Source organism: Pseudoalteromonas piscicida (genome assembly GCF_002208135.1).
GTDB classification, from domain to species: Bacteria; Pseudomonadota; Gammaproteobacteria; order Enterobacterales; family Alteromonadaceae; genus Pseudoalteromonas; species Pseudoalteromonas piscicida_A.
In genome coordinates this window covers 112,501-343,186 of the sequence record NZ_CP021646.1, presented here as the reverse complement: position 1 = coordinate 343,186, position 230,686 = coordinate 112,501, and the positions used below count along the sequence as shown (strand labels likewise).

Here is a 230,686-nt window from a genome sequence, read left to right as displayed (position 1 = left end):
TCGATAAGTACAGGTTCGAATGCTTGGATACCTAGACGGTGAAGTGTTGGCGCACGGTTAAGTAAAACCGGGTGCTCACGGATAACTTCGTCTAGTACGTCCCAAACCTCTGGTACTTCACGCTCAACCATCTTCTTCGCAGCTTTGATGGTTGTCGCCATACCACGGCGCTCTAGTTTACCGTAGATAAATGGCTTGAATAGCTCAAGTGCCATCTTCTTAGGTAGACCACACTGATGTAGTTTCAGTGTAGGACCAACGGTGATAACAGAACGGCCTGAGTAGTCAACACGCTTACCTAGAAGGTTTTGACGGAAACGACCTTGCTTACCTTTGATCATGTCAGCAAGCGACTTCAGTGGACGCTTGTTAGAACCTGTAATTGCACGGCCACGACGACCATTATCAAGTAGCGCATCAACCGCTTCTTGAAGCATACGCTTTTCGTTACGTACGATGATGTCTGGTGCAGCTAGGTCTAAAAGACGCTTCAAACGGTTGTTACGGTTGATCACACGACGGTAAAGGTCGTTCAGATCTGAAGTCGCAAAACGACCGCCGTCTAGTGGTACTAGCGGACGTAGATCTGGTGGAAGAACCGGTAGCACGCTCATAACCATCCACTCAGGGTTGTTACCTGATTGGTGGAACGCTTCCATTAGTTTAAGACGCTTAGTGATTTTCTTACGCTTAGTTTCAGAGTTGATTGTTGGCAACTCTTCACGCATTTCAGCGATTAACTGACCAAGGTCTAGGTCACGAAGTAGATCAAGTACAGCTTCTGCACCCATCTTCGCTTCAAACTCATCACCGTGCTCTTCAAGTGCATCTAGGTATTCTTCTTCACCTAGTAGTTGACCGCGCTCAAGCGTAGTCATACCTGGCTCAGTTACCACGAATGATTCGAAATAAAGTACGCGCTCGATATCACGAAGCGTCATATCTAGCATTAGGCCGATACGTGACGGAAGTGATTTCAAGAACCAAATATGCGCAACTGGGCTAGCCAGCTCGATGTGACCCATACGGTCACGACGTACTTTTGTTAGCGTTACTTCAACGCCACACTTTTCACAGATAACACCACGGTGCTTCAAGCGCTTGTATTTACCACACAAACACTCGTAATCTTTTACTGGGCCGAAGATACGGGCACAGAATAAGCCATCACGCTCAGGCTTGAAAGTACGGTAGTTGATTGTCTCAGGTTTCTTTACTTCACCGTAAGACCATGAACGCACCATGTCTGGCGAAGCAAGACCAATGCGAATTGCATCGAATTCTTCGGTCTTATTTTGTTGCTTCAGAAACTTAAGTAAGTCTTTCACCTTAGCTCTCCTGTCGGAGGTTAATCTTGAGGGCAAGCCTTGCTTGCCCCTACATTCTTTTCAGTCCGGTTGCAGTTATGCAACGCCGCAGCGCACTGCGGCGGTCGGATTAAATTTCTTCCAACTCGATGTTGATACCTAGCGAGCGGATTTCTTTCAACAGTACGTTGAACGACTCAGGCATACCCGGTTCCATCTTGTGGTTACCGTCTACGATGTTCTTATACATCTTAGTACGACCGTTAACGTCATCCGACTTCACTGTCAACATTTCTTGTAGCGTGTAGGCAGCACCGTATGCTTCTAGTGCCCATACCTCCATCTCACCGAAACGCTGACCACCGAACTGTGCCTTACCACCCAGCGGCTGCTGAGTAACTAGGCTGTAAGAACCTGTTGAACGCGCGTGCATCTTGTCATCAACAAGGTGGTTCAGTTTCAGCATGTACATGTAGCCTACTGTTACTTGACGCTCAAATGCATCACCAGTACGACCATCATATAACGTTACCTGACCACTTCTTGGATAACCACCAAGCTCTAGCATGTCTTTGATTTCAGCTTCACGTGCACCATCAAATGCTGGTGTTGCGATTGGAAGACCACCTTTAAGGTTATCTGCCAAGCGACGGATTTCATCATCAGAGAAGTTAGCAATATCTACTTTCTGACGGCAGTCACCGATTTCGTAAGCTTTCTTGATGAATTCGCGTAGCTCGTGAATTTCACGTTGCTCTTTCATCATTTCTTCAAGACGTTCACCGATACCACGAGCAGCTAGACCCATGTGAGTTTCTAGGATCTGACCGATGTTCATACGTGATGGTACACCCAGCGGGTTAAGTACGATATCTACAGTACGACCTTTATCATCGTAAGGCATGTCTTCAACAGGAACGATAGTTGAGATTACACCCTTGTTACCGTGACGACCCGCCATCTTATCACCAGGTTGGATACGACGTTTAACAGCTAGGTATACTTTAACAATCTTAAGTACGCCAGGTGCTAGGTCATCACCTTGAGTGATCTTACGACGCTTGTTTTCGAAACGCTTATCGTAGTCAGCTTTAAGCTCGTCATACTGTGCAGCTAGTTGCTCAAGCTCTGCTTGATGCTCTTCATCAGCAAGACTTTGTGTTAGTAGCTTCTCAGTGTTAAAGCCAGCAAGCTGCTCTTCACTCATACCTGATTTAATCAGTAAGTTACGAGCGTGAGTCAGGATACCGCCTTCAAGGATTCTGAACTCTTCGTTGAAGTCTTTCTTCGCTTCGCGAAGCTGCATATCTTCAACTTCAAGTGCACGTTTGTCTTTTTCAACACCATCACGCGTAAACACTTGTACGTCGATAACCGTACCAGATACAGAGTTTGGTACACGTAGTGAGCTGTCTTTAACGTCAGACGCTTTTTCACCGAAGATAGCGCGTAGTAGCTTTTCTTCAGGTGTTAGCTGCGTTTCACCTTTAGGCGTTACTTTACCTACAAGGATGTCACCGCCTTTCACTTCAGCACCGATATATACAACGCCTGATTCGTCAAGCTTACCTAGTGCAGACTCACCTACGTTTGGAATATCCGCAGTGATTTCTTCTGGACCAAGCTTAGTATCACGAGCAATACACTGAAGCTCTTGAATGTGGATAGTCGTTAGACGATCTTCTTTTACAACATTCTCTGAAAGTAGGATTGAATCCTCGAAGTTGTAACCATTCCAAGGCATGAACGCTACGCGTAGGTTCTGACCAAGAGCTAAGTCACCTAGGTCTGTTGAAGGACCATCAGCAAGCACGTCACCACGTACCACCGGCTCACCAACCATACAAGTTGGTTTCTGGTTGATACACGTGTTTTGGTTTGAACGTGTGTACTTAGTTAAGTTATAGATGTCGATGCCCGCTTCACCTTGGATGCGCTCATCTTCATTAACGTTAACAACAATACGGCTTGCATCAGCATACTTAACGATACCGCCACGCTTAGCAACGATTGTTACACCAGAGTCTTTCGCTAGTGTACGCTCAATACCAGTACCAACTAACGGCTTATCAGCACGTAGTGTAGGTACAGCTTGACGTTGCATGTTCGATCCCATCAATGCGCGGTTCGCGTCATCGTGTTCTAGGAATGGGATAAGCGCCGCCGCCACAGAGATTACCTGCTGTGGAGATACGTCCATATACTGGATGCTGTCGCTTGGCATAAAGGTTGATTCACCTTTAAAACGACATGGAATCAATTCTTCAGCAAATTGGTTGTCATCAGTTAGCGTTGTATTCGCCTGTGCGATAACGAACTGACCTTCTTCAATTGCTGATAGGTAATCAACATCGTCAGTAACGATACCGTCTACTACTTTGCGGTATGGAGTCTCTAAGAAACCATAGTCGTTTGTACGCGCGTAAGTAGATAGCGAGTTGATTAGACCGATGTTTGGACCTTCAGGCGTTTCGATAGGACAAACACGACCGTAGTGCGTTACGTGTACGTCACGTACTTCGAAGCCAGCACGCTCACGAGTTAGACCACCCGGACCTAATGCAGAAATACGACGCTTGTGCGTTACTTCCGAAAGCGGGTTGTTCTGGTCCATAAACTGTGAAAGCTGTGAAGAACCAAAGAATTCTTTTACTGCTGCAGAGATTGGCTTAGCGTTGATCAAATCCTGTGGCATAACGTTATCTAGGTCACCAAGACTTAGACGCTCACGTACCGCACGCTCAACACGTACAAGACCTACACGGAATTGGTTTTCAGCCATTTCACCTACAGAACGGATACGACGGTTACCTAAGTGGTCGATGTCATCAACATCGCCTTTACCGTTACGGATGTCGATCAATACCTTCATCACGCTCACGATATCTTCTTTAGATAACGTACCGTTACCTTCGTCTGAATCATAACCAACACGGCTATTGAACTTCATACGACCAACCGTTGAAAGGTCGTAACGTTCTTCAGAGAAGAATAGGTTATCAAATAACGCTTCTGCAGCTTCTTTTGTTGGTGGCTCACCAGGGCGCATCATGCGATAGATTTCTACCAATGCTTCTAGGCGATTGTTAGTAGAATCAACACGTAATGTCTCTGACATGTACGCACCGCTGTCTACTTCGTTGATGTAAAGCGTATCGATCTTCGAGTGACCCGCTTTCACCAATTCAGCCATTAGTTCTAGTGACAGCTCTGCATTCGCTTCTGCGATCACTTCGCCTGTTGATTCGTCGATATAGTTTTTAGCAACAACACGGCCGATGATGTACTCATGCGGTACTTCAAGCGTGTCGATGCCTTGCTTTTCGATGCTCTTAATGTGGCGTGCAGTAATACGACGGCCTTTTTCAACCAATACGTCACCGTTTGCATCTTTAATATCAAATGCAGCGGTTTCACCACGTAGGCGTGAAGGCACAAGTTCCATCAACACTTTGCCATCTTTTACTTCGAAACTTGTCGTTTCAAAGAATAGTGCCAAGATTTCTTCTGAAGTGAACTCTAGTGCACGTAAGATGATAGATGCTGGTAGTTTACGGCGACGGTCAATACGAACGTAAAGGTTATCTTTAACGTCGAATTCAAAGTCAAGCCATGAACCACGGTAAGGGATCACACGTGCGTTATATAACACTTTACCAGATGAGTGTGATTTACCACGGTCGTTATCAAAGAATACACCAGGTGAACGGTGTAGCTGAGAAACGATAACACGCTCAGTACCATTGATTACAAAAGTACCGGTGTCTGTCATGAGCGGGATTTCGCCCATGTAAACTTCTTGCTCTTTTATGTCTTTGACTGTGCCAGGTGCATCTTTGTCCATTAGCACAAGACGTAGTTTAACGCGAAGTGGAGCAGAATATGTCACACCGCGAATTTGACATTCTTTAACGTCAAATACTGGCTCGCCAATACGATAACTGACGTATTGAAGTTCAGAGTTGCCCGAATAGCTCTTGATAGGGAATACAGAACGGAAAGCAGCTTCCAATCCAGTATCGCCATCGGCATCAGGCGCAATGAACTTATCGAACGATTCCAACTGCATTTGCAGTAGGAAAGGTATGTCCAAAACCTGTGGACGTTTACCAAAATCCTTACGGATACGTTTCTTTTCAGAATAAGAGTAAGCCATGGGGTTCCTCAGCTTGCTGATCTTTGACCCAACCTGTTCAAAATTGAACAGACTTCACTGGCATCTAAGCCATGATAACAACATCTAAATTGTCACACTAACTTGCTTAACTAACGGCTTAAATGAGCACTATTCAGTGCTATATTCAAATCGTTAATGTCATCAAATCAGTGTTACTTCAAATGCCATTGCGATTTTCAACAAAAACTACTAAGTTATTGAAAATTACAGTGAAATTCGAAGATTTATGCACGATAGAAATGCATATCTCTATAGCGCAAAAGGGCCGGTGATTAAATAATCACCAGCCCTTGCCTGATTTCTCAGGCAGCGAACCTAGCGGGAGCTAGATTACTTGATCTCAACTTCAGCACCAGCTTCTTCAAGATCTTTCTTAAGCGCTTCAGCTTCTTCCTTAGATACACCTTCTTTGATAGGTGCAGGAGCAGACTCAACTAGCGCTTTAGCTTCTTTAAGGCCTAGACCTGTTGCGCCACGTACCGCTTTGATTGCAGCAACTTTGTTACCGCCAGCAGCAGCTAGGATTACGTCGAACTCAGTCTTTTCTTCAGCAGCTTCAGCAGGACCAGCAGCAACAACAGCAGCAGCTGCAGTTACACCGAACTTCTCTTCCATAGCTTCAACTAGTTCAACAACTTCCATTACTGACATTTCAGCAATAGCGTCAAGGATTTGGTCTTTAGTTACAGACATTTCAAATTTCCTAATTATTTACGAACCCATGCGGTTCAAAAAATTTATTAAAGAAAGGAGCGTTGCTTAGATTAAGCAGCTTGCTCAGCTTTCTGTACACGTACCGCTTCAATTGTTTTACACAATTTGCCAGCAGACGCTTCTTTCATAGCGCTCATTAAGCGTGCAACAGCTTCGTCGTAAGTAGGTAGCTTAGCAAGCATATCTACGTCAACGATTTTGCCTTCGAATGCAGCAGTTTTAAGCTCAAATGCTTCGTTCTTTTTCGCGAAATCTGCAAAGATACGCGCAGCAGCACCAGGGTGCTCTGAAGAGAAAGCGATTAGGCTTGGACCAACTAGTGATTCATTAAGGCATTCGTAATCAGTGCCTTCAACCGCACGTCTAGCTAGGGTGTTACGAACAACTTTCATCCATACACCAGCTTCACGAGCTTCTTTACGAAGAGCAGTGATTGCACCTACTGTTACACCACGAGAATCAGCAACAACTGCTGAAAGAGCACCTTTGGCAGCTTCGTTGACTTCAGCAACAATTGCTTTTTTGTCTTGAAGATTTAAAGCCATGGGTGTTACTCCTGGTTTATAGAAAAACAAACATGTTTTTCAGTTCTACTCTACCCTGCTAAAAACTTTAGCAGAGATGCTTTTTACGGCGAGAGCCAGAAGATTAGGAAAATCTAGCTGGGATTCACACCGTCTACGTAGGACGATTAAGGCCGAAGCCACCTACGGTCTTGGACGGAAGCGCAATTTATCGATTCATTGTAGACCATGATGGAAACAATTTTCGAAATTATGCGCTTCAACCCGAATTCTTTGCTTTGTAAAGAAGTACACTTCTCTACAAAATGGCGCAAAATTATAGTCTAATTTTTACGCCATGTAAACGCTAAACTCTAAATTATACTACTTGAGTATTTAGAGTAGCTTGGTCTAAAGCAACACCAGCACCCATCGTAGTAGAGATGCTTACTTTCTTCACGAAAGTACCTTTTGCAGTAGAAGGCTTAGCCTTCTTAAGCGCGATGATTAGCGCTTCAAGGTTTTCTTGAAGTTGGTTAGCGTCAAAGTCTACTTTACCGATAGTAGTGTGGATGATACCGTTCTTATCGTTACGGTAACGAACCTGACCAGCTTTAGCGTTCTTAACAGCTTCTGCAACGTTAGGAGTTACAGTACCTGTCTTAGGGTTAGGCATAAGACCACGTGGACCTAGGATTTGACCTAGTTGACCAACAACGCGCATTGCATCAGGAGAAGCAACAACAACGTCAAAGTTCATTTCGCCTTTCTTAACTTGCTCTGCAAGGTCTTCCATACCTACTAAATCAGCACCAGCTTCTTTAGCAGCTTCAGCATTTGCACCTTGAGTGAATACCGCTACGCGTACATCACGACCAGTACCGTGAGGTAGTACAGTTGCACCACGTACGTTTTGGTCAGATTTACGAGCATCGATACCTAGGTTTACAGCAACGTCAACACTTTCAACGAACTTAGCAGTAGCAAGTTCTTTTAGAAGAGCAACAGCTTCGTTGATTTCGTACTCTTTAGTCGCATCCACTTTCTCGCGGATAGTACGCATACGCTTAGTTAATTTAGCCATTCTCAATTACTCCTCTACGTTCAAGCCCATTGCACGTGCAGAACCTGCAATCGTGCGTACAGCTGCGTCCATATCAGCAGCAGTAAGATCTGGACGTTTCGTCTCAACGATCTCTTCAAGTTGAGCACGAGTAACTGTACCAACTTTTTCAGTGTTAGGACGACCAGAACCAGACTTGATACCAGCAGCCTTCTTAAGAAGGTATGCCGCAGGTGGAGTCTTCATTTCAAAAGTGAAAGAACGGTCACTGTAAACAGAAATAACAACAGGAACAGGTGCGCCTTTTTCGATAGACTCTGTACGTGCGTTGAACGCTTTACAGAATTCCATGATGTTTACACCGTGTTGACCTAGTGCAGGACCTACTGGAGGACTAGGGTTAGCCATACCAGCAGCAACTTGTAGCTTGATTAGAGCTTCAACTTTCTTAGCCATGATAATACCTCAATTGTGGGTCTTTGCCTCGTGCGCGCGAGGACGCGTACTCAAACGGCTTCCCAGTTAAAAAATTCAGTCTTTTTGCCGCATACTTTTGCGTACAACAAAAAGGCCGCTGATTATAGATTAATCAGCGGCCTTTGACAACTTTTTCAAGTTAGAATTTATTTGTCTTTCTCAACCTGACCAAATTCTAGGTCTACAGGCGTTGAACGACCGAAAATAAGTACCGATACTTTCAGGCGACTCTTTTCGTAATCCACTTCTTCAACCACACCGTTGAAGTCAGCAAATGGACCATCTGTAACACGAACCACTTCACCCGGCTCAAATAAAGTAGCAGGTTTCGGTGCTTCAGCATTCTCTTGCAGACGGTTAAGAATACGATCCGCTTCTTTTTGACTGATTGGTGCAGGACGGTCTGACGTACCACCAACAAAGCCCATTACACGAGGTGTACTATTCACCAAGTGCCAAGACGCATCGTCCATCACCATTTGAACTAATACATAGCCAGGGAAGAATTTACGCTCAGATTTACGCTTCTGACCTGCACGCATTTCAACCACTTCTTCAGTCGGCACAAGGATCTCACCGAATAGATCTTCCAACCCTTCGATTTTAATATGCTCGATAATGGTTTGTGCTACGCGTTTTTCAAAACCAGAAAACGCTTGGATCACGTACCAACGTAATTTCTTTTCTTTGTTCTCATCCGACATGGGATCAGATCTCCAATCCAGTTAAAAAGCCTACTGCACGGAAAAGTATACCATCTAATCCCCATAGGATTAATGCCATAATCACCGTTGCAATGATCACGATAAAAGTAGTGTGAGTCGCTTCCTGACGCGTTGGCCAGATAACTTTACGTACTTCAATTCGTGATTCTTTAGCAAAAGCGATAAAGGTACGGCCTTTTTCAGTCGTTACCAAAATGCCCAAAGCTGCAGCGATAGCTGCAACTACGCCAACAGCGCGTACTAAAACAGATAAATCGGCATATAGATAATTACCAACTACGGCACCAGTTAGAAGTGCAATAGCAGCTAGCCACTTTACCGTGTCCATCGAGCTTGACGAGTTTTCAACATTAGTGCTCATAATCAATTTTACCTTAAATACAGACACAACAACCCTGCATAGAACAGGGTAAATCCATTCAATCCAAATTTACAAATAAGCGACTTAAGTGGTTTTGGGTCACGTTATTTTAAATGTGGACTTGTTGCTGAATTGGCAGGGGCGGCAGGACTCGAACCCGCAACCATCGGTTTTGGAGACCGCTGTTCTACCAATTGGAACTACGCCCCTGCAAAGTGGATGCCCATTATACTGACGAAGCAAACGAAAACAAGTGTAAAAGATATGCAAAGTAACATTTAATCCAAACTTGGTTTTGTGAAGCCATCAGAAAAGACGTAATAGATCTCCGTGATAAAAATCACAAAGCACCCAAACTTGCTCAAATGGGTGACAATCAGGGATCTCCCAAGTCGTTTTTAAGCGCTTAAAGTCGTCTAGATGATAAATGGGGCTGGCATTTCGAATTAACAACCAAACACGTTGTGAATCATAGTGTTTTTTGGCTTTTTGATTGAGTAACCGCTGCAAGCCTATACTCAGCTGATCGGAGTCAGCAGCTTGGCTCATTGTCGCCAACTCTCTTTGGATAGATAGAGACAGCGGACGTCCAAGCACAGCCATCGCTTCTTTCTCACTGGCATAAAAATGGGCTATTTCTATATCAAGCTGTGTTTTTCCCTGATAACAACTGACGTCCGGTTTATTGGGCTCATTGTGCCAAATATGGCGCATATGCACTGCAAACTGCTTTTCATAACTACGTAAAAACAGTTTGGCCGCATCATGCTCAAGTTTTATTTTTTCTGCTTCACTCGCTCTGTCCATTCACAACCACTGCTACATCACTCAATAGGCTTGAAGCACCGAATCTAAAATTCTTGGCATTGAGCCACTCGGCTCCCATAATTTCTTCAGCCAATCGTAAATATCGCTGCGCTTCAACGACTGACTTTACTCCACCGGCCGCTTTAAATCCAACCGATTTACCGCTGCTTTTGATTGTCTTCAGGATAACCTCTGCTGCTTCTGGCGTTGCGTTGACAGCAACCTTTCCTGTACTCGTTTTAACAAAGTCCGCCCCAGCCACAATGGCAAGCTGTGCGGCTTCCGCAATGAGCTTTGGCTTGGCCAATACACCACTTTCGATGATGACTTTGAGCTTTGCTTTATCTTGACAAGCAAGCCTACTCGAATGCACATATTGCCAAGGCGTATCTGGGTCACCCGCCATCAGCTGCTGATAAGGAAGCACAAGATCAATTTCGTCGGCACCATCCGCGATTGCAGAATGAGTTTGTGCAAGGACTTGCTGGAGCTTTTGCTCTCCAGATGGGAAGTTGGTCACCGTGGCTACTTTTATCTGCGACCACTCACGCTTTTCTAGTTCTTCTTTTACTAAGGTCACAAATTGCGGATACACACAAATAGCCGCAGGTAGTCCGATATCAGGGTTAATGCTATTCAATAACGCGAGAATACTTGCCGACGTATCGTCCTCTTTCAAAGAGGTCAAATCCATTAAACTCAGCGACAACCGAGCATCAGATTGTAAAGTCATTACCGTGTTCCTTTTCACTCTATGTAATAAGCCTAGGGCCTGTTTATCTTTCAAGTTTGTTTTTGCAGCAGCTTGATTGGTATTTATACAAGGCAGAGCCTGCGTAGCATAGTTGTTCTATGTGAGTCAGGCGATAACACAGTAGAAATGCTAATCAAGCGCTGCCCTTTGGGTTCACCTGAGTGCGCTTTGTTCATTGTTGCTCCACTTTTGCCTAGATTACTAGGCGGCAAATCGAGCGCCGCGACCAAAACCCACTCAGAAGAACAAAAATCAAACAGCAAAGGTCAACAGGCCCTAGTTAAATGCATACAGCAACACCAACAATAGGACAAATGTCCGCACGCAATTACCTGTCGGACACGGTTTTTACTATTGTTCACTAAATGAATATCTCATAACCAAACACTATAATCGTCAAATCACAGCAAAAACTTAAGTTAACCATATGAAATAAAAAGAAACTAAGATTTAACCACTTTCTTTATAACTTTTGGTTATATAGAGTCGGTTTAAATTATTTTTTCCCACATTTGCAACTCTATATGCTGCGCTCTATTACTGATATCAATCAATATTGATATCAACTGTCGTGATGTTTAGCAGAGGTTATCGTGCAATACTTGCCAATTTTTACCAAACTAGAAAATAAACCTGTATTAATTGTAGGTGGTGGTGAGGTTGCGCTGAGAAAGTGTCGCGCCTTTTTAAAAGCAAACGCAGCAGTCTCTTTAGTTTCACCTGAGTTTTGCCCTGAGCTTTTATCGCTAGCAGCAGATTCAAGCGTTGCACTTCGACATAAGCCATTTGACGTATCAGACCTAGACAATACCATGTTAGTCGTTGCGGCAACGGATATTGAAGCCGTAAATGCAGAGGTGGCAGAGCTTGCTGAAGCTCGCAACCTTTTCGTTAACGTAGTCGACGACCAACCAAAGTGTAATTTTATTTTTCCTTCAATCGTGGATAGAAACCCTATTACGATTGCCATATCCAGTGCTGGAACTGCCCCCGTCCTTGCAAGGCGATTACGAGAGAAGTTAGAAACCCTTATTCCACAGCATATCGGTCCGCTGGCAACGCTTGTCGGTCAATTTAGACATAAAGTGAAAGCGCGCTTTAAACACTTTGCTGACCGCCGTCAATTTTGGGAATCCGTCTTTGATTCAAATGTGGTAAGTGAAGTACAAGCTGGTAATAATGAAAATGCACAAATTCAACTTGAAGCCATGCTAGAAAGCACTCCTTCACCTGAAGGCGAGGTTTATGTCGTCGGTGCAGGCCCTGGCGACCCAGAGCTACTGACGCTTAAGGCATTACAACTTATGCAGCAAGCCGATGTGGTAGTGTATGATTATCTGGTATCTGACGAAATCATGGATCTTGTACGTCGTGACGCTGATTTAATCTGTGTGGGCAAAAAAGCCGGTAATCATAGTGTTAAGCAAGAACACACCAATCAGATTTTGGTTGATTTAGCCAAGCAAGGTAAAAAGGTTTGTAGAATAAAAGGCGGCGACCCATTTATTTACGGTCGCGGTGGCGAAGAAGTACAAGTATTGGTTGAAAATAACGTGAAATATCAAATTGTTCCTGGCATTACTGCTGCAGCAGGATGTAGCGCGTACGCTGGTATTCCACTAACCCATAGAGATCATGCCCAAGCTATTCAATTCGTTACTGGACATTGTAAGCAAGATGGACAGGAACTCGATTGGGAAGGCTTAGCTAAGGCAAATCAAACGCTTGCCGTGTACATGGGGGTTATTAAGTCACCCCATATTCAAGCACAATTACTCGCTCATGGGCGTGCACCGAACACACCGGTAGCGATTGTGGAAAATGGCACGCGCAAATCTCAGCGTGTAGTAAGAACACAATTAGATCAACTTGCACAGACCATTACTGCGCATGATATTCAATCGCCAGCACTATTGATTATTGGTGAAGTGGCAGCATTACACGAGCAACTAGCTTGGTTTAATAAGAACAATCAAATCAGTAGCTTTGCTCAACCCATTACGCAAGTCGCGTAATTAAAGTACAAGATAGTTAAATTTATAATTAGGACATTAATCATGGCTTTAACCCATCTCCAGCAACTCGAAGCTGAGAGCATAAAGATCATCCGAGAGGTTGCCGCAGAGTTTGAAAACCCGGTAATGCTGTATTCGATTGGTAAAGACTCGTCGGTACTGCTTCACCTTGCTCGTAAGGCTTTCTACCCTGCGAAGATCCCTTTTCCTCTACTCCACGTTGATACCAATTGGAAATTCAGAGAAATGATCGAGTTTCGCGATAGATTAGCAAAAGAGTATGGATTTGAATTGCTTGTGCACAAAAATCCTGAAGGGCTAGAGATGAACATCAGTCCATTTGTTCATGGTTCATCTAAGCATACCGATATCATGAAAACACAAGGCCTTAAGCAAGCGCTAGATCAATATGGCTTTGACGCTGCCTTTGGTGGTGCGCGCCGTGATGAAGAAAAATCTCGTGCAAAAGAGCGCGTTTATTCATTTAGAGACAAGCACCATCGTTGGGATCCTAAAAACCAGCGTCCGGAGTTATGGAATACGTATAACGGTCAAGTGAATCCTGGCGAAAGTATTCGAGTTTTCCCATTATCAAACTGGACAGAGCTCGATATTTGGCAATACATCTACCAAGAAGGTATTGAGATAGTGCCGCTTTACCTCTCGAAGCCAAGACCGGTTGTTGAGCGTAACGGAACGTTAATTATGGTCGATGACGACCGCATGCCACTTGCTGAAGGTGAAGTGCCTGAAATGAAATCTGTACGCTTCAGAACACTTGGCTGTTACCCACTAACGGGTGCAGTTGAATCGGAAGCCGATACGCTTACCGGAATTATCGAAGAAATGTTGTTATCTACGTCATCAGAACGTGAAGGAAGAGTGATTGATCATGATTCATCAGGATCAATGGAGAAGAAAAAGCGCGAGGGGTATTTCTAATGTCAACAGCCAATGAAGTGAAAGAATTAGGCATTGAAACCTATTTAGCGCGTCAGCAAGACAAGAGCTTGTTGCGCATGATGACCTGCGGCAGCGTAGATGACGGCAAATCAACACTGATCGGCCGTTTGCTACACGATAGCCATCAAATCTATGAAGACCAATTGGCGGCGCTACATAAAGACAATGAAAAAGTCGGTAATGCGGGTGAAGATCTAGATTTGGCGCTACTAGTTGACGGCTTACAAGCAGAGCGTGAGCAAGGTATTACCATTGATGTGGCTTACCGTTATTTCTCAACTGCGAAGCGTAAGTTTATTATTGCCGATACGCCGGGACACGAGCAATATACGCGTAACATGGTTACGGGTGCATCGACCAGTGATTTGGCTATTATCCTTGTCGATGCCCGTTATGGTGTTCAAGTTCAGACTAAACGCCATAGCTTTATCTGTGATTCTCTGGGTATCAAACAGTTCGTTGTCGCGATAAACAAGATGGATATTGTCGACTTTGATGAGGCCGTATTTGAGCGTATTAAGGCCGACTATTTGAAGTTTGCTGAGCAGCTAAATGTAAAAGATATTCGTTTTGTGCCAATGTCAGCACTTAAAGGCGACAATGTGGTAAATCGCTCAGAGCAAACGCCTTATTATCAAGACAAACCATTGCTGGAACTGCTGGAAGATTCTCCTGCAGCAGAGCCTAACCATGGTTTTGAAGCGCGTTTCCCTGTGCAATATGTGGTGCGTCCTAACTTAGACTTTCGAGGTTTCCAAGGCACATTAACCTCTGGTAGTTTAAGCGTTGGCCAAGCGGTTAAAGTATTGCCATCGGGTAAAACATCAACCATTAAAGAACTCGTCACTTTTGATGGCAACCTAACCCAAGTGGAAACCGGACAAGCATTTACTATCACCCTAGCAGATGAGGTCGATGTGAGTCGTGGTGATGTGATTGTGCCTGCTGAGTCTGCTGCTCAAGTGACGAATCAGATCACTGCTAAGCTAGTATGGATGCACGAAACGCCACTACAACTCGGTAAAAGTTATAACCTTAAATTGGGCAGCAAGAAAACCGCGGCAATCGTGAAAAATATCGAGCACACTATCGATGTGAATACACTTGAGCACGGCCAAGCCGATTCATTGTCATTAAATGAAATTGCTATTGTGACAATCGAGCTGACAGAAAATGTCGTTGCGGATGAGTATTTAAATAATCGTGAAACTGGCTCATTTATTTTAATTGATCGCCTATCTAACCTAACCATAGGTGCCGGTATGGTGGAAACGGTTCAAGCAGCAACAACAGCGTCCTCAAGTCAGTTTAGTGAATTTGAGATTGAGTTTAATGCGTTAGTTCGCAAGCACTTCCCTCATTGGCAAGCGCTTGATATTTCGAAGTTAAAATAATGCAATTTAGCCTGTTAGTCGAGGTATGACGTCATTATGGAACAAGTCATTTTAACAGGCATTATGCTAGCGTTAGTCGTGTGTCTTTTTGCCACACGCATTAACGCTGCATGGCTATTCACAGGCGCAATCGCCATCAGTTATTTGACTGGCCTCATCGGTCTTGAGTCGATGTTGGTGAATTATGCGAATCCATCTTTAATTACGCTTGTGCTACTTATCCTAGTTTCTATTGCGATTGAAAAAACAACCTTAGTCAAAAAACTCGCCCACTCAATGGCACAAGGTAGCCTTGCAAAAGCGGTAATTAAACTGGGTTTATCCACGGCCTTTTTGTCTTCTTTTACCAATAACACGGCGGTGGTTGCTTCGCTGATCACAACCGTTAAAGAGAGCAAAACACATGCGCCTTCTAAGCTGTTATTACCGCTTTCTTATACCGCTATTTTAGGTGGCACATTAACGCTGATCGGTACTTCAACCAATCTTATTGTAAATGGGTTTGCCGTAGAAGCAGGGATGGCGCCGCTAGGCTTTTTTGACTTTACCTTGGTTGGTCTCGCCGTCCTTAGCGTTGGTTTATTGACCATCACGATTATGCTCAAATATTTGCCCGATAACGGCAAAAATAATGATGAGATTGTGCCTTTCTATTTAGAAGGCAAAGTTGAACCGAGCTCTAAGCTAGTTGGCCGCACCGTTGAAGAAAACGGCCTGCGTGATCTCAAAGACTTATTCCTTGCAGAAATCATTCGTGGTGAACGACGGATCTGTGCCGTAACTCCACAACAAGAGATTCTTGCTGGTGATGTGCTCCTATTCGTGGGCGACATTAATTCAGTGCCACTGTTACAGCGTTTCGATGGATTAAAGATAGTCCATGATAAACACGAGAAAGACGTTGAGCACTTGGTGGAAGTGGTCGTCAGTCAGTCTTCCCGTTTTCTTGGAAAAACCATTAAAGAGATCCGCTTTAGGGAGCAGTTCCATGCCGCTATTATTGCCATCCGTCGTGGTCATGATCGCCTACAAGGTGGGATAGGTCAGGTCGAACTACAAGCGGGGATTCTTTGATATTAGCCCCAAGCAGCGATTTTTATGCACTCCCCAATTTAAAACGCGAATTTGTATATATCTCAGGCCTAGATTTACAAACACATCTATCTCGTAATAAGTCCAACACGGTGCTTGCGAGTTTTGCGACAGTTGTTGGCCTTAGCATCTTTGGCGTTGTACCGCTGGTAAAAGGGTTAATTGTGTTACTCGCCGCCCTTGTAGTGCTCGGTACAATCAAAGTCCCAGAGATGAAACGTCGTTTTCCTATTGAGCTTGTCGCTATTGTTGGCAGTGCGATAGGACTGGCTAAGTTAATGATTGAAACCGGACTGGCAGCAGAGATTTCTTCGAGCTTGTTGTGGTTGTTAGGCGACTTTGGTCCTTACGGCGCATTTATCGCTATTTTTGTGATGACTGTGATATTTACCGAACTCATCACTAACAATGCCGCGGCAGCACTTTCATTCCCAGTAGCTTATGCACTGGCAAGTGGCTTTGATGTAAGTCCATTACCATTTGTAATGGCGGTAGCCTTTGGCGCGTCCGCAAGCTTTATTTCACCTTTTGGCTATCAAACTAATCTCATGGTATATAGCGCAGGCAACTATCGAATTCGTGATTACGTCACCATGGGACTGCCCTTGTCGTTGATTTATTCAGCGACGGTACTGACTGTTATTCCATTTGTCTTTCCATTTTAATAGAGCAAAGTATGGACGAAAATATTGTTTGGCATAACTATGCCGTAGATAAAACAAAACGTAGCGAATTAAAAGGTCATAAGCCTTGCGTGCTGTGGTTTACAGGCTTTTCAGGCTCAGGAAAAAGCACCGTGGCAAATGCACTTGAGCATGCACTGCAAGCAAAAGGCATACACACCTACCTCCTTGATGGGGATAATGTCAGGCATGGACTGTGTAAAGACTTAGGATTCAGCGATGAAGACCGAGTTGAAAACATCCGTCGAGTAGGTGAACTCAGTAAATTAATGATTGATGCGGGACTAATGGTACTCACTGCTTTTATTTCACCTTTTCAAGCAGAACGAGACATGGTGCGTAATTTAGTCGCAAGCGGCGAATTTATTGAAGTATACCTTGATACGCCGCTCGAAGTTTGTGAGCAGCGGGACCCTAAAGGTTTGTATAAAAAAGCGCGTGCGGGAGAAATAAAACACTTTACTGGCATTGATTCGGCGTATGAGCCCCCAATTAATCCAGAAATATGTTTAAATACTTCTGAGCAGTCGCTGGAAGAGTCTGTCCAGCAGCTAATACACTATCTACTGTCAAAAAATTTAATAGGGTAAGTCATGAATCATACGGATCTGCTGGAAGAAGTATTAAATCTGAGTATTCGCGCTGGTGAAGCGATTATGGAGATTTATGCCAAGGACTTTAATGTTGAATATAAAGAAGATGAAAGTCCCGTCACTGAGGCAGATCTCGCTGCGCATAAAATTATTGTTGCAGGCCTTAAAACCCTCACTCCCGAAATGCCGATATTAAGTGAGGAAAGCGCGGGAATAGATTGGCAAGAACGCCAACAATGGCAAGAATATTGGCTGGTTGACCCCATTGATGGCACCAAGGAATTCATCAAGAAAAATGGCGAATTTACGGTAAATATTGCACTTATCAATAACGGTGAACCCATTCTTGGAGTTGTTCATGCTCCAGCACTTAATGAAAGCTACCTTGCAGAAAAAAGCATTGGTGCGTTCAAGCAAACGGGTGAAGCTCGCATAGAGCTAAAAGTCACCACAAAGCCCAACCAAGGTTTAATTAAGGTGGTTGGCTCGCGCTCACACCCGTCACCAGATTTAGCTGAATACCTTACCCGCTTCGAGCAAGTAGACATGGTACCCAAAGGCAGTTCACTTAAGTTATGCTTAGTGGCAGAAAGTAAAGCCGATGTTTACCCTCGCCTTGGCCCAACTTCAGAATGGGATACCGGGGCCGGACACGCAGTGGCGAGTATCGCCGGGGCAAAGGTTAGTCAAGTGAATGGCGAGCCTCTGCGCTACAATCAAAAAGCCGAGTATCTTAACCCCTATTTTGTGGTTTCTAGGTTAGAAGACTAAGCTAGAAGGCTGTAGTACCGTAAACTAATTCACGTAAAACCAGTCGAATTAACGTTCGACTGGTTTATTTGCGGCGCGAGTTAGGGCTTTATCGTATACGCTGTTTAAAACCGCTCTTGGCGTTTCAAGCAAAAATATCTCTTTTACTAACTGTTCCAGTTGAGCAAAGCTCTCCACTTTAGTTTCAGTAACACTGCCATCGCATTCATGCCATTCAAAATAACTCTGATTACGCAGTAAATAACGATGGCAATCTGTGATTCGAGAAACCACTAAGTTATTCACAAACGCCGCTTCAGGATGTTGATGGGAATAAAAGTGTGCCACTTCACAATCGGATTCGAACACCTCAGCAAGGTCGACATGATATAAAGTGAGCGGTGCTTCGCCCTCCTCTAACAAAGTCACTTTGACTGTGTCTGCAGTTTTTTGTACCCGATAAGTCTGTCGACCTTGGATAGTTAAGGCCTGATTGATATTAATCGGTACTCGAGGAGACTTCACTCCAAACCCCACATCAACCAAATACTGCTCACCATCCAAATGTAGCAATGTCATCCGATGAGAGCGAGGGTTGGAGAGGCTACCATTTAGCATCACTCTCGCAAGAACTGGCCTTACTGTAAAACCAAGCTGTTGCAGCGCTAAAAATGCCACCTTGTTATGCTCAAAGCAGTAGCCGCCTTGTTTGTTGGTCACTAAACGGCTAAATAGTGGTAATGGGTCAAGCAACAGACGCTCGCCATACATAGCATTAATACTTGAGAAGGCGTAGCGAGAAAGGTGTTTTTGTTGTAACTCGGTGACCAGCTCAACCCCAGCAAAGTGCTGTAAAGATAAGCTGCTAAGATATTGATTGATATTCGCTTCTAATTCCATGACTGACTCCTAAAGTTGATGGAGGCAGGTTAAAACCTCAACCCATGTTAAGGTCAATAGGTATTTTTACTTTTTCAGCCATTACTTTTTATAACGTAATGAGAGGTGACTTTGTTATCCAAACCTCGTTAATAGCACTCAATGTCTGGTGATATACCCAATGGTCAGCTCCGAAATCTACGCGCATTGTTCTGCGATAGGGATAAATTCTGCGGGCTTACCTCACCGAGCGCAGAACTATTACAACGTAATAGGGCTTCAGACCCATTTAGGATCTGCCCTTTTTGACAATAGACGGCTGCAGGTTCAGACTTAATTCACGAGACGTTAATATTGCCTGCTGCACTTGCTCAATCTGGATCTTTCGACCAGCTTCTCTAGCAATGACATTAGTGAATGAATGATAGGTGTTCTTGCCTCACTTCTGCATCTCATACATTACAATATTGACATCATGTAGTAATTTCTCAGCATCGCACACGATTTTTCCTACTTTTATCCCCACGACGCAACGAGTAAGTTCGGCCTGAAGTAAGCCTCACGAACCCAGCGAGTTCTTAACTCACTCAGCAAAGATCACTTGTAAGTCACAGTTAAAGACCGGCACGGGACCATCGAAAAGCTGCTGGCGGATAAATGTTTTTGCAGGCTTGGGCCCCTGTAATGTCTGCACTGTATGTTCGCGCTCGGCATACACTTGTTGGTAGGGGTGCTGTTCGGGTTTATCACGCCATGTGAGCGTGAGAGAATTACTTTCATAAGTCCAACGCCCCCGATACTCAGTGCCAACCTGCTGCCAATGACCATTGGGTTTCAGCTGCAATTGGATAGAATCGTCTTTGCATTGGTGGGCAAACAATAGATCTGGCAGTGCTTGAACTGCTCTGTTTTGCACCAGATACAACCCCGCGTTATTCGGTGTATAACGGTGCCCTTCCATATTAAATTCTGAAATTGTCAGCGTATCAAAACCAATCTTTTTCACCACATATTCGATATCCCTAAGCCACTTGTCGCCTGAAGTCATCGGTGGAATATTTAATTGTGCGCTTTCATATTGTTGCGGTACGGGAAGCTCGGTAAAACGATAATGAATATCTCGCTTTTCTAACGCTTGAACTAAGTTAGCTCTAGTACCTTCATCGAGACCGGATTCAAAGATATGTAAGGTTTGGGTGCTACAGCCACTCAATAATAAAGTAGCAATTGCGAAAATACGTTGCATTGTCATCCTTGGTGTTACGCCTCGGTTTGAAATGCACCTAATCTGGGAAGTACACTTCAACCTCAGTCTTATTAATACTTCAAATTAACACCTAGACAACCAATTTTCAACAGAAGCTTTTGGGTAGAGAATATCTTTAAACAATCGATGCTGTTGATGACGTAAGTGCTGCTCCTGACTTGGCAGCCCGGCTTGCACCTGACTATGATGCTCATTAAATCGAGAGATGACAGAAAGCTTATCCTTGGCTTGCGTGAGAGACTCATTGACATAGTGACGTACATCATCCGCGGTCATTAGATCAGTCTTATCAACGTTCATAAGCTCTTTTCTTAATGCTGTGCGAATACCCATCGTTGCCTCCATAAAATACTGATAAAAACAAATCGCGTGGTCGGCCTGCAAGATACACACCAAATGCTTCAATAATGTTAAGGACCCCGGATTTAACGAAAAAGTTTCGTCATTCACCGTAGTAATTTTATATACTGTCGTATAAGGCAATAAGACACTGGCTGTGTTAGGTAAATACGGCATGTTGAGGTTATAAAAATGCAAGATGGGTTTATTGAAATTGAGCTCGAAGAAGAGCCGATAGAATTGTGTAACCTTTTGAAAGTGCTCGACTTAGCAGAAACTGGCGGACATGCTAAGTTATTGATCACTGAAGGTTATGTAGCAGTCAACGATGAAATATGTACGCAAAAACGTAAAAAGATTTATTCAGGCGATATTCTGCATTTTGATGGTGATGAATTTCATTTAACCTTAGCACCTGATGCTACGCCGCAACCGCGAGCAGTTGCCACTCCACGCGCCGAAACGGCACCAATGCCGAGTAAGAAAAAACGACAAAAGTCAGGAAAATCTTACACACAAGTGGACAAAAATACAGGCCGAAAACCCATTTCCTTTGGCTAGCAATCCCAGACGCTGACGTATTTAATTACAAAAATGCTCACCTTTTTAGTGCACCGACGCCTCGCGAAAGTGCACTTCCCCCTTGAAAAAGTGTCCGATCAACACTAGGACTATAGCAGTACAAAAAAACGGCAAGTCTGCAACTGGTACATTCTATGCACCTTGTTTTGCATTTTTAGAACAAAACCAATTCATTTAATTGGATGCTCTACTTCCCTCTTATATAGAGCAAATCTTAAGTGCAGTTGGTATAAGGAAAGGGTCAAGCATGAATAATTCATATAACACCCTGACTCAGCTTACCGTCGGCGAGCGTCAGGTCCATATTCACTCACTTCCAGCTTTAAGCGATAGAGCAAGAAGATTACCGTTTTCGCTTAAAATTTTATTAGAAAATTTACTGCGCCATGAAGATGGCAAAAACGTCACCGCACAAGATATTGATGCCCTACTCAACTGGAAGCCGGAAGATAAACCAAGTAAAGAAGTTGCTTTTACGCCCGCGCGCGTCGTGATGCAAGATTTTACAGGCGTACCAGCTATCGTGGACCTTGCAGCAATGCGTGATGCCATGGCAAAACTGGGCGGCGATCCCAACAAAATCAACCCTTTATCACCCGCTGAAATGGTCATAGACCACTCAGTACAAGTAGACGAATATGGCCACGATGGCGCCTTTGATCTTAATGCTAAGTTAGAGTACCAACGCAACAAAGAGCGCTATGAATTTTTGCGCTGGGGGCAAGGCGCGTTTGACAATCTAAAAGTGGTGCCACCCGCAACTGGGATCGTACACCAAGTTAACCTAGAGTATTTAGCACGTGTCGTATTCGAAAAAGAAATCGACGGTATGCCATTCGCCTATCCAGATACGCTGGTTGGTACGGACTCTCATACAACAATGATCAACGGCCTTGGTATTTTAGGTTGGGGTGTAGGCGGCATCGAAGCCGAGGCCGCTATGCTTGGTCAGCCAATTTCACTACTCATTCCTCAGGTCGTTGGCTTTAAACTTGAAGGGCAGTTGCCTGAAGGCACAACCGCAACTGATCTGGTGCTAACCGTGACACAAATGCTACGTGAACACGGCGTAGTGGGTAAATTTGTCGAATTCTTTGGTGATGGTTTAGCAGACTTACCACTTGCCGATCGTGCAACCATTGCAAACATGGCACCTGAATATGGGGCAACCTGCGGTATTTTCCCCATTGATAACGAAACCTTAGAATATCTACGACTAACCAATCGCGATGAAGAAAAAATTGCATTAATTGAAGGTTATGCCAAGCATCAAGGTATGTGGCGAGAGCCTGGAGATGAACCACTTTACACCGATGTACTGACACTAGACTTGGCAACAGTGGTTCCAAGCCTTGCAGGTCCAAAACGCCCACAAGATAGAATCCCACTTGATGATGCAGGTAAAACAATTCAAGCCCATTTGGGTGAATTCCAACATGAGCGCAGTGAAAAAAATGCCGTGTCTGACCAAGATGAAGCGCGCACCGTTGGTGAAGGCGGAACTTCTCGAGTTGATCAAGATGAGCCCGCAACGCTTGGCGTTGGTAAGGTTAAATTTAAAGATCAAGAATTTGAATTGGTCGACGGCGCCTGTGTTATTGCCGCTATCACAAGTTGTACAAACACCTCGAATCCAAGTGTTATTCTTGCCGCTGGCCTTGTTGCACAAAAAGCAAAGGCACTCGGCTTAAAACCTAAGCCTTGGGTGAAAACCTCATTGGCTCCAGGCTCAAAAGTAGTTACTGATTACCTAAAACAAGCCGACCTATTGGAACCACTTGCTGAGCTGGGTTTTGATTTAGTGGGATATGGCTGTACGACGTGTATCGGCAACTCAGGTCCTTTACCAAAAGAAATTAACGAGGCCATCGTTAAACACCAGCTGGTTGTCAGTTCCATCTTATCAGGAAACCGCAACTTTGAGGGACGGATCCATCAAGATGTAAAAATGAACTTCCTCGCCTCGCCGCCACTTGTTGTTGCGTATGCACTGGCGGGTCGCACTGATATCGATGTGTACAATGAGCCATTGTGTCAAACCGATGATGGACAGGATGTGTTCTTAAAAGACATTTGGCCATCGGTCTCTGAAGTCAGTGAACTTGTGTCTCAGACAGTAACACAAGCCATGTTTGAGAAGAACTATGCAGACGTTTACCGAGGCGACCAACACTGGCAACAAATTGCGGTAAATCAGAGTGAGCGCTATGATTGGCAAGATAGCTCTACTTATATTCGCAAAGCACCTTTCTTCGATGATATGAGTAAAGAGCCTCCGGGGATCCCAAGTATCAAAGGCGCACGCTGCCTCGCTAAACTAGGCGATTCAGTGACGACTGACCATATTTCTCCAGCAGGTAATATTAAAGCTTCAGCACCAGCTGGAGAATACCTACAAGAGCAAGGAGTGAAGCAAGCTGACTTTAACTCTTATGGTTCGCGTCGTGGCAACCACGAAGTGATGATGAGAGGTACATTTGCAAATGTACGACTACGCAATCAGTTGGCTCCAGGTACTGAAGGTGGCATAACTCGTCTATTGCCTGAGGGCGAACTTATGAGTATTTTCGATGCTGCAGAGCATTACCAGCAGCGTAATACCCCACTCGTTGTACTCGCGGGTAGTGAATACGGCACAGGTTCATCACGAGATTGGGCAGCCAAAGGGTCTTTGTTGTTAGGCATTAAGGCTGTGCTTGCTAAAAGCTACGAGCGAATTCACCGCTCTAATCTCATCGGTATGGGCGTGTTACCACTGCAATTTAAGCCGGGTGACGGTCACGAAGAGCTGGAATTAACGGGTGAAGAAGAATTTGAAATTGAAGGAATATACGACACATCAACCGAGGTGATAGTCACGGCAACGAATGCGGATGGCAAAGAAATCAAGTTTTCGGCGGATATTCGGATTGATACCCCCAAAGAGTGGGAGTACTACCAACATGGCGGGATTTTACAGTACGTATTAAGGCAAATGTTATAGCCCACGTTTGGCAATACCATAATGGAAAAGACGGCAACTGCCGTCTTTTTTAAAATCTTCTGGTGTAAATCAGCGTAATGGTATTGATGCCATCATCATCAAGCGCACTGCCTATTCCAAACTTCACTGCCGATTGTGCACTAAACCAATAATCAGTTTGTAATTCCACAACTGATTGGTCAAAGTCATCCTCACGCAATCGTGCTGATACAGATACCTGCCAATCTTTTGCTAGATAGTAACCAGCATGGATCTGCCAAAAGTCGATATCGGCTGCCACCTTTTGCATTTTTACATCCCAGCCGACACCGTTATCAATCTCCGTATAGCGAAAAAATGGTGCGATAGCCGTTTCAGTTTCTTGCTCGTTCATTCCGTAGTTATCAAATTCTGAACGTTCACCGATGAGCGTAACACCAAGTTGCATATTCTCACTGACAAAACGCCCCACTTGTACCAGCGCTATTGTGTCTCGCGTTGCAGTAAAAAGTGCGGAGTCATCTTTAAATTGGGTTACATCAACGGCAACTCGCCAATCTCGCCCAATAAAGAACTCAGCATCAGCTTGGTAGAGATGCCAATCATTATTTTTAAAGCCGCCTACAGAGAAATTGTTACGCTTTTGCAGGTATCCTTGCAAACCATAGGGTGTACCATCATTCTTCAACTCAGCAAGATAGTGTCGATACTGAACGCCTAAGAACCCATCTTCAATTTCTAAGAACTCACCAAAGCCCGCACTTATTTCATGTGAACTTGCCATGCTGACACCTGAATAAATTAGCAGCCCAACCAGTGATAATATCTTCATACTTTCCCCTTAATATTGATGCAATGATTGTAACTATGAAAAAAAATCGCCATAGTAAAAAAATGTAAGCGTATGTAGTCAAAAGAGAGACAAACATGGCAATCTGGTTCAAACCCGTAAATTTAGAATCATGCAAAAAACTAGAAGATGGTATGACAGGTAAAGGCACACTCATGAAAACGTTAGGAATAGAGATCAGCGAGGTGGGTGACGACTACTTGGTTGCGACTATGCCTGCCATTCCAGAGCACCACAACCCTTTGGGTATGGTCCATGGCGGCGCAAACGTTGCTTTAGCGGAAACCGTTGCGAGCTATGCAGCAAACTTTGTTGTAGATACCGAACAATTCTACTGTGTAGGACAAGAGATCAATGCGAATCACTTAAAAGCATCAAGAACTGGCATGCTCACAGCCATTGCGAAGCCTGTGCACCTCGGAAAACGTTCATCTGTATGGGAGATCCGCATCACTAACAGTCGCAATGAACTGTGCTGCATTTCTAGAATGACCGCCGCCGTAGTATCACGCTAAAACTTGATCTATCACAACGACAAGATATCACATCCACCTCATTATTATTGCAATACAAAGAATAGTGAGATGAATATATGTCAACTCAACCGCTTTGGCCTCTACATACACTCATCGTGACTGGATTGATTTTAATTTTCACTGGCCACACCATATTAACGACCGAATGGCTGAATGATCTTGGCCCGAGCGGCTTTATTATTGGTGCAAGCTGTGTCGCGATCGGCCTCATTTGCTCTCTACCGACTAAAATATACCTGACTATTCTGCTGATGCGCCGGGAGCAATGAGGCTATACCACTAAAGCATACGAGCTTGATATTGGGTTGGTTTTACTGCACCCTGAGTTTCTATGTTTATTAAGGTACTCAATTTGTGGAAAAGGTCGACACCCTAATTATTGGCGCTGGCGTTGTAGGCTTAGCGATAGCAGCAAAACTCAGCCATCGCCGCAGTGTTATTGTTATCGATAAAGAATCTCGTGTTGGTGAGCATGCAAGTAGCCGTAATAGTGAAGTGATCCATGCAGGGGTTTACTACCCTCATGGTAGCTTAAAGCACCAGTTATGCGTTCGAGGGAAAGCACTACTTTACACGCACTGTGAGCAGCTAAACATTCCTTTTCAGCAACTTGGTAAATTCATTGTTGCGACAAACGAAGAGGAAGCGCAAAACCTAGAACAAATTAAGACGCGTGCCCATGCCAACTCTGTCACGGATATTGACTTTGCTTCACCCAAGACAATCAAGCAACAGCTCAGCTATTTGAAAATACATAGCGCACTATTCTCTCCCTCCACCGGTATTCTAGACAGCCACCAATTTATACTGTCACTCATCGCTGAGATTGAACGTAATGGAGGTATTGTCGCAACGCAAAGTGAGTTTATTCGAGCCGAACGGTTAGGTAATGATTTTATCGTTACAATGCGCTGCGATAACGAGCAGTTCGAGATGGGTTGTAGTCAGCTAATAAACTGCGCTGGGCTGAACGCTCCAGATGTACTCAATAAAATTGCAGATGATAGTGACAAAACTACAGCCTACTATTGTCGTGGCCGTTACTATCGCTACCAGGGTAAACATCCTTTTCAACAGCTCATCTACCCTCTACCCAACACGCACGGGTTGGGCGTGCACGCGACATTAGATTTAGCTGGGCAACTCAAGTTTGGCCCTGATACCGAGTATATCGAAAAGATTGATTATCAATTTGACGACTCTCAAAAGGCGCACTTTGTCGCAGCAATCAAGCGTTACTGGCCGACACTGGATGAGAGTAGGCTCACACCGGATTACACAGGGATAAGACCTAAATTAAGCAAAAATCAACAAAACGACTTTGAAATTCAATTCGAGACAACGCATGGAATATCAGGCTTTGTTAATCTAATGGCGATTGAATCACCGGGGCTTACGGCAAGTCTCGCCATTGCGGAATATATTGAACAGCGCCTTTAACGCTGGTTTTCCTCCAGCGCCTTTTCGAGCTTTTTCGTTCTATCATCCATCAACTGCTGGATGTTTTTCGCATCCTCCAGCACCTGCTTCACCGCTTTTGGATTTAATGCAGTGGGTAATGACGAGGCGGTTTCTTTACTTGCGACCTGCTCTGGCTGTTTATTCAGAATGCTCGTGTCTTCGGCCGCTATCACGGTAATGTTGCGCTCATCTAGCTGATAGTGCTGCGACTCACCGTTTGGATTGGGTTTATCTGAGTAATGCCACTGACCTTTCGCATCTTGCCAACGATATACTTGTACCTCAGGCACGGGTTGCTGAATATCATCACTCACAAGCTCTTTAGTTTGTGTTTTCACTTTCTCAAGCGCAGTCACGCCTTGATGGGTTAATTCTGTAACCTGCTGTTCAATCGTGTTGGTTAATGAGCTTATATTTAACCATGGCTTCCCATCGGGACGCTTCAAAACAAATAAACTGGCTAACGCCACCAGCATTATCATAATCATTAAGTAACTTGCGGCTTTCATCTTCATACTCTGACTTTCCTTAGAGCCCATACTTTAACAGTATCTGTTTAAATTGCTCCGTTTTTTTAAAGTCGGCATAAAAGTGGTTAAAGTCCTCACACAACTTTTTTGCTCTTTGAGTACGCCCAAATTGCAATTGCAACGGCGCGACATCCGACACACCGCGTACGCTGACCATACTTTTTAGTACTGGGTATTTCAGCTGATACCAACGTAGTGTTGGTTCGCCAACAATAGAAAAAGCGAGGCCCTTGTCGTTTCCACCCGCAAGCACAGACAAGATATCAAATTCTGAATAATAATCTTTGCGCTGCAGTAAGTTACTATCAAAATACGGCTCTAACTGGGGGTAGGTATAGCCAAATCGACCTAAAAATAAATGTTTATTTAGGCCTTCCACATCAAATTGCTTGGCTTGCTTGTGCGTGACAAAAACATCTTCAACTGTGTAAATTGGCTCACTCCAACACATTTGCATTGTGCCACGATACCAATGTTCAGACTCCATCCGTACATCGACATTCCCTCGTTCGATTTCTACAGACGATCGTTTTTCCGGATAAACAGGGTAATTTGTTTGGTAATGATATTGCGCCGCAAACAGCTCGAAAATATCAATGAGCACGCCTTGCTCTTGGGCATGTTCGATAATAAAGGGAGGATAATACTGCACTGCAAAGTTGATAAACGTTTTGCTTTCTTCCGTTGTTTTAGCGTGGCCGGCAAAAGGCAGAGTACAACTAAGTAGCAATAATAACATCGTCTTGGGAAAGTAGATCAAAGCCACCTCCAAGACCTTGAACAAATAATAGACTAAGTATGACCGATCGCTGAGAATTTCCAAGTCAATAAACCAGCCACACTCAATCTGCTATATATATGCTGAAAAGTTAAATGCCATCACCATCAATATGCAACCCACACTCGCGATTCAGTCCGAAGAATCGTGTTTCTTCCTCTGTCATGCCTGGTTCTAGCTTACGGGTGGTGTGAACATCTCCCATAGAGACATAGCCTTGCTCCCAGAGCGGATGATAAGGTAAATCAAACTTAGTAAGATATTGATACACATCACGATTATGCCAGTCAATAATAGGGTAAAACTTGACCGTTCCACGACTCAATTCAACGATTGGCTTATCAGAACGCGTTGAAGACTGTTGGCGACGTAAGCCACTGAACCAAGTACCAGCGTTAAGCTCGCGTAATGCTCGCGTCATAGGCTCGACTTTGTTTAGCGTATTGTACTTTTTAATCCCCTCTTCGCCTTGCTCCCATAACTTACCGTAAACCGCCTCTTGCCAAGCAGGGCTCTGTTTAGCACGGTATATCTTTAGATTCAGTGCTAAGCGTTCTGACAGCGATTCAATAAATTGATACGTTTCAGGAAACAAATAACCGGTATCGGTGAGCACCACTGGAATATCAGGCTGTTGCTGGGTCAAAAGATGCAACATAACCGCAGCTTGAATACCGAAACTAGAAGACAAAAAGTGAGTATCTGGTAAATTCTCCAGTGCCCAAGCCACTCTCTGCTCGGCTGTTTTATCACTCAGTAGGGCATTAGCATCAGCAAGTAGCATCTGCTGAGTTGCACTGTCCAGAGTCAATATTTGCTTAAAATCACTCATTTTCTCATCCAATGGGCAGTTTAACTGCCCGTTCTAAATCAAGCGTGGAAATCAGTTTTTGACACTTTTACTTCCGCAACAATTTCTTTGCGAATAACATAATCACCAAAACATTCACCATCATTGCGCTCGCTGACCCACTGGCCAATCAGCTCATCAAGGGCTGGAAGGAAAACGTCTTCGCCGACATTCTCCAAGTACAGCTTAGGAATACGAGTACCAGCACGGTTACCGCCTAAATACATATTGTATTTACCAGGACCTTTACCCACAAACCCCACTTCGGCTAGCATCGCTCGGCCACAGCCGTTAGGGCAGCCAACTACGCGAAGGATAATATTCTCTTCAGCAACCTCATGCTTGACGAGCAAGCTTTCTACCTTTGTCACAAGCTCAGGTAAATAGCGCTCCGCTTCTGCCATCGCAAGTGGACACGTCGGTAGCGATACACACGCCATCGAGTTCTTGCGCTGCTCTGAATGCTTGCTATCTATCAAACCATGCTCGCGGGCAATTTGTTCGATTTCGGCTTTATCTTCAGCAGCAACTCCAGCAATGATTAAGTTTTGGTTTGCAGTCATGCGGAAATCCCCTTTATGGATTTCAGCAATTTTGCGACAACCTGTTTTCAGTGGTTTATCTGGGAAGTCTAAAATACGGCCATTTTCGATAAACACCGTCAAATGATGTTTCCCATCAATTCCTTCAACCCAGCCAAAACGGTCGCCGCGGTGAGTGAATTCATAAGGACGGCTTGGCTCAAACTTCATACCGGCACGGTTTTCAACTTCCGCTTTAAACACCTCTGTGCCAAATGTATCTAGCGTATATTTGGTTTTTGCATTTTTACGGTTTACCCGGTTACCCCAGTCACGTTGCACAGAAACCACATGTTCAGCAACGGCAAGCGTGTGCTCAAGCGGAATAAAGCCAAGGTCATCTGCTTTACGTGGATAGGTATTAACGTCACCATGTGTCATCGCCAAACCACCACCCACAAGCACATTAAAGCCAACAAGCTTGCCTTCATCTGCGATAGCAACAAAGTTGAGGTCATTGGCATGCACATCGACTTCATTATTCGGAGGGATAGTCACCGTAGTTTTGAACTTACGAGGTAAATACGTATCACCCAAAATCGGCTCTGCCGTTGTCTCGGTTTTTTCACCGTTCAACCAGATCTCAGCGTAAGCTTTGGTTTTGGGTAGCAGGTGCTCTGAAATTTTAGCCGCCCATTCGTACGCTTCTTGATGTAACTCGGACTCGACTGGGTTAGTTGTACATAACACGTTGCGGTTTACGTCCCCCGCCGTCGCAATAGAATCGATACCGACACTATTCAGCAGCTGATGCATCCCTTTGATGTTTGGCTTCAGTACACCGTGGAACTGGAAAGTTTGACGTGTTGTCAGACGAATGCTGCCATACATGGTTTTATCCGCTGCAAACTCGTCAATCGCCAACCACTGATGTGGTTTAATGATACCACCAGGCATACGAGCACGAAGCATCACGTTATGCAGTGGCTCAAGGCGTTGCTTAGTGCGCTCGGGGCGGATATCGCGGTCGTCTTGCTGATACATACCGTGGAAACGGATCAATTGGAAGTTATCCGCAGTAAAGCCGCCGGTTAGTTGATCGGTCAGATCCGTTGAAATTGTGCCACGTAAGTGGGCACTTTGTGACTTCAAACGCTCATTATCAGAAAACTTTGCGCTTGCATCGAGCTTACTATTCGGTTTGATTTCAGAGTTGCTCATTGTCTTTCCTACATTAAAATTGGCTGACGGTATAACAAGACGCGTTAGTAAACGTCTTTCTGATAACGGTTTGCGCTACGCAATGCTTTAAGATATTGCTCCGCTTGTTCATCATCTTTCCCTCCATGGGTTTTAATAATGTCGATAAGTGCTTGGTGTACATCTTTGGCCATCCTACTGGCATCACCACAGACATAAAAATGGGCGCCCTTTTCAAGCCACGCAAATACAGCGTCGCCCTTCTCGCGTAGTCTATCTTGCACGTAAATCTTTTCTGCCTGATCACGGCTAAATGCCAAATCTACATGTGTTAACAGACCCGACTTTACGTACTGTTGAATTTCTACTTGATAGAGGAAATCTTCTGTAAAGTGTGGATTACCAAAGAACAGCCAGTTTTCCCCCTCGGCTTCACGCGCCTCCCGCTCTTGCAGAAAGGCTCTGAACGGTGCAATACCTGTACCTGGGCCAACCATGATCACAGGTGTGGTATTGTCGACTGGTAACCTAAAGTTGTCATTGTGCTCACTGAATACTTTCACTTTCGTGCCTTCTTCAGCACGATTCGCTAAATAACCTGAGCAGCCGCCAAAGTGCTTTTCACCAAAAGTATCAAATTCAACTAAGCCTACAGTTAAATGCACCTCTTCTTCCACCTCAGCTTGGCTTGAGGCGATAGAGTATAGGCGAGCTTGTAATTTGCGACAGCAATCAACGAGTGCTTGCGCCTCAATGTGTGCAGGGTTTTGCTTAATCACATCAAAGATTTGCCGTTCTTCAATATAAGCACGCAATGCCGCTTTATCGTTTGCAAGTGCACTTAGTTCCTCATTCCCAGTTGCAATCGCATACTTCTCGACAAAGCCGGGATACGACTGTGTTAGCTCAAGATGTTCAATTAACGCCATTTCTAATGAAACGGTGAGTTCACCTACTTTTACGGTTTGTGCTTTGTCGAGTTTTAAGACATCGATCACTGCCGCCACTTCTTGCGGATCATTTAAGAAGTACACACCAAGTGAATCACCCGGCTGATAAGTGATATCTGAACCCTCTAGCGAGATTTCAATGTGACGCACATCTTTGCTTGAGTTTCTGCCAGTGATCTTTTGTACCACGCTCAGCTCAGCCGCAAATGGGTTTTGCTTAGTATATTGACTCACCGCTGCCTGAGGAGCACCAAACGGCATGCTGATAACATTACCACCCCCGCCTGCTGCTGAGCTTTAAGCGCGGGCTCTAATGCATCTAGCGCCTGTGCTATCCACGCCTCGGCTTCAGCCTCATAATCCACATCTAAGTCAGCACGCGGCACAACAATTTCAGCGCCAAGGGCAGCTAAGCGCGCCTCAAAATCCTTTGCCGTTTGGCAAAAGAACTCATAGCTTGAATCACCAAGACCAATCACAGCTTGCTTTACACCCTCAAGTTTAGGTGCTTTCTTACCGGCTAAGAATTCATGCAATGCCTCTGCATCTTCTGGTGGTTCTCCCTCACCGTAAGTAGAGACAGCAATCACTAAAAACTTTTCTTTCTTCAGGTTTGCAGGTTTGTAGTCGGCCATATTAACCAACTTAGTCGTCAAGCCACGCGCTTCTGCCTGTGCTTTAATTTGGTTTGCTACCCCTTTTGCGTTACCGGTTTGTGAACCAAATAAAATCGTCAGAGGTGCAGACTCGTCAGCGCCCGCTGTTGCTTGTCCAGCAATGCCTGATAATGCAGTTGAATTTGCGGTTGCAGCTAAATAGCCACTCACCCATGCCTGTTGGATTGGATTTAACTCTCCAACTAAGCCTTGTAGTTTTTGCAGTTGTTCATGTGTCAGCGGACTTGCTGCAGCATTAAGTTGACTTAACAACATCATGGATCCCCGTACCCAAAAGGTTTTGCTTGCTCATTGCATAACTGGCTCGCACGCAGCGTAGCCTACTTTTATTAGCGTGAAGCATACGTGGCAAATTGAGAGATCAAAAAGAATAGAATCTGCTTTTATATTCCTTTTAGTTATTGAAGATTGAAAAGTCCAAAGAAAACAGATTAAAAGAAGTTCGATATTTAACCACCAAAAAGTTTAACATTACCGTAACAGTTTTGATTCAAAATCAAACTGTCATATACAGACAAATCAATAATACAGATATTCATAATAATGAGACTAAAAATGAAACACGGGAAATATATAAACCTAATACTCAGTTCTTGTTGCTCAATTCTCAGCTTAAGCGCTGCTGCAGAAGTTACAAATGGCAGTTTCGAAAGCTGGAGTGGTCAAGTACCAAGTGGATGGACGACGATAGACTCGGGCATTACACTTACCTCGGTTACTACGCCAGTAAAAGACGGTAATCTTGCCGCAGCGGTGCAGGTAGCCACAGCAACGCAAAGTAGCACAGACTTACAACAGCAAGTGAACGTTGAAGCGGGTAAAAGCTATCAATTTAGCACTTGGGTCTATCACACGGAAGGCGGCGTCAAAGCACGTTTAGTGGTGGACGGCTATCATGGCTATTCAGATCAGTTCAATGTTGGTCAGTGGCAACAGCTTAGCTATACCTATACCGCAACCTCAACGACCGCGATTAATGTTGGCTTGCGTTTTTACGATGGTAGTGGTTTTGATGGTAATGAAACCATCTACGTTGACGGCTTTGGTCCAACTTCTACTACACCAGAGCCACCTCAGAGCTGTCAAAATAATAGTGTCAACCTCGCTTTGGTGACCGACAATTATGGTAGCGAAACGAGCTGGCAAATTACTAATTCTACCAATACAACGGTTGCTAGTGGTAGTGGCTATAGTAATAATCAATCGGTAAACGAAAACCTATGCCTTGCAGACGGTAGTTATACCTTTACGATTTTAGATAGCTACGGTGATGGGATTTGTTGCACCAATGGTCATGGCCAATACACCTTAACGCATGCGAGTACAACGCTTGCTTCCGGCGGCCAGTTCAGTAACCGTCAAGATCATACCTTTACGCTTGGCACAACCACGCCTCCGCCCTCCGGCGATGGTTACTATGCCTCGACTGTAGGACTTAATGGTTACGCACTAAAAACAGAGCTACACCAGATTATTCGTAACCACCAATCACAAGGTTATTCTGCAATTTGGAGTTTTATCGATCAGAATGAGCGCGACCGCTATTTTGAAAAAGATAACACTATATTAGATCGCTATTCTGAAAAACCAACCGCAAACGACAGCATCACTTATGTCTCCACCGGATCACAATGCGGCAGTTACAGAAGTGAAGGCGATTGTTATAACCGTGAGCACTCTTTCCCTAAATCTTGGTTTGGCGGTCAAGTAGAGCCGATGAATTCAGATATCCATCATATTTTTGCTTCCGATGGCTATGTAAATTCGAAGCGCAGTAACTATCCATTTGGTGAAGTAGGAAGTGCCTCTTATACTTCAAGTAACGGTAGTCGCCTAGGTTCAGCATCTGGCATTAACTACAGCGGTACCGTGTTTGAGCCAATTGACAATTTCAAAGGTGACTTTGCTCGTGCCTACTTCTATATGGCAACGCGTTATCAAAATGTGATTGCAAATTGGCAGAATAATACCAGCTACAGCAATGCTGTCCTCAATGGCACACAAAACCAAGTATTCGAAACTTGGGTCGTCAACATGCTAAAAAGATGGCATAACGAAGATCCTGTCGATGCCCTAGAGCAAGCGCGCAACCAAGCAGCATACGAATTTCAGGGTAACCGAAATCCATTTGTAGACCATCCAGAGTTTGTCGAAGCAATTTGGTAACTATAATAATAAAAAGGCCAGTTACTGGCCTTTTTTCAATAACATCACTTTGGCTATTATTTAGCGAGGATTAATTGTAAGTGGCTCAATCGTCACTTTCGCATTACCACTTGCGCCCATATGCCCGTTGTAAGTTTGTCCTTCAAACAACGTATAAAACACATCAACATAGTCATCATCGTTAGTAAACCAATGGCCTGGCATCGCTTTTATCAATTGGTTCGTCAGTTGCGGAATAATCGCATAACCTTGAACATTGGGATCAGGAATAGCGCGCATCACTTGCGTCACGATATCCAACAGCGTTGTTGCTAAGTCTTGATAATTAGTATTATCGTCTTGTTCCATCAGCAATAGATCTGCAGCTTGCCAACGATATCGCTCCCAGTGAATGATAATTTGGTTAGGCGTATAGTCCGTACCATCGTGGTCTAAATACGGCATATCCACGATATCTAGAATGGGTTCATCTCGTGATGGATTGACGCCAGTCACAATGCCGTAGACTTCAGCAGCCCCTGATACCCAAGGCTCTTCATCATCATTTAGTCGAATTTTCTTTAATACACTAGTTGAAATAGGCTCACCATCATCGTTTGTCTGCACCTCCATTGATGGCATTGCTAAGCCTTGCTTGGCAAACACTTGCTTCATTACCTGAATCCCTTCCCGTTTTACCTTACTGCTATCAAGTTCAACGATTAATACAGGTCGCTCTGGCATTGTATGGGCGTCAAGTAAATGCAATTGACCGTGCTCATCAAAGGCCTCTACATATTGCCAGTGCTTGTCATCACCTTTAGGCGAAAAAGCAATTAATGGCGCTTCACCTTGTTGCCACTTTGCAAGCATTTCACTAGAAGCAATACGCAGCTGATATAGATTAGAACTATTGTCGGTCAAGCCTTTTAACGAGCGAGTGTACTGGCTCGCTTCTGTCATGAGCTGCTTAGTTGACCCCTGAACTTGTAGCTGTTCTAGTGAAACAGCATCTTGATACTGACTAAGTTGAGTTTGAACTTGGGGACCTAGGTGATTAAGTGATAGCGCTAATTTTTTCGCAAGTTGCTTCTTTATATCAGCAACTTGAACTGGTGCGGTATTAAATTTATCAAGCTGCTTCAGCGCGCTGTAGGTATTAAGATTAGCCTTGTCTGCTGCTGAGCTTGCGAAAGACATTCCGCCGAGCATGGCTATCATTAGTGAAGAGAGTGTTACATGTTGTTTCATCTTGCGTTCCTAGAAATAATCCGTGTTTTGGAATAAACAAGATAAAACAACAAAATTAAATTATCAATAAGTTAACATGATTAACATATAAAACAATTTTATCTAGCTTTTAGCGTTTTTATTCTTCTACTGGGTAGATAGTAATTTCTATTCCAGCACCAATTGCAGAGATCCTAAGTAACGTATCTGCCTGTAGTGCTTGCGAAAAGCACTTGGGTGACTTGCCTGAGTTAAAGCCAATATCAAATGTACGCTTGGTACAACCTAGCCATTGTTTAAGTGCCGCTTTAGAGCAAGACTCAATTAACTCACACAATTGGTTAATCGCTTTATCAGGAGTTAATTCATTGGTATTTGCTTCGATGCGAGCCAATTGACGATAGTCATCTTGATCGTAATGCAGCACGATAGCATTTTTCTTTAAATCCGAAACTAGCGCACTGATATCTTGCTTTGACTCCAGTTCCAAATCGACATTTAAAAATTGAATTTCAGACATGTATTAAAAGCTACCTTGTAAAGCTAAATCTAGTAATGACCTATTTATCAGTGTGATAAGAACATTACTCAACGGACAATGCGACAATTTGTCACATTCTAAGCACCGTGCGTTATAGTTATCATACTCACGAACAACTAGAATAACATATTGTGATGATTAAAAAACTGCTAAAACCCGCGCGTAAACTCCACAAGTACCTTGGCTATTTACTGTTTTTGCAGATCTTTGCTTGGCTATTAGGCGGGCTGGTCATGAGCGCCATCCCATTGGAAAAGATCCATGGTAAACACTTAGCGAATAGAAGTTTAGACAACCCCTTTCCCACTGCCGTGTACCAAGCTGATCTCAATCAGTTAGTACAAAGCACGGTGCAAGTGCGCCAAATCCAGTTCGGCCATTTTCTCGATACCCCATCATCAAACTCAACCAAGATGAGCAGCTTATTTTCAACGGGATTACAGGCGCACCTTTTACCACTCCAAATCAACAGCAAATCATAAAACAGGCCAGCAAATACCTCCTAATAAAAGCAGATGTGCGCCATATTGAACGACTTGCCACAGCCCCCAGAGAAGCAGGTTACAAGGAAGATGTTTGGCGAGTCGAATATAACGATATCCTATCCACCACACTGTACTTAAGCGCAACCAGCGGTGAAGTTGTGACGGTTCGTAGCACATTGTGGCGCATCTTTGATTTTTTTTGGATGTTACACATTATGGATTACGACGAACGTGAGGATTTTAATAACCCCTTGCTCATTTCCTTCGCCGCTACGAGTGTGCTCTTTTGTCTAACAGGGATATTGTTATTATTGCAATCTCCACCTTGGCGAAAACGTCGCCCTGCTCTGAATAAATAAAGGGCCTTACCGTATACTCTTGTTGGTATTGATGATTTTTTTGATATAGTGACATTCCCTGTATTCCACCATTTGGTGAGAGGTTATGTCACGATATTGCTATATCTTAGCGCTTAGCTTATTTGTATTAACGGCAAACGCCCAAGAGTTCACATCTTTCTATCAAGCAAAAAAACACTTATCACAACAAGTTACAGACAATACCCGCACTCTATATTGTAATTGTAATATCAAAAAGCAAGGTAAAAAGCTGGTGCCAGATGTTGCAAGTTGTGGTTATACCCCGAGGTTACCTTACACTCGCAATGGCAAAGAAAACGTCCGTGCTCACCGTATTGAGTGGGAGCATATCGTGCCCGCGTGGGAATTTGGACATCAGTTGCAGTGCTGGCAAGATGGGGGCAGAAAAAACTGCCGTAAAGTTAGTGAGCAATTTAGAAAGATGGAAGCAGATATTCACAATCTTGCGCCAGCAATTGGTGAAATAAACGGGGATCGATCTAACTTTCGTTTTGGCATGTTACCAAGTACTGAAGCGAGCTATGGCGCGTGTCCAGTCAAGATAGACTTTAAATTACGCCGAATTGAACCACCAGAATATGCAAGAAAACGCATCGCTGATGCGTATTTTTACATGGAAAAAACCTATGGGCTAAAAATCTCCCCACAGCAGCGAAAATTATTCACGGCTTGGCAGAAACAGTGATTGCGAGATAACCCAAGCGGTGCTAGTTTTTAGTCATACGACTAAAACAGGAACGTGAATACGATGCAACGTATTACTCTAGTTTTCGCATCAACAGCAATGAGTTTGTTATTAGCTGCTTGTGGTGGCGGTGGCAGCGATTCATTAGACACCGATATCCCAGGTGATAACAAGGGACAAACCGAGCCGCCAATTTGGACGTTTAATCAATTTCCTGCGTCAAGTCAGTTTATTAACTATTGCGCCTCCCCAAGAACGGGTACAGACAAATACAATAACAACCAACCTTACCCCGACAAGGTCGGTACGGCGATGCATGAAAAGATGTGGCTCCGCTCTTTTACCAATGAAACCTATCTTTGGTACGACGAAGTACTAGATAACGACCCAACACAATTCGATAGCGTTGTTGATTACTTTGAGCAATTAAAGACAAACCAAACGACGGCGTCGGGCAATGCCAAAGATCAATTTCATTTCTACGAATCTTATGAAAGCTTCCAAAAAGAAGCACAGTCGGGCGTTGCAACTGGTTATGGCATTCGCTGGGCAGCTATTTCCACATCACCACCACGCAATTTTACTGTCGCCGCAGTAGAGCCTAATTCACCAGCAGCGAATGCAGGGATCGTACGTGGAGATAAAATCCTCTCGATAGACGGCGTCGATTTTATTTCAAGCGATAATACCACAGCGCTGAACGCAGGCCTGTCGCCAGAGCAAAGCGAGCCACATAACTTTGTATTTGAAGATAAAGCTGGCAACGAAAAATCCGTTACCCTGACTTCAGTCGATATTGAAACCTCACCGGTGCAAAACGCTAAAGTCGTTAGTTATGGCAACAAGCAGATTGGATATGTGCAGTTCAATCAATTTATTCCAACAGCCCAAGAAGGATTGGTTGAAGCCTTTAATCTATTTAAAACACAACAAATAGACGACTTGGTACTCGACATGCGTTACAACGGTGGTGGTCGCGTCATTATGGCAGCCCAACTAGGGTATATGGTTGCGGGCAACAGCAGCCTAAATAAAACCTTCACTTATAGCACATTGAATGACAAGCGTACTGCTGAAGAAGAGCGAACAGAATTTGAGTCTAGAGCAATAAACTGGGCTGAAAACAAGTTTACATCCACCACGTTGCCCACGGTAACCTTACCTAGAGTTTATATCCTCTCAACACGAGGCACGGCTTCAGCCAGTGAAAACGTGATTAATGGCCTGCGCGGCATTGATGTTGAAGTCTTTTTGATCGGTGGTACCACTCGAGGCAAGCCATATGGCTTTGTGCCCGCGCAAAACTGCGGCACGGTTTACTACACCATCCAATTTGGTTCAGAAAATGCGAAGGGCTTTGATGCTTATGCCGATGGCTTTACCCCATCAGGAGCCTCAAGTGGCGGCGAAACCGGTCTAAGCGCACAAGTGCCTGGTTGTATTGTCGCTGATGACTTCTCAGAACCGCTAGGTAGTCAAGAAGAAGATCTCTTCGCCGCAGCGTTGACACATATAGATACCGGCCGTTGCCCAAATGTAGCACAATTTGCGCCTACCGCTCGACCACAGCATCAAAATAAGGAACATGCTGTTACGCTCCCAGTCTATCCACTGCGGGAAAATGCAATTTTAATGAAGCCCAAGGAGCCGCAATAATGGCGTTTCTAAAAGCGGCGAACCTCACCGTTTTGGCTTTATTGATGCAAGCGTGCAGTAGCGCGCCTGCGTCAACTTCGGTTAATGAGGCATTACTCTCAGCTGCTTCGCCCGAAGTGTTATCACAACTCAAGCAAGCTATAGTGAAACTCAAAGGAGGCGTACCACCGACTCTCGCAAGCACCGTATTTCAACGTAGCCCAACCCTACTGCTTGAGCATGGTCAAAGCCTAGATGGCAATGGCAGTCCAATTTTAGGCGCCCATAATCTCGCTTATGAGAGTTTCATCTTGCAGCTTCGCGACACCCAATGTGTGCTCTACTATCCGAAAAAGGATACCTATGTCGTGCTCAACAAGGTTAGCTGTATTAAGTTTGAAAAATAATGCTTGCCGTAGCGCTCTTACTCTCAGCTCAGGTTGGCAAAGTGGCGCTTTAACACGTCACATAATGCCTGTACTTTGGCAGTTCGATGAACCAGTACATGTGTAACTAGCCACACTTGGCTTAACCATTTTAACTCATCATGCAACACTGGCTGTAAATCTGGATAGCGTTTTGCCACATCATGCTGTAGCCCGCCAATACCTAAACCATTAACAATGGCACGCGACGCGTCTGACGTCTCAGATACCCTAAGCGTTACTTGCGTCTCAGGAATATGCTCATCTACCCAAGCGAAATATGGCACTCTTGCATTAAATCCGGCCACACCAGAGACAAAGTAATGTGCGTGTAGCGCTTCGAGTGTTTTGGGGCTTCCCATTCGCTTGATATAGCTTGAAGACGCATACAGACCAGCTTCTAAAGTATTTAAATGCTGCACTATATAGTCGGGCTCATCGGGCTTTGGTCCAGCCCTCACCGCGACATGCGCCTGTCCATGATCTAAGCGTAAACGCTTTTGGTCTAGAATGACTTCAAGTTGTACCTGTGGGTGTAATTGCTGAAAAGTCAAACAAGGCTCAGACAGCATATCCATAAAGCCACTGACCGTTGTCACCAATAGCTTACCTCTAAGTTGACTGTCCGAGGCAACAATAGAAGCACTCAACTCCATCAAGCGCTCGTCTATTTGACTCGCCGTCGCAAGCAGCTTTTCTCCTGCCTGTGTTACCTGATAACCTCGGGCATGACGGTGAAATAACCGCGTCCCAATGCTTCCTCTAAGCTATTTATTCGTCTCAGTACCGTACTGTGATGGATCTCTAAATGCTCAGCTGCCGCAGACAAGGTGCCAAGCTTGGCAACCGTGTAAGCGACCTTAAGATCCTGCCAATCTGTGAATTTATCCATTACCACCTCTGTGCATATATGCACACAAGCTTTGCGTTTATTTCGGTTTTGTGCAAGTAAAATTTTGCTACTATCACTTTAACGAAACAAAATAAGGTATCAGCAAGATGACTACAGCAAAAATTATCGCACTAGCAGGCAGTTTAAGAAAAGACAGCTACAACCAATTACTCATTCAAGCCGCGGCAAACTTCGCACTAGAAAGTGGCGCAGAAGTAGAAGTGATCAAGTTACAAGATTTAGACATTCCAATGTTCGATGAAGATCTTGAAGCACAAGGCACACCAAAAGGTGCTCAACTTTTAAAAGACAAGCTACGCGATGCCGATGGTATTCTATTGGCAAGCCCAGAGTACAACGGCTCTTTCACTGCGGTGCTCAAGAACGCAATAGACTGGGCGTCTAGAACAGAACAAGGTGCAGTGCCTGCATTTAGAAACAAAGTAGTGGCACTCTATGCAGCCTCACCTGGCGGCTTAGGTGGATTACGCGGCCTCAACCATGTCCGTGATGTGTTGTCTGGTATTGGCAGTTTAGTACTCGCAGACCAATTGGCTGTACCTAGCGCATTTAATGTGTTTGATGACCAAGGTAAAATTAAAGACCCAGAACTTGCAGAAAAAGTATCGAGCCTCGCTCTGCAACTGGTGTCAGTTGCAAGTAAGTTAAAATAACTTTCAATCTCTCGTTCACATCTTGCTATGGACGCTTAGCTCATGCACACTAAGCGTCCAAAGCGAATTAGAGGCGCGGTATCAGCCTTGTAATAATGGATATGAATAACGGGAGCCAGCTTTGCAAAGCATTCAGAGTCACCTATTTACCCCCTATCTTTCTCACCATTTTCATTGCATTCAGTTTGACCCTGACAGCTTTGATGCGCTTTCCTTTGAACAGCAAAATATACTCCTGCCTGCTTCACTGGATAAAGCGGTAGCGAAAAGGAGAGCCGAGTTTTTAGCGGGACGAATATGTGCCAAGACTTGCCTAGCGCAATTTGGACAAGGTGACTTTACGCTGCTTAACGGCACCGACCGAGCGCCTATTTGGCCTGCTAATATTGTTGCAAGTATCACGCATACTCGAGGGATCGCGGCTGCGATTGCTACAGATGATGTCGCTGTGAAAGGCTTAGGTATTGATATCGAAAGAGATATGAAACCAAAGCAAGAAATCGAGCTACAACGACAAATTTTACATCCCGAAGAAGCGGAAATTTTTACGCTTTTTGGCGAGCAAGTGCATTGCCCATTGACTGTTATTTTCTCAGCCAAAGAAAGCATATTTAAGGCACTTTATAGTACGGTGCAAAAGTTCTTTGGCTTTGATGCCGTTAAGCTGACTCAGTTTGATGACAAGAAACTTATTTTTACTTTGATGGAAACGCTACACAGCGATTTAGAAGAAGGACAACAAGTGGAAGTATTTTACCAATGTAAAAACGGATTAGTGCTGACCGAATGTGAATACATTGCACAGTAAAATCATATCTATTCGACTTAAGACTGACTCACTTAAAGGAGTAAATCTGACGCTAGCTGCGTTAAAAATTTCTCATTTAGAACCAAACGCCCGCTAGGGGCGTTTAGTTTAATCTGAAGGTTGGATAAATATCCACTTACCCATTTTCAACAGTCAACTTACTGAAACACGACATTTTCACTGCCAGCAGCCGCTTTAAAGCGCGCTATCAGCTTTTCACAGTCCTGTAAGATCTCCTCTTCTAGGCGCTCTTCAGCACGCCAACGCTGGCTATCCATTTTGAAAATCTCTTTTTTAGAATACTTCTTACGCGCATCATGAGTTGGCATTTCTTTGACTTCATCATACATCTGATAAACACCAGGGTAACTCTGCTGTAAGTCAACTTCCTCGTCAAAACTATATTGCGAGATGAGCACCCAAACTCGTAAACACCCTTCAGAATATTCACATTGTTTTTCCTTCATCGCACGCGCGATCAAGTTAACGCTATCCGCAATTTTTCCATTGCGCTGCTGCCGTGACTTTTCAAGCTCAGCAGCTTTTTGCTCACGATGTTTGGCAATCTGCTCTTTTTGCACCTTCAGCTGCCATAGTAATTTACCCGCGTAAAACGCCAGTCCAGCAATAATCAGGGCACCAATAATGATTGCGATGATCCATGCAGTATTCATTACTTATCATCTTCCTCAAAGTCGTCGTCTAACCATTCATTTGCTAGATCATTACTCATAAACTGATCCATTGGATCATCTTCTTGCATATCACCTTCTTCAAACTCATCATCAATTCCTAAGATCTCACATAGTTCCTGATGACGTGCAATGCCGCGATTGAAGTATTTCGCATCTTTACCTGTTAGCAGTTCACCGCGTTCATGGCGTTCAAGTAGCGCCATCAAGCGTTCGTCATTTTCTAACTGCTCAAGTTCTTGCTCTGGCGTTAACGTCTCTATCGCTGAAGTTAACTTAACTTGCGGCTGCAGGTGGCGTTTCATCTCAGGTTGTGTATTCGACTTAGCCGGTTGCGGCTCTGCAACCAAAGAAATTGGCTTTTTGCTACCAACACGCGGATCTTTATTGGTCGTCGTGTTTGATTGCTCTTTCGCTAGGGTCTCTGGTGCATTTCTAGAACCCGGCTTTTTACCTTTGGTTTTTTTGCTACGCTGCTCTTTTAGTGCACGTAACGCTTGTAGCTTTTCTTTACTCAGCCTTGGTGTTCCATTAGCTGCAACTTTACGTGTCTTTTTCTTTCTGGTCATAATTAGTTATCCAAAATTCTCGCGTTAACTACGCTTGGTGAGAATGATGACATCATTCCCAATAAATTCTAATTCACAATCCTGCTGCGCGGCAAAATACGCAAAGCTTTCCCGACTAAAAAATGAAATATGCGTTAGGTCATTTTTATAGTGCCAATTCGCAAAGCGTGCTTTATCAATGACAAGTTTGGTCATCAAGGCTAGCGGTTTTCCCATTTCTAAGAGTGCTAACAATTGCGTTAATACTTTTGCAGGTTCTGCCAAATGTTCCACCACTTCTGTACTCACGATAAAGTCATACTGACGAGTCAGCACACTAGCATCATTAGCATAGTACAGGTCAAACAAAGCTACCTGATGCCCAGCTTCTTCAAGCATTTTCGCAAGCAGCGGTCCAGGCCCACAGCCAAAGTCTAAGCCTTGGCTTGGTATCACCAAACGTGCCAACAGCGGATCCGCAACTCTGGCTAGAAAGCGACGATAGCCTTCATCGGCAAGATTGTTTTCATGGCTATCATAAATGGCCTTTTCTTGGGCTGGTGTTAATCTCGACTTGGGATCAACCATCACTAACTGGCAGGTTTGACATTGCCAGTACAGTCGATACTTGTCTTGATGGTAGGCTTCAAGCTGATTACCCTGGCACAGGCCGCAACTTAGTAGAGTTGAATCTTGCAATGGTCAACAGTGATTGCTTAATAAGGCGGCTATTGTATCAGGTATAATAGAGGCAACCAAATAAAAAGGCGGCAGAGATTGCTCTCTACCGCCTACTAATCTGAGCGTCACAACTGGACACTTCTCCCTTCGACTTTTAAGTCTTATTATTATTCTTTTTATTTTATTGTCGTCCGTATTGTTTTTATTTTAGACTTCCGTGACACTTTCCATATTGTTTTTATTATGAGACTTCCGTGATTTTCTTATTCTCGGTCTTCCTGACGCTTTCTTGATAATCCCTCGTATCCAACTAGATACACAACTTTGCCACCTACGCTTCCGTATCGAATTGTCCCTTTTTTTGTATTGCCTAGCGACAACGAATAATCTACGCTCCTGAGCTTGAGTTACAACTGTTTAATAACAAATTTCTTACCTTAATTTTTTTAATTAAACAAAAAAAAGATGAATTACATAAACTTACACTGAACAAGAGCTTAAAAATAAGCTAAAACTCACATATTGCCAGAGTAAATATCTCACATCAAAAGTGAGATATATCTCACAACCACAAAAACAAAAAAAGGCAGCCTATGCTGCCCTTTTTTCAATAGTAAGAGTTTACACTGAGAGAGGTAAACTCACTATACGACTTTAGTGTAGACCACCTAAGTACTTAGATAGTACTTCGATATCTTTATCCGTAAGTTTCTTCGCGATATCACGCATCATACCATTCATGTCATTGTTGCGAGTACCATCACGGAACTTCTCAAGCTGTGATTTGATGTACTCTGGGTGCTGGAATGACACCTTAGGGAACTTAGCTAAAGAAGTACCGTTACCACGCGGACCGTGACATGCTGCACAAGCTGGAATACCACGTTCAGCATCACCGGCTTTATATAGCTTCTGACCTACAGCAACAACATCTTCAGGCGTTGAACCAGCAGACATAGATAAAGAAGAGAAATATGCGGCTAAATCTTTCATATCTTGATCTGACAGCGGCATAGCCATACCACTCATCACAGGATCCATACGCCCTTCTTTACCACCAGACGTCATACCTAGCTTAAACTCTTGTAGCTGCTTATAGATATAATCTGCATGCTGACCTGCGATTTTAGGATACATAGTCACAGGGGCATTGCCATCTGGACCGTGACATGCTGCACACGTTGCAGACTTTGCTTTACCTGCTTCCGCGTCACCATCGAATGCCGATGCGTTGCTTGCTGACAACGTACCAAGCAACATTGTTAAAGTTAATGCTATTTTTTTCATGGTAAATTCTCTGTTTCCGACCCTGTAATTTGTACCCTCGCGAACAAAGTCGCTCTCTTTATTGCTCGGGCAAATAATACCAATCAGTACTAATTAGGTTGTTATGTTAATCAGATGAATCATACATGCAAACTTAGCAAATATAACGCCAAACAGCACCGATCCATCTAAATACGCCTTGCTCAGTAGTGACTACTGATAGGTATACACTTTAGATTGACATTGCAATTTCTACATTCTACACGATATTACTTTCTCTGGCACGTTTTCTGCCCATATTAAGCTTATAATTTATAGGGACTTGACCTAGATTAATTAATATTGGCACGACGCTTCGGCCAATTTGCGACAAAAGCGGTGTTTAGAACAACCTCACAATGCTTTTGGTTTCCGTCATACTGTTATAAAATACGCAATTCCATCCGCGAAAGTTTAATCAGTTAGGAGTCAGCGTGCTAAAATCTCGCGTTAAATACAATCAGGCACAATTTATCACAAGTGCCCCAGATATCAGTAAACTGCCACCAGACACTGGAATTGAAGTTGCTTTTGCGGGACGTTCTAACGCAGGTAAGTCGAGCGCACTCAATACGCTTACAGACCAAAAGCTAGCACGCACCAGTAAAACACCTGGTCGAACTCAACTTATTAATACTTTTTCTTTAGGTGAAGATCAGCGTTTGATTGATTTACCAGGTTATGGCTTTGCAAAAGTCCCATTAGAGATGAAGAAGAAATGGCAAAAGGCATTAGGTGAATATTTACAACGTCGTAAATGCCTAAAAGGGATTGTGGTATTAATGGATATTCGCCACCCTCTTAAAGATCTCGATATGGATCTCATCAACTGGGCGACTGGCAGCAATATACCGGTATTGGCGTTGTTGACTAAAGCCGATAAGCTAAAACAAGGTAAACGCAAAGCAGAAGTACTACAAGTACGTCGTGCGCTAGCTGAAATCGACGGTGATATCACCGTTCACGCGTTTTCTTCTTTGAAAGGCATTGGTTTAAACGAATTAGCGTGGAAACTGGATGATTGGTACTTAGGTCCGTTTGTGAAAGAAGTCCAAGAGGAAGATAGCGAGTAATTCTAAGCGCTAACGTAGGGCGCGCTTAGCCAAGATAAAAGCGCGTCTTTGCCGACATCAGATAAAACCCTTTCTCATCTTCTTCGAGCAGTTCAGTCCACTGATAATAGACATTTCGTGAAATTCTAGCGGTTAAGCCATAATTGAGTGTGAGAAATGGAATATCAACCCCATTCACTCGCTCAAGCGCTAACGGAAGTACATCACAAATGGGCCACTCACGGCCTAAATTATCTATCGCGATAATGCAAGGTGATAACTCCAAAGTTGATGCTTCATCACCATAACGCCACTGCTCGATAATAAAAGGATGACCCAGTACCTCAACCTCACAACTTTCTGCTGGGGTTTTTAGCCAATACTTTTGACCATCAAAGATTAAGACACTAGCGAACAAGGCAACAAGCGATTGCCGTTTAATTTCACGCCCCTGATGAAACCAACGGCCATCCGCTGCTATTTTGATGTCAGAAAAACCGCACGACGGCGCCGACCAGTTTTCGGTCGGCGCATGAGTCGTAACATACTGTTTGATTAACGTATTAATTTTGCTCATCAAAAACCAAGTTGAAGCTAACAGGCACGCTAGTCGCGATAGTTTTCAGACCCGCGATTTCTCTTAGTGCTTCAATCCCCTTATCTAAACCAAACTGCTTAGAATCGAGAATAAACGCATTTACAGGCGTAACCACCAAGCCATTAGCACTTTTCGTTATCAATAAGTCTAGGTTGATCTTTTGGATCTGACCATGCAGTGTCAATGTTGCTGTCACATCATTGATCTTTTGCGTACCTGCTTTAAGTTTAGCAAGCACTTCAGAAACATCAGCATTCACTTTAGCCTTCGGATGCTGCGCTACATTGAATAACATCTTTTGCATGCGTTCATTACGGATCGGGATCATGGTTTCAACGCTTGCCAAGTCAATATTAACCTCAAGCTCGCCTTTAGCGGATAATGTTCCATCTAGTGTTTTAAAATGATGTACTTCCGCGATACTCGCCTGTTTCACAGAGACAAAGCTAACATCACTTTGTTGTTGATTAAATTGCCAAGCAGCGAACGCCTGAGAAGAAATTAGTGCACTACCTAAAAGAAGGTACTTTAGCATGACGACTTCCTTATGAAATGAGAGTGAATTGCATTTGAGCGCTCAGTGTAAAACGCAGTGTAAATTAAATAAACCTTTAATCTAAAACTGATGGCTAAGACTAGATATTATTCTTGATCTAAGATTAGAAATTGATTTGTTCAAGAGAAGAAAAAGACGGCCCGTAAAAGTTACGAGCCGCTATAGCAATCTGGGGAGAAGCTATCAATACACTGTATCCTCTTTCGAGAGATACATCATCAACAGGATGTCCTACAGGATGAGGACGGCGCGAACTCTAACAAATAGACGTCCAGAAATAAACACCAAAAAGCAAAACTTAAGCCAATTTGATAAACTTTCAACGTTAATTTTTTTTTTGTTACTAGAGATTAACAGGAGCTACAAAATTAAGACGCTATGCTGCTAGTGTATACTTGCAAACAAGAATAGATTTGCAGTTGCACTAGTCTAATCGAATAGTGCAACTCGGGTAGGTTTTAATACTAATTATCTTAATTAAGTGATCTATTTTGAGGCGAGAAAATCTTGTCGATAACAAGGCAAAAATTTTGCTATTTAGTTGTTCTAAATAAGAAATTTTTAACGCAGTTAGCGTCAGATTTACTCCTTCAAATTGAGCAAGTATTAAGACTAATTGGTATAATATCGACTAGTGCGCTTGTTCCCAGTTGTCGCCACTGTCGGCTTCGACTAATAAAGGTACATCAAGTGATGCAGCTGCACTCATCAATTCACAGATTTTTTCACTGTATTCAGCAACTTTATCGCTGTGTACTTCAAACACCAATTCATCGTGTACTTGCATGAGTAACTGGATATCATTGCTATCACAGCTTTGTAGCCATTCATCAACTTTAATCATCGCTTTTTTAATGATATCCGCCGCAGTGCCCTGCATCGGTGCATTGATAGCTGCACGTTCCGCTGCTTTTCTGCGGGCGCCGTTACGCGCGTTGATATCCGGTAGATACAAGCGACGACCAAATAAGGTTTCTACATATCCTTTATCAGCAGCCTCTTCACGCGTGCGCTCCATATACTCTAATACGCCAGGGAAACGCTCAAAGTACATATCCATATAATGTTGCGCTTCATTTCTTGGAATATCTAACTGACGTGACAGACCAAACGCACTCATGCCATAGATCAAGCCAAAGTTAACCGCTTTGGCTTTGCGGCGCATATCAGAAGTTACCTCCTCTAGCGGCACGGAAAATACTTCAGATGCTGTTGCACTGTGTACATCTTTACCTTCAGCAAAGGCACTCAACAACCCTTTGTCTTGTGACAAATGTGCCATGATCCTAAGCTCGATTTGGCTGTAATCCGCCGCGACGATTTGTTTATTACTGTCGGCAACAAAGGCCTGACGAATACGACGTCCAGCTTCATTGCGGATCGGAATATTTTGCAAGTTAGGATCGCTTGAGCTTAGACGGCCCGTTGCGGTAACGGCTTGGTGATAAGAAGTGTGCACGCGACCAGTATCCGCATTAACCAATTTTGGTAATTTGTCGGTATAGGTGGATTTCAGCTTAGCCAAGCCTCGGTGCTCAATAATCAGTTTTGGCAGCGGATAATCATGCGCCAACTCTTGTAGCACTTCTTCAGCCGTTGAAGGCGCGCCTTTTGGCGTTTTCTTAATCACTGGCAGCTCAAGTTTGTCGAACAATATCGCTTGTAGTTGCTTTGTTGAACTCAGGTTGAACTCCTCACCTGCAATTTCAAAAGCTTGTTGTTCAAGCTCACCCAAGCGTTTTTCAATCTCGATACTTTGCTTCGCGAGCATATCACCATCAATGTGCACACCGGTGCGTTCAATGCGAGAAAGTACGCTCAGTAGCGGTAATTCAATCTCTGAAAAAACCTGCTTTAGGCTATTTTCTTTTTCAATTAACGGCCACAGGTGTTGATGCAATCTCAGCGTAATGTCCGCATCTTCCGCTGCATAAGGCGCCGCCTTCTCTAGCTCAATTTGGTTAAAGGTCAGTTGGTTTTTACCTTTGCCAGCAATGTCTTCAAAACTAATTGTTTTATGGCCTAAATATTTTAGTGCTAAGGAATCCATATCGTGGCGAGTACCTACGCTGTTAAATACGTAAGACTCCAACATAGTATCAAAAGCAATACCTTGCAGTTCCAGCCCTGCTCGGGCGAGCACACTTTGATCGTATTTTAAATTTTGACCCACTTTTTTGATCTGAGGATCCGCAAGCAGCGGTGCCATGATCTCAAACACAACGTCTTGAGAAAGCTGTTCAGGCGCCCCCACATAATCGTGATTAATTGGTAAGTAAGCCGCTTCGCCTGGTGCAACTGCAAAGCTCATCCCAACTAGTTCCGCCTGCATATAGTTAACACTGGTGGTTTCAGTATCAAAGGCGATGAGTTCCGCAGCTTTTAGCTTAGTTACCCAGTCATCAAGCTGCGTTTTTGTCAAAATCGTCTCGTATTGGGTGTCAACCTGCGCCGCTGCAGGTGCCGAGCCTTCAGCCTCCACATCAACGATATCAGCTTGTGACTGACCATCCAGTAACTCAGCTAACCAGCGCTTAAATTCACACTGACCATATAGCTCGATTAAGCGATCTTTATTCATCTCAGCTATCTTGAATTGCTCCAAGTCTTGCTCTACTTCACAATCCAGCTTAATAGTGGCTAATTCATACGACAGTTTTAACTGCGCTTGGTGTTCCTCTAGTTTCTTCGCCATGGTTTTTGAGCCACGAAAACCTAAATCAGCAATTTTATCTAAGTTTTCGTAGAGCGAATCGATAGAGCCCAACCCCTGTAGCATCGCTAATGCGGTTTTTTCACCAACGCCAGGTACGCCCGGAATATTATCGACTTTATCTCCCATTAACGCGAGATAGTCGATGATCAGGTCAGGACCAATGCCAAACTTATCCACCACCCCTTCTGGGTCTAAGATCGTATTTGTCATGGTATTGATCAACGTGACATGTTCATTGACCAATTGCGCCATATCCTTATCACCAGTGCTGATTAGCACATGGCGACTTTGCTCTGACGCTATTTTTGAGAATGTACCGATCACGTCATCAGCCTCGACACCACTTATACTTACCAGTGGCAAACCCATTGCTTTAATTATTTCGTGGATCGGCTCAATTTGCGTTCTCAGATCATCCGGCATAGGCGGGCGATGCGCTTTATACTCGCTATACATTTCGTTGCGAAAAGTCGGCCCTTTAGCGTCGAAGACTACTACCATATGACTTGGTTGATATTGTTTAAGCAAACTCTTAAGCATATTGATCACACCGTAGATCGCACCAGTTGCTTCACCTTTTGAGTTTGTTAAATGTGGTGGCGCATGATAAGCACGAAATAAATAGGAAGAACCATCAACCAAGATCAACGGATTTTGAGGGATCTGAGACATAAATATTGGATCCTAAATTAGTCTTTTGTGGAGTAGAATGTAAGGATGCCACAAGGCACAAGATAAAACGAGTTTCGCGTTATCTCATCATTTAGATAAATCGTGCCTCACCTGTGGATAACTTTGTAGACAAACACGAAAATTCGCTCCGGAACTTTGATTTAAAAGTCAGAGTGAAAAATAAAACCTTGATTTACTTGCGTTTTTTATGTCTTTTTTATTGTTATTATCTTTACCGCTTTGTGGATAAAGAATTTTTTTAGTCACGCTTAACAAACTGGGTGAGTAAAAAATAGCCTGATTTTCTCAAGCGGAGGAGTATACTAACACAATTGATCAAAGATCATAGAAGATCCTTTATAATTTTTTAATTCGTGCATAATTCTTTTTATGCATATAGCGCGTATGATGTGACATTGAAGGGAGAAATGAATGAAAAAAGTAGCGGTAATTTTAAGTGGCTGTGGTGTGTTCGACGGTGCCGAGATCCACGAGTCAGTATTAACACTACTCAATCTCGAAAAGGCAGGGGCAAGCTATCAGTGCTTTGCACCTAATATTGATCAATTCCATGTGATCAATCACATCACCGGTGAAGAACAAGATGAGCGTCGTAATGTCCTGATAGAAGCCGCCCGAATTGCACGCGGAGAAATTGCAGATCTGGAAACATTAAATGCTGATGAATTTGACGCTTTAGTATTACCGGGTGGTTTTGGCGTAGCAAAGAATCTTTCCGATTTCGCCTTTAAAGGCGCAGACTCTACGATTCTTGAGTGCGTAAAACGCGTATGTCGTGAGTTCAACCATCAGCAAAAGCCAATAGCTTATTTATGTATTGCGCCAGCACTCATCGCCCATATCCATACACCAGGTACACTCGCGACCATAGGTAATGATGTTGATACCGCAGCTGCAATTAACACGCTTGGCGCAAAACACGTGGACTGTGAAGTGACTGAAATCGTCGTTGATGATAATGAAAAAGTGATTAGTACACCGGCATATATGCTGGCATCATCAATCGTCGAAGCCGCGACTGGTATCGAAAAGGCAGTGACGAAACTCATCGAAATGGCCTAGAAGCGATCGCAATAAGTTTTTGCTCGTATTATCGTATTAGTAGAAGAAAGCGCCAAGGCCGAACGACTCGCATTTCGGCCTTGCGTTATTGCAAATTTAGGCGAAAAAGCTTGCCCTAACGCAATAAATTAATGGTTTTAACCATTTATACTCAAGTTTACGTTTTATAAATGAACAGGTGACGTTATAATCCCACTAATTCCGTCATCCATTATCGTGATTGAACACGTTCAAACGAAGTGAGCAAGGTAAATGAAAAAACTTTCAGCAGCACTTTTATTGCTATCAACAGCCGCAGTTGCGCAACCATACGACAATTCTTTAACTGAAGAAGCGATTAAAAAACGCCTTCAGCCTATCGGCTCAGTATATTTAGCTGGCGCTGAGAGTGCAGCAGAAGCCGAGCCATCAGGCCCTCGCTCGGGTGAGCAGGTTTATCAAGCAGCATGTTTTGCTTGTCACGGCACTGGTGCACTAGGCGCCCCAAAAACAGCTGACGATTGGGCTCCTCGCCTAGCAAAAGGCTCAGACGTACTATTGGACCACGCAATTAACGGCTTTAACGCAATGCCTCCTCGCGGTACTTGTATGAACTGCTCGGATGATGAGATTGCAGCAGCAATCGATTTCATGACAAGCAAATAAGTATTTCAACTTCTCTATTTAGGGTAGAAAGACTTATTAGACAGTGCAGCGTTTATCGCTGCATTTTCGTCTCAATATGGTTCCATAAAAGCCGTGATTAGCACTGGCTTGATATCGCTTTATAAAGCGAGCAGGAATGAGAAATTTACACTTGACCGCCTCGGCTAAAAGTGAAACTATTAAGCTCAATAATTAAACAACAATAAGAACTGGTTTCATCATTGGAAGAGCCACAACAGCAGGTTAAGAGACTATCTCGGCGAACCGCCAGATTAGAGTCTTTACTCAAAAAATATAAAAGAAAGTCTCAACTTCAATACACATTAATTCAGTTATCAGAACAGGCTAGCACTGTTGCTGAGCTTACCCTGTTGTATCCCGCAATCCACAATATTCTATCTCAATATTTACCTAGTAAAAGCTTTTATGTCGTCCTGCAAAATCGTTTTACTCAAGCACTTGAGTTGTCGTATTTTGTTGATGAGAAAGACGGTATTTCGGTCCCACTTCATGAAGCACATCACTTTAAAGATGGTGTGACTGGCTTTGTATTTAAAACCGGTGAAACCGTTTATCTCACCAAAGACGACATGCTATCGCGAGCCAATGCTGGCGAGTTTAAGATAATGGGCAGTCAAGCAGAGCACTGGGTGGGTGTACCTATCTATCGCGATGGCGCAATTATTGGCGTTATGGTGTCGCAAAGTTACGAAGCCGAGCAAGTCTACAGCGATCATCAGGTTGAATTGCTTGAAGTAATGTCACTGTATTTAGCTACGGCGATTGAACGCGTTAAAAAGCGTGAGTTACTAGAGTCTGAAGTGAAAATCCGCACGCGGGCACTAATGCAAAGTAATGAAGCACTGAATAAAGAGATAGAAAACCGCAAACGCGCGCTAGAAAGGCAGCAAATCCTATTCAAGATTTCTGAATTAGCAACCCAGTTCTCCGATATTGACGATGTTTACCAGCAAGTTCACGACATTATTCGTTCTATTACTTTTGCCGATAACCTCTATATAGCACTTTACGATAAAGAAACGAATTGGCTTACCTTCCCGTATAGTGTTGATGAAAAAACCAGTTATAACCCTCGCCCATTTGCAAAAGGGTATAGTGAGCTGGTCATTCGCACTGAACAAAGCCAGTTGATAGACAATACCCGTGCCAAAGCCTTAGCACTCGAGGGCACAGTAGAGCGTCCCGCAGGCTATAACCACAAGCTTGCTGCAACAAGTTGGCTTGGTGCACCATTAAAAACGGCTACTGGCGTCATCGGCCTGATTGCGTGCCAGGCTTATGAGCACAAACACGAATTTAATTATGATGATGTTGAACTGATCTCTTTTGTTTCTAATCAGATTGCCTCTGTACTACAAACGCATCTAGCAAACCAAGCACTAAAGATCAGTCACCAGCAGTTAGAACATCGAGTTGCGGAAAAAACCAAAGAGCTACAGCAAGCCAATTTACATCTGCAAATGCAGATGGAAGAGCGCAAAAAGATTGAGCAGCAGCTTTATCATGATGCCCACCATGATTCACTCACGGGTCTACCAAATCGTAGTTTGTTTTTAACTCAGCTCGAAAAAACGCTGAAGAAACATCATCGTTATCCCGAAGATAATTTTGCAGTTCTGTTTATCGATTTAGATAAGTTTAAAGACATTAATGATGAATTAGGTCACCAGGCAGGCGATCAATTTTTAGTGTGGGTAGCTCAGTCGTTCTCAGAGTGCATTCGTGAACACGATTTACTAGCACGACTTGCAGGTGATGAATTCGTGATCTTACTTGATCACCTAACCGATCGTCAGCAAGCGGAAGATGTCGCCAAACGTATTATCAAAGTTATGCAGCAACCTTTCTGTTTGAAAGGGGTATGCATGCAGAGCGGTGCCAGTATTGGTATCACCTATAGTAATAAGCTATACCGTAACACCGATGAAATTATCAGAGATGCCGATGCAGCAATGTATTATGCTAAAAACGCTGGGCGTGGTCGCTATGAGTTTTATCACCCATTGCTTACCGCAAACTCAAACGCTCAGAAGCATCAAGAGCAACATCACTTAGATAAGCTCCCTACCCATTTCCGCTGCACGGAAGTCGTGAACTGGTCTGATAGCGCTCAGCCCATTGGCTTTTTAGAAGCCTTTGGCGAACATCCGGTGTTAGGCAGTACAAATTTTGACATTCTAAAAAAATTTGCCGCAGAAAAATCTCAGCTCCTTGAAATTGAATTGCACCTACTCAATAAAACACAAGAGATAGCCCGCAGCCGCGATGAGGATATGCTATTTGGCTGCTCAGCAATGTTACTAGAAAGCACACATTTTGAAGCCTTAAAGCAGCAGCTAAAACGGCGAGACAAAACGCTTTGCCTGCTCTTCGAAGAGAGCGAAATTCGCTTTGCTTCTAGCCAGCAGATATTAAATCTTAGAGCCTTAGCTGATATGGGGATCCCAATCGGGCTGAATAACTTTGGTAAAGATCGCTGCGATCTAACCCTGATCAGCCAAGTTGACTTTACCTATCTCTTATTAAGCTCGACGTTTAGTAAACGCGTCCTGCAACAAACGAGTTATGAAGTTCAATTGCAAGGTATTTTAGCGGTTACGAAGGTTAAGAATATTAGGGTCATTGCCCGCGGTCCTGCGATTTTAAACTTTAGAAGCTTACTAGAAAAGCATGGCTTGCAGCTGTTTTTTGGCAAGCAGGAAATACTGGATAAGGGCAGCGAACGTGTGGCCTTTATCCAGAGTTTTGATAACGAATCAGTCCCGTCTTAGCATTGCCCGCAAATTCGCAACGTTAGACTTACCTTTTTCCATTCGCTCTGCCTGTGTCGCCACAGGCTTTTTCCCTTCAATTTGTAAATCATCTTGCGGCAACTCTTGAACAAAGCGACTCAGCTCTGGGGTGATCTGCTCGCCAAATTGACGACGACTCTTGGTATAGGTCAATGTTAAGGTTTGCTGAGCTCGAGTTATGCCAACGTAGGCCAGGCGCCTCTCCTCTTCGACATTATCTTCGTCGATACTCGTTTGGTGAGGTAGTAGCCCTTCTTCCATCCCCACCATAAATACGTGTGGATATTCGAGACCTTTAGACGCATGTAGCGTTAATAACTGCACCGCATCTGAATCATCCTCTTCTTCATTGCGTTCAAGCATATCTCTTAACGTGAGTTTACTCACCACTTCTGGCAATGTCATGGCCGGGTTATCTGCATCTCCCGTAAGCATATCACTTATCCAACGGTATAATTCTGATACGTTTTTCATCCGCATTTCCGCCGCTTTCGCACTTGGGGATGACTCGTAAAGATAAGCTTCGTAATTAATTTCACGGATCATATCTTTTACCGCTTCCAAAGTATCTCCGCGGGTTGCTCGGTCGGAAAGCTCAACCACCCAGCGCGCAAATCCCATCAATGCATTTAAGCCACGACCCGCCAAGCGATCCGCAAGCTCCGATTCAAAACACGCAGCAAATAGACTGATATGGTGCTCATTGGCAAAGCTACCTAGCTTTTCTAAAGTCACAGGACCAATTTCGCGTCTTGGGGTGTTTACGATACGTAAAAATGCGTTGTCATCATCTTGGTTCACTAAGAATCGTAAATAAGCCATGATGTCTTTGATTTCACTGCGTGCAAAGAACGACATGCCACCACTAATTTTGTATGGAATACGGTTGGTCATGAGTGCCTTTTCAAACACTCGAGCTTGGTGATTACCCCGATAGAGCAATGCATAGTCGCGATAGCTGGTACGTTTCATAAACTTGTGTGAAATGATCTCCGCGACTACACGTTCTGCTTCATGCTCTTCATCACGAGTCGCTATCACACGGATCGGGTCGCCATACCCCAGCTCACTAAACAGTTGTTTATCAAATTCATGGGGATTGTTAGCGATAAGGATATTCGCGGCCTTTAGGATCCGCCCAGCACTGCGGTAGTTTTGCTCCAACTTGATAAGTCTTAGGCCCGGAAAGTCTTTGCTCAACAACACTAAGTTTTGCGGTTTAGCGCCACGCCATGAATAAATAGACTGGTCATCGTCACCAACCACAGTAAAGCGTGCGCGCTCACCAACCAGTAGTTTCACTAACTGATATTGGCTGGTATTGGTATCTTGATACTCATCCACCAGCAAATAGCGGAAACGTTGCTGCCAGCGCTCTCTCACATCAACCGACTGATTCAACAGCAAAGTTGGGATCATGATTAGGTCATCAAAGTCTAACGCATTGTAAGCACGGAGCTGCGTCTGATAACGCGCATAAAGCTGAGCGAATAGCGCTTTTTGTGGCTCTCGCGCTTCTCGAATAGCGCGCTCTGGTAGAATAAGCTCATTCTTCCAGTTACCAATCTGCATTTTCAACAAGTTGAGTAAGTCTTTGTCACGCTCAAGCTCTTTTTCAGTGAGCTCACTTAACAATTGACTAGTATCTTGATCATCAAACAAGGAAAAACCTGGTTTATACCCTAAGGTCTTAACCTCTTTTTTAATGATTTCCAGCCCCAAAGTATGGAATGTCGACACCCACAAACCCTTAGCTTCTTGCTTACCCAAAGTTTGTGCCACCCGCTCACGCATTTCTTTCGCCGCTTTGTTGGTAAAGGTGACCGCTGCGATATTCCTTGCTTTGTATTCACACTGCTGCACTAGGTAGGCAATTTTATTGGTAATAACGCGCGTCTTACCAGAGCCCGCCCCTGCCAATACAAGGCATGGACCACTGATGTATTTTACCGCTTCGTCTTGTTTTGGGTTGAGCTTCATGCAACTAATCCGGTTATCTTCTCGCTTGACACAATGTTGGCAACAACTGTGAGTGCTGAGGGGTTGAGGAATTCTTATAAACTAAGCACGCTAGTTTACCGTATCCATATAAAACTATGAAGCGAACCTTTTCCGTCTGCAGTGCATAAGGTAAGATGGATTCCGTATACTGACTCGTAAGCTAAGGTAAGAAGATGATTAACCCAGCCAAAATTGAAGAAATTGCTAAGCAAATTTCCAGTAACATGCCACAGGGCGTAAAGAATCTTGCTGAAACATTTGAAGCAAGAACGAAACAGGCGATCCAGAGCAAATTATCAGAAATGGATTTTGTTAGCAGAGAAGAATTTGATATTCAAAGCAAAGTGCTGATCCGCACGCGTGAAAAATTGGTTGAACTTGAAGAAAAAGTGGCGCAGTTAGAAGCACAACTTGCCAGCCAAGCATCCGACTCGCAGGAATAAGCAACCGAAGCTTCGGATAGTAAAGCGTGCGCTTATGCCGCACGCAATCCCTAAGCTCTGTTGACCCTAGCAATAACGCTGATTCACGCCAAGCAGAGACTTTTCATAGCAATGTGACAGTTGCTCCATATCTGCTACAGCGTTCACCACCTCATTCAAGAGGCCATCAGCGAGACCATAGACCCATCCGTGTACCGTCAAAGCTTGGCCTCGCTGCCAGGCATCTTGAACGATATTGCTCTGACACACGTTGCGTACCTGTTCAATCACATTTAACTCACAAAGGGCTGCACACTGTTTTGCTTTGCTCACTTGTTCAATAATCGCTTGGTGTTTCTCTTTCACATCAGCGACATGACGCAGCCAGTTGTCGATAAGACCAAACTTTGCGTTATCCAGTACGGCTTGCACTCCACCGCAACCATAGTGACCTACCACCATAATGTGATCCACTTTGAGTACCTCAACCGCATACTGCATGACCGACAAACAGTTGTGATCAGTATGCACAACGACATTGGCCACGTTGCGGTGAACAAATAACTCCCCGGGCATTAAATCAACAATCTCGTTGGCAGGCACACGAGAGTCAGAGCAACCAATCCACAGATAATCTGGATTCTGTTGTTGCGACAGTTTTTTGAAAAACTCGGGATCACTGGCATTGGTGCGATCTGCCCACTGTTTATTATTATCGAGTAAGTGACTCAGCGGACTGGGACTCGTATTACACATTAAGGGTTCTCCGACTGACGTTCAGCCTGTATCAAAATATTCCTTGGGGTGAGTGACTTTTCACAAAAAGTACTAAGGGTGACATCATACCCAGCTGCTTGCAGATATAAAACCCTATCTAGGACCAACCAGATCTCAATCGCGCGACGAAACAAGTGCCGCACTAACTCAATTCTGTCCGTTACTTGTTTTCGTTCACGCCCCATACGTTCATATTGGTCAAAATCAATTCCGTCGGGCAGGACGAGTTGCTTCTGCTCAGCAGCCCAATAACAGAACTCACTAAACTCGCCCGAAAAAATGGCCTTATTGACTGAAGGCACACTCACATAATATTTATCTGTGGTGAGTTCTCTGCGCAATGCGTCAAACCCTAAGCGCCAGCTTACCTCTTTTTTACGTACTTGCGCCACTCTCCCAGGCGCTGTAACTGTCTCTTGCAGCGCTAACTTCATATCGTGATGAGATAAATTGAGCTGGCTCTGCTGTGCTTCAACGCTCATGGCTTGATAATTAGGTGGCGTAAATAAGTGATAGCAACACGGAGAGAGCGATAGCTTCTTCATGCCATTAGCCACAGCTTGACGCATAAATACACGATGCAATTCGCCACATGCATGCAGTGCAATGCCATGGCGATTTTCAATAAAGTGGTGATGTGTGTCATCTTTCAACACGTCGGCACAATGAAAATGAAGGTTTAGATTTTGTCGCTTCGCACTTTCCTCTCCTTGTCGGCATAGATCTGCTTGCAGCTCGATACTGTTCACTTCAGGTGCGCCATGATAAGAGAGCATACGGCCTAAATGACCTTTACCTGCGCACCATTCTAGTACCGATGCTTTGGTTTCGTTTACTGCGGCAACAAAATCTTGGAGTTGCTCCAGTTTGCGTCCTTTTATGCCATTGCTCAGCCAAAATGGTAACTCATCTCTGTGACCCACTTTTTGCGGTAGTGCAGTTAGGGCAGTCAGTTGTTCAAGTTCAGGAATATGGCGACTAAAAAAAGCAAAGAGCGCATCGGTGTCATTGTCTAATGCGGATACTGCGTCGTCGCTTAGCTGCAGTAGTTCGGATTGCAGTTGTGGCCAAGGAATAGTGAGATGCTCAAATGCAACGACCTGCCAATATTGTCGGGTATCGAATAATAATTTATCTAGAAGTTGAAAGCGTTTGCTCGGTTCCACAATGGCCACGGTTGTCAGGGAAACAATATCCTTATTCTAGCGTAATTGTTGATGATATTTACGAGAAAAAATTAAGTGGATATACATGGGAATACAAACCAATGTCAAAATCGCTGCAATAATCAACACCCAAGATAATTTGGGTGGTTCATTCTTCACTTCTGAATAAATAAAACGCGCTTTGTGCTCATGAAATAGACTCAAATCTAAGTGATATAGCTGTGCTATCCATTGCCATTTTGCCGTCGACATTGTTCCAATTGGAATATTAGCCACCTTTATGAACTCCCTTAACTTCTCTGCCTCAAATGCGAGCTGTTCTAGGGGTTTTTGGGTAGCGTATTGCTGTTTAGTTATCGCTAAGGTTTCTTCTAGATGTAACATAGCGTATCGCCAACCTTTAAGGCTCGCACGACGAAAGCTTTTAACAAGCTCAGGACGGTTTTCTAGTACGCTTTCCGTAGTAAAGAGCACGTCAGCATAAACGTTTAAACCAAACTGCTTAGGGCAAATTTCACGGGTTGATAGACCGCTTTGCTGCACAGTATAGGGCTCATTGGTGCTATAAACTTGCATCGCATCAAATTTACCCGCGATAAAGTCTTTCAGTGGCTCACTGCCTGAATACAAGCGCATATTTTGTGTATTGACGCCTGCACGTTGCAACATCATGAGCAATTCGCCGTTTTCAGTGTGGCCTAAATGGCTCAGGCGTTTCCCCTGAAAATCACGGGGAACATAAATATCACTGTCAGCCCTCACCATCCAACAGTAAGGAGAAGACTGTAACACGGCTGCAAGTGCCACAAAGGGTTTACCATTGAGCCTTTGTTTCAAGAGGCCTGAGTGAAACACACCGAACTGTGCTTGGCCGTATAGCACGAGAAAATCAACGTTAGGATTATTGGGGTCGGCAGGAAGAATATGAACATCTAACCCTTCTTCTTGATAGAACCCCTTTTCTTTTGCCATATAGTAACCAGCAAACTGAAATTGATGCGTCCACTTTAACTGTAGTGTGACTTTTTCAAGGGCTACAACCTGAGTGTTAAACAATAAGAGTAGTAACGCAGCATAATAATGAAACATCGTATCCTTGCGTTTTTTAGCTGATAATAGCTAACTATAGTTTAAGGCACTCAGGCTGCCATTAAGATTGGGTAAGTATTGAGTATAACAGTGAGTCGAACGTCACTTTAACGGACTACCGTTTAAAGCAGCTGTACATTGCATTTATCTAAATGTGTACCAAGCATGTTCTTAAGGTGGTGATAAATTTGCTGTTGGCTACCTTTGCACATAATGTCATAGCCATTACCATTATTCTTCTCTATGATCCCAAGATAATTATCATCAATAGCGACAGACTCAACTTGTGCTATTGGCATCATAATTTTATTAGCCCCGTAGATGAGTATTAACTTCTCCCCCTCGTTTAATACCAGTTGCTCAGGGCGTCTATTAGTATAAATATCGCGTTGGAATATGACCGATATCACTGTTATTACAAGCGCAATTGACAAGAAAAGTGCGTGGTCTATCAGATCTGGCCATAGCACATTCGCGCCAACATATAAGCCCCCTAACAATGCAAGTCTTGCGACTAGCGTTATGAAAATGTCTTTGTGTGTTCTTTTTTTAATCATTTCATTCACGAATAAAATTAGGTACTTTTACGACCAATGTACCTAATTCAGTACTTATTATCCAGCCTTTTGCTTTGCTAACTGCTCGCCATACAAAAAGCGTGTAAAACATGGGTTATCTGTTTCTTCTTGAAACTGGTACGCTAACTTTGCAAGATGTTCATCAAAACGATCATAATCACAGGGCTCGACTTCAAAAGCAGCTAACACATTACCTTGTGCCGCACCGTGATTGCGATAATGAAATAAAGTAATATTCCAATTACAGCCTAGCATGTCTAAAAAGCGTGCCAGTGCGCCTGGGTATTCTGGAAATTCAAACCGTAGCAAACGTTCATTCATGACACTCGGCGGTTTGCCGCCCACCATATATCTCACATGTAACTTTGCCAGTTCGTTGTCAGATAAGTCGTCAAACAGGTAGCCATTTTGATGCAATGAGGCGGTTAACTCATTTAACTCTTGTTGGCCATTTCTAAGCCCGACACCTACAAAAATTTGCGCTTCACCGGAACCTGCATAGCGATAGTTAAACTCGGTGATCGCTCGACCACCAAGAGAGTGACAAAAACGCTTAAAGCTGCCTTTTTCTTCAGGGATAGTAACCCCGAGCAATGCTTCATGCTTAGCACCTAGCGCCGTTCTTTCGGCGATATATCTCAACCTATCGAAGTTTAAATTAGCGCCTGACAGGATAGCTGCAACACTCAGCCCCTTTTCACCAGTTTGCACAAGCCATTTCTTCAAGCCCGCGGTTGATAACGCGCCAGAAGGTTCTGCAGTTGCTCTCGTTTCAACGAAAATGTCTTGAACCGCCGCACAAATTTCATCGGCGTTAACCGTGACCACCTCGTCGCAGAACTTTTGTGCTAACCGGAAGGTTTCTGTACCAATAAGCTTAACCGCCACACCGTCCGCAAAACCACCGACTTGTTCAAGCTCCACGGGTTCTCCCGCTTCAAGCGCGGCTTTTAGGCATGCACTGTCCTCAGCCTCTACTCCAATAATACGAATATCAGGGCGAAGTGACTTCAAATACACCGCCATTCCCGCAAGCAAACCTCCTCCCCCTACGGGAATAAATACGACGTCTAGTTCATCAAGTTGCTGAATTAACTCTCGCGCCACTGTACCTTGGCCGATGATCACATCTTTATCATCAAATGGCGGGACAAAAACACCGCTTTGTGCTTCACAAAGATCTAATGCGTACTGTTTTGCCGCATCGAAGTGATGGCCATGTAAGATCACTTCACCACCTAGCTTACGAACCGCGTTAACCTTGATCTCTGGCGTAGTCACGGGCATTACAATGGTGGCGTGCTGGCCTAGATGTGTAGCACTTAGTGCAACCCCTTGAGCATGATTACCCGCAGAAGCGGTATACACCCGCGATCCTTTCGGCAACTGACGTAGCTTGTTATACGCACCACGCAATTTGAAAGAATATACCGGTTGCTGGTCTTCTCTTTTCAGCCAAATTTGGTTACCAAGCTGGGCCGACATTTGCTCTAATTGATTAACTTGCGTTACCTCAACGAGCGGTGCCACATTCGCCTGAATAATGGCTCTAAAGTAATCAAGCTCTTGGGAAACCATCGCTAGCCCAGCTCCTCTAGTTTTTGTAAGTCACGCACCGCGCCCTTGTCTGCACTCGTTGCAAGCAGTGCGTAGGCTTTTAGCGCGGGACTCACATAGCGCTCTCTGTTAACTGGTTTGTACGCTTCTTTGCCACGAGCGACTTGCTTTTCATGGCGCAGCGCTAACTCGGTGTCGTCCAGTTTAACGTCAATACTGCGGTTATAGATGTCGATAGCGACAACATCGCCGTTTTCAACCAGCGCTAAATTGCCACCACTGGCAGCCTCTGGAGAAGCATGGCCAATAGAAAGTCCAGAAGTACCACCTGAGAAACGGCCATCGGTAAGTAAAGCGCAGTCTTTATCTAGCCCCATAGATTTAAGATAGCTGGTTGGGTAAAGCATTTCTTGCATACCCGGACCACCTTTAGGTCCTTCATAACGGATGATCACCACATCACCTTTCTTAACTTGGCCACCCAGTATTCCCTCGACGGCATCGTCTTGAGATTCAAATACTACAGCCGGCCCCGTAAAGCGCAGCATTTCATCGGCCACCCCTGCACTTTTCACGATACAACCATCAGGCGCTAAGTTACCTTTCAATACTGCAAGGCCGCCATCTTGCCTAAAGGCATGCTCGATGGAGCGAATACAGCCGCCTTCACGGTCTAAATCAAGCTCATCCCAGCGATACTCTTGGCTCATTGCTTGGGTGGTGCGGATCCCTGCAGGTCCCGCGCGATAGAAAGTTTTTGCCCGTTCGTTATCACGGTCTGCGGCATTCCAACGCGCAATAACTTCACCTAAATTTCCGCCAGCAACATGTCCCACCGACAAGTCCAATTTATCGCCTTTGGCCAGCTCGTTGAGAATGGCCATAATGCCGCCAGCACGGTGAACATCTTCAATGTGATACTGCTGTGTTGCCGGAGCCACTTTACATAAAAATGGTGTGCTACGAGATAAGCGGTCTATGTCATTCATATCAAAATCGACAAAGCCTTCTTGCGCTGCCGCCAATAAATGCAGCACGGTATTGGATGAACCGCCCATCGCAATATCCAAAGTCATGGCGTTCATAAATGCGGCTTGGTTAGCAATGTTGCGTGGCAGCACTTGCTCATTGTCTTTGCCATAGTATTCATCGCATAAAGCCATGATACGATTTGCAGCACCCAGATAAAGTTGATGGCGGTCTTTATGTGTCGCAAGTGTCGTACCATTGCCAGGCAACGCTAAGCCCAGCGCTTCTAGTAGACAGTTCATCGAGTTGGCAGTAAACATACCTGAACACGAGCCACAAGTAGGACAAGCCGAGCGCTCAATTTGCTCAGAATCTTCATCGCTCACAGTTGGATCAGCACCTTTAACCATAGCATCGACAAGATCTAACTTTAAATCGATATCCGCTAAGCGAGTTTTACCCGCCTCCATTGGGCCGCCGGAGACAAAGATCACCGGAATATTCAACCGCAGTGCCGCAAGTAACATACCTGGAGTGATTTTATCGCAGTTAGAAATACACACCATGGCATCGGCACAATGGGCATTAACCATGTACTCAACCGAATCTGCAATTAAGTCTCGAGACGGTAACGAGTAAAGCATACCGCCGTGGCCCATGGCGATACCATCATCGATGGCAATGGTATTAAATTCGCGCGGTACGCCGCCGGCTTCCGTTATCGCATCTGCCATCAGTGCGCTAAGTTGATTGAGGTGAACATGACCCGGAACAAATTGGGTATATGAATTCACGACCGCAACGATCGGTTTATGGAAATCACTGTCCGTCATTCCCGTTGCTCGCCACAATGCACGAGCACCCGCGCGTTGTCTGCCCTCAGTAGTTGTTTTGCTCCGTAATTTAGCCATGTTTCACCTTTTTCTCGGTTATACCGAGCTCCTCATTCCCATAATTTACAATACTTTTTGTTCAGGGCAATTGACCCCGATACCAATAAAATTATTCGTTTACGTATTCTAACCAGCCATTTTCGTCATCAGCTTGACCTTTAACCAAAGCAAAATAGGCCTGCTGTAACTCTTCTGTAATTGGACCACGACCACCATTACCCACCGTAATTTTGTCTACGCTGCGAACAGGTACTACTTCCGCTGCGGTACCAACCATAAAGAATTCATCAGCAAGATAAAGTGCTTCACGTGCTATTGGCTCTTCACGTACTTCATAACCGCGTTTTTTCGCCAAATGAATGATAGTGTCGCGCGTGAGACCAGGTAGAATACAAGCTGTGGTTGGCGGGGTATAAAGCACGCCTTTTTTCACTACAAACAGGTTCTCACCAGCACCTTCGCTCAGGTAGCCATTAACATCAAGCGCGATCCCTTCCACATAACCATTACGCTTCGCCTCACCTGAAATAAGCTGTGAAGACAAATAGTTACCACCTGCTTTAGCCGCAGTAGGCATGGTATTTGGTGCTAGGCGACTCCATGAAGACACACACACATCAACACCTTGCGCTAAGCCTTCTTCACCGAGGTATGCGCCCCACTCCATCGCTGCAACGGTCATGTCTGCACGGTGCGATTTCGGATTTAAACCAAGGCCTACATGACCTAAAAATGCAAATGGACGAAGGTAAGCATTGGTAAAGTCATTTGCGCGGATCGTCTCTTTACACGCTGCGATCACTTCCTCTTTGGTAAAAGGAATTTCCATACGGTAGATTTTCGCGGAATCAAAGAGGCGTTGAATATGATCGGTTAAGCGAAAAACAGCGGGACCATTTGGCGTATCGTAAGCACGGATCCCTTCAAAAACTGAGCTGCCATAATGTAAAGCATGACTAAGCACATGGGTGGTCGCTTGAAAATAAGGAACCATTTCACCGTTATGCCAAATTACTTCTGATGTTTGTGTCATTGTTAACTACCTTAATTCTTCTAAATTGCCTGTTTCTGTAGTGTATGCAAGTCAACCGCTTGCACTTCTACTAGCTTACTCAGTTGTGAGGTTAATAAATAGATAGGTTTGTCACTATCTACGGTCATTTTGACGTGGAATAAGTCATCTTGACCTTGTAATTCTAAATTCGTTAAGCGAAATCCGCGATGTCTGGCTACGCGCAAAAAGCGCTCCACTGCGATGCTCTGTTGTTTTACTGCAACGGTTAAATGGTGTTTCATGAAAGGCTCTCCGTCATCATTTCATCATTGGCAGCACCCGGTGGAACAAGCGGCCATACGTTTTCTTTATCGTCGATACAAGCATGTAAAATATAGGGCCCTTGCGCATTCACTAAGGCGTCAACGGCGTCATCTACTTGGTTTGCATGAGTAATTGTCTGCCCAGGAATACCGAACACAGCAGCCAGTGCGACAAAGTCTGGATTGTCTGACAGGTCGGTTTCACTGTAACGACCGTCAAAAAAGAGTTGCTGCCACTGCCTCACCATACCTAGCCTTTGGTTATCTAATATCAATATTTTAACTGGTAAGTTATTACGGCGGATGGTTGCTAACTCTTGGATATTCATCATGATAGAGCCATCGCCAGATACCGTGATCACCGTGTTATCTGGACGTGCTATCTGTGCACCGATTGCAGCTGGTAAGCCAAATCCCATCGTACCTGCTCCACCGCTACTTAAGTGGTTGCTTGGGTGGCTGAATTTCATGTGCTGGGCTACCCACATTTGATGCTGGCCCACATCGCAGCACACTACCGCTGTATTGGGTAGCTTTTGGCTAAGTTGATTTAACAAATACGGTGCAAATACCTTTTCGCCAGGATAGTCATAACGCCACGCGTGTTGACGTTGCAGTGCTTCGACGGTCTCTAGCCATTCGGTATTCGTAACCACACATTCAAGTTGCGGCAATGACTGTTTTAAGTCTGCGATAAGCGAAGCGGCTGCTGGTTTACGTTTGCCCACTTCTGCAGGGTCGATATCTAAATGGATCACCTTTGCCCCTGCAGCAAACTTTGCCAAATTCCCCGTTACACGGTCATCAAATCGCGCCCCGATACATACCAACAAGTCGCATTGCTGAACCGCCAGGTTCGCCGCTTGAGTACCGTGCATACCTAGCATTCCTAAGTCATAATCATAATCCGGCGTCACGCTACCCAAAGCTTTTAGCGTCGATACGGCCGGCATATGGGTCTTTTCTAAAAATTGCATCAGCTGTGACTGCGCATCGGCGCTTTGCACGCCGCCGCCAATGTAGGCAACAGGTCGTTTAGCATCACATAATAATTGATTGGCTTTTGCTACTTCAGTTTGCGAAACCCTCGGCTGTTCGTCTTGTGGCGCAGCAAAAGGATGAAAAGGTACTTTAGCTAACTGGATATCTTTGGGAATATCAACCAACACAGGACCCGGTCGCCCAGACTGGGCTAAGTACATGGCTTCTTGTAATACTTCAGCCAAATCTTCCGCTCGCTCAACCAGGTAGCTGTGCTTGGTACATGACAAAGACATGCCCAGTACATCCACCTCTTGAAAGGCATCCGAACCAATCGCAGCGGTCGGCACTTGCCCAGTGATAGCCAGTAAAGGGACTGAATCCATCATGGCATCAGCAAGTGCGGTGATAAGGTTTGTCGCGCCGGGTCCAGAAGTGGCGAAACAAACCCCAAGCTTGCCAGTGCTACGAGCATACCCAACAGCAGCAAAACCAGCACCTTGCTCATGGCGAGTCAAATAGTGCTTAACTGGCGCGCCATACAAAGCGTCATAAATGGGCATAATGGCACCACCTGGGTATCCAAATACGTGTTTAACGCCTTGCTCTTCTAGCACCTTGATAACAAGTTGTGCGCCGGTTGTTGAATTGCTCATGATCTGCTCTCAGTTGCCTTTTTTATGCCCTAAAACGAAAACGCCCCCCGAACCTTTTGGTGCGGGGGCGTTTATGCTGATACTTTTCTTACAGCACTAACTAGCCCCGCGGTAATAATAATCACCACGTTGATAATCACGACTAGTAGAGTTGCTGTTAGTAACATTGCTTGAATTCCGTAAATTTATACTTGGCAATCATTCAGTGTAAATACTGTGCTGCCTCTTTTTCTATTAATACCGCGGCTTGCACACTTAAGTCAACACAAAAAACTATGCTATTTAGAATTAAAAAAACCGAGTTACCACATAAAAAAGCCAAAATATTAAATTTTATTGAATTAAAAAAACCTAGTTTTTAAAAATGCGAATTTTCTATTGGTTCAGTTTCGATATAACGAAAAATTTACTTTATCAATTTGCCTATATGAAATTTTTTCTACCACCTCGACGCACTTCATTTTTTAGTGACATTCACATTTCGATATCGCAGACTGACCCTTTAAAATCAACAGAGATCATTAATATGGTTAAAGTCTTTTCGCCATTGTTCTTTATTTATCTTTGCTTAAGCCTTTTCAGCAATCTCGCCAACGCAGAAGTTGGCCTGTGGAAAATAGAAAAGGACAACAAAGCTTCGTACTTATTTGGTACCGTGCACGTCGGTGACAAACAAATGCAAGGTTTACCAGTAAAAGTAAAAAGGGCCATAGCGAGCAGTGATAAAGTCATGGTCGAAGTGAACTTAGAGGCACTTTCTCCATTTGCAATTCAACAGCGCTCCATGCCATTTATGTTGTTAAAGAACAACCAAACACTAAAAGGCCAACTCTCTTCAGAAGTCTATCAGGAGCTGCAAGATTACTTTTCAAAAAAACAAATAGATATCGCCCTATTTGAACGTTATGCGCCATGGGCCGTGATGATAACTATGCTACAACTGGAATATCAAAAGCTTGGATTTACCGATACCAATGGCATCGATAAGCAAGTGATAGCCTACGCAAACGAAAAGACAATCCCAATTGGTGAATTTGAAACTTTAGAATATCAGCTTGAAATGTTCAGTCAGCTGAGTATTCACAGTGATGCTATGCTCAAGGAAACATTTGCACAGATGTCAGATTTGAACACCTACTTTTTAGATTTAGTGTCCGCATGGCGAAGCGGCGACTTAGAGAAGTTATCGCATTACTACAAGGTAAGTTTTTCAGATGATAAATACGGCAAATTAGCTGAACAATTGATGATCATCGAACGCAATAATAACTGGGTGAAAGTGCTTAAAAAACAACTCCCTAATGAATCAATATTTATTGCCGTTGGTGCATTACATCTCGTTGAAAAGTATGGCCTTATTGAGCAGCTTAAAAATAATGGCTATTCAATAACCCGACTATAACACTCCGCGCTATTACTCTCAGAAAACCTACTTTAGGGCGTGTTTAACATGTGTCTCCATCAACACGCCCAAAAAATAAAAATCTTTTTGAACCTTTTCATGTTTACTTGCGACTTACTTTTCAAACACTCTCGTTGAAGGTAAAAATAATGAAGAAGTTAGCGTTAGTTTTAGCATTAGGTGCAGTGGCAATGACTGCACAAGCAAAAGATTCAAAAACCATTACAGCATCATTTCCAAGCAATAGCCTAGCCGAGTTAGAAGTGGATATTGCCGTAGGTAAAATCGATCTACAAACCTACAACGGCGACACTATAGAGGTCGAAATTTTGGTTGAACCGAAAGAATCAGACAGTTGGTTTGGTAAACCAGATGTGAGTGAGGCCACCCTAAATAACAACACATCAGGGGATAAATTATCACTTGAGATCGATTCTGATGATTATGAACTATCTTGGCAAGTTAAGGTGCCAGTTAATTTGGCCTTAGATGTTGAAGTTGGTGTTGGCAAAATTGATATTCAAGATCTTAATAACTCTGCTGATTTAGAGGTAGGCGTAGGGAAAATAAAAATTGAGACTACCGCCGCCGATTTCAAAAAAGTATCTTTAGATTCAGGTGTTGGTAAAACAGCAATGTCAGGTTTTAGCAGCGTAGAAACTTCCGAAAAAAGTATGGTTGGCTCAACAACAGACTATCGTGGTCAAGGCCAGTATTCAATCGATGCAGAAGTCGGGGTTGGAAATATCCGTTTAAGACGAGACTAAATTTCCACACTCAACCAATAATAGTGCCACTTTGCTATGCAACACATCCGGGTGTAATGGCTTATATAGATGAGCCGTTGCACCAAGTGCGTAGACCTTATCCAAATCCTCCGCATTCGTATTTGCGGTCACAACCAAAATCGGAACGGTCGGATCTAGCGCCCTCAAACGCTCAGTAGCTTCAAAGCCATCCATCACTGGCATATTTAAATCCATTAGCACGATGTCGAATTTACCCACTTCATATACTTCAAGGGCACGTTCCCCATGCTCTACATGCGTGACTAATTTGGCTATGGGCTGAAGCATCTTCTCAATCACGCGAGCATTCAGTAAATTATCTTCCACCAGTAAAATATTAGCCGACACCAGCTTAGGTGCCTGTGCCGGTTGATTGTCAATTTCAATGGGTACTCTCAAGGTAGCTCTTGTACCTGTTGGCTCCTTCGCAATAAAATCTAGCCGACCACCAAGCGCTGACGAGAGCAATTGGCAACGTTTAAGCCCTAACTGCGTGCCTTGAAAATGCTCGCTATGCACAGCTTCTCGTAACTGCTGATAGTCGAATCCGGGCCCAGTATCTTCAATAACACACTCTAAATGTGGCGAATTTTCATCCACAACTAGATCCGCGAACACCTGAATACTGCCGCGTTCGGTAAACTTAATTGCATTGTTGAGCAATTCACTGATCAACCAAACAATTCGCTTACAATCACAATAACAGCTCACATCTAACTCATTACTTAAAGCCAAATTAAAGGCTAGGGATTTTTTGTGTGCGGGTATTTGAAAGGCAATACAGGCTGATTTTATTACTTCTCGCAACGCAACTTGATGACGCTCAATCACCACTTCTTGATCGGCAAGGTTATTAAAGTCTTGAACGGAATAAAGTAATATATCCAATTGATGTGCCGCGCTTTTCACATGCTGTAATTGCTGGACATCTCGGTTATTCAAGTATTCATCCAAATACCCCTGAATGGCCTGCAATGGCGTTCTTAGTTCATGACTAACACGTGCTAAAAATCGTGATTTTGAGTGTAACGCATCATCAGCCAGTTTTTTCGCTGCCTCTAATTTATCGAATGTGTCAGCAATTTCTCGCGCCATTGGGCGAAATATAAATTTCGCTTCAATAAACAGTAACAGCAGTCCAAGTAGCCAGATTAATAGCTCTATTTTTCTCACGAATTCTGCTTTTTTCCGCGCTTGCTGTTCAAATAGTGAAACCGCATCGTTGAGCTTTGGGAGCAAACGCTGCGATGCAATAAATATTTGTTCCACCAATTGAGGGTAGGTTGTTGTAATCGAGTTTTCACCAAAGAGACAAATGTAACACTTTGCAAATCCAGCTGTACTGGCTGTTGGTAGTAAAGACGTTCCAGCTCCTCGTCCAGGTAAGCGGCCCTACCACTGCTTTCTGCTTTTGTTAAATACTCATGATTACTTTCAAATTTATCAATAGCTTGGCGGAGTTCATCACCACTTCCTTGATTACCTAGAGTACAAAAAAGCGCGATGCGCTGAGACAACATCCGCTGCATCCCCGCAACATTGATTACATGCGCGTCTTGGGTCTGCTGATACAGTAAATACTGCATAATCCCCATCGCCATTGACAACAATACAGCCATAGCAAGTAATGCCCCGATATAACGATTTTTAACTTTATTTATTAACGGCATATTTTTGTTTTTCATCTCATCGCATTGTCTCAGCTGCAATGTTAAGTGTAGTTAACAATCGTATTATTTACAGTCCGATGCTTGACACCTAGACGGCCAAAATGTTTCAATGCGCGTTCACCCTATTTAGATAGTTTGATGCCACGGCGTCAAACTGAGGGCTGGAAGAGGTGCGTTATTCAGGTAACTAAGTGAAGGAGAGCAAACTCCGTTGCAGCTTAGTGAGGGGAATATACGCCGAGAAATTGAGTTATTGTTTGCTAATACTCATTTCGGGCGACTGGGCTGAATCCCAGCGACTGTCACCAACATACTTGGTGGAGAGCTTCTGGTCTTAGAAAAATAAGGCCATTGGCTGCCTTATCCTTTTTAAGTCCATTGCTCTTCGAATTTTAACGGTTCGAAGTTTGGACACCCTCCTAACTCCGAACATGATTTAAGTTCGGTAGAGATGAAATCACAATTCAACTTATCTGACTATCCGTTGTGGACGGCTTTAGTAACGCCTTTTGATGCTGAAAATCAGGTTGATTTTAGCGCATTAACAACGCTTGTGCGCGATCAAGAGCAAGCTCGTAACGGTATTCTTTTACTAGGCAGTACCGGCGAAGGCCTTGCGCTTACCCAACAAGAGCAGCAACAAATCGTTGAGTTTGTTTGCCAGCTCGCCCCGAGCGTACCGCTAATGGTTGCCGTTGGCGGTAGTAATCTTGAGCAGCAAACACAGTGGGTACGCTTTTGTAATACGCAGCCCATTCATGCGCTTTTACTTGGCTCTCCAATCTACGCAAAGCCCGGTAAAGTTGGTCTGGCGCATTGGTTTAGCACATTACTCGATGAAAGTCATAACCCTTGCATGCTCTACAATGTACCAGGTCGCAGTGCCGTTGCTATTGCCCCTGAACTACTCGGCGAGCTGGCTAGCCACCCTAATCTGTGGGCGCTAAAAGAAGCCAGTGGTGATATTGCCACCTTTGAAGCATTTCGCCAGGCAGCGCCTGATGTCGCAATCTATAGCGGCGACGATGGCTTAATGCCTTACTTTGCACAAGCAGGTGCAATGGGTCTTGTGTCTGTTGCTGCAAACGCATGGCCACAGCAAACTGCGGAGTTTGTAAGGCGCTCTTTAAGCGGTACCTCTCCAAATTTATTTACCATCTGGTCAGAAGCTGCAAACAGCTTATTTGCAGTGGCAAACCCAATTCCAGTGAAAGTGTTAATGCACTTACAAGGCAAGCTGGCAAGTCCAAACTTACGTCCGCCACTGACACATTTGGAACTCACCCATACCGATGCGATCACTCGCGCGAACGAAACGATTTTATCTTGGAACTAAGGCAGTAAACATGAGCTGGTTAACCCTACTAAACGATTTAGAAAATGGCACTGTACGTGCTGCAACACAGGATGAGCAAGGCCATTGGCATGCTAATGTAGAAGTAAAACAAGGGATCCTTGAAGCATTTAGAAATGGCGTAAATACGGAATTCCCGGGTGGTTTTGTTGATAAAGACAACTTAGCACCACGCGGATTTGCTGCACAAGATGGCGTTCGTATGGTTCCTGGCGGAAGCAGTGTAAGACGTGGTGCTTACGTCGCAGCGGGCACAATCATTATGCCACCGGCTTATGTCAACATTGGTGCCTATATTGATTCAGGTACTATGGTAGATAGCCATGCTTTGGTGGGCTCATGCGCACAAATTGGTAAAAACGTACACCTGAGCGCAGCAGTACAAGTGGGCGGTGTATTAGAACCGGTAGGCGCAAGCCCTGTTGTTGTTGAAGACGATGCCTTTATTGGTGCAGGCTGTATACTGGTTGAAGGGGTTGTTGTTAAGCGCGGTGCCGTATTAGCACCGGGTGTACGCCTTTCGGCAAGTATTCCTGTCTATGACTGCGTTAACGAGCGCTTGCTCGACAAAGGTGAAGCCATCCCTGAAAACGCGATAGTGATCCCAGGCTCCCGTCCAGCCTCAAGTGAGTGGGCACGCGAGCAAGGTTTAAGCATGTCATGCGCGCTTATCGTTAAATACCGTGATGAACAAAGTGATGCATCACTGGCGCTGGAAGAGGTTCTACGCTAATGACTTGGTTGAGCACGTCACAGCGAACCGCAGCTGAGGCATTGATCCAGCAACAGGATACGCCATTCTTTTGCTACGATTTAGACAAGCTAAGTGCACATGTTAAGCCCTTAGTTGATCAGCAAATCGTTAAGCTTTGGTATGCCGTCAAAGCGAATCCGCTATCACATATCATTCAAACCCTAGATAACGCTGGGTTTAACTTTGATGTGGCATCTAGCGGCGAGCTTGATCAGGTGTTATCTCAAGGGATCGCACCTGAACGCGTGCTCAACACCGGCCCTGCCAAATCACTAAAGCAGATCCGTCACTTTGCGACACAAGGCGTACGTATTTTCGTGGCCGAAAGTCACAATCAAGTACGCTGGTTAAATCAAGTGGCCGAAGAGTTTGAGCTTCAATTTGAAGTTTTACTGCGGGTGCAATTACGCTTTGATAAAGCAGAGCACAATCCACTTGGTGGCAATACGCTGACTCCTTTTGGCCTTGGCGCTGAGCAGTGGCAAGCTCTAACCTTAAGTGACTACACTCATCTAGACTTTGTCGGCCTGCATATTTTCCAGTGGGGCAATATGCTCTGTAGCGATACACTCGCTGAACTTTGGCAGGCTATGGTTGCACCTTTAGTTCAGCTCTCTGCTGATTTAGGTATTACTCTAAAGGTGCTCGACTTAGGCGGTGGTCTTGGCATCCCCTATGATACGCAAAGCCCTTCTCTTGATTGGCAAAAATTGGTCGACACGCTTGCGCTGATTAAATCCGCCACGCAAGTAGATGAATTATGGATGGAGTTAGGCCGCTATGCGGTTGGCGAGTGTGGCTTTTATCTCAACCCTGTGGTTGAACAAAAACAGAACTACGGTGAGCAGCAACTTATTGTCGCTGGCGGTGTCAACCATCTGCTGCGCCCTGCTGTAACGGCGCAAGCTTTCCCAGCGGAGCTGTTACGCCAATCTCAAGCTGAATCTAGTGAATTTCATATTCATGGCCCTCTTTGCACTGCATTAGATAAGTTGGGCACTCTAGCCTTACCAAGCGACAGTGCCGATGGCGATTGGCTTGTTTTCAGTCAGTGTGGCGCATACGGCTACACCGAAAGTATGCCGTTCTTTCTATGTCATGAGCTCCCTGCAGAGTACATCATCTCAGCTGGAGAAATCAGCTGTGTCCGTGAAGCAGAGCCCGCTTCAAGTTATTTGAGGTAAACATGAATACCATTACACAACAACATATTCAGGTTGGTGAAATTGCCAACGGCTTGCCTTTGACTATTCCAGTCTATCGCATCAAAGGTGATGGCAGTGGGCCTAAGGTGTATATCCAAGCAAATATGCATGGCGCCGAAGTGCAAGGTAATGCGGTGATTTATCAACTGCTGGAACAGTTGAAGCAATTGTCATTAAAAGCGGACATCACCTTAGTGCCTTACGCAAACCCGATTGGTTGTAATCAGAAATCTGGTGAGTTTACTTTAGGACGTTTTGATCCAATTACAGGCACGAATTGGAATCGGATGTACATCAACCATTCCGGGTTGGTTGCCGAGTTTGTGAAGCAAAACCCGACGCTATCAATAACAGAAATCGCTCAGCAATTTCGCCAACGATTAGTTGAGCGCACCCAAGCACTACTTGATGGGCCCTTAGATAGGTTGACAACAGGTAAGCGCATCGCCTTGAGTTTGCAGCGTTTAGCCCATGAAGCTGAGATTGTTTTAGACCTTCATACAGGCCCTATTTCAGCAAAACACTTGTATTGCCCTGAATATGCAAAAGACAGCGCTCGATATTTTGATATTCCACATGTGTTGCTTATTCCAAGCGATTTTGATGGTGCAATGGATGAAGCAAGTTTTTGTCCTTGGTGGAACTTGCAACAGGCCTATCAGGCTAAAGGCCGAGATATCCCAGTACTAACCGAAGCGTTTACAGTTGAACTTGGCTCTCAAGAAAAAATTGATTTAGCGGAAGCATTGAATGACGCCAATAGCATTTTGAGCTACCTAAACCATAAACAGGCCTTTCAAGACGCGCACTTTATGCCACAAGACATTACCCGTTACGTCTGTCGACTCGAGAATTATCGCGCCTTTTATGCCCCAATGGGTGGCATGGTGGAATATACGGCAAAGCTTGGAGAGCATATCAAGGCAGGCCAAACCATCGCTAAAATCCTCAGAATGGAGCGTTATTTATCAGAAGCGCCCTTAAATGAGATCAAGTTAGAAGAAGATGCCATCGCCATTTTGCACTTTGCTTCTGCTAGCGTGAATCAAGGCACTGAGCTGTATAAGTTTTTTACTCAAGTTGAAACGCTTTAACACGAGTACTTTAATTGCGTGAGAGTAAGTCAAAGCAAATAAGCTCTGCTTGTTTAGCTTAACGCTTACTAAGGTATGGCGGCGATAGCCGCCACCTTTTTCTTATTCGTATGTATTTTCCTTTCTGACATTGTTGACCTTCGAGATTCATTTCCCTTTCATTATCATTGGTTAATAATGTAACCAATTGTACTTACTCTCGGCGCATACAGGATGAAACTTACACACTTATCAATACCGGCTTTGGCCTTACTTACCTTGCCACTTTACGCTCAAGAAGCCCAACAGGAAGATGAAATCGATTTAGTCAAACAGTGCGTACTCAACGCGGTATTAACTGGAGAAAAAAACAAAACCGTAGAGCAAGTCCGTACCGAATGTGCCGAGGCTGATGCAGATAAGAACTTGAGCCAATTGGATAAACGCATGGCGCGCGAGCGCGTAACAGAAAAAAACCGTAACGTATTGACACCGCATAAGCGCAATTATATTTTGCCGGTGTCCTACATGACCAACGTCAACAGCAGACCATTCGACGGTCTAAAAGCCATTGACGATGAAGACGGCGAGCCAATCGACAATTTTGAAGCCAAATACCAAATCTCGTTAAAAGCGCCTATTTATAAAAACTTTTCGGATAAAGATCAGGCAATATATTTTGCTTTTACGCTGCAATCGTATTGGCAGCTGTATAACAAAGATGTGTCTTCACCATTTCGTGAAACCAACTATGAACCTGAAATCTTTTGGATTAACTTTTTAGATGATGAAAATGTTTTGTGGGGCGATGAGATGGCTTTTGTACTTGGGGTTTCCCACCAATCTAATGGTCGCAGTCAGCCAAACTCCCGTTCTTGGAATCGTGTCTACGCGAATTTTATCTGGGAAACCCAAGGCTTTGTATTCAACTTTAAGCCTTGGTATCGCTTACCTGAGAATGACAAAGACGATGCATTAGATCCACGCGGTGACGACAATCCAAATATTGACGAGTACTTAGGTCACTTCGAGTTTAGTGGCGTATATCGTCACGAAGAGCATGAATTTGGCTTTATGTGGCGCAATAATTTAAGCAGCGATAATCGCGGTGCAATTCAGCTAGATTGGTCATTTCCGATTTGGGGAAGGCTACGCGGCTATGCTCAATACTTTAATGGTTACGGCGAAAGCTTAATAGACTACAACACGCATACCCAAAGACTCGGTATTGGTGTGCTGCTCACTGATATTCTTTAAGCTCAATCGCATACAAAAAAAGCTCTGAACACTCAGAGCTTTTTCGTTCGGGAAGCTGAGAATAATGCTCTGCTTATTGCGGTTTAAGCACCACAAACTGCCCTTCAAATTTAGCGACTAGCATGTCACCATCGTAGACATTCACTGGCACCAGATATTTTGCTTTGCCAGCCGTCTCGAGCGCTTGTAATTCACCTTCGCAGTCCGCAATGGTAACCGTTGCAGCAGGTGCTGTAGTCAGCGGCTTTAGATATTTGATATTGGCGTCAGCCAGCACAATATCTCCCTCTAACCCAAGCTCCTTAAGTGCTAAATACGTTGCACCCCACCCCGTTAGCGTCGCCATGCTATATATAGAGCCTGCAAACATCGAGTTGTGTAAATTGAGGTTTGCTTTTAAATCAGCCTTAGTGGAAAACTGCCAGTCGGTATAGCTTTCGACTTTAATCCCCATCGCATCACTGATTGGAATAGACTCGCGCCAAGTATTTTGTAATACATGAGTCCAATCTGGTTGCCTAAACCAGCCAGGCTCCGTAGGACGCTGTTTTACCATTTTCCAGTGCTGCACATCGCCATAGGCTAAGTGTGCCTTTTCAACCACTTCATAGCCATGACGCTCATAAAATGACAACGCGCGCTCACGAGCATACAAGACCAGCTCTTCCGCTTTTTGCGTCCAGGCAATAATTTCAAGCTCATGTAGCAAACGGCTACCTAAATGATGACCTCGATGCCCTTCAGCGACGGCCATGTAGCGCACTTGCGCTTGCTTATGATTGTTAAAATGGAGCCTAGCTACGCCTAGCACTTCACCATCATTATTTTTAATGTAGCGATGTTCAGCTTCTTGTTCTAAATCATCCTGTTCGCTGCCACGAGGTTGATCCCATGGCGCTCTTAACACCTGCCAGCGTAACTGGTAATAGGCTTGCCAATCTTCGCTGCTTTGTGGTGAAGTTACCTCAAACATCACTGACTCCTGTTTTGTTATTAGCCTGTTAAACGACTTTGAATCTAGTACGGATACACCCTACAAGATAAGCTCAGTGTAGGGAATAAAATGCGCCAAAACATTTATCCTTTAGTGTAAAAACTGATGGACAAGCTGGCATTCACAAAATCCTCGTCTATGCTGATGTTATCATGGGAGAATTTATTACGCATTCAGGCACTATCAGCAACGATTTTGTGGACCGGAGCCACCAGCTAGGACACTTGCTATATTGGCATAAACAAGGCAGAAATAGCATCCAAGTGCGCCAAGAGAAATCGTTAAGATGGCTTCTGATAAACAACACATTACAATCCGTTGTGGAGTTAAACCACCCGGAGCACTTGTTATTTCCTCATTTAAAAACATTCGCGAGTCGCTGGCAGCAAGTCGCACCACCAACAAGCGTATTGGAGCTGGGTCTTGGCGCCGGTGCTATCCGCGATTACCTCAATGCCACTTATCCAAATTGTCACATTACCACCATAGATAACAACCCAGATGTGATCCATTGTTACAAACGCTATTTTGGTGGCGACCCTTTATGCGATGTTAATTGTGTTGATGTATTTAAGGCGCTGCAACAAGGTAAACGCTACGATTGGATTGTGCTCGATTTATTTAGTGAACTCGAGCCTCCCATATTCTTGTTTCAACACCAATTTTATCGCCTGCTCAGAGCCGCTATTAATGATGGAGGCCGACTGTATATCAACTTTTTAACTGAGCATGAATCGCAACTCAAGCAACTTCAGCACTTATTAATTACCAACTTTGGCAAAAAGCCTTTTATCGAAAAAGTGCCGGATTACGCCAACATGATTATCGAGGTTAAACGCTAGGGCCTGTTGATCTTTCAAGTTTGTTTTTGCAGCAGTTTGATTGGTATTTATACAAGGCAGAGCCAGCGTAGCATAGTCATTCTATGTAAGTCTGGCGATAACACAGTAGAAATGCTAATCAAGCGCTGCCCTTTGGGTTCATCTGAGTGCGCTTTGTTCATTGTTGCTCAACTTTTGCCTAGATTACTAGGCGGCAAGTCGAGCGTCGCGACCAAAACACACTCAGAAGAACAAAAATCAAACAGCAAAGGTCAACTGGCCCTAGCATTTGTTGACCCTAGCCTTTTACATCAAATCACTATTCAACACTAAAGTTAAAAGTCACAGGGCCGTCGTTCAGTAACCTCACCTTCATATCCGCAGCAAATTGCCCCGTCGCGACTTTCAACCCTGCAGCCTTAGCTTGAGCCACAAAATATTCGTAGAGTGTATTCGCTTGCTCTGGTGTTCCTGCACCCGAGAAACTTGGCCTCATGCCTTTTTTAGTATCTGCCGCTAAGGTGAATTGCGATACAACCAATAATTCACCTTCTATGTCTTTTAAACTTAAATTCATTTTCCCGTTGTCGTCGGTAAAAATACGGTAGTTACTCACCTTGTGCAGTAACTTATCCGCAGTTTGTTCTGTATCCGGCTTTTCAACGCCCAATAGTAGTAATATCCCCTGTTTGATCTGGCCTACAATCTCACCTTCTACTTCTACCTTTGCCTCACTGACTCTTTGAATTAGTCCTTGCACTACCTACCTCTTGTGACTTCTAATGATGCTGAATTTTACACTGTAATAGATCAGCCGCTCGTCTTATTGCTTCTGCGTAAACGGGGTTAGCGCTGCAATGTCCAACCCCATTCAATATCAGTAACTGTGCCTTAATGACTTGCGCTAACTGATGAACTGGCGCGTATCGGCACATTAAATCATGCCGACTGTGAATAAACCAGATAGGTAAGTGCTCAAGCTGCTGTGCATCTATTATGATTTGCTCTGTTTTGATAAAACAGTGATGACTAAAAAAATGCACCATCTGCTGTGCTTTACTGAGCTGTTTGTCTGCTTTGCAGAGCCTAATACCTTGCGTATCGCAACCCGTTGTGATCAAGTTATCCCACTCACACCAGCGCTGCGCCGCTTTTCTTTTCAGTAATTCATCCTCGCCAAAGAGTGCAGTATGATATTGGTCTAGCAAGGATTCTATGGTTTGTGCACCTTGCGCGAAGGCAAGATACTGCTCTGGATAAATTTGCGCAGGCGCGCCTTGATTACCATAAAGCCAATGTAGATCAGTCTCAGTGCCCAAAAAACTCGACCACAACACCATCCCCAAGACATCTTCACGATGTTGCTCAGCATAAAGAAGAGCCAGCATGGCACCGAAAGATTCCCCGGCGAGTACAACCTTTTGCAGCCCTAAATGCGCACGAATGGTGTGAATGTCTTTCAGCAGGTTCGCGGTATTTATATTGCTAAAATCAGCAGGCGTTGAGTTACCACAGCCTCGCTGACTAAACAGGATAATGCGGTATTTTTGTGGATTGAAGTAACCTAATACATTGCGAGAGTGGCCCTGCCCTGGGCCTCCATGCAACATGATAAGTGGCGTACCATCACTGTTGCCATATTCCTCTATGCCCAATTGATGCCCTTCGCCGACCGCAAGATGGAAGCGACGCAGTGCGTCGCCATGGTGATACAATAAGCTCATAATTCCCCCTAGGGGCTTAAGCTAACCATTATCGGTAAAAGCTAAAGTCCCTGCGCGTCTGGTGGGTCAAATTCCGAGTTTGTATCTAGTCCTGCGGCTTCCATATCTTGGGTTAAGCACACAGTAAACTCCGCACCTAACAACACCACTATCCAAGATAAATATACCCAAACAAAAAGAATAGGTACTGTCGCGAGTGCCCCATAGATAACTTCGTATGAGGGAAAATGGCTGATGTATAATGCAAAGCCTTTTTTCGTTAGCTCAAATAACAAAGCTGCAAACAAAGCACCTGGAACCGCTGCTCGAAATGACACACTGGTATTTGGTACTAAAGTATAGAGCATGATGAAGCCAACCATAGAAATTAAATAGGGCAACATCTTAATTAGTGCACCACTAAACCCTGGGATCCCTTGATCGGCAAATGTCACTAAAGAAACAATATAGGATGTCATACCAATACTTGCTCCCAATAGCACTGGACCAAGTGTCAGCACCATCCAGTAAATCGCAAACGAAATCATCAACGGGCGTTTTTGCTTTACTCGCCATATACGGTTGAGTGTGGTGTCAACATTACGAATAAGCAGCAAAGCCACGACGGCCAAAAAGCTCACCCCCACCGCTGTCATCTTATTCGCATTGCCAGTAAACGCACTGATATGCTCTTTAATGGTGTCCGTCGATGTCGGCACAAAGTTATTGAACACAAAGTTTTCAATTGCAAAACGTGTATCTTCAAACCCAGGAAACGCCGAAAAAATTGCCACGCCCACGGCAACCAAGGGGACTAACGACAACAGCGTGACATACGCTAAATAGCCCGCATTGACTGTGATCTGGTCTTCAACACAACGCTTACTATAGCGGCGCCACCAGCTAGGCTGAGAATGTAAGAATCGCAGTGCGACGATCTTCATTTCGGTTATTCTTTGCATCATAATCAAGTTAATATTCATGGATCACTTTACACATCATAACAATCCCCGCCATAATTTATAGCGCTAAGTAGTAATATATAACGACGGTCACATGGCCACTTACTGATTATTGACCTTCTAGAGCCCGGGAGTGCAAATGAAGAAACTCACCTTAAGCGCAGTGTTACTTTTACTCGTTACAGGCTGCCAAAGTGCCTATTACGCCACCATGGAAAAGTTTGGTGTGCATAAACGCGAGATATTGGTTGATCGTGTCGAAGAAACAAAGGAGTCCCAAGAGGAATCACAAAAAGAGTTTCAATCGGCATTGGAAAGACTCACCACGTTAATTAATTTTAATGGTGGCGAATTACAAGAAGCCTATAACCTGCTTAACGATGACTACCAATCATCCCTTGCTGCTGCAGCTGAAGTAAGTAGCAATATAGACAAAGTGGAAGACGTGGCCAATGCGCTATTTGACGAGTGGCAAGATGAACTTGAGCAATATTCGAGTGCAAACCTAAAACGCGAGAGTGCTAAGCAATTAAGTCAAACACAGCGCCAATTTGAACGCTTACTTCGCTCAATGCGCAGCAGTGAAGCCAAAATGCAGCCCGTGCTCGACTCACTACAAGATAATGTGCTGTACCTTAAGCACAACCTAAATGCACAAGCGGTAAGCGCTATTAAAAGTGAGTTTACGGGGTTAAAGCGTGATATTAGCGCCCTAATCGCAGATATGAATCGCTCTATTGAAGATTCGAACAAGTTTATTGCTGAGATGAATGCACGTAGCGCTTGAGTATCTTAGTCATTAACAGTTGATAAATAAGACTACATAGTATCATTCAAAAAGCATACCTCACTGCTATAGTGATTTGCACTTATACGAATACGATTAAAGGCCATACTAATCAAAAGATTAGTATGGCCTTCGGATTTAACAGTCTATATTGACCCGTGTCGTAGTCTAATGAGGAGCAGGACTCCCCATTAGTAATTGCCATGCAGCAGCCATATAAGTTTGATATTCAAGGGTTGGTGCTGGCTTCTCAACACTTTTATCACCCAGTTTGGGGTTAACCTGATAGCTATAAAACTGCTCACCATCACCTTGTTTCCAAACCCGCTCCGTATCTCGAATTGTTTTATAACCAAAAACACTCTCTGGTGTTTCAGAACCAACAAGTGAATGGCCAAAACTAGCAAATGATGTGTTGGGCCTTGCTATCAAGTCCATAATTGTAGCTGTGATATCCATATGTGAAGCAATTGTTCGGTTACTCAATTTAGGTGAAACCCCTTGCCCCAGTAAAAGGATTGGGACATGGGTGAGTTCGTACAAGTTAGGCTTAGCATGAAAATAGCGGCGGCTGTAGTGATCTCCCGTAATGATAAATAGCGCATCAGGGTATTTGCGTTGCATATTATCCACAAACTGCCCCATCATTTGATCTGAATACCATAAGTGTCCAAGAGTGTTAGCAGATAACACTTCATCACCCATCCGCTGAAACTTAGCGGGGTAGTCACCATTTTTCCAAGGGTAATCGCTAGCTGACAAATCTAAATTAAATGGGCCATGATAGCTAGTCGTCATAATCAAATTAAAGCTATTTTCTGGCACTGACTGGCTAACGAGATCAAATAACTGCCCATCATCAACCCCCCATACACCGGCACTGCCCTTACCTCCTGCATTTGCCGCCGAATAAATATGATCGACGCCATGCCTATCCATAAAATCACCTACTGTTTGCCAAGACAATAAGCCGCCATAAAAAAATTGTGATGTATAGCCTTGCCCTCCATCAAATGGATTAGCGAGTAAGTATGAGCCTTACTCGTGAGACGGCTCATGTTAATACCACTAAATGGAATCCCCGTAACTAGACTGGATAATGAGTTCATTGTGCTTGATGCAGCAGGCAATGCTTGTTCAACGTAAATACCCTTTGCTTTTAATCGATGAAAATTTTCTGTTAGCGCTAAATCCCTATATTTATTCTGCAGAGGCCAAGAGTCAAAGCTTTCCATTACAATGTAAAAAATGCGTGAAGGCTTTTGAATTAAGGGACCCACACTTCGAGTCTCGTTATTATGCAGCGCATCATCAACCTCATGCTTATCGGCTAAATAAGGGTTAGTACTTGACGTAGTGAGCTGATTTAATTCACCGTAGTCTTGTATCGCGTAGAAGAAACTGCGAAATGGGTTAATAACTAAGTTGTTTACAAATGGATCAGTGGTGACAGCTGACCACTTTCTCGATGCGGGACGGGAGTCAAATGAACCTCTAGCGGCGCAAACGAACATAACGAACACCAATATCGAAATAACTGCTTGTTTGATTCTACTCTTCGGACAAATATTTATTAGTAAGCGATAACTTCTCTTATCCACAAAACGAGTCCATACGACCACGCAAGACAGCAGTATACCTATGCTCAACAAACTACCCCAAGGTTTATACTGCTGAATCGCGGTGCTCAGTATGGCCTGCTGATCATCATATAACCCTTCCAGCATAAAGTAATTATATTGAGTTCCATACTCACTGATATAAGTTATCCCGCAGATTCCTAATAATACAAAAACACTCAGATAGATTAGCCCTATCGTATTGCGTGCTCGTCTAACCCAATTATCTAATCGCAAAGGCTGTAGGAAACAATTCAGCAAAAAAGGAATAGCGAGACAAACTCCAGCAGCAGAGGAGTCAAATTTAAAACCGGTGGCTAAGGCATCAAGCAGTTGGCCAATCGTAAGATCATACGATACTTTTTCTTTAAAGTTAAAGAGATAGAAAACTCTAAATGACATAAGTAAGAATACACCACTGACCCATAACAAGAAAATAACCCAACTTTCCCTTATGAACTTTATCCAGCGGCTTGAAGATAAACTATTGTTGAGCAACAAAGCAGATAATCCTTCATTATAAAAAATAACAACCCATCAATAATGATAATATAAAATTGATAATTATTTAAATTAATGTTAACTTCCCTAATAGTAACACAAACAAAATAAGGAAATAACTATGAAATACACTTTAGTGCTAGCAGGAGCAGCTCTAGCAGTTTCAACGATGACTCAAGCAGCTTCAGGTATAATGTTTATCAATAAACAAAAATACGCTGAAGAAACCAATTTTATTTGTATGGATGGAAAAAGTGAAGTAGATAAAGCATGGAAAGGACAGACTGTGCAGACTTATTACTGCGACTTTGGCCGTGACCAGTATTTTTCATTTTACAAAGACAACCAAAAAATTTCTTTTGATAGTTCTGTTTTCAATTCACCATTTGCTACCCATGGAAAAATAAAGCTTCAATATATGGGCAAGTTGGCACGTTATATTGAAGACAAATATTACGGTGACCCTTGGTTTGAGATTCGCCCAGTGTATGACGAGCACCTGTGTTTAGATGCAAGCCGTTACGATGGTGCATCCAAAAGAAATGTTCAATTTTGGCACTGTGAAGGAATGGCCGACCAAATGTGGAGATTTGATGGCGCAGGTCGCATCATCAACAAAATGCAAAATAAATGTCTAGATCCAACAGGCCATAGTGGGTCTAAAGGAAGAAATATCCAACTTTACGATTGTGACGGCGGACTAGACCAAGAGTGGTACTATACTCCATGGAGTAGATAGGAGTCGGTTAGGCACCACTTTCAATGAAAGAGCATGAGTCACCTCAGCTCTTTCTTCAACTAAAAACGTAACCTTTGATTTTAAGCTAGCTAAATACCATCTCTGGTACGTCATCTGGGCAAATCAATATGCCTGCGGTTTTTGCTTGAATTTCCAAGACGCTAACACCCGGTGCTCGCTCAAGTAAATGAAACGCACCATTTTTGACTTCAAGCAGCGCAAGATCGGTTACTATCTTATTGATACAGTTTACGCCCGTAAGAGGTAAACAACACTGCTGCAGAAGCTTGGACTCGCCTTGTTTATTCGCATGCGTCATAGTGCAAATTATATTTTTAGCCCCAGCGACAAGGTCCATCGCGCCACCCATGCCCTTGATAAGCTTACCTGGGATCATCCAGCTGGCAAGATTGCCGTGCTGATCTACTTCAAAAGCGCCGAGCACCGTGAGGTCCACATGACCGCCGCGGATCATTGCAAAGCTTTCTGCCGAACTAAAAATGGCAGCTCCCGTACGGGCCGTAACGGTTTCCTTACCCGCATTGATCATATCCGCATCCACTTCCTGCTCGGTCGGATAAGCGCCCATGCCTAATAAGCCGTTTTCCGATTGCAGCATAACATCCATGCCCTGTGGTACATAGTTGGCCACCAGCGTGGGGATCCCAATGCCAAGGTTGACATAAAACCCGTCTCTTAATTCCTGTGCCACTCGCATGGCCATTTGCTCTCTGGTTAATGCCATTATGCTTGCTCCTTCACAGTACGTTTTTCGATGCGTTTTTCGAACTGTCCTAGAATCACTCTGTCGATATAAATTCCGGGAGTATGAATTTGGCTCGGTTCGATTTCGCCGGGCTCTACTATTTCTTCCACCTCAACGACGGTAATTTTTCCGGCCGTTGCGGCCATTGGATTAAAGTTCATGGCGGTATGGCGATAAACACAGTTGCCAAAACGGTCTGCTTTCCACGCTTTTATGATGGCAAAATCTCCCGTAATACTTGGTTCTAAAATGTATTCTCTGTCACCAAACGTTTTTACCTCTTTGCCCTCAGCGACTGGTGTACCAACGCCTGTTGCGGTATAAAAAGCGGGGATCCCGGCTCCACCTGCGCGCATTTTTTCTGCAAGCGTCCCTTGCGGGGTTAATTCAACTTCCAATGCCCCACTCAATAACTGCTGCTCAAACAATGCGTTTTCTCCCACATAGGAAGCCACCATTTTGCGGATCTGCTTGTCCTCAAGCAAAATCCCTAAACCAAACCCGTCTACTCCGCAGTTATTAGAAACCACAGTTAAATCCTTTGTGCCCATGCGGCGTACTTGGCTTATCAAACCTTCTGGGATCCCGCACAAACCAAAGCCCCCCGCAATCACGGTCATGCCATCACACAGTCCTGCCATTGCTTCTTCGTAGCTTACGACTACCTTATCAAATCCAGCCATCATTCCTCCTATTGCACTGTCCAGCCGCCGTCCAGCACAATGGCTTGGCCAGTAATGTTGCGTGACTCATTTGCGAGTAAAAAATTGACAGCATGGGCAATCTCATCCAACCCTATAAAGGCCTTTTTCGGCATTGGCGCCAACATAATATTGTTTATCACTTCATCCTCGCTGATCCCATGCTGTTTCGCTTGCGCGGTAATTTGCTGTTCTACCAATGGGGTTTTTACATAAGCTGGGCAAATGGTGTTCACGGTGATATCGCAGTCCGCGGTTTCCAGCGCCAATACTTTGCCAAATCCCATCAACCCATGTTTTGCAGCGACATAAGCAGACTTATATTTAGAAGCGACTAGAGCATGGATAGAACCAATATTAACGATACGGCCAAAGCCGCCTTTGCGCATATGCGGTAATACCGCCTTACACAACATGGCTGGACCTGTTAGCATCACGTCCTGCAGCAATTGCCACTTATCTTCTGGATAATGCTCTAGTGCTTCAACATGTTGCACGCCTGCGTTATTGATAAGCACATCAATGTTATCGTGCTGACGGATAAAGTCAGCGATGTCTTGCTTATTGGCAATATTGAGCGCAAACGCTTGTGCATTTCCTCCTTCACTGACGATAGACTCAGCCACCGTCTGTACTTGCGCTAAGTTCAAATCTACGAGCACTAAGCTATATCCTTGCTTGCTAAGGGCCGTCGCAATATAACGACCTATGCCGCTTGCAGCTCCTGTGATCAATGCCTTTCTCATCGTCGCTCCTTAGTTATTTTGCTAAGAACTGACGGATGGTGTCAGCCTTTGATTGAATTGAAAAAATACCGTCTAAGTGCCCCCAAACGCCTTCTATCTCTGTAATTTGCACGTCTTTTTTCTTGGCTTTAAGGGTTTCTGCTAACTTACGAATGGGTTCAGGCCTTAATAACAAGTCATTGCTTGCTGGCATCAATAAAACCTTTGCTGTGATTTTATCGATAGCGCTATCAAAATTACCTTGCATGCCTGCGGTATATAGTTGCGAGGCGCGAACTAAATACAAGATAGAATTCGCATCTTGCGTTTCGGCCCTCGCTCGTGCGCGCGCGGCTAGCGTTTGGCTGAGTTTAGGGAGCTGACGAATATCTTGTTTTGCTTTGGGATCAAGCACAATAAAGTCTGGAAAACTGGCGTTGTAAATAGCGGGGTGCATCGCATCTTGAGTAATATTAAGCATCGTGGCAGTCAGTCCAGCAAGCGGCCTTTCCCCGTCGTAGTAGTCCCCGCCCTGCCAATTTGGATCAAGTCGAATTGGTAAAGCCCATTTCTCTAACGCCGCAACGGTCCAAGCATCCATTTTTGCCGCGCCAATCACATGAATTAAACGTGACACTTTTTCGGGGTAGCGCACCGACCATTCTAACGCTTGGAAAGATCCCATAGATGCGCCCATCACCGCATGAAGCTTGTCAATACCTAGGCTATCCAATAGTTGCTTTTGTACTTCAACAAAATCACCGATGGTCACTACCGGAAAATCCAAGCCGTAAGGTTTGCCCGTCTTCGGATTAATGGAAGCAGGGCCCGTCGTGATCACATCTTTACTATGCCAGTTTGCATTGACCAAAGTATCCGCGCTTATCACAAAGTACTTGTTAGTATCTATCGCTTTACCCGGGCCGATAATGGCATCCCAGTAACCTGCCAATACGTCAGACTCTCGATACTTACCCGCGGCGTGAGATGTGCCTGAAAAGAAATGCGTGATCAAAATTGCATTGCTTTTGTCGGCATTTAATTTGCCATAGCTTTCCCAGCCGACCTTAACATCAGGAATGCTGGCTCCAGACTCTGTAGTAAAATGCGCGAGTGTAAATGCCCGCTTTTCAACCAGCATAGGTTTGCTCGTCTCACTGCCATAGACAATATGGCTGGCAACGAACAAGAGTAACAGGAAAATCCGCTTCATTGCTGTATCACTCCGTTAAAATAAGATGAATAGGGTTAATGCGAGGGCAACGCCCACCAGCGGTACGACTGCAGTCAACGCAGCCATGGACCAATATGCTCGTTGATGTGTTTCTTTACAGATGGCGCGAATGGTTGTGACCACATAACCATTATGCGGTAAGGTATCCAAAGCGCCTGAGCTAATAGCGACAACACGATGTAATTGTTCTGGATTAACACCTGCATCAATGTAGTGCGGCGCCACTAAAGGTAACGCAATGGCTTGTCCACCAGATGCCGAACCGGTTAAACCGGCTATCACACTTACCGCCACAGCGGCGCCAAGTAGCTCATTACCCGGCATCTGTGTCATCATCTCGACCGCTAATTGAAATGCCTCGGTGTTTTTTGCTACCGCACCAAAACCCACTACGGCACTGGTATTACCGATAGCAACTAACGCCCCAGTTGTGCCTAAGTTAATCGCGGCCCCCATGTTGTGAAAATGCTTAAAGTTAATCGCAACAATACTGAGTACACCGCCTAGCAACGCTACAATGAGTGCACTTTGCTGCAGCACATCATGAAGTGTAAAAGATAAAATCAACACCACGATTAAAGGCAGTACACCAGTGATTGGATGAGGATAGTTACGTTCATGCATTTCAGGGTCGTCTTTTTTCGCCTCAAAGTGCTCACCATTTGCCACCGCTTTGGCTATCATCTTTTTCAACCACCAATAACCTGTAATGGCCATAAATGTGGCGACCACTAGACTGACTTCCCAAGCCGCATAAGGTGAGGTACCCAAATATTTTATTGGGATCCAGTTTTGAATTTCAGGGGAGCCTGCCGAAGTCATGGTAAAGGTGACTGAGCCGAAAGCCAGAGTTGCGGGAATAAAGCGTCTTGGTAAATTGGCATCTTTAAACAAGCTGAGCGCCATAGGATAGACAGAGAAAGCCACAATAAAAACACTCACACCACCATACGTTAACACAGCACAGGCAATCACCACCGCTAATACCGCATGTTTCATACCTAACTTGTCGACAATATAGCGTGCCACGCTGTCGGCAGCACCGCTGTCTTCCATGAACTTACCGAACAAAGAGCCAAGCAAGAACATGAAAAACCAAGCACTCAAAAAGCCAGCAAAGCCATCCATATAGAGTGTCAGAAAGCTGCTTTCTACAGCTTCTGTGGGAAATAGCGCAACGCCACTCGTTAATGCGACCAATAAAGCGCACAGTGGAGCTGCGATAAACAAGTTTACGCCACGGAGAGTTAGCCAAATAAGCAGGCCAAGTCCTCCTGCCAGTCCAAGCATACTGAGCATAAGGGCTTCCTTTTATTGTTATTAATGCCCGTTGTAATTTGATGTGTTGGGCATACTGTTGATGAATATCAGTGTGGCGTGCAGGCGCAATAAAAACCATAGTACTAAGGTTATAGAAGCCCTACACCCCTTGTTAATCCTAGCGTATCAAGGCATTAGTACTAAGGTACTAATAGAAAAACTTTACAACTCCCCTATGCTTTGGTGTGACAACAAGCACCCAAAATGACAATAATAGGGATCACAGGATGAACATTTACCAACCTAGATATTCAGCTATCGCGTTGGCTATTACACTCGCAACTCAAGTCAGCCCAGCGGCAGCAGAAGCAGAACAAGCAACACAATCAGAAGGTAAGCTAGAACGCATTGAAGTCACGGCGCGTAAGACGGTAGAAAACCTTCAAACCGTTCCAGTTGCAGTGACTTCTATCGGTGAAACCGATCTACTTGAAAATGGCATTTCGGTACTCTCTGAAGTCCAGCAGTTTTCACCCAATACCACGCTTCAAGCTAGCCGTGGTACTAACTCAACCCTCACTGCCTTTATTCGCGGTGTCGGGCAGCAAGACCCACTGTGGGGTTATGAGCCTGGTGTCGGCATTTACGTCGATGACATTTATTTGGCAAGGCCGCAAGGTGCTGTACTAGACCTCCTTGATGTACAACAGATTGAAGTATTACGAGGACCGCAAGGCACTTTATATGGCAAAAACACCATTGGTGGTGCAATAAAATACGTTACTAAGGAAATGTCTGGCGATGCGACATTTAACGTGGAGGGGACGATTGGTAGTTATAATCAACGCGATCTTAAGATCACAGGTCAATTGCCGCTCGTGGAGGACACGCTCTACCTCGGTTATGGCTTTGCCACTTTGAATCGAGATGGCTTTGGCGAGTTCAAGGTTTCAACGCTACCTGGCCAAGACAAGGAAAACTACAATAAAGAAATTCAAGCTGTGCGGTTAACCTTGGAATATCGTCCAAGCGATGATTTGTTCTTCCGTTTAGCATGGGATAAAACCGACGATGACTCCAACTCTAAAGGAGGTTATCGCTTGCTGCCGAGCTTACTGACTGACGCCCCCGTGCCTGACAGCGTATTTGATTCTTACACCAGTATGCCAACCTGGAACAAAGTCGAACTTGAGGGATATAGTTTGACCGCTCGCTGGGATCTTTCTGACGCCACCACAATAAAATACATCGGCGCTAGCCGAGATAGTTATTCCCCGACCAATATCGACTTTGATAATACGCCACTGCGGATCTTTGATGTACCCGCCATTTATGATGACGAGCAAACCACGCATGAGATACAGCTAAGCCATGCAGGTAATGGCTATAAATTTGTCTCAGGTCTATATTATTACGATGGCGAGTCATGCGGCCAATTCCAAGCAATTTTGGAAGTGTTAGGACAAAGCTTAGGTGCCCCCGGTCTTACGCGAGAAGTTAGTGGCTGTAACAACTCAAATAGTAAAGCCGCCTATATTCAAGGTACCATTGATTTAGCAGAGCAGTGGTCGCTCACACTGGGCGCTCGTTACACGAAAGACAGCAAAGAGGCACAAGTCAGCAATGGTTTGGTCTTTGATGTCGTGTATCCCGAATCAAACTGGATCCCAGGCTACACGCGCCCTGCAGGTGAGCTCGTGCCGTCAGTGCTCGATGATGAAGAAGATTGGTCGCGCTTTACACCGAGAGTGGGAGTGGAATATCAATACAACCGCGATATCATGTTCTTCGCCAGCTACGCTCAAGGGTTTAAATCCGGCACCTTCAACCCCAGAGCCAGCACCGCAGAGCCTGCTGCAGATCCTGAAATCGTAGATTCTTTCGAAATTGGTATGAAAAGTGAGTGGAACGATAATCTAAGAGCTAATATCACACTATTCACTTTAGATCACAAAGACCGCCAGTATATTTCCGTACTACCCGGCGCAACCTCTGCCGATCTTAACCAGCGACTTGGCAACATTGGTAAATCTACAGCAAATGGTATCGAAGCCGAACTGAGCTATGTCGCTACCGAAGCGCTGAGCTTTGACGCCGCGATAGGATATATAGACAGCGACTTCGAAGAGGTACTCGATACTAACCCAGACACGGGGGCGACATTTGATAAATCAGACCGCTTTAGTATTTCTAACACCCCTGATTTAACTTTTAACCTTGGGGCGACATACAAACTCTACAGTGATATTGGCGACTGGGTGTTCAATGCTAGCTACTACCATCGTGGTGATTATGTTTTATTTGAGGAAGATAGCCTACTGACGCAGGATAGCTATGGTTTAGTCAACCTGAGTATTAATTGGTATAGCACGGATGGTAATTGGCGTGTTGGTCTTCATGGTAAAAACCTGACCGATGAAGAATATATGATAGGAGGCTATCAGTTCGTGACACCAGATCCAAGCGATCCGAGCAATGTGAGTAAATATACGCCGGGGCTTGGTGGTGATAATACCTTGATAGGCTACTTTGGCGACCCAAGAACCGTTTCACTTACCGTGGGTTATCGTTTTTAGCACCGAAAGCGAGGCTAAAAGGGAGCCTCGCTATCTCAATCACTTGATGTAGTTTTGGAAATACCCTATAACAACGGATACTAGGAGTTAGTTAAGGATGTCTCAGGTGCAAGCAATCATCGCTGATGACCACCCATTATTTCGCAGCGCACTCAAACAAGCCGCTGCACAAGCAATTGGTCATGACCCCATCAAAGAAGCCAGTACCTTAGACAGTTTATTCGAGATGCTGCTCGCGCACCCTGAGACTGAACTGGTCTTTTTGGACTTATCTATTCCTGGCGCGAAAGGTCTCGAAGGTCTTGCTAGATTAAGAAACCATTACCCAGACATATTAGTGATCATGGTTTCAGCCAACGAATCGGCAGCCATTATTAGTCAATGCATTGCCCTCGGGGCAAGCGCTTATATTCCCAAGTCTTCGTCGCTAGAGGTGATTAGTGATGCCATCAAGCTCGTTATAGAAGGAGAAACTTGGTTACCCGAAATCGTGGATATCGCGCCTGAAAATGACAGCGAACAAGCACAATTTGCACGTAATTTAGAAAAACTAACTCCCCAGCAATATCGAGTATTAACCATGATTGCCGACGGCCTACTGAATAAACAGATTGCGTATGCAATGTCGATTCAAGAGACCACCATCAAACAGCATGTTTCAGCTATTTTAAAAAAGCTCAATGTATATAACCGCACCCAAGCTGGGATCCTATTTAATCAGCTGGCTACGGATATACATCTCGACGATGAAGCGAATGCTTAAATAACCTGAGCTGCGGATAATTAATGCCTTTCTAGCAGCCAGTTTTAGCGCTAACTGCGTTGAATTCACTTCCAATAGCCAGCTATTGGTGCGTAAATTCGCCTTGCTTTCCCTAAAACTCTCTGGCTAGACAAGGAAAAAACCAAGTTGTGCTTTAGAAACAATGAGTTGGAACATTCCTTATCCAAACCTCAGGTTAACTAACTAGATCAATCGCTTAATCATGCGCTTTAGAGCTGGCGTCTTAAGCGGCTTATAGAGTAATGGGATCCCAGCATCACTCACTCGCTCACGGATGGTCTCGTCGTGGTTAGCCGTGTTGATAATGATTGGCATATCATCAAGCTTAAGCGCTGCTATCACCTCAAGCCCAGTGACACCATGATCAAGCTGATAATCCGCAATCAGCATATCTGCCCGACTCATTGCTTGCAGCGCGCTAAGTTCCGCTTTATCTCGCGCCACAGCCACTCGGCACCCCCAACTCAGTAATACTTGAGATAGTGCATTGAGTGCGTTGGCATCATTATCTAGCAACCAAATGGATAAACCCGATAATTGCGTATCACCGCTGGGTTTGTCAGCGGCTACTTCGGTCTTTTTATCCATCTGTGTGCCATAACTTGGCAATGTTAAGGTAAATTGCGTGCCTTTATTAAGTTGCGAGCCAAGGGTGATGGGAATTTCCAACACTTCGCATATCCGTTTACTGATCGCAAGCCCGAGTCCTAACCCCTGTGCCAGTTCTTTACTGTGGAGCTGTTTGAACTCTTGAAATATGGCGTCCTGATCTTGCTTTGCAATGCCCACTCCAGTGTCTTCAACAATGATGGAAACACTCTCACCCTGACTCTCAGCGATTAACCTTACCGTACCAGACTCGGTGTAACGGATAGCGTTACTCAGTAAGTTTCCCAATACCCTTTTCAGGAGTGCTTTATCGGTGTAGAGCATGACATCACAAACCCGTACAGCAAACGCTAATCCTTTGTCTTTTGCTATCGCCCCATATTCATTTTCCAATGGTTCCAACAGTGACGACAACGCAAAGCGCGAGCAGTTAACCTTAAACGCGCCAGCCTCTAACTTTGTTAGCTCAAGAATACTCGACAACAGCTCCTCAGCACTTGCCAATGAGCTTTTGATACTTTGCGAAAGCTCAGCTAAGTCGGTCCCTTGGGCCTTTTCACTCATCAATGAGCAAAACAGGCTCGCTGCGTTGAATGGCTGTAACAGATCATGACTCGCTGCGGCAAAAAAACGGGTCTTACTCTCCGTTGCATGCTCCGCTTGGCGTTTCGCAGAAGATAAAGCACGGTTGGCGTCTATCAACTCTTTGGTCCTTGCCGCGACCGTTTCTTCTAGGTTTACATTAACTTGCTCTAGTAAGGATTGTTGTTTTACAAACTCGGTGATATCCGTATAGGTCGTTACAAATCCACCACCTGGCAATGGGTTACCTTGCATTTCAAACACTCGGCCATCATGGTGCTCTCGGCGGTAGCGATACGCATTGCCTCGTCGTAAATGTGATAGACGCTTCTCTACTTGCTGCTCGACATCAGCATCACCAAATAGTCCGCGCTGCGCATTGTAACGAATAAGCTCAGCCACAGGACGCCCGATAAACAGCGCATTGTCTGGATAATTAAACATTTCTGCATAGCGCTGGTTCCAAGCGACCAATTGCAGTTGACTATCCACTACACTTATCCCCTGACTGACGTTTTCTATCGTCGACTGCAGCAAATCTCGATTAAAACGTAGCACCTGTGACGCTTCATCGACAAAGTCAGCAACTTGCTCTAAAGGTTGGCGTTTTTCATCTTTAGCAACATCCAAAATCAGTTTCGCAGATGCCCCACCAACGAGCGTCGACATTTCCCGCTCGATCATATTTTCCACTTGCAATGGCGCTGGCTGCTTCCAGTTTGCAGGCTCTTTAGGAAAGTGAAGCTCGACAAGCTGCTGCGCTCGCGCTTGTTCGCTAAAGCGCTGCAGTAATGTTGCTAAGTCTTGGTAACTCAATACCGTGTTAGTGGACTGTGCAGATTTGGATGGCATTACAAACTTGTTGCTTTGTAGCCGCTCAGCAAGACGTGCAGATGAAATAAACGGCACCAGCAAATAAACCAACAAATTTGCACTTAAAGAGATCAACACGGACTGGCTCGTACTGTCTAACCCCAGACCCAAAAAGTCTAAAGGCGCTAACCATGTGATATTCATAGGCCCCGCGCTCAACCATTGAATTTCGAAGTTAAAGCCACTAATGAGGCTCGGTAACAACAGCGTGTAAAACCAAATTGCAAAACCTGTCACAATCCCCAATTGCGCACCTAAGCATGAAGCCCCACGCCACCACAAACCAACCACCATAGCGGGCGCAAACTGCGCAACCAAGGCAAATGACATGAGCCCCATATTGGCTAGCGTGTTGCCCTCAGCCAGCACGCGATGACTGGCGTAACTCAATAATAAAATACCAACAATGACCACCCGTCGAGCATTGAGCAGATTAAACTTAGATAAGCCCCGATGGCTCGAATTTAACTGCGAGCGGCGCAGCAAAAATTGATTGATAAAGTCATTGGTGATCATAATAGATAGCACGATGGCTGAGACTATCACCATGCTCGTCGCTGCAGAGAATCCCCCTAGAAAGGCTATCAACGCAACTAAAGGCGCGTCGGACCCCAGCGGTAAGGCAAGCACAAACGTATCGTAGCCAACATCTTGGCCATTAAAATACACCAGCCCGGCGTAGGCGATTGGCAAAATAAATAAATTAATCAGCAACAAATAAACGGGAAACAACCAGCGTGCGGTCTTAAATTGGTTTTGTTCATCATATTCAATAAAAGAGGTATGAAACTGCCTCGGTAAACAAAGCGTTGCCAATACCCCTAAAAGAACATGGACTAAATAAACATAGGTTGGGCTAGCGGTTGCCTCTATTTGTTTGGTAATTCCCTGCTGCTCCGCCTGGTTAAATAAGTGAGTGGGCGATTCAAAGAGCACAAAACAGACATAAACACCAACGGCAATAAACGCCAGCAACTTAATTAATGACTCAAAGGCGATTGCAGTCATCAACCCTGGGTTATGCTCACTCGGCCTCAGCCTACGCGTGCCAAACAAAATGGCAAATAGGGCTAACAGCAAGGTGATATAAAAAGTACTATCCTGCCAAAACGCGACACTCACCTGCTGGGTGTCGCTTGTTAGCATACCGATACTGGCGCTGGTGGCGTTAAGCTGAAGGGCAATATAGGGCACAACCGCAATGACAGAGATCAGAGAAATGAGTCCAGACAGACTAGAAGAGTTACCGTAACGAGTGGCAATAAAGTCCGCCATGGAAGTAAGTTGCTGCTGGCGGCATATTTCAGCAATGCGTGTGTAGACTTGCCACCCAAATATGAACAGTAAAATCGTGCCAACATAAGTTGGTGCAAGCCACCAACCATTATTTGCAGCTTGCGCGGTAGTACCAAAAAACGCCCAAGAGGTGCAATACACCCCAAGTGACAAGGCATAGGTGACTTGCTTGGCACGATAAGACCTAAATTTAGTACTTGCCCTATCTGCGCCCCATGCAATGGTAAATAAAAGCGCTAAATACAGCAGCGCAATAAGACTGATCAGCCCGATAGAAAACATAACTGTGATGATTTTTTATTGTTTGCTCTAGCATAACGGCTGTACTGTAAAAAGACAGCACACTTTAGTGTTACACCCTAGCGCTTAGTATCACCACTTATAATCTAAAACTGCTCACCGATTTATCCAGTGCACGGGATAAAGACAGCAGCGACAATGCTTCATCTGACGCGCGCTCGGCTCCGGTTGCTGTCTCTTGCGCGGTTTCGCTGATTTCTGTAACACTTTGCGAAAGTTGCTGTGTAACCGTGTTTTGCTCCTCAGAAGCACTGGCTATTTGCAGATTCATATCTTTAATCGTACTCACAGATGAAGAAATCGCTTGTAACACTTCATCCGTTTTTGCCGACTTGTCCGCTGTATCTTTAGCATCTTTCACGTTCTCTCGCATCATGCCAACGGAGCGCTTCGCCTCATTTTGCAACTTAGAGATCATCTCTTGAATTTCGTCCGTGCTCTTTTGAGTGCGACTCGCAAGGCTTCTCACCTCGTCGGCCACTACGGCAAAGCCTCTTCCTTGTTCGCCAGCTCTTGCAGCTTCAATTGCTGCGTTGAGCGCTAACAGATTAGTTTGCTCCGCTATACCCCTGATGACATCCAAAATAGAACCTACCGACTCTGTTTCTTGTTCAAGATTCTCAATGGTTTGGCTAACATTTTCTATTTTACCCACTAGGCCCTCCATTGCTTGCTGTGTTTCAACAACAACTTGAACACCTGAATTAGATTGAGAATCCGCATCGGTTGCGGCATCCGCTGCGAGTTGAGCACTTTGGGTTATCTCAGCAATCGTGGCAGCCATTTCATTCATCGAAACTGCGCTATGACTGAGTTGCTCCATTTGGTTGTCCGCCCCTTGTTTGGACTGGGCGGTGATAGCACTAAGCGTTTCCGACGAGGAAGATAGTGCATTTGTAGAGCTTTGAATTTCTGCAATGATGGCTTTTAGTTTGTCAGCCATATTACGCATTGCCAAATAAATGCCGCTGACCGATTCCCCCCTGTCAAATTGAATAGTAAGGTCGCCACTGGCAATCCTTGATGCCACTTCTGCGATTTCTTTTGGCTCCCCACCAATTGGAATTTTAATTAAACGAGTGATATACCAACTCAGAAAGCAGCCTAAAAAGATCACCGCAAGTGCAACAACAATAATTGTATTCACGGTGTTTTCACTTTGCGCTTGAGCAACTGGCCCCAATTCGTCTTGCTTCTCTTTTATTGATTCTTTAATACGTGCTAAATAATCCGCAATACTTTGACCATTTTTGTTAAGTGATTCGGCTATTAATTGATTTCTTTCAGTGATAATTCGCTGGACCTCGGTTACCCCCTGAGAGTAACGATCCCCAAGTGACTCAGTATCTGCTAGTAGTTGCTTGGCTGTGTCGTCAGTAAACTCCGACTTAGATTGATTTAGTAAGTCCTTTTCCTGCTTAAGTTCTTTCATTGCTCTTTCATAGTCTTCTGGCAGGTTACTCACTAGGAACTTATTCACAAATAATCGCCCTAGTAACAACTTTTCCTGCATATGAGCAGCAAGATTTAATCCTTGAAAGTCACTGCGTTCGACACTTAACTCCATTAACTGAGTGACATTTTTTCGCATTTGAGGACCTATTTGATCCAGTGTACCATTGACTACTGTATCCCTGCGGCGGTAAAGCGTTAGGATCTGTTTAAAGGTTGCTTCATATTCGGTTAAAGCCTCCTCACTTTTCTCTACTTGCGCTATCAATTCTTGTGTGGTTAGAAGCTTCCTAGCTTCTAGGAAGTCTTTATGTAATTGCTCAGTCTTTTGTTCAAATTGACGTACATCTTCTTGAGACTGCTGTTTGAGAAAATGTAAGACATTCACTCTAGTAGACAATAAGTTTGCTTCCAAACGACTTGCAAGATTACTTGCCCGAGCTAAGCTCCGGTATTCTACAAAATTACTAAAACCACCGCTTAACCCAATGTAAGCCACACCTGACAGCATGATCATTAGAGCAATCATAATTCCAAATGAAACCGATAGTTGCTGACCTAACTTTAATTTTTTAAGCATATAACAACCCTAAACATTGTATAAACGGATAGCTTAGTAACAACTGCGGAAAGTTATTGAGCAAGTGCTACTTGTATTGAATACAATAATCATTGACGTGAATCGTCATTTAGTAAAGGTATGTACCGATTAAAAAGCAACTCAAGAGATGTAGGTATATCGCTCTCATCGTGTGCGTGCAACTTAGTTGTACGCTTGATGCTTTCGTAGACCGATTGGTTAACCTGAAGCTCGATGCTGCTTCTTTGCTCTAATCCAGAAACGCAAAAGTCCAAGATTTTTTCTTAGAAATTGGCGCACATTCGCGAATAGTCACGACGTCACCTGTGAGTAGCTGTGTTGTTTTCATCGTGTGCGTGCAACTTAGTTGTACGCTTGATGCTTTCTTTCTATAAAGAGTACCGTAGATCGGGTGTTTAACCTGACGCTCGATGCTGCTTCTTTGCTCTAATCCAGAAATGCAAAAGCCCCAGCAGATGCTGGGGCTTTATAAAAGTCTAATTTAGTTAAAAACTAAAATTAAGCTTTCTTAGGACGTTCAATCACGTCAACTAGCGTCCAAGATTTTTTCTTAGAAATTGGCGCACATTCGCGAATAGTCACGACGTCACCTGCTAGTGCTGTGTTGTTTTCATCGTGTGCGTGCAACTTAGTTGTACGCTTGATGCTTTCTTTCTATAAAGAGTACCGTAGATCGGGTGGTTAACCTGAAGCTCGATGCTGCTTCTTTGCTCTAATCCAGAAACGCAAAAGTCCAAGATTTTTTCTTAGAAATTGGCGCACATTCGCGAATAGTCACGACGTCACCTGTGAGTAGCTGTGTTGTTTTCATCGTGTGCGTGCAACTTAGTTGTACGCTTGATGCTTTCTTTCTATAAAGAGTACCGTAGATCGGGTGTTTAACCTGACGCTCGATGCTGCTTCTTTGCTCTAATCCAGAAATGCAAAAGCCCCAGCAGATGCTGGGGCTTTATAAAAGTCTAATTTAGTTAAAAACTAAAATTAAGCTTTCTTAGGACGTTCAATCACGTCAACTAGCGTCCAAGATTTTTTCTTAGAAATTGGCGCACATTCGCGAATAGTCACGACGTCACCTGCTAGTGCTGTGTTGTTTTCATCGTGTGCGTGCAACTTAGTTGTACGCTTGATGAACTTACCGTAGATCGGGTGTTTAACCTGACGCTCGATAGCAACAACGATTGACTTGTCCATTTTGTCGCTAACTACACGACCTTGTACAGTACGGATCTTATCGCTCATTATGCACCTGCCTTCTGGTTGATAACCGTTTTCACACGCGCAATATTGCGACGTACTTTCTTAAGCTCGTGAGTTTGAGCTAGCTGACCAGTGCTCGCTTGCATGCGCAGGTTGAACTGCTCACGAAGAAGCTCTAGAAGTTCAGCATTTAGCTCTTCTACGCTTTTGTCTTTAAGTTCGCTAGCTTTCATTACATTACCGTCCGAGTTACAAATGTTGTTTTGAAAGGTAATTTACGAGCAGCTAGGTCGAATGCTTCGCGAGCAAGCTCTTCTGAAACACCTTCCATCTCGTAAAGTACTTTACCAGGCTGAATTTCAGCAACCCAGTATTCAACAGAACCTTTACCTTTACCCATACGAACTTCAAGCGGTTTCTCTGTAATTGGCTTATCTGGGAATACACGGATCCAGATTTTACCTTGACGCTTGACGTGACGTGTCATAGCACGACGAGCTGCTTCGATTTGACGAGCAGTCATACGGCCACGGCCAGTCGCTTTCAAGCCGAAAGAACCGAAGCTAACTTTGTTACCGCTGGTAGCCAGACCACGGTTGCGGCCTTTGTGTACCTTACGGAATTTTGTACGTTTTGGCTGTAACATTAGTCGCTACCTCTTACTTAGCACTTTTTTTAGCTTTCTTCGGCGCACGTTTAGCTGGCTTCTCTTGCTCTTGAACTAGTGGAAGACCACCAATTACTTCGCCTTTGAAGATCCAAACCTTAACACCGATGATACCGTAAGTGGTCAAAGCTTCTGAAGTTGCGTAGTCGATATCAGCACGTAGAGTGTGTAGAGGTACACGACCTTCACGGTACCACTCAGAACGTGCGATTTCAGCACCGCCTAGACGGCCGCTTACTTCAACTTTGATACCCTTAGCACCTAGACGCATTGCGTTTTGTACTGCGCGCTTCATAGCACGACGGAACATAACACGACGCTCTAGCTGAGAAGAGATACCGTCAGCAACTAACTGTGCATCTAGCTCTGGCTTACGTACTTCTGCGATGTTGATTTGCGCAGGTACACCAGCAAGCTTAGTTACAGCTTGGCGAAGCTTTTCAACATCTTCACCTTTTTTACCGATAACAACACCAGGACGAGCTGTGTGAATTGTTACACGGATTGATTTAGCTGGACGCTCGATAACGATTTTAGACACAGAAGCCGCTTTTAATTCCTTAGTAAGGAATGTACGTACTTTGTGATCGCCAAAAAGCTGTTCAGAGAAATCTTTTGTATTCGCGTACCAAGTAGATACCCAAGGCTTTGAGATACCTAGGCGAATACCAGTAGGATGAACTTTTTGTCCCATTACTTATATCTCCTAGCTATCCGAAACCACAACAGTGATGTGGCTTGTACGCTTAAGGATGCGGTCTGCGCGTCCTTTAGCACGTGGCATAATACGTTTCATTGTAGGACCTTCGTCTACAAATACTTTAGCCACTTTAAGCTCATCAATGTCAGCACCTTCGTTGTGCTCCGCGTTCGCGATAGCAGACTCAAGTACTTTCTTTACTAATACAGCCGCTTTCTTTGGGCTGTACGCCAGGATTTCTAGCGCGCGATCAACCGGAAGTCCACGGATTTGATCTGCAACTAGACGTGCTTTCTGCGCCGAACCAGAGGCGAATTTGTGTTTAGCTAATGCTTCCATCATACCCTCCGATTAACGCTTCTTAGCTTTCTTATCCGCAGCATGACCGCGGTAAGTACGTGTAGGTGCAAATTCACCCAGTTTGTGACCGATCATTTCGTCTGTGATGAACACAGGAACGTGCTGACGACCATTATGGACAGCGATGGTCAATCCGATCATGTTAGGTATGATCATTGAACGACGGCTCCAAGTTTTAATTGGCTTCTTGTCACCGCTTTCCAACGCTTTCTCTACCTTCTTCAGCAAGTGTAGGTCAATAAATGGACCTTTCTTGAGAGAACGTGGCATGGCAATTCCTCAACTATTATTTAGTACGACGACGTACGATAAACTTATCAGTACGCTTGTTCTTACGAGTCTTGTAACCTTTAGTAGGTACGCCCCATGGAGATACAGGGTGACGACCACCAGAAGTACGACCTTCACCACCACCGTGTGGGTGGTCAATCGGGTTCATGGCAACACCACGAACTGTAGGACGGATACCACGCCAACGATTTGCACCAGCTTTACCTAGTGAACGTAGCATGTGTTCTGCGTTACCTACTTCGCCAAGAGTCGCACGACAATCAGACTCAACCTTACGAACTTCGCCAGAGCGAAGACGTAGTGTTACGTATTGACCTTCACGAGCAAGGATCTGTACGTAAGCACCAGCAGAACGTGCAATTTGTGCACCCTTGCCAGGTTTAAGTTCAACGTTGTGTACAGTAGAACCTACAGGGATATTACGCATAGGTAGTGTGTTACCAACCTTGATTGGTGCATCAACACCAGATTGGATTGCATCACCTGCTTTAAGACCCTTAGGTGCAATAATGTAACGACGCTCACCGTCTGCATATAATACAAGAGCGATGTTTGCGCTACGGTTTGGATCGTACTCTAGACGCTCAACTTTAGCTGGAATGCCATCTTTTGTGCGTGTAAAGTCGATTACACGGTAGTGTTGCTTATGACCACCACCGATGTGACGAACCGTGATACGACCGTTGTTGTTACGACCACCTGATTTAGAGTTTTTCTCTAATAGCGGAGCGTAAGGCTTACCCTTGTGTAGATCAGGGTTAACCACTTTAACGACGTGACGACGACCCGCAGAAGTTGGTTTACACTTTTGAAGTGCCATAATTCTAACTCCCCTTATTACTCGGCGCCGCCGACAAAGTCTAGCTCGCTACCTTCTTTAAGAGTAACGTATGCTTTTTTCCAATCGCTACGACGGCCAAAACGCATACCAGTACGCTTTGTCTTACCCTTAACATTTAGAGTGCGAACACCAGTTACTTCTACTTCGAAAAGCTTTTCTACAGCTGCTTTAACTTCAGCTTTAGTTGCATCTTTAGCTACTTTGAAAACGATAGTGTTGTTTTCTTCAGCAGATACAGTGCTCTTCTCAGAGATGTGTGGAGCAAGGATTACTTTTAAAAGACGTTCTTCACGGATCATGCTAGCGCCTCCTCAAGTTGCTTAACAGCAGCAGCAGTAATCAGAACCTTATCGAAAGCGATTAGGCTTACTGGGTCGATGCCAGCTACGTCACGCGTGTCAACCTTGTACAGGTTACGTGCAGAAAGGAATAGATTCTCATCTACTTCTTCAGTCACGATTAGTACGTCTTTAAGCTCAAGTTCTTTAAGCTTAGCTACTAGTTCTTTAGTCTTTGGTGCTTCTAGACCAAAGTTTTCAACAACTACTAGACGATCTTGACGAACAAGCTCAGAAAGAATGCTCTTGATCGCACCGCGATACATTTTACGGTTAACTTTTTGGCTGTGATCTTGCGGCTTAGCTGCAAAGCTCACACCACCGCTGCGCCAGATTGGGCTGCGGATTGTACCGGCACGTGCACGGCCAGTACCTTTTTGGCGGAATGGTTTCTTACCACCACCGCGTACTTCAGAACGTGTCAGTTGAGCTTTAGTACCTTGACGAGCACCTGCTGCATAAGCAACAACTACTTGGTGTACTAATGCTTCGTTAAACTCACGCCCAAAAGTAGCTTCGGAAACTTCAAGCGCGCCAGCGCCTTTAATTGCTAATTCCATCACTAAATCTCCAGGACTTATGCTTTAACAGCTGGTTTAACGATAACGTCACCGCCGATAGCGCCAGGTACTGCACCTTTAACTAAAAGCAAGTTACGCTCTGCGTCAACACGTACTAGTTCAAGGTTCTGTGTCGTTGAACGAACATTACCCATTTGACCGGCCATTTTCTTACCTTTGAAAACTTTACCAGGAGACTGGTTTTGACCGATTGAACCAGGAGCACGGTGAGATAGAGAGTTACCGTGAGTTGCGTCTTGCATGCTGAAGTTCCAGCGCTTAACACCACCTTGGAAACCTTTACCTTTTGAAGTACCAGTAACGTCTACTTTTTTCACTTCAGTGAAAAGTTCAACAGTTAGCTCTGAACCTACTTCAAATTCACCTTCACCGCCGTTAAGACGGAATTCCCACAGGCCGCGACCCGCTTCAACGCCAGCTTTAGCGAAGTGACCCGCTGCTGGTTTGTTTACACGGCTTGCTTTTTTCTCGCCTGCAGTAACTTGAAGCGCGTTATAACCGTCAGTTGCGTCAGATTTGATCTGCGTAACACGGTTAGGAGTCGCTTCGATAACTGTCACAGGGATAGATACACCATCTTCAGTGAAGATACGTGTCATACCCACTTTACGACCGACTAGACCTAATGCCATTTTCCTAAAACCTCTCTAATCTTCCGATTAACCCAGGCTGATTTGAACATCAACACCAGCAGCAAGGTCTAGGCGCATTAGTGCGTCTACAGTCTTGTCAGTTGGTTCTACGATGTCGATCAGACGTTTGTGGGTGCGGATTTCATACTGATCACGCGCGTCTTTGTTTACGTGCGGAGAGATCAATACTGTGAAACGTTCTTTGCGCGTAGGTAGTGGGATTGGACCACGAACCTGAGCACCAGTGCGCTTCGCTGTTTCCACGATTTCCGCCGTTGATTGGTCAATCAAACGGTGGTCAAAAGCTTTTAGGCGAATACGAATGCGTTGATTTGACATTCTTAAACCTCAAAATAAAAAGAGCATTTAAAAAGAGCATAAAAAAACGACCGAGACTAACTCAATAATTCCTGAGAAGTCGGTTGTTAATTTATTTCTACCGTTGAACTCACAATTGGAGTTCCTGTTCATAGGGCCTGAAATCCAGACCTTTCATTTACTTTCTAAGACGCTATGGTCAAGAAAGTCTGCATATTATAGTGATATTGGTGATAAATGCAACAACTAATAGAAAGTAATTTTATCGCTAGGCTCCATAGGCTCTGTCACGTAGATACAGTGCTTTGAACATACACAATATTTCACTCACAAAAAGCACATAGAACAAAATTCACTCTACTCAAGCATTCGCTTCTGTTAGTCTTCTATAAAGAAATATTGCGACAAGAAAACATGGATGACGCCTTTGTAAATGGTCAGTCCAGTTAAATCTTGGTATTCTATGGCTAATGATAATTGTTCGGTATTCCCATGCAGATTTTTTCTTATTTGCTTACAACCATCGCCCGCTGTAGCAACTGGCTTTTTGTTAAAAGTAAAGTATTGCCAGAGCATCCCATTGAGGATTACGAGCTAGATCCCAGCATTCCTACATTTTATGTAGCGAGACTCGACTCGGTATCAGACATGGTCGCGCTAGACGTTATGTGTAAAAAGCTTGGTTTACCAAGACCGTCTCAAAAACAGCAAATTGCTAATAAAGAGCTCAATCGTTTTGTTGGGATCCAGACTCCACCTAGTGTCTTTGGTAATATTCATAAACCGAGTGATGCGCTAGAACATAGTAAAGCGATTTTTGAAGCCTTAAAAGATGACGACAATACCGACGCGCAAGTTATTCCGGTCACCATATTATGGGGCCGTAATCCAGGTAAAGAAAAGCCTGGCGTGGGAACCTTATTATCCAACTCATTAACACCGAGCTGGCTACGCAAATGCTTTGTGGTCTTGTTTTCAGGCCGGGATAACTTCGTTCGATTTTCCCGCCCGATTGAACTTAATCAATTGCTAAACGATAAAGCAGACGTTGAGGAACTGCCACATAAGCTGCTGCGCGTTGCACGCGTGCATTTCCGCCGTCAAAAGTTAGCTGCCACCGGTCCAAAACTGCCATCGCGTGAACAGCTATTCAATTCTATCTTAGCGTCACAAAGTATTAAAAAGGCCATTGCTGACGAAGCAAAGGCAAAAGGTCTAAGTCAGGAAGAAGCAAGGTTGCAAGCACTTAGGTTATTAGACGAAATAGCCGCGAACTATTCAGACGCGATGGTGCGCGTAGCTGACAGGGCACTCACTTGGCTGTGGAACAAGCTTTATAATGGTATCGAAGTTAATAACTCAGACAAAGTACAAGCACTCGCGGACAAAGGGCATGAGATCATTTACGTACCCTGTCACCGTAGCCATATGGATTACTTGCTACTTACTTATGTGATTTACCATCAGGGTTTAGTACCACCGCATATCGCAGCTGGCGTTAATCTCAACTTTTTCCCTGCGGGCCCGATTTTCCGTCGTAGTGGCGCCTTCTTTATTCGCCGCTCTTTTTCGGGTAACAAACTCTATTCCGCGGTATTCAAGGAATATTTAAGTCAGTTATTTATCAAAGGGTATGCCGTTAAGTTTTATACCGAAGGCGGCCGCAGTCGTACCGGTCGACTACTACCACCAAAAACGGGTATGTTGGCAATGACACTGCAATCTATGTTGCGTGGTATTGATAGACCTATATCATTAGTGCCCGTTTATCTCGGCTACGAACATGTTATGGAGATCAACACTTACCTCAAAGAGCTGGCTGGCAACAGTAAGAAAAATGAGTCTATCTTTGGTATTTTTAAGGCGATTAAGAATCTTAAAAACTATGGTAGAGGGTATTTAAATTTCGGCGATCCGATATCAGTCAACCAATTTTTAAATGAGCATCAGCCAGATTGGCGTGGTTCTATCCACCCCACCGAAACTCAGAAGCCTGCTTGGCTGAACAAGCAAGTTGCCGACCTCGCTGACGTCATCATGACTGAGATAAATAACTCAGCAGCACTGAACTCAGTTAATTTGCTTGCGACAATTTTGCTTAGCAACGAGCAGTATGCATTGCCTAAATCACAACTGCTACAGCAGCTTGATTTGTATCTTGGACTACACAGAAATGCACCTTACCACGACAATGCGACGGTGCCAGATTCGAGCTCTGAGGGCTTACTCGATCATGCGCTTAAGCTCGATAAGTTCGATATTATTGAAGACAGTTTCGGCAGCATCATTAGTGTTAAGGAAAAAGAACGCGCTCTGCTTAATTATTACCGTAACAATATTCTGCACCTGTTTGCCGTACCAAGCTTAATCGCTCAGCAGCTCTTCAACCGCTACAGCTTGACCGTTGATGAGTGCCGCAAAGAGGTAGCGCTTTTGTATCCCTTGTTTGCAAAAGAGTGGTTCTTAACAGACCTTAAGACAGGATATATAGAGTCTATTTTTGAATACTTTGCGGCTAAGGATCTGATCACCTTTGATGGTCACCTAGCCTCGGTTAACAAAGATGGTAGCGCGTTGGCACAATTAGAAATGCTAGGTAAAGTGATCCACTTAACGCTTGAGCGCTATGCAATCACGATTAACCTCGTTAAGCGTCATCAAGGATTAAGTCGTAGCGAGCTTGAAAAAGAAAGTGCACTTCTTGCCGACCGACTAGGAACTTTACACGGTATCAAAAGCCCAGAGTTTTTTGACAAAAAAGTGCTTAGTGCGTTTGTCACTAGCCTAAAAGAGCAAGGCTTCATAGAACAAGATGAAGCCGCAGGTATTCGCGGTACAGAATCACTACATACTTTAGAGCTGTACTTAAAAGCCCTGCTACCTGCACGAATACATCAGTCTATTCAGCATATCGTTTAATATCATAAGGCCCCCTGTTTTAGGGGCCTACTTTATGGAGCACAGCAAAGCTTAAGTTAACACTCTCTAGCTGTACGATTATCTATTACTTGCTTTATAACGATCGTAACCACACATAGTGCAGCCACTATATCTACAGAGATTACTTGGTGCGGCCAAACTAAAGCAACACCTAAAAACGTTAACATCATTCTGATTGGCTTATTGAGCTTCGCCTCTGCATATCCATATATCGCCGCAACCAAAGCATACATCCCCACAAGCGCGGTGAAAAAAACTTGCATGATCTCAAAGTTACTCCCTCCAATAAACGGCGTATAAGCAAACAGTAAGGGAACGATGTATAGTGCTTTGGCCGTTTTCCATGCTTCTATTCCTGTTGCCACCGGCGGCGTTTTGGCTATTCCCGCGGCGGTAAAAGCGACCAAGCATACCGGCGGTGTCACATTGCTATCTTGCGATAACCAAAAAATAATCATATGAGCAGAAAGTAGCATCATGGCCAAATGCGTGGTATCAAATTGGCTACTGCGAATAATATCAATAGCCTCTGGTGGCAAGCTTGCCAAAATGGTAAACACTTGAGTCTCGGTAATATTTGGCTGGTTGTATATCTCTCCAAGTGCTGGTGTCATCATACTCATCATCATCGTCGCAGTTTCATTAAGTTGACCATTTACTATGCTTTCTACCAGTGCTGACTGGCTTATCAAACCATATAAAGCCGGTGCAGAAAGCGTTGCCAATACAATATACGATGCCGTCACCGGTAGTCCCATACCGATAATTAACGAGGCCAATGCAATCAATACCAACAACAGTATCAAGCTTGCTCCCGCCCATTCATTTATCATTAGAGAAAAAGTAACGCCTAAGGAACTGATTGAAATACAATTCACCAGCATGCCAATGGCAACCAATAATATTGCTGTCTTAGCGCTGTTTTCAGTTGCAGTTGCAAGCGCAGCCAAAATCTTTGACCACCTCATCGGCGCAGGTGAAAACAAAGAAAACAGGCACACACTGAGGGTCGCAATGCTGACTGCATAAGTTGGCGTAAAGCCATAAATCATCAATGCTACGAGCAACACGATAGGTAATAAATGATGCCAACCGGATTTCAGCTCCTGCCAAGCACTTAATTGCTCTGACTCCAATGCTGGCTGGATATTCAAACGCATAGCTTGAATACGTACAAAGATAGCAATAGATGCGAAATAAAGCAGAGCGGGAACAAAGGCTGCTGCAATTATCGTAAGATATGGAATTTGAGTATAGGAGGCCATCACAAATACACCAGCCCCCATAATCGGCGGGATCAGCTGACCTCCAGTCGATGCTCCGGCTTCAACTGCTGCCGCAAACTTTGCAGGAAACCCAGCATTCTTCATTAATGGAATGGTGATCACCCCAGTCGCTGCTGTATTCGCGATAGCAGAGCCCGATACGGAGCCCATCATACCCGAGCTCACGACAGCAACAAGTCCTTGCCCACCAACCATGCGACCAACAAGCGCATTGGCAAAGCGAATGATAAAATCCCCAGTCCCTGCTTGGACTAGAAATGCGCCAAACAAGATAAACAAAAAGACAAACGTCCAAGAAATTTTAGCAATAGGTCCAAACAAGCCGTCATCAAAGTAATTGCGAAACAAAATAGTTTCAGCGCTTAAACCAGCAAAATGAAACACACCATCAATATACTGTCCCAAAAACAGCACATAACTCATCGCCAGTAGGATCATCATCGGGATAAACCAGCCCATACAGCGCCGGACCAACTCAAGCGCGAGGAGTACAGCAGTGGAAGATGCAATCCAATCAGCTGTAGCAAATTCGTAGTTACGCGCTGCCAACGCATCGCTGTACAGAACAAGATAGCCGCAGCTCACAATTAAACCGATAAACAGCCCGATATCAATAACGCTAGAAAGCACTGCTAATTTGCCAACTCTAAGCGGCAAGGTGAGCAAGATAATGCTACCAAATAGCATGAAATGAATGGCTGAAATATAATTATCCGGCCACGTGGCGACCAAGTTAAAATAGAGGTGCAACAGACTCGTGAGTATCGCTAAATAAAAAGCGATCCGCTCACGAGCTGCTGTTGGTGCTGCTAATGTGCTTTGCTCATTGCTACTATTACTCATTGATAGATACTATCCCGTTTTACTTAGTTGGCGGCGTTACTGCAGATGAGCAGGTACGGCAATACCTATTTCTTTATAATACTTCAGCGCACCGGGATGTAGCTTAGCAGGCAGTCCCATGAGTGCCTTTTCTATCGCCATGGCTTTAGTCGCTTTATGGATGGTTTGAAGAAAGACTAAATTTTCATAAATTGCCTTGGTGAGCAGATATACGTCTTCCTCACTCATGTCTTTATGTGCAGCAAGAAAGTTTGGCTGCGCAATCGTTTTGATTGCGTTAGTTTGGCCGGGGTAAGTGCTAGCTGGGATCTCGAAGCGTGACCATAACTCTACCTCAGCGTTGACTTTATTTAGCTGCTCATCAGTAAAATCCAGCACCGTGATACCATTGGCATCGGCTGCATAAGCACTTGTAATAGCGCTGACAGGTACTCCTGCTGGAATATTCATTCCCGCAATCTGACCATTTTGTAGGGCGCTAGAAGAGCCCGCGTAACCTTTATGCACCAAAGTGAATTTGTCACTATCAACGCCCAGTGCAGCCATAATGTGCTTCCCAGAACCTTCCGTCCCAGAGTTACGCTTACCAATGCCAAACCCTTGTGAATATAGGTTTTTCAAATCTGAGACATTACCGGTTTTGGCATACTTCTTAGCAATGACAAAGTGCTCTACGTTCTGCCACAACATCGTCACAGAACGCAGATAATCTTGTTTGCCAACTGGTGCCATTGCACCCGTCCCCTGCGTCGCCCACGCACCGTATAGGCCCTGTAGTATCGCCAGTTCAGCTTCTTTATTACGCATGAGTTTGAGGTTATCACCAGAACCGGCAGAGGTAATGGCTGACACACTCATACCGTGCTGGGGCGTGACTTTTAGCTTAGTTAGTGTCGCGATCGCGACACCCACTGGGTAAAAAGTGCCACCAGATGAGGCTGTCGCCAAAATATAGGATCTGTCTTTATCCACATTGGCAAAGCTTGCAAAAGTACATAGTGACATTGTGATACTGAGCACAGCAGAAATTGTTCGAGCCGAAAGACCTAACATCTTTACACTCCCTAATTTTAGGTTTTATATGGGCTTATTGTGCACATCTTTACGTAATTAATACCAATTACCTTAATTAAGTGATCTATTTTGAGGCGAGAAAATCTTGTCGATAACTAGGCGAAAATTTTGCTATTTAGTTGTTCTAAATGAGAAATTTTTAACGCAGTTAGCGTCAGATTTGTTCCTTCAAATTGAGCAAGTATTAAGACTAATTGGTATAACCAAATTTTTACGTGACTGATGGTGGGATATCAGCATATAGAATAGGGAGATAAAATGGTGAGAATCGGGATTGTAAGCTGTCGCAAGCAAATATAAGAACATTATCAGGTTGTCCGTTATAAACATCACAATGACAAAAATGATGCTTTAATAGGAGAATGACCCTGTTCGCAGGTCGCGATATAAAATCGCTGCTACCAGGCATTAAAAAAGGCTGTACTCATTATTAGAGAACGACCCTTTCTGCTGATCGCGATATAAAATCGCAGCTACGAGGTATTAAAAAACCAGTACTCCTTATCAGAGAATGACCCTTTTCATTTCTCGCGATATAAAATCGCTGCTACAAGGCATTAAAAAAGGCCGCACTCTTTATCAGAGAACGACCTTTTTTGCTGGTCGCGATATAAAATCGCTGCTACGAAGATTATTCTTCGATTGTTGCTACAACACCAGCACCTACTGTACGGCCACCTTCACGGATAGCGAAACGTAGACCTTCGTCCATCGCGATTGGTACGATTAGCTCAACAGTCATCTTGATGTTGTCGCCAGGCATTACCATTTCTACGCCGTCTGGTAGCTGGATGTCACCAGTTACGTCTGTTGTACGGAAGTAGAACTGTGGACGGTAACCTTTGAAGAAAGGAGTGTGACGACCACCTTCATCTTTCGAAAGTACGTATACTTCTGAAGTGAATTTTGTGTGTGGCTTGATTGAACCAGGCTTACATAGTACTTGACCACGCTCTACTTCATCACGCTTAGTACCACGTAGTAGTGCACCGATATTCTCACCCGCACGACCTTCGTCTAGAAGCTTACGGAACATTTCAACACCCGTACAAGTTGTCTTCGTAGTTTCTTTGATACCTACGATTTCTACTTCGTCGTTCACGTTGATGATACCAGCTTCTACACGGCCTGTTACTACTGTACCACGACCCTGGATTGAGAATACGTCTTCGATAGGCATGATGAATGGCTTATCGATGTCACGCTCTGGCTCTGGGATATAAGAGTCTAGTGCTTCTGCAAGCTCAATGATCTTCGCTTCCCACTGCTCTTCGCCTTCTAGTGCTTTAAGCGCTGAACCTTGGATTAGTGGTAGGTCATCACCTGGGAAGTCGTACTCTGAAAGTAGTTCACGAACTTCCATCTCTACTAGCTCTAGTAGCTCTTCGTCGTCAACCATGTCACATTTGTTCATGAATACGATGATGTAAGGTACACCAACCTGACGAGAAAGTAGGATGTGCTCACGTGTTTGAGGCATAGGACCGTCAGTAGCAGCAACTACTAGGATCGCGCCGTCCATCTGTGCAGCACCAGTGATCATGTTTTTAACATAGTCAGCGTGTCCTGGACAGTCTACGTGTGCATAGTGACGAGTTGGTGTGTCATACTCAACGTGTGAAGTTGAGATTGTGATACCACGCTCACGCTCTTCTGGAGCGTTATCGATTGATGCGAAGTCTTTTGCTGTACCACCGTATACTTTTGCAAGTACGTTAGTGATTGCTGCAGTTAGAGTTGTTTTACCGTGGTCAACGTGGCCGATAGTACCAACGTTTACGTGCGGTTTTACGCGTTCAAACTTTTCTTTTGCCATGACGAAACCTATAAGTTTTGTGTATCTAGATTACATATAAAAATAATCCACGACGAGTGTGGATTAGAATTATTCAGTCTATTATAAATATTTTTTCGACAATTCAAAGGAAGTATTTGAGAAGATTCTTCGGAGACTGGTGCTGATAGGCAGATTTGAACTGCCGACCTCACCCTTACCAAGGGTGCGCTCTACCAACTGAGCTATATCAGCACGCCAGACGAACTGGAGCGGGCAGCGGGAATCGAACCCGCATCATCAGCTTGGAAGGCTGAGGTAATAGCCATTATACGATGCCCGCTTTAGGAACCTGTTCTTAACTACCTCTAACCGTCAAGAATAAAGTGGTGGAGGGAGCTGGATTCGAACCAGCGAAGGCTGAGCCGTCAGATTTACAGTCTGATCCCTTTGGCCGCTCGGGAACCCCTCCACGTAAAATTCTTTCCTAAAGCATCCTATACAAGATAGGGTAAAAAGATGGTGCCGACTATCCGAGTCGAACGGATGACCTACTGATTACAAGTCAGTTGCTCTACCAACTGAGCTAAGTCGGCACTGCTTTAGTACGGGGCGAGATATTAGAGCAACCATTGACTTGATGCAACAGGAATATGCAAAAAATCTTAAATTTATTGTTCAAACGCTCAGTTTTAAGCCAATCCCATGACATTTTTACAGTTATTGTGGGTTTTTCCACCAAACTGACAGTCCCTTGAATACCAAAAGCTCATCAAAGACCGCAGACTCGATATGGTTTTTTATTAACTCGCCATATCCACCTGCGCACAATACCAACGCAGATCCATTATTAAGTTGCTGCTTTGCACTATGTACGAGCCCAAGCGTTGCTGCTAGCGCACCATTTTTCACAGCTTCTGATGTATTTTTAGCAAATTCTGCAGCAAAGGGAGTGTTCTCATCACAAAATACCCGCTCTGCACGCGCGGTAATACTGGAGATCATAAGATCGATACCTGGCAAAATCCAACCCCCCATGTGTGTCCCTTGTGCAGTCACTACATCAACCGTGGTCGCAGTGCCAGAGTCAATCACGATAATATCTTGTGTTGGATATAGAGCATGCGCGGCAAGTACCGCGAGCCACCTATCAATCCCCAAGTTTTTAAAAGTAGGATAGGCGCAAGTTACCCCAGCTCGTCTTGGCGATACTTGTGCTTGCTCTAGCACAAGACCAAACTCAGAGGCGCGACTTTCCACCCATTGTAATCCCGCTCCCTTACCAACCTGAGAGCAGACTATTGCCGTTAGCTTTTGCCATTCAATATCGCTTTCTGTTACAGGACTAATACGACCTTCATGCTCAAGCGCATATTTAACTGCGGTATTGCCTACGTCAATTAGCAGTTTCATGATATCACCTTTCTTAACGAAATTTCACCGCCATAAAAAGCTCTAAGCTCACCATCTTGCCTAAGTAGTAAGCCGCCTTGCATATCAATGCCTTCACAGATCCCACGCCATTCTCGTTGTCCTGTACTCAAGGTCACAGCGTCACCTTTAAAGACATTTAGACTATTCCACTCGGTCACCATTTCACTCAGTCCAGACTCTTTATACTGGGCAAGACGCTCAGACAAAGAGTGAGTGAGCTGCACCACTAACTGATTTTTATCAATTTGGCCTAAGTGCGTTTGCAGATCTGTCCAAGCTTGGTCGATGTGTTTAGAGGCAGATTCTGGCATGCATATATTCAGCCCGATCCCGATCACGAGATGGCAAGGCCCTTCCACCTGCCCCTCTAGCTCAACTAAAATCCCCGCCAATTTTTGTTGGTTGAGATATATATCGTTTGGCCATTTTAATTCAATGGAAATACCATATAGGACCTTTAACGCATCATATACCGCAAGTCCTACAGCAATAGATAAGCCCATCGCGGCTTGCATGCCAGCGTCAAACTGCCAGTAATAACTGTAATAAAGGTTAGCACCAAAGGGCGATTGCCATACCCGACCTCTGCGCCCTCTGCCAGCTTGCTGCATTTCAGCCACCAAGACATGGCCTGAGTCCATATTCTGTTTGTCCTGCAAACGGCGCATTAGCTCGCTATTCGTTGAGTCTATAATTGCGTGATATTCGATTGGACACTCACTTTGAAACTGCTGTTGCCATAGAGTATTCAACTTACTTTGATGAATAAGCGGTAAGCTATAATTGAGTTTATAACCGCGGCCATTGACTCGAAAAATATCCACGCCCATCTCTTGCAACGCCGCTATATGCTTCGCAATAGCCGCGCGACTAATACCTAATTGCGCACCAAGTTCTTGCCCTGAGACAAATTCTCCTTTATTTAAGGCCGCTAAAATCGTTTGCTTTTTATGATCAGGCGTTTTCATGGCATTCCACACTTTGCAACTGACATTCACCATGCTTTGTAATAAGGCGCACTTCATGCTCAAGTAACACAGCAAATTTTTGCCAAACGGTTTGCTGAATATGGCTTACTAACTGTTTTAACTCTTCACCAGTGCTGCCACCACTATGAACAAGTACCAATGCTTGTTTCTCATACACGCGGATAGCTCCACGGTGGCAGCCTTTTAGACCCGCTTTGTCAATTAACCAGCCAGCCGCAAGTTTTACATGGTCATTGTCCACATCAAACGCTGGCATCTCTGGAAATTTACTTTGCAACTGAGCTGCAAACGCCCTATCAACTACTGGGTTTTTAAAAAAGCTCCCGGCATTTGCAAGCGTCGTAGGATCGGGCAATTTACTGTTTCGGGTCACTATCACCGCTTCACAAATCTCTTGTGCGGTTGCTGTATTACTCAAGTTTTGCAGTGGACCATAACTTAATGTCGGCTGCCAACGTTTAGGCAAAGTCAATGTCACTTCAGTAATAACGAACTTATCTTTTAGACAGTGTTTAAAGACTGAATCTCGATAGCCAAATTCACACTCTGCATTTGTTAACGTGGTGAAGCACCGCTCGGCGATATCAAATCCTCTAACGGCAGTAATAAATTGTGATACTTCAACGCCGTAGGCGCCGATATTTTGTACCGGCGCCGCACCAACGGTACCAGGGATCAACGCAAGATTTTCTAAGCCATCAATCCCTTTATCAAGCAGCTTTATAACGAGCTGATGCCAGTTTTCTCCCGCAGCGACTGTAACGACATAATCATCATCGTGTTGCTCAATATCTATGCCTAAGGTCGCAAGCTTAATAACGGTTCCGGCATAATCTTCAAGAAAAATAGTGTTGCTTCCTTCCCCAATTAAAAAGAAAGGACGACTAAAATCGAGCTCAACCAGCGCATGTGGATCTGTGATAACAATAAGAGACTCGCAGCCCGACGGCAGCGAAAAAGTGTGATAAGACTGCAAACTAGTCACTGCAGCACCTTGCCAATATTAACTAAACTGGCGCTAGTGTAGCGCATTGCCCTGACTTACGCATTAACGTCATCTTACCCATCATTTTATGTAACCCATCGGCTTAGGCTGTTTAAATGGTCAGAAATTAGTTATGTTAGCCGTTCTAATTGGGAATATTCTTTTTATAAGAGCAGCATTATGATTAAACTTTCGGCACTTACGCTAAGCCTTGCCATGGCTGGCCTTGTCCACACTGCTGATGTAAACGCAGCCGTTGACCAACACACTTACGCCAATCTTAACGATGTTATTACCACACACTTGCATTTAGACTTAGACGTTGACTTTGAAGATAAGCAGCTAGAAGGTTTTGTTGAACACACACTAGATTGGCAGAATCGCCAAGCAAGAACGCTGGTGCTAGATACGCGCGACCTCGAAATCGACAAAGTGATGTATCAAGGTAAAGACGATAAATGGCATACGGCCAAGTTTGATCTTGCCAAGCGCGACGATGTGAAAGGTGCAAAGTTAACTATTCACTTTAAAGAGCAAGCTAAAAAAGCACGTATTTATTATAACAGCTTGCCAGTAGCGTCAGGTCTACAGTGGTTAACACCGCAGCAAACAGCAAGTAAATCTCACCCATTTATGTATAGCCAATCTCAAGCTATTCATGCGCGTAGTTGGATCCCAGTGCAAGATACCCCAGCAATGCGCGTGACATACTCTGCTCGCGTACATACCCCTAAAGATGTACGTGCGGTAATGAGTGCGGACAATACCGGCGCATTGATCAAAGATGGCGATTATTGGTTTGATATGCCGCAAGCTATCCCACCGTACCTAATTGCAATTGGTGCAGGTAACCTTGAATATAAAGAGATGTCGCACCAAACTGCGATTTTTGCAGAACCGCAAATCCTCGATGCCTCTGTTGCAGAGTTTAACGATACACAAGCAATGATCGACAAAACCAACGCTATGTATGGTGAATACGCTTGGGGTAGATACGACCTGCTCATGTTGCCGCCTAGCTTCCCATTTGGTGGTATGGAAAATCCGCGTCTGTCATTTATCACGCCAACGGTGGTTGCCGGTGACAAAAGCTTAGTAAACCTAATCGCCCATGAGTTAGCGCACTCTTGGTCTGGCAACTTAGTGACCAATGCAACATGGGAAGATCTATGGCTAAATGAGGGTTTCACCTCTTACGTTGAAAACCGTATTATGGAAGAAGTGTTCGGTCGTGACCGCGCAGTGATGGAACAAGCGCTTGACGCGGCTGGCCTGCGTGCCCAGCTAAAAACTATCGCTGCTCCTGATACGCGCATGAATTTAGAACTTAATGGCCGCGATCCTGATGACGCGTTTAGCTCAGTACCATACACTAAAGGTCAATTATTCCTTATTTATCTAGAAGAAAAGTTTGGTCGTGACAAGTTCGACAAGTTTGTTAAAGCCTATTTTAAAACCTTTTCTTTTAAATCTCTGACTACCGATGAATTTGTCGCTTACTTAGACAAAAACTTGCTTCAGCAATATCCTGGTATCGTGAGCTTAGAAAAAGCCAAAGAGTGGATTTATGAGCCAGGCTTGCCAAGCGACGCTCCAAATCCAACTTCTGATGCGTTTGAAAAAGTGGATGCGCTGACTCAAGCTTGGCTAAAAGACGAAAAAACACTTGCAGACTTACCGACCGATTCTTGGACGGTACATGAATGGCTGCACTTTATTAATAACTTACCAAGAGATCTCGCCATTGAGCGCATGGAAGCGTTGGACAAGGCATTTAAGCTGACGCAATCGACCAATGCAGAACGCGCATTTGCTTGGTATATGCTAGCAGTAGGTAACGGCTATCAGGCTATTTACCCAGACCTTGAAAAGCATCTGGTCAGTATTGGTCGTCGCAAGCTTATTGTGAATTTATACAAGTCACTCATTAAGCATGGTAAACGTGACTGGGCTTACCGTGTTTACCAACAAGCACGTCCGGGATACCATCCACTTGCTCAAGGCACCATCGACGCCTTATTTGAATAATGCATTTCAAAAATAAAAAGAGCGCTTCAGTAAGCGCTCTTTTTATTTTAAGTTCAAACTTAAGAATACCAATTGGTATTACTTGTGATATTGACGGCTAAATTCGTGAACCGCATTGATGAAGACACCTGCATTTTCAGGGTCAACATCTGGTGTAATACCATGCCCTAAGTTAAAGACATGACCAGTTCCCTCACCGAAGCCAGCTAAAATATGCTGTACTTCTTCACGAATACGCTCATGGGTGCCGTGCAGCATTGAAGGGTCCATATTACCTTGTAGTGCGACTTTATCGCCTACACGACGCTTCGCATCCGCGATGTCAATCGTCCAATCAAGGCCAACTGCATCACACCCAGTGGCTGCAATTGCTTCAATCCATTGACCGCCATTCTTCGTGAATAATGTCACAGGTACTTTACGACCATCGTTTTCGCGGATCAGGCCATCGACAATCTTATGCATGTATTGCAGTGAAAACTCTTTGTAGTCACGTGGACTTAATACCCCACCCCAAGAGTCGAAGATCATTAGTGACTGAGCACCCGCTTTTACTTGCGCATTTAGGTAATCGATGACCGAATCGGCCACTTTATCTAGCAGTAAGTGCAGTGTTTGCGGCTCCGCAAACGCCATCTTTTTAATCTTACCGAATGTTTTGCTGCTACCGCCCTCAATCATGTAAGTCGCGAGCGTCCACGGTGAGCCAGAGAACCCAATAAGTGGCACTTCACCCTTAAGCTCACGACGAATTGTGCTCACCGCATTCATTACATAACCTAGCTCATCGGTTGGATCTAATTTTGGTAGCTTTTTAACATCGTCTAACGATTGGATAGGACGCTCAAACTTTGGACCTTCACCGGTTTCAAAGTAAAGACCAAGTCCCATTGCATCTGGAATAGTCAAAATATCGCTAAACAGAATTGCCGCATCTAGTGGATAGCGACGAAGCGGCTGTAATGTCACTTCACATGCCAGTTCTGCATTTTTACAAAGGCTCATAAAGTCACCAGCTTGTGCTCTTGTGGCACGATACTCTGGTAGATAACGACCAGCTTGGCGCATCATCCATACTGGTGTGACGTCAACTGGTTGTTTTAATAGCGCTCGTAAATAACGATCGTTTTTTAATTCGCTCATAGCGTCTCTATTCCAATACTTAAATTCAATTGTGCGGATTGTATCACTAAGTACACATGGGCACTATCTAAACTATCTTTGCCAGTCCCTAGTTGTGATCTAGATTAAATCACACTTTATTAGGAACAAATTCATAAGCTTGTGTAAAAGTTATCGAAACAAGCAATTAAACTGTTTGCAACACGATTAAAAGGTTGGTATAAAATTATCGCGTTAGAAAAATAACAACAAAACACCTTCAATTAGAAAAATAACAATATTACGCAACAAGCTAAACTGCTATTTTGAACCACCTTGAGTTTCTCTCGGTGGTTTTTTTATTTTTTATCCTCCTGAATTTGTTAACATTCCCGATAATCAAACCAATAATCTTTTGATCTTTTTACGCTTTTACAGAAAAAATTGGTTGACCTTTTGTGCAGTTTCCCTTTCCATAGGGGGTAGGTAACCCGCTTAAGGAGAATCACTATGCTTTCGCAGTTAGAACAAGCCCAACAGAAATGGGGAGGCAGCCATAGTGTAATTGATGCATGGTTAGCAGAGCGTCAGGAACTATTGGTTTTATATTATAAAGTTGCAGGATGCTCACCAACTCGAAATGGTAAAGCACTACCTGAGCAAGTTGACATTCAGTCATTCTGCCAGATTTTGATGGACTACCTTTCAGCTGGTCATTTTGAAATTTATGACAACATTGTTGAGGCCTGCCAAGAAAAAGGCCCAGAAAGCGCAAAGTTGGCTCAGTCACTGTACCCAAAAATTACAGATACGACCGATACCGCACTTGATTTCAACGACAAATACGCTGAGGTAAATCAAGAAATACAAGAATTAGCAGACTTCGATAACGACTTGTCTGTATTGGGTGAAACGCTTGAGTTGCGCTTCCAGTTGGAAGATGAACTTATCGATAACCTTTATTCAAATCACACTGAATAGTCTAAATTTGCGGGCACCAAAATACAAAAAAAGGTGAGATATCTATCTCACCTTTTTCTTTGCAGATACTGCCAACTTATTCAGTGGCTTCTTCAGCTTCACCTTCGATATCTAGCAACTCAACTTCAAATACCAGTGTTGAATTAGCTGGAATTTTACCAAGGTCGCGAGTGCCGTATGCAAGATCTGCAGGAATAGTAAACTTATACTTAGAACCCACGTTCATTAGCTGTAGGCCCTCAGTCCAACCAGCGATAACTTGGTTTAGACGGAAGCTTGCAGGCTCATTACGCGCATAAGAGCTATCGAACTCAGAGCCATCTAGTAGAGTGCCTTTGTAGTGTACTTTAACCATGTCAGTAGCAACTGGCTTTTTACCATCGCCTTCGCTTAGCACTTCATACTGTAAGCCTGAATCCGTTACCGTAACGCCTTCTTTTTTCGCGTTTTCAGCTAGATACTTGTCGCCTTCTTCTTTATTTTTCTTCGCGTCAGCTTCAGCTTTAGCAGCTTGCTTTTCACGAACAGAAGAATCAAGTGCCGTTAGTACTTCACGAATTTTCGCTTCATCTAACTTAGCTTCACCAGCAAGTGCATCTTTAAAACCACGCATTAGTAACTCTTGATCAAGTTCAATGCCTAGCTCTTTTTTATCCGCTAAGTCTTTTTGCAAGAAGTTACCAACTGAAGCACCGATACCGTATGCTTGCTGTTGTACTTCAGTATCTAGCTTAACCTCAGCAGGCTTTTGTTCTTCTGCTTTTTTATTACACGCTACTAGTGCTAACACTGAAGCAGCAACGAGTGACAGTTTAATCGTCTGTTTCATTCTCAACTCTCCGACAGTCCCTACTATCAAAACACCAATGCTCGCGCAAGAGAGCTTGATATGCGGTGCCATTGTTAATTTTATATTAATAAGAAAAGGTGCTAGCCACATTACCATTCTCTCATCAGAATGCCAATATGCATTTGCTTGCCATTATCGCGTAACGACATTACGCTTTTAATACGCTAATATCAAAATAATATCTTGTTTTTAGTGCCTTTAGTCTACCTGTTGTAGACTTCGGAGTTAAGGAGGATTTACCTAATTTATGGTCAAACTCGTCAACATTAAGTGGACAAGCCTCCTCTTTGCATGCGCTATGTTCAGTTGCTTCACCTTAACCGGGTGTGGCCCTGACACTTCAAAAGCCGTTATGACCGTTGAGCATGCCAGCCGCGGCGTATTTTCTGCTGCATTATCAGCGGATGGTCGCTACAGCCTAGTTTCTTCCATAGAGCATGGGGCCGTACTTTGGGATAATCAAGAGCAAGGCCTCAAATTTCAATGGCGCCACTCCGATGCCCCCGATGATCTCATTCACTCACTGGCTCTGGCCAATGACAACTCCACAGCTGTCACAGCCACTGATAAGACATTTGCCATCTGGAGCGTTGCAAACGGTCAAAACCTAGGTTATTTCGAGATCGAGTCTGGCACTATTCGAGATATCGCAATTAGCAATGCGGGCCGATATTTACTCTATGCCCGCAGTGATAACGTTGTCGTTCACCTCGACTTAGAGAGTGGAAGGCGGATAGAGTTCCTTGGACATCAAGAAAATATCAATTCTATTGCCATGTCTCCCAATGGTCACTTTGCCTTAACCGGAGGCAACGACTATACCGCTTATTTTTGGGATACGAGAACGGGGCAAGTGATCCATCGCTTTAACCACCCAAGTCGCGTGACCAAAGTTGCATTAGATGACCAAGGAAGATTTGCTTTTACCGCAGATAGCATGAAAAAAGCGAGCATTTGGCAATTAACTTCTGGTGATCTCAAAGCGCAATTACAGTATATTGCTCGCCAGAAAATTTTCAGTGCAGTGCGCTTTAATCAAGACGCAACGCTCTTGGCTACCGGCTCACCTAACCGCGAGCTTATTTTATGGCAAGTGAGTGATGGCGAACGATTGCAAACTTGGCGTGTACAACCTCGAGAAGGCAGTCGCCCCAAGTCTGCGGTTGTATTTGACGTTGCTTTTCAAGACCAAGACACTGCATTGCTAACCGAAAGTTCCAGCGGACTACTGGAAAAATTTGCGCAGGTGAAAAAGCCATGAATGAAATCGAAAACAGAATTACTGAGCTTGAGGCTAAGCTTGCCTTTCAAGAAGATACAATCGAAACCTTAAATGAAGAGCTAAAGGCACATCAGCAGCGCTTGGCTAAAATGCAACGACAAATTGAGCTATTGGCAGAGAAAATGAAGGAAGGCCGCGACCCAGGTTTAATGCCTCAACATCAAGAGCCACCACCACCGCACTACTAATTGAAAACCGGGGTGAAAACTCACTCCGGTTTAAACACACCAATAACTTGCTCAAACTGGCGTGTAGAAGCTTGTACTGCGTCTTTAGGCTGTGACATTACGTGGCCACACTCAACACATTCAACTTTTTCAACATCATGCTCTTTGTAGAGCATCATTACGTCGATTTTTTGGCATTCTGGGCAACTTGCCCCTGCAATAAAACGCTTCTTAACTTTCAACTCTACACCTCTAATGAACACCGAGTTTAAGGTTTGTCATTTTATCCTAATTTTATTTGTCATGATACGCTTGGAGTAAGGGATTGGATCCGTGCTATGATGCGCGCAATTTAAGCAGACTTTTAGAATTATGATCCAACTCTCTGATATCGAGCTACTTCGTGGCAGTAAAACACTGCTAAAACAAGCAAATGCAACGCTTTATCCACAACATAAGGCGGGTCTTGTCGGCGCCAATGGCTGTGGTAAATCATCTCTCTTTGCGCTGCTAAAAGGTGAGCTGCAACTCGATTCTGGTGATTTTTCTATTCCAAAAGACTGGTCTATTGCTTCGGTAAAACAAGAAACCCCAGCCCTCTCCATTAGCGCACTCGAATATGTACTACAGGGACACCCTGAATACTATGTACTGAGAACGCAACTACAACAAGCAGAACGAGATGGTGATGGTGAACTACAAGCAAAAGCACACCAGCAGCTAGAGAACATCAAAGGGTATAGTATTGAAGCTAAAGCCGGTGAGTTACTCCATGGCCTTGGTTTTAGCAATGAACAGATTGAGTTTGCCGTTAGCGACTTTTCTGGTGGTTGGCGCATGCGCTTGAACCTTGCACAAGCGCTGATCCGCGATGCCGATTTATTGCTTCTGGATGAGCCAACCAACCACTTGGACTTGGACGCTGTTTATTGGCTAGAACGCTTTTTGCGTGCTTATCAAGGTACACTCGTGCTTATTTCTCACGACCGCGAATTTTTAGATGCGGTCGTTGGTGAGATTTGGCATATCGATCAACAACAGATCAACGTTTATAAAGGTCACTATTCTCAGTTTGAGCGTCAAAAAGCCGAGCGCATGGCACAGCACCAAGCGCTTTACGAGAAGCAACAAGAAACGATTGCACATTTAGAGAAATTTATTACTCGCTTTAAAGCGAAGGCAAGTAAAGCAAAACAAGCGCAAAGTCGCGTAAAAGCCCTTGAACGCATGGAAATGCTCGCGCCTGCTCATGCAGACTCACCATTTAATTTCGAATTTGCAGATCCAACAAGCTTGCCTAATCCCCTGATGACACTGGAGCAAGCCAAAGCTGGTTATGGTAACGTCACCATTTTGCATGACATCAAGCTTAACCTAGTCCCAGGTAGCCGTATTGCGTTACTGGGCCGTAATGGCGCAGGTAAATCGACACTCATTAAGCTGCTTGCCGGCGATTTAACCCCACAAGCTGGAGAAGTATTTCAACATCAAGGGTTAAATGTTGGCTATTTTGCTCAGCATCAGCTTGAATCTCTCGATCTTGAAGCCAGTGCAGTTACCCACATTCAGCGTCTAGACCCTAAAGTGCCAGAGCAGCTCATTCGTGATTTCTTGGGTGGTTTTGCTTTTCATGGCGATAAGGCCCTAGAACCCGTTGCGCCGTTTTCTGGTGGCGAAAAAGCACGACTCGTACTCGCGATGCTGGTGTATCAAAAGCCGAACTTACTGTTACTCGATGAGCCGACCAACCACTTGGATTTAGAAATGCGACATGCACTCGTGATGGCTTTACAAGGTTTTGAGGGGGCGATGGTAACGGTTTCCCACGATCGCCATATGCTGAAAAATACCGCTGACGAGTACTATTTAGTTGACAATGGAACCGTTTCTCAGTTCGGCTATGACTTAGATGCCTATTATCAATGGCTAATGAACGCCAATAAAGAGCAAGCGAAGCCAAGTGATCCAGAGGCTGAACCAAAGCAAAACTCTAACGCCAATCGTAAAGAGCAAAAGCGTCTTGAAGCCGAATTCAGGAAAGCCATTCAACCGTTGAAAAAGTCGATTGAAAAGCTCGAGAAACAACTCGATAAGCTAACTGAGCAAGCAGATGAAATTGAGCAAGCCTTGGCTGACAACAGCCTATACACGGACGAGAACAAAGCAAAATTGAGTGACTTGCTGGCAAAGCAAGCCAAGATAACACCTGAGCTTAATGACACAGAAGAAAACTTATTAATGGCATTGGAAGAATTGGAAGAAAAGCAAAACCATTTCGATGAGACTGGAGAGATATGCTAAGTCGTGAAGACTTTTGGCAGTTCGCCTGTGAATTCTACAGCCGCCCACAAATGCAATCGCGGCTGCTGAATTTGCAGGATACTGCAGGCAAAAATATCAACCTGTGTTTGTTACTTTGCTACTTAGATAGCCTAACACTGACGATTAGCCCCAGCACTTTCACTGCACTCGTACATACTGCTAAGCAATTTGACGAGGCTGTGCTACAACCTCAACGCGCTATCCGAACTACACTCAAAGCACATCATCAAGACTACGAAGACTATAAAAAGTTGCGAGCAGCAATGCTAGCGGCAGAGCTTGAGCTTGAAAAGCGCCAACAAGCGCTATTGCTGGAGACATTAAAACGCTTTTCTCTTGCTCCACTGCAATCAGATAGCAATGTGCTGTTCTATTTGAGTCCGAGTGAATACTCAGTTTTATTCAACACGACCGATTGTTAAGTCATTAACTAACCAAAGCTTCGGATAACGAAATATAAAAAACCTGCGATTTATCCCATTCAGGTCTAAAACCTGATCGAGATCAAGCCTTTGCCTAGGTTTAATTTCACTCAGGATTGAAACTTGATCTTGATCATATCAAGCACCCCAGACCTCCACTACTATTTACTCATCGACAAATTAGGAGGCACAGCCATGAACGTATTCTTTAGAGACTTTTTTTCCGACCCTGTGTTGTTTCTGTCTTTTGGCTTTTTAGGGATTGTAATTTTGCTGTGCTGTTATTACGTCTACTTTTTTATTAAAAAAGTCATGGACGCTGAAGTACCTAACGAACAATAGAACAGATTTATAAGTATTACCTTGAGGCGATTGAAGAATAAGTAGTAGAAGATCGGCTCGATGTAGTTCCCCAACTTGCAGAATTAAGCACGACGCACAAAGCACCTTATCAGTTTACTGGTCGGGTGCTTTTTATTTGCTTAACCCTCACCTGATAATACGTTAAACTGGCTAAAACGTGTTTTGCAACTGGATAACTTCCTTTCTTTGCTTTGCGAGCAGTCTTCAAAAAGACGCAGTTTCTATTATGAATCAAGCCATGAAAACAATAACAGCCGATAATTACGAATTTAAACCCGCTTGGTGGATGCGCAACCGCCATGCCCAAACCATACTTCCGCGATTCTTTAGGCCTAGATTACAAGTGCCCGTCGACTATGAAACACTAGACACACCAGACGATGACTTTTTAGAACTCGCATGGGCAACACACGGCGATAAATCGGCACCGTTGGTTGTGGTATTGCATGGGCTAGAGGGCAATATCAACAGCTTTTATGCAAAAGGCCTATTAAAATCGTTGGTACACCATGGTTTTGATGCAGTACTGATGCATTTTCGCAACTGCTCACGTGAAGTGAATCGCCAAGCCAGAGCTTATCATAGCGGCGAAACCTCAGATCTTGGCTTTTTTATAGACACGCTAAAAGCCCGTTTTCCTAAACGGCCATTGTTTGCGGTTGGTTTCTCGCTCGGTGGCAATGTACTTGCCAAATACTTGGGAGAAACCAAATCGCAAAGCGGTCTTGAGGCAGGCGTCATCGTCTCGGCACCTTATCACCTTTCTTCCTCTTGTCAGGTGATCAGAAAGAGCTGCTTCAAGCTCTATCAAAAATATTTGCTAGACAGAATGAAGAAGTCATTTTCACGTAAGCTAGACACCATCCAGTCGCAAATTAAGATAGACAAGCCTGCCCTTTATGCTATTGATGACCTATGGCAATTTGACGATAAGATAACTGCACCGCTGCATGGCTTTAACGGCGCGGAAGACTATTACGCGCAAGCAAGTTCGCAGCCCTACTTAACCCAGATCACGACACCAACGCTCCTGATCCACGCCGCAGATGACCCTATGTTATCATCACAAGCCGTGCCTACGGCCGCTCAGGTTAATTCACCAGTGACGCTTGCTGTGAGTCAGCATGGTGGTCACGTTGGTTTTATTTCGGGAAGTAACCCCTTTAAACCCAAATTTTGGCTAGAAAGCGTTATCCCTCAATATTTACAGCAAATTTATAGTAAGGCTAAGTAGTTATGCTCATTCCCTATCAACAACTTCCACAAGAGACGCTGGACAACCTTATTGAGCACTATGTGCTGCGTGAAGGAACAGACTATGGCGATACTGAAGTCAGTACCGAGAGCAAAGTAGCGCAAGTGAAAGCACAGCTAAAATCCGGAGAAGCGCTGATCGTTTTCTCGGAATTACATGAATCTGTCAATATTGTGAGTAAGCAACAGTTTCACGCCATGCAAGCGCAAGAAGATTATGAATATCAAAGCATAGAGTAGGCGCTATAGCGCCAAACTCATCTGCTTTTTAAGTTTAGCCGCTTGTCGGCGAGAGATTTCAACTTCACCACCAAAGGTGAGCATTGCTTGCAAGCCATAGTTAATCGTTTCTTCTAACTCTTCAATGGCGTCCAAGCGAATAATATCACTACGACTTGCACGGAAGTAGTGGTTAGGGTTAAGCCTACTTTCAATTTTAGATAACGAGCTATGAAGGTAAGCTTTACCCTGAGCAGTGTAAATAGCGGCATGATTACCAATGCTCTCAAAACGCGTAATATCACCAAGCTGAATAATCTTCATTTTATCTGCGATCTTTACCATCAGTTTAAACTCATCCTCAAGTGCAACCGATGCGCTTTCATCAGTCAAAGCCAGAAGCTTGTCGACTGCTGTTTGTAGTCGATTGGCCACCACAGGTTTCAATAAGTAATCAACTGCATTGAGGGAAAAAGCGTCGACAGCAAACTCGTTGTACGCAGTACAAAACACAATCGGTATTTCACCTTGCAGTTGCTGCGCTAACTCAATACCGGTGCCTCCTGGCATTTCAATATCCAAAAATAATGCATCAACTGCATGTAGTTCAAGCAATTGTATAGCTTCCATGATGTTTTCAGCTTCAGCAACGACTTTCACTTGTGGATGCGCTTTTAGCAAGCGATTTAATTCCACTCTTGCTAACGGCTCATCGTCAATCAACATCACATTAATTATTTTTTTTTGATTCATACGGGATCTCCAATGTGGCGTGGAAAAGCCCACCTCCATCATTGACTGTTAACTTTGCACTATTGTTATACATCAACGCTAACCGCGCTTGAATGTTCTTTAGCCCCTGCTGGGTACCTGTTTGAACACGCGTGGCATCATACGGATTAGTCACTGAGATGTGAACATTTTGCGCTTTTCTGACCACTTGAATTGCAATCTTTCCTCCGTTTGGCAAATGTGCAATGCCGTGCTTCACCGCATTTTCTAACAAAGTAAATAGCGACATACTAGGGATACGAATATCGTAAAAACTCTCTAATTCCTGAGTTGTAACCGATAAGCGCTTACCAAGTCGTACTTGTTCTATCCCTAGAAAATCTTCACATACCTTCCACTCTTCTTTTAAAGTGACTAATGCTCGCATATCTTGCATTAAGTTGTAGCGAAACAGCTCTGACAGCTGAGTTACCACTTCAGCTGCCTTATCTTTATCTTGATAAATCAACGCTCGGATCGTGTTCAAGGAATTGAAAAGGAAGTGAGGGTTTACCTGATTCATAAGATTGGCTAACTGTTGCTCTTGAAGTTGCTTTGCTAACACTCTCTTTTCCCGTCTTGTAACAATCCCCAAATAGCAACCTGACCAAAGCCAATAGTAACCGATGTAAAATAGTAGTATAGCCAGATCACTCGTTTTTACTTTCTCCCCCCGAGTGCTTCATCGTTGTCATGAATTCTTATACTCGACACTTTTTCTGTACTTTCTATTGTGACAACCTGTTTCACAAGTTTTACGCCGAGCGCAAAATGCAAAGGGGCACAAATGAGTGATATCAGCATCAATGCAGGAAGGCTCGCTCTTGCTTTACCTTGGTATACTGCCCACCGTTTCGCAAAATTACGTAGCACAAAGTGACTAATTAATACAAAGCTAAGCGCGCCTAGTGTTGTGCGAAGGAACAATAAAAATAATCTTTCATCACCGAGATCAAACATTAATATTACAGTAAACATGTTGGTAGAGATCATGGCTAAGAACACAAAAATCTGACACTTCCAATATGCACGCATCGGTGGCCTCCTCTTATTACCTTTTATCTGATTGGAGGCCATCATACTGAAAATAAAAAAATAGTACCGCAAAATTTGTCCCAAAGAAGCAAACTAGATAGGTAACCTTTGCTGCAATTAAAAACGATAAAGCAAGTTAACAAATACACTCTTCTCATCACCAATTTGCTTATAACCATAACTTGGCTTAATTCCTTCCTCTGAGGATTTTTTCTCAAACGTGATAGAATATCCAAAGTCGCTTGTTAAATCGCTACTTCTGTATTCGATAGCTGGTACAATTGTAAAATCATCCAAATAATTAAAACGCATACCTAAAGCTGATGTATCATATTGTGTAGTTGAAGCGTGACCAGAAAGCTCTAAGCTATCATATAACACACCAACTTCTGCAAATACTTGCAATGAGTCAGAAAAGGTTAAATTCAAACCAAACTCCATTTCCTTCTGCTCAATCGTGTTCTGCTCTTTTGAAGCAATTCGGTAATCTACTCGAAAATAAGCGGTAGCAGTATCAACGAAGCTGGACTTTGTTGGAGTAATATCAATTGCCCTACGGTAATTGAGCCCTAGACCAAAGTCAGCCACTGCATTATCTACATCTATATAAATTGCATCGATACCGAAGCCTCCTGTCATGACATTTGACGCTTCAACACTGATATTTTCCTCAAATGTACTGGCTTGTGCAGTAGTTCCAGCCAACAATAGAGCAAGTGATAACATAGCTTGTGTTTTCTTTTTTAGTGACGCTCTCATTTTTATTTCCTTTATTTTCATTACTTGTTTTGTCTGAAAAAAATAATAACGAGATCTACGTCACTCGAGTTGTAGATAATGACGAGCGGTAAAAGAAAGTGATAAACGCAAAATATTGAGGATGAACGTATACTTGTTACAATCAAATTTCTATAACTATAAAGGAAAGGCAATCTTATGAAGCTCGGCACTGCTCTTTGCGCCCTAGCGCTGGCTGTTTCTACAGCTTATGCAACTGAATACAAAGCCTCTGAGCGCGCGGTTAAACTCGCTCACGATAACATCCTAATTGATACACACATCGACGTTCCATACCGCATTCAAAGTAAATGGGATGATGTTAGTCAAGCAACCGAAGGCGGTGATTTTGACTACCCTCGCGCGGTAAAAGGTGGTCTTAATGCACCATTTATGTCTATTTATATTCCAGCTAACTTGGAATTTGAGGGTAAAGGTAAAAGCTATCAACTCGCCAATCAACTGATTGACGGTATGGAAGCCTTAGCGCATCGCGCACCAGATAAATTTGCAATGGCATACAATACCGACGACATTTACGCGCAATTTGACAATGGTATTATGTCTATCGCGATGGGCATGGAAAATGGTTCACCCATTGAAGGTGAGATGAAGAACCTTAAACATTTTTATGATCGTGGCGTACGCTATATCACCTTAGCACACTCGCAAAGCAACCATATTTCTGACTCATCTTATGACGTACGCCGTAAATGGAAAGGCTTAAGCCCATTTGGTAAAGAGCTTGTGGTTGAAATGAACAAAATTGGTATGCTCATTGATGTATCACATATTTCCGATGACGCCTTTTATCAGGTCATGGACATCTCAAAAGTACCAGTCGTTGCTTCACATTCATCCTTGCGAAAATACACACCAGGTTTCGAGCGCAATATGGATGACGAAATGCTCAAAGCCTTGGCAGAAAATGGCGGCGTGATCCAAATTAACTTTGGCTCGAGCTTTGTGACGGCAAAAGCTGGTGCTTGGTATGACAAGCGTGACGAAGCGCAAAAAGAAGCTAAAGACAAAGATCGCACCGACTTTAGAGCTGCGTTTAGAGCGAAAAATCCGTTCCCATTTGCCACGCTTGATCAAGTGCTAGATCACATTGACCACGTCGTTAAGTTGATAGGGATAGATCATGTAGGGATTGGTTCAGATTACGATGGTGTGGGTGACTCACTACCTGTTGGCCTGAAAGACGTGTCAACGTATCCAAATCTTGTGCAAGGTCTCTTGGATAGAGGCTACAGCGACGCTGATATCAAAAAGATTTTAGGTGGGAATACCCTCCGCGTGTGGAAACAAGCCGAGGCTTACGCAAAGAAGTTTGCTAAATAGCGTGTTAGTATTTAGACCCCAGATTTCATAAGGTGTGCCGAACAGCACACCTTACAATACCTTAGACTTTAAACTGAGATAATTCATCCACCAATTTACTGGTGACTTGCAGCACATCATTCGAAATTTGATGCGTTTCCCCAGACAACCGCTCGCCATCCAATGTTCTGTCATTTAAATCGGTGAGATTACAGCTAATCTCGGTAGATACTGCATTTTGCTGCTGAGTTGCATGGGCGGTTTGCTCTGAGAGTTCAGTCACTTTCACCGCACTTTGTGCAATTAACTCCAATAACTCCGTTGCCTTCGCAAAACTTTCTACCGCAACATCAACATACTGCTTACCATCTTCAATAGTCTTTTGTGAGTCTTCTACGCTATGTGAGAATGCTTCCAACATCTTCTGAATATCATTAGTGCTGTCTTGTGTTCGAGTGGCCAGTGACCTAACCTCGTCAGCTACCACTGCAAATCCACGACCTTGCTCACCAGCTCTTGCCGCTTCAATTGCCGCGTTGAGCGCTAATAAATTGGTTTGCTCAGCGATCCCCCGAATGACATCAAGCACTTGCGTAATATTTTCAGAATTTTTTTGTAATGCTAACGAACTTGAGAGGGCTGCTTCCATATTATCAGCAAGATGAGTGATTTTTTGTTTTGAATCTGCCAGCACCGTTTTACCTTGTGCTGCGTAGCGATGCGAAGCTTCAGCTTCTTTCAATGAGTTTTCTGCGACCGACGAGACTTCTTGGCTTGAGTGACTTAACTGATGCACCGCGCTAACAATGGTATGGGATGACTTACCAAGCGAGTCGATTAAATCATGACACTGTGTAGCATAATGACTGAGTTTTGACGACAAACTCGACAGCTCGCCACCATCTTTCACAAGCGCTGTGACCATTGCCTGTAAACTTTCGAGAAAATGATTAAAGTTTAGCGACAGCTTTGCGAACTCATCATTTCCTTTGATTTCAATGCGACCTGTTAAATCTCCATCTCCAGAGGCGATTTCAGAGATCCTATCCGACACAAAATTTATCTGCTTTGCTAGCTGACGAGGGATCCAATAGGCAATCCAACAAGCAATACCAAGTAGGAACAAGGCACCAACACCAAGCCCCCACTTTATTTGAGTTACCTCAGAAACGACTACCGCACGACTTGCAGCTGATTTACCATCGGCTAATTCTCCTGCTTTATCAAGCACATCACGAACTGCACCAAATAACTTAGCAGACTCAGTTTGAAGCGCTTTATCTGTCGGGGCTTTAATACTCGCCACCGTAACGCGATACCAACGTTGAAAGTCCGCATCAAAAGTTGCAAAACTACCAAGCTCACTTTGGTGGAGCGACATAAACTGAATATACTTTTGATAACGCTGTTTAACCTGCTCGGCGTTTTCTTCAAAATCCGCCCACCTCTCTTCACCAGCTAATAACTTGAGGTAGGCTTCTTGAGCTTGATAAAAGTCTCTATCCGCATTGAGTACCACTGACACGGCTTTTAAATAGTTTTCAGTTTGGATCTCAAGTGCCGATTGCACTTTATTGAGCAACACAGAAAAACCAAAAAACACAAATAATAATACGATCGCCAACATAGCCGTAGGCAACGAACTTTTGACTCTAATACTATGTAAATCCATCTTCATACACCTCAAACAAGAGATAGTAAAAGCCTAGACCATATAAAGAGTTATAGACAAATATTCGTAATACCAAGTTTAATGCCGAAAATATGAAAAGTGAGGCGATGATCTACAAAGTAAAGACTTAGGTTTCAGAATCAATAGAATTAAGTTTTGGGAGTTTTAGAATGTGTAGAGAAACGTAGGCTAGCTATAGAACATAGCTTAAACCTCAGTACAAATAAAAATTGGTTGCGGGAGCCATTAATTTATGAAGAGTGAACCGACGACTTTTGTACTAGTTCTTTAGATTATGCAGTCCAATTAAGAATTGGTTGCGGGAGCCGGATTTGAACCGACGACCTTCGGGTTATGAGCCCGACGAGCTACCAGGCTGCTCCATCCCGCGCCTGTATTTGTACTTGATTTTAAGTCTTGTACTTGAGACTTTATACACCCAACAGATGTTGGTTGCGGGAGCCGGATTTGAACCGACGACCTTCGGGTTATGAGCCCGACGAGCTACCAGGCTGCTCCATCCCGCGCCTGTATATTTTTTGAACCTATTATCGTCGGGTACCGACGACCTTCGATTCTTTCCAGGTTTAGTGAGCTCGACGAATGATTTATCATTCTGCTCCATCCCGCGCCTGTATATTTTTGTGAATCTATTTTTCGTCGGGGACCGACGACCTTCGATTCTTTCCAGGTTTAGCGAGTCCGACGAATGATTTATCATTCTGCTCCATCCCGCGCCTGTATTTGTACTTAATTTTAAGTCTTGTACTTGAGACTTTATACATCCAACAGATGTTGGTTGCGGGAGCCGGATTTGAACCGACGACCTTCGGGTTATGAGCCCGACGAGCTACCAGGCTGCTCCATCCCGCGCCTGTATATTTTTTTGAACCTATTATCGTTGGGTACCGACGACCTTCGATTCTTTCCAGCTTTAGCGAGTCCGACGAATGATTTATCATTCTGCTCTATCCCGCGCCTGTAATTTCTTAAAAAGGACTTCCCTTTCAAGAGGCCGCTATAATAATGGATTAAAATTTTATTGCAAGGGATTTAACGCTTAAAACAATTCAAATGCGCAAAAATCCCACAACTTTAGACTTAACCCATTATTTATTCTATCGCTCGATGATGTGGGCTGATCAACTTTTGCCATTGCCAATCGGGATGTCCCATGACGATAAAGTCTGGGTTTTCGGTAGTTTCTCGTCGATTGTAAGTCAGCGGGTTAAACTCAGCATCGGTGATACAACCCCCGGCTTCTTCGACGATGATTTGTGATGCGCCTGTATCCCACTCACCCGTAGGTCCTACTCGTAAAAAACAATCCGCTTTACCTTCTGCGATAATGCATGCTTTTAATGAACATGAACCGAGCGCGACCGTGTCGAACTGACTATTTAAGTACTGACTCACCGCTTCCAGTTTTTGTCTACGACTTACAGCCAATGTGAGCGTTTCTCTTGACGAGACGAAAATACGTTTACTTTCACCTGAGTCACTGCGTTTAAACGCGCCTTCATCTTTGCTGGCGTAATATGTCAGCCCTTGAGATGGCCAGTAAATGACGCCTAACACAGGATGGTTATTTTCGATTAGTGCAATATTGACGGCAAAATCACCACTTTCAAGAATAAACTCCCCAGTGCCATCCATAGGGTCGAGTAACCAGTAGCGCTGCCAACTTTGTCGCTCACTCAATGGTGGAATGGGTGTTTCCTCAGACATCACCGGAATATCAGGTGCTATTTCGGCAAGACCAGCCATTAATATCTCATTAGATGCCAAGTCTGCGGCAGTGACTGGAGTATGGTCAGACTTTTCTTTTTTACCAATGTCATCAGCTTGATAAATTGCCATAATGGCTTCGCCGGCACGTTTTGCCAGCGTGATGCAAGGCTCTAAATAGGACTGCAATTTACGCCTCCAAATTCAAATGTGCTTTTAATAACAGTAGTGCTGCGACACTTCTTGCTTCGGTAAAGTCCTCTTGCTGTAACAGCTCATATAATTTATCTAGTGGCCACTTCACTACTACCAGTGGCTCTGGCTCATCACCTTCAAGCTGTTCAGGGTAAAGTTCACTAGCAACCAAAATATGCATTTTGGCATTAAAGTAACTCGGTGCTAGTGATACCACTTTGAGTTCAGAGAAAGCATTTGCACCAAAACCAACTTCTTCTTTTAGCTCTCGGTTACCCGCTTCCAACGGGGTTTCGCCAGGGTCAATTAGCCCTTTAGGAAAGCCGAGTTGATAGTCGTGTGTTCCTGCACAGTACTCTCTTACTAATAATAGCTCATTATCAGCAGTTATGGGGACTATCATCACCGCGCCACGACCACCGCCACGCACTCTTTCATATTCTCGTTGCTCGCCATTCGAAAAGGATAACGAAAGTGCTTCTACCGTGAACAATTTACTTTTAGCAACGACGTCGCAAGCTAAAATTTCGGGTGGTGTGGGATGCTTTTTGTGTGACATAAATTATTATTTGCTATCATGGCGAATACCTTAATCATAAAGCCTTTGAAGTTAAATGCCTATGCTAAATTGGTCAAATATCGATACCGTTTTGTTAGATATGGATGGCACATTACTCGACCTCCATTTTGATAATCACTTTTTTCTCGACGTCGTGCCCAAGGCACATGCAAAACGCCAAGGCTTAACCCTTGAGGCAGCAAGGGCCGATATTCTTGCGCGTTATGACGCGGTAATGGGTCAGATAGAATGGTATTGCCTAGATTATTGGCAGGAACAGCTACAGCTACCTATTATGGAGCTTAAACGTGAAGTTCAGCATTTGATTTCTATTCGTGATGATGTACCTGCGTTTTTGGAGGCTTTAAGAGAGAGTGGAAAACAACTTATCTTGTTGACCAATGCTCACCCAAACAGTCTAAGCTTAAAAATTGAACGTACCCAATTCGATAAGTATCTCGACAAATTGGTTTCAACCCATGAATATGGCGTAAGTAAAGAAAGTCAGATGTTGTGGCAACAGGTAGAGCGAGATTTGGGCTTTGATAAGTCCCGCACTTTATTTGTGGACGACAGCATTAGCGTGTTAAATGCTGCGAAAGAGTTTGGCATTGGCCATTTGCTAGCCGTTGCTAACCCAGATAGCCGGCAACCAGAACGAGAGATAATTGAATACCTCTCCGTCTCCGATTATCGTACTTTGCTACCAATAGATTAAGCTGGGTAACGAGCTTTTAAGCCGTCGTACACGTGTGTTTTAAAGTCTGGGTGCGCTGTATCAAGACTTTTCACCACTTCGACCAAGTGCTCGTTATCTTCTTGGCCATTCCACACCTTGATGTAAGAACCATCTTTATAGCCATGGTCTTGGCGGAAGAAGTTAAGCGTGTTTTTACCGACATATCCACGGTATAGATCGTCAATAGACATCCCAATTTGCTGCATACAGCCCGCAAACGCATGGGCATCAAACTCACGCTTAGTCACTGCCGCACTTGCAAGTAATTCAAGGGTTTCCTTGAAGTCTTCTGCCGTAGTTGGCTTTGCCAATTCAGCTTCTAATTGAGTCGCCAGTTGCTCAAATGACGTTTCGCCATCGATACGTAAAGACAAGCCGAAATGAAAAATATCCACTAGTTCCAAAATCACTTGCTCAGTATCTGGCGTTTGCTTTTTCCACCATTTCCAACCGTAATGATCTAGCATTTCTGCACATTCAACCCAAATTGCGCGGTACCATTCAAACCCTTGTTCAAACCATTGTTGGTGTACTTTGGTATTCATGGCATGTTGCATTTCTAGCATAACCACAAGCTTAGTGATGTTTGCAGACATTGTGCTCTCTCTTCATGGAAATCAATTACGAGCGATATCATACCGAAGTGAAAGATTTTCGCCAGCGCTTAGGTCTTCTGAGTCGATATCAACTTGAAACCCTAGGAACTTTTTATGCGTCATTTTATTTTATCGCTCGCGTTGGCTTGTTCAGCCTTTGTCAGCGCAGCTGAAATCAGCAACATCGCAGCAGCACCCGAGCAAGTGAGCCCACTCCTTCCAGGCATTGACGCCCCCGCTTTACAACTCAAAGATAAGTCAGGTAAAGCTGTCAACCTCGCGACGCGCTATAAAGAAAATATCACCGTACTGGTGGTTTATCGTGGTGGCTGGTGTCCATACTGTTCTAGGCAGCTCGCGGGGATCCAAGAAATTGAGCCACAGCTTGTTAAAATGGGGGCTCAAATTATTGCTATTTCACCAGACTCACCTGAGGCGCTGGCAAAAAGTACAATTGAATCCCCTCACTACCAACTGTTGTCTGATGACGAAATGCGTATGAGCCAAGCTTTGGGTCTCGCCTATTTCCTAGATGATAAAACAGCCCTTGCTTATCGCAACAAGTTGGGCGTAAATTTTGTTGATTTTGAGGGGAACGATAAAGTTGCCTTGCCGGTGCCGGCGGTATTTGTAGTCGATAAGAAGGGCTTGATCCAATTTCAATACGCAAACCCAAATTACAAAGTGAGATTGGATGAAAGCGTGCTACTAGCTGCGGTAAAAGCAGCTAGTCAATTATAGGAAAAGCACATAAAAAATGGAGTCCGAAGACTCCATTTTTAGCGATTTTCTAACCGGTTATAATCAAATAAACCATATTCAACGCCACGTGTTTGCTTGGCAATATCGTGGATTAAATCACTGTAACGCCAAAACTCTGGGTGAGTCCTGCGGATCCCATATTGCGCTCGTAGCGCTCGGTAATCAGACTCACTATTCATTTGGCTAAATGATGAGACGAAGTCCTCTTGTGCCGCGTCGCTTTCTAAATACCAAATTGCCTCTGGATAATCTCCGATAAAACCTGGCACAATCGTCGCCGTGTCTTCTGTATACGCTCTTTGCCCTTCTTCATTTAACAAACTGGAGATGTTGTAGTGCGCATTATGGTGCAACAGCGAGTATGCCTGATGTGAACCATCGCTTTGCTTAGTAATAATAAATGAGACCTGTGGAAGCAAATTAATCGCCCTAACGGACATGCTATTAAGTGCCTGCAATGGCTTGCCGACGGCTTGATAGTCATAATCCCTATTTAGAACGGGCTTAAGCACAGCATGTAGTTTGTTATACAGCTCTTGCTTTGGATCGTCCGTTTCGTATTTTATCCCCGTTTGCGCACCGATTAGTGATTTGCGATTAATAAACTCACTTAAGCTCAAGTGTGACTTACGATACCAATAGCGTTTAATTTCCTGACGATGGCTAAGTGGCAACAGATTCAAAAAGTTTTGCTCACCTTCAAGCCTCAAGAAGTCCATATATAAGCGTGTGATAAGCTGATGACCAATGTTGCCATACACGTCAAAACCCGCCACCAGCAAGTAGTGAATGCGCTCGAACAAAGCATAGTCTAATACCCAAGCTGTTTTGGGAGGCTGACCAATAAAACCTTTAACCACCGTAGCACTATCAAAATGGCGGAAGATAGTTAATGCTGCATTCGGATTTTCACCCTCACCACGCCAGATCAAGTCCATATTGAGACGCTGACCATCGGCGAACATCTTTTCTGCAAGCTCAGTCTTAGCACGTAAGTAATCCTGCTGCTTAGTGGCGTATTTAGCCCAACTGGAAAGCGGTAACGCATTACTTTGCTCAGCCGCAGGTAACACCAAATCTTCATCATGTTTAAGCAGCAGCTGGTTCACCGCTTCATTGCTATTTTTTTCAGGATCAACAAACGCGACCCAAAAGTGGTCATTAATGACGTTAAGCGCTATTTGGCCTCGGCATACAGGACCTTTGATAAAGCCTTTTACAATTAACTCAGCCTCATCCAGCATGAATTGATAACGGGAATTAACCGGAATATCTTTGAATACCTTAAATGGGTTTGCTGCAAGCTCTGGTTCATAACCTGGCAGCTCAACCACGTGATAATCCGCTGCATAAAACTGCTGATGTAACCGTGACAGCTTAGCGTCGTTCAATGCCAGTGGCATGTGAGTTTTTGACAAAATGGTGCTGCGCACTTGCATCAATCGATAATACACCCTATCGACCTCAGGGTCGTCAAACGGACGTACCGAGTTCACCAACGCAATAGGCTGGCCTGGCGGCGTGCTTGAGCGTACCAATTGGAAAAACGCAGGATCATCCAAATGAGGGAAGTGGATATGGGCTAAATACCAATGCTCAAAAATATAACGCGCTGCAAGGCGGTGTTTATTGGAGTCCTGATTAAGAAATTGTTCCCATTTTTTCACTTCTTTTTGTGCTGCAACACTTGGCTTTGCTATCTGGCTCATTTGGCTGCCACTTTGCAGCCATGCTTCCAAGGTTTTGAATTCATCATGCGTGAGCGCTGGTAAGCCGTAGGGCATACCCGCATGAGGCTGCTGTTTCGCAAGGCTAGAAAATTCATCCATGGTCGGGCAAGACTGCGTTCGATCTAAAGAGAAATCAAACTCTTTACCCAAAATACCTTGCTCAGGAAAACGATGAGACATTTTTAACAGCAAGCTGTTGTAAAGCACACTTCCAGCTAGGTTGCTATATTCAGATTGATTACGCTCATTCAGCACCGAGGTAAAACCACGCTCTCGCCACTGTGTCGTGGTTTGGGCATCGAACAACAGGCGGGTTGGTGTTTGCGCTAACAACCGCGTACCGTCATACACTAATTCCTTCGACAATCCCCTATCTATACCTTCAGGAGATGACAATTTGAGCTGGCAAGGAGCGTCATAACAACCATGACAAACCACGCAACGCGACTCCAAAATGGGCTTCACACTTTGTAAGTAACGTGCACCGCCTTGGTGGTATTGTTCGATTCGTGCTTGGGGTTGCTCTGGTCCAAACATATCGTCATATTTAGACACGCCCAAGGCCACACAGCCAGAAAGCACGGCGACAACCACCGCACAAAGCAATGCACGTTTAGACATTTACTCGTCCTCGTCGTCATCTAGTCCAAGATCAAAAGTCGGCATCATTTCCACTGGAGGCGAGACAAATAACGCATCACTACTGGTACTCAGCACTGCGCTGAGAATGGGTCCACGGTTAATGAGCAATTGCAATTGATGCTCAGCCCCTATCAACTCAGTCACTGTCGTACTGATGTTGTTGAGTGCATAGTCATCGATATGCAAGCTGATATTCTCATCTTCTTTTGGGTTTTGGCACAAATGAGCAAGGAGGTTCTCACTCAACATCACTGATACTTCAGCATCTGGAGAGTCGATATCACGATTCTCGATGTTGTCGTCTAACAAAAAAAGCGGCAGTGATAGTGGGGTATCTTGTTGTAATTCCATCAAAGGTTACCATCTGAGTATTTGCTTTATATTAGCACAGTTAGACGGCCGATGGCTTAAAAGGGGCGACGAGGCGCCCAACTTGATTACCAAGGAAGCGTGTCACCGTTGGAGTGCCAAAAGCCACCACTGTTTTCGATAGTTAGGTGCTCAATTCGCTTAATTAAACGTTCCGCCGCGACATCAGGACCAATATCACCTGCAAATCCCACCATCTGCGTTTGCACAAAGCCAGGGTGGAATAGTCCAACCGCAATATCTTGGTTTTTCAACTCATGAGCCATACTCACACTTGCCGCGTTCAGTGCAGCCTTTGACATTCTATAGCCAATGTAGCCACCAGAACCATTATCTGCTATCGAGCCCATACGACTTGTGATCATGGCAACTTTACTACCTGCTTTCAGGTTATCGAGTAGTGCATGAGTAACTCGAATTGGTCCTAACGCATTAACACTAAACTGGTGGTCGATATTTTCAAAATCCATTTCCGCTAGCGTTTCGTTGTGAAATACCCCAGCGTTATTAATAAGAATGTCTATTTTCTCCGTGCCCAATGCCGCCACTAGTTTTTTCGCGCCATTTTCTGTCGCAACATCGATATCTTCAATGATGTCTACGCCTAGAGATTCTAGTTCTGCCGACGCTTTGCGAACAACCGCAGTTACTTTGCAGCCTAGAGATTGGTACTGCTTACAAAATTCTAATCCGATCCCACGGTTAGCACCGGTCACTAAAACATGTAGTGTCATATCCTTCTCCTCACGATTTCTATGCTCAAACTATTACAATTGGTATGAGTTTACTAAACTCAAGGTCAATCTTGACTGAATTCATTTTTATGATGTGCTTTTTCACTTTCTGACAACTTTGCTACAGTTATAACTCTGCCAACCGTAAGGATATGTTGTGAAACTCGCACTTAGCACCCTGCTGTTTTTTTTTATTCACACGGCGACTTTCGCCTACCAAATCAATGTGAGTGAGCTGGTCGCTTATCAACTTGGCCAACAGCAGATAGCGCAACTCATGCAAAAGATATACGCACCTTTGGATATCACACCCACACTTGTCGTGTTACCCAGTGAGCGCGGATTAGAATATGTGGATCAAGGGTATTATGATGCAGAAGCAGGACGCACTAGCGTTATTGCAAACGCTTATCCGAACTTACTGCAAATACCCGAGCCACTTGCAACCATTCAAATGGCAATATTTTGTCTCAAGAAGGAGCATTGCATTTTGTCGACACGGCAAGATTATGTGGTAATAACAGGCAGTTTAATTACAGAGCAAGTTTGCCAGCATAAAAAGCTGACCTGCAATGCGGTTTCTAACGACATTTCTGCTTTTCAGGCGCTTGAAAAAGGCCACGTAGAGCAAATATTAGCTGATGACTTATTTGCGCTTGGTGCGCTATGTCAGTCAGGGCTTGACGCGGTTTATGTGCGTAGATTACGAGATGTGCGTTATCCTATTTATCACTATATCAATCGCAAACACAAAGACCTACTGCCGAAATTAACAGAGTCTATAAAACAGCTACATAGCAGTGGTGAGCGCGATACCATCCTAAGTAGGCTCTCTAACCACTTTGCCACTTGCCATGGCAAAGTGATTGAACTAGAAATGCATTAAGTTGAAATATCATTCATTGCAGATTCTATGATAGAGAATACTGCTCCTTGAGGATCGGTTATCACACTAAAGCGACCTACTTCTGATATATCAGTCGGCGGTACGCAAATTTCTCCGCCAAGTTTCTGGGCATATTCAGCTTTACTATCGCAATCCAATACAGCAATGTAAATCATCCAATGCGGGGGAATGTCTTCCCCCATTCTGCCGTCATTTCTAACATGCCAGCCACTGGTTGCTCATTCACTTTGAACAACGTGTAGTTCATATTCCCCATGTCTTTGACTTCGATTTGCCAGCCAAATAATGCGGAGTAAAAATCTCGGCTTTTAGCACTGTTTTTACTCACTAATTCAAACCAATAAGGGGTATTCGCTTCAAGGTGACGCTGCGTTCCAATATGCCCCCCTCTTGCCATAACGCAAAAATCGCTCCACCAGGCTCCTTTAACATCACCATCCGTCCCGCCCCTGAGACATCGTGGGGGCCTGCTAGCACTTCAGCACCGAGTTCGTTGGCTTTGTTTAAACATTCATCGACATTGTCTACCGCCACATAGGCAAGCCAGTGACTAGGCATGCCTCCTTGGTGTTGCTCAGCAGTCATCTGATACATAGCGGCGACATCGTCAGCTTCTTTTTGCAGCATGGTGTAATAACAATCTTCGCCAATGGGTTGGTCAAGAATTTGCCAATCAAATAGTTGGCTATAGAAAGGCTTTGCTGACTGCCAGTCGCTTGAACACAACTCAATCCAACAAAAGTAACCGGGTCTAAATTCACTAATTATTGCCATGGGGGATCACCTGTCAACCAAAGTCTAATGAATATAGCAGCAGTAGCCTAAAGCCGCCTGAGGCATTTACACAAACTTACAGGTATGAGCTTTATACAGCTGCAACTTACCTTAGAAAGAGACGAGACGTGTAACAGTGAGTTTAAAGGTGTACTGCTAAAAGAACGAATAAAGCTACCAGCAGGCATCAGTAAGGCGAAATCTCTCTTGGCTATAACACCAAGTGACAAAGCACCACACTTGGCAACAAAACCATCGAAAGTAAGCCTAGCCGTTCAGTCACAGCCCGATTCCGAATATACCGCGAGGTTTGGCTTTAGATTGACGTATTTTGATTCGCTTTCTCCAGACACCGCTAGAGTTAAATTTTCAAACTTAGAAATGCTGGATGTAGAACTTGCGCTAGCTGATAACGACATTGATATTTACAAGTTTGACGTGCTGGATTTAGAGTCTTTTAATCCAAGCTATGCAAAAGGGTTTGATAACCAAAACTGGGCTTGGCGCCTACGCTTAGGCTATGAAAAGCAGCAGGCTTATTGTAATGATTACGCTTTTTTTGGATTAAATATTGCTGCAGGCTACGCCCACCTGCTAAATGCTAGCAGCATCACATTTGCTTTCGCAACAATAGAAACTTTTTCTATAAGTAACAATTACTATCTCAGCCCTGGCATTGAAGTTGGCTTACTTTCAAGGCTAAATAATTCTTTTGCATTCAGAACCTCCATCGCGAAAAATACTCATCACGCAACACATATCAAACTTGAGCTCTCAAACCAGCTTTCGCCTCAATCCGATGTAAGATTTGGTTGGGACTATGCAGAAACATCCCGACTTTCATTGCAATTCAATTACTACTGGGATTAGGGGCTCACTTCGGATGCCCATACTTAGGAGAACGAAAGCCATAAAGCAAACCATTGCTTGAGTCCGCAGATAATAACCTCTGTGATGCTTGCTGTGATACCTCAAACCCTTTATCGGAGGTGCTTTCAATCACCTGATTTAGTACCGCGCCAATCAATGCGCCAGCCAAACTGCTATCATGGTCATCTCTGTCTTCACTACTTGACGCTTTTGACTTACCACGCCAAATTACTTGGCCAGTTTTTAAATCAACCAACCTTGCCGATAGCGCGACGGTAGTGTCACTATCTAATACAACGTATGACGTACCATAATCTTGAATCTCAATGTATAAGGCGGCGTCCGCAGCAAAGATTTCATAGAGCTTGTCTATCGCGACACTGTGAACATCATGCGCCACAGTTAAGCCGTTATTTTTAAAAGTCTCATTAACCAAAGATACTGGAAAAACATAATAGCCAGAGTCGGCAAGTGGCTTCACTACTGTCGCCATTACCCCAAAAGGCGCAACAACTTCATTGGAATTATTGATAGGCGGTAACACCAGTATCGACTTAGGGTCACTTTGAATAAAAGCGCTATAATCCTGTTTAGGTGCCGTCGCACAGCCATTCAATAAGGCCAAAGTCAAAAGCACCAAGCTCGCTTTAATCCATGTCATCTTATTCTCCCTGCGCATTTTTTAGTAAAAAGTCGATATATTGTCGAGACTCAGGATACCGTTGTTTTTCCTGTTCAAAATAAGCAAGCCCTTTGCTGTCATCTCCTTGCATCAAGTATAAGTAACCGAGATGTGCATACATGCCTGGTGCTGGACTGATCTGCTTTACTTCGGCCCTCGCTATGCTTGACTCTAACTGACTGATCTGCTGTTCAAGAGACTGCCCATCACCTCGAAAAAACTCATAGAGGTTACGTTCGTAAGAACCATAATAATATTGCGGTGTCGTACTCTGACACCCAGACAATATCAATAGTAAAGTCGCCACAAATATCGTTTGCTTCATAATTTACCTGAGGTTAGATTAGCTGTGGGATTGTCTATAATGGCTTCCAGTCGCCTTTCTCAATACCGCCAACCAAGTTATTGACGGCCTCGCGAATGGCTAAATCCAGTACCTTGCCGTTTAGCGTTGAGTCATACCCCGCAGTGCCGCCAAAGCCAATCACTTCGCGATTGGATAAGCTGTATTCACCAGCACCTTGCACTGAGTAAACGACTTCTGAACTGGTTACATCAACGATATTCAGATTTACCTTAGCGTAAGCAATTTGCGATTTTCCTTTACCTAAAATGCCGAATAATTGTTTATCACCGACTTCTTTTCTACCAAACTCGGAAACATCTCCAGTGATAACAAAGTTAGCGCCTTTAATACTTTGTTTTGCGCCTGCAAATCCAGCTTCTTGGGCGATCTCTGTCATGTTTTCTCTATCTAAAACAATAAAGCGATTACTCTGCTGTAAATGGGTGGTCAGGATAGTTTTTGCCTGAGAGCCCAAGCGGTCGGGTCCTGAACTAAATACACCATTGTGAAAAGCTGAACGGTTTTGCAATTTACCAACCGCTAACTGACTTTTTGGTCCATTGTAAGCCTGATTATATGAGGCCACTTTTGGCGCTTCTACCGTTCTTGATGCTTCCGTTGCGCAACCCGCGGCTAATCCGACAAACGTCAATGCAATTACTGTGGCGAGCGGTTTATTCATTATCATTCTCCTAGAGTCATATGCGTCTGTCTGTGACGCGACGATTCGTTTTGTGACTAATAATGTAGATAAATTTAGCTGACTTTAGTGTTAATTTTTGTTTGGGAAGAATGCGATAAGGCTACATCCAGTTAGAATTTTAAAGATAGTGCAAAATCAAACCGAGCACAGCACCGGAAAAAGTAGTACAGGCGACTTTATAGACGGCCATCAAAAAACCTACAATCCTTTTATCAACAAACAGTTATGAGTTTATAAGTTTGTGACTTGCTTAGTGCTGCACAAAGCACCAAGCGAGATTACGGTTAGAAAAACACCATACACTTTCCAACAAATTAGCGTTGCCGCATCACGCCTTCTTGAATAGTCGATGCAACTAACTCACCTTGGCGGTTGAAAAATTGACCACGCACTAGACCTCGGCCATTAGATGCGCTCGGGCTATCAACACTATATAAAATCCAATCATCCATTCTAAACGGACGATGGAACCACATCGCATGGTCTATTGTCGCGACTTGCATATTCGACTGCATAAACGACAAACCATGTGGTTGTAGTGCTGTTGGTAAAAATTCAAAATCAGAGGCATAAGCCAGCAAATAGTTGTGGATCCTTCTGTCGTCCGGCATGCCACCATTGGCTTTAAACCAAACATTTCTCACCGGGTCCTGCTTTTTGGGTTTGAATGGATTTTGAAAGTTTACAGGACGCATATCCAGCGGCATTTCTTGCGTAAATTTAGCTCGAAGAGACTCAGGAATGAGGTCTGCATGTTCTTGATAAAAGTGGAGTGATGACTTTAACGTTTCAGGCTCTGGCACATCCGGCATCAAAGATTGATGGGAAACCCCTGGCTCATCCCCTTGGAAAGAGGCAGTCATGTAAAATATAGGCTTACCATATTGAATAGCACTGATCCTACGAGTGCTAAAACTGCGACCATCACGAATGTTTTCGACATCGTAGACAATGGGCTTGCTCGCGTCACCAGGACGCAAAAAGTAAGAGTGCAGCGAGTTAACAAAGCGCCCTTCCGGCAAGGTATATTTTGCTGCAGACAACGCCTGCCCCATCACCTGACCGCCAAACACTTGAGGAAAGCCAAGGTCTTGGCTTTGACCTCGATATATCCCTTGCTCAATTTCTTCAAGGCTGAGTAAATCCAACAGATTTTGTAACACTTGACTCATGCTGCACTCCGAACGTCTAGTAGAACTGGCGATAGTCGTTATAATGAGATAATACTTTTACCAAATCCAAGTAAGACACGGACTGGTAGCAAACCAAGTACATTGCTCAAATGAGTATAATACATCATAACTCAAACTATTGGACTAACCCATATGGCTTATTGGCTGTTTAAAACAGAACCCGATGCATTTTCCATTGATGACTTAAAAAACGCGCCTGAGCAGCAAACTTTTTGGGAGGGAATTCGTAATTATCAAGCGAGAAACTTTCTGCGCGACGAGGTTAAGGTTGGTGACTCGGTGTTTATTTACCATTCAAGCTGTAAAGTACCTGCGGTCGTAGGCGTTGCTAAAGTGGTAAAAGCCGCAGAGCCAGATCCACACCAATTTGACTTAAGTAGTGATTATTATGATGCCAAATCAAGCACCGATAACCCTCGCTGGGTAGGCGTCACTCTAGCATACGAGCAGCACCTACGCCCGGTGACCCTGCAAGCGATAAAAGCCAACACTGCGCTCACCGAACTGGCTCTAAAAAAAGGGGGCGATTATCCATCATGCCCATCATCGAACCCGAGTGGCAGGTTATTTTAGAGATGTCGGGGCAAAGCTAACGTTTTGCTTTGCCTTTTTGTCGCCCTTGTTTAGGCACAATGCTGATGTACAGCAGCAAAGCAACCCAAGAAAAGAGTAGCGTTCCTATCAACCAGCCGTTTTTTTCATGTCCTTTGCTGCGCTTGCTTCCTGCAACTAAAGCCACAGGAAGTAAGTAAGCGCAGACAACAGCAATCATCAAGAAGAGTTCTTCGAACATAGTGATGACCAGTCAACCTCTGATGCAAGCACCCGTTGCGGTGCAATATAGTGCAAAATATCTCCCCCTGTGATGTTGTAATCCAAAGGAGGGTTTAGATCCATGTCTAGCGCATTTATATCGTGCGCAATACCGAGTAAAGTCGCATCGTGATGCTGTTTAAAATAACCAAAAATATCACCAAAGGTTAAACAGCCCACCTCCGCTGGTAAGGCTAAGCTAAACTGCGTATCGCCGTGTAGCGTCGACAGCAACTCCTCTTGTACTCGGCTTGAGCCTGGGTCTTGCATTGCTCGCACTAAGATTTCCGCAGACATCGATGCTGAGCATTCAACATTTTTACAATGATCTCTTAAAAGGAGTGCTTTGCTATCGTCCAAGAAATGCGCGCTAATATGCGCTTCGGGTTTTACTACTCGGCTAAGCTTTAGCGCGGTGGTAAATGTCTGGTTATCATCATCACCATCGATGATGATTTTGTCAGCCCGCTCGATGTTAATCCGACTTAACTGTTCGTCATCAGTAAAGCTGGTTAAACGCGCAAATGCGACTTCCGGATAACTCAACAGCGGATGCTCCATGGCCTCAGTGACGGCCAATACGATTTTTCTATCTTCGCGTTTATTGTCACCTAAAATATAGTCCACCATTTTTTTCGTTCTCACATCATGCCAACCAAAAATTACGATGTGGTTTTGCAAATGTGCAAAGTCTTTTTCCCCTGTCATGCCTCTTCTCACCCAATACGTCACAAATTGTCCAGCTTTTCCCAATAACACACCAAATAGCGCAAGGCCAAATGGGATCTGTATTATAGCAACGACTAAACGTCCAAAATCCGTTGTTGCACTAAAGTCTCCGTAGCCAACTGTTGAAGTCGTCACTACGTAGTAATAAAAGAACGTGCTCAGTGGCAATAACGCCGATTCATTGCTGAGCCATAATAACCCCCAAGTCACCGACATATGAATGAGTGTTGCCATGAATAACAGTTGCCAGCTGGCCTTATCCACATGAGCCCGCATCAAAACAACTAAACGCTTAAAAATTATAGGCATATTGCTTCCCTATCAAATACATACTGCTACCTTACTGCAGATTTTAGCCAAAAAACAACACGACATATCGACTTCTTTGATATAGTCTTATAAAAGGTTACAAGAAGTAATGAGGGGTTAACATGGCTGGCGTATTGGCCTCAGTAGATCAACGCACACAACTGGTGGGTGAAAACCGCCTTGAGTTGCTATTGTTTCATCTTCATAGCCGTCACTTTTTTGCGCTCAACGTCTTCAAGGTAAAAGAAGTGGTTAAGCTCCCTCATCTCAACAAAATGCCCAATGCACATCCTAAAGTGTGTGGCGTAACCAATATTCGTGGCGAGTCTATTCCGGTTATCGATTTACGACAAGCGATATGCATGCCGCCATGTGAACGGGACAAAGACTGTAACTTAGTTATTACAGAATACAACCGCTCAGTGCAGGCCTTCTTAGTAGGTAAGGTTGACCAAATCGTCAATACTACTTGGTCAGATATTATGCCAACCCCTAAGTCAGTTGGCCGCAATCACTACCTCACCGCACTGACTAAAATCAAACGTGACGGCGCTGAGCACATCGTTGAAATCATCGATGTGGAAAAGGTACTTGCCGAAATCGTTGAGTACAAAGTTGAGATCCCGCAAGACATTCTGGATAAAGATATCATCAATGAGTTTCATGGCCGTAAAATTCTACATGCCGATGATTCGCCGACCGCACGGCGTCAAGTTGCCGATACCTTGGCCCAATTGGGCATAGAAATCATCCCAGCGACTGACGGTCAAGAGGCGCTCAATGTGCTAAAGCACTGGGCTGACGAAGGTATCGACGTACAAAAAGAATTACTTGCGGTGATCACCGATGCCGAAATGCCAGTTATGGATGGTTATCGGCTCACCTATGAAATTCGCAATGACAGTCGCCTGAAAGACCTTTATGTCATTCTCAACACCTCACTCAGTGGCAGCTTTAATAACGCCATGGTCGAAAAAGTAGGTTGTAATGCGTTTCTATCAAAGTTCCAGCCCGATTTATTGGTAACAGAGGTACAAAATCGGTTAAAGGACGTTTTGCAAAAATAAATACAAACACTGTATAAAAAACCAGCCCATGTTTCTTTATAAATCATAATGTTACCTTTACTCTATTGGGTTTGCTTCGCGATATGCTGGGATTTACGGCAGCGACTCGGTATACTTGCCATCATTTGAGCAAATAGGCAAAGCAATGGACGTATCAGAATTACTCGACGGCCTCAACGACAAACAGCGCGATGCAGTCGCCGCTCCTCTGCAAAACATGTTAGTGCTCGCAGGTGCGGGGTCAGGGAAAACACGAGTACTCGTTCATCGTATTGCTTGGCTTATGCAGGTTGAACACGCCTCTCCATTTAGTATTTTTGCGGTAACCTTTACCAATAAAGCAGCCAAAGAAATGCGCGCTCGTGTTGAAGCGACGCTCAATGGCCCTGTTGGTGGCATGTGGATAGGTACTTTCCATGGCCTTGCTCACCGCATGTTACGCGCCCACCACCGTGAAGCTAAATTACCAGAATCGTTTCAAATTCTAGATAGCGATGATCAGCAACGAATGATCCGCCGTTTGCTCAAAGCCATGAATATTGACGAGAAAAAGTGGCCACCTAAGCAGTTAAGCTGGTACATCAGCGCGCGTAAAGACGAAGGGTTAAGACCAAAAGATATTCAAGCATACGATGTCAATGAACAGCTGATGTTGAACGTGTACAGCGCTTACCAAGATGCCTGTGATAGGGCCGGTCTTGTTGACTTCGCCGAGATTCTATTGCGCTGCTACGAGCTATTGCAACAACAACCTACCTTACTGCGTCACTACCAACAACGCTTCCGCCATATGCTAGTGGACGAGTTTCAAGATACCAACAGCATTCAATATTTATGGCTACGCCTGCTAGCAGGTAGTGACAACAATATTATGATCGTAGGTGATGACGACCAAAGTATTTACGGCTGGCGTGGTGCAAAAATAGAAAACATCAAACGTTTTCTGGACGACTTTAACGCCGAAACCATTCGCCTTGAACAAAATTATCGTTCTACTGCAACCATTCTAAAAGCATCCAACGCGCTCATTGAAAACAACGCGGAACGAATGGGTAAAAGTCTCTGGACCGACGGTAACCAAGGCGAGCCGATTTCAATTTACGCCGCTTTTAATGAACTTGATGAAGCACGCTTTGTGGTTGGAAAAATTAAATCTTGGCTACAGACTGGCAATGCACTTAGCGACAGCGCCGTACTCTACAGAAACAACGCACAGTCCCGGGTGTTAGAAGAAGCCCTACTTCAAGAAGGGTTAAAATACCGTATTTATGGCGGTATGCGCTTCTTCGAGCGCCAAGAGATTAAAGATGCCCTGTCTTACCTTCGTATAATCAGCAATCGCAATGACGACGCAGCATTTGAGCGTGTGATAAACACGCCTACGCGTGGTATTGGTGATAAAACATTAAGCCATATCCGCGATTGCGCACGTCACGAGTCACTCTCACTTTGGGATGCAGCTAAGGCTGTGCTTGCGCAAAAACATCTCGCGGGACGAGCAGCCACGGCGGTGACAAAATTTATTGAATTGGTCGAACAGCTCGACGATAAAATTGCCGAGCTTGAGCTAGCACAACAAGCGCAGACAGCCATCGAGCAGTCAGGTCTAATGGCAATGTATCAGGCCGAGAAAGGCGAGAAAGGCCGCGCTCGAGTGGAAAATTTGGAAGAATTAATCAGTGCTTGTGGTCAGTATGAGCTCCCTATCGATGAAGATTTCACTTCCCCTTTACAAGGCTTTTTAGCCTATACCTCTTTAGAGGCTGGTGAAGGTCAGGCAGACGAACACGAAGACGCAGTACAAATGATGACTCTGCACTCAGCCAAAGGTCTCGAGTTTCCATTGGTCTTTATGGTTGGGGTGGAAGAAGGCATGTTCCCATCGCAGCAAAGTAATGAAGAGTCGGGTCGCTTGGAAGAAGAGCGCCGCTTGTGCTACGTAGGTATGACGCGTGCAATGGATAAGCTGTATATTAGTCACGCAGAAAGTCGCCGCTTGTATGGCCAAGAAAAACACCACAGCCCTTCAAGGTTCTTACGCGAAATTCCTGAAGATTGTATGGAAGAAATCCGGATTAAAACACAAATTTCTCGTCCGGCTAATTCGGGTCGATTCAGTCCATCAATCAGTCACGCGACCTTTGAAGATAGCGGCTTTAATTTAGGCCAGCGTGTCCTCCATGCCAAATTTGGTGCAGGCACAGTACTTAACTATGAAGGTGCAGGTGCTCAATCTCGCATTCAAGTTAGCTTTGATGATGTTGGTAGTAAGTGGTTAGTAACCGCCTATGCAAGACTTCAAGTACTCTAATCTGCCACAATTACGTTCTCAGCTTGCCGATGCGCGCCATCGGCAACTCTTGCTTATCACCGGCAGCCAAGCTTGGTGTTACACGCAGTGCCAGCAGCTATTAGCAAACTCAAACAATAACTTTATCCTGAGTAGCAGTAAGTCCCTAGAAAATGCTGTTTGGCCCGAGCATTTACACCAAATACTCGGTCAAGAATTTAGCAACCTAGTCTACGACGGCTTTAGCGGTATTGTGCCTAACAAAATCGCAGCTGCAGCGGGCACGGTAAAAGCTGGTGGCTTATTCCTGTTGTTACTTCCCGAGTTAGACAGACTCGAGCACTGGCTAGACCCTGCAATAACCCGCTGGTGCTCAGCAGGACAAACGCCCAAGCAGAGCTACTTTTTAAAAAGATGGCAGCGGCTCTGGCAGCACCAACCAGCTTGGCAGGTAAGCGAGCACTTCGGCAGTCAACTGCCCTCAGAGTATCTCGCTGTAAGTTCAACGACTTGCGGTATTGAGGAGCAACAATACGTACTCACACAACTCTCCACAGCATTGGAAAACCACCAAACCCCTGTGTTACTAAGCGCAGATAGAGGACGGGGGAAGAGCGCGCTACTGGGCCTCTTGGCATCAAAGCACCCTACACAGCAATTTATTATTTGTAGCCGCCATTTTCACGCACTGCATAGCTGCTTTACCATGCTTGCCCAAGCACTCAATACCGAGGCTGATGTAAAAACGAAGACGCTGGCTAATCTCAGCTACATGGCACCAGATGCGTTACTACAACAAGCTTCTGCGCTTGATAGCAATACGGTTATTTTGGTGGATGAGGCAGCCGCACTGCCAGTTCCATTTTTAATACAAGTCGCTCAACTTGGCTTTCGCTGCATTTTTTCCAGCACCTTAGTTGGTTATGAGGGTAATGGTAGAGGCTACACCTTACGGTTTAAACGCTACTTAGAATCACATTACCCAAGTTATCTTGATTTCACCCTATCGACTCCTATTCGTTACGCATCGAATGATCCACTGGAGCAGCAGGTCAGGGATTTATTTGTACTAGAGTGTAAAGCGACATCACCCATACTCACTTCATCAACCACAATGCGCGCTATTTCCCAGAGTGAGTTGATAGAGAATAGTCAGTTACTTGAGCAAGTTTTTTCACTGCTCGTATTAGCGCATTATCAAACCAGCGTGGATGATTTAAGGCAATTGTTAGATGCACCCGATCTGCATTTACGAGGTGCATTTTGCAATAACAAGCTAGTAGGAATTTGCCTTGCTGTCATCGAAGGCGGGCTCACTTCAGATCTCGCAGAAGATATTCTAGTAGGAAAGCGAAGACCCGCAGGTCATCTCATGGCGCAGCAGCTAACGACAAGCTTTGGTGATAGTCGATTTGTCACCGAAAAAAGCGCAAGAATCGTTAGAATAGCCGTGCACCCGGATGTACAACAGCACGGAATTGGCCGCCGACTACTAGCGTTCTTTGAAACCACATTACCCAAAGATATCAGTTACATAGGAACCAGTTTTGGCCTCACTGCGTCATTACTTTCATTTTGGTCACAACGGCACTATCAGCCAGTGAAGCTGGGGTTTAAGCAAGATAAGGCCAGTGGCGAATACGCGGTTTTGATGCTCAAAAAAGTCCGAGGCGACTTAGACAGCACCTATACTCGAATATTCAAACAAGCTTTTTTATACCAGTTGCGCTCGCACTATCAACAACTCGATACTGAGGTGGTTGCCGCTATATTAGCGACCTTACCCTTTGAACATATAACTAACGAGCAGCTGGATTATTTGCACTACTTACGTAAAAGCAATCCGGTGGAGCAACAAGTATGTCCTTTTTTATGGCAGTTGTTCACAACCGATCCTCGATTGCTTAAAAACTTAACTAAAGTTTCCAAAGCATTAGTAATTCGTCTAATATTACAGCAACATTCGACCCAAGTTGTACTTAACTTGCTTGGGATATCTGGTAAAAAGGCCCTCACCACAACGCTAAGAGAGACAGTGCAGCAAGTATATGAGTATTTTCAGTGTTAAGTTTTTACTATTCATTTTTGCTTCTGCTGTACTGAATTTTACAGCATCCGCTCAACATGTGGTGAAAATTGGCATGTCTACTGCTCTCTCAGGACCCGCAAAAGAGATTGGTCAACAACTTAAAGCGGGTGCCGAGCTCCACTTTGACTTTTATAACCAGCACAAAGCGAATGGTGCAGCTGCGATTGAGTTGCAAGTGTTGGATGATGGCTATGAGCCACATAGAACCGTAACCAATGTTCGTAAGCTCGTTTACGAAAATAAGGTCGATGCGTTGTTTGGCGTGATGGGCACGCCCACATCTTATGCCATAAAGCCTATTTTAGAGCACTCTAAAGTTCCCCTTCTCATGCCATATACTGGCGCTGAGTTTCTTCAAAATGCGCATACATTTAACGTCTTCAATCTCCGCACAAGCTACAATAAAGAAGCACAAGATATCATCCGCTACTTTGTCGATGAACAAAAATTAAAGCGGGTGGCTTTGCTTATTCAAGCCGATGAATTTGGTCTAACCGTAGAACAAAGCCTAACCAAAGCGCTTGCGGAACGAGGATTCAAACCCGTTGTGATAACGCGCTTTAGACGTAATACTGATGATATAGAACGGGCTCTTGAACAAGCACAGCGTCATAAAATTGAAGGCTTAGCCATGGTCGGCACCTACAAGCCACTGTCTAAGTTTATCAACCACGCCATGGAAGTTGGCCTCGAAACACAATACGCTACCGTTTCATTTGCCTCCTCAAATGAGCTGTTTGCCAGACTCAGAGGTAAGCCCAAAGTTTTAGTCACCGAAGTTGTACCCGACCCTGCGATTTGTAAGGGCAAGCTTTGTGACTCTTTTCGCGAAGCCGTTCACAATACCACGCTTTCCCATAACGAGCAGGTGTTTGAAGGCTATCTCAATGCCTACTTATTAACGACCGCTATCCAGCAATGTGATCTGCCCATCGCCAGCGATTGCCTACTAAACGCATTACAACACGAGTTGGAATATAACGCCGTTATTCGAGAGGTATTTATGCTCCAACCAGGGCAAAAGAAATTGCCTGTTTACCGCTCCTTTTTTCAATAATGTTCTATGCTTAGTTGATACTGATTATATGCGAGGCTGACATGGATCTAATTAACTTTCGCGTCGGGAAAAAAACAATATCACTGCAAATCCTCGATATTCTATTAACTGAACGCTACGAAGAAAACTTAACGGATTTACCCAATGACAACCCCAGCTTTTTGGGTGTCAAAGATTACATGGGCGTGCCGACCCCTATTTTCGATTTAGGGATCATATTGAACAAGCGCTCCTCCTACGAAACCAATCAAGAATTGGTCAGCATGCTAAAGCAGCGAGAGCAAGATCACAAAGAGTGGCTTGTTGCACTCGAAGCAAGCATTTTTAATGATGTGCCCTTCACTAAAGCCAAAGATCCAAAGCAATGTGCTTTTGGACAGTGGTATTACGGCTTCAAAACTGAAAATGACGACCTCAAGGCGCTCCTAAAGCGCTTCGAAGAGCCACATACAAAACTACATTATTTAGCAGATAAACTGTTAGTGATGTGTGCACAGGGACATAAACAAGAGGCTATAGATACGCTCGCTCGTGAAAAAAGCACCACTTTTAATAAACTCATGCGATTGTTTGAATCCGCCCGTGATCAGATCATGCTCGATCATAAACCTATCATCGTCTTTACCACTCAAGATGGCCAAAATCCACATATTGGTTTGCTTGTCGATAAGGTAGAAGATAACGTTCACTGTGATGAAAGTGATATTAAATCGCTGCAGGAAATGACCAGTATCGGTTTTGAAATTGATGCGCAAACCAAAAAGTTGATGAAAGGTTTGGTCAAGATGGGTAAACGCCACAGCGTATTGATTGACCCAAGCGCCATTTTCCGCCCAGAGCATTTACAACACTATGAACCAGAAGAAACGGAAGAGTATGGCTTGTTTTAGGATTAAAAAATAGAGCATAAAAAACGCCGCAAAAAATTGCGGCGTTTTTTTATTCTAAAGTAGCCTGAGCTCTGGTTACTTAGCTTGGCGGCTAGCGCGTTTACGCTCGCTTTCAGTTAGTAACTTCTTACGAATACGGATGCTTTCAGGCGTTACTTCTACCAGCTCGTCGTCATCGATGAACTCAAGTGCTTGCTCTAAAGACATAACAACAGGTGGAACAAGGTTTTGTGCTTCATCAGTACCAGATGCACGTACGTTTGTTAGCTGCTTACCTTTAAGCGCGTTTACTGTTAGGTCGTTATCACGGCTATGAATACCAATGACCATACCTTCGTATACTTCAACACCGTGACCGATGAATAGGCGACCACGCTCTTGTAGGTTGAATAGTGCGTTTGTTAGCGCCTTACCTGCTGCGTTCGCGATTAGTACACCGTTCTTACGCTGGCCGATATTACCGCCTTTATGCGGGCCGTAGTGTGAGAACGTGTGGTACATCAAACCAGAACCAGACGTTAACGTCATAAATTCAGTTTGGAAACCGATTAGACCACGTGCAGGCATCATGAAGTCCATGCGTACACGGCCTTTGCCATCAGGAGACATGTCAGTCATTTCCGCTTTACGCAGACCAAGCTGCTCCATGATAGAACCTTGGTGCTCTTCTTGACAGTCAATTGTCACTGTTTCGTACGGTTCTTCTAGCTGACCATCAACATGGCGCAAGATTACTTCTGGACGAGATACTGCAATCTCATAACCTTCACGACGCATGTTCTCAATAAGAATACCTAAGTGAAGTTCACCACGACCAGATACGCGGAAGCTATCTGGGTTATCCGTTTCTTCAACACGTAATGCAACGTTGTGCACAAGTTCAGCTTCTAGACGCTCAAGGATATTACGAGAAGTGACGTATTTACCTTCTTGGCCCGAGAACGGAGAAGTGTTTACTGAGAACGTCATAGTTACCGTTGGTTCGTCAACAGACAATGGCGGTAGCGCTTCAACGTTATTCTGGCAACAAATAGTGTCAGAGATCTTCAGCTCACCAAGACCTGTGATTGCAATAATATCACCAGCCGTTGCTAGCTCAACTTCGTGACGGTCAAGACCTAAGTAACCAAGTACTTGGCCAACTTTACCGTTACGCGCCTTACCATCAGCACCCACGATAGTCACTTGTTGGTTAGGTTTAACTGAACCACGCTTCACACGGCCAACACCGATAACACCAACATATGAGTTGTAATCAAGCTGAGAAATTTGCATCTGGAACGGACCTTCAGGATCCGCGTTAGGCGCTTCAACTTCGTCTACGATAGCTTGGAACATCGGTTCCATGTTGTCAGACGGCTCATCTAGGTCAAGTGTTGCCCAACCGTTGATTGCTGATGCGTAGATCACTTTAAAGTCTAACTGTTCGTCAGTGGCACCTAAGTTATCAAATAGATCGAACACTTGGTCCATTACCCAATCAGGACGAGCACCCGGCTTGTCAATTTTGTTGATTACAACAATTGGCTTAAGACCCTGAGCAAACGCCTTTTGCGTTACGAAACGCGTTTGTGGCATCGGACCTTCTTGTGCATCAACTAGTAGCAATACTGAGTCAGCCATCGAAAGAACACGTTCTACTTCACCACCGAAGTCGGCGTGTCCCGGAGTATCTACGATATTGATACGGTAGTCGTTCCACTTGATTGCGGTATTTTTTGCAAGGATGGTGATACCACGCTCTCTTTCAAGATCGTTTGAGTCCATCACTCGCTCTTCATTACCACCGCGCTGCTGTAGTGTACCTGATTGCTCAAGTAGCTTGTCTACAAGCGTTGTTTTACCGTGGTCTACGTGCGCGATAATCGCGATATTTCTTAACTTTTCGATGCTCATATTATTACTCAGTGAAGTTGGCCCTCAGTGATCCTAGTCGATCTACGCAAAAATGCGCGTTGAGATTGCCCGATTGAGAATTAAAGGTCGCGTATTATCTACTATTAATGTGACAGATGAAAGTTTATCCAACATTTTTTTCAATAATCCTCATCAGAAACGCATAAATCAACAACCTAGTGTGGCTTCTGCACGGTCTTATGCAGCTATAGTCCATTTATGGCCTTTTATCGTCCGATTATGGACTGAACACTTGTAAATAAAATACAAATATCATTAATATCAATGAGGTAAAGTTTGGCATAGGCGTTGCTTTCCCCCTATAAAGTAGCATAACTATCACAGCATACTGGCGCACAACGTGAGCGGATTAGGAGTAAATATGGTAACGCATTCACTTAAAATGGCCTGGCAAAAACTTCGCTGCCATATCAGCTACACCCTAACAATAATAATTACTCTAGCGCTGACACTCGGTGCTTTGGTAGCGATGTATAACTTAAACTACCAATTGCTCGCAGCTCCGCTTCCCTACCCAGATGCAGAGCGTTTAGTGTTAATGCGTGGCGCGTTGGTAGATGACAATAATGAAGTGAAGCAACGCAATTTTATTCCTCATGCTGGCAGCTTAGAGGCGTATGACAAGCAAGCACAATTTTCTGATATCGAAGTGATGGCCATTCAGAATATCAGTATTGATGTTGAACAAAGTTTACCGAGCAGCCCAACATTTAATACTGGCGCGATCACCCCCGAATTTATGTCGATACTCAATGTACCACTGGCGTTGGGACGATACTTTTCAGTAGATGAAGGGATGGATAGCCAACAACCTGTCGCGATCGTTTCGTACCAAGTGTGGCAACGTTATTTCGGCGGAAATGCAAACGTTCTAGACCAAACATTGGTATTTAAGGGAGTGAGTTTCAAAATTGTTGGCGTCACCGACGAGCAGTTCATTGAACCGGTATTATCAACACCTAACTGGCACACCGATGTATGGATCAGTTATGACTATAATGATTCTCCAACGCCAACATGGCAAAGGAATAATATCCAGACATATCAATTGCTAAAGTTACATGACGTGCAACATGCACGTCGCGCAACGCTTGCTCTCGAAAACTGGCTGAATGAACAACTACAACAACAAACTGCTGGCGAGCAAACTTTCGCTAATAGTAAAGTACAACTCGAATTTGTACCGATAAAAACGCGTATTATTGGTGAAGCATCACAAGTGAGTATAATGATGCTACTCGGAAGCACTGTATTACTATTAATCGCATTAAGTAATATTTGTAATTTAGTGCTTTCACGTGCCGCCGAGCAACAAAAAAGCTTTGCCGTTCAGGCCGCTTTAGGTGCCAAGCCTAATCATCTATTTTTTCACATTGCGATAGAGTTGGGGCTGTTATTTATCAGCGCAGCAGCATTATCGCTTTTAATCGCTGAGGGGATCATAGGGCTACTAAAATCAGGGGTTGTCGGCCCACTCGCTCGGTTGCAAGAACTACAACTCGAAGCGCATACTATTGCTTTCGCCTTTACAGTCAGTACCTTATTATGTTTATTACTTTCTTGGATAGTAAGCCGTCAACTTAACTACCGCCATATTATTCAACAGCTGCAAAGCAGTGGTAAAGGTACTGGTGTTCAGATTTCCGCGATGACCCGTACTTTATTAATATCATTTCAATTATTTGTTTGCCTTTCACTGCTCACCATTTGCCTTGGGATATTTCAAACGAGCTGGCAAAACTTACAACGTGATACGGGAATACGAGAACAGAATACCTATCAGGTGGCACTAAACTTAGGCACTTTACTACAGCAGATGAGCCGCGAGGAGCGTTCACAACTGCTTTTATCTGCCGTTGACTCGTTAGCACAGTTACCGCAAATAACCAAAGTCGGCATTGGCGGCTATCCCCCCTTTTCCTATTGGCTTCCGGGCTTTTCAAACCGTCAGATGCAATTTGAACCAGGTATAGAAAAAAACACGTTTGAATATCAAAGTACAGCTGGTACTTGGCCATACTTTGACACCTTTGGGGCAACCCTTATCGACGGTCGGACTTTTACTCATGAGGAGGCCATTAATAATGCGCCCGTTGTCATTGTCAACCAGACCCTAGCTACGCGATTGCGCCAACAAGGGCAAGTATTGGGCGCTAAACTATATCCCCGAAATGGTCAACAAAGCGTTGAAGTGATTGGCGTTGTCGAGGATATTTACCTTCCAAAACAACCTAATATTGCAAGGGTCTTCATCCCCTCAGTTCCAACTGGTTACCCCTTTATTTTAATTGAAACTCAAGCACATGCCACAATTAGTCGAGCAGAAATAAATCAGGCACTCACAAGTATCCACCCGCAAATGCGAGTCTATAACTTTCAGTCCACGACCATGCTTTTAGCTACGCACTTACAGCAAGCTCGCGTCATTAGCATGTTCACTTTGATACTGTCGATATTTGCACTTGCGCTTGCGGCACTTGGTATTTACGGTGTATGTAAGTACAGCGTGGCGTTACGTCGGTTTGAGTTAGGCGTGAGAATGTCGGTTGGTGCAACACCGGTTGCCGTGTTTAAACTCGTATTACAAGATAATTTGCGACCTATTATTGCAGCGGCGTGCGCTTCTATCTTAGTGTTATTGAGTATTTCGATACTTCAAGATACGCTTGTACCTATTACAATAGATAGCGCTATCCACTGGTTAATTTCACTTGCCACTGTTATCACCTTGGTCACAGGTGTTACGCTACTATCTTCAAGAAATATTATTGCCCGCCCCGCATTACATGCACTACGCGGAGAGTAATAGAGCGATTGAGATGATAATAATAAATCAAGGAAGCTTGCAGTGAGTGCTAAACCACAAATATTGCTAATAGAAGACAACAGAGAAGTAAGATTAGCTGCGCGATTTGTATTGGAAGATTTAGGTCTAGCCGTCGCAGAAGTCGAAAATCCAGTGCAAGCACTCAGCTTTCTTGAACAACACCAGCCTAGCTTGATCCTACTCGATATGAACTTTGAGTTAGACTCTACATCGGGGCAAGAGGGGCTTAGGTTTTTACGACAGCAACAGCAACTTGGCAATACCACTCCTATTGTGGCTATGACGGCATGGTCACATACTGAGCTTGTGGTTCAAGCCATGCAACTAGGCGCGGCAGATTTTCTCGAAAAGCCATGGAAAAACCAGCGCTTTGAACAAGTTATTAGGGGCCAGTTACAACTCAATAAACTAAAAAACAAAAGCCAAGCTTTTCAGCATGCGCTCGCTGGAGATGCTAAACCTGTGTTATGGCGTAGCAAAGCCATGCAACATCTGATGACGCAACTAGAGGCCATGGCTCCCACGGATGCCAATATTCTGTTAACCGGAGAGAATGGGGTTGGCAAAAGCTTAATAGCCCAGTGGATACATCAACACTCGCTGCGTGCAGCGCAGCCATTTATTTCCGTCAACATGGCAACCATCCCTGAACAACTGTTTGAAAGTGAGCTTTTTGGTCATACCAAAGGCGCATTTACTGACGCCAAATCAGACCGTGCAGGACGGTTTAAATTAGCGGATCTTGGTACCTTATTTTTGGATGAAATCGGTACTCTTCCGCTTGCACAACAAAGTAAGTTGCTGCGAGTGCTAGAGTCTCGAGAGTATGAAGCAGTTGGCTCAAGTATCACTGAAATCGCTGACGTAAGGCTCATCAGTGCAACTAATGCTAAATTAGAGCAGTTAATCGCTCAAGCAGAATTTCGCCAAGATCTTTTTTATCGGATCAACACCTTAACTATAGAAATACCGCCCTTGCGAACACGCCCTGAAGACATTGAATTGTTAGCGGAACATTTCATCAAAACCCATGGCCAGCGATATGGAAAAACACAATGCAGGCTCACACCCTCGGCACTAAATCAGCTAAAACATTACGATTGGCCGGGTAATACAAGAGAGCTTGGTCACTTGCTCGAACGCGCCGTGCTACTAACACAAACGGGTGAAATCGGCCCCGAGCAATTACATATGAGCACGCCTTCACAACCAAGTGCGAATAATTCCATGTCGCTGCCACTCATCACATTGGAGCAAGCAGAACAACAACTGATTGCTCAGGCTTTGACTAATACGGCAGGAAACAAGCAACAAGCTGCTGAATTACTGGGGATCACCAAGCAATCACTCTACCGACGCCTTGAAAAATATGCACTTATTTAAGGAACCTTTGGCGCGCTATTTCATCGTTAAGTTTTTACTACTCATCGCAATTGAAATCGCGGGAGTTTGTGTCGTTAGTTGGCAAATGGGAATTAACATACCTATTTTCATGCCTCTACCTACCTTACTCTTAATCGCTGGTCTGATTGTCTGCCAAGGATTGTTACTAAAACAGCTTTATAATCGTTGTAAGCTATCGTTTGAGCGCTGTGGCTATCAAGCCGAAGCGTGGCTCAAGCGTGACTTTAGCCTAAAAGCCAAACCGACATTTTCTTCGGGCGTTGTCGCCCAGCTGCACAATCAGCTGAATGCTCTCTCCGATATGCTACAAAGTGAAAAAACCGACGAAGATATGCAATCTTTCCTCGTTGCTGAACTGATCAGTGTGTTAAATACCCCGATGCTTATTTTCGACCAGCGTATGCAACTGTGCTTTGGCAATGACGCCTGCTTTCAATTATTCCAAAGGCCATGGCAAACCCTACGATATAGCCACCCAGAGGCGATAGGGTTAACTCCTTCTCCACAGTGGCACTTTATCGATATACAGAACAATAAGCGCTGGCAAGTGAGACACAGCACCTTTACTCAGCAGAATCAGTCATATCACCTTGTCGTCTGTATCGATATTCAGCAAGCACTGCGCGATCAGGAACTTCAAGCTTGGCAACGCTTGATCAGAGTGATTAGCCATGAAATAAGAAACTCCCTCACCCCAGTGTCTGCCATACTAGAACGCTTACAAACTCGCGCAAAAGACCCAAGGGATCACGAAGCATTTAATATCGTACTTGAGCGGTGTTTCCATTTGCAGGATTTTATCCATAAGTACAGCCAGCTCAACCAACCAATAAAAGTAGAGATAAAACGTCTGTCGGGGTTAGAAGTAAGCAAAACCGTTCAAGGCCTTTTTACAGATGTAGCGTGGCAAATTGAACTTTCTCCGGTCTACTTTCATGTTGACCCAACCTTATTTAATCAAGTGCTAATCAATATCATCAAGAACGCCATAGAAGCGAGCCCCGCGGGCTCTGTGCTTACACTGAAGCTATATACCAAAGACAATATTGCTATCTTGGAGGTGCTTGATGAAGGTACCGGCGTTGCCAACCACGATAACTTATTTGTGCCATTTTACTCAACCAAACAAACGGGGGAAGGTATTGGCCTTTACCTTAGCCGCTATTTTGTCGAGCAAATGTCTGGCTCCATTAGCCTAAGCAATCGTCAGGATAAGCAGGGATCGGTTTGCCAACTCACCTTTCCTGTGCCACTAAACTGACCCAATATGCTCAGTCCAGTTTTTAAATTCTCACGTCCACAATCGGACCTTTCGGTAAAACAAAAACACTAAAAACCAATAAAAACAACAGGATAAAGTTTGGCATATCGTTTGCTTTCATTGGTTAACCGATTAAAGCAAGGTAACTGATGATGGACGTAATAAAACAAAAACAAGCAAAGCCGCTACACAAGCTAGGGCTTGTTATCGCAATCCCCTTAGTGCTGATATTTGCTTGGCTTAGCCTCAAGCTATTCTCCACATCGGACGAATTCAAATTACAAAGACACGCCATCATTGTTGGACAGGTTAAGCAAGGTGATTTAGATGTTAGCGTTGACGGCTATGGTGTGCTTCGCTCTAATAAACAAAAACTGATCACCACCCAAGATCCTGCCACCGTCTATGAAATATTAGTACGCCCCGGTGGTGAAGTTCAGCCTGATACCATCATTTTGAAGATGCAAGACCCTGATCTCTTGCAGCAATTAGAAAGTGCTGAAATGGAGCTAAACCGTCAACAAGCAAACTTTCGCAGACAAAAACTTGCAAACCAGCGAGAGTTATTAATGGAAGTCGCCACCCTTGCCGAACTTACCAGTGAACATCAATCGTTAGTCATGCGCCGAGAAGCTCAGCAAACCCTCAGAGACCAAGGCGTTGTTCCCGCCATTGATGTAAAAACCGCAGAGCTTGAAGAGCAGCAGCTGTCAGAAAGAGTACAGCTCCAACAACAACGTATAGAACAGCTAAAGCTATTACATTCGGAAGATTTAACCATCTCGCAAGAACTGATCAACCAAGCTCAGTCTCTTTTCGCTCGTTTAAAAGAAAGAGAAGCGAAACTAACAGTCCGAGCAGGTACAGAAGGTGTCTTACAACGTCTCGCAGTTGAACTTGGACAAAGTGTTATCGCCGGCCAAGAACTTGCTCAAGTTGGCAGCACCAACGACCTTCAAGCGCTGGTCAGAGTATCTCAGTCTAAAGCAGAACAAATTCAGGTAGGTCAATTTGCTATGGTCAATACACGCCGCGAACAAGTGCCAGCAAAAGTCACAAGGATCAGCCCGCAAGTACAAGAAGGTACCATTGAAGTTGAACTTACTTTTGTCAATGGTGTACCTGATTCTGCGCGCCCAGAACTCAACGTAGATGCGCAAATTAGCACACACCAGTTGAAGAACGCACTGTATGTTGAGCGCCCAAGTAACACCCAATCACACAGCCAGCAAACGCTCTTTGTGTTAGACAATGACATCGCAACCCCTCAGATAGTGTCGTTTGGTATTGATGCAGGCAAATTCTTGCAAATTGAAAGCGGTGTCACCCCAAATCAGCAAATCATACTCTCTGATACAAGTACTTATAAAAACGCTAAACAAGTACGGATCATTCAATAATAAATCATCATTAGGATACGATTATGAAAGAAACTATTTTAACCATGTCAGGGATCACTAAAGTTTTTAGTACCGAAGAAATGGAAACTCACGCATTACGTGGAATTGACTTGGAAATATATAAAGGCGATTTCGTGTCTATTTGTGGCCCTTCTGGATGTGGTAAATCTACCCTGCTGTCAATTCTTGGTCTGTTAGACATGCCAACAGATGGTAGCTATAAAATTGAAGATCTTGAGGTTAGCCAATTAACTTTGGCGGCTGCTGCACATATTCGAAACGAAAAAATTGGCTTTATATTTCAGTCATTCAACCTAATTGATGAGCTGACAGTATACGATAATATCGCGCTGCCATTGCGTTATCGTAAAACCCCTATGAGCAATGCCGATATTGATCACGCGGTAATGAGCTGCCTAACAAAAGTAGATATGGCGCACCGCGCAAAACATCGTCCAAACCAGCTCTCTGGTGGGCAACAGCAAAGGATTGCTATAGCCCGCGCACTCGTCGGCAACCCCGCATTACTGCTTGTTGACGAACCTACAGGTAACCTTGACTCAAAAAATGGTGATGCCGTAATGGACATGTTGAAAACGCTAAACCTAGAAGGGACCACATTATGTATGGTGACGCACGATCCTAGATATGCCGATATGGCGACACGCAAACTACACCTTCTAGATGGCAAAATACTGGCCCCCCAATCAAACACTAACGCCAATGCAGTCGTTGACACGTTCTAGTCCATGATGGAAGCGAGGAAAGTAATATGCTTGTCAAAGACATAAGTGCCAGTCTGTACTCTCTGAGTAAAGTAAAAGTATTTACCATCACGATTATCTCTACGCTTGCGCTCACACTAGGTACGCTTGTGGCGATGTTTAATTTAAACTTTACTATTCTCTCTGCGTCGTTGCCTTACCCCAATGCAGAGCAGCTTTACGTTTCAAAAGCAGTGCACTATATCAAGGATAGAGTGGAGTTTGATGATTTCACTCCGATACCTATGCTGCTTGAGATCTATGAAAATGAAAAGACGCCGGAGTCACAAACCGCCCTATTTGGCTATTCCGAAGAGGTGATTAGAAATAAAGTTGAAACGCCGCAAGTCAATACCACTTATACCACCCCTGAATTTATGCCGATGCTAGGATTTACTTTTCACTTAGGTCGTGGACCGAGCGCAGACGAAGGCCTTAATTCAATGCAGCCAATCGCAGTATTGTCCTATCAAGCTTGGCAAAAATATTATGGTCAAGCAGCCGATATCGTCGGTCAATCGATTCAAATAGACCAAGTAAACTTTAAAATCATTGGTGTGCTATCAGAGCAAAATCGCGAACCTGAAATGCTTACTCCAGGCCGCCTGACTGACGTATGGTTGCCTTGGGATTATTATTCATTTCAACGCCGCGATGCTCAGCACTGGGGGATCACCGGTCCTAATCGACACGTGTTGATTAAAAAAGCGGGGGCGGTAGATATTCCCACTATCAACCACCAGCTATCCACGCATTACAATAGCCGTTTTAAAACCCAAACAGCCAGTTCTTCTTTCTTTGATGATATGACCATTACGTTGGAGCTGTTACCCCTGCGAGAAAAAATTCACGGTGATAGTGCCAGCAAAACCATTTGGCTACTGTTAGGTGCACTTTGCCTGCTACTCATTGCTTGTGCCAACATTGCTAACCTTATTCTAGCCAGAGCGGTAAATCAGCAACGTGATTTGGCTATCAAGGCTGCATTAGGCGCTGGACGCGGCCACTTATCTCGGGGCATATTTATCGAACTCTTAATCCTCACAAGCTGCGCCGCAATGCTTTCCTTTGCGGTGAGTGAATTATGCTACTACTTACTTAGGCTGGTGACTGCAGAAAGCCTACCTGGCGTACTCAACCTCAGTACAAATTTCATCACGGTTGCCTTGTGCTTAATTCTTGCCGTGTTATTGGCATCGCTCGGGGCATGGCTCGTGAGCAAACGCATTAACGTTAAGCAGCTCAATAGCCAACTCCAAAGCAGCGGAAAAGGCACCGGGATCCAAATCAAAACAGCAACCCGAAAAGCCTTAATTTTTAGCCAACTATTTCTAGCAAGCCTATTATTACTCGCTTGTTCGCAAACTTTTATCAATGCATGGGGATTACTTAACCAATCACCTAATTTCTCAACCTCTGAACGCTATGAGGTTGAACTCAACCAACTTGTAGAGCAACGTCCAGCCCGTGAACAAAGAGATGCATTTTATGCCGAGCGCAGACAACAATTATTAGATGTTACCGCTGCGCTCAAACAAAACCCACAATTCAAAGCGGTAAGCTTAACTACTGGCACACCGATTGAATTTGGACTCAGTACGTTTCTTGCGACTGACTCAGGATTCCAGACGCAATACTCGGTATCAGGCAACATCGTTGACGAATCTTATCTGCCATTGATGGAGATTAGTCTGCTACAAGGTCGCAATTTCACCACTGAAGATGTGAATAGCCAATCAGCTGTACTTATTGTTAATCAAGCCTTTGCAGAACAACTTGCGCCACAAGGGGACGCTATTGGCAAACGCTTTTATTGGCTCAATGGCCGTCGTCATATTCAGTATGAAATCATCGGTATTAGTGAAAATTTGGCCATTCCAGATAAGCCTGACACTGCTCGCATGTGGGCTGTGGATCGACTGTCAGCCTATACACCAGCGTTTATTATTCAAACGCACGCAGGGCAGCAGATACTTCCCCAATCCATAAACCAAACCATGGCGCAAATATCTAAACGCTGGCGTGTTGCTGAAATTCAACCTTTGTCGCAACAGCTATCTAACTCACTCGCAATTCACCAAGTTGCAGGTTGGGCTGCGCTTTCTCTGGCAACCATCACCTTACTTATCGCACTAATTGGCATATATGGCGTACTCAATTACGGTGTTTCTATGCGTCGCTATGAACTCGGAGTACGTATGGCAATTGGCGCATCACCAAAAAGTATTGTACTGGGGTTACTCGGAGAAAATACCAAAGTGATCTGTACGGCTCTTGGATGTGCGACATTTGCAACCGTTGCAGCGATGGCATGGTTGGCAAGCTCGGAGGTCATGTTTAGTGTCTCCCTGCTTGGATTCGTATTGCCGCTGTCGCTTATCATCGGCATTACCGCTGCAACAACTGTATTAGCCGCCAGCGGGGTTATTACCAAGCCCGCATTATACTCATTGAGAAGTAACTAGCTTCGATGAAATCAACTCCCTGAAGGCAGGGCGTCTCCCTCAAGGCGCCTTGCTTTTTTTATTAAAACTACTACCCCCGTTTCCAGCTATCGGATTAAATTAATTTTTGCTTTGTTGCACTTCATAAACTATACCAATACCCCAAACACTTACCCGAAGATAAAGTGACTATCACAGGGAATCGCTTGCACCAAATTGCGCACCATAATGAAACATTTACGCACCAAATTAGTGCAACAAGCTAATTCCCAAATTTCCCAAAAGTTAAAAATCAATATTTATCAAATACTTAAAAACATGGCACAGATCACGCTTATCTGTGTGCAATTGCAGTACATTGCAGCAAAAAATAACCCAACGAGTCGGAGGACACATGTCACAATCGGTTTTAGATTTTATTAAAGAGCACGACGTAAAATTTGTTGATTTACGTTTCACAGATACAAAAGGTAAAGAACAACACGTATCGATCCCACATCATCAAGCCGATGAAGACTTCTTTGAAGACGGCAAAATGTTTGACGGCTCATCTATCGCTGGTTGGAAAGGCATCAACGAATCTGACATGGTACTTATGCCTGACGCAGAAAGTGCTAAGCTAGACCCATTCGCAGAAGAAACAACACTTATCGTTCGTTGTGACGTGGTTGAACCAAACACACACCAAGGTTACGAGCGTGACCCACGTTCAGTAGCTAAACGCGCTGAAGAGTTCATGCGTTCAACGGGTATTGCAGACACCGTATTATTCGGTCCAGAGCCAGAGTTTTTCTTGTTTGACGATGTTAAATTTAAAACTGACATGTCTGGCTCAATGTACAAAATCGATGCTGAAGAAGCGTCTTGGAACTCAGACAAAGACTACGAAGGCGGCAACACAGGTCACCGTCCTGGCGTAAAAGGTGGTTACTTCCCAGTAGCACCGGTAGATTCGTCTAATGATTGGCGTGCTGCTACTTGTTTAGTACTTGAAGAGATGGGCCACGTTGTTGAAGCGCACCACCACGAAGTAGCAACTGCTGGTCAAAATGAGATTGCGACTCGCTTTAATACTATGGTAACTAAAGCAGACGAAATCCAAGAGATGAAGTACGTTATTCACAACATGGCTCACCTATATGGTAAGACAGCAACCTTTATGCCTAAGCCAATCGTTGGTGACAACGGTTCAGGTATGCACTGTCACCAATCACTTGCTAAAGACGGCAAGAACATCTTCGCAGGTGATAAGTACGGCGGTCTATCTGAAGAAGCGCTTTACTACATTGGTGGTATCATTAAGCATGCTAAAGCAATCAATGCATTCACTAACCCAGCAACAAACTCTTATAAGCGTCTAGTACCTGGGTTTGAAGCGCCAGTTATGCTTGCATACTCAGCACGTAACCGCTCAGCATCAATCCGTATCCCAGTGATCCCATCAGAGAAAGGTCGTCGTATCGAAGTACGCTTCCCAGATCCTGCGGCTAACCCATACCTAGCTTTCGCAGCTCAGTTGATGGCTGGTCTTGACGGTATCCGCAATAAGATCCACCCTGGTGATGCAATGGATAAAGATTTATACGACCTACCAGCGGAAGAAGCAGCAGAAATCCCAACGGTTGCAGCATCACTTGATGAAGCGCTTGCTTCTCTAGATGCTGACCGTGAGTTCTTAACTCAAGGTGGCGTATTCACTGACGACCTAATCGATGCATATATCGCACTTAAGTCGAAAGAAGTTGAAAAATTAAACATGACAACTCACCCAGTTGAGTTCGAAATGTACTACAGCGTTTAATCGCTATCCGACTACTACGCTCAGTACCGCGGTATTGAGCTTGTAGAGCCAAAACTCATTATGCGTTTCTGGCACTCTTAATCATATGTGTTCTCAAGCCCGTAACTACGGGCTTTTTTAATTTAATTCAAAAAGTTAAATTAAATATCTCGAATAAATTTATTATCGGAGTTACTCATTTGTAACTCGCAATTCCCACGACACTATACTAAAGTATGAACAGTCGTTTACTGTGGAGAGTTGTGGTGCGTCAGTGGTTTCTTATAATGTCGGTTAGCATGACGCTGGCCCTAACAAGCATTGATGCTACAGCAGAGTCCAATCCAAAAATCTATCGCTGGAAAGACAAAAACGGCCATTGGGTTTATTCGGACGTCCCACAACCAGGTTCAAAAGAAGTCAAACTCAACGCCAACGCTTTAACTATGCCAAGTGTTGATACTAACATTCTCGATCAAACAGACACGACACCCACTATCCAATATACAGCCAAAATCACTTCTCCTGAGCATGAGCAGACAATCCGCGATAATAGCGGCAGCGTATACGTTACAGGTACGATAGAACCAAGATTTACTCAAGGGCTCAGTGTTCAACTCTTCCTCGACGGTGTCGCGACAGGCCCAAAACAAACTAATACCCAGTTTGCTTTGCGTGGTATTGATCGTGGCGAACACTCTTTGGTTATGAAAGTGTTTAATCAAAAAGGCACGTTAGTCGCCCAAAGCGATGCTCATAAGTTCTTTTTGCACCGCAATACCGTGAATAATTAATGCCATATTCCCTAACGGTACTGACTTTTGACCACTAGCTGTAAACATTCTAGGCTTATTCCTTCTGGCACTGAAAAGGCCGAACTCGACATGTCATTGTGCTCAATCTATACGCCTTGCTGACCTAATTGAGCTTGATAATAGGCGCTTGCTTTTGCTTGAAATAGATATTTATCTCGCCAGTTAGGTTGGACGACCCGCATCACACCTTTAAGGGTGGCTTTGTCACTATTCGTAGCCCGCTGTAAATTAGTGGTTTGACGAGGAAAGCAGTCAGCCTGTTCGGTCACATACTTAGCGCTTTGAAAGTCACAACCGCTAATACAGAACGCAACAATAAGGCTCCCCGCGTAAACACAAACTAGATGTATTTTTTGAAACAAAGCACTAATAATCTCGGCACCTTAAAGTTGGCATACTTTATTAATAACAAGTTTAGGATACGAGTTCGAAAACCCCTAGTTTCTGAGCTTCGGTAATAATTTACTTCAATGGATGCAAAGCTATGCTATTCTCATTGCACCACATTGGTGCACGGTGAACATAAATGGATCAATATAACTCGATTGACTTGGATAAAGTTTGGCAATCTCTTTCAACTGCGATTTTAGTGCTCGATCAAAATTTAATGATCCACTATGCCAATTACAGCAGTAGTGAACTACTAGGACTCAGCACTAAACGTCTTGTCGGACTGGCGGTTGATAGTGTGTTTAATCATCATCATATCGACTTGCCTCGGCTCTCTAAATACGTCCTACAAGATGGTGTGGATTGCCAGCAGCACAGAGTAGACGTGGTATTCGTAGATAATCGTGTCGCTACGCTAAGCCTGCATGCAAGACGGATTTATCTTGCAGACAAGGCCTTTATTTTAGTTGAATGTCGCCGTGTTGATGATGCCCTGCGTTATGACCAAGCATCCAATCAAATGCACCAATTTCAAGCCGCTCGAAACCTCATTCGCGGCCTCGCCCATGAAATAAAAAATCCACTAGGTGGGATCCGCGGTGCGGCGCAATTATTGCAGTACGAAACGGATCAACAAGAACGGGAAGAATGTGCCACGCTTATTATTGAGCAAGCAGATAGATTGCGCGAGTTGGTGGATAGATTACTTGGACCCAATCAGCTACCACAAAAAGAGCCGTGTAATATCCATCAGGCGTTAGAATCGGTGATTAAATTAACCACCTTGGAGCGCGATGCCGATATCACCTTGGTAAAAGATTATGATCCCAGTATTCCGGCCATTGTGATAGATCAAGCCAAAATTCAGCAAGTTCTGCTGAATATGCTGCGCAATGCTCAACAAGCGCTACAGCATGACGGTACGATCACCATAACAACGCGCATTAAACACCGTCTTCATCATGGTGAGCGGCTATTGAAAAAAGCATTACTCATCCGTATCAGCGACAACGGTCCGGGGATCGCCGATGAGGTAAAAGAGACATTGTTCTTTCCGATGATCACGAATAAAGAAGGAGGATCTGGACTTGGACTCTCTATCGCACAAACTTTGGTAGAGCAACACCAAGGGTTTATCGAATGCGATAGTTGGCCAGGACACACTGAGTTCAGTATCTACCTTCCCTTTGACAACACCGAAACAGGAAACGTGCAATGAAATCAGTTTGGTTAGTCGATGATGATGCTTCAATCCGATTTGTTTTAGAAAAGGCGTTAAAGCGAGCTGAGTTTGAAACCGAGAGCTTCGCCAGCGGTCAAGATGTATTGACCGCGCTTGAATATGAGCAACCCGCAGTGCTGATCTCAGATGTACGTATGCCAGGTATCGATGGCATGGCCTTGTTAGATAAAATTGCAGGACTCTACCCAAACTTGCCGGTGATCATTATGACCGCGCACTCGGACTTGGACTCTGCGGTCAACGCATTTAAGAAAGGAGCATTTGAATACCTCGCCAAACCTTTCGACTTAAACGAGGCCGTTTCCCTTGTGCAACGTGCATTTCGCGCAGGCCAGCAAACTAAAAAGCAAAAGCGCCACAGTGAAAAAGCCAATAGCCCCGACATTATTGGTGAAGCCCCAGCGATGCAGGAAGTGTTCCGCGCCATCGGTAAACTTTCCGCTTCAAGCATGAGTGTATTGATTAACGGCGAATCAGGCACGGGTAAAGAGCTTGTGGCAGGCGCGCTGCACAATCACAGCCCGCGAAAAGACGCTTCTTTTATCGCGCTCAATATGGCTGCCATCCCCAAAGATCTCGTCGAGTCTGAATTGTTCGGCCATGAAAAAGGCGCTTTTACTGGCGCTGACAGCATGCGCCGTGGCCGCTTTGAGCAAGCAGACGGTGGCACCTTATTTTTAGATGAAATCGGTGATATGCCACTGGACGTACAAACTCGGCTATTGCGCGTACTCGCCGATGGTGAGTTTTATCGGGTTGGTGGTCACAACAGCGTGAAGGTCGATGTCCGTATCGTCGCGGCTACCCATCAAGACTTAGAGACACTGGTCAAGCAAGGTAAATTCCGTGAAGACTTGTTTCACCGCCTAAATGTCGTCAGGTTAAAACTACCAGCCTTACGTGAACGCCCTGAAGATATCGCCGCCCTGTGCGATCACTTTCTTGCAAAAAGCGCCAAAGAGCTAAAAGCCGAGCCAAAAATCATCTCCAAACATGCCCTGCAAAAAATGCAAGCCTATCATTGGCCAGGCAACGTTAGACAGCTGGAAAACACCTGCCGCTGGTTAACGGTAATGGCGCCGGGCGAACTTGTTACCCCAGCGGATCTGCCCGAAGAGCTAGAAAAACCACAACAGATTGACGCCTTAGAACATGGTAATTGGCTGGACGCATTCCAAACTTGGTTAGACTCAGAGTTACGTACAGGAAAAGACCATATTTGGCCAGATGTACAGGCACAATTAGAAACACGGCTGATCAAATCCGCACTCAATGCCTGCCATGGTCATAAGCAAGATGCGGCATTAAAGATAGGTTGGGGGCGCAATACGTTGACCAGAAAGCTAAAAGAGAGAAATATTCAAGATTAGACGACAAGCTGAGTATTATGACTCAGCTTTTTCCCACTACTCCAGTTCCCAAAATGAATAATATCTGATTGAAAATCATACAAACAACCAGTAGCTTGGACTATGCCGTATCTTGTGACTCGGCATAACTTACATTTTGTAAAGGAATCGCTATGAAAATTACATTGAATAAAAAACCACTAAAACATCTATCTAACAGCAAGAAGCTAGCAAATGAGCTTACACCGCAAGCAGCTGGTGGTTATGATGTTACCTCACCACACAATAAAGGCTGTATCAGCTATCAGGGGATGACATGCCCTACTTCGCCGTACGACCCTGCTTGCTAGAATGATCTAACTCATGTCGCTTATCGTTATATACCAATCCACATAAATAGTTGGCGACATGATCAAGTAGATTGGTGTAAGCGACAATAAAAAATCATTGCTCTAATCAAAAAAAGTCGCCACTATTTAATAAAGACAATGTACTAACTTATGTAAGCCTGTGAAACTGCTTGAAAATGTCCCACTGTTCAAACAACTAGAGATCATCAATCGCTTAGCGTTTTTTAAAGAGTTTACGCTTGCCGAGCGTCAGGTGTTACTCGAGTCTTTTGGCCACTTATATCTGGTGCAACAAGAGCGTCATGCCTTCAAACGCTTTGAAAAAGACAATCGCCTGTATATTGTATTAAGCGGTGAGTTTTTGATTTTTAAACAAGATGCGGCCCATGATTTAGGCAAGGTTGGTCCTGGTGAATTTTTAGGTGAAGGTGCATTTATCACTAACCGAGAACGCAGCACCAGCGCACAAGCGTTAAAAGACAGCATTATATTGGCAATAACCCCAGATGCACTAACACGCTTGCCCAATGTGATCCGGGAAAAAATCAAAGACAAGCTCATTGAAGGTATGAGTCATCGTATCGCTAAGCTCAATGCATTTATTGAAGGGCAAGAGACGTAAAATAGAAATGGGAGCCGAAGCTCCCATTTTTTATTGTGCTAACAACTCACTGAATGCATCAAACAAGCTATCTAGTTCTTCTATGGTGTTGTAGTGCATGCAACCAATACGCACCACGCCACCTTTATCCATCACGCCCAGCTGCTCACATAAGCCTTTAGCGTAGAAGTTGCCATCCCATACGCACATGTGCTTTTTACCGAGGAACTCGGAAACTTGGCGTGGCTCAAAACCTTCAAAAGTTAACGCAAATGTCGGTGTACGTTCGGCTAATCTATCCAGTGAATCAATACCAAATAGGTTGATTTTCTTGAACTCTCTCAGCCGCGTCAAAAAGTACTGACTGAGTTGCATCTCATGCGCCTTGGTTTTTGCAAACGCCGTAACAAGCTTTTCTCGACGCGGGCTATCCGCACTCATGTCACTGAGCGAGGCAATGTAGTCAATCGCAGCAACAACACCCGCAAGCCCTTCAAAACTCTGCGTACCAGTTTCCCAACGGCCTGGAATAATGTCTTTTGCCGGCTCCACCTTGTACGGAGTAAAACCTTCTAAATGCTCACGCTTACCATACACGATGCCCACGTGCGGACCAAAGAACTTATAAGCAGAGCACGCAAGGAAGTCGCAATCCAAACCTTGTACATCGATTAGCTCATGAGGTGCATAATGCACAGCATCAACATATACCAATGCACCAACTTGGTGCGCAAGCTCTATAATGCGCTTAATATCGTTGATTGAGCCCGTTGTATTAGATGCATACGTCACCGCAACCAACTTAGTATTGGCGTTTAGTAGCGATTCAAAATGTGCAAGATCAAGTGTGCAATCGGCTTCATTAATACGCACAGCATGCACCGTCGCACCTTTATCTTCGGCGGCTTGACGCCATGAAGAAACGTTTGAATAGTGATCGGCATTGGTGACAATGACTTCATCGCCCGATTGCCATTGGCGAGATAGCGCACGGCTAAAGCTAAAAGTTAAGCTGGTCATGTTGGCACCAAATACAATTTGCTCTGCACTTGGCGCATTGAGTAAATCCGCAACCGCTTGGCGCGCTTCACTCATCAAACTAACGGTTTTATCGCTTGAGAAAAATGCACCACCTAAGTTAGAGTTAAAATAACCAAGGTAAGCAGACATCGCGCTCAACACGGATTGAGGGACTTGAGAGCCACCCGGACCATCAAGGAAAATGGGAGCGGTTCCACCGATACTTTGCATAAGCGCAGGGAACTGACGACGCACTTGATTTAAATCCATACTACCCTCTTAGGCTGTAAATACGAAGCAGTCTAGGTAACCGACTTGATCGACATCTAGCTTGTTCATCGGTGTTGCGTTATGCCACACTTCACGGTCATTCACGAGCGCAAATAAACCATCTTTGATTTCCATTTTGAAGCAAGGTTCAGCTTCTTTGTGCTCATAAACCAATAGCTCACCACCGGCGATATTTTCGTGAGAAACACCGCAGACACACACATGATCAAAACCATCTTGGTGCACACCTTCCGGCGCAGGAGGGGTATCGCTTTCAATCGCTAACATGCGAAACTGGTGCACTTCTATGCTGGTATCGTCTGCAATTCCAGTCATGGCTTTAAATTCAGCAAGCATATGCTTAAAGCCATCGGTGTTTAACATGTCCAGCTCAAGGTTTTCGTAAACACGCTCAATATTACCTTGGAAAGTATTAATTGAATCGTCTTGAACGAAAGCCTTAGTCGGCTGCAATGTCACTTCACCATCAGTGAATTTAACCACAGAATAACGGCGCTTTCTGAATGCACCATCGGCATAAGGGTTATCTGGTAGTTGATTGAAGAAAGGCTTAACTGCGTCGATATGTGACTGCGGTAAAAAGCGTAGTTGTAATAAATTCTGGTTGTTTACTGTTGTCATGATCCTCTCGCCCATTGATGAGAATTTGCCGACAATTCTAATAAAACCAGAGAAAATTACTGTTTAAAAAAACGGGATTTTAATAACCAAAACGCAATAAAAACCCACTTATAACCACTTTAATAGATTACTTATCTAGATTTAAAATAATGCTTGATAACACCATTTAACTTGAGAGTTTTATGTGCATAAAAAAAGCCAGCATGCACTGGCTTTTTTCTTTCAATGTTTTCTACAGCGAGTAATTAAACCGCTTGTTGAATGATCACTGAGTCTGCCTTTTTAGTGTACTGAGGCATCTTGTGGAAGTTCAAGTAACGGTACGTATCCGCAGCCGTTGCATTGATCTTCTCTGCATACTCTTGATATTCAGCAGGCGTTGGTAGTTTACCAAGAATAGCAGCTACCGCTGCAAGCTCTGCTGATGCAAGGAATACGTTTGCACCTGTACCTAAACGGTTAGGGAAGTTACGAGTCGAGGTAGAAACAACCGTTGCTTTATCAGCAACACGTGCCTGGTTACCCATACATAGTGAACATCCAGGAGTTTCGATACGTGCACCTACACGACCGTAAATACCGTAGTAACCTTCGTCAGTTAACTGATCGCGGTCCATCTTCGTTGGTGGAGCAACCCATAGTTGCGTTGGAAGACGACCACCGAAATTATCCAGTAGTTTACCAGCTGCACGGAAGTGACCGATGTTAGTCATACAAGAACCGATGAATACTTCGTCGATCTTCTCACCAGTTACCGCTGAAAGTAGACGAGCGTCATCAGGGTCATTCGGTGCACAAAGGATTGGCTCTTTGATATCAGCAAGATCAATCTCAATGGTGTGCGCGTATTCTGCATCCGCGTCAGCAGTCATTAGCTCAGGATTCGCTAGCCACTCTTCCATCTTAGTGATACGACGCTCAATGGTACGTACATCACCATAGCCTTCAGAGATCATCCACTTAAGCATAACGATGTTAGAGTTTAGGTACTCTTCGATAGACGCTTGTGAAAGCTTAACAGTACAACCTGCTGCGCTACGCTCTGCAGATGCGTCAGATAGTTCGAACGCTTGCTCAACCGTTAGGTGCTCAACACCTTCGATTTCAAGGATACGACCGGAGAATTCGTTGATCTTACCTTTTTTCTCAACTGTCAATAGACCTTGCTGGATTGCATAGTAAGGGATAGCATGTACTAGGTCACGTAATGTGATACCCGGTTGCATTTCGCCTTTAAAACGAACAAGGATTGACTCAGGCATATCCAACGGCATTACACCTGTTGCGGCTGCGAATGCTACTGCACCTGAACCTGCTGGGAATGAAATACCTAGCGGGAAACGAGTATGCGAGTCACCACCTGTACCTACCGTATCAGGAAGTAGCATACGGTTTAGCCACGAGTGGATAACACCGTCACCAGGACGTAGTGATACACCGCCACGGTTCATGATGAAATCAGGAAGTGTGTGGTGTGTATTTACGTCGATTGGCTTAGGATAAGCTGAAGTATGACAGAATGACTGCATGGTAAGATCTGCAGAGAAGCCAAGACAAGCAAGGTCTTTAAGCTCATCACGCGTCATTGGACCTGTCGTATCCTGAGAACCTACCGTTGTCATTGTTGGCTCACAGTATTGGCCTGGGCGTACACCTGCCATGTTACATGCTTTACCAACCATCTTCTGTGCAAGCGTAAAGCCTTTACCAGAATCAGCCACTAACTTAGGCTTACGGAAGATTTCTTCCGCTTCTAGGCCTAGTGAAGCACGAGCTTTATCAGTTAGACCACGACCGATGATCAGTGGAATACGGCCGCCTGCACGCACTTCATCAAGAATTACGTCTGATTTCAGTGAGAACGTTGAGATAACTTCGTCAGTACCGTGACGCTTAACCACACCTTCGTATGGGAAGATGTCGATTTGGTCGCCCATGTTTAGTTCGTCAACTGGAAGCTCAATCGGTAGTGCACCAGAATCTTCCATGGTATTGAAGAAGATAGGCGCAATTTTACCACCTAGACATACACCGCCAACGCGCTTATTTGGTACGAATGGAATGTCATCACCCATGAACCAAAGAACAGAGTTAGTTGCAGACTTACGAGATGAGCCCGTGCCAACAACATCACCTACGTAGGCAAGTGGCAGACCTTTGCTGTTCAGCTCTTCAAGCTGTGCAATTGGACCTACTTCGCCTGGCTTATCAGGGTTGATACCGTCACGCTCGTTTTTAAGCATAGCCAGTGCGTGTAATGGGATATCTGGACGAGACCAAGCATCTGGTGCTGGAGACAAGTCATCTGTATTTGTCTCACCCGTTACTTTGAATACAGTCACTGAAATCTTGTCTGCAACAGCTGGCTTCTCAAGAAACCATTCTGCATTCGCCCATGACTCAATCACTTGCTTAGCAAACTCATTGCCTGCTTTTGCTTTTTCTTCTACATCGTAGAATGCGTCAAACATCAGTAGTGTATGAGATAAACCCTTAGCAACGATAGGTGCAAGTGCTGCGTCGTCTAGTAGGTCGATCATAGGCGCGATGTTGTAACCACCAAGCATAGTGCCAAGTAGTTCAGCTGCATACTCTTTTGAAATGAGTGGTGATTCAGCTTCGCCTTTCGCTACAGCTGCCAAAAAGCCAGCTTTTACGTAAGCGGCATCATCTACACCTGGCGGTACACGGTTGATAAATAGATCAACGATGAACTCTTCTTCACCTGCAGGTGGAGTTTTTAATAATTCGATAAGGTCAGCAGTTTGCTGCGCGTCTAACGGCTTAGGCACGATACCTTGCGCGGCACGCTCTTCTACGTGTTTACGATATTCTTGAAGCACAATATTGCCCTCTTGGTGACGTGGACAGACAAGTAAATGATCTGGCTGCGATTATTGATGCAATCGGCTGAACCATTCCCTTGACCATAAAATATAATGAACAATTATAAGGTCTTTGAGTATAGATGAAAATCTTGCATGCGATACCTCGCCTTATAGTCACTATAAATACAATGAATAAGCATACCGAAACAAGTATATTTTGATGAATATTAGTCAAACGAGAATCATTTAAATTTTGCGAAAAGGTGCTATGGATTGGATCAAAAAAGGCTCCAGGAGGAGCCTTTTTGCATAAGTTAAGTGAAAATTAACGCTTAACTTTTACTTTCTCTTTAGAAGAAACGTGCGCTTCTACGCGACGGTTTTCCGCGTGAGCTTCAAGCGTGTTTGCTGGGTTTTTCAAACGCTCTTCACCGTAACCAACCGTGGTAATACGCATTGAATCAATACCCATATCAACGAGCTTCTCAGCAACGCTCTTCGCACGGCGCTCAGAGAGCTTTTGGTTGTAATCAGCATCACCTACAGCTGACGCGTGACCTTCAATCACCACGTCTGCATTTTTATGCTCTTTCAAGAACTTAGCAACCGCGTTGATATCATCAACATATTGCTGTGAGAAAGTTGCATCATCGTGCGGGAAACGAACTAGTAGACTTACTTTGTCTTCTTTAGTTTCGTACAAAGTACAACCAGACGCGTCAACTGCATCCGTTATTGGTGTGTTTGCACATTTATCTTCGCTATCGACAACACCGTCTTTATCACTGTCTTGCGGTGCTTCTGCAACTACGGGAGCTGGGGCTGGCACAACCTCTTCCGATTTACCAACGCTACCGAACGAATAGTTGATACCGATTTTACCACCAACATCAGTAAAGCCAGCTTCTAGGCCTTGGTAAACTGCCGCTTCCGCATTCACGAACAAGTGATCGGTGAAGTAATGACGAACACCAGCACCTACGTTAGCAAAGGTGTTATCTGAAATTACATCTAGGTTCATCTTCTTGATACCCACTAGACCATAGAATGGACCACCATCAAAATGGTACAAACCATCGATACCGTAACGCTCCGCGTCTAGTGAACCATTGCTAATACCACCAAGGTCAAAATCCATATCTGCATACTCGATACGACCACTCCAGAATTTGTCAAAGCGGTAGCCGATTTCAGCACCCCAACCTGTAGACTCTTCTACATCTAGACCAGCCATATCACGGTGATTCTGCCAATCCGCATCATAGTAGTCACCAAATACACCAAGATATACACCTTCTGTAGGCTCAGTAGTATTTGCATTTGCATTGGCTGTCACTGCCATCGCAACTAGTAAGCTCAAAGTTTTAATTTTCATCATTCCTTCCCATCTCTGTTAGTTAACGCATTGAGTATTGACTCGGATAGTCTATCAGAAAATGCGTCTACCGATTACGTTGCATAGATAATATTAGCTCGTCTATTAATGTTTACTTAACGTTACATAAGGAATTTTTGCTATTTATGAATTAATTTTGATGACCAAATAGGATTTGGTACAGACCCTGTTCCTTTAACAAATCCTTATGTTCTCCATACTGGGACACTTCACCATCATCTAAAACATAAATTAAGTCGGCTTGTTTTATTGCGCTCAGTCGATGTGCAATAATCAAAGTCGTTCTGTCAGCCAAAAACGCTTGCAAGTTGCGATGAATTTTTGCCTCAGTCTCAATATCAAGTGCCGAGGTTGCTTCATCCAGCACCACCACTTTAGGGTCAGCAACGACCATCCTTGCAATGGCTAACCTTTGCTTCTGTCCTCCGGACAATTTAATCCCGTTGCGACCAACTTGCGCATCTAACTTGTCAGCCAGAGCAAGTACGGTATCGGCTAGCTCTGCAACTCGGAGTGCCTGCCAAAGTATTTGGTCTGATACCTCTCTTCCCATTGCTAGATTTTCACGGATGCTGGTATTAAAGAGTATCGGCTGCTGCAGTACGGTCACTATATTATCTCGCACTGCTTCGTAACCAATTTGCTCTACTGGGGTGTCATTTATATGAATCTCGCCACTTTGTTTTTCATACAACCCCAAAAGCAATTGCACCAAAGTAGATTTTCCACCTCCAGACACCGCTACTAACGCTACTTTCTTCCCTGCTGGAATATGCAAAGACACCTGTTTGAGCACGGGTTGCTCTGCAACGTAAGCGAAGTCTATATTGGCAAATTTGATATCAACCTGAGATGAATCAAAGACGGTTTTCGTAGCGGGATATTGTGCTTCTGTCGCAAAATTAAAAACCTGATTTAACCTGCTAAGCGCTGCCGAGGCACCATAGTACGCATATTGAATACCAAGAATTTCCTGCACAGGCCCCATCATAAACCAAAGGTAACCAAATACCGCAAATATCTGGCCGACCGTTAAATCAGAAAACACCACCATAAACATAGCAACGGCACGGAAAAACTCGAACCCCACCAAAAACACGGTAAAGCTTAAGCGGTTAACGGCATCCGTTTTCCATTGTGACTGCACTGCGTAATGTTTAAGGTCTTTGGCTGCGACTTTAACTTGTTCAAAGTAGTTACCCTCTCGACGAACGGCTTTTAGCTGAGAAATAGCATCTAACGTCTCGACGAGTGAAGTTTGCAGTGCTTCAAATGCAGCATTCTCTTCCTTTTTCAGCTCTTTAACATGTTTGCCAAACTGCCGAGAAAAATAGATGACCGCCGGATTGAGCAACAGGATCACCAGCCCCAACATCCAATCAATCCAAAGCAAAATCGCCGCAGTGCCAATGATTGTGAGTAACCCGATTAAGAAGCGCGACAAGGTTTGGCTGATAAACTTATCCAAAGTTTCCACATCAGTAATACAACGAGAACTAATTGCTGCGCCACCTTGGCTTTCGTACTCCTTAAGTTGAACTTTAGGTAAATGCGTAAGTAAGCGCTCACGGATTTGATAACTAATGTCCTTGCCAATAATCGTAAACTGGCGTGACTGCATCACCCCGAGCACCAAGCTGGCCAAGCGCATGGTTATTACAGCCAACAAAATAACCACGATATAGCCACTAGGGCCATGCCATTGCTCGGGTAATACTGAGTTCATCCAAGCCACTGCTCTGCCGGGTGTGTCTAGTAAGACTTCGTCTACCAACAACGGCATCATCAAAGGGATAGGTACACTCACCAACGCGGCAAATAAGGCGATGATATGCGCCTTAATAAGCGGCCGTTTGTGCTCAAGGACTTTGCGTTTAATTTCTTGCCAAGAAAGCTGCTGTTCTGCCATTTAGGTTCCACAAAAAGTTTGGTAGTGGGCCGGTGTAGACGCACTAGTCCACGACTCGGGGTAGTCTTTGTAATCATAGGGCGACATCAACGCTATTAGCCAATCCTCTAGCGTTTGACTCATTCCTTGCTGATTAAATAGCGCAATCTCAGCTTCCACCAACGCATTACGGGGGATAAGTATCGGGTTAGCTTGACTCATCAAGTTAGCCGCAACGTCATCGGGAGCACGCCTTTGCGCCCATTGTCGCTGCCAGCTCTCCAACTCCGTTGGCACGGATAAGGCTTTATTTGGGTGACCAAGCAAGCCATTGGTTAGTGCCGCAAAGGTATTGGTAAAGTCTAGTTCATGCTCCGTCATCAACTTGAGTAAATCAGCAAGAAGAATGTCGTCTGCGTCGCTCCACTCATCAATACCAAGCTTAGCCGCCCACATATCTTTGTACTTGCGATTAAACGACTCAGAAAACTCCGCCAAAATTTGACTAAATGCGTCAATTCCTGACTGCTCATCCTGGCACAACACCAATAGAGCCTCGGCAAGTCGTGCACAGTTCCAATTCATGATGTTTGGCTGATTACCAAACGCATAGCGGCCTTGGCGGTCGATAGAGCTAAACACGGCGTTAAAATCAAACCTTTCCATCATTGCGCAAGGACCAAAGTCTATCGTTTCACCACTTAGCAATATATTGTCGGTATTCATCACGCCATGAATAAAGCCAACCCGCATCCACTCGACGACTAAGTCAACTAACTGTTCACACACTTCACGAAACAATTCGAGTACATCCTGTTCGGTTTCAACTTTAAAACCCTCGAATAATTGCTCGCCCAGCAAGTTGAGCAGGCTCCATAGCTCATCTTTATCTTGCTGTGTAGCCAGATATTGCAAGGTACCGATGCGGATATGACTTTTTGCCACACGACATACAACCGCGCCAGGTACTTCACCTTGACGATAAACATGCTGTCCAGTGGTTACAACAGCAAGGCATTCTGTGGTTGGAACCCCCAAGCCAACCATCGCTTGGCTCATGATGAACTCACGTACCGCAGGCCCTAGCGCACAAAAGCCATCACCGCCTCGAGAAAATCGCGTCGCTCCAGATCCTTTTAAATGCAGATCGTATTGACGTCCGTCATCAAGCTTTACCCCACCAATTAAATGCGCTCGGCCATCACCAAGTAACGGGTTAAATTGCCCAAACTGATGGCCACTGTAAGCTAAGCTCGTCGGTTCAATATTGCCTAAAGGACGCTGACCACTTAACAGCTCAGCAAGCGCTGTGGTGTCATATTTTTCTAGCTCAAGCTTAACTAGCAACGGCGTATTGGATAGCAGTAATGTGGGCTGATTAAACCTTGCTGGTTGCTCCTTAAAGAGCAGAGCAGAGCCTTGATAAGGCTGAAAAAATACCATGCTGTCATCTCCATTTTTAGCGCATTTTACTAGCGAATATTATCACCAACACTCATTGACACAATTTGACTTAACTCTTGTAAGCTAAGCCCGCTATATTGACGCATTTCATTGAAAAATTGCTGCGTCGCTTGCAGTGACTTCTGACTTTGCAAGCCACCGTCGATGATCTCCTCAGCACGTAGTACCGTTTCGACATCTTTACTCAGTAAAAACGTATCTTTACCTAACACACGAAGCGCGTAAGGGCCGGTATTTCCGCCAAGTCTCGATCCGTGTTTTTTCAAGTACAGCCACAAACCAACAATATTGTCTTCCGGCCAGTTTGCGACGAATTCACTAAAACGACCATGCTGTTGTTGCACTTCAAAAATCATATGGCAATTGTCAGCGATACTTTTTACCTTTTTAGCATTACGAATGATCCGTTCATCCTGACTACGTTGCTCATACATTTCAGGAGACATCATTAACAGCTTCTCGATTGAGAATTGCCAAAACACTTCTCTAAAGCCGTCCCATTTATTATCAACCACTGCCCAATAAAACCCGCTTTGGAATATCTTTCGCGTAAATTCTTCCAGCCATTGATCATCACTTAATGCCAATAACGATGTGGTACTCAATGGTTGACTAAGCTTCGCTTTTAACGCCGCCTCAGAGCCTTTACGCTCAGCAGCCCTATGATAAATTTTTTCGAATACTTTCATGCTCGTATATACGTCCGGTTTGCATTCCCTACAGAGTAACTGATCTCGGGGTTGGATGTGAGGTTTTTAGCGCAAATTACCTTTGAATCGTAGGCTAAAAATACGCACCATCTTATTGCATTTTTACTAAATATTTACAGCCAAGCTTCGTCAACTAGGTATCTAAAATTGCGCCGCAGCGCTGGGAAATGAGGACAAACCATGTTGAGTGAAATATCTGCTTTGCAATCCACCAATACAACGCTTGAGTCCATTGACTTATCACAACAAGCTTTTTTTGTTTCGGGCACACGGTGCCTCGTAACTCAACGGCCGCATCATAGGTTCACCACTCAGATAAAAGATCACGATGTATTAGTGAGCCAGTTAAAACGAGAGCTAGCAAAGTGCAGCAGCAATGATGCGATAGCATTCGGTATGCTACCATTTTGCAAAACTCAACAAGCTCAATTTATTGTGACTGAGCAAGCGCACCAATATGATAAAGAGACTTTCAAGCAATGGTTAAACGCCAAAGGTACGCTTAAGCAGGACACTATGCCATCGCTTGAACGTATCTCGCATAGACAATCACAGCATCACTATGAGAGTGCGATACGTGAAGCCAAAAAGCTATTTGCCAACGAACAATTAGAAAAAATTGTTCTTGGCAAACAAGTAGACCTCTATTTTGATGCACCACTTTCACCGGAAACCATTCTGACAAATTTATTAACCCAAAGCCCTAGCGGTTTTCACTTCTCTTTTCCTACGGAACAAAATTCCACCTTGATGGGCGTGAGTCCAGAATTACTCTTACGCAAACATGGGCAAGCGGTTCTCAGTAATCCCCTTGCAGGCTCAGCTAAACGTTCAAATGATAAGGCTACGGAGTTTAAACTCAAACAAGCATTAATGGCATCAAAGAAAGATCGGTATGAACATGCTGTTGTATTGGTAGAAATGTCACAGGTTTTACAACCTTGGTGTCAAAAGCTTACCATACCCAGCTCGCCCTCATTGCTGAGCACAGCAACGATGTGGCACTTGTCCACAGAGGTTGAAGGTCAACTCGCCGACGCTAACACTCATGTATTAGCACTAGCCAACCGTCTACACCCTACGCCTGCACTATGCGGTAAACCGACTGCCGATGCCTATCCTTGGATCCACTCACTAGAAGGAGAAAGTCGTGACTTTTTCTCAGGGATCGTTGGTTGGTGTGACAAACATGGAAATGGTGAATGGGTGGTGGTTATCCGCAGTGGTGAGATAAGTGCGAATCATGCCAGACTATTTGCGGGAGCTGGTATTGTCGCAGCTTCTGATCCGACTGCTGAATGGCTAGAAACTGAAGCAAAACTTTCAACCATGCTAAATGCGCTTGAATCCAATCAGACTTACCATCAACTTAGCCAAATCAAGATGCGCGCAACTGCTTAACTACAAAACGATAAAAATGCCCAGCATTTTACTGGGCATATTAATTTTCGGAATTAACTTACCTGCGGTATTACACGTTTATAACAGCAGGTGCTAACCCAGTTAAAACTGGTAAGATACACTTGCTTTAATGTTTCTTCCTGGTTCATAGTCCATTAGGAATAATTCACCAAATACTGGGTGAAAAGAAACCCCGTTTTTAGAAGATTGTGAAGAGTAAAACTCATCAAACAAATTATCTACACCTAGACGAACATGCAAACTAGGTACTGATTCAGGCTGCCAGTGTGCGCTGATATTATGCACGGTGAAGCCATCTTTACTGTTGTCTAAGTCTGCGCCATAGAGATCGGTACCTTGTGCCACATCATCAACAACCATAAAATCCCAATTCAGCGTCAAGTTATACGCCGTAATTTGGTAAGTAAAGTCAGCTGAAATAGTATCACCCTGCTCTCGCTCTAAACGCGCATCATCTAACGAGGCATACTGTGTAAATGCATCAAGTTCACTCTCAGAGTTAGAGTAAGTTAACTGGAAAGAAAACGCATCAAGCGCAAAACCAGCATAAGCTTCAAACCCATCTACAGTCATATCACCGACGTTGTCTTTCCACGTTTCACGGGGTGCGCCGCCAGGTAATGCTGCATTATCAAAAATATAGTCGTCAATTTGCGTTCTGAATATCGTTGCGCCTAAACGGAGTGTCTTGTTGGTCCCAACTTCACCATCATAGGCAATCGAAAACTCGGTATTAACGCCCGTTTCCGCTTCAATGTCTTGATTGCGGTTATCACCTAAACCAGCACCAACAAATACCTCACTTATCTCTGGGCCTTTAAATAGCTCAGTCGAACTTAACTTCACCATTAGATTTTCATTAAATTGATACTCAGCAGCCAATGATAAAGAAAATTCCGAATAATCATTGTTCACTGTGCCTGAATCTATATCGTAGCTATCGTGCCTAACACCAGGAATAACCGCCAAACCATTACCAAAATCAATTTTGTCCTGAATGAAAAAGGCTAGACTTTTCGCACTTTCTTCAGAGTGCTTTGAACCACCTGATGCAATAGCTAGATCGTACTGAGTATCGTGCTTCACATAATCTGCACCATAAGTGAAGGTATGCTCTTCTTCGGCAAAAAGCCCTGTTACCAGTGTTTCACCAAGCAAATTTAGCCCCGTATTTTCAGCTTCACCCGTCACTTCTCCAGCGTACGCTTGGAACCTAGGAGAAGGAGACATAGACCAACCTGATTCGTCGCGATAAAGTTCACTGGTATTGGAATATAAGCTCGCCTTTAATGAAGAGTTTTCGCCCCAGTTAAGATCATAGCTCAGCGTAATTGTGTCTCTTGTAAACTCTGTCGGCCATAACAAAGGGATCTGCAAGCTATTAGTAATAGCAACATCTGTCGCTAAGCCCATATCAGGGCGATAACTGTAGTCACCTTCATCTTTATAAGTCTCGAAACTCAGTGCAAGACGTTGGTTGTTATTAATATTCCAACCAAATTTAATTAGCGCATCAGAAACTTCACCTTCAAGACCTTTTACCTCACCATCAGTACCAGCAACGACTTCATCGTTTTGGTCTAAGATCTTGCCACCACCCACTTCGTAATTATCACGCTCAACATGGTTGTAATATGCAAGAAAGTCGACATCATTGGTCAACAAACCAAAACCCGTTACCGAGTAATTATGCCCGGCATTGTCTGCAGCCCCTGCTGAAACACGAACGGCAAAGCGATCGTCACCAGAAAGCAATTCACGTGCTTCTTTTGTTTCGAACCGCACTGAGCCACCAAGACCGCCGTTAATTACTGAGTTAGTGCCCGTTTCAATATCTACTGACTTTAGAATATCAGCATGAATTTGAAGGTTACCCATGTGGTGGTACATGTAAGTATTTTGTGCTGCACCATCTATTGAAATTTTAAGATCTTTGTCATCCATACTACGGATAGTGATTCGCTGGTTCAGCGAGTGTGCACCACCGACATCAATGCCAGGAATAGAGCGAAGTAAATCAGAAATATGGTCTGCTTGTTTATCCGCAATTTCTTGTTCTTTTAAATACAATGCAGAAGTTTTTACCGCAGTCGACCAAACTTCTATTCTTTCTATTTTACCTGCATCACCTGAGTCAGCCAAAGCTGGTGCTGATAGTACCCCCGCGAGTGCTAAAGCGAGGGTTGAAGGGCGAAAGCCTAACTGCTTAGAGCGAGAAACCAACATAAATATCCTTTAAATTTTGATGTTAATACGAATCACTCGCAATATTGTACACTTTTACTTTTGTTGCATTTTGAATATTAGTTATGCAAAATCGTCAATCTATTATGCGTTTTAGAAAATTGTGGCACTTACTATGGAAGGGAATATTTCCAACGCGGAGCTCAACAACAAGTTGTTATTGGCGAGCGGATTAAACTGCCGTATCAACGGCTTTGATATTGAGCAACTTATTGCGATTGGTCGACTCTCTTTTTTGCCATTGAGCGATGACCTTCAACTTCATACCTGTCAATGTATCGAGCAGCAGCAAACTAGCAGCTGTGCAGAATTGCAACCAAGTGTGAACATTACTGTATTGCTTAAAGGCGTTGTGGAATTTAGAGTTGCGAATAAATATTACCGTTTCAGCGCTGAAAACGCACCTCAGGCATTTGTCAACCTCATCACTCAACCCGAGCCTTTTACTCGCTATCTGCAAAAACACCAAGAAGTAGAAAAGGTCACACTGAGCGTCAGTCCTCGCTGGCTCGTTGCGAGACTGTCACAGCAATATCAATCTCTATTTACCACCACGAAAGTGATTGAGTTACCGCTACAAGCAAAAGCAATTTCGCTGTCACAACAACTGCTTCAAACCCCAAAACAACCAAGCTTAGCTGAACGTTTGGAGTGTGAAGGTGTTGTGATGCAATGGTTGAGCTGCTTTCTTCCCCACTTGATAGACAGTAGTAACCAGAGCCACGTGATGTATAAACAGCCCTTTCACTCAGATATAGAGGTCAAAAAAAATAAGATCATCGATTTATTGTCGGAAGGAAAAAGTGTTGAGCAGGTCGCATTAGAGCTTGCTATGAGCTTAAGCAGCTTACAGCGTTTCTTTAAACGCAGCTTTAACACAACACCAAAACAGTACGTTAAACAAAGCAAGCTCAATAAGGCACGACATGCGTTGTTAGTTGAAGGCTTGTCGATTGGAGAAGCGGCATATTTGGCACATTATGACCATGTTGCCAACTTTATTGCTGCATTCAAAAAGCAATTCGGTGTCACTCCGATGCAGTTTGTAAAAGCGCATCGCAGCGACACTCTGGGAGCAACTTCAGGTTAAAGTAATTAGTCGAGTTGCTTTAACCATGTTTTTTGATTTAATAGATAAATCCCTGCCACCAAGACTGCAACTGAAGCGATAGTCATTGCTAGATAAATGAAGAATAACTGAAACCCTAGGCTGGCTATCATCGGTTCAAACAACACAGGGCTAATAAATTGCCCGGTAAAGTAACAGGTTGTCATAATCCCCATCGCTTTTCCCCGCATCGGTGGCGGAACAAATTCGAATAGCCAAACTACTAGGTTTGGTCGAATAAGGCCAAGACCCGCGCCGATTACAAAGCTAGCGCAAACGATGCTACTAAAAGTATTTACAAAACCAAGTAACGAAAATCCAGTTGCAACAATAAGCCAGCCAACTAAATGTGCTTGCTTAATATTCAAGTACTGTCTAACCCGACCATAACCCATAGAGACGCATGACATCGCGAATAAAAAGCCCGCTATTACTAAGCCTATAGTGCTGGCTGATGCTTGCTGAGCAGACAAATAAAAAGGCAAATGAATCGTTAATCCATACAGTACTATAATTTCTACCAGTGCTAGTGTACAGCACAGCAAAAAAGTTCGGTTCATCCAACTACTTGGTAGTGATTGAGTTTGTGGTGGCAGGCTAACTGGCGGCATCTTTACCCAAAGCCATACCCCTGGTAGTACCAAAAGTGCGAGTGAGTAAATAGCAAAAACCCAAGTCCAATGCTGCTCTGCTAAAAAGCCTGCAAGCGCCAAGAATAGTACGCCACCAAAGCCACCAAAGGCAGCTTGCAATCCCATAAACTGAGAAAATTTGGGCCCTTCGAAGTAACGTCCTGCGATCGTTGTGCCACTCACCATAATAAAAGCAACAGCGACTCCCATCATCGCTCGGCTACCAAGGATCAGCCACAACGAATCCTGCCAGTAATAGCCTAGTCCACCACTAAGTACGAACAATATTAGTGCGTTCACTAGTAATTTTTGACTATTCCATTTGTCGACTAAACTTCCTGCTATTGGCGCACAAAGTGCTATCACGAGACCAGGTAATGCTAAGGTCATTTTGGTCCAAAATGCAGCATGTTCAATACCTGAGAAAGCCACTGTCATCGCTGGTAATGCTGGCGCTAGAGTCGCACTAGCAAGCACCGTCATGGTACTTGCTAATAGCAAAAACCAAGTCGCTAATCGCGTTTGATTCATGCTGGACCTCCAATACGTTTGCGAGCACTCGCCACCGCTTTAAGATAATCCTCAAAAAGCTCGTGCTCATCAAACCGAGTACTACGCCCTGCTTTCACCACTAAATCACCAGCCACCATTACAGAATCTACATCAAGACTTGACCCTGTAACAATAAAAGTTCTCAGTGGATGACCAGAAAGCTTGTAGCGATAGTCATCATTGTTCACTAGCACTAAATCTGCCTGCTTACCCACTTCAATTGAGCCAATTTGTTGCTCCCACCCCAACGCTTTTGCTGCATATAAAGACGCTGTTTTTAAGGCTAAGGTAGGTGGGCAGGCGGTATTACAATTTTGTGCTTCGTTGTGACCAAGGTGTGCCCCCGCATGGCTTCACACATACCACCGATAAACGAGATATCACCATCGGTACTGCTAGAAACCCATACACCATCTTTTAAAAAACGCCCTATCTGCCCAGTTTCACTGATTGTTGCCTCACCAAGCATGCCGTAGTGCGCTGGTGAATGGCAGATATTAACACCCGTTTCAATAAGGCGTTGATACTCATCCTCGCTTGCATAAGCTGTGTGCACAGCTAATAGCTTGTCAGTAAGTAATCCCATGGCATCAAAGCGCGCGATAGGCGAGCGACCAAATACGCGTTCAACTTCAGCACGTTCATTTTTTAGCGGCGCTAGGTGTGTGGCATAGGGTACTTGGTATTGCTGGGCGATACTAGCCAGTGCTTCTAGCTGTTTGTCAGAACTACCAAAAGCCCCCATCACGGAAGGCATCGCACCCACAAGTCCTGAGCTATGATTATCCCAAGTTTCGATAAGTGATAGCCAATCCGCTGTTTGTAGCTCGGTATCAGCAATGATAGTGGGTGTCGACTTATGCGCTTCCAGCATTATATCCGACCCCCAACGACTCACCCTTAACCGCATACCTAAATCAATCGCAGCAAGCGCCATTGCGTCAGCTTTATTTGCCGAACCAACATCCCCCAGCGCAGTTGTACCCGAACGCAGTTGCGTCCACATACTCCAACGGGCGATGGCTAAACCTTCCTCTAGCGTCAACTTATCTCCCACGGTGGAGATAAAGCCAAACATGGAACCTAGTGCTTGAATATTACCACCATTTGAATACGCAGTGGCCTCTAAGTGGGTGTCATCAGGTGACTCAGCATTTGGCGCGACAAAACTTTCATGCCAATGAGGATTAATAAGACCTGGCAGCATTAACTTACCTTGACCATCAATCCGTTGATCGAAGTTACGAGGTTGTTCTCCATCCTCACCCAGCGCTTCAATATGTTTGCCGTGAACAAGTAACCAACCTTTTGGGTAAACAGTATCTCTTGTGTCTGCAGTGTAGATAAAAACATTATCAATTAGCGTGCGCAGTGCATTGTTCTGCGGCTTGTTACAAACCGCTTTTAAGCTTTCAAGTTCACCAACCTGAGCACTACCAAATGCAGCACTTCCTGAAGCGCCAGCAAGTGCTGCAAAGCGCTGTGTCGACAAGCAAGAACAAACCATTAGCTGGCATCCTGAGAATCAAAAAGGCCTGCTTCTTTCATCGCTATTAGTGATGCCCTAACTGCGGCTATTGTTTCGTTGATATGCGCTTCAGTATGTGCGCCACAAATAAAATTCACTTCACGGCGCATAAGCACACCACGTTTTGCCATTTCAGCTAGGAAAGGTACTGCAAACTTTACGTGCTCTTGCGGATCTTTGGCAAATAAGAACATCGGAATTGGGTCATAACCAACTACTTTGAGTGGCACACCTAACTGCAGTGAAACCTGATTAACCTCTGCTTTTAAAATTGCGCCAAGTCTTGCTATATGCTGAGTGAATTCAGTGCGTTGATATTCCTTCAATACAGCATCACACACTGCTAGCGAGAGCATTTCGCCACCAAAAGTAGTCGATACTTGCAGCTCATTAATCCGCGACATCAACTCACGCTTGCCTGCCACAGCAGATAAAGGCATCCCCGCCGCAATACCCTTAGACAAGGTCACTAAATCAGCCTGAATATCGAAGTATTCTTGCGCACCGCCGGGTGCTAATCTAAAGCCCGTTACCACTTCATCAAACACCAAGATCACACCATGCTCACTACAGATCTCTCGCAGCTGTTGTAGGAATGGTTTTTCTAATACACGATTATACGGAACCGATAACAGCACCACCGCTAGCTCATCTTTTCTTGCAATGATCTTTTCAATGATTTTTGGTTCATCTGCAGGCGAAAACAATGGCATGCGATGAGTTAACCCTGCAATAACAGCTGGTACTCCTGGAGTGTCAAACATGTACTGATCATGCCAACCGTTATAACCTACCGTCATAATTTCATCCCGACCTGTCACGTGACGGGCGAGTCTTACCGCTGCAGAGTTAGCATCTGCACCCGTTTTAAAAAAGCGAACTTGTTCGGCATTTGGGATCACTTCAATTAAGGTTTTCGCCGTCTGCACTTCGATAGGTGTAGGCAACGAATGAATAATGCCGTTGTGCAAGTGCTCTGTAATTGTATTGACAACAACAGGGTGATTGTGACCTAAAGTATTGGCCGCTAAACCACAAATAAAGTCGACATATTGATTACCATCAACATCGGTGACAATGGCTCCCTCTCCCTTGCTCAGATAAACCGGGAAAGCCCCTGGTGCAAACTGCTCTGGCTTTTTCATCATTGATTGGGTAAAACCCGCGATCACTTGTTCACCTTCGGTTTGAAGTTGCTGAGATTGCGTCAAAGAAAGTGTTTGATTATTCATATATTCCTCGAAAATTAATGTCCTAGTGTCGCCCCACCATCAACCAACAGATTAGCCATGGTGATGTGTCGAGCTTGGTCACTGAGTAAAAACAAAATACTGTTTGCGATATCCGTCGCTGAGGCGATACGACCTAGTGGAATACCTAATTTGAATTGCGTTAAATCGCCTTGAATGGTTTGCTCAGCACCATTTTCATCGCGCCATAGCTGCTGCTGCATTTGAGTGTCGGTAGACCCCGGCGCAACTAGGTTACACCGAATGTTAAACGGTGCGACTTCTAGGGCTAGCGTTTTAATCATCGCACTCAAGGCCGCCTTTGAAGCGCAATAACTTCCCATATTCACTCTAGGTGTGCTAGCTGCATTACTGCTCACAGCAACGATGGCACCACGCTTTCTTATCCGCATCTTATTCGCCACCGCCTGACATAAATAAAATGGCCCATGGCAATTTACGGCAAACGTATCAAGCCACTGGGCATCGCTTTGTTCTAGCAGCGTTCCCATGTGCAAAATACCAGCGACACTGGCAACATACTCTAGTGCACCGAGCTGGATTTCAATTTCCTCAACTACGGTTTGCACAAGGTTTTTGTTAGTAACATCAAGATGGATTTGGAAGTGATTAGCCGTTACTTCTTGGAGTTGACTCGCGGCAATAGCAATATCTGCCGCAACTACAATCGCTCCGCGTGCTAATAGTTGCTCGACCAGTGCTTTACCTATGCCCTGATAAGCTCCCGTCACCAACGCAATACGCCCTGTAAATTCACATTCATTGGACATCTAGTACACCTCATCCATGATTTCATGGCGGCGTTCATGATAGGTTTCTTCATCCTGACCGCGACGCCAATATGGAATGGCATACAGTTGTTTTTTTGATAACCCAAAATCTTGAATAAGCTGCTTACGACACGCCAGTACTGCACCATTTTCGCCAGCAATAAAAGCACTGATAGAAGTCACACCTGAGGGTATTGCAACATTTGCAATTGCTCTTGCAAGTTGTTCACAGTCTCCACTTTGACGCAGCAACCAATGAATATTGACACCTGATGGTGCAGTAATAGTATGCTTATCATCTAATGAATCTATTTCAATAAAGACTTCAGCTCGTCGCTCTGCCTCAAACCCCTCGAGCAGCGCGCTAATCGCCGGAACAGCTGTAAGGTCGCCTGCAAGCACGTGCCAATCCGCATCCGCTAGCAATGGATCTGGCCCACCGGGCCCTGCAACCCCAAGTTCAGCGCCAACGTCGGCATTGACCGCCCAGCCAGATGCTGGACTGTGGGAGCCGTGCACTACAAAATCAATATCCAATTCATTGCTGTCTGATCGATAAGCTCGCACCGTGTAAGCCCTTGTCACCGGGCGATCCGTCGGCCAAACAATTTTACCGCTATCATCACGTGTTGGGAGTGATAATGTGCCGGTTGTTCTATTTGCGAAGAATAGCTTGATATGCGCACCATCATAACCGCTTGGGAAGCCATGTAACGCTTCGCCAGAAACGGTGATCCGCAACAAGTGTGGCGTGATATAGCGCTTGGCTACACAAAATACACGGCGAGGACCGCTAGGTGGAACTGGTTGTCGCTGCTTCATGACAACTCCTCTTTCGATTCAGAAAATTTAGCCTGTAATGTCTGCAGTCGTTTATACGCTTCAGGATGGTGTTCAATTTTTAGCAAGTTGCTGGTAAAGGCATAAATGAGGTAGCGCGCTAAGTCGGCCTTTACAAAAGACTGCAAACTCGCATCGTGTTGGAGACTTGCTGAGATAAAACTCTGATTGCTCGCAACCAATGTCGTCGCTTTTTGTGATTGCTGCGGCTGACTTGTAAAGAAGCTTGCAATCGCTAGATCTTCTTCATCTTGTGACTGTTCAAGAACAGCCAACCAGCTCAACAAAGATTCCACTTTGAAAACAAAACCAAAATCGATAAGCCATTGATACAACTCCGGTAACGACACTAAAGTTTGCGGTGTCACGTTAAAGACAGCCGCTGTAGTAGGCGTTAAAGTTTGTGCGCTAACAAATTTGGCAACTCTATCTACAGGCGTCCACGGCTCAGACACAGCAAGCTCAGGCAAACGATGAAACTTAAGTCCAGAGCGCAAGATGCGCCATACCAAGTCATTGTGATTAATATAGCCACTTTGTTTGGCCCCCGTAACTCGTGCTAAGCGATATACTTGTGCTGCTACCCCCTGTTGAATAGCGGTTTCTACCATCGCTTCCGCAACCCATTTTGATTGCTGATAACCATCGTGAAGGCCACTATGATAAGGAATAAACGCCTCATCAAGAGGTACTGCGGACTGCGGTGCGACCGCAATAGTCGAGACGTGATTAAATGGCAAACTAAAATATTTCGCGAACATCAATAATTCCGCTGTCGCATCTGTATTTGCCACTTTTAAGCTACTGTAATCACGTAACACAGAGGTATGCGCTGCATTGTGTAATATTCGAGTCACGCGCATGCCCAGCTGTTGATAGTCAGCATCACTCAACCCAAGTTGTGACGAGGCAATATCTCCGAGTAGCAGCGTTATCCTAGAACTATCTATTTCACCAAGGTTTTGCATGTCAAAGGCTTGCTGTAACCGTTCGAACCCATGCTCTATGTTATTAGCTCTTACACTACAAATTACACTTAGATCCGGCTTCGCAAGTAAATGCGCCAGTAACTGCGCACCAACAAATCCCGTCGCACCGGTCAGCAACACCGTTTCCTCACTAGTTTCAGTTAGTGTATGCGGCTGGACCTGCAACAGCTTACCTCTAAATTGAGCAAGGTCTGCTTTTATCGTTGTCGCGATATCCGCGTTCGTCTTGTGTGCTAATTCATCACCAAGCTGTAGTGCATTACACAAGTCGACGAGTTTAGGATGCGCAAATAAAAATGCGACATTCACCGTTTTATTAAGTAGTTGTGTTAGCCGCCCTGCAACTTGAATACATTGGAGTGACTGCCCCCCAATGCTGAAAAAGTTATCGGCTAACCGGACATTACTCACGCCCAGAACTTCCCGCCAAACGGCAGCTATCTGTGTTTCAAAGTCACTCATAACCTCAGCGTCACAGGCGGCATTTTGCTGCTCAGATAATCGCTTGCGATCGATTTTATTGGCCGGTGTTTTAGGTAAAGCTTCATATTGATAAAGCTGTGCAGGTAACATTGGAGCGGGTAACTGCTCACTCAGCACTGTGCGTAAATCATTTAACGCCAATGCGGTGGTACTCACTATATGCGCCGCCAAAGCAGTTGCACTACCTTGCGCATTCTTAACCACAGTCACCGCGGCTTCAAGAATGGCAGGAACACTCAATAGCACAGCTTCAATCTCACCAATTTCAATCCGGTAGCCACTGATTTTTAACTGGGCATCGACGCGGCCAAGATATTCAAGTTGCCCACTTTTATGCATCCGCACAATGTCTCCGGTACGGTAAGCTGCTATGCTCCGCATAGCTTGCGGATCCCAAAATGAAACAAACGCAGCAGCAGTTTGCTCGGCCAGACCCAAATAACCGCTCGATAAACCCACGCCCGTAAGCCAGAGCTCTCCGCGCTCGCCAAATTTTGCGATCTGGCCTTTTTCACGCATTACCACAGCACCGCGTCCGGGTAAGGGTAAACCAATTAAGTTTGGATTTGTTGCTTTACTGAGATCAATGGCAGTAGCAACGACTGTAGCTTCCGTCGGGCCGTAAGTGTTAAGTAAACGTACAGACTGTTTAAACTGCTCACGCCACGCTTCTACACGCTGACGATTAACCGCCTCTCCGCCTATAATGATGGTATGAATTGACGCAGGAAGCATACGGCGAGTCGCGCACAGGTGTCGACAAAGCTCATGCCAGTAAGCGGTAGGTAAATCGAGTATAGTAATACGTTGGTTTTCTAGTTCGGCAAGAAAATCCTCAAAAGACTCCAACATGGCGTCATTACGCAGTATCAACGTCGCACCGGCCGTCAAAGTAACAAAGACTTCTTCAATACAGGTATCAAAATGAAAGGGCGCAAACTGTAATACTCTATCTTGAGCACCTACTTGGTAGGCCAGACGTGCGCCACTTACAAAACCTGCCAATGCGTCGTGGCTTATCTGCACCCCTTTAGGCTTACCCGTGGAACCTGAGGTATAGATTAAATAGGCTTGTTCTAATAAAGGAAGTATTGATGGGGTGGCAGCAAACGCTTCAAGCTGGGCATTTGCAAGTTCGCTTGCAATATTAAGCTGTGTAACGCCAGCGTCGCGGATCTCAGCTAACCCTTCACTACTATCATCCACCAATGCTAGGCATGGCTTAGCATCAGCGATAATACTACGATTACGCGCAGAAGGAGCATCGCTATCAATAAAAACGAAGCGGTGCTGCGCAGCAAATACGGCCCACATTGCAATCACTGTATATTGGCTACGAGGCAGTGCTAGTAATACGGTACCATCATCGACGGAAGCTTTGACTCTAAGGCGTTTTGCTAGCCATAGCACTTGCTGTACTAACCGCTCATAGCTAATAGCATGTCCATCTATCGTCTGAACCGCTATTGATTTAGGCGACTTCCTTGATAACTCCAATAAACAACTAAGTACGTCACTCTGCTCCACAGGTGCTGGAGTCTCGCTTATCGCAAAGTCCCGATTGGTAACGCGTAATGGCATTTGCAAGTCCACAGCAACAGCATGGAGAAACTGCAACGTTTCACTTTGTATACTCAACAACTCAGCTTTACTATAGCCACTTTGGTTACCTTCAATCTCGAAACGAATACTGCCGTCCATTTGCTTGATAAAAATAAATGCAATGTCCTCAACAGGCCCAGCAGACACGGTATGACTTGTCACTGCTTCACCTTGGCAGGTTTCATGACGTTCAAAAGGTAAAATATTAACAACTGCACCAAACAATCTTGTTGGCAATTGCAAGGTCGCAGCTTCAGCTTTTAAATCTTCATAACGATATCGAAAATGCCTTCTAGCTTGACGCAATTGCTCACTGACCTGACGGATTAAACCTTCAAAACTCTCAACAAGCACAAAGTCCACTGGAACCGGTACAATATTCATATGCATGCAGGGCGTATTCGCAGCTTTTGATGCCATACGATTGGCAACAGGCATGCCCATGATCGTTTTCGCCACCCCAGTGCGTTGATAGACAATAGCGCTAACCACGGTTAGTAATAGTTCAGACCAGTTGGCGTCGACCGAATTGGCTCGAGCCTCTAATTGATTGAGCAAAGTTGCTGATAATTGCGTCGTAACCTTTTCCTTGTCCGCCTCTGTATTTAACACTTGTGTTGTCAGGGCTGCAGCATTATCCAGACCTTGCAGCTGCTGGTGCCAATACAGCCTATCCTGCTGATACCACTTGCTTTGACTGTACTGACTATCTTCAGTGATGACAGCTTGATATTGAGTTTCATCAGCCGTAACTTGAGCCCCCTCATAGGCCTGAATCACTCGATTAGAAACCAGCGCAAAACTAAAGCCATCCATCGCAATATGATGCGCACCAAGTGCCCAATAGTAGTGGTTAGTGGCAAGTCGGATTAACACATGACGATATAAGTCGCCATTGGCTAAGTCATAAGACTGAGCTTGCCACTTTATCAAAAGCTGCTGTGCTGCAAACGCGGCATCATCGCTATCTGACAAGTCGACATAGTCTCCCAACTTTGCCACTCGCTCAGCTTCACTGAGTAATTGAGTTGTCGGCACACCTTGATGTTCAATAAAGCGTACATTGATTGCCGTCGTACTTTGTAGCACTCTAGAAGCAGTTAACAGCCAATCTTCAGCATTTATTGGCACGTTTAACTCAACATACTCAGCAGTGTTATAGCGCGTACTAGTAGGCTGTTTTGCCTGCCCAAGCCAAATCCCAAGTTGCGCAGCGGTTAAAGGCCAATTACTCATGCAGGTTCCATCGCCAGCGGTGCTTTGCCCACTAGAATTTCATACCACTCATTAAGTGTGGTGCTTTCTGCAAGTTCAGCTAGCGTAATATCGATGCCTTGCGCCCGCCACTGATCAATCAATGTCATTACGCGAATGGAATCTAATCCTAGATAGAGTAAATTTTCTTCAGGATCAACCTCTTCCACATCAATGCAAAGCAATGCTGCAATCGCCTCCTGCATCGAGTCCAAAGATAACTTCTGTTGTGTATTTTGTGGCGTGCACGCAGCGATAACCTCGTCCAACAATTGCACCTGCCCACAACGAGAAGAAACATACTCCATCGCATGGAGATGTTCTGCTTCACCAAAGTCTGCGACAGCATCCGCAACAACGAATGCTTTTACGTCATACATAAAGGCGTCTAATGCCGTAGATAAGATACCGATATGGGCATAAATTCCACAGATAATAAGCTGGTCTCGACCTTGTGCCTGCATATCCTCAAGTAGGGTACTACGTTTAAATGCGCTGTAACGCCACTTGGTATAAACCTTATCATCGGCAGTTGGAGCAAGTGCAGGTAAAATACTCGTGTCTTGCTCAGTCAGACCAGTTCCCCAAAAATCGGTTAACAGCGCTCTATCTTTCGGATCTTGATTTGCGGGCTGTGCAGTATACACAACAGGAATACCAGCAGCTTTGGCTGCTACGATTAAATTACTAATTTGTTGGATCAAAGACCGCATCGGTGCTTGCGTTGTATCATAGAAATTCACAAAATAAGATTGCATATCGTGAACCAATAGCACCGCTTTGCTCGGGTTAATTTTCCACTCCGTGCGATTTTCCGGGCGGCTTGATGGTAATGGATATGAAGAAATACGTGGGATTGCCATGAGTTTATCCTATTGAGTATTATGCAGTTTGTGATGAGGTAAGTAGATTAGCGATATGCTCACGCAACGCGCGTTTATCGATCTTTCCAACTTTCGTTTTTGGTAGTGACGCAATAAATTCAAAGCGGTCAGGATACTTGTAATCAGCGAGCCCACGACCTCGAACAAAACGGTTGAGCGTTGCCCTTGTGAGTCGTTGGTCAAGCTCTTCTCGCGGCACGACAAATGCGCATATACGCTCACCCAACAGACTATCTGGCATTGCAACAACCGCACAATCATGAACCGCAGGATGTGCCAATATTTGGTTCTCGACTTCTTCTGCTGCGACCTTTTCGCCACCTTTATTGATTTGATCCTTATCGCGGCCCTCAACAATTATGTCGCCCGATGCAGTTTGTTTAACCACATCACCACTACAGTAAAAACCATCTTCAGTAAATGCAGCTAAGTTATGAAGTTCAGCGTTTAAATAACCACGAAATGTATAAGGCCCTTTAGTCGTTAATAACCCAGCCTCTCCTTGAGGTACTGGTTGATTATTCTCGTCGACGATACGGATTTCGTCAGCTGCACTCATTGGTCGACCTTGTGTATGATGTCGCGTCCATTCGTCATCATCGAGACGGGTATAGTTGACAAGCCCTTCCGCCATGCCAAATACCTGCTGCAACGTCACAACAAGCTCTTTTTCCATTCTGGCAGCGAGGGTGGCACTGAGCTTAGCTCCACCGACTTGGAGCACAGTTAACGAGCTTAGGTCATAGCGTTGTCGCTCTCGGGAATCGAGCCACAAAGAAACCGCAGGGGAACCAAAGCGGCCCAATTTGGTTTATGGGCCTCGATCAGCCTAAAACAGCTGCTTGGTGAGGGTTCTGGAGCACAGATCACTGTACCACCAGCGTAAAACACTCCCAATGCGCCGGGTGAACTAAGCGGAAAATTGTGTGCGGCAGGTAGAGCGCAAAGGTATCGCGTTTGTTTATTCCATTGACACACTTCGACACTTTGGCGAACACTATAGTAATAATCATTATGGGTACGAGGGATCAACTTAGGTGTACCTGTGCTTCCCCCGACAATTGAAAGAATGCCACATTGTCCGCTTGATGCTTACGAAAAGGCAGAGAATCAAAATGCTCAAAGCATGCAGAAGCATGCAGCTTTTCACCAAGCTCTTTCGCCCAAGTACTTTGACCGCGCAGCAGCACATGCTGTAGCTGCGGTGTACACGCTTGTAACTGTTCAAAGAATTGACTATCACCAAACAAAGAATGCTTTGCGTCCGCAATGATCAACTTTGGCTGCAGAGCGGCGGCGTAATGTGTTAACTCTACTTGGTTATGATTCATCAAAGCATTAACAGGTAACACCGCCAGCTTTTGTAAAGCAAAAAATACCACATAGAATTCGTAGCAATTAGGCAATTGCACAATAGCGGTGTCACCGGCACAAAGTCCTTGCGCAGCCATATAACTCGCCAGTCTCGTCGCCTCTTTTTCCAAGCATGCATAGGACTTCTCGATATCGTTATCGATAACTGCAATTTGGGTCGGATTTTCTTGTACTTGACGCTCTAAGATCTGACTTAACTCTTCATCTATCCAATATCCAAGATTGCGATATCGCTCTGCATCCTCAACAGGCCAACTAACACAACTTTTTAACATAAATACGACCTTATGAAATTTCCTATGTGGGTTATTTCGTTATGCAAAATCCATTCGGCGTTTAGAAAAAATAATGAAATTAAAAATACCACTTAATTATCAAAACCTTAATACCAAACACCGAGATCCAATTTGCCGCTAACCCCCTAATGACGATTGCCCCTAAGATTAATTTAGAAAAATTTAAAATAATTCTCATAACTGTTCATATTTTTACCTACGCACCTTTTGATGACACAAACGTTACAAATAAGTAAATTAAAATTCGATTTAGCTATTGACAAAAACCCGATAAAAAACTTAGGATCTAATTGAGAATTATTTTCATTATCAATCATAGAGGGATAAAATGGCAGTAGTGTTGCGCTCAGATAATACGGTAGATGTTCGTCGTTGGGCCGATATAATTGAAGTACAAAGGGAGAAATTGACTGCATATTTAACCACTATTCTTCACTGCCAATACCTCGCAGAAGACGCTTTACAGGAAACGTATATTCGTCTGTCAAAAATGCCTGATGAACAAGATCAAGCCATTAGCAATCGTTTGGCTTACTGCTATCAAACAGCAAGAAATATTGCAATTGATATGGTAAGGAAAAAATCAAAGGAAAGCTGGGTTAGCTTAGATAGCGCACAGCCAGGACAATACACTGACAAGCAAGTCAGCGCTGAAGAAACCTTAATTGAGCAAAATCTAGATGGCTGTATGATGCAAGCGGTAAGCTCTCTATCAAAACGCCACCAGAACATTCTAAGCTTGTATAAACGTGGTGATTACAAGCAGAAGGATATTGCCAAGATATGTGCAATTTCACCGACGTTAGTGAATTTTATAATTCAAGAAGTGATTGTAACGTGTCAAACCGTATTAGCACACTAAGTATCTAAACCAGCTTGAACGCGTAATTTTGCAGCAATGAAATCAGGGTGAGCAACATAAAACAGCCCGGCTATTTTCCGAATGATATGGTCTTCATGGCTGTCGAGTTCGCCATCTGCATAAGCAACGTGCCACAATAACTCAATGATCTCGATGCGCTCTATGTCGCTGGTGTGGTTATTCACTTGTTTGGCAAAAGAATACATATCTACCGCCTGTTCCACCAATTGCTGTGCTTGTGTTATCAGTGCACTGACTTGTGGTTCAGGCAATTCACAACGTGTTTTGAGTAGCTCCGCAATTTTATCGAACTCCGACTGTTGTAGTTTGCCGTCCGCTCGCATCACTTCAACCAACAATGCAGCAAGCGCGGTATTAAAGTCGATTTCTTGTTTCGGTGATGATTCCTGCAAGCTTTGAAATAGTTTTTTAAGTTGGTTAAGCAAGTAGCTAATCTCCCATGTGATATACTGTAAATGTAGCAGACTAAAAGGACAGTTATGCGTAAGTTATCATTGAGACTAAATTCATTAAAGCTAAGTTCCCTAGTCGTAGGTGTAACACTGCTCTCGGCGTGCCAATATACACCAGTTCCACGGGGCGAACCTGAAAAGCTCTATGACTTTGACCACAAAGTACATTATGAGCAAACCACGTATAACGATGACCACTTTCGACTGGCAATTAAGCCAGATAGTTATGCGCATTTTAGGCAACAAAGCGTATTTTTGCTGCGCCATGCCAAACGCTTATGCCAAGGCAGTAACCCACAATTGACATTACTTGGTGGCGTTCAAGGCTTTGATAAGATGCCATTAGAGCCACGACCTTATCAGAATGACTTAACGGTAGACGTAAAATGTGTGGCCAAATAGCCACACATTTTTGTTAGCGCTATAAATCTTTTTCAGTAACCCGCGCTGGGTTTAGTCTTCATATCCCCAAGGCGCTTTTGGTGCGGCGATTGGTTTAGTTAAATCAAAGTCCACTCGAAACTCTCGCCCTTCACGCACCAAACGATAGGTAAACTGCTCTGGGTAGATATACATCTGCCATGTATTTCCGACTGACTGCGGGATCCCTTGCTGGACGAATAACTGTTTTGAGTATTCATCAGCTGGGAACGACTGCACGGTGTTAAATCCCGCATCTAAGGTATGACCACCATACATAGTAGAAACATCGTCGCTGCCATCTTCATGACGGTGATCGTGCTTCAAGCTCAAACCACTCCCTGTTTTGGTGATGATCCAAGTTCTTGAAGCATCTTTTCCTACATGAAATGGAACTTGAAGCTCAGAGTCGCTGCATTTACGAACGTGCATCACAAGGCGAGCATCACTAAAGCTGCTTGGCCCTTGATTATCCACTGTCACTTTACCTTCGTAGGCTTTACCACAATGCGCTTTAATAGCGTCAAAAAATGCATCATGGCTTGGAATTGAAACCAGCGGGGCAGGACGCGCAAAGGCGGCACAGCTCAAGGTCGCGAGTAGCGCTAAAGTTAATTTTTTCATTGGAGACACCTAAAACAAATAAAGCCAGAGCTTAATCAGCTTCTGGCTTTGTGGCAAAATTATTCGACCAAATTGAGTAAGCAGGTATTATTGCCAAGGTCTTGTAGTAGCAAGCTGCTGCTCAAAAGCATCAATTTGGGTGTTTAATAATTCAGTCTCACCGATAAAATCAAGACCACTCAAGAGGCGTGTTTTGATGTCTTCTCGCACCTCAAAGTCAATTGGTGCAATACCTGCTCCGCTGATCTGCTGCGCTTCTAGGTCAATACTCAAATGCACGTGTGATTGTTGCTCGCACGCATCGAAAAGCGTATCTAACGTACTGGCTGGTAATGCAATGCAAAGCATTTGGTTATTACCACAATTGTTAAAAAAGATATCGGCAAAGCTCTCGGCTAAGATCACGGTAAAACCATATTGTTTTAATGCCCAAGGAGCATGCTCACGAGACGAACCACAACCAAAGTTGTCACGTGTTAACAAGATGGACGCGCCCTGATATTGTCGATAGTTAAGCACAAAGTTCGGATCTGGCTGGCCATCTTCAAGATAGCGCCAATCATAAAACAGCGCTTTATCAAACCCATCGCGGCTGGTTGAAGTTAAAAACTGCTTGGGAATAATTTGGTCTGTATCAACATTGTTTTTGTCTAATGGCGCAACTAGGCCCTGATGAAACACGCTCATGACGCCTCTCCTCGAATATCAGTAAAGTGACCGGCAATTGCTGCTGCCGCCGCCATTGCTGGACTCACCAAATGCGTACGACCGCCTCGCCCTTGCCGCCCTTCAAAGTTACGGTTTGAGGTCGATGCACAGCGCTTTTCTGCGCCAAGACGATCATCGTTCATCGCCAAGCACATAGAGCAGCCCGGTTCACGCCACTCAAATCCAGCAGCTTTGAAAATATCGGCTAAGCCCTCTTGTTCGGCTTGCTGCTTTACTAACCCAGATCCTGGGACGATAAGCGCTTCAACGCCTGCCGCTACACGCTTGCCCGCCACCACTTGTGCCGCGGCACGCAAATCTTCAATACGGCTATTGGTGCAAGAGCCAATGAATACGGTGTCGACTTTGGCATCGCTTAGCCTTTGTCCTGCTGTGAGGCCCATATATTTCAGCGCGCTGCGCATCGCATCTGCTTTGACTAAATTAGGTTCATCGTCAGGGTTAGGTACTAAGTCATTAATACCAATGACTTGCTCTGGACTTGTCCCCCAGGTTACTTGAGGTTGCACACTATCAGCATCCAGCTCCACGACACGATCAAATTCAGCATCCGGGTCGCTATGCAAGGTTTGCCAATAGCGCACCGCAGCATCAAAGTCTTCGCCTTGAGGTGCAAATGGACGACCACGTAAATACGCAAAGGTTTTCTCGTCAGGTGCAATCAAGCCGGCTTTCGCCCCCATTTCAATACTCATGTTGCAAAGCGTCATCCGCGCTTCCATAGACAGCGCCTCGATCCCCGTCCCACAAAACTCAGCCACATAGCCAGTGCCACCAGCTGTGCCTAATTGCCCAATCACAGCGAGGATCAGGTCTTTTGCAGTCACGGTCGGACGCAATACGCCATTCACTTGAATTTTTAACGATTTGGCTTTTTTCTGTTGTAATGTTTGCGTGGCCAGCACATGCTCAACCTCTGATGTACCAATACCGTGAGCCAGTGCACCAAATGCACCATGCGTTGAGGTATGACTATCGCCACAGACAATCGTTGTACCCGGCAAAGTGATCCCTTGCTCAGGTCCCATTACGTGCACTATGCCTTGGTTAATCGAATTCAAATCGTAAAGTACAATGCCAAACTCTTCACAGTTTTGTGCCAACGCTTGCAGCTGGTTTTTGCTCACCTCGCTGGCAGCATCAATCGAACGACTCTTGGTCGAGACATTATGATCCATCGTCGCAAAGGTTTTTTCTGGACATCTTACCGGACGATTATGCTCTCTTAATCCCGCAAACGCCTGCGGTGAAGTAACTTCGTGTACCAGATGACGGTCAATGTATAACAGATCGGTTTGCTCGTTTAATTTAGCAACCACATGGGATTGCCAAATTTTATCGTATAATGTTTTTGCCACTTGCTCTTACCTTTATTAAACCCTGTCGACGATCGCTTGCGCGACATCCATAGTCGTAAATCCAGCTTGGGGATAGATATCCGGTGTACCTACACCATCTTTCACCGCTTCTGCTACTGCCTTTTCAATTGCGCGCGCCGCTTCGTCTTGCCCCAATGAATAACGTAGCATCAGCGCGGCACTTAAGATCTGTGCAATTGGGTTTGCCACCCCTTTTCCGGCGATATCTGGCGCTGAGCCGCCCGCAGGTTCATATAAGCCAAAACCCGATTGATTTAGGCTTGCCGATGGTAATAACCCCATGGACCCCGTGATCATTGCACATTCATCAGAAAGGATGTCACCGAACAGGTTATCGCACAGTAGCACATCAAACTGGCTTGGTTGCTTTACCAACTGCATCGCAGCGTTGTCGATATAGATGTGATCAAGCGCCACATCTGGGTATTCTTTCGCGACTTCATTGACCACTTCACGCCACAGTACACTGGTTGCCAGCACGTTGGCTTTATCTACAGAAGTCACATGATTGCTTCTAAGTCTCGCGGCATCAAAAGCAAAACGGGCGATGCGTTCGATTTCTTTGCGCGAATAGGTTTGCGTATCAAACGCCGACTCGCTTTCGCCCTCACCTTGGCGACCTTTTTCGCCAAAATAAATCCCGCCAGTAAGCTCACGGACGCATAAAATATCAAAGCCTTGCTGGCTAATGTCACTGCGTAGTGGAGAGGCTGCGCTCAATGCGGGTAATAGCTGCGCAGGACGCAGATTACAAAATAGCTGAAAATGCTTTCTAAGCGGTAATAAGGATGCCCGCTCTGGTTGCTCATTTGGTGGTAAGTGCTCCCACTTAGGCCCACCCACAGAGCCAAATAAAATCGCATCAGCGGCCTCACACGCGGCTAATGTCGCCGCGGGTAGGGCCTCGCCAAATTGGTCTATGGCCGCACCACCAATCGCTTGTGGTGACTTTTCTAAAGCAAAGTTGAACTTAGTCGCCACTTTATCTAATACCAGCTCAGCGGCTTGCATCACTTCTGGGCCAATTCCATCTCCAGCTAGTACGGCGATTTTGTAGTTTGCTTGACTCATCCTGCTTTCCTTTGTTGTTTTAGGCTAGACACTTTTTGTGCTCTATCAATTAGGTTATATACTCGGATCATGGCTCTCACTGACGCTTCCACGATGTCTGCTGCAAGCCCCACACCGTGATATTGTTTACCATCAAACTTGGCAATAATATCGACTTGGCCAAGTGAGCTTGCCCCTTTACCCGTCGCATCTAGGTTATATTCCACGACTTCCACCGCCATGCCTGTGATACGCTCAATAGCTAAGAACGCTGCTTCTACTGGACCGTTGCCAGTTGCCGCTTCTTGCTTAAGCTCACCATTCAAGGCAATCCCCACTGTCGCGCTCGCAATTGATTGAGAGTTCGAAGATGCGTTGACGAACTGTAATTGGTAGCGCTCGTCTTTATCTTTGATTTGGTTGAAATAAATCATCGCTTCAAGATCATAGTCGTAAACCGTGCCCTTTTGATCGGCTAACGCCAAAAAGCTTTCATACAGGCTATCCATATCGTAATCCGATTTTTGATAGCCAAGCTCGGTAAGACGATGCTCGATAACATGTCGACCAGAGCGTGAAGTCATATTTAATTGGTTACTCGGCACACCAACGGTTTCTGGTGCCATGATTTCATAGGTGTTTTGTGCTTTTAACACACCATCCTGGTGAATACCCGAGCTGTGTGCAAAGGCATTTTCGCCTACAATTGCCTTGTTTGGCTGCACCGGCATATTGCAGATTTTGGCAACTTGGCGCGACGCGCGATAAATCTCTTCGCTACGAATATCTGTGTACACTTTTAGGTGGTCTTGGCGCATCTTCATGATCATCGCCACTTCTTCTAGTGAGCAGTTACCTGCACGCTCACCAATACCATTAATGGTACATTCGATTTGTCTTGCACCGGCTTGTACCGCCGCGATTGAATTTGCCACCGCAAGCCCTAAATCATTGTGACAATGGACGCTTAGCCTGGCTTTGTCGATGTTAGGCACATTATTACGAATATGGTAAATCATCGCTGCATACTCGTCTGGTGTGACGTAACCTACGGTATCAGGTAAGTTAATCGTAGATGCACCAGCATTTATCGCCGCTTCAACAATACGACACAGATCAGAGTGAGGCGTACGCCCGGCATCTTCACATGAAAACTCAACATCATCGGTGTACTTTCTGGCTTGAGAAATGGCCTTAATCGCCATGTTAGTCGCATCGTCTAGACTCATTCTTAACTTATGTTCTAGGTGCAGTGGACTGGTTGCGATAAAAGTGTGAATGCGGCGCTGCTCAGCGCCTTTAAGGGCTTCGCCACACGCGTCGATATCTTTACTAACCGCACGAGCAAGGCCACAAATAGCAGGACCTTTAACCTCGGCTGCAATACGTTGTACCGCGCGAAAATCAGCCGGACTTGATACTGGAAAACCCACTTCCATGACATCCACATTAAGACGACTAATGGTATGCGCCAGTTGTATTTTATCTTCCTCTGTTAAGCTGGCTTTTAACGCCTGCTCACCATCCCTTAATGTTGTATCGAAAATCCAGACTTTATCTTGCATACCTTTACCCTCAGCCAAAAAAAACCCCGCAAGTGCGGGGTGTCTACAGTAAATGTCGCTCAATTCGCGCAATTACACCCCACCCCTCTGGTTTACCAGTAGGAGGTTAAGAAGGAGTGAAATACGCGCAGTCATTTTCATTGAGCTAAGTGTTCCTGTTGATGAATTGGTCATGTTTTAACATGCTTTAAAAGCGACAATCAAGCATAAATTATCCCAAAAATAGAGTTTACACCTCATTTTATTGGTAACTTAAATCACAATAATGCTATTTATAGAAAATATATTTCAATATTAGAAGTTAACACAGATAGGATATGAAATGAGCAGGGTAATTTTGAATTTTAATTACCAATAAAAAAATAGCCAATTTAGGCTACTTTTTTATTGGCTCTGGGTGTTTTGCATAACCAGAGGCACCTTTTGCGATATATCGTAACTGCCATTTCAAACGCTCGGTCAGTTCAGCACGTTGGGGAGGATCTTGGTCCAAAGCCTCCGCACCTGAACTAAACACTAAGGTTACCATCGCTTCGGCTTGCATGTGAGCATGATGAGCGTCGACTCCCGTTTCTGTTTCAAGGTAATGAGCAAGCTCTAAGATAAAATGCTTTATTTCTCTGGCAACCGCGGCACGAAACGCAGGGGAAGTGCCTGATCGCTCTCGTAGTAACAAACGAAACTGGTTGCTCGACTGTTCAATAAACTCCATAAAGGTGTGCACAGAAGTATTGATCACGCTGCCACCTTTAGCGATGCGACGCCTTGCTTGACGCATTAATTGTCGCAAGGTTAAGCCCGCTTCATCTACCATAGTCAGCCCGAGCTCGTTCATATCTTTGAAGTGACGATAAAAGGAAGTGGGTGCAATACCCGCCTCTCTCGCTACCTCGCGCAAACTTAAATTCGAGAAACTATGCTCTGCACTTAGTTGATTAAATGCCGCTTCGATAAGCGCTTGACGGGTCTTCTGTTTTTGTTGGGCGCGTACACCAGCCATGGACTTTCCCCAATTCGCTTCGAAAAATAAGAACAATAAACCGCAGTCTAAACCTTGACGCAGCAAGAATGAAATACTATTTTAGCGTACAGTTGTACGCTGAAATTAGATTTTGAGATTAATTGATGAAAAAACCACCCATTTTATGGACCAATGTGCTGTTCTTTAGCTTATCGTTTTTAGCTGCGATCACTTTGGTGCCTTGGTATGGCTTTGAATATGGTTATACCACCAGCCACTGGGTAGCCTTTGTTGCCTGTATGTTTTACGCCGGTCTGTCGATCACTGCTGGATATCACCGCTTGTGGGCGCATAAAGCCTATGACGCCCATCCTGTAATTCAAGTTATTTTTGCGTTGGGTGGCGCATTCGCTTTACAAAACAGTATATTACATTGGAGTAGCGATCACCGTGTGCACCACGGTCAAGTCGACGACCCAGTAAAAGATCCATACGCCGCAACACGAGGGTTCTGGTATAGCCATATCGGCTGGATGCTAAGAGATTATCAAGGCGATACGTACGGTGATTATAACAACGCCAGAGACTTACAACGTAACCCTATCGTGATGTGGCAACACAAACACTATATGAAGTTAGTATGGCTTACTAACATTGGTATCCCTTTAGTGCTTGGGCTATTGTTAGGTAATGTACTTGGCATGCTGCTATTGGCCGGCGTGCTTAGACTCGTATTGAGTCAACACTTTACTTTCTTTATCAATTCATTGGCGCACATTTGGGGCAGTCGCCCTTATACCGAAAAAAATACTGCGAGAGACAACGGCCTGTTGGCCCTATTCACTTACGGTGAAGGCTATCATAACTTCCATCATATTTTCGCGAGCGACTACCGTAATGGCATTCGCTGGTATCATTATGACCCAACTAAATGGCTGATCCGCACTTTTGCAGCGCTTGGCCTTGCTAGTAAGCTAAAACGCACTCCGGTTGAACGCATTGAAAAAGCCAAGGCGGAGACCTTGTTGAATAAGACTAAAGTCAGTCTCGCAAAATTGCCTTTGGCGCAAGATAAGCTTACATTGTTACAACAAGAGTATGATTTACTTCTTAAAAAGCTTCAAAACTACTGTACTGTGCAAAAGCAGGTACTCGAAGCCAAAAAGGAAGCCGTACGTGCACAATGCGAACATTCCGCACTGATGCAACAATATAAAGAGTTAGAACAAGCTTGGCAAAACCAAAAACAAGCTTGGATTGCACTAAATTCGAGGCTACTGAAAACGGCATAACGTTCAGCGGCCTCAACAACTTAAGGGGTGAGGCCGTGAGCAAAAAAGCTGCAGAGAAAACCGAAACTGTTCCACAATCCTATCAATACGATGCCATTATTATAGGCACTGGGCCCGGCGGCGAAGGCGCCGCCATGAACCTCTCAAAAAGTGGTAAAAAAGTTGCCGTTATCGAACGTCAGCATGCGGTGGGCGGTGGCTGTGTTCACTGGGGCACCATTCCTTCTAAAGCCCTTCGCCATTCTGTCAGTCGTTTAATTGAGTATAAAGCGAACCCGCTTTATCGTTTTACCGAGCGCCCACAGCGTCATACCTTTCAAGACATTTTGCACCATGCCAGTGATGTGATCTCAAAACAGTCAACATTACGTTCTAGCTTCTATGGCCGTAACCGCATTCACTTATTTCAAGGCGATGCCAGTTTTGTTGACGCGCATACGGTACAAGTCACTCATCAAGATGGTTCGCAAGAGTTACTCACCGCTAAAACTATTGTGATTGCCACAGGCTCGCGTCCATACCGCCCACCAGGCGTTGATTTTAACCACCCTCGCGTCTACGACAGCGACACTATTTTAAGCCTTGAGCATAATCCTCAACGCGTGCTGATATACGGCGCGGGGGTAATAGGCTGTGAATATGCCTCAATCTTTAAAGGGCTTGGCGCAAAGGTAGACCTTATCAACACCCGCGACCGCTTATTGGCCTTCATGGATGCCGAGATCTCTGACGCACTCAGTTATCACTTTTGGAATAATGGCATTGTTATTCGCCATAATGAGGAGTTTGCTAAAGTAGAGACCCATGATAAAGGGGTTATTGTGCATCTACAGTCTGGCAAGAAAGTGCGCGCTGACTGTATTTTGTGGGCCAATGGTCGCTCCGGTAATACAGAAACACTCAACCTTACAAGCGTAGGTCTAAAAGCTGATAGCCGCGGCCAGCTTAAAGTCAACGAACACTATCAAACCGAAGTGGAAAACATTTTCGCAGTTGGAGATGTGATTGGCTATCCAAGCCTAGCCAGCGCAGCGTTCGATCAAGGCCGTATTGCGGCCAATGCGATTGTGCACGGTGCCTGTGATGATCGTTTGATAACCGACATCCCAACTGGCATTTACACCATTCCAGAAATGAGCTCTGTTGGTAAAACCGAGCAAGAGCTTACCGCTGCGCGCATTCCCTATGAAGTGGGTCGCGCCCAGTTTAAACACTTGGCTCGGGCACAGATCACAGGCACTGAAGTCGGTAGCTTGAAAATTTTGTTCCATGCAGAAACCAAAGAAATATTAGGTATTCACTGCTTTGGTGAACGTGCATCCGAGATCATCCATATCGGCCAAGCCATTATGGAACAAAAAGGGACGGGTAATAACATCGAGTACTTTATTAATACTACCTTTAACTATCCAACAATGGCCGAAGCCTATCGCGTTGCAGCATTAAACGGCATTAATCGTCTACTGGATTAACGTATTATATGGTATGAATAAGCGTGACACCTTGGGCGTCACGCTTATTGTTATAAATTAAATCGATACTCAGCGCTGAGTCGCCACACATTATCGGTTTGCTTAGGCTTACCATTAAATGCCTCTCTGTTTGCAACTGTGGTTGTTAGATTCAAAAGTTCACCACCCACCAGCCAACTGCTATTAATTTGACACTTCACAGCAGCGGTCAGTGCATGACCATCACTTTGGTTTGGGTCGAACTGCCAGTCGTCTTTATCAATGACTTTAAATTGTTCCGCTCGCACACTAAAACGCCAATCGTCAAACTTGTGGCTCAGCAACAAAAACCAACTATTAAAATCGATATCGACTCCACGATTACCACCCATTGCAGTACTACCAGCCATGCCTTGGATCAGTAACTGTGTTTTCAACGTCAACTTATAACGCCAAGCCGCGCTGATAAATTTAGTGTCCCATGCATACTGCCCGATTCGGTAATTGATCTTACTTGGATCGCCATTATTATCATACCAATAGACATTGATTTTACTGCGGTTTGAAAAGTCGCGATGATACCCAACATAATAACCAAACCGGCCATCTACTTCAGAAAACGGTTCAACATGCTGTGCTTGAAGTTGTAGCTGTGGTGTGTTCAACGACTCCACAGCTGCAAAGGGAAGGCTTTCATTGAACACCGACTGCCTGTCATGTACGGTGAAGCCTCGCCATGCGAGCAAGGTGCCAGCTGGATCATTGCCCTTAAAGACACCAAACACGCCTTTGAATCCCTGACCTCGGCTACGATGCGTCTTAGGCTGCTCAATTGCGACTTCACCACCAAATACCCGCACTTCCTCACCTATCCAAGCGTTGATAGCCGAATACTGGTATGTATAAGGTGATGACCAGCCAATATCTGGGTTCTCAACAGAAAACTTCGGATAAAATCCACCCGCTCGCACAATAACGCGACGGCCGTTTTTAGGCAGTGTTCGATATTGCAAATACAGTTCTGTAAAACCGAGCTTATCATCTGGGTCTGACACATACTGTGTTACTCCGTGCAAAGACCAAGCGCTGGAAAAATCTACACGCCAATCAATAGCCCCACGACTAAGCGTAATATCTGACTCCCCTTTACCAAAACGCGTAACACCCCATCCAGGCTGATACCAAGCTTTATGATTATCATCATGCTGCCAGGTCGTTTGCAGTTGCCCTTGTCCAGAAATCTCAACTGCTCCTGTTTGCCCCATGACAAATAATGCCAGGGCGGCACTTAGCTTAGTAATCATCGAAGTCATCGGAGAAGTCCTTAAGTGGAGCAACCAGTGTTTGCTTAATTTGATAGGTAATTGCTTGAGTGTTGTTCACAGCGGAAAGCGAATGCTGTTCTATTTTGTCTATATTTTCGAATCTTTCATGCCACACATTCAGATTCAGTGCGCCGACTTGATCAATATTTAGGTCGATCGATACTTTACCGCTGCTATCCGTCACCGCAAATAATGGGCTATTTACAACTACGATATAACCTAGCATCCAATCGTGAATATTGCAGCCAAGCTCAACTACACCTATTTGATCAAATAATACGTATTTTGGGTCATCACGATACAACTTGAGCTCGAACGGCTTTGCAGCAGAGAAGGAATAGACGTGGTGCAGAATGGGATCTAAATTCGGAAATGAGACTTGTGTCCCTACTTGCACCATCAAAATATGTGGTACAAATGCTTTATCCTTTTGCCCCATTTTATATTCTAGCGTGGCACTATTTTCACCAAAACCATCCCCTTGCAACCACACAGCTGCATTCGCTAGTGGCCGTTTATCACCATCGACAATTTGTACTTCAAGGGCATTGACTAGACAGGTTTGTAGCATTGCCAGCACAACAGCAATACGCCCAAAAATCGTTAGGTTTAGCATCAGCAGTTCAACCTATCCTTATTATTTTTCTTAGCTTGTCTACACTAGACCGAGCGGAATAATTATTACATTCATCGCATTTACAGCATGAATACGTATGCAACTTTTACGTGAACGTGAGCATACAACAGTAAGCTTAGCTTATGTGTAAAAGAACACGAATTTTCGTGCTGACAACAAAAAGGAAACACTATGCGCCTCATGTCACTTTCCCTGATCGGATTAAGCTGGTTTACAACTACGAGCTTTGCCGCATCTTTAGCTGTGAGCTCGCCAGATGGCAAAATCACTTTTACTTTGAGTGATGATAACAGCCAGCCGACCTACCAAGTCAGCTTTAACGACAAAACCATTATTCAACCGTCTAAACTTGGTTTTGATTTCGCCAGAGCTGCATCGATGCGTGATGGCTTAAATATCACAACACATCAGCGCTATAGCGTCGATAGCAGTTGGCAACAGCCCTGGGGCGAAGCCCGAGTGATCCAAGATAAACACAATGAGCTTGCTGTCACTTTTACCAAGCAGACGGACAAGTCGCCGCAATATATTGTACGGGTAAAAGTATTTGATGATGGTGTCGGCTTCCGTTATGAGGTTGCCCAAAATCAAGCGCTTTATATCACCAGAGAGTTAACCGAGTTCGCCTTTGCACAAAGCGATAAAAGTACCGCGTGGTGGATCCCCGCTCGTGGCTGGAATCGCTATGAATATGTATACAACACCACACCACTGCACGATGCCCCACATGTGCACACCCCGTTTACCTTAAAGAATCAAGACGGGGTTCATATCAGTGTGCATGAAGCGGCCCTAATTGACTATGCGGGTATGACCTTAAACCAGCGTCGCCCAGGAACATTTGTTGCTGATCTGACACCTTGGTCAGATGGCGTTGCGGTCAAAACCAATGGTAAGTTCAATACACCTTGGCGCACCCTGCAAATAGGCGATGAAGCCACCGACTTGCTTAACTCTCATCTTATTTTAAACCTCAACGAACCAAATAAGCTCGGTGATGTATCCTGGGTTGAGCCGGGTAAATACATCGGTATTTGGTGGGGCATGCACATCAACAAAAATACTTGGGGCAGCGGCGATAAGCATGGGGCGACTACGGCGCGCACTAAAGAATATTTGAGCTTTGCCGCTGACAATGGCTTTGATGGCGTGTTGGTTGAAGGGTGGAATATAGGCTGGGATGGCGACTGGTTCTTCAACGGTGATGTCTTTAGCTTTACCGACGCCTATGCTGACTTTAATATTGACGAAATAGCCAAGCACGGAGAAAAAGTAGGTGCACGCCTAATTGGTCATCACGAGACGTCTGGTAACGTCAGCAACTATCGTAATCAAATGGAGGCGGCTTTCGCACTCTACGAAAAAGCAGGCGTTCGCCAAGTTAAAACCGGTTACGTAGCCGATGGCGGCAACATCAAACGCATTGATGCCGAGGGCAATGCCAGATTCGAATGGCACGACGGTCAATTTATGGCAAATGAGTACTTAGACAACATCAAACTCGCAGCCAAACACAAGATCAGTATCAATACACATGAACCAATCAAAGATACCGGCCTGCGTCGTACCTATCCAAACTGGATTGCGAGAGAAGGGGCAAGAGGGCAAGAGTTTAACGCATGGGGCACACCACCAAACCCTCCGGAGCACGTGCCAATGCTTGCCTTTACGCGCATGTTAGCAGGACCTATGGACTTTACTCCGGGCATATTTGACATGGGCTTTAACGGCCTTGGCGATAAAACCAACCGCCCACAAACCACCCTAGCCAAGCAATTAGCGCTTTATGTTGTGCTTTATAGCCCAATTCAAATGGCGGCCGATTTACCAGAAAATTACCTCGCCAAGCCAGATGCCTTCCAGTTTATCAAAGACGTCCCCACTGACTGGGAAAGCAGTATCGCCCTTGCAGGAGAAGTGGGAGATTATGTTGTTTTTGCCAGAAAGGAGCGCAAATATAAACAATATAGTGGCAATGACTGGTTCTTGGGTGCTGTGACTGACGAGGAAGCGAGAGAAATTCCTATTGCTTTAGATTTCCTGGAGCCAGGTAAAGCCTTCGAAGCACAAATCTACGCGGACGGTGATAGAGCCGAATGGAAACAAAACCCTTACGAGATGAATATTTATCGTCAAAAGGTCACGAGTAATGACAAGCTGACGTTAAAACTAGCTGCCGGCGGCGGTGCCGCCATTCGCTTTAAAGCGCTTTAAGCATCAGGTGGCTACCCCGCAGTTGAGTAGTCACCGCTTTGGTCTGTACATTTAGTAAACTATGCCGTAGGGTGAAATAACCTAGTATTTCAAAGGAAAATAATATGAAACTTACCCTAGCAAAGAAAAAACTAAAACAATTAGATTATCAACAAAGTCAACTTGCCATAAAACTAACACCGCAAGCAGCGGGTGGTAGGGGACCAGAAACGGGCGTTATGTGTGAAACGACTAATAATGATTACTGGTGCCAACGTCCGAGTTCACCAGCTGTTACCTGCAGCGTACTGGAACGCTGCTTATAAACATTTCCCACCATATATAGGCTAGATATTATAAAAATATGTAGTTAGCCTATTTCCCAGTCAAACTCTCTGTATACTCAACGGCCAGCTCTCACTCGCCGCTGAGCTGAGTTATAAGTAATAATTTACTGACATTGATAGCTTGGTGTTACACCATTAGCAACTTCCCATTTCGCTGTTAATAACGACGCAGGGCCATTACTGTCATGGGATAGCTCCCAATTCATAATGCCACCGGCATTGAGCTTAGCGTACTGCGTTTTTGCGCGGATCGTCGGGATACCATTGTAGTAGCTGCTACCATCACTATCGCGACAGGCATTAGCAGGGTTCTCTTGTAGTAAGGTGCGATACGCTTTCCAAGTAGGTCTTGCGTAAAATGGTACGCCCAATACCGTTTTTTCTTTACTGAGCCCACGACCTTGCCAGTAAGCAATAGAATCTTTGGCATATTGCATAGAAGCATGATCAGTATTGTTCGCGTCGTACGCCATCAAATTTAAAAAGTCGATATCTTGGAATACAGATTCCAACACGCCACCACCGGTATAGCCAAGCGCCACCACGGCAGCCGTCAAAAATTTACCTCTGGCGCGTAACTCAACGCTTAGTTCCTTCATCAGTAATGCATAGTTATTTGCCGAAGCACCGGGATCTGGATATTCCCAATCCATATCAACGCCATCTAGATTATGCTGCTCTACAAACGCAATGACCTCTTGCACGAAACGGGCTCTACCTTGCTGTGAACTGGCGAATGTCTCGAATGCACTATCGTCACCCCCGTTCCAGCCACCAATGGCAATCCCCACCTTTACATTGTTGGCATGGGCCGAATTTACTAGCGCTGTCATTTTGCTTAAATTTTCAAGCGGTCTCAGTGTGCCATCTGCATTGGGTAGTAAAAATGAGTAATTGATATGGGTGAGTTTATCAAACTGAATATCACTCACTGCCCCCTGCCAACTTGGGAAATAGCCGACAATTTTAAAATTAGGGTCGCCAGGAGGAACCTCGTCAGACACAACACTGAAGTTCACCGCACTCGATTCACCTCGTGCCCCAGATACATCAGTTGCATAGACAGTTAATGCGCGATTACCTAGCCCCTGCGCTTGCCACATCACCTCATAAGGCGCACTGTTGTCAGAGGCGACAAGCGTGCCATCGAGATAGAATTCAACACTGTCGATTGCTGTGTTTTGCGGATGGCTTACTGCCGCCGCTAGGCTAACTGATGAACCCACTAACACTCGTGCGTTACTGCTTGGAGAGGTAACCGAAACTTGGGGCAATGGCGTTACCGGATCACAACCGCCATTGGCTTGCCAGACACCATAAGTATTGGAATTTTGGGCAGGGTTTTGGTTTTGCGTCCACCATTTCGCGGTGTATTTAGTTGATTGATAAGTGACTGCGTCGCCACCTGTATATACTTGCTGTGATTGCCATTGCGTTAAGTTGCTACAGTCTACCGCTAGTGCAACTTCCATCGCGCCCAAGAGCGGAAGTGCAATTAATAAATTTGTATATTTCATTACCTTTTTCCATGTTGTATGTCGGCTAAAGCAAGTCTTGCCGAGTTTAAATAAATGTTAACTTGCGATTCTAGCCTACCAGCATGGACAAATTTCGTACAACCCAACTCACTACGACCTTAGTCTAATGAAATAACCCCTCTCTTTAGGCCATTATTCGTCCTTGATTATGCTCGTTTATAAAATGTCCAACTAGTGCAGCGAGACTGTACAGATAAGGCTTAGCTCAGTATGCTTGCGGGTTTAGGCGCTATAAAGAGAATAATTAAGAGATGAGTACGGCATTTTCAAGACGATTTATAACCTTAGTCGAGCAATTTGCAGGCGGCAATAAGCGCCAATTTGCCCAGCTAACAGGTAAATCCCCTTCCCATATTTACCGTATTTGTCGCGGCTTAAGTCGCCCTTCAATGATATATCTTGAGCACCTTTATAGCCTATTTGCCATTGATCTGAACTGGTTACTTACCGGTGAACAACCCTTAGATAAACCACAAGGTCAGTTTAAAGATGAACTTACCCTCATACCTAAACTTGATATTGAGGCCAGTGCAGGTATGGGTAGTGTAATTGGTCATGAAGAAGTCACCGAGCAGTTTGCACTCAACCGTCGTTGGCTAAACTCCCATCTTGGCGTGTATTCAGAGAAGCTCGCCTTTGTCTCTATCCGTGGTGATAGTATGCAGCCCACGTTGCTAGACGGCGACATGGTGCTCGTTGACCTTTCACAGAATCAACCCAGTAAAGATGCGGTTTATATCATTCAAACGGAAGAGGGGCTAATGGCTAAGCGATTGCAACAAAAGCACTCTCAGCTCAAAGTGATCAGTGATAACCCCGATTACCCGAGCTGGGAGATCACCACTGATAATGCCGACAGTCACGGCATTGCAGGGCGTGTTGTTTGGTGTGGTCGCAGTATCTAAACTGCAACGTCACTATTCGTGTGATGCTCCTGCATCACACGGGTTTAGCCAGCTTATCCTGCACATTTGCTGTATTCACAAACTGGCTCAACACCAATGAGCACACCGCAAGTACAGCACCAAAGTAAAATACTAAGGATTGATCGTATAACCATACTAAGCCAAAGCTTGCAGGGATCACTACTGCTGCAATATGGTTAATGGTAAAGCTAACCCCAGCTGTTGCTGCGATATCTTCTGGCCGAGCAATTTTTTGAAAATAAGTTTTAAGTGCAATGGCCATCGCAAAAAACAGATGGTCGATGACATAAAGCGCTGCTGCAAAGCTTGCTGACTCTACTAATGCATAACCAATAAATACAAAAATTAGTCCCACATATTCCATTGTCAGTGTTTTACGCTCACCAATATGCCCAATCATTTGACCAATCTTGGGGGCGATAAATATGTTTATCAAATGATTCAACATATAAAGCGCGGTGATCTGTGCAACATCAAAACCAAACTTTTCCACCATTAAGAAACCCGCAAACACCATAAATATTTGTCGTCTCGCACCCGAGAAGAAAATTAAGGCGTAATATAGGCCGTACTCTTTTCTCAAAATGAGCTTTTTATGCTGCGTAGTATGCATTTCAAAGGCTGGAAAGCCGATAAACATAAATAGCGCAATGACAAAGCCAACCCCTCCAATGAGCAGATACATCCACTGATAGTCCGCAGAAAAGTAGCTAAAACCTAGCCATATTACCGCATAGGTGATCAGAGAAGCGATGGATTTAATAGAGAGCAAGATACCTAGTTTGGCCGGTGCCTCATCTTTATTGAACCATTGTAAACTGAGAGATTGATTCAGCGTCTCGAAATAGTGAAAACCTATCGACATTAACACTGTAGTTACATACAAACCATAAATAGTAGGCAACAAGCCCGTAATGGCGACGCCAAGCGATAACAAACATAAACTGATCAGTGCGAAGGTCTGCTCCTTTAACACCAATAAAACAAATACCGCTGTAAACGCTAAAAACCCGGGGATCTCACGCAGGGATTGCAACATTCCCATATTAGCGCCATTAAAGTTTGCGGCTTCAATCGCAAAGTTATTGAGCATGGCCATCCAGCCTGCGAACGTAACGGCCATAACAATGGTAGCGAGCACTAAGAAATTAAAAGGACTTTGCCATCCTTGAGAAGTATTCTTCATGATTATCTCCACATAAAGCACAACTATTGAAAAGTTATGGCTATAATATGGCCACTCGTTCATTTCTGATATACACAATTATGCCAAGTTCTTCATCAAAACAGACAACCTTTCCTTGGCGTATTCAGCCCAAATATAAACGCTTCTTAAAACCAACACTTGGCCGACCAATCCTGCCAAGAGCGGTAAAAAAAGCGGAATGGGAGCATGTTCAGCAACACCAACATGAGTGGGGTCAACTTGCATATACAAGTAATGGAGTTATTACAATAGTGACTCCAGAAGGCACATTCGTGATCCCTCCTGACCAAGCATTATGGCTTCCACCAAACCTCCCTCACGAAACATACTGCCGCTACGGTGGAGATTTTCGTAGTGTCTATATCGACAATAAATACACCGAGTTGTTAGGGAATAAAGCGAAGCTAATTGCGGTAGATGAACTACTGAAGCAATTTATTCTGGAGATCTGTACTTGGCAGGAAGATTACCATTTAGATGACAAAACCGAGCGATTTATCGATGTCTTTATTGATAGATTAACGTCAGCTGCAACGTGCCACTTTTTTATTCCAAGTGCACAGGATGCTAGGATTTTACCCATTGTGACCGAGCTACATACAAATCCAGGATGCAAAATAAGTTTAGAAACATGGAGTGAACAAGTCGGCGCTTCAACCCGTACTCTCAACCGTCTATTTCATAAATGCTTTATGATGGGGTTCAGTGATTGGCGGCAAAAATTAAGAGCTATCAAAGCGATTGAGCTTTTGAAAGATGGATATTCTCAGCAACAAGCAGCTGAATATTTGGGTTTTGAGTCTACTGCCGCATTTAGCAATGCGTTTAAAAAAGTCTTTGGCAAACCGCCAGGGCAATATCTCAAGAAATAACATATTTCAAGACTACTGCGATTGCCAGTATCCCAACTAACCATGCATGGCTTAATGTAATGTAAAAGGGCATACCAACGTATGCCCTTTCTATGTTTACACTATTTATCTAAGCCTTAATGGCGCTCAAATTAGAACTGATAAGTGAATGCACCGTAATACATACGACCAATGTTATCATAACTCGCAGTTCCAATACCCGTTCCTGTGGTGTAACCAGGCAAGTCTCTGTCAAATACGTTGTCGACACCTAATTCAAGCGTAATACCATTCTCGAAACTGTAACCACCACGGATATCTGTAATAAAATAGGTGCCATATCCCATCAAACTATTTGGATCTGGATTTCGCTTTAATTCTTGTTCGGTATAACTGCTCACTTCATCTAAGTAGCGAGTCTTTGAACCGAACTGCCAATTACCTACTTTATAACCAAGAGAAAGCATTGCCTGCCACTCAGCTTCACCAGTTGTTCCAGCATTTTGAATAAAGTCAGTCGGGTCAACTTGGAATGGATACTCTTTTCTACTAATCAGGTAAGTACCGATCAAGCTAGTTGTCATATGTCCTTCGAATAGATCAAAGTCATAACCAAACTCGAAATCAACACCTTCAGCACTTTGCTTTGCTACGTTTTGTGTAATTGAGCGAATATTTCTCAGCTCACCATCAGCATCACGTGTAATCAAAGCACAGAATTGATTATCTATACCTGTAAGTGAATCAACACACTTGTCTAGAATATCTTGCCCAGCTACGGCATCGATTGCATCGTCAATTTCTATTTTCCAGTAATCTAGTGTTACGGTGAAACCTTCAATTGCCTCAGGTGTATAAACTACACCATAGGTAATACTGTCTGACTCTTCTTCTTTCAATTCAGGGTTACCGCCCAACACACCTGGAATAGAAGAAACGGTTGCAACTGCATCAAAATCTTCTGGAATACCCAACGCGTCACAGTTCGTTCTGCGGTTTGCATCTTGAACCTGGCCTTTCTTACAAGGATCGGTAATGCTACTGAAAAAAGTTTCGCTCTGAGGGCCGTATAATTCTGTGATGTTTGGTGCACGCATAGCCTGAGACTTTGTAGCACGAATACGCAACTCGTCTGTCACACTCCAGTTGATACCAGCTTTCCAACTTAAAGTATCACCAATCGTTGAATAATCAGCAAAACGTGCGGCCAAATCAAATGATAAGTCCTGAACTAGCAATACATCAGACAGTAATGGAATCGAAATCTCTGTAAATGCTTCTCTTACCGTAAAGTCTCCATGTTCCTCTTGGATTGCATTCAAGAATGTAGCACCTGTTGCTGCAAAAGCATCAGGTAAAGAGTCGCTTTCTTCTTTACGATATTCGACACCAAAGGATACCCCAACATAGCCAGCAGGTAGTTCATAGATGGCGCTATTACTGATGTTAGCGTTGAATACTGTTTGCTTGATGGTGGATTCACTAATACTTGTGGTATTAAACCAAGCGGCAGCTTCGTCGCTCACGGCACCATAACCAAAGAGGCTCGTCGGCACACAACCTGCAGCACGAGCTTCAACATCTCGACAGACAATGTCACCATTTGCTAGCTTAATTGCATCTGCAGACTGTTTAACACGTGTTTTAATCGTATTACCAGCATTAGTCTGAGTTGTCTCTGTTTTTCCATATACAGCCGAAACATCGAAGTCCCAATCATCAGCAACTACACCTGTTGCACCAACTACAAACCGGGTTGTTTCACGCTCATTAAACTCATATCGACGCCCTGCATCTTCCATAAAACGGTGCATAGCAAATTGTTCCACACCTTTACTATCCATCAATTGAGCGAGTGATTCATGGATATAAGCATTATCGCGTTTGATAATGAACGCACCTGTTCCACGACTATTTCCATACTCAAAAAACGATGGTTGACCAATCGAATCAGCTTCTGATTTTGTATATTTAGCTGAAGCATACGCGTTAATATCAGTCGTAATATCGTAGTTGGCTTTGATATTTACATTGGTATTTTCAAAAGTAGGTTGTAACTCGGTATAACGAGTTAAATCAAGAATGTCACAATCACCAGAGCACTTCCCATAGTCGCCGTATGTTGTACCAAGTTTTTGAGGCCTTACACTGCCATCTGGGTTAAAGATATACCAAACAGCTTCGTCATTTTCTACTAAATAGAAGTTACCTTCTTTAGCATCGTCAAACCAACCGCCATTAGGGATAGTGAGTCTATCAGGTACACCATCGTGAACATAGTTACCGTCTTCGTCTCTATAATCTTTATCAGCTGGGTTTGACACACTAGTGATAGGCGCACGAGTTTGTGCTCTATCTTTAGCGGTCATACCATCTTGCTTTACATGAGAAACAGAGATACCAACATTACCTTTACCACCATTAAAGTCTACACCATAAGACAGGCTGAACTTTTCATTTTCATAAGGGCCTTCTTCAGCACTACCTTTAGATACACTCAGATCGAACCCTTGAATGTCTTTTTTCAAGATAAAGTTTACAACGCCTGTTACTGCATCTGCACCATATACAGCAGACGCGCCACCAGTGATGATTTCTACACGCTCAATCCAATTAGAAGGTATATTGTTTACATCAACGGAAGCCGTACCAGGGCTACTAGAAACATGCCGTTTACCATCCACAAGTACCAAAGTCCTATCAGTCCCCATACCTCGCAAATCTAACATGCTCAATCCGGCTGTACCTATAGATCTTCCAGCATTGGCGAGAGAGTAAGTATTAGCAAGCGCAGGCAAATCGTTTAACGCTTCACCAATATTCGTTACACCGCTCGATAGTAAAGATTCACCGCTAATTACCGTTACCGGAGCAGGAGCTATCGCCCCTCTCTAAGTATACGAGACCCGGTAACCTGAATTTTCTCAACTTCGTCGGCGTTGGTGCTTTGCTCCGCAAGCACACTTGTCGAGATAGATGCAAGCGCGCAGCTGACAGCAAAAAATACAGGTGTTCTTTTTATTACTGGATTACTTTTCTTCATCTCTTATTTCATACCTTAATTTATAAGTATTATTCTTTATAACTCAATCAATAAACTATTTTCTTACAATAGAAAAATCAAGATAATTTTTCCCTATTATATAAAAAATAACTATGCAGTTAAATTGAATTTAAAATCAAACTTCGGAAGTTTGAAAGAAAAGAACACTTATAAAATTATAAAAATGTTAAGGCTATATATTTTTGATTAATTTAACTTTAAATCTTAATGACTCAAAAAAGTAAGAGAAAGAAGCTAATTGGAAAAGTAGCTAATGAAAAATAAATTAACAATTTTACAAGTTATTTAAAATTACATTCAATAAATAAATTTCACTAACTACTAAAAAGCAAATAAATACCTGCAACCTTTACATAGTGATGAGCCCTAAAAAGCAAGAACACTAAATTTAATACTATCCCATTAAACTCAATAAAATATTCAATATTCGCAATTCTTACCCATATAAACTAAGCCGCTCAACATCAATCTGACTTAACCTAATACAACATGCTTTTCTGATTTCATATGGATTACCAACTGCATGCAGTCAATAAACAAGGGAAAGCTTTCTCGCTCTTAGCTACATTTAGGCAAAGCAGAAACTTTGCTATTCATACCAATTTTTCACCTCCCCATAAAATGAGACACTTTTAACGACTGCTAATACGGTATTTCACCCACAAATCAGGGTGGGATTCCACTTTGCTTATAGATTAACCAAAGAGTAACTCCGTCCTAAAATCACCGTTCCAAGCTGCTCCTCTTCGTTTAGCTGCTAAACTGTCTTTTTTACCTTGATGTTGCCTAATTATGTTTAAGCATACTCTGTTGAACAAAGCGATGTGTGCCGCCCCGTCTGGGTCTGCTACCTTTAATTTATCTTCTTTGAAAACAACATCTAACACCCAGTGAAGTCGATTCTCTATGTGCCAATGTTTGCGTATTACTTTTGCCACTAACTCTGGCTCTACCGCCAATGAACTGACATAGAAGTGGGAGGTATAACTGGTTTTGTCGCCTAATTTACGACCTCTTGCAACCTCAATCACCGTTTTGACATGAGGCCATTTCTCTTTGAGTTTCTGCGGTAATTTAATCGGTAGTTGCATAACTAGACGACTTTCACCTCGGCCATGAGCATTTCCATTGCTTTGTGTTTCTTCGTGTGGGCCCATGCTGTCATAGTGAGCTGTAAAGTGCTCAGCGATAGCATTGTGTAAATTACGCTGATTGGCTTTGACTTGGATAATAAAGTCGCCCTTATTCTTTACTATCGTCTCCAACGTTTTCGTTTGGCAATGCAGAGCATCAAGCGTCACAATGCAACCTTTACACGCTAATATGTCGATGATATCACGGGCAATTTGACCTTCTTGACCCTTATTTTGCGCAGCTTGTTGATACAAGGCTAGGCCATTATCAACATCAAATGCACTAACCACATTTAGCGCATTGTACACATTGTCTTTCCAACAACCTCGAAGCACTTTTCCATCAATCGCAATGTGTGGCTTTTGAGCTTCTTCACGACGAGAATTAATCCAATCTAGCAGAGCCTTAAGCAAAGCATCGGTATTTAAAGCTTTGATTATGTTTGCAATGCAGTGACGTTTGGGTATGCCATGTTCAAAAGGACGATGCTGCCTTAACCAATCCAGTTGCAACTCACCAAACTCTTGAATTGATTTCCATCCATCAGCGCCACTAAGCACGGCACTCAAAGTTAAAAACAAGACGTCGACAAGATTATGTTTGATATTAACATCGGTTCTAGGATCTTCAATCCACTTTAAATGTGTGATGATGCTCATTGTAACGACCTAAAAAATTGCGATGCGCAATCAGATCATAAAACCCCAATACTCGTCAATTTAAAGTTCGATCCCGCCCTGCCCACAAATTAGTTGATTCCATAAAACCATAGCTCTGCTTTTGCTTATAAATACGCGGCGAATAAGCCCCCCACAATGCTGTATTTATGGTGGGAGTGATACCATTCCGTAATGATTTGTGATCTAATTGTATTTATTTTTCAACTGACAAATAAACTTTGAATACTCATACTTCTGTCGAACTTTTCAAGTTAGCTAAATCAGAAAAAGACGCGCGTAAAAAGATCCGTTATTTAGCGGTCGCGCACTACCGTGATAACCACAATAAAACACAAATTGCTGCCATGCTGCATGTCAGCAGAAGAATGGTAAATGAGTGGGTGAAGCGCTACCTTAACGAGGGGCTCACTGGCCTTGACGCTAAAAAACCTATCGGTAAACGTTGTTATTTAAACGATGCGCAGCAGAAACAACTGTGCCAGTATATTGAAAAATACAGTCAAAATGACAACGGTGGTAGGCTGACAGGGTATCGTATAAAGCAATACATTGAAGATGAATTTAACGTCTCTTACCACCCTAATGCGATTTATAAATTATTGGAAAAATTAGGCTTTAGCTGGATAACTAGCCGCTCTCGCCACCCGAAACAGTCCGAACAAGTTCAGCAGGACTTTAAAAAAACTGCAAACGGAATTGATCAAAACGATCCCGCTATTTATCAACCTGAATGACGTGGATATCTGGTTTCAAGACGAGGCCAGATTTGGTCAGCAAAACACCACGACACGCCTTTGGGCAAAAAGGGAACCCGGCCTAGAGCAGTCAAACAACAACAGTTTGATTATGCTTATCTATTTGGCGCTGTGTGCCCTTCAACAGGACAGACTGAAGCACTCATCACACCATGGGTGAATATGAGTGTCATGAAACAGCATTTGCAACAAATATCTGAGAAGACAGCACCTGGACGGCATGCTGTTGTGTTAATGGACGGTGCAGGATGGCATCAGGGATCACTGGTAACTGATATTGATAATGTCTCCATTATCAAACTCCCTCCTTATTCACCAGAGCTGAACCCAATAGAGCAAGTATGGAGTTGGCTGCGTCAGCATCATTTAGCGAATCGTTGTTTCAAAGGTTATGAAGATATTGTTGAGAGTTGTAGTGAGGCTTGGAATGACTTTGTATCATGTACAAAACGAGTGGTTAAAATGTGTCAACGTGACTGGATAGAGGTGGGAAAAAGTTAAGATGGATTGGTATAAGTTTTCGCCCGCGGCATCATAAAAGTGTTTTGCAATATCTTTATACCGTACTCTCCCGTTAAGGGAGAGGAGTCCATACATCTCCTACCATGTTGCACTGTGCTGATACTGTGGTAGGAGCGAGTTTACCTCGCGATGTGTTGATTGGCTTGCGAGGTTTTTTTAATCGCACATAGCAAAAAAACCGTCGCATTGCTGCAGCGGGTTTCTCTAATTGGCCCTGACGATGTTCTACTTTCACATGGGTAATCCACACTATCATCGACGCTGTTTTGTTTCACTTCTGAGTTCGGCATGGGTCAGGTGGTTCCAAAACGCTATGGTCATCAGGAAAATACTGTTTTTAGTTTTTATTTTTATATTAAATTTGGCCCTGGCGATGTTCTACTTTCACATGGGTAATCCACACTATCATCGACGCTGTTTTGTTTCACTTCTGAGTTCGGCATGGGGTCAGGTGGTTCCAAAACGCTATAGTCACCAGGAAAACTGGGGGCAAATGTCTAATGACATCGTGCCTCGCACGAGCATTCCATTTGCGCAAGGTGAACCGATTTCGCGATACCGCTGAGGTTGGTCACCTTGTTTAATTCTTAAATCTGGAAAAAGCTTATTAAATTCTTTTGTCTACTTTAGTCTATTAACTTCTGTCGCTTATAAACCACTTTGGCGTTGTATGGTTAAGCCTCACGGGTAATTAGTACGAGTTAGCTTAATGCCTCACAGCACTTCCACATCTCGCCTATCAACGTTGTAGTCTTCAACGGCCCTTCAGTTGACTCTAAGTCAAAGTGAGAACTCATCTCGAGGCTCGCTTCCCGCTTAGATGCTTTCAGCGGTTATCGATTCCGAACGTAGCTACCGGGCAATGCAATTGGCATCACAACCCGAACACCAGCGGTTCGTCCACTCCGGTCCTCTCGTACTAGGAGCAGCCCCTCTCAATTCTCAAACGCCCACGGCAGATAGGGACCGAACTGTCTCACGACGTTCTAAACCCAGCTCGCGTACCACTTTAAATGGCGAACAGCCATACCCTTGGGACCGACTTCAGCCCCAGGATGTGATGAGCCGACATCGAGGTGCCAAACACCGCCGTCGATATGAACTCTTGGGCGGTATCAGCCTGTTATCCCCGGAGTACCTTTTATCCGTTGAGCGATGGCCCTTCCATTCAGAACCACCGGATCACTATGACCTACTTTCGTACCTGCTCGACGTGTCTGTCTCGCAGTTAAGCTTGCTTCTACCATTACACTAACCGTACGATGTCCGACCGTACTTAGCAAACCTTCGTGCTCCTCCGTTACTCTTTGGGAGGAGACCGCCCCAGTCAAACTACCCACCAGGCACTGTCCTCAACCCCGATTCAGGGGCCTAAGTTAGAACATCAACACTACAAGGGTGGTATTTCAAGGTCGGCTCCACACAAACTAGCGTCTGCGCTTCAAAGCCTCCCACCTATCCTACACATGTAGGGTCAATGTTCAGTGCCAAGCTGTAGTAAAGGTTCACGGGGTCTTTCCGTCTAGCCGCGGGTACACAGCATCTTCACTGCGATTTCAATTTCACTGAGTCTCGGGTGGAGACAGCGTGGCCATGGTTACACCATTCGTGCAGGTCGGAACTTACCCGACAAGGAATTTCGCTACCTTAGGACCGTTATAGTTACGGCCGCCGTTTACCGGGGCTTCGATCAAGAGCTTCGCCTAAGCTAACCCCATCAATTAACCTTCCGGCACCGGGCAGGTGTCACACCGTATACGTCATCTTACGATTTTGCACAGTGCTGTGTTTTTAATAAACAGTCCCAGCCACCTGGTCACTGCGGCTCTCGTTTGCTTACAGAGCAAGTCTTTCACAAACAAGAGCGTACCTTCTCCCGAAGTTACGGTACAATTTTGCCTAGTTCCTTCACCCGAGTTCTCTCAAGCGCCTTAGTATTCTCTACCTGACCACCTGTGTCGGTTTAGGGTACGATTCAGTATGAACTGAAGCTTAGAGGCTTTTCCTGGAAGTAGGGCATCAACAACTTCACCACCTTAGTGGCTCGTCTCGACTCTCAGCCTTGGCAACCCGGATTTTCCTAAGTCACCAGCCTACAGCCTTTCACATGGACAACCAACGCCATGCTTGCCTAGCCTGCTCCGTCCCCCCATCGCATTCATACCGAGTACGGGAATATTAACCCGTTTCCCATCGACTACGCTCTTCAGCCTCGCCTTAGGGGTCGACTCACCCTACCCTGATTAACATGGGATAGGAACCCTTGGTCTTCCGGCGGAGGAGTTTTTCACTCCTCTTGTCGTTA

At 44.4% G+C, this 230,686-nt stretch carries 199 protein-coding genes, 8 tRNA genes, 3 rRNA genes, 11 pseudogenes and 1 riboswitch (2 of these 222 running past the window's edge); of the genes and pseudogenes, 81 read left to right on the top strand and 140 right to left on the bottom strand.

Annotation, left to right across the window (positions count from 1 at the left end):
• The 11 genes from rpoC to deoC all read right to left on the bottom strand — a co-directional run.
• A protein-coding gene (rpoC, locus tag B1L02_RS01610; RefSeq protein ID WP_039494556.1) for a DNA-directed RNA polymerase subunit beta' crosses the window boundary here: on the bottom strand, nt 1-1,328 show its 5' portion. It extends 2,854 nt beyond the left edge of the window; only the first 1,328 of its 4,182 coding nucleotides appear in the window; it begins with the start codon at nt 1,326-1,328; its stop codon lies off the left edge, out of view.
• Between the two features lie 109 nt (nt 1,329-1,437).
• Nucleotides 1,438-5,463 carry a DNA-directed RNA polymerase subunit beta gene (gene rpoB, locus B1L02_RS01605; protein ID WP_088529671.1) on the bottom strand — a complete coding sequence of 1,342 codons (4,026 nt, stop codon included), beginning with the start codon at nt 5,461-5,463 and terminating at the stop codon, nt 1,438-1,440.
• 351 nt (nt 5,464-5,814) lie between these two features.
• Nucleotides 5,815-6,177 (bottom strand): 50S ribosomal protein L7/L12, encoded by a 363-nt coding sequence (gene rplL / locus B1L02_RS01600; RefSeq protein WP_070982798.1) that lies wholly within the window; start codon nt 6,175-6,177, stop codon nt 5,815-5,817.
• Between the two features lie 71 nt (nt 6,178-6,248).
• Entirely contained in the window at nt 6,249-6,743 is a 495-nt protein-coding gene (rplJ, locus tag B1L02_RS01595) for a 50S ribosomal protein L10 (protein ID WP_010376227.1), read from the bottom strand.
• Nucleotides 6,744-7,080: 337 nt separating this feature from the next.
• A complete protein-coding gene (gene rplA, locus B1L02_RS01590) occupies nt 7,081-7,785 on the bottom strand; it encodes a 50S ribosomal protein L1 (protein WP_010376228.1) in 705 nt (234 codons plus the stop codon).
• 6 nt (nt 7,786-7,791) lie between these two features.
• Nucleotides 7,792-8,220: a 50S ribosomal protein L11 gene (gene rplK, locus B1L02_RS01585; protein WP_010376229.1), complete on the bottom strand. Its 429-nt coding sequence runs from the start codon at nt 8,218-8,220 to the stop codon at nt 7,792-7,794.
• A gap of 167 nt (nt 8,221-8,387) precedes the next feature.
• Nucleotides 8,388-8,945, bottom strand: coding sequence for a transcription termination/antitermination protein NusG (gene nusG / locus B1L02_RS01580; protein ID WP_010376230.1), 558 nt, complete (start codon nt 8,943-8,945; stop codon nt 8,388-8,390).
• A 4-nt stretch (nt 8,946-8,949) separates the two neighbouring features.
• Nucleotides 8,950-9,327: a preprotein translocase subunit SecE gene (secE, locus tag B1L02_RS01575; RefSeq protein ID WP_010376231.1), complete on the bottom strand. Its 378-nt coding sequence runs from the start codon at nt 9,325-9,327 to the stop codon at nt 8,950-8,952.
• Nucleotides 9,328-9,460: 133 nt separating this feature from the next.
• Nucleotides 9,461-9,537, bottom strand: a tRNA-Trp gene (locus B1L02_RS01570).
• A gap of 96 nt (nt 9,538-9,633) precedes the next feature.
• Nucleotides 9,634-10,134, bottom strand: a complete 501-nt coding sequence (locus B1L02_RS01565; RefSeq protein ID WP_088529670.1) for a hypothetical protein — start codon at nt 10,132-10,134, stop codon at nt 9,634-9,636.
• Complete coding sequence (gene deoC / locus B1L02_RS01560; RefSeq protein WP_088529669.1) at nt 10,118-10,867, bottom strand: deoxyribose-phosphate aldolase; 750 nt, start codon at nt 10,865-10,867, stop codon at nt 10,118-10,120. The genes B1L02_RS01565 and deoC overlap by 17 nt, the downstream gene beginning before the upstream one ends.
• 147 nt (nt 10,868-11,014) lie before the next feature.
• On the opposite strand from deoC, the gene B1L02_RS25070 reads away from it, so the two are divergent.
• The 7 genes and pseudogenes from B1L02_RS25070 (at nt 11,015) to cysQ (B1L02_RS01525) (ending at nt 18,399) form a co-directional block, all read left to right on the top strand.
• Nucleotides 11,015-11,197 (top strand): hypothetical protein, encoded by a 183-nt coding sequence (locus tag B1L02_RS25070; RefSeq protein ID WP_088529668.1) that lies wholly within the window; start codon nt 11,015-11,017, stop codon nt 11,195-11,197.
• Between the two features lie 284 nt (nt 11,198-11,481).
• Nucleotides 11,482-12,903, top strand: coding sequence for a siroheme synthase CysG (gene cysG / locus B1L02_RS01550; protein ID WP_088529667.1), 1,422 nt, complete (start codon nt 11,482-11,484; stop codon nt 12,901-12,903).
• Nucleotides 12,904-12,945: 42 nt separating this feature from the next.
• Nucleotides 12,946-13,845 carry a sulfate adenylyltransferase subunit CysD gene (cysD, locus tag B1L02_RS01545; RefSeq protein WP_010376235.1) on the top strand — a complete coding sequence of 300 codons (900 nt, stop codon included), beginning with the start codon at nt 12,946-12,948 and terminating at the stop codon, nt 13,843-13,845.
• Nucleotides 13,845-15,260 (top strand): sulfate adenylyltransferase subunit CysN, encoded by a 1,416-nt coding sequence (gene cysN / locus B1L02_RS01540; protein ID WP_088529666.1) that lies wholly within the window; start codon nt 13,845-13,847, stop codon nt 15,258-15,260. Before cysD ends, cysN begins: the two co-directional genes overlap by 1 nt.
• 33 nt (nt 15,261-15,293) lie before the next feature.
• A pseudogene (locus tag B1L02_RS01535) lies at nt 15,294-17,017 on the top strand (SLC13 family permease).
• A gap of 11 nt (nt 17,018-17,028) precedes the next feature.
• Nucleotides 17,029-17,625, top strand: a complete 597-nt coding sequence (gene cysC / locus B1L02_RS01530) for an adenylyl-sulfate kinase (protein ID WP_088529665.1) — start codon at nt 17,029-17,031, stop codon at nt 17,623-17,625.
• A gap of 3 nt (nt 17,626-17,628) precedes the next feature.
• Nucleotides 17,629-18,399: a 3'(2'),5'-bisphosphate nucleotidase CysQ gene (cysQ, locus tag B1L02_RS01525; protein ID WP_010376240.1), complete on the top strand. Its 771-nt coding sequence runs from the start codon at nt 17,629-17,631 to the stop codon at nt 18,397-18,399.
• 48 nt (nt 18,400-18,447) lie between these two features.
• Here the strand turns inward: cysQ (B1L02_RS01525) and B1L02_RS01520 are convergent, their stop codons facing one another.
• The 3 genes from B1L02_RS01520 to B1L02_RS01505 form a co-directional block, all read right to left on the bottom strand.
• Entirely contained in the window at nt 18,448-19,278 is an 831-nt protein-coding gene (locus B1L02_RS01520; RefSeq protein WP_088529664.1) for an arylamine N-acetyltransferase family protein, read from the bottom strand.
• A 562-nt stretch (nt 19,279-19,840) separates the two neighbouring features.
• Nucleotides 19,841-20,503 carry a hypothetical protein gene (locus tag B1L02_RS01510; RefSeq protein ID WP_088529663.1) on the bottom strand — a complete coding sequence of 221 codons (663 nt, stop codon included), beginning with the start codon at nt 20,501-20,503 and terminating at the stop codon, nt 19,841-19,843.
• 84 nt (nt 20,504-20,587) lie between these two features.
• A complete protein-coding gene (locus B1L02_RS01505; protein ID WP_088529662.1) occupies nt 20,588-20,857 on the bottom strand; it encodes a hypothetical protein in 270 nt (89 codons plus the stop codon).
• 198 nt (nt 20,858-21,055) lie between these two features.
• Here B1L02_RS01505 and B1L02_RS01500 point away from each other — a divergent pair, with 198 nt between their 5' ends.
• Entirely contained in the window at nt 21,056-21,424 is a 369-nt protein-coding gene (locus B1L02_RS01500) for an RNA-binding S4 domain-containing protein (protein WP_088529661.1), read from the top strand.
• A gap of 268 nt (nt 21,425-21,692) precedes the next feature.
• Nucleotides 21,693-24,428: an aconitate hydratase AcnA gene (gene acnA, locus B1L02_RS01495; protein WP_088529660.1), complete on the top strand. Its 2,736-nt coding sequence runs from the start codon at nt 21,693-21,695 to the stop codon at nt 24,426-24,428.
• A 49-nt stretch (nt 24,429-24,477) separates the two neighbouring features.
• Here acnA and B1L02_RS01490 read toward each other — a convergent pair whose 3' ends face one another.
• Nucleotides 24,478-25,239, bottom strand: coding sequence for a hypothetical protein (locus tag B1L02_RS01490; protein ID WP_088529659.1), 762 nt, complete (start codon nt 25,237-25,239; stop codon nt 24,478-24,480).
• Between the two features lie 95 nt (nt 25,240-25,334).
• Between B1L02_RS01490 and B1L02_RS01485 the strand changes: the two genes are divergently transcribed.
• From B1L02_RS01485 to B1L02_RS01475, 3 genes are all read left to right on the top strand, one after another.
• Entirely contained in the window at nt 25,335-25,772 is a 438-nt protein-coding gene (locus tag B1L02_RS01485; protein ID WP_088529658.1) for a PaaI family thioesterase, read from the top strand.
• A gap of 77 nt (nt 25,773-25,849) precedes the next feature.
• The gene (locus tag B1L02_RS01480) at nt 25,850-26,062 is read left to right on the top strand and encodes a hypothetical protein (protein WP_088529657.1); all 213 of its coding nucleotides are present in this window, start codon (nt 25,850-25,852) and stop codon (nt 26,060-26,062) included.
• 85 nt (nt 26,063-26,147) lie between these two features.
• Nucleotides 26,148-27,233 (top strand): NAD(P)/FAD-dependent oxidoreductase, encoded by a 1,086-nt coding sequence (locus B1L02_RS01475; protein WP_088529656.1) that lies wholly within the window; start codon nt 26,148-26,150, stop codon nt 27,231-27,233.
• Here the strand turns inward: B1L02_RS01475 and B1L02_RS01470 are convergent.
• The 5 genes and pseudogenes from B1L02_RS01470 to B1L02_RS01450 form a co-directional block, all read right to left on the bottom strand.
• Complete coding sequence (locus B1L02_RS01470) at nt 27,230-27,769, bottom strand: DUF4124 domain-containing protein (RefSeq protein WP_088529655.1); 540 nt, start codon at nt 27,767-27,769, stop codon at nt 27,230-27,232. The genes B1L02_RS01475 and B1L02_RS01470 overlap by 4 nt on opposite strands.
• A gap of 13 nt (nt 27,770-27,782) precedes the next feature.
• A complete protein-coding gene (locus B1L02_RS01465; RefSeq protein WP_223191982.1) occupies nt 27,783-28,550 on the bottom strand; it encodes an amino acid ABC transporter substrate-binding protein in 768 nt (255 codons plus the stop codon).
• Between the two features lie 103 nt (nt 28,551-28,653).
• Nucleotides 28,654-29,394 (bottom strand): phosphoadenylyl-sulfate reductase, encoded by a 741-nt coding sequence (locus B1L02_RS01460; protein ID WP_088529653.1) that lies wholly within the window; start codon nt 29,392-29,394, stop codon nt 28,654-28,656.
• Between the two features lie 38 nt (nt 29,395-29,432).
• The gene (gene cysI / locus B1L02_RS01455) at nt 29,433-31,154 is read right to left on the bottom strand and encodes an assimilatory sulfite reductase (NADPH) hemoprotein subunit (RefSeq protein WP_088529652.1); all 1,722 of its coding nucleotides are present in this window, start codon (nt 31,152-31,154) and stop codon (nt 29,433-29,435) included.
• Nucleotides 31,155-31,198: 44 nt separating this feature from the next.
• Nucleotides 31,199-33,015, bottom strand: a pseudogene (locus B1L02_RS01450) (assimilatory sulfite reductase (NADPH) flavoprotein subunit).
• Between the two features lie 300 nt (nt 33,016-33,315).
• On the opposite strand from B1L02_RS01450, the gene B1L02_RS01445 reads away from it, so the two are divergent.
• On the top strand, nt 33,316-34,926 hold the full coding sequence (locus tag B1L02_RS01445; protein ID WP_088529651.1) for an endonuclease: 1,611 nt from the start codon (nt 33,316-33,318) through the stop codon (nt 34,924-34,926).
• A gap of 60 nt (nt 34,927-34,986) precedes the next feature.
• Here B1L02_RS01445 and B1L02_RS01440 read toward each other — a convergent pair whose 3' ends face one another.
• Together B1L02_RS01440 and B1L02_RS01435 are read right to left on the bottom strand one after the other, a co-directional pair.
• On the bottom strand, nt 34,987-36,156 hold the full coding sequence (locus B1L02_RS01440; RefSeq protein WP_088529650.1) for a DUF3103 family protein: 1,170 nt from the start codon (nt 36,154-36,156) through the stop codon (nt 34,987-34,989).
• Between the two features lie 118 nt (nt 36,157-36,274).
• Complete coding sequence (locus tag B1L02_RS01435) at nt 36,275-36,655, bottom strand: hypothetical protein (protein ID WP_010376275.1); 381 nt, start codon at nt 36,653-36,655, stop codon at nt 36,275-36,277.
• A gap of 155 nt (nt 36,656-36,810) precedes the next feature.
• On the opposite strand from B1L02_RS01435, the pseudogene B1L02_RS01430 reads away from it, so the two are divergent.
• From B1L02_RS01430 to B1L02_RS01415, 4 genes and pseudogenes are all read left to right on the top strand, one after another.
• A pseudogene (locus B1L02_RS01430) lies at nt 36,811-37,520 on the top strand (hypothetical protein).
• Between the two features lie 85 nt (nt 37,521-37,605).
• Nucleotides 37,606-38,226: an endonuclease gene (locus B1L02_RS01425; RefSeq protein WP_088529649.1), complete on the top strand. Its 621-nt coding sequence runs from the start codon at nt 37,606-37,608 to the stop codon at nt 38,224-38,226.
• Between the two features lie 63 nt (nt 38,227-38,289).
• Nucleotides 38,290-39,882 carry a S41 family peptidase gene (locus tag B1L02_RS01420; protein WP_088529648.1) on the top strand — a complete coding sequence of 531 codons (1,593 nt, stop codon included), beginning with the start codon at nt 38,290-38,292 and terminating at the stop codon, nt 39,880-39,882.
• Nucleotides 39,882-40,268, top strand: a complete 387-nt coding sequence (locus B1L02_RS01415) for a hypothetical protein (protein ID WP_088529647.1) — start codon at nt 39,882-39,884, stop codon at nt 40,266-40,268. Before B1L02_RS01420 ends, B1L02_RS01415 begins: the two co-directional genes overlap by 1 nt.
• A gap of 23 nt (nt 40,269-40,291) precedes the next feature.
• Here the strand turns inward: B1L02_RS01415 and B1L02_RS01410 are convergent.
• Nucleotides 40,292-41,178: pseudogene (locus B1L02_RS01410) on the bottom strand (LysR family transcriptional regulator).
• 107 nt (nt 41,179-41,285) lie between these two features.
• Between B1L02_RS01410 and B1L02_RS01405 the strand changes: the two are divergent.
• On the top strand, nt 41,286-41,852 hold the full coding sequence (locus B1L02_RS01405) for an NADPH-dependent FMN reductase (protein ID WP_010607787.1): 567 nt from the start codon (nt 41,286-41,288) through the stop codon (nt 41,850-41,852).
• A gap of 121 nt (nt 41,853-41,973) precedes the next feature.
• Nucleotides 41,974-42,660 (top strand): 4'-phosphopantetheinyl transferase family protein, encoded by a 687-nt coding sequence (locus B1L02_RS01400; protein WP_088529646.1) that lies wholly within the window; start codon nt 41,974-41,976, stop codon nt 42,658-42,660.
• Between the two features lie 158 nt (nt 42,661-42,818).
• Here B1L02_RS01400 and B1L02_RS01395 read toward each other — a convergent pair whose 3' ends face one another.
• The 4 genes from B1L02_RS01395 to B1L02_RS01380 form a co-directional block, all read right to left on the bottom strand.
• The gene (locus B1L02_RS01395; protein WP_088529645.1) at nt 42,819-43,334 is read right to left on the bottom strand and encodes a DUF2489 domain-containing protein; all 516 of its coding nucleotides are present in this window, start codon (nt 43,332-43,334) and stop codon (nt 42,819-42,821) included.
• Nucleotides 43,334-43,921 carry a Der GTPase-activating protein YihI gene (gene yihI / locus B1L02_RS01390; RefSeq protein WP_088529644.1) on the bottom strand — a complete coding sequence of 196 codons (588 nt, stop codon included), beginning with the start codon at nt 43,919-43,921 and terminating at the stop codon, nt 43,334-43,336. The genes B1L02_RS01395 and yihI overlap by 1 nt, the downstream gene beginning before the upstream one ends.
• A 24-nt stretch (nt 43,922-43,945) precedes the next feature.
• Entirely contained in the window at nt 43,946-44,599 is a 654-nt protein-coding gene (locus tag B1L02_RS01385) for a class I SAM-dependent methyltransferase (protein WP_088529643.1), read from the bottom strand.
• A gap of 636 nt (nt 44,600-45,235) precedes the next feature.
• Entirely contained in the window at nt 45,236-45,868 is a 633-nt protein-coding gene (locus B1L02_RS01380) for a c-type cytochrome (protein ID WP_088529642.1), read from the bottom strand.
• 452 nt (nt 45,869-46,320) lie between these two features.
• On the opposite strand from B1L02_RS01380, the gene yihA reads away from it, so the two are divergent.
• Nucleotides 46,321-46,959, top strand: a complete 639-nt coding sequence (yihA, locus tag B1L02_RS01375; RefSeq protein WP_088529641.1) for a ribosome biogenesis GTP-binding protein YihA/YsxC — start codon at nt 46,321-46,323, stop codon at nt 46,957-46,959.
• A gap of 25 nt (nt 46,960-46,984) precedes the next feature.
• On the opposite strand, the gene B1L02_RS01370 is transcribed toward yihA, so the two are convergent.
• From B1L02_RS01370 to polA, 3 genes are all read right to left on the bottom strand, one after another.
• The gene (locus tag B1L02_RS01370) at nt 46,985-47,515 is read right to left on the bottom strand and encodes a DUF1285 domain-containing protein (RefSeq protein ID WP_088529640.1); all 531 of its coding nucleotides are present in this window, start codon (nt 47,513-47,515) and stop codon (nt 46,985-46,987) included.
• Nucleotides 47,502-48,071 carry a YceI family protein gene (locus B1L02_RS01365; protein ID WP_088529639.1) on the bottom strand — a complete coding sequence of 190 codons (570 nt, stop codon included), beginning with the start codon at nt 48,069-48,071 and terminating at the stop codon, nt 47,502-47,504. The genes B1L02_RS01370 and B1L02_RS01365 overlap by 14 nt, the downstream gene beginning before the upstream one ends.
• 652 nt (nt 48,072-48,723) lie before the next feature.
• Complete coding sequence (gene polA / locus B1L02_RS01360) at nt 48,724-51,480, bottom strand: DNA polymerase I (protein ID WP_088529638.1); 2,757 nt, start codon at nt 51,478-51,480, stop codon at nt 48,724-48,726.
• Nucleotides 51,481-51,912: 432 nt separating this feature from the next.
• On the opposite strand from polA, the gene elbB reads away from it, so the two are divergent.
• The 3 genes from elbB (at nt 51,913) to B1L02_RS01345 (ending at nt 56,000) form a co-directional block, all read left to right on the top strand.
• Entirely contained in the window at nt 51,913-52,563 is a 651-nt protein-coding gene (elbB, locus tag B1L02_RS01355) for an isoprenoid biosynthesis glyoxalase ElbB (RefSeq protein WP_088529637.1), read from the top strand.
• Between the two features lie 252 nt (nt 52,564-52,815).
• Nucleotides 52,816-53,208 (top strand): c-type cytochrome, encoded by a 393-nt coding sequence (locus B1L02_RS01350; protein ID WP_088529636.1) that lies wholly within the window; start codon nt 52,816-52,818, stop codon nt 53,206-53,208.
• 221 nt (nt 53,209-53,429) lie between these two features.
• Nucleotides 53,430-56,000 (top strand): diguanylate cyclase domain-containing protein, encoded by a 2,571-nt coding sequence (locus B1L02_RS01345; protein WP_088529635.1) that lies wholly within the window; start codon nt 53,430-53,432, stop codon nt 55,998-56,000.
• On the opposite strand, the gene rep is transcribed toward B1L02_RS01345, so the two are convergent.
• Entirely contained in the window at nt 55,986-58,001 is a 2,016-nt protein-coding gene (gene rep, locus B1L02_RS01340; protein WP_088529634.1) for a DNA helicase Rep, read from the bottom strand. The two genes, B1L02_RS01345 and rep, sit on opposite strands and share 15 nt — an antisense overlap.
• 194 nt (nt 58,002-58,195) lie before the next feature.
• Here rep and ubiK point away from each other — a divergent pair, with 194 nt between their 5' ends.
• Nucleotides 58,196-58,465: a ubiquinone biosynthesis accessory factor UbiK gene (ubiK, locus tag B1L02_RS01335; RefSeq protein WP_010376312.1), complete on the top strand. Its 270-nt coding sequence runs from the start codon at nt 58,196-58,198 to the stop codon at nt 58,463-58,465.
• 66 nt (nt 58,466-58,531) lie between these two features.
• Here ubiK and can read toward each other — a convergent pair whose 3' ends face one another.
• The 9 genes from can to ilvG all read right to left on the bottom strand — a co-directional run bounded on the left by can (nt 58,532) and on the right by ilvG (nt 68,427).
• Nucleotides 58,532-59,200 (bottom strand): carbonate dehydratase, encoded by a 669-nt coding sequence (can, locus tag B1L02_RS01330; RefSeq protein ID WP_088529633.1) that lies wholly within the window; start codon nt 59,198-59,200, stop codon nt 58,532-58,534.
• Nucleotides 59,200-60,396 carry a methyltransferase gene (locus B1L02_RS01325; protein WP_088529632.1) on the bottom strand — a complete coding sequence of 399 codons (1,197 nt, stop codon included), beginning with the start codon at nt 60,394-60,396 and terminating at the stop codon, nt 59,200-59,202. Before B1L02_RS01325 ends, can begins: the two co-directional genes overlap by 1 nt.
• Nucleotides 60,397-60,423: 27 nt before the next feature.
• Entirely contained in the window at nt 60,424-61,476 is a 1,053-nt protein-coding gene (locus tag B1L02_RS01320) for an ABC transporter substrate-binding protein (RefSeq protein ID WP_088529631.1), read from the bottom strand.
• Between the two features lie 122 nt (nt 61,477-61,598).
• Entirely contained in the window at nt 61,599-62,033 is a 435-nt protein-coding gene (locus B1L02_RS01315) for a hypothetical protein (RefSeq protein ID WP_088532229.1), read from the bottom strand.
• A 57-nt stretch (nt 62,034-62,090) separates the two neighbouring features.
• Complete coding sequence (gene ilvA, locus B1L02_RS01310) at nt 62,091-63,632, bottom strand: threonine ammonia-lyase, biosynthetic (protein WP_088529630.1); 1,542 nt, start codon at nt 63,630-63,632, stop codon at nt 62,091-62,093.
• Nucleotides 63,633-63,634: 2 nt separating this feature from the next.
• On the bottom strand, nt 63,635-65,491 hold the full coding sequence (gene ilvD, locus B1L02_RS01305) for a dihydroxy-acid dehydratase (RefSeq protein WP_088529629.1): 1,857 nt from the start codon (nt 65,489-65,491) through the stop codon (nt 63,635-63,637).
• A 91-nt stretch (nt 65,492-65,582) separates the two neighbouring features.
• A complete protein-coding gene (locus B1L02_RS01300) occupies nt 65,583-66,506 on the bottom strand; it encodes a branched-chain amino acid transaminase (protein WP_010607766.1) in 924 nt (307 codons plus the stop codon).
• 20 nt (nt 66,507-66,526) lie between these two features.
• Nucleotides 66,527-66,769, bottom strand: coding sequence for an acetolactate synthase 2 small subunit (ilvM, locus tag B1L02_RS01295; RefSeq protein ID WP_010376329.1), 243 nt, complete (start codon nt 66,767-66,769; stop codon nt 66,527-66,529).
• A complete protein-coding gene (gene ilvG / locus B1L02_RS01290; protein ID WP_088529628.1) occupies nt 66,766-68,427 on the bottom strand; it encodes an acetolactate synthase 2 catalytic subunit in 1,662 nt (553 codons plus the stop codon). Before ilvG ends, ilvM begins: the two co-directional genes overlap by 4 nt.
• A 526-nt stretch (nt 68,428-68,953) precedes the next feature.
• Between ilvG and B1L02_RS01280 the strand changes: the two genes are divergently transcribed.
• Nucleotides 68,954-69,829 (top strand): TraB/GumN family protein, encoded by an 876-nt coding sequence (locus B1L02_RS01280; protein ID WP_088529626.1) that lies wholly within the window; start codon nt 68,954-68,956, stop codon nt 69,827-69,829.
• Between the two features lie 149 nt (nt 69,830-69,978).
• Nucleotides 69,979-70,596, top strand: coding sequence for a hypothetical protein (locus B1L02_RS01275; protein ID WP_088529625.1), 618 nt, complete (start codon nt 69,979-69,981; stop codon nt 70,594-70,596).
• Here the strand turns inward: B1L02_RS01275 and B1L02_RS01270 are convergent.
• Together B1L02_RS01270 and B1L02_RS24200 are read right to left on the bottom strand one after the other, a co-directional pair.
• A complete protein-coding gene (locus tag B1L02_RS01270) occupies nt 70,582-71,790 on the bottom strand; it encodes a response regulator (protein WP_232003127.1) in 1,209 nt (402 codons plus the stop codon). The two genes, B1L02_RS01275 and B1L02_RS01270, sit on opposite strands and share 15 nt — an antisense overlap.
• Nucleotides 71,787-72,302 (bottom strand): type IV pili methyl-accepting chemotaxis transducer N-terminal domain-containing protein, encoded by a 516-nt coding sequence (locus tag B1L02_RS24200; protein ID WP_232003126.1) that lies wholly within the window; start codon nt 72,300-72,302, stop codon nt 71,787-71,789. Before B1L02_RS24200 ends, B1L02_RS01270 begins: the two co-directional genes overlap by 4 nt.
• 142 nt (nt 72,303-72,444) lie before the next feature.
• Nucleotides 72,445-72,623: riboswitch (Lysine riboswitch) on the top strand.
• Nucleotides 72,624-72,738: 115 nt separating this feature from the next.
• On the opposite strand from B1L02_RS24200, the gene dapA reads away from it, so the two are divergent.
• The 5 genes from dapA (at nt 72,739) to B1L02_RS01245 (ending at nt 77,930) form a co-directional block, all read left to right on the top strand.
• Complete coding sequence (gene dapA, locus B1L02_RS01265) at nt 72,739-73,623, top strand: 4-hydroxy-tetrahydrodipicolinate synthase (RefSeq protein WP_088529624.1); 885 nt, start codon at nt 72,739-72,741, stop codon at nt 73,621-73,623.
• A 10-nt stretch (nt 73,624-73,633) separates the two neighbouring features.
• Entirely contained in the window at nt 73,634-74,374 is a 741-nt protein-coding gene (locus tag B1L02_RS01260; RefSeq protein WP_088529623.1) for a 2,3,4,5-tetrahydropyridine-2,6-dicarboxylate N-succinyltransferase, read from the top strand.
• Nucleotides 74,374-75,579 carry a PLP-dependent decarboxylase gene (locus B1L02_RS01255; RefSeq protein ID WP_088529622.1) on the top strand — a complete coding sequence of 402 codons (1,206 nt, stop codon included), beginning with the start codon at nt 74,374-74,376 and terminating at the stop codon, nt 75,577-75,579. Before B1L02_RS01260 ends, B1L02_RS01255 begins: the two co-directional genes overlap by 1 nt.
• 2 nt (nt 75,580-75,581) lie before the next feature.
• Nucleotides 75,582-76,694, top strand: a complete 1,113-nt coding sequence (locus B1L02_RS01250; protein ID WP_088529621.1) for a succinylglutamate desuccinylase/aspartoacylase family protein — start codon at nt 75,582-75,584, stop codon at nt 76,692-76,694.
• A gap of 213 nt (nt 76,695-76,907) precedes the next feature.
• Nucleotides 76,908-77,930: a phospholipase A gene (locus B1L02_RS01245; protein WP_088529620.1), complete on the top strand. Its 1,023-nt coding sequence runs from the start codon at nt 76,908-76,910 to the stop codon at nt 77,928-77,930.
• 73 nt (nt 77,931-78,003) lie between these two features.
• On the opposite strand, the gene B1L02_RS01240 is transcribed toward B1L02_RS01245, so the two are convergent.
• Nucleotides 78,004-78,903 (bottom strand): bifunctional GNAT family N-acetyltransferase/hotdog fold thioesterase, encoded by a 900-nt coding sequence (locus B1L02_RS01240; protein WP_088529619.1) that lies wholly within the window; start codon nt 78,901-78,903, stop codon nt 78,004-78,006.
• A gap of 173 nt (nt 78,904-79,076) precedes the next feature.
• Here B1L02_RS01240 and B1L02_RS01235 point away from each other — a divergent pair, with 173 nt between their 5' ends.
• Nucleotides 79,077-79,766, top strand: coding sequence for a spermidine synthase (locus B1L02_RS01235; RefSeq protein WP_010376350.1), 690 nt, complete (start codon nt 79,077-79,079; stop codon nt 79,764-79,766).
• Between the two features lie 111 nt (nt 79,767-79,877).
• Nucleotides 79,878-80,078, top strand: a complete 201-nt coding sequence (locus B1L02_RS25065) for a hypothetical protein (protein ID WP_088529618.1) — start codon at nt 79,878-79,880, stop codon at nt 80,076-80,078.
• Here B1L02_RS25065 and dtd read toward each other — a convergent pair.
• The 3 genes from dtd to B1L02_RS01215 are packed head-to-tail and all read right to left on the bottom strand — an operon-like array spanning nt 80,065 to nt 82,413.
• The gene (gene dtd, locus B1L02_RS01225; protein ID WP_088529617.1) at nt 80,065-80,505 is read right to left on the bottom strand and encodes a D-aminoacyl-tRNA deacylase; all 441 of its coding nucleotides are present in this window, start codon (nt 80,503-80,505) and stop codon (nt 80,065-80,067) included. The genes B1L02_RS25065 and dtd overlap by 14 nt on opposite strands.
• 19 nt (nt 80,506-80,524) lie before the next feature.
• Nucleotides 80,525-81,469, bottom strand: a complete 945-nt coding sequence (locus B1L02_RS01220) for an alpha/beta fold hydrolase (protein WP_088529616.1) — start codon at nt 81,467-81,469, stop codon at nt 80,525-80,527.
• Nucleotides 81,470-81,510: 41 nt separating this feature from the next.
• Complete coding sequence (locus tag B1L02_RS01215) at nt 81,511-82,413, bottom strand: virulence factor BrkB family protein (protein ID WP_232003125.1); 903 nt, start codon at nt 82,411-82,413, stop codon at nt 81,511-81,513.
• Between the two features lie 136 nt (nt 82,414-82,549).
• Here B1L02_RS01215 and B1L02_RS01210 point away from each other — a divergent pair, with 136 nt between their 5' ends.
• Complete coding sequence (locus tag B1L02_RS01210; RefSeq protein WP_088529615.1) at nt 82,550-83,197, top strand: DUF2959 domain-containing protein; 648 nt, start codon at nt 82,550-82,552, stop codon at nt 83,195-83,197.
• A gap of 168 nt (nt 83,198-83,365) precedes the next feature.
• Here B1L02_RS01210 and B1L02_RS24195 read toward each other — a convergent pair whose 3' ends face one another.
• Nucleotides 83,366-84,163: an LTA synthase family protein gene (locus B1L02_RS24195; RefSeq protein ID WP_232003124.1), complete on the bottom strand. Its 798-nt coding sequence runs from the start codon at nt 84,161-84,163 to the stop codon at nt 83,366-83,368.
• Nucleotides 84,145-85,317: a hypothetical protein gene (locus B1L02_RS24190; RefSeq protein WP_232003123.1), complete on the bottom strand. Its 1,173-nt coding sequence runs from the start codon at nt 85,315-85,317 to the stop codon at nt 84,145-84,147. Before B1L02_RS24190 ends, B1L02_RS24195 begins: the two co-directional genes overlap by 19 nt.
• Nucleotides 85,318-85,438: 121 nt before the next feature.
• Between B1L02_RS24190 and B1L02_RS01200 the strand changes: the two genes are divergently transcribed.
• Entirely contained in the window at nt 85,439-86,056 is a 618-nt protein-coding gene (locus tag B1L02_RS01200; protein WP_088529614.1) for an RICIN domain-containing protein, read from the top strand.
• 85 nt (nt 86,057-86,141) lie between these two features.
• On the opposite strand, the gene B1L02_RS01195 is transcribed toward B1L02_RS01200, so the two are convergent.
• Genes B1L02_RS01195 through B1L02_RS01175 form a run of 5 tightly spaced genes read right to left on the bottom strand, consistent with a single transcriptional unit; the run spans nt 86,142 to nt 90,781 of the window.
• Nucleotides 86,142-86,801 carry a 3-oxoacid CoA-transferase subunit B gene (locus B1L02_RS01195; protein ID WP_088529613.1) on the bottom strand — a complete coding sequence of 220 codons (660 nt, stop codon included), beginning with the start codon at nt 86,799-86,801 and terminating at the stop codon, nt 86,142-86,144.
• Nucleotides 86,801-87,505 (bottom strand): CoA transferase subunit A, encoded by a 705-nt coding sequence (locus B1L02_RS01190; RefSeq protein ID WP_088529612.1) that lies wholly within the window; start codon nt 87,503-87,505, stop codon nt 86,801-86,803. The genes B1L02_RS01195 and B1L02_RS01190 overlap by 1 nt, the downstream gene beginning before the upstream one ends.
• Nucleotides 87,506-87,513: 8 nt before the next feature.
• Complete coding sequence (locus tag B1L02_RS01185; RefSeq protein ID WP_088529611.1) at nt 87,514-88,269, bottom strand: 3-hydroxybutyrate dehydrogenase; 756 nt, start codon at nt 88,267-88,269, stop codon at nt 87,514-87,516.
• A gap of 13 nt (nt 88,270-88,282) precedes the next feature.
• On the bottom strand, nt 88,283-89,461 hold the full coding sequence (locus B1L02_RS01180; protein ID WP_088529610.1) for an E22 family MetX-like putative esterase: 1,179 nt from the start codon (nt 89,459-89,461) through the stop codon (nt 88,283-88,285).
• Nucleotides 89,462-89,476: 15 nt separating this feature from the next.
• Nucleotides 89,477-90,781: a GntP family permease gene (locus B1L02_RS01175; RefSeq protein ID WP_088529609.1), complete on the bottom strand. Its 1,305-nt coding sequence runs from the start codon at nt 90,779-90,781 to the stop codon at nt 89,477-89,479.
• A gap of 248 nt (nt 90,782-91,029) precedes the next feature.
• On the opposite strand from B1L02_RS01175, the gene B1L02_RS01170 reads away from it, so the two are divergent.
• Both B1L02_RS01170 and B1L02_RS01165 read left to right on the top strand, forming a co-directional pair.
• Entirely contained in the window at nt 91,030-93,318 is a 2,289-nt protein-coding gene (locus B1L02_RS01170; protein ID WP_088529608.1) for a TonB-dependent receptor, read from the top strand.
• 97 nt (nt 93,319-93,415) lie between these two features.
• Entirely contained in the window at nt 93,416-94,081 is a 666-nt protein-coding gene (locus tag B1L02_RS01165) for a response regulator transcription factor (RefSeq protein WP_088529607.1), read from the top strand.
• Nucleotides 94,082-94,285: 204 nt separating this feature from the next.
• On the opposite strand, the gene B1L02_RS01160 is transcribed toward B1L02_RS01165, so the two are convergent.
• The 16 genes and pseudogenes from B1L02_RS01160 to rpsJ all read right to left on the bottom strand — a co-directional run bounded on the left by B1L02_RS01160 (nt 94,286) and on the right by rpsJ (nt 105,761).
• Entirely contained in the window at nt 94,286-97,744 is a 3,459-nt protein-coding gene (locus B1L02_RS01160; protein ID WP_088529606.1) for a PAS domain-containing hybrid sensor histidine kinase/response regulator, read from the bottom strand.
• Nucleotides 97,745-97,841: 97 nt separating this feature from the next.
• Nucleotides 97,842-99,794, bottom strand: coding sequence for a HAMP domain-containing methyl-accepting chemotaxis protein (locus B1L02_RS01155; protein ID WP_088529605.1), 1,953 nt, complete (start codon nt 99,792-99,794; stop codon nt 97,842-97,844).
• Nucleotides 99,795-100,044: 250 nt separating this feature from the next.
• Entirely contained in the window at nt 100,045-100,227 is a 183-nt protein-coding gene (rpsQ, locus tag B1L02_RS01150) for a 30S ribosomal protein S17 (protein ID WP_223192066.1), read from the bottom strand.
• Between the two features lie 86 nt (nt 100,228-100,313).
• A pseudogene (locus B1L02_RS01145) lies at nt 100,314-100,504 on the bottom strand (small ribosomal subunit protein uS17); the annotation flags it as partial.
• A 23-nt stretch (nt 100,505-100,527) separates the two neighbouring features.
• Nucleotides 100,528-100,713 (bottom strand): annotated as a pseudogene (locus B1L02_RS01140) (small ribosomal subunit protein uS17); the annotation flags it as partial.
• 83 nt (nt 100,714-100,796) lie between these two features.
• Nucleotides 100,797-101,054 (bottom strand): 30S ribosomal protein S17, encoded by a 258-nt coding sequence (gene rpsQ, locus B1L02_RS01135; RefSeq protein ID WP_010376371.1) that lies wholly within the window; start codon nt 101,052-101,054, stop codon nt 100,797-100,799.
• Nucleotides 101,054-101,245: a 50S ribosomal protein L29 gene (rpmC, locus tag B1L02_RS01130; RefSeq protein ID WP_010376372.1), complete on the bottom strand. Its 192-nt coding sequence runs from the start codon at nt 101,243-101,245 to the stop codon at nt 101,054-101,056. The genes rpsQ (B1L02_RS01135) and rpmC overlap by 1 nt, the downstream gene beginning before the upstream one ends.
• Nucleotides 101,245-101,658: a 50S ribosomal protein L16 gene (gene rplP / locus B1L02_RS01125; protein ID WP_010376373.1), complete on the bottom strand. Its 414-nt coding sequence runs from the start codon at nt 101,656-101,658 to the stop codon at nt 101,245-101,247. The genes rpmC and rplP overlap by 1 nt, the downstream gene beginning before the upstream one ends.
• Nucleotides 101,659-101,671: 13 nt before the next feature.
• The gene (gene rpsC, locus B1L02_RS01120; RefSeq protein ID WP_088529603.1) at nt 101,672-102,373 is read right to left on the bottom strand and encodes a 30S ribosomal protein S3; all 702 of its coding nucleotides are present in this window, start codon (nt 102,371-102,373) and stop codon (nt 101,672-101,674) included.
• Nucleotides 102,374-102,385: 12 nt separating this feature from the next.
• Complete coding sequence (gene rplV, locus B1L02_RS01115; protein ID WP_010376375.1) at nt 102,386-102,718, bottom strand: 50S ribosomal protein L22; 333 nt, start codon at nt 102,716-102,718, stop codon at nt 102,386-102,388.
• A gap of 12 nt (nt 102,719-102,730) precedes the next feature.
• A complete protein-coding gene (gene rpsS / locus B1L02_RS01110) occupies nt 102,731-103,009 on the bottom strand; it encodes a 30S ribosomal protein S19 (RefSeq protein ID WP_010376377.1) in 279 nt (92 codons plus the stop codon).
• 16 nt (nt 103,010-103,025) lie between these two features.
• Nucleotides 103,026-103,850, bottom strand: coding sequence for a 50S ribosomal protein L2 (gene rplB / locus B1L02_RS01105; RefSeq protein ID WP_010607737.1), 825 nt, complete (start codon nt 103,848-103,850; stop codon nt 103,026-103,028).
• Nucleotides 103,851-103,867: 17 nt separating this feature from the next.
• Complete coding sequence (gene rplW / locus B1L02_RS01100; RefSeq protein ID WP_010376382.1) at nt 103,868-104,170, bottom strand: 50S ribosomal protein L23; 303 nt, start codon at nt 104,168-104,170, stop codon at nt 103,868-103,870.
• Entirely contained in the window at nt 104,167-104,769 is a 603-nt protein-coding gene (gene rplD, locus B1L02_RS01095; RefSeq protein WP_088529602.1) for a 50S ribosomal protein L4, read from the bottom strand. The genes rplW and rplD overlap by 4 nt, the downstream gene beginning before the upstream one ends.
• Nucleotides 104,770-104,786: 17 nt before the next feature.
• Nucleotides 104,787-105,422 carry a 50S ribosomal protein L3 gene (rplC, locus tag B1L02_RS01090; protein WP_010376387.1) on the bottom strand — a complete coding sequence of 212 codons (636 nt, stop codon included), beginning with the start codon at nt 105,420-105,422 and terminating at the stop codon, nt 104,787-104,789.
• 27 nt (nt 105,423-105,449) lie between these two features.
• Nucleotides 105,450-105,761 carry a 30S ribosomal protein S10 gene (gene rpsJ, locus B1L02_RS01085; RefSeq protein ID WP_010376390.1) on the bottom strand — a complete coding sequence of 104 codons (312 nt, stop codon included), beginning with the start codon at nt 105,759-105,761 and terminating at the stop codon, nt 105,450-105,452.
• 471 nt (nt 105,762-106,232) lie between these two features.
• Here rpsJ and plsB point away from each other — a divergent pair, with 471 nt between their 5' ends.
• Nucleotides 106,233-108,659 (top strand): glycerol-3-phosphate 1-O-acyltransferase PlsB, encoded by a 2,427-nt coding sequence (plsB, locus tag B1L02_RS01080; RefSeq protein ID WP_088529601.1) that lies wholly within the window; start codon nt 106,233-106,235, stop codon nt 108,657-108,659.
• Nucleotides 108,660-108,715: 56 nt separating this feature from the next.
• Here plsB and B1L02_RS01075 read toward each other — a convergent pair whose 3' ends face one another.
• The 10 genes from B1L02_RS01075 to murB all read right to left on the bottom strand — a co-directional run bounded on the left by B1L02_RS01075 (nt 108,716) and on the right by murB (nt 117,065).
• Entirely contained in the window at nt 108,716-110,809 is a 2,094-nt protein-coding gene (locus B1L02_RS01075) for a TRAP transporter permease (protein ID WP_088529600.1), read from the bottom strand.
• Nucleotides 110,810-110,845: 36 nt separating this feature from the next.
• Complete coding sequence (locus B1L02_RS01070; protein WP_088529599.1) at nt 110,846-111,862, bottom strand: TAXI family TRAP transporter solute-binding subunit; 1,017 nt, start codon at nt 111,860-111,862, stop codon at nt 110,846-110,848.
• A gap of 652 nt (nt 111,863-112,514) precedes the next feature.
• Nucleotides 112,515-113,699, bottom strand: a complete 1,185-nt coding sequence (gene tuf / locus B1L02_RS01065) for an elongation factor Tu (RefSeq protein ID WP_039494551.1) — start codon at nt 113,697-113,699, stop codon at nt 112,515-112,517.
• Between the two features lie 137 nt (nt 113,700-113,836).
• Nucleotides 113,837-113,912, bottom strand: a tRNA-Thr gene (locus tag B1L02_RS01060).
• A 13-nt stretch (nt 113,913-113,925) separates the two neighbouring features.
• A tRNA-Gly gene (locus tag B1L02_RS01055) sits at nt 113,926-114,000 on the bottom strand.
• Between the two features lie 44 nt (nt 114,001-114,044).
• Nucleotides 114,045-114,129, bottom strand: a tRNA-Tyr gene (locus B1L02_RS01050).
• Nucleotides 114,130-114,177: 48 nt separating this feature from the next.
• Nucleotides 114,178-114,253: transfer RNA gene (locus tag B1L02_RS01045), tRNA-Thr, on the bottom strand.
• 124 nt (nt 114,254-114,377) lie between these two features.
• Complete coding sequence (locus B1L02_RS01040; RefSeq protein WP_088529598.1) at nt 114,378-115,070, bottom strand: type III pantothenate kinase; 693 nt, start codon at nt 115,068-115,070, stop codon at nt 114,378-114,380.
• Entirely contained in the window at nt 115,067-116,059 is a 993-nt protein-coding gene (birA, locus tag B1L02_RS01035; protein WP_088529597.1) for a bifunctional biotin--[acetyl-CoA-carboxylase] ligase/biotin operon repressor BirA, read from the bottom strand. The genes B1L02_RS01040 and birA overlap by 4 nt, the downstream gene beginning before the upstream one ends.
• Complete coding sequence (murB, locus tag B1L02_RS01030) at nt 116,046-117,065, bottom strand: UDP-N-acetylmuramate dehydrogenase (RefSeq protein ID WP_088529596.1); 1,020 nt, start codon at nt 117,063-117,065, stop codon at nt 116,046-116,048. Before murB ends, birA begins: the two co-directional genes overlap by 14 nt.
• 180 nt (nt 117,066-117,245) lie before the next feature.
• Here murB and B1L02_RS01025 point away from each other — a divergent pair, with 180 nt between their 5' ends.
• Nucleotides 117,246-119,093, top strand: coding sequence for a M1 family metallopeptidase (locus tag B1L02_RS01025; protein ID WP_088529595.1), 1,848 nt, complete (start codon nt 117,246-117,248; stop codon nt 119,091-119,093).
• A 78-nt stretch (nt 119,094-119,171) separates the two neighbouring features.
• Here the strand turns inward: B1L02_RS01025 and hemE are convergent, their stop codons facing one another.
• A complete protein-coding gene (gene hemE, locus B1L02_RS01020; protein WP_088529594.1) occupies nt 119,172-120,236 on the bottom strand; it encodes a uroporphyrinogen decarboxylase in 1,065 nt (354 codons plus the stop codon).
• 468 nt (nt 120,237-120,704) lie between these two features.
• Between hemE and rsd the strand changes: the two genes are divergently transcribed.
• The gene (rsd, locus tag B1L02_RS01015; RefSeq protein WP_088529593.1) at nt 120,705-121,175 is read left to right on the top strand and encodes a sigma D regulator; all 471 of its coding nucleotides are present in this window, start codon (nt 120,705-120,707) and stop codon (nt 121,173-121,175) included.
• Between the two features lie 76 nt (nt 121,176-121,251).
• Here the strand turns inward: rsd and fkpA are convergent, their stop codons facing one another.
• Nucleotides 121,252-122,004 (bottom strand): FKBP-type peptidyl-prolyl cis-trans isomerase, encoded by a 753-nt coding sequence (gene fkpA, locus B1L02_RS01010; protein ID WP_174694545.1) that lies wholly within the window; start codon nt 122,002-122,004, stop codon nt 121,252-121,254.
• 268 nt (nt 122,005-122,272) lie between these two features.
• Here fkpA and B1L02_RS01005 point away from each other — a divergent pair, with 268 nt between their 5' ends.
• Together B1L02_RS01005 and B1L02_RS01000 are read left to right on the top strand one after the other, a co-directional pair.
• Nucleotides 122,273-123,286 carry a WD40 repeat domain-containing protein gene (locus B1L02_RS01005; RefSeq protein WP_088529591.1) on the top strand — a complete coding sequence of 338 codons (1,014 nt, stop codon included), beginning with the start codon at nt 122,273-122,275 and terminating at the stop codon, nt 123,284-123,286.
• A complete protein-coding gene (locus B1L02_RS01000; RefSeq protein ID WP_010374533.1) occupies nt 123,283-123,495 on the top strand; it encodes a SlyX family protein in 213 nt (70 codons plus the stop codon). Before B1L02_RS01005 ends, B1L02_RS01000 begins: the two co-directional genes overlap by 4 nt.
• A 20-nt stretch (nt 123,496-123,515) precedes the next feature.
• On the opposite strand, the gene B1L02_RS00995 is transcribed toward B1L02_RS01000, so the two are convergent.
• Complete coding sequence (locus tag B1L02_RS00995) at nt 123,516-123,716, bottom strand: YheV family putative zinc ribbon protein (RefSeq protein ID WP_010374531.1); 201 nt, start codon at nt 123,714-123,716, stop codon at nt 123,516-123,518.
• A 130-nt stretch (nt 123,717-123,846) separates the two neighbouring features.
• Between B1L02_RS00995 and B1L02_RS00990 the strand changes: the two genes are divergently transcribed.
• From B1L02_RS00990 to B1L02_RS00975, 5 genes are all read left to right on the top strand, one after another.
• Entirely contained in the window at nt 123,847-125,775 is a 1,929-nt protein-coding gene (locus B1L02_RS00990; protein ID WP_088529590.1) for an ATP-binding cassette domain-containing protein, read from the top strand.
• Nucleotides 125,769-126,218, top strand: coding sequence for a TIGR02444 family protein (locus tag B1L02_RS00985; protein ID WP_088529589.1), 450 nt, complete (start codon nt 125,769-125,771; stop codon nt 126,216-126,218). The genes B1L02_RS00990 and B1L02_RS00985 overlap by 7 nt, the downstream gene beginning before the upstream one ends.
• Nucleotides 126,219-126,413: 195 nt before the next feature.
• On the top strand, nt 126,414-126,560 hold the full coding sequence (locus B1L02_RS23950) for a hypothetical protein (protein ID WP_010374526.1): 147 nt from the start codon (nt 126,414-126,416) through the stop codon (nt 126,558-126,560).
• Nucleotides 126,561-126,807: 247 nt separating this feature from the next.
• On the top strand, nt 126,808-127,815 hold the full coding sequence (locus B1L02_RS00980; protein WP_088529588.1) for a hydrolase: 1,008 nt from the start codon (nt 126,808-126,810) through the stop codon (nt 127,813-127,815).
• Nucleotides 127,816-127,817: 2 nt separating this feature from the next.
• The gene (locus B1L02_RS00975) at nt 127,818-128,075 is read left to right on the top strand and encodes a YheU family protein (RefSeq protein WP_088529587.1); all 258 of its coding nucleotides are present in this window, start codon (nt 127,818-127,820) and stop codon (nt 128,073-128,075) included.
• Nucleotides 128,076-128,078: 3 nt separating this feature from the next.
• On the opposite strand, the gene B1L02_RS00970 is transcribed toward B1L02_RS00975, so the two are convergent.
• The 4 genes from B1L02_RS00970 to B1L02_RS00955 all read right to left on the bottom strand — a co-directional run bounded on the left by B1L02_RS00970 (nt 128,079) and on the right by B1L02_RS00955 (nt 130,619).
• Nucleotides 128,079-128,807, bottom strand: coding sequence for a LytR/AlgR family response regulator transcription factor (locus tag B1L02_RS00970; protein ID WP_088529586.1), 729 nt, complete (start codon nt 128,805-128,807; stop codon nt 128,079-128,081).
• A complete protein-coding gene (locus B1L02_RS00965) occupies nt 128,785-129,390 on the bottom strand; it encodes a sensor histidine kinase (protein WP_088529585.1) in 606 nt (201 codons plus the stop codon). Before B1L02_RS00965 ends, B1L02_RS00970 begins: the two co-directional genes overlap by 23 nt.
• 95 nt (nt 129,391-129,485) lie before the next feature.
• Entirely contained in the window at nt 129,486-129,860 is a 375-nt protein-coding gene (locus B1L02_RS00960; protein WP_088529584.1) for a hypothetical protein, read from the bottom strand.
• 117 nt (nt 129,861-129,977) lie between these two features.
• Nucleotides 129,978-130,619 (bottom strand): hypothetical protein, encoded by a 642-nt coding sequence (locus tag B1L02_RS00955; protein WP_088529583.1) that lies wholly within the window; start codon nt 130,617-130,619, stop codon nt 129,978-129,980.
• 177 nt (nt 130,620-130,796) lie between these two features.
• On the opposite strand from B1L02_RS00955, the gene B1L02_RS00950 reads away from it, so the two are divergent.
• Nucleotides 130,797-131,981, top strand: coding sequence for a dipeptidase (locus B1L02_RS00950; RefSeq protein WP_088529582.1), 1,185 nt, complete (start codon nt 130,797-130,799; stop codon nt 131,979-131,981).
• Between the two features lie 61 nt (nt 131,982-132,042).
• Here the strand turns inward: B1L02_RS00950 and B1L02_RS00945 are convergent, their stop codons facing one another.
• From B1L02_RS00945 to nudE, 6 genes are all read right to left on the bottom strand, one after another.
• A complete protein-coding gene (locus B1L02_RS00945) occupies nt 132,043-133,632 on the bottom strand; it encodes a methyl-accepting chemotaxis protein (RefSeq protein WP_088529581.1) in 1,590 nt (529 codons plus the stop codon).
• Nucleotides 133,633-133,946: 314 nt separating this feature from the next.
• A tRNA-Met gene (locus B1L02_RS00940) sits at nt 133,947-134,023 on the bottom strand.
• Nucleotides 134,024-134,082: 59 nt separating this feature from the next.
• Nucleotides 134,083-134,159, bottom strand: a tRNA-Met gene (locus tag B1L02_RS00935).
• Nucleotides 134,160-134,428: 269 nt separating this feature from the next.
• A tRNA-Met gene (locus B1L02_RS00930) sits at nt 134,429-134,505 on the bottom strand.
• A gap of 240 nt (nt 134,506-134,745) precedes the next feature.
• A complete protein-coding gene (cysQ, locus tag B1L02_RS00925; RefSeq protein WP_088529580.1) occupies nt 134,746-135,549 on the bottom strand; it encodes a 3'(2'),5'-bisphosphate nucleotidase CysQ in 804 nt (267 codons plus the stop codon).
• 1 nt (nt 135,550) lies between these two features.
• Nucleotides 135,551-136,114: an ADP compounds hydrolase NudE gene (nudE, locus tag B1L02_RS00920; RefSeq protein ID WP_088529579.1), complete on the bottom strand. Its 564-nt coding sequence runs from the start codon at nt 136,112-136,114 to the stop codon at nt 135,551-135,553.
• Between the two features lie 61 nt (nt 136,115-136,175).
• On the opposite strand from nudE, the gene yrfG reads away from it, so the two are divergent.
• On the top strand, nt 136,176-136,832 hold the full coding sequence (gene yrfG, locus B1L02_RS00915) for a GMP/IMP nucleotidase (RefSeq protein WP_167651273.1): 657 nt from the start codon (nt 136,176-136,178) through the stop codon (nt 136,830-136,832).
• Here yrfG and B1L02_RS00910 read toward each other — a convergent pair.
• A complete protein-coding gene (locus B1L02_RS00910) occupies nt 136,829-137,449 on the bottom strand; it encodes a dUTP diphosphatase (protein WP_017219351.1) in 621 nt (206 codons plus the stop codon). The two genes, yrfG and B1L02_RS00910, sit on opposite strands and share 4 nt — an antisense overlap.
• A 114-nt stretch (nt 137,450-137,563) precedes the next feature.
• Here B1L02_RS00910 and B1L02_RS00905 point away from each other — a divergent pair, with 114 nt between their 5' ends.
• Entirely contained in the window at nt 137,564-138,190 is a 627-nt protein-coding gene (locus tag B1L02_RS00905) for a peroxiredoxin-like family protein (RefSeq protein WP_088529577.1), read from the top strand.
• Between the two features lie 38 nt (nt 138,191-138,228).
• Here the strand turns inward: B1L02_RS00905 and B1L02_RS00900 are convergent, their stop codons facing one another.
• The 3 genes from B1L02_RS00900 to B1L02_RS00890 form a co-directional block, all read right to left on the bottom strand.
• On the bottom strand, nt 138,229-140,562 hold the full coding sequence (locus B1L02_RS00900; RefSeq protein ID WP_088529576.1) for a fatty acid cis/trans isomerase: 2,334 nt from the start codon (nt 140,560-140,562) through the stop codon (nt 138,229-138,231).
• Nucleotides 140,563-140,934, bottom strand: coding sequence for a hypothetical protein (locus B1L02_RS00895; protein ID WP_039494717.1), 372 nt, complete (start codon nt 140,932-140,934; stop codon nt 140,563-140,565).
• A gap of 86 nt (nt 140,935-141,020) precedes the next feature.
• Nucleotides 141,021-141,686 (bottom strand): SDR family oxidoreductase, encoded by a 666-nt coding sequence (locus B1L02_RS00890; protein ID WP_088529575.1) that lies wholly within the window; start codon nt 141,684-141,686, stop codon nt 141,021-141,023.
• A gap of 157 nt (nt 141,687-141,843) precedes the next feature.
• Between B1L02_RS00890 and B1L02_RS00885 the strand changes: the two genes are divergently transcribed.
• Nucleotides 141,844-142,572: a transporter substrate-binding domain-containing protein gene (locus B1L02_RS00885; protein ID WP_088529574.1), complete on the top strand. Its 729-nt coding sequence runs from the start codon at nt 141,844-141,846 to the stop codon at nt 142,570-142,572.
• Here B1L02_RS00885 and B1L02_RS00880 read toward each other — a convergent pair.
• Nucleotides 142,569-143,367, bottom strand: a pseudogene (locus tag B1L02_RS00880) (VOC family protein). The gene B1L02_RS00885 and the pseudogene B1L02_RS00880 overlap by 4 nt on opposite strands.
• 84 nt (nt 143,368-143,451) lie before the next feature.
• Between B1L02_RS00880 and B1L02_RS00875 the strand changes: the two are divergent.
• Entirely contained in the window at nt 143,452-144,237 is a 786-nt protein-coding gene (locus B1L02_RS00875) for a hypothetical protein (RefSeq protein ID WP_223191979.1), read from the top strand.
• A 4-nt stretch (nt 144,238-144,241) separates the two neighbouring features.
• Here B1L02_RS00875 and B1L02_RS00870 read toward each other — a convergent pair whose 3' ends face one another.
• From B1L02_RS00870 to tesB, 4 genes are all read right to left on the bottom strand, one after another.
• Nucleotides 144,242-144,898 (bottom strand): DUF799 domain-containing protein, encoded by a 657-nt coding sequence (locus B1L02_RS00870; protein ID WP_088529573.1) that lies wholly within the window; start codon nt 144,896-144,898, stop codon nt 144,242-144,244.
• A 1-nt stretch (nt 144,899) separates the two neighbouring features.
• On the bottom strand, nt 144,900-145,244 hold the full coding sequence (locus tag B1L02_RS00865) for a DUF4810 domain-containing protein (RefSeq protein WP_088529572.1): 345 nt from the start codon (nt 145,242-145,244) through the stop codon (nt 144,900-144,902).
• A gap of 34 nt (nt 145,245-145,278) precedes the next feature.
• Nucleotides 145,279-145,947 (bottom strand): CsgG/HfaB family protein, encoded by a 669-nt coding sequence (locus B1L02_RS00860; RefSeq protein ID WP_088529571.1) that lies wholly within the window; start codon nt 145,945-145,947, stop codon nt 145,279-145,281.
• Nucleotides 145,948-146,282: 335 nt separating this feature from the next.
• On the bottom strand, nt 146,283-147,140 hold the full coding sequence (gene tesB / locus B1L02_RS00855) for an acyl-CoA thioesterase II (protein ID WP_088529570.1): 858 nt from the start codon (nt 147,138-147,140) through the stop codon (nt 146,283-146,285).
• A 153-nt stretch (nt 147,141-147,293) separates the two neighbouring features.
• Between tesB and B1L02_RS00850 the strand changes: the two are divergent.
• Nucleotides 147,294-147,754, top strand: a pseudogene (locus B1L02_RS00850) (EVE domain-containing protein).
• Here B1L02_RS00850 and B1L02_RS00845 read toward each other — a convergent pair.
• Complete coding sequence (locus B1L02_RS00845; protein ID WP_088529569.1) at nt 147,751-147,933, bottom strand: hypothetical protein; 183 nt, start codon at nt 147,931-147,933, stop codon at nt 147,751-147,753. The pseudogene B1L02_RS00850 and the gene B1L02_RS00845 overlap by 4 nt on opposite strands.
• Nucleotides 147,933-149,012, bottom strand: a complete 1,080-nt coding sequence (locus B1L02_RS00840; protein ID WP_088529568.1) for a potassium channel family protein — start codon at nt 149,010-149,012, stop codon at nt 147,933-147,935. Before B1L02_RS00840 ends, B1L02_RS00845 begins: the two co-directional genes overlap by 1 nt.
• A gap of 122 nt (nt 149,013-149,134) precedes the next feature.
• Between B1L02_RS00840 and B1L02_RS00835 the strand changes: the two genes are divergently transcribed.
• The 5 genes from B1L02_RS00835 (at nt 149,135) to B1L02_RS00815 (ending at nt 156,405) form a co-directional block, all read left to right on the top strand.
• Nucleotides 149,135-150,079, top strand: a complete 945-nt coding sequence (locus tag B1L02_RS00835; protein WP_088529567.1) for a chemotaxis protein CheV — start codon at nt 149,135-149,137, stop codon at nt 150,077-150,079.
• Between the two features lie 145 nt (nt 150,080-150,224).
• Nucleotides 150,225-152,390: a DNA helicase II gene (uvrD, locus tag B1L02_RS00830; RefSeq protein WP_088529566.1), complete on the top strand. Its 2,166-nt coding sequence runs from the start codon at nt 150,225-150,227 to the stop codon at nt 152,388-152,390.
• Nucleotides 152,368-154,437 carry a GNAT family N-acetyltransferase gene (locus tag B1L02_RS00825; RefSeq protein ID WP_088529565.1) on the top strand — a complete coding sequence of 690 codons (2,070 nt, stop codon included), beginning with the start codon at nt 152,368-152,370 and terminating at the stop codon, nt 154,435-154,437. Before uvrD ends, B1L02_RS00825 begins: the two co-directional genes overlap by 23 nt.
• Before the next feature lie 73 nt (nt 154,438-154,510).
• Nucleotides 154,511-155,515 carry an ABC transporter substrate-binding protein gene (locus B1L02_RS00820; RefSeq protein WP_232003122.1) on the top strand — a complete coding sequence of 335 codons (1,005 nt, stop codon included), beginning with the start codon at nt 154,511-154,513 and terminating at the stop codon, nt 155,513-155,515.
• Between the two features lie 41 nt (nt 155,516-155,556).
• Nucleotides 155,557-156,405: a CZB domain-containing protein gene (locus tag B1L02_RS00815; RefSeq protein ID WP_088529563.1), complete on the top strand. Its 849-nt coding sequence runs from the start codon at nt 155,557-155,559 to the stop codon at nt 156,403-156,405.
• Between the two features lie 75 nt (nt 156,406-156,480).
• Here B1L02_RS00815 and typA read toward each other — a convergent pair whose 3' ends face one another.
• Nucleotides 156,481-158,301, bottom strand: coding sequence for a translational GTPase TypA (gene typA, locus B1L02_RS00810; RefSeq protein WP_088529562.1), 1,821 nt, complete (start codon nt 158,299-158,301; stop codon nt 156,481-156,483).
• A gap of 382 nt (nt 158,302-158,683) precedes the next feature.
• Here typA and B1L02_RS00805 point away from each other — a divergent pair, with 382 nt between their 5' ends.
• The 8 genes from B1L02_RS00805 (at nt 158,684) to B1L02_RS00770 (ending at nt 170,996) form a co-directional block, all read left to right on the top strand.
• Nucleotides 158,684-161,128 carry an ABC transporter permease gene (locus tag B1L02_RS00805; RefSeq protein WP_088529561.1) on the top strand — a complete coding sequence of 815 codons (2,445 nt, stop codon included), beginning with the start codon at nt 158,684-158,686 and terminating at the stop codon, nt 161,126-161,128.
• 42 nt (nt 161,129-161,170) lie between these two features.
• Nucleotides 161,171-162,532 carry a sigma-54-dependent transcriptional regulator gene (locus B1L02_RS00800; protein WP_088529560.1) on the top strand — a complete coding sequence of 454 codons (1,362 nt, stop codon included), beginning with the start codon at nt 161,171-161,173 and terminating at the stop codon, nt 162,530-162,532.
• Nucleotides 162,519-163,814: a sensor histidine kinase gene (locus tag B1L02_RS00795; RefSeq protein ID WP_088529559.1), complete on the top strand. Its 1,296-nt coding sequence runs from the start codon at nt 162,519-162,521 to the stop codon at nt 163,812-163,814. The genes B1L02_RS00800 and B1L02_RS00795 overlap by 14 nt, the downstream gene beginning before the upstream one ends.
• Before the next feature lie 149 nt (nt 163,815-163,963).
• Entirely contained in the window at nt 163,964-165,214 is a 1,251-nt protein-coding gene (locus B1L02_RS00790) for an efflux RND transporter periplasmic adaptor subunit (protein WP_223191978.1), read from the top strand.
• Between the two features lie 23 nt (nt 165,215-165,237).
• Nucleotides 165,238-165,960 (top strand): ABC transporter ATP-binding protein, encoded by a 723-nt coding sequence (locus B1L02_RS00785; RefSeq protein WP_088529557.1) that lies wholly within the window; start codon nt 165,238-165,240, stop codon nt 165,958-165,960.
• Between the two features lie 26 nt (nt 165,961-165,986).
• Nucleotides 165,987-168,443, top strand: coding sequence for an ABC transporter permease (locus B1L02_RS00780; protein ID WP_088529556.1), 2,457 nt, complete (start codon nt 165,987-165,989; stop codon nt 168,441-168,443).
• A gap of 373 nt (nt 168,444-168,816) precedes the next feature.
• The gene (gene glnA / locus B1L02_RS00775; protein WP_088529555.1) at nt 168,817-170,223 is read left to right on the top strand and encodes a glutamate--ammonia ligase; all 1,407 of its coding nucleotides are present in this window, start codon (nt 168,817-168,819) and stop codon (nt 170,221-170,223) included.
• A 266-nt stretch (nt 170,224-170,489) separates the two neighbouring features.
• Nucleotides 170,490-170,996, top strand: a complete 507-nt coding sequence (locus B1L02_RS00770) for a DUF4124 domain-containing protein (RefSeq protein ID WP_088529554.1) — start codon at nt 170,490-170,492, stop codon at nt 170,994-170,996.
• Nucleotides 170,997-171,103: 107 nt separating this feature from the next.
• Here the strand turns inward: B1L02_RS00770 and B1L02_RS24185 are convergent, their stop codons facing one another.
• Nucleotides 171,104-171,286: a hypothetical protein gene (locus B1L02_RS24185; protein ID WP_223191977.1), complete on the bottom strand. Its 183-nt coding sequence runs from the start codon at nt 171,284-171,286 to the stop codon at nt 171,104-171,106.
• A 257-nt stretch (nt 171,287-171,543) separates the two neighbouring features.
• Between B1L02_RS24185 and glnL the strand changes: the two genes are divergently transcribed.
• From glnL to B1L02_RS00750, 4 genes are all read left to right on the top strand, one after another.
• Nucleotides 171,544-172,626 (top strand): nitrogen regulation protein NR(II), encoded by a 1,083-nt coding sequence (gene glnL / locus B1L02_RS00760; protein WP_088529553.1) that lies wholly within the window; start codon nt 171,544-171,546, stop codon nt 172,624-172,626.
• The gene (gene ntrC / locus B1L02_RS00755) at nt 172,623-174,020 is read left to right on the top strand and encodes a nitrogen regulation protein NR(I) (protein ID WP_088529552.1); all 1,398 of its coding nucleotides are present in this window, start codon (nt 172,623-172,625) and stop codon (nt 174,018-174,020) included. The genes glnL and ntrC overlap by 4 nt, the downstream gene beginning before the upstream one ends.
• Before the next feature lie 152 nt (nt 174,021-174,172).
• The gene (locus tag B1L02_RS23645; protein WP_157757218.1) at nt 174,173-174,349 is read left to right on the top strand and encodes a hypothetical protein; all 177 of its coding nucleotides are present in this window, start codon (nt 174,173-174,175) and stop codon (nt 174,347-174,349) included.
• A 160-nt stretch (nt 174,350-174,509) separates the two neighbouring features.
• Nucleotides 174,510-174,971 (top strand): cyclic nucleotide-binding domain-containing protein, encoded by a 462-nt coding sequence (locus B1L02_RS00750; RefSeq protein ID WP_010374445.1) that lies wholly within the window; start codon nt 174,510-174,512, stop codon nt 174,969-174,971.
• Between the two features lie 30 nt (nt 174,972-175,001).
• On the opposite strand, the gene B1L02_RS00745 is transcribed toward B1L02_RS00750, so the two are convergent.
• The 7 genes from B1L02_RS00745 to B1L02_RS00715 all read right to left on the bottom strand — a co-directional run bounded on the left by B1L02_RS00745 (nt 175,002) and on the right by B1L02_RS00715 (nt 185,147).
• Nucleotides 175,002-176,240, bottom strand: coding sequence for a cysteine desulfurase-like protein (locus tag B1L02_RS00745; RefSeq protein WP_088529551.1), 1,239 nt, complete (start codon nt 176,238-176,240; stop codon nt 175,002-175,004).
• A 9-nt stretch (nt 176,241-176,249) separates the two neighbouring features.
• Complete coding sequence (locus B1L02_RS00740; RefSeq protein ID WP_088529550.1) at nt 176,250-176,882, bottom strand: 2OG-Fe dioxygenase family protein; 633 nt, start codon at nt 176,880-176,882, stop codon at nt 176,250-176,252.
• Nucleotides 176,883-177,127: 245 nt separating this feature from the next.
• Complete coding sequence (acnB, locus tag B1L02_RS00735; RefSeq protein ID WP_088529549.1) at nt 177,128-179,725, bottom strand: bifunctional aconitate hydratase 2/2-methylisocitrate dehydratase; 2,598 nt, start codon at nt 179,723-179,725, stop codon at nt 177,128-177,130.
• 310 nt (nt 179,726-180,035) lie between these two features.
• On the bottom strand, nt 180,036-181,085 hold the full coding sequence (locus tag B1L02_RS00730) for an OmpA family protein (protein WP_088529548.1): 1,050 nt from the start codon (nt 181,083-181,085) through the stop codon (nt 180,036-180,038).
• Nucleotides 181,086-181,236: 151 nt separating this feature from the next.
• Complete coding sequence (locus B1L02_RS00725; protein WP_088529547.1) at nt 181,237-183,015, bottom strand: ABC transporter ATP-binding protein; 1,779 nt, start codon at nt 183,013-183,015, stop codon at nt 181,237-181,239.
• Complete coding sequence (locus B1L02_RS00720; RefSeq protein ID WP_088529546.1) at nt 183,016-184,437, bottom strand: protein adenylyltransferase SelO; 1,422 nt, start codon at nt 184,435-184,437, stop codon at nt 183,016-183,018.
• 29 nt (nt 184,438-184,466) lie between these two features.
• Nucleotides 184,467-185,147: a DNA-3-methyladenine glycosylase I gene (locus B1L02_RS00715; RefSeq protein ID WP_017219320.1), complete on the bottom strand. Its 681-nt coding sequence runs from the start codon at nt 185,145-185,147 to the stop codon at nt 184,467-184,469.
• A 201-nt stretch (nt 185,148-185,348) separates the two neighbouring features.
• Between B1L02_RS00715 and B1L02_RS00710 the strand changes: the two genes are divergently transcribed.
• A complete protein-coding gene (locus tag B1L02_RS00710) occupies nt 185,349-186,569 on the top strand; it encodes an isochorismate synthase (protein WP_088529545.1) in 1,221 nt (406 codons plus the stop codon).
• Between the two features lie 102 nt (nt 186,570-186,671).
• Here B1L02_RS00710 and B1L02_RS00705 read toward each other — a convergent pair whose 3' ends face one another.
• The gene (locus B1L02_RS00705) at nt 186,672-188,816 is read right to left on the bottom strand and encodes a TonB-dependent receptor domain-containing protein (RefSeq protein WP_088529544.1); all 2,145 of its coding nucleotides are present in this window, start codon (nt 188,814-188,816) and stop codon (nt 186,672-186,674) included.
• Between the two features lie 133 nt (nt 188,817-188,949).
• Between B1L02_RS00705 and B1L02_RS00700 the strand changes: the two genes are divergently transcribed.
• Nucleotides 188,950-189,924 carry a helix-turn-helix domain-containing protein gene (locus B1L02_RS00700; RefSeq protein WP_017219317.1) on the top strand — a complete coding sequence of 325 codons (975 nt, stop codon included), beginning with the start codon at nt 188,950-188,952 and terminating at the stop codon, nt 189,922-189,924.
• 5 nt (nt 189,925-189,929) lie between these two features.
• Here the strand turns inward: B1L02_RS00700 and B1L02_RS00695 are convergent, their stop codons facing one another.
• From B1L02_RS00695 to B1L02_RS25035, 11 genes and pseudogenes are all read right to left on the bottom strand, one after another.
• On the bottom strand, nt 189,930-191,105 hold the full coding sequence (locus tag B1L02_RS00695; protein ID WP_088529543.1) for an MFS transporter: 1,176 nt from the start codon (nt 191,103-191,105) through the stop codon (nt 189,930-189,932).
• A pseudogene (locus tag B1L02_RS24895) lies at nt 191,102-191,380 on the bottom strand (amidohydrolase family protein); the annotation flags it as partial. The pseudogene B1L02_RS24895 and the gene B1L02_RS00695, both read right to left, overlap by 4 nt.
• 29 nt (nt 191,381-191,409) lie before the next feature.
• Complete coding sequence (locus tag B1L02_RS00690; protein WP_250644911.1) at nt 191,410-192,633, bottom strand: amidohydrolase family protein; 1,224 nt, start codon at nt 192,631-192,633, stop codon at nt 191,410-191,412.
• Nucleotides 192,633-193,886, bottom strand: coding sequence for an aspartate aminotransferase family protein (locus tag B1L02_RS00685; protein WP_088529542.1), 1,254 nt, complete (start codon nt 193,884-193,886; stop codon nt 192,633-192,635). Before B1L02_RS00685 ends, B1L02_RS00690 begins: the two co-directional genes overlap by 1 nt.
• A gap of 14 nt (nt 193,887-193,900) precedes the next feature.
• Nucleotides 193,901-194,674 (bottom strand): 2,3-dihydro-2,3-dihydroxybenzoate dehydrogenase, encoded by a 774-nt coding sequence (gene dhbA / locus B1L02_RS00680; RefSeq protein ID WP_017219313.1) that lies wholly within the window; start codon nt 194,672-194,674, stop codon nt 193,901-193,903.
• Complete coding sequence (locus tag B1L02_RS00675; RefSeq protein ID WP_088529541.1) at nt 194,675-195,496, bottom strand: siderophore-interacting protein; 822 nt, start codon at nt 195,494-195,496, stop codon at nt 194,675-194,677. It lies immediately after the preceding gene.
• A complete protein-coding gene (locus tag B1L02_RS00670; protein ID WP_088529540.1) occupies nt 195,493-199,824 on the bottom strand; it encodes a non-ribosomal peptide synthetase in 4,332 nt (1,443 codons plus the stop codon). Before B1L02_RS00670 ends, B1L02_RS00675 begins: the two co-directional genes overlap by 4 nt.
• The gene (locus B1L02_RS00665) at nt 199,821-200,705 is read right to left on the bottom strand and encodes an isochorismatase family protein (RefSeq protein ID WP_045965763.1); all 885 of its coding nucleotides are present in this window, start codon (nt 200,703-200,705) and stop codon (nt 199,821-199,823) included. The genes B1L02_RS00670 and B1L02_RS00665 overlap by 4 nt, the downstream gene beginning before the upstream one ends.
• Before the next feature lie 19 nt (nt 200,706-200,724).
• Complete coding sequence (locus B1L02_RS25045; protein ID WP_269466965.1) at nt 200,725-201,501, bottom strand: AMP-binding protein; 777 nt, start codon at nt 201,499-201,501, stop codon at nt 200,725-200,727.
• Nucleotides 201,462-201,758 (bottom strand): AMP-binding protein, encoded by a 297-nt coding sequence (locus B1L02_RS25040; protein WP_269466964.1) that lies wholly within the window; start codon nt 201,756-201,758, stop codon nt 201,462-201,464. Before B1L02_RS25040 ends, B1L02_RS25045 begins: the two co-directional genes overlap by 40 nt.
• A complete protein-coding gene (locus B1L02_RS25035; protein WP_269466963.1) occupies nt 201,755-202,375 on the bottom strand; it encodes an AMP-binding protein in 621 nt (206 codons plus the stop codon). The genes B1L02_RS25040 and B1L02_RS25035 overlap by 4 nt, the downstream gene beginning before the upstream one ends.
• Before the next feature lie 349 nt (nt 202,376-202,724).
• Between B1L02_RS25035 and B1L02_RS00655 the strand changes: the two genes are divergently transcribed.
• A complete protein-coding gene (locus tag B1L02_RS00655; RefSeq protein ID WP_088529539.1) occupies nt 202,725-203,258 on the top strand; it encodes an RNA polymerase sigma factor in 534 nt (177 codons plus the stop codon).
• Here the strand turns inward: B1L02_RS00655 and B1L02_RS00650 are convergent.
• Nucleotides 203,255-203,704: a TerB family tellurite resistance protein gene (locus tag B1L02_RS00650; protein WP_017219307.1), complete on the bottom strand. Its 450-nt coding sequence runs from the start codon at nt 203,702-203,704 to the stop codon at nt 203,255-203,257. The genes B1L02_RS00655 and B1L02_RS00650 overlap by 4 nt on opposite strands.
• A 54-nt stretch (nt 203,705-203,758) precedes the next feature.
• Here B1L02_RS00650 and B1L02_RS00645 point away from each other — a divergent pair, with 54 nt between their 5' ends.
• Nucleotides 203,759-204,133 carry a hypothetical protein gene (locus B1L02_RS00645; protein WP_017219306.1) on the top strand — a complete coding sequence of 125 codons (375 nt, stop codon included), beginning with the start codon at nt 203,759-203,761 and terminating at the stop codon, nt 204,131-204,133.
• A 51-nt stretch (nt 204,134-204,184) separates the two neighbouring features.
• On the opposite strand, the gene B1L02_RS00640 is transcribed toward B1L02_RS00645, so the two are convergent.
• From B1L02_RS00640 to fabR, 6 genes are all read right to left on the bottom strand, one after another.
• Nucleotides 204,185-204,775, bottom strand: coding sequence for a hypothetical protein (locus B1L02_RS00640; protein ID WP_088529538.1), 591 nt, complete (start codon nt 204,773-204,775; stop codon nt 204,185-204,187).
• Between the two features lie 87 nt (nt 204,776-204,862).
• Entirely contained in the window at nt 204,863-205,462 is a 600-nt protein-coding gene (gene leuD, locus B1L02_RS00635) for a 3-isopropylmalate dehydratase small subunit (RefSeq protein WP_088529537.1), read from the bottom strand.
• Nucleotides 205,459-206,862, bottom strand: a complete 1,404-nt coding sequence (leuC, locus tag B1L02_RS00630; protein WP_088529536.1) for a 3-isopropylmalate dehydratase large subunit — start codon at nt 206,860-206,862, stop codon at nt 205,459-205,461. Before leuC ends, leuD begins: the two co-directional genes overlap by 4 nt.
• A gap of 15 nt (nt 206,863-206,877) precedes the next feature.
• On the bottom strand, nt 206,878-207,954 hold the full coding sequence (gene leuB, locus B1L02_RS00625; RefSeq protein WP_010604310.1) for a 3-isopropylmalate dehydrogenase: 1,077 nt from the start codon (nt 207,952-207,954) through the stop codon (nt 206,878-206,880).
• Entirely contained in the window at nt 207,951-209,498 is a 1,548-nt protein-coding gene (leuA, locus tag B1L02_RS00620; RefSeq protein WP_088532227.1) for a 2-isopropylmalate synthase, read from the bottom strand. The genes leuB and leuA overlap by 4 nt, the downstream gene beginning before the upstream one ends.
• 376 nt (nt 209,499-209,874) lie before the next feature.
• Nucleotides 209,875-210,498, bottom strand: coding sequence for an HTH-type transcriptional repressor FabR (fabR, locus tag B1L02_RS00615; RefSeq protein ID WP_088529535.1), 624 nt, complete (start codon nt 210,496-210,498; stop codon nt 209,875-209,877).
• Between the two features lie 125 nt (nt 210,499-210,623).
• Between fabR and B1L02_RS00610 the strand changes: the two genes are divergently transcribed.
• Nucleotides 210,624-211,751 carry an acyl-CoA desaturase gene (locus tag B1L02_RS00610; protein ID WP_088529534.1) on the top strand — a complete coding sequence of 376 codons (1,128 nt, stop codon included), beginning with the start codon at nt 210,624-210,626 and terminating at the stop codon, nt 211,749-211,751.
• A gap of 35 nt (nt 211,752-211,786) precedes the next feature.
• Complete coding sequence (gene sthA / locus B1L02_RS00605) at nt 211,787-213,223, top strand: Si-specific NAD(P)(+) transhydrogenase (RefSeq protein WP_088529533.1); 1,437 nt, start codon at nt 211,787-211,789, stop codon at nt 213,221-213,223.
• Nucleotides 213,224-213,273: 50 nt separating this feature from the next.
• Here sthA and B1L02_RS00600 read toward each other — a convergent pair whose 3' ends face one another.
• Complete coding sequence (locus B1L02_RS00600; RefSeq protein WP_088529532.1) at nt 213,274-214,515, bottom strand: hypothetical protein; 1,242 nt, start codon at nt 214,513-214,515, stop codon at nt 213,274-213,276.
• Nucleotides 214,496-215,143, bottom strand: a complete 648-nt coding sequence (locus B1L02_RS00595; RefSeq protein WP_088529531.1) for a methylamine utilization protein — start codon at nt 215,141-215,143, stop codon at nt 214,496-214,498. The genes B1L02_RS00600 and B1L02_RS00595 overlap by 20 nt, the downstream gene beginning before the upstream one ends.
• Nucleotides 215,144-215,344: 201 nt before the next feature.
• Here B1L02_RS00595 and B1L02_RS00590 point away from each other — a divergent pair, with 201 nt between their 5' ends.
• Together B1L02_RS00590 and B1L02_RS00585 are read left to right on the top strand one after the other, a co-directional pair.
• On the top strand, nt 215,345-217,378 hold the full coding sequence (locus B1L02_RS00590) for a glycoside hydrolase family 97 protein (RefSeq protein ID WP_410477303.1): 2,034 nt from the start codon (nt 215,345-215,347) through the stop codon (nt 217,376-217,378).
• Nucleotides 217,379-217,482: 104 nt separating this feature from the next.
• On the top strand, nt 217,483-217,683 hold the full coding sequence (locus tag B1L02_RS00585; RefSeq protein WP_088529529.1) for a hypothetical protein: 201 nt from the start codon (nt 217,483-217,485) through the stop codon (nt 217,681-217,683).
• A gap of 125 nt (nt 217,684-217,808) precedes the next feature.
• Here the strand turns inward: B1L02_RS00585 and B1L02_RS00580 are convergent, their stop codons facing one another.
• Nucleotides 217,809-219,221, bottom strand: coding sequence for a glycosyl hydrolase family 18 protein (locus B1L02_RS00580; RefSeq protein ID WP_088529528.1), 1,413 nt, complete (start codon nt 219,219-219,221; stop codon nt 217,809-217,811).
• Between the two features lie 272 nt (nt 219,222-219,493).
• On the opposite strand from B1L02_RS00580, the gene B1L02_RS00575 reads away from it, so the two are divergent.
• A complete protein-coding gene (locus B1L02_RS00575; protein ID WP_088529527.1) occupies nt 219,494-220,147 on the top strand; it encodes an XRE family transcriptional regulator in 654 nt (217 codons plus the stop codon).
• A gap of 34 nt (nt 220,148-220,181) precedes the next feature.
• On the opposite strand, the gene B1L02_RS00570 is transcribed toward B1L02_RS00575, so the two are convergent.
• Nucleotides 220,182-221,354 (bottom strand): MFS transporter, encoded by a 1,173-nt coding sequence (locus tag B1L02_RS00570; protein ID WP_088529526.1) that lies wholly within the window; start codon nt 221,352-221,354, stop codon nt 220,182-220,184.
• 80 nt (nt 221,355-221,434) lie between these two features.
• Here B1L02_RS00570 and B1L02_RS00565 point away from each other — a divergent pair, with 80 nt between their 5' ends.
• Nucleotides 221,435-222,247: an AraC family transcriptional regulator gene (locus B1L02_RS00565; RefSeq protein ID WP_088532226.1), complete on the top strand. Its 813-nt coding sequence runs from the start codon at nt 221,435-221,437 to the stop codon at nt 222,245-222,247.
• A gap of 131 nt (nt 222,248-222,378) precedes the next feature.
• On the opposite strand, the pseudogene B1L02_RS00560 reads toward B1L02_RS00565, so the two are convergent.
• Nucleotides 222,379-225,269 (bottom strand): annotated as a pseudogene (locus B1L02_RS00560) (TonB-dependent receptor plug domain-containing protein).
• Nucleotides 225,270-225,985: 716 nt separating this feature from the next.
• On the bottom strand, nt 225,986-227,083 hold the full coding sequence (locus B1L02_RS00555; protein ID WP_088529525.1) for an ISAs1 family transposase: 1,098 nt from the start codon (nt 227,081-227,083) through the stop codon (nt 225,986-225,988).
• 239 nt (nt 227,084-227,322) lie between these two features.
• On the opposite strand from B1L02_RS00555, the pseudogene B1L02_RS00550 reads away from it, so the two are divergent.
• A pseudogene (locus tag B1L02_RS00550) lies at nt 227,323-228,360 on the top strand (IS630 family transposase).
• Between the two features lie 233 nt (nt 228,361-228,593).
• Here B1L02_RS00550 and rrf (B1L02_RS00545) read toward each other — a convergent pair.
• The 3 genes from rrf (B1L02_RS00545) to B1L02_RS00535 all read right to left on the bottom strand — a co-directional run.
• Nucleotides 228,594-228,706, bottom strand: a 5S ribosomal RNA gene (gene rrf, locus B1L02_RS00545).
• 40 nt (nt 228,707-228,746) lie between these two features.
• Nucleotides 228,747-228,860 (bottom strand): 5S ribosomal RNA (gene rrf, locus B1L02_RS00540).
• A 191-nt stretch (nt 228,861-229,051) separates the two neighbouring features.
• A 23S ribosomal RNA gene (locus B1L02_RS00535) occupies nt 229,052-230,686 on the bottom strand; it runs 1,250 nt beyond the window's last position.

Bases quoted from the DNA above. Each gene is read 5' to 3' on its own strand.
- rpoB (WP_088529671.1), bottom strand. From the start codon at position 5,463: ATGGCTTACTCTTATTCTGAAAAGAAACGTATCCGTAAGGATTTTGGT.
- rplL (WP_070982798.1), bottom strand. From the start codon at position 6,177: ATGTCTGTAACTAAAGACCAAATCCTTGACGCTATTGCTGAAATGTCA.
- rplJ (WP_010376227.1), bottom strand. From the start codon at position 6,743: ATGGCTTTAAATCTTCAAGACAAAAAAGCAATTGTTGCTGAAGTCAAC.
- rplA (WP_010376228.1), bottom strand. From the start codon at position 7,785: ATGGCTAAATTAACTAAGCGTATGCGTACTATCCGCGAGAAAGTGGAT.
- rplK (WP_010376229.1), bottom strand. From the start codon at position 8,220: ATGGCTAAGAAAGTTGAAGCTCTAATCAAGCTACAAGTTGCTGCTGGT.
- nusG (WP_010376230.1), bottom strand. From the start codon at position 8,945: ATGTCGGATGAGAACAAAGAAAAGAAATTACGTTGGTACGTGATCCAA.
- secE (WP_010376231.1), bottom strand. From the start codon at position 9,327: ATGAGCACTAATGTTGAAAACTCGTCAAGCTCGATGGACACGGTAAAG.
- B1L02_RS01565 (WP_088529670.1), bottom strand. From the start codon at position 10,134: ATGGACAGAGCGAGTGAAGCAGAAAAAATAAAACTTGAGCATGATGCG.
- deoC (WP_088529669.1), bottom strand. From the start codon at position 10,867: ATGACTTTACAATCTGATGCTCGGTTGTCGCTGAGTTTAATGGATTTG.
- B1L02_RS25070 (WP_088529668.1), top strand. From the start codon at position 11,015: ATGCTAATCAAGCGCTGCCCTTTGGGTTCACCTGAGTGCGCTTTGTTC.
- cysD (WP_010376235.1), top strand. From the start codon at position 12,946: ATGGCTTTAACCCATCTCCAGCAACTCGAAGCTGAGAGCATAAAGATC.
- cysN (WP_088529666.1), top strand. From the start codon at position 13,845: ATGTCAACAGCCAATGAAGTGAAAGAATTAGGCATTGAAACCTATTTA.
- cysC (WP_088529665.1), top strand. From the start codon at position 17,029: ATGGACGAAAATATTGTTTGGCATAACTATGCCGTAGATAAAACAAAA.
- cysQ (WP_010376240.1), top strand. From the start codon at position 17,629: ATGAATCATACGGATCTGCTGGAAGAAGTATTAAATCTGAGTATTCGC.
- B1L02_RS01520 (WP_088529664.1), bottom strand. From the start codon at position 19,278: ATGGAATTAGAAGCGAATATCAATCAATATCTTAGCAGCTTATCTTTA.
- B1L02_RS01510 (WP_088529663.1), bottom strand. From the start codon at position 20,503: ATGCAACGTATTTTCGCAATTGCTACTTTATTATTGAGTGGCTGTAGC.
- B1L02_RS01505 (WP_088529662.1), bottom strand. From the start codon at position 20,857: ATGGGTATTCGCACAGCATTAAGAAAAGAGCTTATGAACGTTGATAAG.
- B1L02_RS01500 (WP_088529661.1), top strand. From the start codon at position 21,056: ATGCAAGATGGGTTTATTGAAATTGAGCTCGAAGAAGAGCCGATAGAA.
- acnA (WP_088529660.1), top strand. From the start codon at position 21,693: ATGAATAATTCATATAACACCCTGACTCAGCTTACCGTCGGCGAGCGT.
- B1L02_RS01490 (WP_088529659.1), bottom strand. From the start codon at position 25,239: ATGAAGATATTATCACTGGTTGGGCTGCTAATTTATTCAGGTGTCAGC.
- B1L02_RS01485 (WP_088529658.1), top strand. From the start codon at position 25,335: ATGGCAATCTGGTTCAAACCCGTAAATTTAGAATCATGCAAAAAACTA.
- B1L02_RS01480 (WP_088529657.1), top strand. From the start codon at position 25,850: ATGTCAACTCAACCGCTTTGGCCTCTACATACACTCATCGTGACTGGA.
- B1L02_RS01470 (WP_088529655.1), bottom strand. From the start codon at position 27,769: ATGAAGATGAAAGCCGCAAGTTACTTAATGATTATGATAATGCTGGTG.
- B1L02_RS01460 (WP_088529653.1), bottom strand. From the start codon at position 29,394: ATGAGTGATTTTAAGCAAATATTGACTCTGGACAGTGCAACTCAGCAG.
- cysI (WP_088529652.1), bottom strand. From the start codon at position 31,154: ATGAGCAACTCTGAAATCAAACCGAATAGTAAGCTCGATGCAAGCGCA.
- B1L02_RS01445 (WP_088529651.1), top strand. From the start codon at position 33,316: ATGAAACACGGGAAATATATAAACCTAATACTCAGTTCTTGTTGCTCA.
- B1L02_RS01440 (WP_088529650.1), bottom strand. From the start codon at position 36,156: ATGAAACAACATGTAACACTCTCTTCACTAATGATAGCCATGCTCGGC.
- B1L02_RS01435 (WP_010376275.1), bottom strand. From the start codon at position 36,655: ATGTCTGAAATTCAATTTTTAAATGTCGATTTGGAACTGGAGTCAAAG.
- B1L02_RS01425 (WP_088529649.1), top strand. From the start codon at position 37,606: ATGTCACGATATTGCTATATCTTAGCGCTTAGCTTATTTGTATTAACG.
- B1L02_RS01420 (WP_088529648.1), top strand. From the start codon at position 38,290: ATGCAACGTATTACTCTAGTTTTCGCATCAACAGCAATGAGTTTGTTA.
- B1L02_RS01415 (WP_088529647.1), top strand. From the start codon at position 39,882: ATGGCGTTTCTAAAAGCGGCGAACCTCACCGTTTTGGCTTTATTGATG.
- B1L02_RS01405 (WP_010607787.1), top strand. From the start codon at position 41,286: ATGACTACAGCAAAAATTATCGCACTAGCAGGCAGTTTAAGAAAAGAC.
- B1L02_RS01395 (WP_088529645.1), bottom strand. From the start codon at position 43,334: ATGAATACTGCATGGATCATCGCAATCATTATTGGTGCCCTGATTATT.
- yihI (WP_088529644.1), bottom strand. From the start codon at position 43,921: ATGACCAGAAAGAAAAAGACACGTAAAGTTGCAGCTAATGGAACACCA.
- B1L02_RS01380 (WP_088529642.1), bottom strand. From the start codon at position 45,868: ATGAAAAAAATAGCATTAACTTTAACAATGTTGCTTGGTACGTTGTCA.
- B1L02_RS01370 (WP_088529640.1), bottom strand. From the start codon at position 47,515: ATGAGCAAAATTAATACGTTAATCAAACAGTATGTTACGACTCATGCG.
- B1L02_RS01365 (WP_088529639.1), bottom strand. From the start codon at position 48,071: ATGCTAAAGTACCTTCTTTTAGGTAGTGCACTAATTTCTTCTCAGGCG.
- polA (WP_088529638.1), bottom strand. From the start codon at position 51,480: ATGTCTCAGATCCCTCAAAATCCGTTGATCTTGGTTGATGGTTCTTCC.
- elbB (WP_088529637.1), top strand. From the start codon at position 51,913: ATGAAAAAAGTAGCGGTAATTTTAAGTGGCTGTGGTGTGTTCGACGGT.
- B1L02_RS01350 (WP_088529636.1), top strand. From the start codon at position 52,816: ATGAAAAAACTTTCAGCAGCACTTTTATTGCTATCAACAGCCGCAGTT.
- rep (WP_088529634.1), bottom strand. From the start codon at position 58,001: ATGAAGCTCAACCCAAAACAAGACGAAGCGGTAAAATACATCAGTGGT.
- ubiK (WP_010376312.1), top strand. From the start codon at position 58,196: ATGATTAACCCAGCCAAAATTGAAGAAATTGCTAAGCAAATTTCCAGT.
- can (WP_088529633.1), bottom strand. From the start codon at position 59,200: ATGTGTAATACGAGTCCCAGTCCGCTGAGTCACTTACTCGATAATAAT.
- B1L02_RS01320 (WP_088529631.1), bottom strand. From the start codon at position 61,476: ATGTTTCATTATTATGCTGCGTTACTACTCTTATTGTTTAACACTCAG.
- B1L02_RS01315 (WP_088532229.1), bottom strand. From the start codon at position 62,033: ATGATTAAAAAAAGAACACACAAAGACATTTTCATAACGCTAGTCGCA.
- ilvA (WP_088529630.1), bottom strand. From the start codon at position 63,632: ATGGTTTCCCAAGAGCTTGATTACTTTAGAGCCATTATTCAGGCGAAT.
- ilvD (WP_088529629.1), bottom strand. From the start codon at position 65,491: ATGGCTAAATTACGGAGCAAAACAACTACTGAGGGCAGACAACGCGCG.
- B1L02_RS01300 (WP_010607766.1), bottom strand. From the start codon at position 66,506: ATGACACAAACATCAGAAGTAATTTGGCATAACGGTGAAATGGTTCCT.
- ilvM (WP_010376329.1), bottom strand. From the start codon at position 66,769: ATGAAACACCATTTAACCGTTGCAGTAAAACAACAGAGCATCGCAGTG.
- ilvG (WP_088529628.1), bottom strand. From the start codon at position 68,427: ATGAGCAATTCAACAACCGGCGCACAACTTGTTATCAAGGTGCTAGAA.
- B1L02_RS01280 (WP_088529626.1), top strand. From the start codon at position 68,954: ATGGTTAAAGTCTTTTCGCCATTGTTCTTTATTTATCTTTGCTTAAGC.
- B1L02_RS01275 (WP_088529625.1), top strand. From the start codon at position 69,979: ATGAAGAAGTTAGCGTTAGTTTTAGCATTAGGTGCAGTGGCAATGACT.
- B1L02_RS24200 (WP_232003126.1), bottom strand. From the start codon at position 72,302: ATGAAAAACAAAAATATGCCGTTAATAAATAAAGTTAAAAATCGTTAT.
- dapA (WP_088529624.1), top strand. From the start codon at position 72,739: ATGAAATCACAATTCAACTTATCTGACTATCCGTTGTGGACGGCTTTA.
- B1L02_RS01260 (WP_088529623.1), top strand. From the start codon at position 73,634: ATGAGCTGGTTAACCCTACTAAACGATTTAGAAAATGGCACTGTACGT.
- B1L02_RS01255 (WP_088529622.1), top strand. From the start codon at position 74,374: ATGACTTGGTTGAGCACGTCACAGCGAACCGCAGCTGAGGCATTGATC.
- B1L02_RS01250 (WP_088529621.1), top strand. From the start codon at position 75,582: ATGAATACCATTACACAACAACATATTCAGGTTGGTGAAATTGCCAAC.
- B1L02_RS01245 (WP_088529620.1), top strand. From the start codon at position 76,908: ATGAAACTTACACACTTATCAATACCGGCTTTGGCCTTACTTACCTTG.
- B1L02_RS01240 (WP_088529619.1), bottom strand. From the start codon at position 78,903: ATGTTTGAGGTAACTTCACCACAAAGCAGCGAAGATTGGCAAGCCTAT.
- B1L02_RS01235 (WP_010376350.1), top strand. From the start codon at position 79,077: ATGGGAGAATTTATTACGCATTCAGGCACTATCAGCAACGATTTTGTG.
- B1L02_RS25065 (WP_088529618.1), top strand. From the start codon at position 79,878: ATGCTAATCAAGCGCTGCCCTTTGGGTTCATCTGAGTGCGCTTTGTTC.
- B1L02_RS01220 (WP_088529616.1), bottom strand. From the start codon at position 81,469: ATGAGCTTATTGTATCACCATGGCGACGCACTGCGTCGCTTCCATCTT.
- B1L02_RS01215 (WP_232003125.1), bottom strand. From the start codon at position 82,413: ATGATGCAAAGAATAACCGAAATGAAGATCGTCGCACTGCGATTCTTA.
- B1L02_RS01210 (WP_088529615.1), top strand. From the start codon at position 82,550: ATGAAGAAACTCACCTTAAGCGCAGTGTTACTTTTACTCGTTACAGGC.
- B1L02_RS01200 (WP_088529614.1), top strand. From the start codon at position 85,439: ATGAAATACACTTTAGTGCTAGCAGGAGCAGCTCTAGCAGTTTCAACG.
- B1L02_RS01195 (WP_088529613.1), bottom strand. From the start codon at position 86,801: ATGGCATTAACCAGAGAGCAAATGGCCATGCGAGTGGCACAGGAATTA.
- B1L02_RS01190 (WP_088529612.1), bottom strand. From the start codon at position 87,505: ATGGCTGGATTTGATAAGGTAGTCGTAAGCTACGAAGAAGCAATGGCA.
- B1L02_RS01185 (WP_088529611.1), bottom strand. From the start codon at position 88,269: ATGAGAAAGGCATTGATCACAGGAGCTGCAAGCGGCATAGGTCGTTAT.
- B1L02_RS01180 (WP_088529610.1), bottom strand. From the start codon at position 89,461: ATGAAGCGGATTTTCCTGTTACTCTTGTTCGTTGCCAGCCATATTGTC.
- B1L02_RS01175 (WP_088529609.1), bottom strand. From the start codon at position 90,781: ATGCTCAGTATGCTTGGACTGGCAGGAGGACTTGGCCTGCTTATTTGG.
- B1L02_RS01170 (WP_088529608.1), top strand. From the start codon at position 91,030: ATGAACATTTACCAACCTAGATATTCAGCTATCGCGTTGGCTATTACA.
- B1L02_RS01165 (WP_088529607.1), top strand. From the start codon at position 93,416: ATGTCTCAGGTGCAAGCAATCATCGCTGATGACCACCCATTATTTCGC.
- B1L02_RS01160 (WP_088529606.1), bottom strand. From the start codon at position 97,744: ATGTTTTCTATCGGGCTGATCAGTCTTATTGCGCTGCTGTATTTAGCG.
- B1L02_RS01155 (WP_088529605.1), bottom strand. From the start codon at position 99,794: ATGCTTAAAAAATTAAAGTTAGGTCAGCAACTATCGGTTTCATTTGGA.
- rpsQ (WP_010376371.1), bottom strand. From the start codon at position 101,054: ATGAGCGATAAGATCCGTACTGTACAAGGTCGTGTAGTTAGCGACAAA.
- rpmC (WP_010376372.1), bottom strand. From the start codon at position 101,245: ATGAAAGCTAGCGAACTTAAAGACAAAAGCGTAGAAGAGCTAAATGCT.
- rplP (WP_010376373.1), bottom strand. From the start codon at position 101,658: ATGTTACAGCCAAAACGTACAAAATTCCGTAAGGTACACAAAGGCCGC.
- rpsC (WP_088529603.1), bottom strand. From the start codon at position 102,373: ATGGGACAAAAAGTTCATCCTACTGGTATTCGCCTAGGTATCTCAAAG.
- rplV (WP_010376375.1), bottom strand. From the start codon at position 102,718: ATGGAAGCATTAGCTAAACACAAATTCGCCTCTGGTTCGGCGCAGAAA.
- rpsS (WP_010376377.1), bottom strand. From the start codon at position 103,009: ATGCCACGTTCTCTCAAGAAAGGTCCATTTATTGACCTACACTTGCTG.
- rplB (WP_010607737.1), bottom strand. From the start codon at position 103,850: ATGGCACTTCAAAAGTGTAAACCAACTTCTGCGGGTCGTCGTCACGTC.
- rplW (WP_010376382.1), bottom strand. From the start codon at position 104,170: ATGATCCGTGAAGAACGTCTTTTAAAAGTAATCCTTGCTCCACACATC.
- rplD (WP_088529602.1), bottom strand. From the start codon at position 104,769: ATGGAATTAGCAATTAAAGGCGCTGGCGCGCTTGAAGTTTCCGAAGCT.
- rplC (WP_010376387.1), bottom strand. From the start codon at position 105,422: ATGGCATTAGGTCTAGTCGGTCGTAAAGTGGGTATGACACGTATCTTC.
- rpsJ (WP_010376390.1), bottom strand. From the start codon at position 105,761: ATGTCAAATCAACGCATTCGTATTCGCCTAAAAGCTTTTGACCACCGT.
- plsB (WP_088529601.1), top strand. From the start codon at position 106,233: ATGCAGATTTTTTCTTATTTGCTTACAACCATCGCCCGCTGTAGCAAC.
- B1L02_RS01075 (WP_088529600.1), bottom strand. From the start codon at position 110,809: ATGAGTAATAGTAGCAATGAGCAAAGCACATTAGCAGCACCAACAGCA.
- B1L02_RS01070 (WP_088529599.1), bottom strand. From the start codon at position 111,862: ATGTTAGGTCTTTCGGCTCGAACAATTTCTGCTGTGCTCAGTATCACA.
- tuf (WP_039494551.1), bottom strand. From the start codon at position 113,699: ATGGCAAAAGAAAAGTTTGAACGCGTAAAACCGCACGTAAACGTTGGT.
- B1L02_RS01040 (WP_088529598.1), bottom strand. From the start codon at position 115,070: ATGAAACTGCTAATTGACGTAGGCAATACCGCAGTTAAATATGCGCTT.
- birA (WP_088529597.1), bottom strand. From the start codon at position 116,059: ATGAAAACGCCTGATCATAAAAAGCAAACGATTTTAGCGGCCTTAAAT.
- B1L02_RS01025 (WP_088529595.1), top strand. From the start codon at position 117,246: ATGATTAAACTTTCGGCACTTACGCTAAGCCTTGCCATGGCTGGCCTT.
- hemE (WP_088529594.1), bottom strand. From the start codon at position 120,236: ATGAGCGAATTAAAAAACGATCGTTATTTACGAGCGCTATTAAAACAA.
- rsd (WP_088529593.1), top strand. From the start codon at position 120,705: ATGCTTTCGCAGTTAGAACAAGCCCAACAGAAATGGGGAGGCAGCCAT.
- fkpA (WP_174694545.1), bottom strand. From the start codon at position 122,004: ATGAAACAGACGATTAAACTGTCACTCGTTGCTGCTTCAGTGTTAGCA.
- B1L02_RS01005 (WP_088529591.1), top strand. From the start codon at position 122,273: ATGGTCAAACTCGTCAACATTAAGTGGACAAGCCTCCTCTTTGCATGC.
- B1L02_RS01000 (WP_010374533.1), top strand. From the start codon at position 123,283: ATGAATGAAATCGAAAACAGAATTACTGAGCTTGAGGCTAAGCTTGCC.
- B1L02_RS00990 (WP_088529590.1), top strand. From the start codon at position 123,847: ATGATCCAACTCTCTGATATCGAGCTACTTCGTGGCAGTAAAACACTG.
- B1L02_RS00985 (WP_088529589.1), top strand. From the start codon at position 125,769: ATGCTAAGTCGTGAAGACTTTTGGCAGTTCGCCTGTGAATTCTACAGC.
- B1L02_RS23950 (WP_010374526.1), top strand. From the start codon at position 126,414: ATGAACGTATTCTTTAGAGACTTTTTTTCCGACCCTGTGTTGTTTCTG.
- B1L02_RS00980 (WP_088529588.1), top strand. From the start codon at position 126,808: ATGAATCAAGCCATGAAAACAATAACAGCCGATAATTACGAATTTAAA.
- B1L02_RS00975 (WP_088529587.1), top strand. From the start codon at position 127,818: ATGCTCATTCCCTATCAACAACTTCCACAAGAGACGCTGGACAACCTT.
- B1L02_RS00970 (WP_088529586.1), bottom strand. From the start codon at position 128,807: ATGAATCAAAAAAAAATAATTAATGTGATGTTGATTGACGATGAGCCG.
- B1L02_RS00960 (WP_088529584.1), bottom strand. From the start codon at position 129,860: ATGCGTGCATATTGGAAGTGTCAGATTTTTGTGTTCTTAGCCATGATC.
- B1L02_RS00955 (WP_088529583.1), bottom strand. From the start codon at position 130,619: ATGAGAGCGTCACTAAAAAAGAAAACACAAGCTATGTTATCACTTGCT.
- B1L02_RS00950 (WP_088529582.1), top strand. From the start codon at position 130,797: ATGAAGCTCGGCACTGCTCTTTGCGCCCTAGCGCTGGCTGTTTCTACA.
- B1L02_RS00945 (WP_088529581.1), bottom strand. From the start codon at position 133,632: ATGGATTTACATAGTATTAGAGTCAAAAGTTCGTTGCCTACGGCTATG.
- nudE (WP_088529579.1), bottom strand. From the start codon at position 136,114: ATGTCACACAAAAAGCATCCCACACCACCCGAAATTTTAGCTTGCGAC.
- yrfG (WP_167651273.1), top strand. From the start codon at position 136,176: ATGCTAAATTGGTCAAATATCGATACCGTTTTGTTAGATATGGATGGC.
- B1L02_RS00910 (WP_017219351.1), bottom strand. From the start codon at position 137,449: ATGTCTGCAAACATCACTAAGCTTGTGGTTATGCTAGAAATGCAACAT.
- B1L02_RS00905 (WP_088529577.1), top strand. From the start codon at position 137,564: ATGCGTCATTTTATTTTATCGCTCGCGTTGGCTTGTTCAGCCTTTGTC.
- B1L02_RS00900 (WP_088529576.1), bottom strand. From the start codon at position 140,562: ATGTCTAAACGTGCATTGCTTTGTGCGGTGGTTGTCGCCGTGCTTTCT.
- B1L02_RS00895 (WP_039494717.1), bottom strand. From the start codon at position 140,934: ATGGAATTACAACAAGATACCCCACTATCACTGCCGCTTTTTTTGTTA.
- B1L02_RS00890 (WP_088529575.1), bottom strand. From the start codon at position 141,686: ATGACACTACATGTTTTAGTGACCGGTGCTAACCGTGGGATCGGATTA.
- B1L02_RS00875 (WP_223191979.1), top strand. From the start codon at position 143,452: ATGAGCTTTATACAGCTGCAACTTACCTTAGAAAGAGACGAGACGTGT.
- B1L02_RS00870 (WP_088529573.1), bottom strand. From the start codon at position 144,898: ATGACATGGATTAAAGCGAGCTTGGTGCTTTTGACTTTGGCCTTATTG.
- B1L02_RS00865 (WP_088529572.1), bottom strand. From the start codon at position 145,244: ATGAAGCAAACGATATTTGTGGCGACTTTACTATTGATATTGTCTGGG.
- B1L02_RS00860 (WP_088529571.1), bottom strand. From the start codon at position 145,947: ATGAATAAACCGCTCGCCACAGTAATTGCATTGACGTTTGTCGGATTA.
- tesB (WP_088529570.1), bottom strand. From the start codon at position 147,140: ATGAGTCAAGTGTTACAAAATCTGTTGGATTTACTCAGCCTTGAAGAA.
- B1L02_RS00845 (WP_088529569.1), bottom strand. From the start codon at position 147,933: ATGATTGCTGTTGTCTGCGCTTACTTACTTCCTGTGGCTTTAGTTGCA.
- B1L02_RS00840 (WP_088529568.1), bottom strand. From the start codon at position 149,012: ATGCCTATAATTTTTAAGCGTTTAGTTGTTTTGATGCGGGCTCATGTG.
- B1L02_RS00835 (WP_088529567.1), top strand. From the start codon at position 149,135: ATGGCTGGCGTATTGGCCTCAGTAGATCAACGCACACAACTGGTGGGT.
- uvrD (WP_088529566.1), top strand. From the start codon at position 150,225: ATGGACGTATCAGAATTACTCGACGGCCTCAACGACAAACAGCGCGAT.
- B1L02_RS00825 (WP_088529565.1), top strand. From the start codon at position 152,368: ATGCAAGACTTCAAGTACTCTAATCTGCCACAATTACGTTCTCAGCTT.
- B1L02_RS00820 (WP_232003122.1), top strand. From the start codon at position 154,511: ATGTCTACTGCTCTCTCAGGACCCGCAAAAGAGATTGGTCAACAACTT.
- B1L02_RS00815 (WP_088529563.1), top strand. From the start codon at position 155,557: ATGGATCTAATTAACTTTCGCGTCGGGAAAAAAACAATATCACTGCAA.
- typA (WP_088529562.1), bottom strand. From the start codon at position 158,301: ATGAGCATCGAAAAGTTAAGAAATATCGCGATTATCGCGCACGTAGAC.
- B1L02_RS00805 (WP_088529561.1), top strand. From the start codon at position 158,684: ATGGTAACGCATTCACTTAAAATGGCCTGGCAAAAACTTCGCTGCCAT.
- B1L02_RS00795 (WP_088529559.1), top strand. From the start codon at position 162,519: ATGCACTTATTTAAGGAACCTTTGGCGCGCTATTTCATCGTTAAGTTT.
- B1L02_RS00790 (WP_223191978.1), top strand. From the start codon at position 163,964: ATGATGGACGTAATAAAACAAAAACAAGCAAAGCCGCTACACAAGCTA.
- B1L02_RS00785 (WP_088529557.1), top strand. From the start codon at position 165,238: ATGAAAGAAACTATTTTAACCATGTCAGGGATCACTAAAGTTTTTAGT.
- B1L02_RS00780 (WP_088529556.1), top strand. From the start codon at position 165,987: ATGCTTGTCAAAGACATAAGTGCCAGTCTGTACTCTCTGAGTAAAGTA.
- glnA (WP_088529555.1), top strand. From the start codon at position 168,817: ATGTCACAATCGGTTTTAGATTTTATTAAAGAGCACGACGTAAAATTT.
- B1L02_RS00770 (WP_088529554.1), top strand. From the start codon at position 170,490: ATGTCGGTTAGCATGACGCTGGCCCTAACAAGCATTGATGCTACAGCA.
- glnL (WP_088529553.1), top strand. From the start codon at position 171,544: ATGGATCAATATAACTCGATTGACTTGGATAAAGTTTGGCAATCTCTT.
- ntrC (WP_088529552.1), top strand. From the start codon at position 172,623: ATGAAATCAGTTTGGTTAGTCGATGATGATGCTTCAATCCGATTTGTT.
- B1L02_RS23645 (WP_157757218.1), top strand. From the start codon at position 174,173: ATGAAAATTACATTGAATAAAAAACCACTAAAACATCTATCTAACAGC.
- B1L02_RS00745 (WP_088529551.1), bottom strand. From the start codon at position 176,240: ATGGATTTAAATCAAGTGCGTCGTCAGTTCCCTGCGCTTATGCAAAGT.
- B1L02_RS00740 (WP_088529550.1), bottom strand. From the start codon at position 176,882: ATGACAACAGTAAACAACCAGAATTTATTACAACTACGCTTTTTACCG.
- B1L02_RS00730 (WP_088529548.1), bottom strand. From the start codon at position 181,085: ATGAAAATTAAAACTTTGAGCTTACTAGTTGCGATGGCAGTGACAGCC.
- B1L02_RS00725 (WP_088529547.1), bottom strand. From the start codon at position 183,015: ATGGCAGAACAGCAGCTTTCTTGGCAAGAAATTAAACGCAAAGTCCTT.
- B1L02_RS00720 (WP_088529546.1), bottom strand. From the start codon at position 184,437: ATGGTATTTTTTCAGCCTTATCAAGGCTCTGCTCTGCTCTTTAAGGAG.
- B1L02_RS00715 (WP_017219320.1), bottom strand. From the start codon at position 185,147: ATGAAAGTATTCGAAAAAATTTATCATAGGGCTGCTGAGCGTAAAGGC.
- B1L02_RS00710 (WP_088529545.1), top strand. From the start codon at position 185,349: ATGTTGAGTGAAATATCTGCTTTGCAATCCACCAATACAACGCTTGAG.
- B1L02_RS00705 (WP_088529544.1), bottom strand. From the start codon at position 188,816: ATGTTGGTTTCTCGCTCTAAGCAGTTAGGCTTTCGCCCTTCAACCCTC.
- B1L02_RS00700 (WP_017219317.1), top strand. From the start codon at position 188,950: ATGGAAGGGAATATTTCCAACGCGGAGCTCAACAACAAGTTGTTATTG.
- B1L02_RS00695 (WP_088529543.1), bottom strand. From the start codon at position 191,105: ATGAATCAAACGCGATTAGCGACTTGGTTTTTGCTATTAGCAAGTACC.
- B1L02_RS00690 (WP_250644911.1), bottom strand. From the start codon at position 192,633: ATGGTTTGTTCTTGCTTGTCGACACAGCGCTTTGCAGCACTTGCTGGC.
- B1L02_RS00685 (WP_088529542.1), bottom strand. From the start codon at position 193,886: ATGAATAATCAAACACTTTCTTTGACGCAATCTCAGCAACTTCAAACC.
- dhbA (WP_017219313.1), bottom strand. From the start codon at position 194,674: ATGTCCAATGAATGTGAATTTACAGGGCGTATTGCGTTGGTGACGGGA.
- B1L02_RS00675 (WP_088529541.1), bottom strand. From the start codon at position 195,496: ATGAAGCAGCGACAACCAGTTCCACCTAGCGGTCCTCGCCGTGTATTT.
- B1L02_RS00670 (WP_088529540.1), bottom strand. From the start codon at position 199,824: ATGAGTAATTGGCCTTTAACCGCTGCGCAACTTGGGATTTGGCTTGGG.
- B1L02_RS00665 (WP_045965763.1), bottom strand. From the start codon at position 200,705: ATGGCAATCCCACGTATTTCTTCATATCCATTACCATCAAGCCGCCCG.
- B1L02_RS25035 (WP_269466963.1), bottom strand. From the start codon at position 202,375: ATGTTAAAAAGTTGTGTTAGTTGGCCTGTTGAGGATGCAGAGCGATAT.
- B1L02_RS00655 (WP_088529539.1), top strand. From the start codon at position 202,725: ATGGCAGTAGTGTTGCGCTCAGATAATACGGTAGATGTTCGTCGTTGG.
- B1L02_RS00645 (WP_017219306.1), top strand. From the start codon at position 203,759: ATGCGTAAGTTATCATTGAGACTAAATTCATTAAAGCTAAGTTCCCTA.
- B1L02_RS00640 (WP_088529538.1), bottom strand. From the start codon at position 204,775: ATGAAAAAATTAACTTTAGCGCTACTCGCGACCTTGAGCTGTGCCGCC.
- leuD (WP_088529537.1), bottom strand. From the start codon at position 205,462: ATGAGCGTGTTTCATCAGGGCCTAGTTGCGCCATTAGACAAAAACAAT.
- leuB (WP_010604310.1), bottom strand. From the start codon at position 207,954: ATGAGTCAAGCAAACTACAAAATCGCCGTACTAGCTGGAGATGGAATT.
- leuA (WP_088532227.1), bottom strand. From the start codon at position 209,498: ATGCAAGATAAAGTCTGGATTTTCGATACAACATTAAGGGATGGTGAG.
- fabR (WP_088529535.1), bottom strand. From the start codon at position 210,498: ATGGCTGGTGTACGCGCCCAACAAAAACAGAAGACCCGTCAAGCGCTT.
- B1L02_RS00610 (WP_088529534.1), top strand. From the start codon at position 210,624: ATGAAAAAACCACCCATTTTATGGACCAATGTGCTGTTCTTTAGCTTA.
- B1L02_RS00600 (WP_088529532.1), bottom strand. From the start codon at position 214,515: ATGACTTCGATGATTACTAAGCTAAGTGCCGCCCTGGCATTATTTGTC.
- B1L02_RS00595 (WP_088529531.1), bottom strand. From the start codon at position 215,143: ATGCTAAACCTAACGATTTTTGGGCGTATTGCTGTTGTGCTGGCAATG.
- B1L02_RS00590 (WP_410477303.1), top strand. From the start codon at position 215,345: ATGTCACTTTCCCTGATCGGATTAAGCTGGTTTACAACTACGAGCTTT.
- B1L02_RS00585 (WP_088529529.1), top strand. From the start codon at position 217,483: ATGAAACTTACCCTAGCAAAGAAAAAACTAAAACAATTAGATTATCAA.
- B1L02_RS00580 (WP_088529528.1), bottom strand. From the start codon at position 219,221: ATGAAATATACAAATTTATTAATTGCACTTCCGCTCTTGGGCGCGATG.
- B1L02_RS00575 (WP_088529527.1), top strand. From the start codon at position 219,494: ATGAGTACGGCATTTTCAAGACGATTTATAACCTTAGTCGAGCAATTT.
- B1L02_RS00570 (WP_088529526.1), bottom strand. From the start codon at position 221,354: ATGAAGAATACTTCTCAAGGATGGCAAAGTCCTTTTAATTTCTTAGTG.
- B1L02_RS00565 (WP_088532226.1), top strand. From the start codon at position 221,435: ATGCCAAGTTCTTCATCAAAACAGACAACCTTTCCTTGGCGTATTCAG.
- B1L02_RS00555 (WP_088529525.1), bottom strand. From the start codon at position 227,083: ATGAGCATCATCACACATTTAAAGTGGATTGAAGATCCTAGAACCGAT.